The organism is Jutongia huaianensis (assembly GCF_014384985.1).
Taxonomy (GTDB): domain Bacteria; phylum Bacillota; class Clostridia; order Lachnospirales; family Lachnospiraceae; genus Jutongia; species Jutongia huaianensis.
This window is the reverse complement of record NZ_JACRSX010000001.1, coordinates 230,687-461,372: the sequence shown is the minus strand read 5'-3', so window position 1 is coordinate 461,372 and position 230,686 is coordinate 230,687. Positions and strand designations below refer to the sequence as shown.

Below are 230,686 nucleotides of genomic sequence, written 5' to 3'. Positions count from 1 at the left end.
GAAAATTAGGGAAGCCATTGGAGCGAACGATCAAATGACAGAAGACCGTCTGGAAGAATATAATTTATTGTTTTTAGATATTTCTGAGATATATCGGAAACAAAATATTTATGCAGATTTTCTGGTGCCCCTTGCAAAAGAGGCGGAGGATCTGGATTGTCAGAAAACAGAATGCTGGAATAAGTTTCTGCCAAAGCTTGCGCAATGGAAACAACATCTGAGGAAACTGTTTGCGGAAGAAATGTCATCGGCTGTTATTACACCGGGCACAGAGCCGGTGCAGGATATCCTCGTAAAATTAGAATGGATGGCAATGGAGTATGCCGTACTTTTGCAGGTGTTATTTTTGCATGGGTACAAAGGGGAGATAACCTATGAAAAATTAAGGGAAAGTGTATGTGTTATTTTTCGGATGATGGGATATGCGGATGACGATATCTGGGAGTATATGGAAAATTGTTTCGATCAGGTGATCTGGCCGTGGGAATATTATGCGTTGTTGGTATAGCATAATGAAATACAAGACTGCCCGCACAAAAATATGTGTGGGCAGTCTTTTTTGATAGATTTCCGTATTTTTATCCGTAATAATAAGTGTAACACAAATATCCGGATAAATTGTCTGTTGGTGAGGAAACGATATGAAGATAAACGAAGAAAATTATATGGATCAATTACAGAAGCATAATGAAAAAGCACTGCTTTATGTGATTGATGAATACGGGGGACTTTTAAAAGCAGTGATCTCCAAAAGTCTGTTTCGTATGCAGAGCTATCAGGAGGAATGCATGAATGATGTTTTGCTGGCCATATGGGATCATATAGATTCCTTTCAGCCGGAAAAGAACAGCTTTAAAAACTGGATCGCGGCGATTGCAAAATATAAAGCGATTGATTACCTGAGAAAATATCAAAAGGAACAGATGGAAGTATCGCTCGAAACGGCAGAGTGTGATCGTATAATGGAATCAAAACTGCCTGTCGTGGCAGACGCAGATGAAATATCAGAGGAGATGGAGGCATTATTATCATGTTTATCGAAGCGGGACAGAGATTTGTTTCTGCGTTTATATGTAGAAGAGGAATCGGTAGAAGAAATCAGTCAGTCAGCGAAATTGAGCAAGCCTGTTATTTATAACAGACTTTCCAGAGCGAAAAAGAAATTGCGTGCCAGAAAAAAAGAACAAAATAAAAATATTGTTAATGTCCACAAAAAGGGATAGCCGTGAAAATATCACTGATCAGAAAAGAGGGATTATAATGAATAAATTATATGAATTATTAAATGAGGTATCTGTTGATTTAGAGGAATATGAAGGGAAGAAATTATCAGAATTGGAAACAAAGCGGATCAAAAAGAATGTATTGAATGAGATAAAGGTGCGAAAGAAGCAGAATAACACAAAATGGACCACCCTTGTAAAAGCCTGTGCCTGTGTTGTGCTGATTCTGGGAGCAGGAAGCGCCGGGATTGCTGCAGCGAATGGACAGCTCCCGGAAGGAATAAAAAATCTGTTTGGTATCCATTCAGAAAAAGAAATTCAGATAGCAGGTAAAATGGGAAAAGCATTGGACATTACTTCTCAAAATGCAGGAATTAAGATTACAGCCGAGGGCATTATGCGCGACGCAAGACATGTGGGTATTGTTTATAAAATAGAAAAGTCCGATGGGAGTATGCTGGATCAGAAGGGCCGGAAGTGTACCGGAGCAGAATTTGTGGAGGATGACTGTCTGGGCATTGGGGGAAAGCTGTGGACCAGTGGAAGTCAAGACTGTTTGAAGCAGGAATGGAATCGTTATAATATCAGATATTATACCATTTTTAATTATGATGAACAGATAGGAAAGCATCTGCAGATCACCATATCAGATCTTAAATTATGGTTTGGGGATGACATGTCTCAGGTTGACATTCAGGGAAAATGGACGTTTGATGTGATGACAGATTGCAAAGATTCTTCAGTGAATCTTGCACAAGGGCAGGAGCTGCAGTTTGGAAAAGAAAAAGCGACCCTGAAGGAATGCAGTATTTCACCGATGGGATATTATCTGGAAGTCACTTCCGAGGAGAAATTTAATGGAAACAAAATTATCAAAGGGGTGGAAGAAAATGCTTCTCTGTATTTAAAAAATGGAGATAAAATTGCATTCGACGGAAGCAGCGCACCGGTGCTTCATAAGGATGGAACATGGTCTTTTAAAATAATAGGAACCTTTGATGCATGGATCATGCCGGAGAATCTGGATAAAGTAACCATCGGTGATTATGAGTTTAAATATGAATCGGTAAAAGACAATCTTTAATTTTATCTGAGGGGAAATAAATACGGGCATAAATAAAAGAAATGGGATAGCTTTTCCTGTAGATTTGTGATATGCTGAGCTTTAAGGATGCAATCCATTTAATTACAAAATGAAGGAGATTATTTATGCCAAAAAGAGACGACATTAATAAGGTTTTGATCATTGGTTCCGGTCCTATCGTGATCGGTCAGGCGTGCGAGTTTGACTATTCCGGAACACAGGCTTGCAAAGCACTTAAGAAATTAGGATACGAGATCGTGCTGGTAAATTCCAATCCGGCAACGATTATGACAGACCCGGAGACAGCAGATGTTACATATATCGAGCCGTTGAATGTGGAGCGTCTGGAGCAGATCATTGCGAAGGAACGTCCGGATGCGGTTCTTCCGAACCTGGGAGGTCAGTCCGGTTTGAACCTGTGCTCTGAGTTATATAAAGAGGGGATTTTGGACAAATACAATGTTCAGGTTATTGGTGTTCAGGCTGATGCCATTGAGCGTGGTGAGGATCGTATCGAGTTTAAGAACACCATGGATGAGCTCGGCATTGAGATGGCACGAAGCCAGGTGGCATATTCTGTGGATGAGGCTCTTGCGATTGCAGATGAGCTGGGATATCCGGTTGTTCTTCGTCCTGCTTACACCATGGGCGGTGCCGGTGGTGGACTTGTTTACAATAAGGATGAGTTAAAAACCGTATGTGCAAGAGGTCTTCAGGCCAGCCTGGTAGGTCAGGTGCTTGTTGAGGAGTCTATTCTGGGCTGGGAAGAGCTGGAGCTGGAGGTCGTTCGTGATGTGGAAGGAAATATGATCACGGTCTGCTTCATTGAAAATATTGATCCGCTGGGTGTGCATACCGGTGATTCTTTTTGTTCGGCTCCGATGCTGACAATTTCAGAGGAGACACAGAAGAGACTGCAGGAACAGGCATATGCCATTGTAGACCGGGTTCAGGTTGTGGGTGGAACCAATGTACAGTTTGCCCATGATCCTGTTTCTGACCGTATTGTTGTAATAGAAATCAATCCGAGAACGTCCCGTTCTTCGGCATTGGCTTCGAAGGCAACCGGTTTTCCGATTGCATTGGTATCCGCAATGCTTGCATGCGGACTTACCTTAAAGGATATTCCATGTGGAAAATACGGGACTCTGGACAAATATGTTCCGGACGGAGATTATGTGGTAATCAAGTTTGCACGATGGGCGTTTGAGAAGTTTAAAGGCGTAGAGGACAAGCTGGGAACCCAGATGCGTGCAGTCGGCGAAGTGATGAGCATCGGTAAGAATTACAAGGAGGCTTTCCAGAAGGCAATCCGTTCTTTGGAGACGGGACGGTACGGCTTAGGACACGCCAAAAATTTTGATAGTCTGACAAAGGAAGAACTGTTAAAGAAACTGATCACACCGTCGTCTGAACGTCATTTTGTGATGTATGAGGCCCTTAGAAAAGGTGCAACAGTTGACGAGATCTTTGAGATTACAAAGGTAAAAGCGTACTTTATCGAGCAGATGAAGGAATTGGTGGAGGAAGAGGAAGCATTGCTTGCGGCAGGCAAGGGCAAGCTTCCGGCAGATGACGCACTGATCCGGGCAAAGAAGGACGGTTTCTCTGACAAATATCTGAGCCAGATCCTGGAGGTCTCTGAGGAGGATATCCGCAATAAGCGTATCGCACTTGGCTGTGAGGAGGCATGGGAAGGTGTTCATGTATCCGGTACACAGGATAGTGCATATTATTATTCCACCTACAATGCAAAGGATGAATCAAAGGTATCAGATAACAAAAAGATTATGATTCTGGGTGGTGGCCCAAACCGGATTGGTCAGGGTATTGAGTTTGATTACTGTTGTGTACATGCAGCACTGGCTTTGAAAAAGCTTGGATTTGAGACAATTATTGTAAACTGCAATCCGGAAACGGTTTCTACCGATTATGATACTTCTGACAAGCTTTATTTTGAGCCACTGACACTGGAAGATGTTCTGGCAATTTACAAAAAGGAAAAGCCGCTGGGCGTGATCGCACAGTTTGGTGGACAGACTCCTTTAAATCTGGCAGCAGAGCTTGAGAAAAACGGAGTAAAGATTCTGGGTACATCTCCGGAGGTCATTGATCTGGCAGAGGACAGAGATCTGTTCCGCGCCATGATGGATAAGCTGGAGATCCCTATGCCGGAAGCCGGTATGGCAACGAATGTTGAGGAAGCAGTCGCTATTGCAAACCAGATCGGATATCCGGTTATGGTACGTCCATCCTATGTATTGGGCGGCCGTGGTATGGAAGTCGTATATGATGATGAGTCTATGGCAGATTACATGAAAGCAGCCGTCGGTGTGACACCGGATCGTCCGATCCTCATTGACCGCTTCTTAAATCACGCACTGGAGTGTGAGGCAGATGCCATCAGTGACGGAGAGCATGCATTTGTTCCGGCGGTTATGGAGCATGTGGAGCTGGCGGGTGTTCATTCCGGAGATTCCGCTTGTATTATTCCATCGGTTCACATTTCTGCAGAAAATATTGCAACGATCAAGGACTATACCAGAAAGATCGCAGAGGAAATGCACGTGCGCGGCCTGATGAATATGCAGTATGCCATTGAGAATGGAACTGTTTATGTATTGGAAGCCAATCCAAGAGCGTCCAGAACTGTTCCTCTGGTTTCCAAGGTATGTAATGTGAGAATGGTGCCGTTGGCAACAGATATCATAACCTCAGAGCTCACAGGAAGACCTTCACCGGTTCCGTCCCTGAAGGAAAGCAAGATTCCATATTACGGTGTAAAGGAAGCGGCCTTCCCATTTAATATGTTCCAGGAGGTTGATCCGATCCTCGGACCGGAGATGCGTTCCACCGGAGAGGTGCTTGGTCTTTCTCCTTCTTACGGAGAGGCATTCTTGAAGGCGCAGGAGGGTGTCGGCTCTAAGCTTCCGATGTCCGGTAAGGTATTGATCTCTGTAAACCGCAAGGATAAGGCAGAGATTGTGGATGTAGCAAAGGCATTCCATGAAAATGGTTTTGAAATTGTTGCCACGGGCAATACCTATGAGCTTATCACAGAGGCAGGCGTGCCGGCAGAGAAGATCAACAAGCTTTCCGAGGGCAGACCAAATGTATTGGATGCCATTACAAACGGGGACTTTGATCTGATCATCAATTCTCCTGTGGGTAAGGACAGCATCAACGATGACAGCTATCTGCGTAAGGCTGCCATTAAGACAAGGACTCCTTATATGACCACAGTGGCAGCGGCCAGAGCGGCTGTTGAGGGTATCTCATATCTGAAGAAGCATGAGAGCTGTGACATTAAGAGTATTCAGAGTCTGCATGCAGAAATAAAATAATGATTGGGCTGACGTCCGTTTGAGATCATATTTATTAGGGCGAAAGCCCATAAAAAAGCCTGTTACCGGAATGGTAACAGGCTTTTTAAGGATGGTGCTTGGCTTATTTAGTACGATATAGAATAATGATGCAAGGGGCAAATTATCTTTTGATCCCAACATTACCAAATCAAAGAAATAATTTGAAAGGACAGGTAAGTTTAAATTATGGAGGAGTTCGGTCAAAAACTGCGGGAAGTAAGAATTGCGAAGGGGTATACACAACAGACTCTTGCAGAAAAGCTTTATGTCACACGCCAGACTGTGTCCCGATGGGAGAGTGGAAACCGTTATCCTGATCTGGAGACTTTAAAAAAGATATCGGTAGAGCTGGAGGTGAGTGTGGATGAATTGCTGTCAATAGAACCTCATCCTGATGAGCAGAAGGAGATGACAGCAGAGGAAGAAAAGACAACGGATGTTTTTGAAAAATCAAAAGAAAAGAATATTATAAACAGAGTGATGGCAGTCTTATATATGATCATCATTGCTGGCCTGACAATTTATCTGCTGGGAAATCTTAAGGAAAACTGTATTTTTAATGGAAACTGTCCTAATCCGGAGGCATACATATATATTTTGCTCGATTGTTTGATCAAAATATCAGTATACTTCATTGGGGCGGTAGGAGCCGGGCTTTATTTTCGCAGAAAACATGGCAGAATCTGGGGAGGAATATTGATTTATGGTGTGTCTGCGTATGCGATCTGTTCAAACTTGAAGAGCATTTTCTCTACGATTCATGTCATTCAAGAGAATTCTCAGAGTATGGCCAGCGGGACATTGAGGTTAAATGTATTGTATTTTGTAATTTGCGCTTTTGTCGTGACGGTATTTTGTTGTCAGATCTTGCTGCAAAAACCTCCTCATGTGGACAATAAAATTGAAACTTTTCCGTCGTAAAATCCTACTTATAGGACAGAGCAGGAAAGGAGAAAATACATGGAAGATTCCGACATTATAGAATTATATTGGCATCGTTCGGAGACGGCTATCCTGGAGACGAAAAAGAAATATCATAAATTGTGCAGTCATATTGCCGATAATATATTGCATTCCAGAGAGGATTCCGAAGAATGTGTTCAGGATACTTATCTGGCAGTATGGAACCGGATACCGGAGGAACGCCCCCATTATTTCCGGGCATTTGTCTGTAAGATTACCAGAAATATTTCATTGAACCGGCTGGATCACAAAAGAGCCGCCAGGAGAGACGAAAAAAACACGGTATCCTTTGAGGAACTGGAAGAGACCTTTTCCGTTATGCCGAACTTTTCAGAAAATATAGAATGGGAGGAGCTGACGACAGAAATAAACCACTTTCTTAGTAAATTGCCGGTCAACAAAAGAGTCATTTTGGTAAGGCGGTATTTCTTTGGCGATTCCATTGCAGAGATTGCGTCTGATCTGAATATGAATATCAATTCCGTGAAAACGATCCTGCGGAGAGAAAACCGGAAACTCAGAGAGTATTTGAGGAGAGGGGGCTACGGTAAATGACAGAAAAGGAAGTGATATTACACGCTTATGGAGAGATTAAAGAATGTTTTATCGAAGAAAGTCTGGAATTTTCCGGTACTTCAAAACGTATTTCTCCATGGCGGTGGATTGCAGCAGCGGCTCTTATGATTTTGTTATTTTCGACAGCGTACCGGGTAAATGCACAGTTTCGCAAATGGATCATTTCCATTGTGCCGGTTACCACCAGAGAACAGATCAAGGAAAAGAATACTTCTCCCGGACAACGCGGATCAAAAAGGAAACAAGAAGGGATTGAAATCTCTGAAGTCAAAGAAATTGAGAATATATTGGAAGCACAGTATATAACGGCGAACCATTATGTAGAGCCGTATCAGGATATTTATATTTCGACAGAACAGGGGAAAGAATCTTATTTTTCCATCAAAGGAAATGCCATCGTGCCGATTTCGAATATTCGTCATATCAAACGGAAGCTTCACTGGAAAAAGCATACCGGATGGATCAATGCGGATATGATATCGGATCAGGAAAATCAGTATGTCTATAACCTGATTCAGGAAGACGATGTACCAGATAACGGACAGTATACTTTTTCTCTGTCGCAGGATGATGCCGGAGAATATTGGGTTACTGCATCGGCGGAGTCACAGATGGAGCCGTATTCTTATCCGTTAAAATATAACGTAAACACCAAAAAGCTTACGGACGTTTTTGGTGACATCATGATCAGAAACAAGAGCCTGCAGAAATATCATGTGGTCACAAACTGGGGAAAGCTGTCAGATCACCTTTGCTGTGTGCTTGTGGGGGATACACAGAAGGATGCAGTATATTATCTGATCGATATGATGGATCATACAGCCGTGTCTATGGAAAAGCTGACAAAGATGGACGATATCTGTTTTGTTCGAGGACTGGAGCATTCTGTAATATTTGGAACGATATCGACGGAACAGCACAAAGACAGTGGGGATGCGGATGGAGGTCTGACGGCTGAAAATGAAATACAGGATTATTATGATTGTTATCGCCTTGACCTGCAAACAGGGAAGCAGCAGGAATTGTATCATCACGTTCGGATCTGGTCAGAGGATCCGGAGGAAGATGACAGTGACAGAGTGGCATTTACCGGGGGAAGATATGATCTGTTGGAGCAGAGGAAAAAGGTTTATCTGGTAGATGAATTAACGGGGAAACGCACAGAGATCGAGAAATTTGACGGAAATCTGGAAATGGGATCTGTGCTGGTGAATGATTCCGGAGATAAACTTCTTTTTTTCGGAAAATTTACAGAGAGGTGTGTGAGAAAAATCGGTGTACTTGATATCCCAAAGAAAAAATTATATCTGATTGACAGGGAGAATCTCACAAGCTATGATGAAAATGCCATTAGCTGGAAGGATGACACAACCTTTGTGATCCAGGCGGACAGAAAAGGACAGCAGGGGAGTGCGTTTTTCTGCTATCATATAAAATAAAGAAAAGAGAGAACAATGATACAAATTATTTTTTATATTGTTTTAGTCTAATTTCAGTAAAACAGTATTTCCCTCGTTCACCTCTTTATCCTCATATGGGCGGATCGTAAGCTCCGTATCCGTCAGCTCATAGCCGGAGAAATAATATGGAAGTGTGATTCCGGTTCCGGCAGGGATACAGGTGTCAGGGGAAATTACATCGTAGCCCTTGATGTCATCATAATAATCATAATCACGAAACGAGATAAAATTATCCTCATCCTCCTGAAATGCAGAGAGATAAGGCAGATTAAGCTCCTTAGAGTAATAGTTGTCGATCTGCAGAGATACCGTATAGTAATCATCGGCAAAACGGTCGATCGCCGGAGGAACATCCTTTTCAGCCACTTTTTCCGGTTCTGTGACAGCCTTTAACGTGTAATTTGTCGTAAAATGATAATCCGGTCCGTTATAATCTGTATAGAAAAGGCTGGCAGGAATCGCAATGAAAATAAGCAAAAGCAATATTCCATTGATTCCCAGCTTTTTATAGGTTGTCGTTACAAGCTTTTCAATGAGGAAAGTTACCCCTTTCATAAAGTGCCTCCTTTGATGTGAATGTTATAAAGATTATTTTTTTTGTTTAATTCCTGTGATGAGATAAGAGGCCACTAATGCATCCGTATCGGGATTCATCTGATTGACCAATATCCCTTTAAAATCATTTTTCTTTACCATAAAATAAAGGAATCCATCCTGAGAATCAATGGTATCTCCGATGCCTTTTTTCTCCCGTTCATTTTCTTCCAGATTTTTGACGCGGCTCAGATCATATTCCGAAATGGGTTTGACGTAACGGCCGCTTTTGGTGACGCCATAGGACAGGACGGTGCCGTACATCCAGTTGGTAAAAAGGTGATTCTCCTTTGCCTGCCCCGGATAAATATCTAAAACCCCGGATGGAATATCGACGTGATACCGGACCGTCAGGATCTCATAGCCATCCGGTGTTTCAAAGGTTTTGTCTGTGTCACGGGTGACCGCGGTCATAGAAATTTTAAAGTCCCCGTTTTCCGCTGGGATCGTAAAAGTCTCCGAACCCTTGAGGTTTTCACAGATCGACGGGTCTGTCAGGATCAGCTCCTGTTTCTTGTCATGGAAAACATATGTAGCGTAACTGTATGGAACAATAATGGCCAGCGCAAGGATCAGTACCAAAATAATGGTTACCACCCGGCTGCTGCGGAAACGCTGGATCGGAGTTGCGGTGTTTTGCAGTGTTCGTTGTTTCGTATGCTGTTGTTTCTGGGAAACAGATTCCGGGAAAATCGACGTAGAAGTATTTCTATGAGGTCGTTCTGTAGAATGTGGTCTGGGAGCAGAGACAGGTTCCTGCGTATGACCGGTGGAATCCGGCCGCATATAAACGCCACAGTGTGGGCAGAGACCGGCATAGAGATCGTAATCAAAACGCTTTCCGCAGTTTGTGCACTTTATTTTCATAGATTCCTCCTGAGTATCTGTAAATATAATTATATCTTATCATTTTACAGCAGTTTTGTAAAATATCTCTTGACAAAACCAAAATGGAATAGTATACTAGACAGGCAGTGTGAATTTGCCACTACGATTCAGGGGTGTAGTTCATCGGTAGAATAAGAGTCTCCAAAACTCCAGAGGAGGGTTCGATTCCTTCCACCCCTGCTAACCGATCCCATAAATGACAGAGATGTCTTTTATGGGATTTTTGTTTTACAGAAAACGCTGAAAGTTGAAGCGGGTTTGCCTGCTTTGGTCTTGAATACAGGAAAGGCATAGTGAGAAATGAACAGTAGAAAATCGATTTATGATATTAAGTCCTTTTACAATAAGAAAGCCGTGTTAAAGGCGAGCTTTCAGGGAATGCGTTATCAGCTGGAGCAGTATAAAGATCCGGAGCAGGAAGAGGCGGAACCGGTGCTTCGTGTGACGATCTGGCCGGAGCCGTTTTGTTTTGAAAAAACACCTGACAAGAAAAAGACTGTAAAGGAGTTTGTTTATACAGAGGATGGACTGGACGAGGCCTACGACTGGCTTTGTCAGATCTATGATGAACGGATCGAAGAATGGACTGAAGCAAGGGATAATCCGTATAAGGGATTGTTTTAGTCCGGGAGAAGTTCATTAAGGGCCCGGAGCAGAGAGTCTTTTAAGTCAAAATCAGAAGCCTCTACCTGACGGATCAGCTCCTGAACCTTTTCCGGGTGATGCTCGGCGAGATAAATTTCTGCCAGTGAGACATAGGTATCCTTAATATCGCTGCCAAGCGAAAGGGCACGTTCCAGAATGATTTTGGCGCGGGTATCCTGCCCCTCGCAATTATGGTGAAGGTAACTGCCCCACAGACCCAGATTACGAATCAACAGGATATAATTCTGATCATACATGGAAAGCTCCGGAAAGTTGGCTGTGCCGTATGCAAGCTTGATATCTGCGTTACTCATGCCGGAGAGATTAAGGATTTTACATGATAGTGTGCGGCGTACTTCATCCTGCCGGTATTTTTCTTCTCCCCCGGCAGTATCGGAAAAGGGAAGTTCATCCTCAGAAATGGTAATATAATCCAGATTGCTGATATCCTTTTTGCGGACAAAATTGGCCTCCCGTTCCTTTTCCCAGTAAGAGGTGTCCCATTTAGAGTTGTCTGTGGCTCCGCGTTTGGTCTTGACGTTGACCCAGATTATGAATAGAATAAAGAATATGAGTATAATTGGCATAAGATATCATCCTCCTGTATGGGATAAGCTATGTAAAAGTGCCAAAGAAAGGAGTGCCGTATGAACTTTTTTAACAAAAAAAATCAGCAGAGAATTGCGATGGTTATCTGTATATTACTTATTATTGCCATGGTCCTTCCTATGGTTCTCGGATACTTAGGTTAATTGTTTTCATCGATAAATGAGCAGATGTATTTCATCTGCTTTTTTCAGTGTATAAGAAAATGCTGGTTTTGCCCTTTTTCAATATACATAATGTACGAAAAATTGTCAAATACGGGGAAAATCTTTGACTTGCGATTTGCCTGTAATATGATTAAAATAATGTAATAAGCAAAAATAAGGAAGAGACGACATTATGAAAAGAAACAAAGCATTGACGGCAATTTTTGTGGCAGGCTGTATTGCAGTAGTTGCGATTGCAGGTATTGTAACACTGTTTGCAAAGGATAATTTTGGTAATAAAACACAGATTTGTGATGGGGTATCCATCGGTTCCATTGATGTGGGAGGACTTACGAAGGAGCAGGCGCAGAAGAAGGTTGAGACCTATATTGCGGACAGACAGCAGCAGAGTCTGGTGGTTTCGGTGCAGGACTATCTGGTAGAAGCCACAGCGCAGGAGGCTGGATTGACGATCCCGGAGAAGGATTACGCCGGAGAAGCGCTTCAGATCGGAAAGAAGGGAAATCTCTGGGAGAAGTTTCAGGAGATCCGTAAAGCTGAGAAGGGCGAGAAGGATGTTGCACTGGAGCCGGAGATTGATGAAGATACGTTAAAGAGTTTTGTAGAGACAAAGTGTTCTGCATATGATATTAAAGCAAAGGATTCCCGTTTGAAATTTAAAAACGGTGCGTTAAAGGCGACGCGATCAAGGGAAGGTATGGAGGTACAGGTTGAGAATACCTCTGATGCCATTAAGAAGGCACTTTTAGACAAGAAAGCAGCAGAAAAGGATACCATAGAGGTAAACGCAGATGTTCAGGTGACACAGCCGAAGTTTACACAGGAGGAAGCATCCCAGTGTACGGATCTTCTTGGTAAATATTCTACTACCTATGCAACGTACCAGGTAGAGCGTTCCAGTAATGTTGCCACGGCAGCAGGCAGGATCAATGGAACCGTGCTGGCACCGGGAGAGACATTTTCCACGATCAAGGTGATCAAGGACAGAACAGAAGCCAATGGCTACAAATCAGCACCGGAGTATTCCAGCGGTAAGGTTGTTTCCGGTATTGGCGGAGGAGTTTGTCAGGTTTCAACGACACTTTACAATGCCGTACTGAATGCGGAGCTTAAGGTGGTTGAACGGTCGCCTCATTCCATGGTTGTCGCATATGTTCCGGTTTCACGGGATGCGGCGATCTCCGGAGATTATAAGGATTTCAAATTTAAAAATAATACAGATTATCCTATTTATATTATGGGAAGTGCATCCGGTGGGATTTTGTCCTTCCGTGTGTACGGTCATGAAACCAGAGAGCCTGGGAGAGAGATTTCTTTTGAGTCTGAGATCACGGATACGATTGAACCGGGGGAAGAAGTTGTAACAGAGGATCCTGACCTGCCGGCAAGCTATCGTTCTGTGACACAGTCCGCCCATGTAGGTTATAAAGCAAAGCTCTGGAAGATCATCAAGGTTAATGGGGTACAGACCGATAAGGTACAGGTCAATACCAGCGCATATAATGCTTCTCCACAGTATGTGACAGTAGGAAAGCAGCCGGCAACACCGGCACCGGGATCCGCAAGTCCGGCAGCAAGTTCATCTCCGTCGGATAAATCAAAGAAAAAGGATACCTCCAGTGCCAGTCCAAAATCTGCGACAGGTTCACAAAGCAGGGGAAGCAAATCATCCGGCAGCAATACAAAGAAAAATACTTCCGGTACATCAGGAAACAGTACCGGGAAAAATACGACCAATACAACGACAAACAAAAATACTACAGAAAATACCAACAAAAAAAATACAGCGAAGACATTGGAGAGTACCGGTGGAAAGGCTGTTGCAAGATAAAAACAGGATTTAAGATACAGGACTGAAGGATGACGAAAGTATAGAAGGTCTGCGGTTCAAAGTCTGCGGACGGGGAAAGGAATGTAAGATTATTATGGAGATAGGAAAGGTACCTGAGAACGTACTGAAAAGAGCAGTGTTTAAACAGATCAAGCATCTTCGTCCGGAGGTATTACTGCATCCGGGTGTGGGTGAGGACTGCTCTGCCATCGAGACAGCGGAGGATGAGGTGCTTGTTTTTTCGACAGACCCAATTACAGGGGCATCCAAGGGTATGGGAACACTGGCGGTACATATTACTGCCAATGATCTGGCTTCCAGTGGTGCAGAGCCTGTGGGAATCCTTACATGCGTGATCCTGCCGCCACGGACCCGTGAGAAAAAGCTGCACGATCTTATGGAGGAGATCATATTGGCTGCAAATCGTCTTCATATTGAAGTAATGGGCGGTCATACAGAGATTTCAGATGTTGTCAACCGGCCGGTTATTACAGTAACCGGAGTTGGAAAAGTAAAAAAAGATAAGCTTGTTTCTACAGGAGGGCTTCGGCCGGATGATGACCTTGTTATGACGAAATGGGCAGGGCTGGAAGGCACTTCCATTATTGCAGAGGAGAAGCGGGAGGAGCTGCTGACACGGATACCGGAGCAGATCATCGATGCGGCAGCGGCTATGAGAGATTATATTTCGGTGGTACCGGAGGCTGCAGTCGCGGTAAATGCCGGTGTCACAGCAATGCACGACGTTACCGAGGGTGGCATATTCGGTGCATTGTGGGAAGTAGGAGAGGCATCCGGCGTAGGGATCATCGCTGATCTGGACAAGATACCGATCCGGCAGGAAACCATTGAGCTGTGTGAGTTTTACGATATCAATCCATACATGCTGATCTCCAGCGGAAGTATGCTGATCGGGACACCGCACGGTAACAAACTGGTGGATGAGCTGGCAGAGCAGGGGATACCGGCTGCTGTTATAGGCAGAGCCACAGAGGGCAATGACCGTATTATTCGAAGCGGAGAAGAAACACGTTTTCTGGAACCGGCAGGTAGTGATCAGCTTTATAAGATTTATCAGTAGGAAATAAGAATCAAATGAAAGGAAAGGGATATTGATATGATCAAGAAACAGATATTAGATGCGATCAGTATGAATAGCCGCCGGTCTACGGAGGATCTGGCTGCGATGTTAAATACAGGAACAGATACCATTGAGCATGAGATTAAAGAGATGGAGGATAACAAGGTGATCTGCGGTTATCCGACCCTGATCAACTGGGATAAAACAGATTGTGAGAAGGTTACTGCCCTGATCGAGGTAAAGGTAACACCACAGCGCGATATGGGATTTAATAAAGTAGCAGAGAGAATCTACAAGTTTGAAGAGGTAGAAAGTGTCTATCTGATGTCCGGTGGCTTTGACCTGACCGTAGTCATTCAGGGAAAGAGCATGAAAGAAGTTTCCCGTTTTGTAACGGAAAAGCTGTCTACACTGGAGTATATTACAAGTACCGCGACATATTTCGTACTTAAGAAATACAAAGAGCACGGTCTGATCATGACCGATGAAAAGCACGATTCAGAAAGGATGTTGATTACCCCATGAGAGACCCATTATCTAAGAAAGTACAGAGTATTGAGCCTTCCGGCATCCGTAAATTTTTTGATATCGTCAGTGAGATGAAGGATGCGATCTCTCTCGGTGTAGGAGAGCCTGATTTTGATACACCATGGCATATTCGTGAAGAGGGAATCTATTCCCTGGAGCAGGGAAGAACCTTTTATACCTCTAATGCCGGCTTGAAAGAGCTGAAGGAGGAGATTGCCAATTATCTGAAACGACGTTTCCGGTTATCTTATGATCCGGCAGGAGAGATTTATCTGACAGTCGGTGGAAGTGAGGCCATTGATGGGGCACTTCGTGCCATGCTTGATCCGGGAGATGAGGTTCTTCTGCCACAGCCAAGCTATGTATCCTATGAGCCGTGTATCGTTCTGGCAGATGGTGTGCCAAAGATCATTGAGTTAAAGGAAGAGGATGAGTTTAAGTTAAGGAAGCAGCAGCTTCTGGATGCCATCACAGACAAAACTAAGATTCTGATCATGCCATTTCCTAACAATCCGACGGGAGCCATTATGACCAGAGAGGATCTGGAGGATATTGCAGAGGTGGTCAGAGAGCACGATCTTTATGTGATCTCAGATGAGATTTATTCTGAGCTGACCTACAGCGGAGACCATGTATCCATTGCGTCTTTGCCGGGGATGAAGGAAAGAACTATTGTGATCAATGGATTTTCCAAGTCTTATGCTATGACCGGATGGCGTCTGGGATATGCCTGCGGACCGAAGCCTATCATTAAGCAGATGCTCAAGATCCATCAATTTGCAATTATGTGTGCACCTACCCTGAGTCAGTATGCAGCCATCAGCGCTGTGCGTGACGGGGATGATGATGTAGAGCGTATGAGAATAGCATACAATCAGCGGAGAAATTTCCTGATGAAGTCGTTCCGTGATATGGGGCTGAAGTGCTTTGAACCGTTTGGTGCATTTTATGTATTCCCAAGCATTAAGGAGTTTGGGATGACATCGGATGAATTTGCAACAAAGCTTCTGGAGGAAGAAAAAGTAGCAGTTGTACCGGGTACTGCCTTTGGTCGTTGCGGGGAGGGGTTCCTTCGTATCTCCTACGCGTATTCCATTGATGATCTGAAGGTTGCATTGGAGCGGATAGAGCGGTTTATCGAAAGGCATAGAAAGTAGTATCGGAGTGGCTGTTTAGAAAAGAGGAAATGTATGATAAATATTGTACTTCTTGAGCCGGAGATACCGGCCAATACCGGAAACATTGGCCGTACCTGCTGTGCGACCGGCTCCAGACTTCATCTGATCGAGCCTCTGGGGTTTCAGATCAGCGATAAAATGTTGAAAAGAGCGGGAATGGATTACTGGGATAAACTGGATGTCACAGTCTATGACTGTTACGAGGATTTTCTCGAAAAGAATCCACAGGCTGCCGGCAATATGTTTATGGCCACGACAAAGGCGCATCAGACATATACTGATGTTTCTTATCCGGAGGACGCCTATATTATGTTTGGAAAAGAAAGCGCCGGTATACCGGAGGAAATCCTTGTGGACAATGAAAAAAATGCCATCCGCATTCCTATGAACCATAATATCCGTTCGCTGAATCTTTCCAATTCCGTTGCGATCGTATTGTACGAGGCATTACGCCAGAACAGCTTTCTGGAGGCAGAGAGAGACGGACAGCTTCACCGGCTGCATTGGCACAATAAATAATAACAGAAAAGGAACTGGTACATGAATTGTTATCAGTTTCTTTTTAGTTCATAAAATCTACCGTGATGGCTCCCATACTGCATTTGAGGGTTACATCGCCATAATTCTCAGTAGATGTGTTTTCGGACTGTGAGTCCTTTTCGAAGGTAATGTCTCCCATGGTGGTATTTGTACTGAAACTATAATTACTTTTTCTTCCGGCCAATGTCAGATCCAGATTACCGGTAGAACATTTTAATGTGTTGTTTCCCGTTAGTTTTCCTGTGATTTCTGTGTTTCCCATGGCTGTTTCAGAATTCAGATTGTGAATGTTGGAAACGATATTCGTTTTTCCAAGTTCCAGATTTCCAACACCTACTTTTGTAGTACACTTTTCTGTAACCTGAAGGTTGTCGATAATACCTTCCCCAGCACCGATTTTGATATTTAATCTTTCTGACTGCAACTGCGTTGCGCTTAATGCACCGGCACCGATCTTAATAGTAGTTTGTCCGGCTGTCAGGGGAGTTTTGATACGACATTCGCCTGCGGCTAAGGAAATTTTTGCCTTGTCAAAGGTTACATCAGAAGGGAGTGTGATCGTATAGGGACTGGCATTTGCCTTTCTATGTCCAAAAGGAATGTAGACGGTGTGGTCGAGAATCGTAACATTCGCCCTGGCATTGTCAGGAGTTTCTACATGCCAGATACCATCTTTGATGTAGGAGTGATAGCGGTTATTTTCATTATCATTCTCTGTTTCAATGCCATAAGAATCTCCGGACTGGATCACGACCTCCTGTGCCTGGATATCGAAATCGAAGCCTGTGATCTGTGAACTCTCTTTATCCGACAGAGTCATGAAGCCGCTTTCTGTATATGCCTTTGATGATGTTTTTGGGGTCAGATGAAAGGAAAAAAGAGTTCCTCCCATGTGAATTCCTGCAATGATACACAATATGCCAATGAAAAATATTCCGGACAAAATAAACAAAAATATATTTCTTTTTTTCATAATTTACACTCGTCTAATAAGACTGCTCCTTTCCTGTAAGCTTTCCTGTGATCCAGTCCCAAAAATGTTGAAGTTGTTTCCAGAGTAACGGAAATAATCGGATGACAAGGAATATTCCAAGGTAACAGAAAGCGGAGCCGAGAGAAAATAACAGACATCCGACGCCGATAGTAAGGATGCCTCCGGCTGTCTTTCCGGCAATGATACCGATGATCCCGCCTATGATTGCGGCGACGCCTCCGATGGCAGACCCGGCACCGCCAAAGATCATTGCGGCGAAGATGCCGATAACTGCACTTACAATACCTAAAAGGATACCGGCAATACTAACCAGTGCGGTTCCCCAGATCGGTGAGGTGATGACTAGCACAACAATCATTATGAGAATATTGTTGTGGTCCATTCTGGCAAAAAAGCCGGATTTTTGCTGCCCTGTCTGTTGATAAGCAGCCTGATCTCCATTTGCGTTATCATAATTGCCGGAAGTCTGATTCCATCCGTCATTGTTTGATGAACCGGTATTTTGCGAACCGTGCATTTTATGCCAGCCATCCTCCGTCTCGGAGGTATTCTGTGTATGTTTATTCTGCGCGTGTTCTGATGTCTCGTATAACTGGGGGGCATCTGTAGCGCGAGAAACAGTACCTTCTCCATAGGAAATATTTTCGGTGTTATCATTTTTGATCTGCTCTGCGATTTCCACTGGTGAACCCAGCTCCGTCAGAACCGCCTGCTCGTTATCTTCTCCGGCATCGGCGAAGTAATCTTCATAATAATGCAGAGCCTGTTTGCGTTCTTCTTCCGGAAGATCCGCTAATAAACGGCTTAAATCTCCTAAAAATTCATATTTGGTCATAGTTTTCCTCATTTCTTTTCATTTATAATCTTGTGTCCGATGAAGTGTGCAAAAGCAGTTGACTGATCTTGTGGGAATAATTGTGCCATTCTTGCCGATAGAGGTTTAACTGTACCCGGCCTTGTTCTGTGATCTGGTAATAACGGCGGTTTCTGCCACCGCATTCCTTATCATATACAGAAAGGCAGTCATCCTTTTGGAGTCTGCGCAGTACCGGATAAAGCGTTGATTCAGAAACATCTATAACGGAACGGACGTCCTGCGTGATCTTATAACCGTAGGTACCCTCGGAGGAACGTTCCACAACGGCAAGCACAATGGCATCCAATAGCGCAGAGCCAGTGTTAAATACCATGAAAAACTCCTTTCGTGTTGCTGGTTAGTTAACTTTACAGCATATAATACTATATACCATATAATATGGTGATATTATACGCCGTATAATATGTTCTGTCAAGACGAATATGAACAAAAGAAAACCGGTTTTCAAAGATTGATATATTCCAATCTCTGAAAACCGGTATAAATTTTATGTAGAAATAATGTTATTGCTCAAAGGAGATGGACGCATTTCCCTTTGAGGCATCTACGGCAACAGTACCGTAAAGTTTTGTATCATCCTCATTTGTCTCTTTAGCGGTGGATGCAACAGACTCATGGATTAAAAGATTTGCATTGGCTGCCGGAAGTGTGTAATTGGCATGGGTGCCATATAAGGCTGCCTCAATATTTCCATGGTTACTTTGCAGAGAGGAGTTTCCTGTCAACTTACCATACAAAGTAATACCACCACGTTTATTGGAAATGGTTGTGTTATTCATCGTATTGTCCTTTGCTGCGCCGGAAGTACCAATGCTCAGACGCTTATTGGCAGATATATTTCCATTTATTGCAATCTGTGAGGAAGCGGCATCTAATGTACCATCTACCGAAACAGATGCGTTGTCGGCAGAAAGCAACTGGTCAATCTTTAAATCTCCATGTTTGACATTGATATTAATCTTGCTGGCGATCAGGGAATCACATGTGATATCACAATGGTTTGTGTTAATGGTAATCTGATCGAGCTTTGCATCCGGAGGAATGACAAGAACATAACTGCCATAACCGCAAATCCATTTTGATGGGACATTAAATTTCATTCCTAAGATATTTGCTGATCTTTTGGCTTCTGTGGCACCTGCATATAATATGCCATTTAAAACATAACCATCAAACTGACCGCTGCCGGAGAGATCAAAGTTTTCGCCGGATTTAATGGAAATCTTGCTGGAAAACAGATTTAATTCGATGGAACGTATATCGCCGGTCTGCACATCACTGATGGCAGCAGATCCTTCCGGAAGGTTCTGGTCTGAGAAAATGGCAGGGATGGATGATGGGCCGCTGCCCATAACAAAACCCGCTACCATGACCAAAATGCCTATAATGCCGATTGCAATAATGATTTTAATTTTATTATTCATGCTATTCTCCATTCTGAAGCAATGATCTGCTTCTATCTATCAGATTATTTGAGAGCAAGACGAGCAAGTCTTGCTTTGATTCCGTTAAATAATACCTTGATACTGAAGTATGCACCGGGAAGGATTCGTGTCGCCAGCTTGTAGCCGAGAAAACATAATCCACATCCCGCAGCAAACAGGAATAATACACTTCCCAGTGTAAAGATACCGGTTGGAATCTGAACGGAGAGCAATGCTAAAAGTGTGAGAGCAATGGATGAAAGGCTTGCGGCAAAACATCCAATGCCGGCAAGGATACATCCGGCCACAGCACATACTCCGAGTAAAAATACTCCGAGTATGACACCCAAAAGCGTCAGCCAGATCGGACATGTGATCAATAACACAATGCCGATGACCAGTTTTTTGGAACTGCTGTACCGTTCGGCATTATTTGCTTTTTCGATAGCTGCATTTCGTTTTGCTTCGGCTTTGGATTGTTTTTTATTTACCTTGGAGGTAGTGGAGTTGATTGATTTAATATCAACTTTTGTTTTATTGCGCTTTGCCAATTCTTCTTCCGCTTTCTTTTTGTCTTCTTCAGTATCATCGCGGAAGATAGAGTTACGCATGGAAGATGCTTTAGATGGCTGTTCAGATGATGCTGAAGCCTGTACCGCAGCCTGAGCCGGTGTCTGTGCGCCGGAGAGGGAAGCGGCAGCCTGAGCCGGTGTCTGTGCGCCGGAGAGGGAAGCGGCAGCCTGAGCCGGTGTTTGTGCGCCGGAGAGGGAAGCGGCAACCTGTGCTGGAGTTGGTGTAGCTGCAATGGAAGCCGCAGCTGCCTGAGATGCTGTCCCTGCCTGTCCAAAAGTTTGTGGTCTCTGAATCGTAGGTGCATTTTGCGGCTGTGGAGGCACCGGATTTCCCGGTGTTACCGGAGCCGCAGAAGCTCCCGACGGCATGGTCGGTGTGGAAACAGCCTGTCCTGATATTGGGGCGGTGGCAATTGAAGCGGCAGCCTGAGCCGGTGAAACCGGTGGTTTTGTTTTGACTGTAGGCGTCTGTGTTACAAATCCGGTTGAAGTAGCCATAGAAGCATTTTTCTGAGCCTGTGCGGCAAGCTTTCGGGAGTATACCGGTGGTTTGCTGGCCGCCGCCTGTGCTCTGGCCGCTGCTGCCTGCTTTTCTTCTTCCTGTACGCTTGCCTGTGCAGCAGCTTTTTGTCGTTGTAAAGATGCTTCCCGAAGCTGTTCTGCAATATAAGCCGGAGAGATAAAGTCACGGATGATTTCCTGCTCTTTTTCCGGTCCGGCATCTGCAAAATAATCTTCATAATATTCCATCGCCTGTTCGATTTCTTCCTGCGGAAGGTCAGCGATCAGACGGCTTAAGTCGCCTAAAAATTCGAATTTTGTCATTTTTTCCTCCCCTTTTTTGTATAAAATACGGTTTTATACAAGTATCCATTGCCGGAAAGCAATGGATACTATGAATAGGTATATGTTATATCATTTATTTATTATTGTCATTCTCATTGGTAATTAGGTGTGCCTGTAACAGACGACGCTTGAAATCATCCATAGGAGCTTCCTCTGGTTCAACAGCAGGGGTCTGTGCAGCAGCCTCCGGCTTTGGAGTAGCAACAGCTTTTGTTTCAACAGATTTTGGTTCTATCGGTTTTGCCTCGGTTGGCTTTGTGCTGATTGCCTTAGCCTCTAAAGGCTTTGTAATAGTAGCAGTGGTTTCCACCGGTTTTGCATTTGGAGCGGCAGCCTTCTCTTCAAAGGTCTTTGCTGCAGACGGCTTATGGGCCTGTGGTTCAGAAGAAGATGTCTCTGATACAGGAGTTTCAGAGGAAACTCCTGCAAGAGGCTGTGAGCTGGAAACCATTCTCTGCTTGAAAATCTTTGGTGTTGCAGATTTGTTTTGTTTTCCTTCCATCAGAAGATCTGCTAAACCGCCAACTGCATCGGCATCAGGTACTTCGCGGTAGCTTGATCTGGATACCGGTTTTGACTGGGAATTCTCTGCCTTTGGAACAGGTTCAACCGGTCGGGATGAAGAAAATGCCCGGACAGGATTGGAGGAAGAGAACACCCGTAAAGGTGTTGATGAAGAAAGTGACCGCAGTGGGTTCGAGGAAGATGTCTGCTTTGGAAGAGGTACAGAACTTGACATTGCAGAGATATCTGCAGCAGTCGCTCTGAATTCATCGGCAGCAGAACGCGATTTACGTCCTTTCTTCTTGGAGGAAGAATCATCTTCCTTTAAGAGATCTACAAGACTGTTGACAGAATCGTCACTGTCCGGATTGCGGACCTCCTGCATTCTTGAAGAAGAAGTAGGAACCGGTGAGGACTCGGATTTCGCTCTAACCTGACTTGGTACCGGTATAGGTGTAGAGGATGATCTTGGAGTATCTGCAATAAATTCTTTTGAAACATTTTTCTTTTTATTACGTCCAAAGAAACCACGCTTCTTTGGCTGGTCATCATCCTTTAAAAGATCTACAAGGCTGTTGACGGAATCATCGGTTTCTTTATTACGAACCTCTGCATATCGAACCGGAGTAGAGGTTGATTCCTGCGTAGCAGTATTATCTTCGGCGGAATCTGCTTCAGATGGATTTAACATTGCAGCAACCGCATTGATATCATTGATATTTAAGTTAGAAGAAGCATCTTCCGTAGCGACTTTTGGTTCTGGATGAGCTTCCATAACAGATTCGAAAGAACGCAGCTGTGTCAGCATGCTTTCCAATGCGTTGATTGTAGCAATGTCAGACACGGAACTTTCCAGTTCCGGAAGATCTTCTTCTTCGTTTTCTTCGGAATCACCCATTGCCATTTCTGCGAGAAAATCTGCCTCATCGTCCTCGACAGGTTCCTCTGAGACGCCGTCAGCGGCTATTTCCTCTATCGGAGCATTCATATCGATTGTTTCCGTGGCAAGTTCATCGGCAGGTTCCTGATAAACAGGCTGCTCTGCATTCATATCAATTGTCTCAGTAGCAAGCTCATCAGCAGGCTCCTGGTAAACAGGCTGCTGTGCATTCATATTGATTGTCTCTGTCGCAGGTTCATCGGCAGGTTCCTGATAAACCGGAGCTTCTTCTACAACTGGAGCTACAGATTCTGCGTTCGGTGTTGTTTCCATTACAACAGGAGCAGGTTCGCTGATAGGCTCCTGATAAACCGGAGCAGCTTCCATAGCAGGAGCAACAGGTTCTGCAATCGGAACAGCGTCCATTACAGCAGGAGCAGGTTCACTGACAGGCTCCTGATAAACCGGAGCAGCTTCCATAGCAGGAGCAACAGGCTCGCTGACAGGTTCCGGAACAGGGGCAACTTCCATAGTCGGAGCAACAGGCTCCTGATAGACAGGTGCTGGAGCCGGCTCCAGTGCCGTTTCGGCTGGAGCATCGTCATAAGAAATAAATGATGATGCCGGTATACTATCAAATTCGAATAAATCCCCATCGGATGAAAATCCCATATCATCGGAATTTACAGCGTCATCATCCCCGATAGAAAAATCAAAATCCAGCATAGCATCTGATGCACCACCGATATGGAAAGAATCTTCTGTATCAGCTGCATTCTGCTGTTGCTGCATAGTTGCCGGATTGATCTGAGGAGTTGCGTTCATTACAGGAACCGGCTGTGGTTCAGGGACAGGAGCTGCCTGAGGAACCGATTCCATTACAGGAACCGGCTGTGGTTCCTGGACAGGAGCTGCCTGAGAAACCGATTCCATTACAGGAATCGGCTGTGGTTCAGGGACAGGAGCTGCCTGAGAAACCGGTTCCATTACAGGAATCGGCTGGGAACCGGAAACAGGAGTCACCTGAGGAGTTACGTTCATTACAGGGACCGGCTGGGAACCGGAAACAGGAGTCACCTGAGGAGTTACGTTCATCACAGGGACCGGCTGGGAACCGGAAACAGGAGTCACCTGAGGAGTTACGTTCATCACAGGGACCGGCTGGGAACCGGAAACAGGAGTCACCTGAGGAGTTACGTTCATCACAGGGACCGGCTGGGAACCGGAAACAGGAGTCACCTGAGGAGTTACGTTCATCACAGGGACCGGCTGGGAACCGGAAACAGGAGTCACCTGAGGAGTTACGTTCATCACAGGGACCGGCTGGGAACCGGAAACAGGAGTCACCTGAGGATCCACATTCATTACAGGAACCGGCTGTGGTTGAGATGTTGAAGCCGTCTGTGGCTGAGGAGCCGGTGTAGGTGCTGCAGCAGGCTGTGCAGTTCCATTCATTAAAAGGGAACTGGCACCCTGCAGATAATTGTTCCAGGTCTGCTGACAATATGTAAGATGCTCGCGCCCGGCATCTGTAATCTTGTAAAAACGACGGCTACGGCCACCGATATCCTTATGATAAACTTCCAGATAGCCATCGGCCTGCATCTGCTTTAACAAAGGATAGAATGTGTTCTCCGGTACATCAATCTTTGAGCGGACATTCTGAACAATTTTAAAGCCCGAAATGCCCTCAGGCGTGCTGGCCACAATCGATAAAATAACTGCATCGAGAATTAACTCACTGGTGTTAAACATCATAACATTCATCCCTTTCCTTTTGGATTACATATTATTCATAATTGGGAACAATATGCTAACCGTTCTTACTCTTTCCCTCTGATCATGTCTTATAAATAATCAATCAATATTTAGACATATCTTTACATATTTTCTCTAATTACATTATCGTACGGATTGTGAAATAATGCAAGTGACGAAAATATACAATTTTTTATGATCAATGTTGGCTATATTGCCTATTGCCAACAATATGTCACAATTATATCATACTTTTGATGAAAAATCAGCCCTTTTTTACAAAATATGAAAATAGGTAATAAAGATTATTTCATGAATAGGAGTATTTCTTTAAATTAGAAAAGTTTTTTGAAAAATATTGAAAAAGGGATTGAAAATACTTCCGTATCATAATAAAATAGAAATGTGTGCATATTATTATATTTTGTGCATATTCTGGGTATTTTGGGGATCTGCATAAATCATACATAGAAATAATTAACGATGCCATGGTCATTTGTGGCAGAATGGAGGAAAAAATGAGCACAAAGAAAGGAAAAATCGGAGTACTTACAAGTGGAGGAGATGCACCAGGCATGAATGCGGCCATCCGTGCGGTTGTCCGTACCGGTATTACCAGAGGATATGATGTTTATGGTATCCGCAGAGGATACAATGGTATTCTTCACCGGGAGATGGATTTACTGACATTTAAGGATGTTTCAGAAAAACTGCAGCATGGCGGTACTTTTTTGTTCACAGCCCGGAGTGCAGAGTTTCGTGAGATAGAAGGAAAAAAGAAAGCGGCAGAGATCTGTAAGGAGATGGGGATTGAGACGTTGATCGTCATCGGAGGAGATGGTTCCTTTACCGGAGCAAAGAATCTGTCCAAATTTGGTGTAAACATTATTGGTATTCCGGGTACGATCGATCTGGACATTGCATATACAGATTATACGATCGGATTTGATACCGCTGTCAATACGGCTATGGAAGCTATCGACAGACTGCGTGAGACCTCCAATTCACACGAGCGCTGCAGCGTTGTTGAGGTTATGGGACGTTCTGCCGGATATATTGCACTGTGGTGTGGTATTGCAAATGGTGCAGAGGAGATTCTTCTGCCGGAGAAGTTTGACAATAACTATGATGCACTTCTGGAGCAGATTCATAAGAACAGAGAGCTTGGCATGACACATCAGATCGTAGTCAATGCGGAGGGTGTTGGTCATTCGGATGAGCTGGCTAAGAAAATTGAGGATGCTACCGGTATTGAGACCAGAGCAACGATCCTCGGACATCTCCAGAGAGGTGGAAGCCCGACCGCAAGAGATCGTTTCTATGCTTCTATGATGGGTGCTTATGCAGTTGATGTGATCGATCAAGGCAGAAAGAACCGTCTGATTGGATATAAGAACGGCAAGCTTTATGATGTAGATGTAGACGAGGCATTTGCAATGACAAAGTCCATTGACGAGTATGAGTATGAGATTGCCCGTGTACTTGGCACAAGAGAATAAATAAATATCAGTATCAACAAATAAAAAAAACCGGATCTGGGGCAGAGGCTTCTGATCCGGTTTTTTTGTATATTCTATATTTTGAGACGAAATAGAAAACTTATATTCCTGATGAATGATGTCGCAGCGAGAAAGAAAAATCAGTACCGCTTCCCAGAATACTGGTGGCGTGAATATATTCACGGTGGGCATCGATAATTTCTTTGGTGATGGCAAGTCCCAGACCGGAGCCTGTTTTGTCCTTTCCGCGGGAGACATCCGTTTTATAGAAACGATCCCAGATGTGTGGAAGGCTTTCCTCCGGAATGCCGATGCCGTGATCGCTGACAGTGACAAAGATTTTATCTTTTTGTACGGTAGTCTGTATCTCAATGGACGAATCCGGTGAACTGAATTTTACTGCATTATCAATGAGATTTTGGATCACCTGTGATATTTTATCGCGGTCGGCATCCACATACAGGGATGGTGTGTTGAAGATCAGGTGAATGGAGATCTTTTTCTCGGTGCAATGCTTTTCAAAGCTGGAAGCAGCATTGCGGATGACCTCATTGATGTCGAAAGTGCTGTAATTTAAGATGATACCATTGTTTTCGTAACGATTCATTTCCAGAAGCTGTTCTGTCAGCTTTGTCAGCCGATCTGTTTCTCTTAAGATGATTTTAAGATATTTTTCCTGAATTTCAGGTGGAATCGTACCATCCAGTATGGCACCGATATATCCCCGGATATTCGTCAGGGGAGAGCGGAAGTCATGGGAGACGTTTGCCACAAAGTCTTTTTGGTAGTCTCCTGCATTTTTGCCTGAGGATGCCAGATTATGGACTGCCGTTGACAAAGAGTCATATTCCCGGAGAGGAAGGTGCTTTATTTTGGTACTGTAATGTCCACGGGAATATTCCCGGATCGTCAGGGAAAGCTGACGGAGCGGGTGAACTGTCAGACAGTATAATCCAAATAAGGTAAATAACAGTATTAGGAAAAACACGACAAAACATATATGGTAATCCTTTGTAAGCTGGCGTGCGTTGGCGCGAAGCGTTTTTAAGGGGGTCATAATGACAAGATATCCATTCATATCGTAGTCCTCAGACAACGGATAGATGATGGACAGAGACTCTTGAGGGAGATAGGAGCTGTTTAAATGTCCAATGTAGGTGTCGTTATCTAAGAATGTCGGGTTCAGATCATTAAAGTTTTGTCCCTCCAGACTGTTTCTGGCTGTGGAATCCACAGAAATCCTGCCGGTACTGTCCACAAGAAAATAGCGGGCGTGGCTCATAGTCTGAAGGGAAGACAGGCGTTCCCGCAGAGAGGATTCCGTCTGGTCGTCAAACTGATTGATGGATTTTACATTAAAAAAATATCGTTTCGAAAGGGAACTGGCCTCTTCATAAAGTGCCGCTTTTCGTTCCGCGATCAGGGAGTTTGATACCAGATGAACGCCCCAAAAATGAATTAGTACAAACATTACCGCTGCCAGCAGCAGATAGATGGTAACATAAATAGAACGAATTGATAGTTTCATAGGAATTCTCCGTTCAAAGCTGTGATTTATCCGTGATATTCAAACTTGTATCCAACCCCCCATACTGTGGCTATGTTCCATTCGGCAGGCTGGGAAAACTTTTCGCGAAGTCTCTTGATATGAACATCTACGGTGCGGGTATCTCCGATGTAATCGTAGCTCCAGATATGATCCAGAAGCTGTTCGCGGGTAAATACCTGATTTGGATGGGAAGCAAGAAAATAGAAAAGCTCCAGTTCCTTTGGGGGCATTTCGACTCTCTGTTTGAAATAGTAAACAGAATAGTCAGTGAGGTTAATGATCAGGTTCGGATAGGTAACGCATTCTTTTGGAATCGCTTCGGCTTGCTGTGCGGTTGTTTCTGTAGTATAACGGCGCAGAACTGCTTTAATTCTGGCAACCAGCTCTTTTGTGTCAAAGGGCTTCATCACATAATCATCGGCTCCAAGTTCAAGACCGAGAACTTTGTCAAATGTTTCGCCTTTGGCGGAAAGCATGATGACAGGAAGATTCGAGGTTTTGCGAAGTTCCCGGAGAACATCATATCCACTGATGCCGGGAAGCATGATATCCAAAACCACCAGATTTGGCTGGTAGCTTTCGATTGTAGCCAAAGCAGCTTCTCCATCGTTGGCAATGTGGGTATCAAAGCATTCTTTGACCAGATACATACTAACAAGCTCAGCAATGTTGTTGTCGTCGTCTACAATTAAAATTCTTTGTTTTTCAGCCATTTCATCTTCTCCATTTCATTCCTTGTTCTATTTGAACGTTACAATGGTAACGCCCATATCGCCTTCACCGAATTCGCCAAGGCGATAAGATTTCACATATTTCAGACGGGCGAGCTGTTGATGGACGGCTTTGCGGAGGGCACCGGTTCCCCGCCCATGTATCACGGTTACCTGAGTCATATGGGCCAGATAAGCGTCATCCAGATATTTATTTAACACAGGCATTGCTTCATCCACTGTCATACCGATGAGATTTACTTCCTGATGGACGGAAGCAGCTTTGTCAATACGGATCTTTCCGCTTCCGCTGTGACGCTTTTCTGTCTGTTTTGGTTTTTCTTCCGGAAGCAGCTCCAGATCCTTGATATTGACCTGTGTCCGTAAGAGACCGGCCTGCACAAAAAGATCGCCCTTCTCATTCGGAAGTGTACTGACGGTGCCGTCTGCGTTTAATGTTAATATGTGAACATTAGAACCGATCATCAGATCAGAAGCTTTGAGGGATTTCTTTTTTGTCTTCTGTGGTTTGCTTCCGGACTGGTTCTGGTGTTTGTTCATCCGGTTCCGCAACTCGGCTCGTTCCTTCTCCATTTCCTGGATATGACGGTCGCTTTTGGCCCATTTGGTATACTTGCGTATGGTGTCATCTGCCACGTTTTTTGCCTCGGCAAGGATACGACTTGCCTCCTGGTTGGCATTTTGCAGGATCTTTTCACGGGACTGCTCCAGCTTTTCCGTTTTTTCGCGAAGCTCTTTTTTGAGCAGGGAAATTTCTTTGCGGTTTTCGGAGATTGTTTTATGCTCCTGTTCCAGTTTGATCCGGGAGGCTTCCAGATCACTCAGGACATCTTCAAAGTTCTGTGCATCGGAAGAGACACGTTCTTTGGCATCTTCAATAATCTCCGGGGATAATCCGAGCTTGCCGGAAATTGCAAATGCGTTACTTTTGCCAGGAATACCGATCAACAGGCGGTAGGTTGGCTGCAGCGTTGAGACATCAAACTCGCAGCAGGCATTTTGGACGTCCGGTGTCTGCAAAGCATACAGCTTTAATTCGCTGTAGTGGGTTGTTGCCATGACCAGACAGCCTCGTTTGTGCAGATTTGCAAGAATCGCTGTGGCAAGAGCGGCACCTTCCGTAGGATCGGTACCGGCACCAAGCTCATCGAAAAGCACCAGACTGTTAGAATCTGCTTTTTCCAGAATCGATACAGTATTGACCATATGAGAGGAAAAGGTACTCAGACTCTGCTCGATACTCTGTTCATCGCCGATATCAGCGTAAATTTCATCAAAGATCTTCAGACAGGAGTTATCGAATGCCGGAATATGAAGGCCTGCCTGTCCCATCAGGCAAAAGAGACCTACGGTTTTCAGCGAGACCGTTTTGCCGCCGGTGTTCGGTCCTGTTACCACTAGAAGAGAAAAATCTTTTCCGATATGAATATCTATAGGAACCACCTTTTTGGCGTCGATCAGGGGATGACGACCTTTTTTGATCTCAATATATCCCTCTGCCGGGAAGAGAGGCCTTGTGCCTCTCATTTTTTTTGAGAGCATGGCACGGGCAAAGATAAAATCCAGTTCACATAAAACACGGTAATCCTGCGCCAGAAAGAAAGACTGGTCTGCGGCGAGATTACTCAGATCCGCAAGAATTTTGTCAATCTCTTCCTGCTCCTGCAGCTCAAGCTGACGGATATCGTTGTTTAACTTTACGACAGCGGCCGGCTCAATAAAAAGAGTGGATCCGGTTGCAGACTGGTCGTGAAGCATTCCGCGGAAGGAGGAACGGTATTCGGCTTTGACCGGCAGACAATAGCGGCCGTTTCGCATGGTAATGATGGAATCCTGAAGCATGCTGCGAGCCGAACTGCTGAGAATACTGTTTAACTGCTCGTGGATACGGTCGTTGGTCAGCTTTAACTGTCTGCGTACCTGGGCGAGTCCGGTGGAAGCATCATTTGCAATGACATCATGCTCCGGAATACACCGGCGGATCTCCTGCATCAGAGGAGATAACGGTTCGATCAGCTGATAACGTTCGTCGAGGGAATCTCCGGTGGAATCATCCTCGCGGAGTGCCTGACGGAAGTAATTCTTGACCGAAGCAGCCGCAGAAAGGAGCTTTGCAATATCTAACAGCTCGTGACTTCCCAGAGATGATCCGATCTCGAGCCGTTTTAAAGAAGGTCGGATATCCTGAATTCCATAAAAGGAAAGCTCCCCCTTGGTCAGAATATGAGTCAGTGCATCGGAGGTTTCCTTCTGGGATGCTTCAATCCAGTCACGGTCTGTCTGAGGCTTTAAATTTTGACAAAATTCCCTGCCGGATGGAGATGAGGCGAAAGAAACCAGCTGGTCAATGATCTTATTATATTCTAATGTCTGTAATACTTTCTCGTTCATTCATTTAGACCTCATTTCAATACAATTACTATCATCATACACCACACCGATAAGATACTGCAAGATAATTTTGCAATATCATATTTACTGCTTATTCATAAACTATTCATATATATGTGATAATCTTTATATAAAACCGTTATCATAGAAATTGGAGAATGATATATTATGATGAAAGAAAAAAAGAAAACAGCAGGGGGAGAATATTGTTTTCTGCAGGAAGCGGTGCGGGAGCAAGGTTTGGAAAAGCATTCATTGTCTGTAAAAAGAATTATACATGTGATCGTTCTTGCATTTGCTTTTGGAGTGGTTGCATCGGTAGCATTTTGGAAGGTGCAGGACATTCTGGGAGAGAGGGATGCCCGGATCTATCGGGCAAATCTCCTGAAAAATACCGGCAATACGCAGGAAAAGCAGGCCGGTTTTGCAAAGAGATCCGATGAATATAAGATTGCCGCATACGAGGATTATTGGAAAAGGATCGCACAGATTGGCATACAGTGTAACAAATCCGTTGTATCTGTGGGGGAGGTACATACGGAAAGCTGGTATCAGAAAAACCAGAAAGGGGATGAGGTACAGAGCGGCCTTGTGTTTAAAAGAAAGGGAAATGTTCTTTATATATTAACGCAGCTATCTTCTATGGTAGAAAAGAAGGTTCTTCAGGTAGAATTTGCAGATGGAACAAAGGCAGCTGCAGAGCTTGTTGATGTGGACCGCAATACGGAAATCGCCGTACTTTGTGTGGACGGAAAGGATATTTCCAAAAGCGTCATGAAGAAAGTTGAGGAAATGGATTTTACACAATATGCCGCAGAGCTGTCTCCGAAGTTAAGCGACAGGATTCTTCTTTTTGGAAGTCCCAATGGTCTGATGAAGTCTGTAATGCTGGGAAATATCGTGAATGCAGATCTTTCCGTTCAGACAGTAGATAAAAATCTTTCTGTATATGCCACGGATGTTGCATATACAGAGGGAGGAAATGGATTTGCGGCAGATGTGGAGGGAAGGATTGTAGGCATTATTACAGATTCCTATCAGGATGTCACAGGGGAAACCAACTGGTCCTTCGTTTCGGTGACGGATATTGCAGCAACAGCGCAGGCAATCGTAGATCATAAACAGGCAGCATACCTGGGGATTCGTGGAAAAGACGCCGGTGACAACGATGGTGTATATGTTACGGAGGTCGCATTGAAGTCTCCTGCTTATCATGGCGGAATCCGGGTTGCAGACAGAATTTATTCGATTGACGGGAACAGGATCGGGGACATGAAGGACCTGAGCCTGTGTTTGTCCACCCACGAACAGGGTGACCGGTTAAAAATACGTTTGTGCAGGGAGAGCGGCAGCTCAAAGAAGCACAGAACAGTGAAGATAACCCTGGACTGAGAAGAAAAACTTCTTATTAATGAGTGACATGATCATCCTTGATGATCTGTGCCAGTTTAGAGCGGAATGCTTTTTCGTTGAAATTCTGCTCATGATAGGCAAAGCGATTGTAGTCAAAATGAGCTTCCCGGATCATTCGGCTGGTATATACGGTGGTTTCACGGTGAGAGGAAACCGGCCAGAATATCAGGATGCCTCCATGGATCACTTTGGCGTTCTGTCCTTCGACCGACAGATTTTTAGTCAGCTTCTGATCCAACATATAAACATGGGAGTATAGCCCGATCACTTTCGCAAGACGTGTTCCGTTGACTGGGAATGTGTTCATGTCATAGCCCTCCCGGTAATCATTGATGTTTTCAGGAGAGACAGCCTCGTGCTGTGTGATTACGATCACCGGCAGGCGTCTTTGCGGATCGTGAAGCAGATGCTCTAACGCTTCAAAGCCTTCCGGCGTATTTACAAAACGTCCCTGGGTTCCGAGGCGTTCCTGATCCATCAGACCGATCTTGGAGGAGAGCTCTGAAAGATAAGATGGTTTGCTGAATGTCTCCCGATGGAGAGCTGTTGTCGGAGTGTGAAGTGTTGTCCGGTGACGGAACATCAGAGGTTCCTTGTCCTTTGTGCTGTCTCCGTGAAGAGAGGCGGTAATATGCCATAATGTTCCGGGCATTTTGTCATCAATATAGGAAAATTCTGCTTCCATAATATATTGTTCTGCATCCCAGATGCATTTGACATCATAACCGGGCAGATGACGGTGCAGAGTTTCTACCTCGGCCGGAAGATCAGGAAAGATATAGCTGAGTTTATAACGGATCCATCGATAAATGATGTGGGAAGCGTTATTAAATTCTGTTTTAAGTTCGCGCACTGGCTTGTGCAAAAGAGGAATTTCCAAGTGGAACAGGGTGCTTTGGTCCAAAGGCTTCAGAGCCTGGCGTACAGGAGCCGGTGTTTTGACAGCCAAAGGGTCATGCTCCTGATAATATGCGGTGATACGGTCATCATGGACTACACTTTCGTTTAGCAGGCGGATGATCAGATCAAAAGTGATCTTTGGAATATAATCCTGTTTTAACAACTCGCGTACAAGTACGATCTTTTCGCATTTGAAGAATTGCTTTGCCAAGCGTCGGTCCTGATCAAAGAGCGCTGTGATGGCCGGGGAGAGAGGTTCTTTATCCTCCATACGCAGCCGGAAATGGCTCTTAAGCATCAGATCCCAGTTTCCGTTCTGGTAATGATTATAGGAGAGATGCTCAAAAAGCTGTACCAGGGACCAGTCAGACAACTCCAGATTGGCAAGGATACAGTGAAGGATACGGGAGAGATCCTCGCTGTTTTCCCAGAATTTGTCATCCGGCAGAAGGCTTTTGTAACGCATGTCATGTTCAATCTCATGCCAGCCCTCAAAGAATACCGTGCGGAACTGGATCTCAAAGGTTGTGTCAATGGGGAGATCCCAGAGCTCGCTGGTGTATAATTTAAAATGGTCGGAAGGCAGACGGAATACGCCGTTGATCTTTGTGGCGCGGAATTCCGCTGCATTGAAATCATTTCGTGACCAGGTTCCGGTACGCAAAAATGTTTTTTCCATAATTTCCCGTCCGATGCTCAGATCATCCGAATAGTATAAAACGATACGCAGACCGATCAGATCCTGTACTTTTTTGGGATTCTCCTCTGTGCCGTATTTACCGTTATAAAGCTTTTTACTGATGGAGCTTTTCGTTTTTACTCTGGAAAAGATCCGGTAATATAATCCGCAGGAGTCAAGAATGCCCCGGATATCCTTCTCGAGATGGGCATTTAGCTCTTCCAGCCGGTCGAAGTCGATCTGTTGTTCCACTTGTTCGCGGATATCGTCTACGCTCATATTTGTAATATCCATCATAAAAATCCCCCTTTTTATATCTGCCATATGGGAAACGCAGATATAATAACCCTTGTTTTTACATATATTATACCCATAAAGTATTTCCTGATTTTAAAGATAACATATGACGGAGAATTTGTATATATTGTTTTTTCGCTATATTCTGCTATAATGCTAATATAAATGCAAAGATGAAGAATAGGAGATAATTTATGAAGGAAATAGAGTTTGACGTGGAGCTTACGGCAGGAGATCTGTATGCGTTTTCCATGAGACATACCTATGGAAATATATCAGGAATCTTTGGGGTGGTGATCAGTCTTTCCTGCTGGATCATTCTGGCAGTGCGCTTCGGTGTGATGGATACCACGGCCCGGATCGCATTATTTATTATTGGATGTCTGTTTACGATCGTACAGCCGGTGATGCTTTATTCAAAGTCCAAGGCACAGGCAAGACAAAATAAGGACATCAACGCAAAGCTTCATTATATATTGTCGTCAGAGGGAATTACAGTGTCCCAGGGGGAGCAGGAGGCATCGGTGAAATGGTATGATGTCCGCAAGATTACCAGTACGGCCAAAGCTGTTTATGTGTATATGTCCCCAGTCAGAGCATTTATCTTTCCGCAGGATCAATGTGGAACAGAGTTTGAGGAGATCAAAGCCTTTGTAACGGCAAAGGTAAAGGAATATGCAGACTATGATCCGGCACAGAAGGAAGCACATCAGGATGAGGAGAAGGATCAGGAGGAACATTTATGACAGAGGTGATAGAAAGCTTACGGGAACAGGACACCTATGATCTGGGGAAAAAACTGGGAGAAAACTGTAAACCCGGAGATATCATATTGTTAAATGGTGATTTAGGCGTAGGAAAAACTGTTTTTACCAAAGGCTTTGGAAAAGGTCTTGGGATTGAGGAGCCGATCAGCAGTCCCACTTTTACGATCATGCAGATTTATGAGCAGGGGAGATTGCCTCTGTATCATTTTGATGTATACCGGATCGCAGATCCGGAGGAAATGGATGAGATTGGCTATGAGGATTACTTCTTCGGGAAGGGAGTCTGTCTGATTGAGTGGGCGTCTCTGATTGAAGAACTGATCCCGGAGCATGTGACAGAGATTCAGATAGAAAAAGTACTTGAAAAAGGATTTGATTACAGAAAAATCACTATAGTTAAAAGATGACTTAATCAGAAAGGCGTGATAGAAAATGAAAATATTAGGCGTAGACAGCTCCGGGCTGGTAGCATCTGCAGCGATATTGTCCGGGGATGCGATTGTGGCAGAGTTTACAGTCAATAATAAACAGACGCATTCGCAGACATTACTTCCTATGATAAAGGAGGTTGTAGATTATGCCGGGATTCCTTTGGAGGAGCTGGATGCCATAGCAGTGGCAGCTGGACCGGGTTCCTTTACCGGACTCCGGATCGGATCTGCAACAGTAAAGGGACTGGGACTTGTGTTGGACAAGCCGGTCATTCCGGTGCCGACATTAGAGGGGCTTGCTTATCAGCTTGCTGAGGCAGATGGATTTATCTGCCCGGTTATGGATGCAAGGAGAAATCAAGTATATACCGGAGTTTACGAAATGCGGGAAGGAGAGTTGGTCAGTGTTATTGACCAGTGCGCCATGGATATTCACGATCTGTTGAAGGAGTTGGCAAAATATCCCGTTAAGATTCATTTTCTTGGAGACGGCGTGCCGGTTTATGAGGAGATCATCCGGGAGGAGATTGTCAACGAGTATCAGTTTGCACCTTGTCATTTGTCGAGACAGAGGGCGGCGGCTGTAGCGGCACTGGGAGAGCGTTATTATCATCAGGGCAGGATTGAAACAGCGGCAGAGCACCGGCCGGTTTATCTGCGTAAATCCCAGGCGGAACGAGAAAGAGAAGAGAAGTTAAATGCAAATTAAACATATGGACGCAACGGAGATGGCAGAGGCGGCAGCGTTACAGAGAGAAAATTTTGCCCATCCATGGAGTGAGAAAGATTATATGGAACATCTGCAGGATAAGGACAAAATATATCTGACTGCAGTGAAGGATGGCAGGGTTGTTGGAAGCTGTGTGCTCTGGTGTTCCTTTGAAACAGCAGATCTGTGTAACATTGTTGTGGATCCGGCTCACCGCCGGGAGGGGATTGCAGAAGCACTTTTGCATCAGGCATTTCGGGAATGTGCCACTAAAGGTGTAGAGCAGATCCTGCTGGAGGTGCGGGAGAGTAATGCTTCGGCCATAGGACTTTATGATAAATCAGGATTTGATCGGATTTCTGTCCGCAAAAACTATTACCGGGATCCGCAGGAGCATGCCGTGATTATGCAGAAAACATTATAAAGATATTGCATTAGTAGTGTTTTTCTCATTATCTTCCTGTGTTTTCCACTATACAGAAATGATGTGACGGGATATACTTGCTGTAAGAGAAGATAAGGAAGCGGCGATAGCCCGGCTGTGGAAGACTGGAGGATAAAGATGGCAGAAAAAAAATTATTTTGTAATGGTTGTGGACGTATTTTAAAATACGAGAATGATATTTTGAGAGAGGATGTCTTTGAAGGAAAAAAGCAGTGGGGATATTTTTCCAAACGGGATGGAGAAATTCATTCGTTTTTGCTTTGTGAGGACTGTTATGATGAGATGGTGAAGAAATTTGTTATACCGCCAATGGTGACAGAAGCAACGGAGTTGTGATACAATAGTTCACGGGTTCTTTCAGAGATGAGAAGAGGTGGATTATGTTAGATGTATGTTTATTGGGAACCAGCGGAATGATGCCCCTGCCGGGACGATGGCTCACGGCAATGATGACACGTCTGGAGGGCAGTAGTCTTCTGGTGGATTGTGGGGAGGGGACGCAGATCGCCATTCGTGAGAAGGGATGGAGTGTTAATCCCATCGATACGATCTGTTTTACCCACTATCATGGGGATCATATCAGTGGTCTGCCGGGGCTTCTCCTGTCCATGGGCAATTCAGACCGGACCCGTCCGGTTACCATGATCGGTCCCAAGGGACTGGAGAAAACAGTCAATGCATTGCGCGTCATTGCGCCGGGACTTCCCTTTCAGATTGAATTTATAGAGCTCAGCGAGAAAGAGCAGGAGCTGGAAGTGAACGGATATCATATTAAAGCTTTTCGGGTCAATCATAACGTTACCTGTTACGGATATACCATTACCGTACCGCGGGGCGGTAAGTTTCATCCGGAGCTTGCCAAGGCTAATGAGGTTCCATTAAAGTTGTGGAGCCGCCTGCAGAAGGGAGAAACCATAGAGCAGGAGGGAAGGGTTTATACTCCGGATATGGTCATCGGACCGGCCAGAAAAGGCATTAAGCTTACATATTGTACGGATACAAGGCCTGTGGACATTATCGCAGAGAATGCATTGGAGTCCGATTTGTTCATCTGTGAGGGGATGTACGGAGATCACGACAAACAGAAAAAAGCAGCAGAATTTAAGCACATGACAATGTACGAGGCAGCAAGACTTGCAAAAAAGGCAGAGGTACGGGAAATGTGGCTGACACATTACAGTCCGTCGATGCTTCATCCGGAGGATTATATGAAGGAAGTCAAAAAGATCTTTCCGGATGCGCATGCCGCAAGAGACAAGTGGAGTAAAACTCTTGATTTCGTTGATGAAGAGGAGGAGAGGTGACGATCATGGACAAAATGACAAAAAAGATTCTGACGGTGTTTGTCGTTGTTGTTGTGGCAGCATTGGCAATCTTTATCGGTGTTCGTGCTTATCAGCAGAAGGAAGCAGAGGAAAAGGCAGAGGCAAGCCTTCCAAAGACAGAGGTGGGCAAGCTTCTGGCAAAGGATCTGGATCTGGAATATCCGGGGACGCCAACGGAAGTTGTGAAGCTTTTCTGGCGTATCAACAAATGCCTGTACAATACTAATATGAAAGAGAAAGATCAAAAGGCATTATTTCAGCAGCTTCGTCGGCTGTATGATGATGAATTCCTGGGACAGAAGGGAAATTCAGAGGAAGATATGTATCAGTCCTTAAAAAAGGATATTAAGAAATTCGACGATTCCAAAAATCATATTTCTTCCTATATTGTACAGGAGGACGATCAGGTTCAATATGCAGAGGTCAAGGGAAAAGAAGAAGCTACCTTGGTTGCTTCCGTACTGGAGACCTCCAAAAAGTCAAAAACCACAGAATCCTATGCAAAATATATCTGCCGCAAGGACAGCAAGGAACACTGGAAGATCCTTGGCTGGCAGCAGATCACAGCGGAGGAAGCGGAAAAGCAGTAAAAATGAAATTGAAAGAGGGAGAAGAAGGGATGTGGTGTCATCCTTTCTTCTCTGATAATTTATAGGAAATATACGCGAGAAAGGCTTGGATAGAATCATGGAAAAAGATATACTGATATTGGGAATTGAGAGCTCCTGCGATGAGACGGCAGCCTCCGTAGTAAAAAACGGAAGGACCGTTATGTCCAATGTGATCTCTTCCCAGATCGATATTCATACATTATATGGAGGCGTAGTGCCGGAGATTGCTTCCCGTAAGCATGTGGAGAGGATCAATCAGGTGATCGGGCAGGCACTGAAGGATGCCGGGGTTACGCTTAGCGAGATTGATGCGGTCAGTGTTACATATGGTCCGGGACTGGTGGGAGCACTTCTTGTCGGTGTCGGTGCGGCCAAGGCAATTGCCTATGCGGCAGGAAAGCCTCTGGTGGGTGTGCATCATATTGAGGGGCATATTGCGGCAAATTATCTGGAGCATCCGGATCTGGAGCCGCCGTTTTTGTGTCTTGTGGTATCCGGAGGTCATACTCATCTGGTCCGTGTATTGGAGTATGGTAAATTTGAAATTATCGGTTATACCCATGATGATGCGGCAGGAGAGGCGTTTGATAAGGTTGCCAGAGCCATTGGTCTGGGATATCCGGGCGGTCCAAAGATTGACAAGCTGGCGGCAAAGGAAGGAAATCCTTATGCCATTGAGTTCCCTCGTGCTAAAATTGACGGCTGTGAGTTTGATTTCAGCTTTTCCGGCGTGAAATCAGCGGTTTTAAATTATCTGAACGGATGTGAGATGAAGGGCATCGAAGTAAATAGAGCGGATGTGGCAGCATCCTTCCAGCAGGCGGTAGTTGATGTGCTGGTGGGAAGGGCCGTGGGAGCCGCCAAAAAGCTTGGGGAGAAACGAATTGCCGTGGCCGGTGGTGTAGCTTCCAATTCGGCACTCCGCGCTGCGATGAAACAGGCATGCGATGAGGCGGGACTGGGACTTTGCTATCCGTCTCCGATTTATTGTACAGACAATGCGGCAATGATCGCTTCCCAGGGATATTATGAGTATATGGCAGGGACACGTCATGGTCTGGATCTGAATGCAGTACCGAATCTGAAGATCGGTCAAAGATGAAAAAATATCAATTAAAAAACTTTATAGAAAAATAATTTCATTATCTGCAAATCTATGTTATACTATACTCACAAACAACTGACAAGATAAGGAGAGAAAAAATGTTTGCAGATGAAAATGTGATTCGAATCAAGCATGATGTACTTTATGAGGTGGCAAAGCTGGCCTTTGAGGGCACTCTGGAGGAGGAAAGAGATCACCTGCCACGTAAGATGATACCTGGACCAACACCGCAGTTCCGTTGCTGCGTCTATAAAGAACGTGAGATTATCCGTCAGCGTATTCGTCTGGCAGAGGGAAAAGCTCCTGGTCCGGAGGACAATGGAAATGTTGTACAGGTTATTTCTTCCGCATGTGAGGACTGTCCGATTTCCAGTTATGTTGTAACGGACAACTGTCAGAATTGTCTGGGTAAGGCATGTGTGAATGCATGTAAGTTCGGTGCCATCAGTCCCGGAGAGAAGCGTTCCCACATTGATGCCAATAAATGTAAAGAGTGCGGTATGTGTGCCAAGGCATGTCCTTACAATGCTATCGCTCATCTGAAGCGTCCATGTAAGTTTGCATGTCCGGTAGATGCCATTACATACAATGATCTTGGTATTTCCGTAATTGATGAGAGCAAGTGTATCCGCTGTGGTCACTGTATCCACAAATGTCCATTTGGTGCGATCGGTTCCAAGACATTTATTCTGGATGTGATCGGTGCACTGAAAGCGGGCAAGAAGGTCTATGGTATGGTAGCCCCTGCGACAGAGGGACAGTTTGGTCCTGACATTACCATGGAGAGCTGGAAGATCGCACTGCAGAAGGTTGGCTTTGCAGACATGATCGAGGTTGGTCTCGGTGGAGATATGACTACACAGAGCGAGGCTGAAGAGTGGCTGGAAGCATATCATGCAGGTGAGAAGAAAACCACATCCTGCTGTCCGGCATTTGTTAATATGATCCGTAAGCATTATCCGGAGCAGGCAGATCTGATCTCCACTACAGTTTCACCGATGTGTATGATCTCCAGAATGCTTAAGGCAAAGGAGCCGGACTGCTATACCGTATTTATCGGACCATGTATCGGTAAAAAGTCAGAGGTAGTAGATCAGCAGATCGAGGGCAATGCAGATGCTGTTCTTACTTATAGTGAGATCCGTGCCATCATGAAGGCAAAGGATGTTGAGCTGGAGCCGGCTCCAAACGAGTATCAGGAGTCAAGCGCTTATGGCAAGCGTTATGGTAATGCCGGTGGTGTGACTGCTTCCGTACTGGAATATATGAAGGAGACAGATCAGGAAGTAGATGCCAAGGTATTTAAGGCAAACGGAGCCATGGAATGTAAAAAGGCTATGCTTCTGCTGAAAGCAGGCAGACTTCCGGAGGACTTCGTAGAGGGTATGATCTGCGAGGGCGGCTGTGTGGGCGGTCCAAGTGGTTATGCTGATCCGATGAAGACGAAGAAGGTTCGTGATAAGCTGATCGATGAGGCTGATGACAGAAGTATCACAGGCAATCTTAAAAATTATGATCTGAGTGCATTTGAGCAGCATCGCTAATCAACAGAATAGATAAAATGATATCAGGGAATGTTTCACTCCAAAGGAATGAGACATTCCCTTAATTTTTTCTTTTATGTATTGACATATGAAAAAGATTTGGTACAATATAATCAAACATATGAATGATTGTTCATATGATGAAAAGAAAAAACATATATATTTGAAAGGATGGAGATAATTATGAAGAAGACTTACAAGATTGATGTTGACTGTGCAAACTGTGCAAATAAGATGGAAGAGGCTGCGAAGGCTACAGATGGTGTAAGGGATGCCGTTGTGAACTTTATGACACTAAAGATGTCTGTTGATTTTGAGGAGGGTGCTGAGCCAAAGACCGTAATGCAGGATGTATTAAAAAATTGTAAGAAAGTAGAAGATGACTGCGAAATTTTCCTGTAATCGCTGCTAAAAAGCACGGTCGATAGGAAGGAGCGTGAAGCTATGACAAAGAAACAAAAAAAGGCCATGATCCGTATTATCATAGCGGTTGTATTGGTGGGACTGATCTCTTTGCTGCCGGTAAAAGGATATATCAGGTTTGCTTTATTTATGATTCCGTATCTGGTGATCGGTTATGATATCCTGCGCAAGGCGGTGAAGGGTATTATGAACCGTCAGGTGTTTGATGAGAACTTTTTGATGGCAGTGGCAACGATTGGAGCAATCGCACTGGGAGACTATACCGAGGGCGTTGCCGTAATGATCTTTTATCAGATCGGAGAGTTGTTCCAGAGCTATGCGGTAGGCAAAAGCCGTCGCAACATCAGCGAATTGATGGATATCCGTCCGGATTATGCCAATGTGGAAACGGAGAACGGGGAGCTGGAGCAGGTTGATCCGGATGAGGTGGAGATCGGCAGTGTGATCGTGGTGCAGCCGGGAGAAAAGGTACCGATCGATGGTGTGATCATCGAAGGAAAAAGTACCTTAAATACCAGTGCACTGACCGGAGAAAGCCTTCCGCGGGAGGCAGAGGTTAATGATGAGATCGTCAGTGGCTGCATTAATATGACAGGAGTGCTACGGATTAAAACCACCAAAGAGTTTGGGGAGTCTACTGTTTCTAAGATTCTGGATATGGTGGAGAATGCCAGCTCCAGAAAGTCCCGTTCTGAGAACTTTATCTCGAAATTTGCCCATTATTATACACCGATCGTATGTTATTGTGCGGCGGCACTGGCAGTGCTTCCTCCGTTAGTAAGTATTCTGTTTTTGCATATTGCGCCGGATTGGGGCGAGTGGATCTTCCGTGCATTGACATTTCTGGTTATTAGTTGTCCGTGTGCGCTGGTTATCAGTATTCCTCTCAGTTTCTTTGCGGGAATCGGTGGAGCAAGCCGTTCCGGTGTACTGGTAAAGGGCTCTAATTATATGGAGACACTGGCACAGACCAGCTGTGTTGTATTTGATAAGACAGGAACTCTGACACAGGGCGTATTTGCGGTATCCTCTATCTATCCGGAGGGAATGAGTGAGGATCAGCTTCTGGAATATGCCGCACTGGCAGAGAGCTATTCCAGCCATCCTATCAGCCGCAGTCTGCAGAAGGCTTATGGAAAGGGCATTGATAAGAACCGCATTGCGGATGTGGAAGAGATCAGCGGCAATGGTGTAAAGGCTGCGATTGACGGAAAAGAAGTATCCGTTGGTAACGATAAGCTTATGAAAAAGCTTGGTGTTTCCTATAAGGAATTAAATGAAGTCGGAACCGTTGTTTATGTGGCAGTGGATCAGATCTTTGCGGGAAGTATTCTGATCTCTGACCAGCCAAAGCCGACAGCGGCAGCAGCGATCAAGGCATTGAATAAAGCCGGAATCCGCAAGACCGTGATGCTCACCGGTGACCGCCGCAATGTGGCAGAGCATGTGGCAAAAGAGTTGGGCATTTCAGAATATTATGCGGAGCTGCTTCCGGCAGATAAGGTGAGCGGTGTCGAGAAGCTTCTTGCCGGGCAGCGCTCCAGGGAAAAACTTGCGTTTGTCGGAGATGGCATCAACGACGCGCCGGTGCTTTCCCGAGCGGATATCGGTATCGCTATGGGAGCCATGGGGTCTGATGCTGCGATTGAAGCCGCAGATATCGTATTGATGGATGATGATCCCATGAAGATTGCCAAGGCGATCAAGATTGCCAGAAAATGTATCCGTATTGTATACGAAAATATTTATTTTGCGATTGGAATTAAGGTGATCTGTCTGATCCTGGGTGCCCTGGGTATTGCCAATATGTGGGCCGCAATCTTTGCCGACGTGGGAGTTATGGTGATCGCAGTATTGAATGCCATCCGGGCATTATCGGTCAAAAGACTATAAAAGACGATAGGAAGAACATGTCTTGACATCCCTCTCCGATTCCTACATACTAATAGTAATTGGCTTTTATCATATGTGGGAACGGAGGGGGATTTGTATATTATGAAACATGAACATATTACATTGGACTGTTGTGACAGTATTGAGGTGCATCAGGAATTGTTAAATATAGTAAATGAAAAGCTGCCGCCGGAGGAAGTATTATATGATCTGGCAGAGCTGTTTAAAGTGTTTGGAGATTCTACCAGGATCCGGATATTATTTGTTCTCTTTGAAGCAGAGGTATGCGTATGCGATCTGGCAGCGGCATTAAATATGACCCAGTCAGCCGTTTCTCATCAGCTTCGCATTTTAAAACAAAATAAACTGGTCAGGAGCCGCAGGGAAGGAAAGTCCGTTTTCTATTCTCTTGCAGATGCCCATGTCCGGGCGATTATCAATCAGGGACTGGAGCATGTGGAGGAGGAGTAGTGCGAAAAATACTTCTAAGACTGCAGAATGCAGTCAAGAAGTATTTTTCGCACAGGAAAAACGCCGATACGGCGTTTTTCTGTAAGAATGGATGCTTGAAGGAGTAATGAGATGGAAACAGATAATCTGGAAAAATTAAAAAAATGTCCGATCGGAGTATTTGATTCCGGTATGGGCGGGATCAGTGTACTTCGGGAATTGGTCAAAGTAATGCCGGAGGAGGATTATATCTATTTCGGGGATTCTGCTAATGCGCCTTACGGTACGAAGCCCACGGAGGTGATCCGGGAGCTGACGATCCGCCATGTGGAGGAGCTGATGGCGCAGGGTGCCAAGGGAATCGTGGTGGCTTGCAATACGGCAACCAGTGCAGCAGTTGCAGTACTTCGCAAAATGTATCCGGAGCTTCCGCTGGTAGGGATTGAACCGGCGATCAAACCGGCGGCGGTTCAAAAGCCGGGAGCCAGGATCGTGGTTATGGCAACGCCTATGACGATCCGCCAGGAGAAATTTCGCAAACTGATGGCGCGTTATGAGGATCAGATCCGTATTGTGCCTCTGCCTTGTCCGGGGCTGATGGAGTTTGTGGAACGGGGAGATCTGGCAGGAGAGGATCTGCGTACATATTTGCAGGAGCTCCTGCAAAAGGTTTCACAGGAACCTATTGACGGTATTGTGCTGGGGTGTACACATTATCCGTTTGTGAGAAAAATGATACAGGAAATTGCGGGAGAAGGGGTAACCATTTATGATGGTGGTCCGGGAACCGCCAGAGAAATGCGGAGACGTCTTGCACAAAAGAACCTGCTGAATCCCAAGCAGGAGGAGGGGACAGTGACATTTTTTAACAGCCGCAAGACAAAACAGGAAATGGAACTTTGTCAGATGTTATTTCACAGCGGGCGATAGAAAAGACCGGAAAGGGAAGAAATCCTTTTCCGGTCTTTTGACGTGTCAATAAAATATCGCTTACGGTTAATCAGATCTTTTGGATCTGTCAGATACGATCACGCGGCATGTGGCGGTATTGCCATTTTGGATCGTCGCTGTGATGACTGCGATACCGGGAGCTTTGGCTACGATCTTCTGAGCGGCATTCACTCTGGCAATCTTTGGGTCAGAGGAGGAAAACACAGGAACTTCGGTTGTGATACTTGGCCGCAGCGTGACCCGGACTTTTCTTTTGGTGTTTGGTGCCATGCGGCGCTGCCGGCGGTTGAACTGTATGCTGGAAGCCTTTGGACTCACGGTAACCTTACAGGTAAGGGTGGTAGCGGTGCTATTAAAGAAAAGAAATCCTTTTTCTTTGATCTTAACTGTTATTGTGGCATTACCCACGGTCTCTCCGGTGCATTTGCAGCTGATGCTGTCATCCTCCGGTTCGACAGAGACCACATCACTGGAGCTGCTTTTGAAGGTAACACTTTCTTCCGTGGTACCGTTTACGGTAAGAATAAAACTGTCTCCCAGCAGCAGGTCAGAGGTGGTCATATTTAAGGTGTAAGGGGCTTGAGCCTCTTTTTTTCTGCTGCGGTTTTTTTGGGTGGATGCAGATGCGGTATCCGTCATAAGAGAAAAAAGCAGCAGAAAAACAATTGCCGGATATGTTATTTTTCTACGCATAATAAAACCATACCTTTCTAAATGAAAATCAATATATATATGTTATACATTGTGCTTATATTAACAGCATATGGGATAACCGTGGCAAAATCATGTCATCTTTTGAAAAAAATTGCCATAATTTTTCCGTATTTTTATGGTAAACTATGTATAAATGCTACATGCAGAAGAAAATCTGGTGAAAGGAAGGGAGAAATTATGCAGTACATATTAATTGCAGATGATAATAAAGACATTACTGACATTTTAGCCGCATATGTACAAAAGGAAGGATATGAGCCGGTCATTGCTAAGGATGGTTTGGAGACGGAGCGGTTTTTTGAGGAATATCAGCCCGTAGCAATTCTGTTGGATGTGATGATGCCCCTCAAGGATGGATATGAGGTATGCCGGTCGATCCGCAGGGAGTCCAGTGTACCGATCATACTGATCACAGCCAGAGGCGAGGATTATGATAAGATCATGGGACTGGATATCGGCGCAGATGATTACATTGTAAAGCCGTTCAGTCCGGGGGAGGTTATGGCACGTCTGCGGGCAGTTCTCAGGAGAATTACGCCGCCTCAGGAGACAAAGGAACAAGAGGGCATAATCCGCATTAAAAATCTTTACATCAATCTGGAGGAATATACCTTTAAGGTGAATGATCAGAGAATACCTCTGACCAAAAAGGAGATTGAGACGATGTGGACGCTGGCAAGTCATCCGAATAAAGTATTTACAAGGGATAATCTGCTGGATAGCCTTTGGGGATATGATTATTACGGGGATAGCCGTACCGTTGACTCCCATATTAAACGTCTCCGGTCAAAGTTAGATTCTGTGGATCATCCGGATTGGGGAATTAAGACAATCTGGGGCGTAGGGTATAAATTTGAGGTTGATGGTCTGGATTAAGGAAAATGGAGTGAAAGATGAAGCGTTTGATGCATATGTTTCGCAGAAATGATATTATCGTGCGGATCTATCTGTCATTTGTAGTGGTACTGGCATTGACAGTGACTCTGATCGGTGTGATCTTTCTGAAATTATATGAAAATAATTATATGCGTTCTTATACAGAGACTCTCAGCCGGCAGGGGGAGGTAATTGCCAAAAGAGTGGGGAAACTGGCCCGCAAAGAAAAAATGGACCGCTTTTCCAAATATGCTGCTGATATTGATGAATTGCAGAGAGCCGATGAGATTGACGTGTGGATCGTCAGTAATGACAAAGCATCCCGGCCGCTGACGGAGAATTATACCAATGCCGATACTGCAAGTCTGACCGATGAAATGTATGATGTCCTGGAGCAGGCATTTCAGGGAGAAAAGGCGTACAATTCCAATTTTGATAAGATATATGGTATGGTAATCCTGCGAATCGCAATTCCTGTCTATATTGATAAGGCGTCCGGAGAAGTTGCCGGGGCCGTTATGATGGTCAGTATGCTGGACCGGCAAAAGATGGGAGTGCGTCAGGGAAAGTATCTTTTGACACTTAGTGCTGCTATGGCACTTCTTATATCGTATATTATAGCGTTGGGAGCATCGAAATATTTGTCCCGTCCTCTGGCACGGATTCGAAAAGACATTCTGCGGCTTGTGGACGGAGATTACAGTGAACAGCATATTGTACGGCGTGACACACAGATGGGGCAGTTGGAAAGTGCATTGGATGAGCTGGCAGGCCGCCTGCGGCAGATCAATGAGGAACGGGATAATCTGGACCGGGTGCGTCAGGACTTTTTTGCAAATGTATCTCATGAGCTGAGGACTCCCATTACGGTGTTGCGGGGATATTCCGAGTCTCTGGCGGACGGTGTGGTATCAGGGAAACAGCAGGAGCAGGAATATTATCAGCGTATGGTGCAGGAATGCCAGGGGATGGAACGACTCGTAGGGGATCTTTTTATCTTATCTAAAATGCAGAATCCGGAGTTTCAGATTGAAAAGGAACCTGTCAGTCTGATCCAGATCTTCAGTGATGTGGTTCGTCACGGACATGTGCTGGGGCAGGATAAGAAGATTCAATTTCAGGTGGAGATGCCGGAAAATGAGCCTTGCTTGATCCTGGGGGATTATGACCGGCTTCGCCAGATGTTTCTGATCATTGTAGACAATGCCGTGAAGTTTTCCGATGAAAATGGTGTGATCGAGATATCGATGGAAAGGCAGCAGGAAAAGGATTGGGTGCGTTTATGGATTCAGATCCGGGATTATGGCATTGGAATTTCAGAGGAGCAGCTTCCGTGTATTTTCGAAAAATTTTATACCTCAAAGCTGCGGCAGAATCAGAATGGAACAGGGCTTGGACTGATGATCGCCAAACAAATAGCCCTCCGCCATGGGGGTGACATTTCTGTGGAAAGCCAGCCGGGCGAAGGGACTACATTTTACTTTTCTTTTACCGAGTGTTCGGTGGAAGATGCGGAAGCATTATAAACAGGTGCACATAGCGTCAAGAGTATGTGAAAGATCCTCCGGAGTATGTGCCAGGGACAGAAACATTGCTTCGAACTGGGCCGGAGCAATATAAATGCCATGATCGAGCATCCGGTTACAGTAACGGGCATAGGCTGTTACGTCAGAGGTTTTTGCACTGGCGTAATCGGTGACCGGCTGCCCGGTGAAGAACAGGCTTCCGATGGAACCGACATGATTTACCTGCCACGGGAGATTCTTCTCAAGAAGGATCTCCTTTATTTTATTGAAAAATTTGTCGGAGGTATCGTTTAACAGGGTGTAGTATTCCGGGTGATCCCGGAGAAGGGTGAGCTGGGTAATACCGGCGGCCATTGCAACCGGATTGCCGCTTAATGTGCCTGCCTGATATACATTACCAACCGGGGAAACCTGTTCCATAATATCCCGGCGTCCACCGTATGCTCCCACCGGCATACCGGCACCAATGATCTTGCCGAAGGTAGTCAGATCCGGTGTGATCCCATAATAGCCCTGTGCACCGGAAAGGGAAAGACGGAAGCCGGTGATCACTTCGTCAAAGATCAGCAGGCTGTCGTATTCGTTGCAGATATCCCGCAGACTTTGAAGGAATCCAGGAGCCGGAGGAACAACACCCATATTAGCACCAACCGGTTCTACGATAATTGCCGCAATCTGCTCTCCAAACTGTTTAAAGAGAGTGCGGACGCTGTCCGTATTATTGTACTCTGCGGTGAGGGTATCCTTGGTGACGGATGCAGGAACACCGGAACTGTCCGGAACTCCTGCTGTCATTACACCGGACCCGGCCTTGACCAGAAGACCGTCGGAATGGCCGTGATAACAGCCGGTAAACTTAATGATCTTATCCCGGCCGGTATATCCTCTGGCAACGCGGATGGCACTCATCACAGCTTCCGTGCCGGAATTGACCATGCGGATCATATCGATCGAGGGAACAATATCGCAGATCAGTTTTGCCATGGTAACTTCCTGTCTGGTTGCAGCACCAAAGCTTAAGCCTTTCGTGCATGCTTCCAGTACGGCGGATAAGATGGAGGGATGATTGTGTCCAAGGATCATAGGCCCCCAGGAACCGATAAAATCAATATAGCGGTTCCCATCCTCATCCCACATATAAGCTTTGTCTGCCTTGGTGATAAAACGCGGCGTGCTGCCAATGGAACCAAAGGCCCGGACCGGAGAATTGACTCCTCCCGGAATATATTTGACGGCTTCCTGAAAAAGTGTTTCTGATTGTGTCATAGCTTGCTGCCTCCCTTATTAAACTTCAATTTCAAAAAATATATATTGCATTTGTCCGGTATTATCTTTGTTGTCAATATAATTATTTCCTACAGTAATGGAGCCGTGATATTTATCTACAAGGGATTTCAGAACATTGAGTCCAAGCCCGTGACCGGCAAAGTTCTTTTTGCTTGTATATCGCGGAGAAAAAATATCGTGGACAAATTTTCCGGTGACCAGTGGTCCGGGATTTTCCACTGTGATGAAAAACGGATTGTCAGAGCCGGATTGTTTTCCCAGTGTAATATATATGGTGTCATTTATCTGAGAAGCCTCGAGTGCATTATCAATTAGAATGCCGACAATATCTACTATTTCTGTATCTGAGCAGGGACTGTGATAATGATAATCATTTACTTTGACCACTATATTCTTGTCCGTTGATTTGGCTTCCTGAAATTTACAGTACAACAGACTTGCAAGAAGTTTGTTTTTAATATGCAGAAAGGAATAAGATTCATTATCTACAACAATTTCGTTGAAATTGGAATAGTTTTTCAATGCCATGGAGAGGGAATCATAGTCATTATAGGAATCGGCCAGATGCACCAGAGAAGCAATCTGGTTATTGTAAAGATGCTGCTGCTTCTGAATATTTTCGATCATATCATTCAGGATAGGCATATATGTTTCGTAGTCCCGGATCGCCTGTTTCCGCCTTTGGTCGGAAAAACTCTGCAAAATGATCAATACACCGAGAAAAGAAAAAATAAGAATGGATGCAACGGTAGGCATTAAAAGACCGAGACTGATCTTATCATATCGTAAACTGATTGCTGAGAGAATGACTAATATCAGAAGGACTGCCAGAGAAGAGGAATAGGAAATATTTTCCAGACGGTTCATCCATTTTCGCATAGGAAGAAAACGAAGCACCGGAATCAGCAGCAGGCAGCCAAAGACAACGACTGACAGAGATACAGGATCATTATAACCATTGACATTGCATGGAATGTGCAGCAGGTTATAGAGCACGATAAAAAAGACCTGACAGATTGTTTCGATCAGATAACCGCAGATAACCACATTCAGACACTGGCTGATAGGCTTGGAGGTATTAAAATAAACAAATAAAAAGTACACACACAATATCAGAAAGAGACCGATCACAATCCAGTCGTCATCATGTAATTGAATGGTGATGGTGAGCCAGTACATCAGAAAAAAACTGATACATGTTGACCACAGATGCTTTTTTTGTTGTGAAAGCTCACCGGTCAGATAGAGCATACAGATGGCATATGCGCCACTCTGGAAAATGTTAGCAATAAAATATGGAATATAATCCAGCACAATTAACTCCCCCTTTTTGTGGAATGGTTATTCGAGATGAAAATCTTTCCCGTAAGGAATGTCATCATTTATTTCTTTAATATGAAGAGTTCTTTCCTTTGGATTGACAGAATGAATATATTTTGTGTTTACCAAAAATGATTTATGACAACGTTCAAAGTGGTCCGGCAGAATTTCATTCAGAGACTTCATGGTATATTGCCGGGAACAGACCTCACCATGCTTTGTGGAAAAAAGCATATTTCTGCCAAAGGCCTGAATAAAATAAATATCGTCTGTATTTAGCTTCATAAAAATGCTATCTGCTGTCTTTAATCGGATGGAACAATTTGTTTTTAAGATCTGATCAAGCTGAAAAAAGACATCCTCCCGGCGGAATGGTTTTAAAAGATATGCATAGCAATGAAGCTGATTTAATGCTTCGTATACATAATGAGGAAAGCTTGTTGTAAAAATAACCGGTGTATCTCTGTGGAAAGAGCTTTCAGATATATATTTTGCAAACGATAATCCGTCTGTATTTTCTGTTGTTTCATCCAGCGCAATATCAATAAAAAATGCGGTATAATGAATGGAATCATTAAGCTGGGCCATAGCGGTGGCCAGATCGGATGTCACAATACAGTTTAACTTGAGTGGATATTGTCCAATCATATCCACCAGATTCTGAGCAAATAGTTTATTATCTTCTAATATGAATACAGATGGGTTCATTTGTAAAATCTCCTGTTTAAAAGGTTTATTTTGTATTGTATTGTACCACTTTATGAACATGATAGGCAATCATTTACCGGGTGATTTGAAAAAAAATGTGAAAAAAACATATTTTACGAAAATGATTTCATAACCAAAAACAGGCATTTCATGACAAAATGGTAGAAATATGAAAAAAGCCGTGATAATATGTTGAATAACGGGTGACGAGAGAAAGGGAAACAAATGAAGGCAGGAAATGTCGTATGATATTTTCCAAGGGAGTAGAGAGTGTTAAATATATAACGGGTTCGGATCGGACAACAGGAGCCCGGTGTATAGGATGGCACAAAGAACCGCCAGATAGACAAATGTCTATCTGGCGGTTCTTTGTATGTACAGAGCTTCCGGGTATAGATTTCTCGATGGAAAGGTGATATATTACTAATGATTACCGGGTGGAGGAAATCGGATAAAATGAAGAGGTGACATATGGATATTACGATGGTTGGCATAGATTACAGAGACGCCGGACTGGATATCAGAGAAAAATTCAGCTATACCAAAAGGGAACAGGAGGAAACCATAAAGCATTTGAAGCAGTTGGAAGGAATTTCGGGCTGCGTTCTGTTGTCAACATGTAACAGGACAGAACTCGTGTTGTCATATACGGAGGAATGGAATCAGGATGAGAAAAAATTGTTTTGTGGGTTAAAAGCACTGGAGCCGGAGCAATATGCACAATATCTCCATATACGTCATGGGATGGAGGCAGTACAGGATCTGTTTGCACTGGCAGGAGGCTTGAAATCCCAGATTCTGGGAGAGGATCAGATACTGACGCAGATGAAGGATGCCGCAGATTTCTCCAGGCAGCTTTTTGGGACAGACAAGATATTGGAAACATTGTTCCGGATGGCGGTAACGGCAGGAAAGGAAGTCAAAACAAAGATTGTACTTCCGTCATCGAATCACTCTGCACCGTTGGCGGCGATCGCAGGTCTGGAACGGGATGGAGCCTCTTTTCGGGAGCAAAAATGTCTGGTGATCGGGAATGGTGTGATGGGACGATTAACGGCTCAGCTTCTGCTGGACCGGGGCGCGGATGTGACGGTGACCATACGTCAGTACCGCAGCGGAATTGTGGATGTTCCTCGGGCAGCCGGGAGAATTGATTACTCGAAGCGTTATGAAAAAATGCCGGAATGCAGATATATCTTTTCAGCAACGGCCAGTCCCAATACGACGATCACATTGGAAAAACTGCCGGTAGAACAATTGCAACAGGATACGGTTTTTGTGGATCTGGCGGTGCCACGGGATATTCAGGAAGAAATCGGAACACTGTCAGGGATTACGTTATATGATATTGACGATTTTGGAGCGGAGCTTCCGGAGGAGGCGAAGCAGTCCTTAGCTGCTGCAAGGAAGCTTTTGCAAGAGAAGACACAGGAATTTCAGAGCTGGTATGATGCCAGGGATGTTGTTCCTATGCTGTTAAAGATCAGTGAGAAGGCATCGGAGGATGTTATGGCGAGAGTGACCGGACAATTTCGGAAAAATCTGCCGGTCTTGCAGAAAAATGTGGAAGAAGCAGATCAGGCAGCAGCCGAAGAAATTGTCCGAAAATCGGTACAGAAGGTCGTGAATAAACTAATGTTTTCTGTGAGAGACTCGGTGGACGTGTCCACGTTCCGGGACTGTGTGGATGCAATGTCAGACTTGTATAACGAGGAGCCGGAGGGAGAAAAAGACGGATCCCGTTAAACAAAATTGTGCCGGAACGACAGGTAATTATGTTTGAAGAGCCTGATAAATGGAAACAGGTATAGAAGGATATATGTGACAGAGCGTATGGAGGACAGGATTATGAGGACAATACGGATCGGAAGCCGGGAAAGCAGGCTGGCGGTAGTGCAGTCGGAACTGGTGCAAAGGTATCTGCAGGAGCAGGGAATTGATGCTCCGATCATTACAATGAAAACTACAGGTGATAAAATTCTTGACAGAACGCTGGATCAGGTAGGAGGAAAAGGGCTGTTTGTTAAGGAGCTGGACGCAGCACTTCTTGACGGACGAAGTGACATTTCCGTTCACAGTCTGAAGGATGTGCCGGCAGAGGAGAATCCCAGGCTGCCTCTGATCGGCTATTCGGACCGGGAGGATCCGAGAGATGTGCTGGTTCTGCCAGAGGGAGAGACAAAATTAAATGAGAAGCTTCCCATTGGCTGTTCCAGCCGGAGGAGAGTTCTTCAGGCGCAAAAGCTGTATCCGCGGATGGGCTTTCGCAGTGTGCGGGGAAATGTGCTCACAAGGTTGAAGAAACTGGATGATGGAGAGTACAGTGCATTGATCCTGGCGGCAGCAGGCTTAAAAAGACTGGGACTTGCGGATCGGATTTCCAGATATTTTACGACAGAGGAGATCATTCCATGTGCCGGACAGGGTGTTTTGGCATTGCAGGGCCGCAAAGGTTTTGATTGTGCAATATTGAACGGATATGTGAATAAAGAGTCTGAAATTGTCGTGAAATGTGAACGAAGCTTTATCCGTGCCGTGGGGGGAGAATGTTCTTCTCCGGTGGCAGCGCATGCAGTCATTCAGGAGGGAGAGCTTTTTCTGCGGGCAATGTACAGTAAGGGAACCGGAGAAATGGGATATGTGACCGGAGAGAGGAAGGGACCGGTACATGATCCGTCCGGAGTAGCAAAAGCTCTCGCACAGCAGTTAATGGAGCAGTTTGAGCAGGAGAAGGGATGAAAAGAAAGAGGCGGTATTAAAGAAAAGCCGGCGAAAGAAATAGAATAACCGGGATTGGAAAAGAGATGGAACCGGGACTGCAAAGGTTTTAGGATAAGGAGGAAAAGATGGCGAAGGGAAAGGTTTGGCTGGTGGGAGCCGGTCCGGGAGATGCAGAGCTTTTAACAAAAAAAGCAGAGAGAGTATTGAATATGGCGGATGTGATTGTTTATGATGCTTTGGTAGGCCAGGCAATCATTGCCGGACTTCCGGAAACAGCAGAGAAGGTTTATGTTGGAAAACGTTCTTCTCATCATGCGATGTCACAGGAGGAGATCAGCCGTCTTCTTGTTTCTTATGCTGAGAGAGGAAAAAATGTGGTTCGTTTAAAGGGCGGTGATCCCTTTCTTTTTGGCAGGGGAGGAGAAGAGATCGAGGAGCTGCTTGCGGGCGGGATCAATTATGAGGTTGTGCCGGGAATCACTTCGGCACTGGCGGTGCCGGCTTATAACGGAATTCCTGTGACACACCGGGATTATTGTTCTTCCCTTCATATTATTACGGGGCATAAACGCCGGGGGAAGAGTCTGGAGCTGGATTATGAGGCTTTGTGCCGGATGGATGGCACTCTGGTATTTTTAATGGGAGTAGCGTCAACGCCGGAAATCTGTCACGGGCTTATTGCAGCAGGAATGAATCCGCAGATGCCGGCAGCGCTTTTGTCCCAGGGGACGACGGCAGGACAGCAGAAGCTGCTCTCAACGATTTCAGAACTTCCCCGCAGAATGGAGAAGGAAAAGCTTCCGACTCCGGCAATTCTGCTGATTGGAAAGGTCTGTACGCTGGCAGAGGATTTCGGCTGGTATGAGAAGCTTCCTCTGGCGGGGACCAGAGTTGTTCTGACCCGCCCGAAACAGCGGATGTATCGGCTGGCGGAAAAGTTCCGCAGTCTGGGAGCCGAGGTGTTAGAGTTTCCGCCCATACAGATCTGTCCGATAAAACGGACAAATCTGTTCCGGGCTTTGGCGCAGATTGAGACATATCAGTGGCTTGTATTTACCAGTCCATCCGGTATTGATGTATTCTTTGAACAATGCGCCGAAGTAAAATTTGATATTCGAAGGTTATCCAACCTGAAAATTGCAGTGATTGGATCGGGGACTGCCAGACAATTGGAGCGGCATGGCATTTATGCGGATCTCATCCCGGAGGAATATTCGGCAGCGGCATTGGGCGAGGCACTGGCGAAGAAGGCCGGTAAACAGGATCACATACTTATCGCCAGAGCAGAGGAGGGATCACCGGATCTGCTGGCAAGGCTCCAAAAGGATGTCTGTCATCCGGTAGACGATATTGCAATCTACCGTACGGAAGCAGTAGACCGTACCTTGGAAAATGTGGGACGGGACAGGCCGGTACTTGAGGGGCTTGCGATGGATGAACGTGCAGTTTTTGTGTTTACCAGTGCGTCCACGGTACGGGGGACGGTGGAAAATATATCTCTGGAGGCGTGCGCACGGATGCGGGCCGTCTGCATCGGCGAACAGACGGCAAGGGAAGCCGGACGGTATGGGATTGCGGTGCAGGTGGCACGACAGGCAGACGAGGAGTCGCTGGTAGAGGCTGTGGTAGAACGGGCAGCGGTCAGGGAAAAGTAATAGAGAAAAGAAAAAACCTAGAGCTGGCACTCTAGGCTTTTTGTGATTCACTTGGAATCATAATTGCATTTCTTAGCTAAAATTATATTACTATTATTTTATTAAAAATGCAACCCTAATCTTGAATCGAACATATTTTCGTGTTATTATGATTAAGCTGTCGACTCTTTCCAGTAGGAAGGGGGTGATACACTTGGAGTACATAATCGCATTTCTTGTCTCTGTATTGGCATCTGTAGCTGGCTACTACATATGCAAATGGCTAGACAGAGACGAATGACAGCACTAGCCTGACGGTGTAGTTCTCCGCGATGAACTTTAGGGTCTTGGAAACTGTGCAATTCCAAGACTCTTTATATTATATATAATAATATAAAGATATATGAAAGAAAAAATTGCACTAGCCCCGGAAATAGTGTTAAAATGCATAGAAATACATTGAAAAGAAGAAAATCATGACAACATTACAGGCATATGACATTCTGGCAATATCACAGGATGCCAGTTTCAAAGAGGTCAAAAAACAATATCGACGGCTGATGCACCGGGTTCATCCGGATTCAGCTGCATTTGATACCGGGGAATATCTGTATACGGCACAGGAGATCAATGAGGCATATGAGACACTTCGCAGGGCAGATCGGGAGACCGATGCACATGCCCAGAAACGAAGCTCACGGAATTCATCGGAAGGAAAAAAGCAGTCTCAAACAGCCTCCCAGACTGCATGGCATGCAAAATATGGACAAAGCCCAAGGAATGCAGAGATGGGCTGGGATGCACCGGCAGGCGCAAATACGTCTTCGATTTCAGGCGGAGCTTGCTTATCTGCTGGCACAGCAGTTTATTGACGGGGCAGAAAGTATGGAGGAATTGCTGACACCTGTAGATGCAGGGAAAGATGCAGAGACCTACTACATTCCCGCAATGCTTGAGGCCGGAGGGACGACAGTGGGACTGCGGACCGGAATGATATTGTATCCGGCGGGAGTACGGGCGCATCGTCTTTATCTGAAAACAAGGACAGGAAAAGAGGCTGGCTATCTGTCTTTTCGGGATGACAGACTTTACCATATTGTAATTCCGTTGCTGGAACAGAAACGTGCGCAGGTTAAGATTGAAGTGTCCCGAAAACAGGACAGAAAAAACACGAGTGGAAAAAGCAAATACAAAAATATTGATTTCTGGATGCGGATTCCAAGGGAGACTACAGGTACATTTCCTGAGAGTATTGACCTTAAGATTGAGAATTTGTTGAAACAATATGAAAGCAGATAAAATATGGGAAATGTTTATCGTTCAAATAATTTTAGAAGAGATTTTTGAGAAAGGAGTTATTTCATGTCTAAAAAACAAACATATTACTTGATTGATTTCGAAAATGTAAATGAAGCGGGACTTTTAAATTCAAAAAATCTGACTGATAATGATCATATTTATATTTTCTCTACGAAAAATGCACCTAAAATAAGTATCAAGACTTTGGCTGCGTTTAATGATATAGATTTTCATTCACATATAATACCTGCGGGAAATCAATCGCTGGATATGCATCTTATTGCATATTTGGGATATTTAATTGGACAAAATAAGGATAGTAAATGTAAATATGTGATTATTAGTAAAGATACGGACTATGACAACTGTATTTCATTTTTGAAGCAATTAACCGATTCTGAAATCAGTAGAAAGTCATCTATGTGTCTGGGGACTCAAGATGATACATCTAAGAAAAAGATTCCTCCCATTCAATCAAATTCAAAGTCAGAACTTAATACAAAGATTCAGCGGGCTATCAGCAAGGCGGGGTATGATAACAATGTAAGTAATACTGTTGCGTCCATTGTTTCAAAATATTATGCAAATGAACATTTTTCCAATGATGTACATAACGAACTTCGAAACATCTACGGTAATTATGCGGATCTTTATAAAATTGTGAAGCCGATTTTGAAATCCGGTGTTGAAAGTACTTCAAAGTCTATATTAGGTAATACACAGAGAAACAGTGTAATTCAAAAAGTTCTCAGCAAGGCAGATTGTGATAATGATACGATTTCGTATGTATCATCACTTGTGTGCAAAAATCATTCATCTGCAAATGCCAAACAAACAATTCATACTGCGTTAGTGGCAAAGTATGGAAAAGGGAAAGGTCTGAATCTTTATAATCATGTAAAAAAATACATATAAAAAGATAAGGGAGAGAGGAATATATGAACCAACTTCAAATGCAAAAAGGCAGACCGAAAAATGGAACAGGAAGAACTGACACAGAGCTTCGTGTGTACGATTTTCTGGATCAGTTAGAGATAGAATATGAGCGGATCGACCATGAGGCTGTGGAGACGATGGAAGACTGCATAGAAATTGATCAGGCACTTGCACCGGCAGTTGTCTGCAAAAATCTCTTTTTGACGAATTCGAAAGAGGATCATTATTATCTGCTGATGATGCTGGGAGATAAGAAATTTCGTTCCTCCGAGGTGGCAGGTCAGATTGGAAGCACCAGATTATCCTTTGCCTCAGCAGAAAGGATGAAGGAGTATCTGGATATCAGGCCCGGTTCCGTCAGCGTGATGGGATTGATAAATGATACAGGGCGCAGGGTAAAGCTTTTGGTGGATGAAGATCTGTTGGCACATGAGCTGTTAGGATGTCATCCATGCGTAAATACATCCAGCCTGCGGTTGAAGACCGGAGATGTGCTGGAACAGTTTGTGCCGGCGACAGGGCACGATTATGTTGTGGTTCATATTGGAAAAGCTGGGGATTTGTGATATAATAACTCCAAAATCCAGATGCTTCGCATCTGTCGCGCAATGCGTTTTAAGATTTTGTCGTTCACAAATTTTGCGCAAGTGAACAAGCTCCCTTGCGTTGCAAATTTGTGATATACTCAGATTTAAAGAAACAGAGACATATGTCCGGCACACAGACAGTCTCTGTGAAAATACCAGAAACGTGTGCAGAAATGAGGATGAAAATGGATATTGTATGTTTAGATTTAGAGGGAGTACTTGTACCGGAGATCTGGATTGCATTTGCAGAGGCAAGTGGGATTCCGGAGTTAAAGAGAACTACGAGAGATGAGCCGGATTATGATAAGCTTATGACATGGCGTCTGGGGATTCTTAAGGAGCATGGTCTGGGACTTAAGGAGATTCAGGACACCATTGCTACGATCGATCCGATTCCGGGAGCAAAGGAGTTTTTGGATGAGCTTCGTTCCATTACACAGGTAATTATCATCAGTGATACATTTACACAGTTTGCAAGCCCTCTGATGAAGAAACTGGGCTGGCCAACAATCTTCTGTAATTCACTGGAGGTTGCACCGGATGGCGAGATCACAGGCTTTAAGATGCGTTGTGAGAAGTCAAAGTACACCACCGTAAAGGCTCTGCAGTCTATTGGTTATGATACAATTGCCAGCGGTGACAGCCACAACGATCTAGGTATGATCGAGGCTAGTAAGGCGGGCTTCTTATTCAAGAGCACTGATCAGATCAAGGCGGATCATCCGGAGTTGCCGGCATATGAGACATATGACGAGCTTCTGGCTGCGATTAAGAAGGTGCTGGGATAGCGTTAGAATTTATATTCACCCTCAGGGGATGTTTTTGAAATATTACGTTTCAGAAACATCCCTTTTTGTGTATTTGATAAAGATTATTATTTATTTCGTTGCTAAAAGGAGCCAGTATGCTATTATGTTATTGAAACTATGGTTAGTTCAAACTAACATAGACTCTTGGAAATGAAAAAATGGGAGGATAGCATAATGGAAGAGAAAAAGCAAAAAGAAGAAAGTCTGTTGAAACAGCTCTTTAATTTTGCAGGAAACTACAAGTATCTGAGTATCCTGTCGGCAGTTTTGGCAGCGGTCAGCGCTCTTGTTGCGCTGGTGCCATTTTATTATATCTGGCGGATCATGCAGGAGGTGATTCGGGTAAAGCTCAACTTTGCCCGGGCACAGGGAATCGCTTCTTATGGATGGCATGCCGTAGGCTATGCATTGTTAGGGATGTTCTTGTATATTACAGGACTGATGTGTTCCCATATGGCAGCGTTTCGGGTGCAGGCATCCATGAGGACGATCATGATGGAGCATATTATGAAGCTGCCTCTGGGGTTTATTGAGAGTGAGGGCAGCGGAAAGATCCGCAAGATCGTGGTAGATTCCAGTGCGGCAACGGAGACATATCTGGCACATAACCTGCCGGATAAAGCGGTATCTGTAGCTACTCCGGTGGGTCTGATCGTTCTGCTTCTGGTGTTTGACTGGCGTTTGGGACTGATCTGTCTGATCCCGGCAGTGCTCGGCTTTCTGTTTATGGGAAGCATGATGGGAAAGGATATGGAAAACAGTATGAAGGAGTACCAGAATTCTCTGGAAACTATGTCTGCTGAGGCAGTGGAGTATGTCCGGGGCATTCCGGTGGTTAAGACCTTTGGTCAGACCGTGTTTTCTTTTAAGAGATTTAAGGATTCCATTGATAAATATGAGAGATGGACACTGGATTATACCAAAAGCATGCGGAAGCCAATGGTTGCATTTACTACGGCAGTTAATTCCACATTTGCTTTTATTATTGCGGCAGCATATCTGCTGGGAGGTCATGGAATTTCAGGAAAACTTGGTTTGAACCTGTTTTTCTATATTATTATCACGCCAATTTTAACTACAACATTAATGAAGCTTGCCTATGCCGGAGAAGCACAGCTTCAGGTAAAGGATGCCCTGATGCGTATGGGCAGTCTGATGGATCGGAAGCCTTTGCAGGAACCGCAGCAGGGAAAGCTTCCGGAGGATAGCGCGCTGTCTTTGGATGGCGTGGTCTTTGCCTATGAGGACGCAGAGAAAAATGCAGTGGACGGTGTTACGCTTCAGATCAAGGCGGGAGAGCATGTGGCATTTGTGGGACCGTCCGGTGGCGGCAAGACAACGCTGGCGTCTCTGATCGCAAGGTTCTGGGATGTGAAGGAAGGCAGTATAAAGCTTGGCGGTGTGGATGTCCGGGATATTACAAGCAGTGAATTGATGAATCAGATATCCTATGTATTTCAGGACAGTAAGTTATTGAAATTGTCGATTCTGGAGAATGTGCGGATCGGCAGACCGGATGCCACGGACGCAGAGGTCATGAAAGCATTGGAGAAAGCACAGTGCATGGATATTATTGAAAAGCTTCCGGATGGAGTCCATACCAAGATCGGTGCCGAGGGTGTTTATGTATCCGGGGGTGAGGCACAGAGACTTTCCATTGCCAGAGCGTTTTTGAAGAATGCACCGGTTCTGATCCTGGATGAAGCGACGGCGTTTGCCGATCCGGATAATGAGCAGCGGGTGCAGGCAGCATTTGAAACACTTTCCAGGGACAAAACGGTGATCATGATCGCTCACCGGCTGTCTACCGTAACCAATGCGGACCGGATCTATGTGTTAAAGGATGGAACGGTGGCAGAGAGTGGCAGCCATAAGGAGCTGACGGCTCAGGAGGGAGTTTATGCCCATATGTGGGAGGAATACAATAAATCAGTCGATTGGAAGGTAGGTGCTGCATCATGAGTTTATTAGAAAAGATAAAACATAAATATGCTCTTTCGGATCAGGGAGCAAGAGATATGGTCAAGGCGATCGTTGCTGTTACCATATCGGATATCGTGCTGATGTTTCCGGTGGGGATCCTGTATCTGCTGGCATCGGACATATTGAAGGGAACCATAGGAAGAGACAGGATGCCTCTTTATATCGGAGGAACTGTGGCAGCACTTCTGCTGATAATCATGACATCATATTTTCAGTATAATGCTACGTTTTTGTCTACATATATAGAAAGTGGAGTGCGCCGTCGTACACTGGCAGAAAAGCTTCGAAAGCTGCCGTTATCCTTTTTTGGCAAAAAGGATCTGGCGGATCTCACCAACACGATTATGGGAGACTGTGCATGGCTGGAAACAGCAAGCTCCCATTTTATTCCGGAGCTGATCGGAGCCATGATCTCCACAACGATCGTAGTGATCAGTCTGTTCTTCTTTGATCTGCGGATGACTCTGGCAGCCGTGTGGGTGCTTCCGGTTGCCTTTTTGGTAGTTTTTGCGGCACGTCCCATTACCATGCGGTTAAATGAGAAGGCGACGAAATATAAGATCAACTGTATGGATGGGATTCAGGAGGGACTGGAAACCCTTCGGGATCTGAAATCCTACAATGCCACAGAGACATATATGGTGGGACTCAACCGGAAGATCAAGGCGGTGGAAAGCCACAGTGTATCCTCTGAGTTTGTTAATGCGGTTTTTGTATGTTCGGCGCAGATGATATTGAAGCTGGGGATTGGTGTGGTTGCACTGACAGGTGGCATTTTATTCTCCAGAGGCGAGATCAGTGCGCTGACCTTCTTTATGTATCTGCTGGTTGTCTCAAGAATGTATGATCCATTTCAGGTAGCTCTCCAGAATCTGTCTGCTGTGATCGCAACAGATACCCAGTGTAAGAGAATGGATGAGATCTTAAGCCATAAGGAGCAGGAAGGCAGACAGGATATGGACTATCAGGGTTATGATATCTGCTTTGACCATGTGGGCTTTTCTTATGAGGATGGGGAACAGGTGCTCCGGGATGTGAGTTTCACGGCGAAACAGGGAGAAGTAACGGCACTGATCGGACCATCCGGTGGCGGTAAAACCACGGTATCCAGACTGGCAGCAAGATTCTGGGATGCAGACCGGGGAACGATTACCGTAGGCGGTATGAATGTATCCGGGATTGATCCGGAGACATTGTTATCTCTGTATTCCATTGTATTTCAGGATGTCACACTGTTTAATAATACCGTCATGGAAAATATCCGGATCGGCAGGAAGGATGCCACAGACGAGGAGGTGCTGGCAGCGGCAAAGCTGGCGCACTGTGATGAATTTATTGAAAAGCTGCCCGAAAAATGGGACAGTATGATCGGAGAAAATGGTTCCGAACTTTCCGGAGGAGAACGACAGCGTATCTCCATTGCCAGAGCATTTTTGAAGGATGCGCCGATCATTCTCATGGATGAGGCAACCGCTTCTCTGGATGTGGATAATGAATCTCTGATCCAGGAAGCAATCTCCAGGCTGATCCAAAATAAAACTGTGCTGATCATTGCGCACCGTATGAGAACAGTGGATGGTGTAGATAAGATCGTTGTTCTCAAGGACGGTATTGTGGCAGAGAGCGGCATACCGGAGGAATTAAAAGAAGCAGATGGAATTTACCGTCATATGGTGGAGCTGCAGCTCCGGTCAGAGCAGTGGAAATACTAAAGGTGAAATATCTTATAAATATAGTAAAAATGGGATTGTCTTCACAGGCAGTCCTGTTTTATTGTTTGCAATAACTTCATAATTCTCTATGTTCCAAACATTCAAAATAGTGTATAATAGGGCGTGATTGATTACCTTTGGAGAGGAAGTGGGCATATGAGATATGATGTAATAATTATTGGGGCAGGTCCGGGAGGTATTTTTGCGGCATATGAGCTGATGAAAAAGAAGCCGGACTGTAAGATTGCAGTATTTGAGGAGGGATATCCTCTGGAAAAGAGGAAATGTCCGATTGATGGCAAAAAGATTAAAAGCTGTATCGGCTGTAAACGCTGCTCGATCATGTGTGGTTTTGGTGGAGCCGGAGCATTTTCCGATGGAAAATATAATATCACCAATGATTTCGGAGGCACCCTGTTTGAATATATCGGTAAAGAGCAGGCGGTCGGGCTGATGAAATATGTGGATGAGATCAATATGGCAAACGGTGGCGAAGGAACGCAGCTTTATTCCACAGCAGGGACGAAGTTCAAAAAGCTCTGCCTGCAGAATAAGCTGAATCTGCTGGATGCATCGGTACGCCATCTGGGCACAGATATTAACTATATTGTGCTGGGCAATCTGTACGATCAGATGAAGGATCATATGGAGTTTTACTTTGATACGCCGGTGGAAACCATTGAGATCATAGAAAATGGTTACCGCATTGTCTGTGAAAACAGCGAAACCTACGAGTGTGATAAATGTATTGTGTCAGTAGGCCGAAGTGGCAGCAAGTGGATGGAAAAGGTCTGTCGGGAGCTTGAGATACCGACCAGCTCCAACCGTGTAGATATTGGTGTTCGAGTGGAACTTCCGGCGGTCATCTTCTCCCATCTGACGGATGAATTGTATGAGAGCAAGATCGTCTACCGTACCGAGAAGTTTGAGGACCGTGTCCGTACCTTCTGCATGAATCCAAACGGAATCGTGGTCAATGAAAATACCAACGGCATTATTACGGTGAACGGTCACAGCTATGAGGGCGACGAAAAGAAAACGGAGAATACCAACTTTGCCCTTCTGGTGGCGAAGCATTTTTCCGAGCCCTTTAAGGACAGCAACGGGTATGGAGAAAGTATTGCGAGACTGTCCAATATGCTGGGAGGCGGCGTGATCGTGCAGCGTTTCGGAGATCTGGTGCGTGGAAGACGAAGTACGGAGAAGCGTATTCATGAGAATCTTGTAACCCCGACATTGTCGGCAACGCCGGGAGATTTAAGTCTGGTGCTTCCAAAGCGTATTATGGATGGGATCATTGAGATGATCTACGCGCTGGATAAAGTGGCTCCGGGTACGGCAAATGATGACACACTGCTTTACGGTGTGGAGGTAAAGTTCTATAATATGGAGGTCGAACTGGATCAGAATCTGGAAAGCTGCCATAAGGGGCTTTATGTGATCGGAGATGGCAGCGGCGTAACACATTCTCTGTCCCATGCATCTGCCAGTGGTGTGTATGTGGCGAGACATATTATTGGTGAGGAAGCAAAATGACATTAAAACATATTAAGATATTTGTGACGGTTTATCAGGAGGAGAGCATTACCAGAGCGGCAGAAAAACTCCGCATGACACAGCCGGCAACCAGTCTTGCCATACGGGAGCTGGAGGAATATTATCATACCAAGCTTTTTGAACGGAGCGGCAGGGGAATCCGCGTAACATCTGCCGGCAGCCAGTTGTATCCAAATGCAGTAAGACTTCTGTCTCTGTATGATGAAATGGATGCGGAAATGAAAAACTGGGATACCTCCGGCAGACTCCGGATCGGTTCCAGTATCAGTATCGGCTCATGCATTCTGCCGCAGCTGATCAGCCGTTTTACGAAGGAATATCCGGAACTGGATCTGTACGTGAATGTGGACAGCTCCGATGTGATCGAGCAGAATGTACTGGAAAACCATTTGGATTTTGCTTTGATCGAGGGATCGGTTCATTCGGAAAAGCTCAAGGCATCGGTGTTTCTGGATGATGAGCTTGTGCCTGTATGCAGCCGTTTTCATCCGCTGGCAGGAGCGGAGAATGTGGAACTGGACAGCTTAAAGAACGAGCATTTTCTTATGAGGGAGCCTCATAGTGGTACTCGTCAGCTTGCAGATTCCAGCTTTGCTTTGAAGAATTTTCAGATCAGACCCACATGGGAGAGTACCAGTACGGCAGCACTGATCAATGCAGTATCGATTGGTCTGGGGATATCTATTTTGCCGAAACGTATGCTGGAGAAGCAGCTTCGTATGCATCAGATCGGGTCTTTTACGATCCGTGACATGGATCTGAAGCGTCATTACTCGCTGATCTATCATGAGAATAAATTTGTTTCTCCCACCATGGAGCGTTTTTTTGAAATGCTGACAGAGCTGCGTAATGATTAAAAGAGTAAACAGAAGACCGGTTGGGCGGTCCGAAGCCTGCAGGCAGTAGAAAGGAATGCAGATTATTATGAAAAAATTATATTTTACGAGACATGGACAGACCTTCTGGAATGTAGAAAATAAAATATGTGGTGCCACAGATATTGCATTGACGGAGCTGGGACACCGGCAGGCGGTAGAAGCCGGTCAAATGATTCGGGAGGCGGGCTATGAGATTGATGAAATTCTCTATTCACCTCTGATCCGTGCTGCGGAGACGGCACGTCATATCAGCGAGGAGACCGGGATTCCCATGCGGATGGAACCACGGTTAAAGGAGCAGAATTTTGGGCGGTTTGAAGGAACTCCGCGCAATGGCGAGGAGTTTCGCGAAGCAAAAGCATGTTTTGTCAATCACTTTGGCACTGGGGAATCCATGCTACAGATGGCACAGCGGATCTATAATCTGATTGATGATCTGAAAAATGATCCGTCCGGCAAAACATATCTTCTGGTAGCACATAATGGCATTGCCCGTATTGTGCAGTCATACTTTTATGAGATGACCAATGAGGAGTTTGCGGCATTTGGAATTGATAATTGTACGCTGCTGGAATTTGATCTGTAAGGAGAATGAAATTATGGAACAGGATATGATAATATATACGATCACGCGCATTGATGAGGCAGACTTTGGTTGTGAGGGCAGACCGGAGGGATATATTCCTATGGTGACAGTGTATCTGGAGGATGAATATGGCGGGGCAGAGGTTATTGAAATGGAAGATGCGCAGATGTATCACCGGGCATTGGATGAGGGTTCGCAGGTGGTGATCGGCGGTGACGGGACACTGTACAGCCTGGAGGCAGCCAGACGGCAGGCGGATATCATACCGGTGGAGGAGACGGCAGATACCGATCAGCAGAATCAATGGCTGGAAGGATATATGGATGCTGTGGAGGAATTGGAAGAAGAGTTATAAAAGCTTTGCTGCCGGGAGATTTAAATAAAATTATAATAGAAGCGAGGGAAAGATATGTTTTATGTACCCGATGGAACAGAAAAATGTGGATATTATGAGTGTAAAAGCTGTGGAAGCCGTTTTCTTGATATCAAGATCGGTCCCAGCATTGTGTGTCCCTATTGCGGGGAGGAGCCGGATATGGAGATTGGTCCGGATGAGGAAATGCCTGTGATCACAGAGGATGCAAAGCTTGTGCAGATGCTTCAGGGCGAGGAGGAAGTGGAAAAGTATGATAAACTCTTAAGTCTTGCCGTTACCGGGGGCGACTATAACTGGATATAGCAGAGATAGAGATTATCAATGAATGAAAAAGTATCGGAGAGCAAACCTTCCGGTGCTTTTTTTATATAGAGGCTTATTTAGAAAGTGAAAAAAACGGAAAGATTATGAAACCTATAGTGTGGTATGCTGATTAAGATAGAAAACATTCATATGATCAACGAAAGGAGAACAAAATGAAGCAAAAGAAAAAAAGGAGGAAGGTGCAGGCCATACTGATGATCCTTGTCATGCTGATGTCAGTATCGGTACTGCAGGGTGTTTCGGGCAAACGTCTTTTGTCTGCCAGAGCGGCAGGGGAAAGTGTGACCCGTGGAGAATGGATCCATAATCTCGTCTCGACATTTGACATGAAGATGGAAGAGGGGCTTGTGCCGGATACCTATTATCCGGATATCGTTGGGACGACCTATTACTCCGATATCCAGACGGCAATTTATTTTGGTGTTGTGGATTTGGAAGCAGGAGAATCGTTTGAACCGGATGCAGCGGTGGATCGTGAGTTTGCTGCACACACATTAAGCTTCTGCATGGGGTATGATACTTCTGATGTTACATATACCATGGATGATGAAGCAGATCTGACATATCCGGGAGATGACCAGACTGCCGTGGATATGGGATGGCTGGCTTTGCAGGATGGAAAATTTGCACCATCGCAGGAGATTACGACAACAGAATCTCAAAATATGCTGCAGTCAGCGAAGAAAGTTTTAGATGCTTCCGGTGTAGATGAGAATCATGAAAATGTATACAAATTTGCAGACAATGTCATCGAATTACCGGAAAGTGTTACCTTTGATAAAGGGGAGGATGGTCAGATCATTGTACATGATACCTCTGTGGAGCTGAAAGAGGGCGATGTATTTGCCGTATATTCAGATGGAATCGCCTATACATATAAGGCATTATCCATCACCAAAGAGGGCAATGATCTGATCATCAATAACGAGAAGGTAATGTATGACGATGCAGTGGAGTCTGTAGATGCAGAGGGTGTCATTGATGCGGATCTGGCAGATTTTATTCCGGCAGAAGGTGTGGAAGCCGAGGTGGAATACGAGGATCAGACAACTGTTAAGGGGATGCATAAGATTTCCGGCGTTAAAAGTGTGAAAAGCATTAATGTGTCAAAGAGTATCGGTGCCGGAACCGTCACCTGCAGTATCAGTGATATTACGGTAGATTATCGTATTGATAAAAACGGATATCGCTTTGCAGTTTATGGAAAAGTAGATCCAAGCTTTACCTTTTCAGGTAAAAAAGATCTTGTGATCACATTGGGAACCATTCCTGTGGCACAAGTAGGAAAGATTGAAGTGAAAGCAGTTTGTTCTGCCAAGGGATCTGCAACAGTAGGATTTACTACAAATGCAGTCGTAGGTGTTGAGCAGAAAGTGGGTCACGCACCTAGACATCTGGCAAACTATACCAGTCCTCAGTGGAGATTTTCCGCAAAGGCAGAGCTGAAGGCTGCCTGTGATCTGAGCTTTTCTGTTGAAGTACCAATGGCAGCAGAGGGCAAGGTTTACGGAGAAGTCGGGGTTAAGACCACTCCTGATATGGAGGTTTATACAGATGGCAAAAAGCCACAGGTCTGTATTGATCTGCCGGTATATGTGTTTGCAGAAGCAGGATATTCCGTAAAGGTATTTGGATATGATATGGCAAGCGGAAAGAAGCCAATTTACGATGCTTCCAACAGCCCGGTGAAGCTTTGCTATCATATTGAAGATGGAAACTGCGTACCGGCATGTACCAGACCGGACAGCAGTTCCCGTGTGGGGAAAAGAGGGTACTACACATCACCAAGTCTGCAGAGCGGCGTAGGCAATACCTATGGCAGCCAGGTGTTTGTGGCACCTTATGTGGAGAAGAAAGTTTTTGAATATACATTAGATGATGACGGAAATGCAACCATCACAAAATATGATGGCAATGTCAGGGCGCTGACGATCCCGGATACACTGGATGGTTATACGGTAGTAGGCATTGGCAAAAATGCCTTTGCGAAGAATACGTATCTGCAGAGTGTGGTAATTCCGGATACGGTGACAGTGATTCAGGAATCTGCGTTTGCAGAATGTACAAATCTGTCCAGTGTTGTGCTATCCGAAAATTTAGTTGATTTAGGAAGGGCAGCATTTTCGGAAATTGCATTAACAGCTATAGAGATTCCAAAGTCATTGGAAACAGCACATGTTTCGTTTGACAATGGAAGAGATTGCTCGGATGGACCGTTTGAAAATTGTGAAAAATTAAAAATTGTAACTTTTGAAAAGGGAACCACGCATATTGCACAATTTTTATTTGCGGGTTGTACCGGATTGGAAACAATTTCTGTACCAAATACGGTTACCACAATAGAACGGTATGCTTTTCGTAAATGTGTAAATTTAAAAAGAGTGGAACTTGCGGATACAATTATTTCTATTGCTACGGGGGCATTTGCTGATTGTACAGTGCTTTCGGATATCAATATGCCAAAATCACTAAAAGATATAGGAGAGATTGCATTTCGAAATACAGCGATTACCAGTGTAGAGATTCCAAAGTCATTGGAAACAGCACATGTTTTGTTTGACAATGGAAGAGATTGCTCGGATGGACCGTTTGAAAATTGTGAAAAATTAAAAATTGTAACTTTTGAAAAGGGAACCACGCATATTGCACAATTTTTATTTGCTGGTTGCACTGGCATAGAAAGTATTCAAATACCGCAAACTGTTGTAATGATTAAACAAGGAGGTTTTAAGAATTGTGTAAACCTTCAAAATATTATTATGCCAGATGTTATTCAGCAGGTGGATAATTATGCATTTAAGGATTGTACAAAGCTGGATAAGATTCATATACCAGACAATATAAAGAAGATATCAAAAGAGCTTTTTCAGGATTGCACTGCCCTGAAAGAAATTGTCCTATCTGATAACATCACGTCAATTGAGGATGAAGCCTTTGAAAACTGTACATCCCTCACAAAGGTGACCGTTGGAAATAAAGTGTCGAGTATTGGCCGTGATGTATTCTCCGGCTGTACCGCTCTTCCACAGATTACATTACCGGCAAGTGTGCAGACAATTGGTGACAAGGCATTTTCTCACTGTGAAGCTTTGGCAGATGTGAAGCTTTCTGAGGGTCTGACTTCTATTGGCAGTTATGCTTTTGAGTACAATATCGCATTGCCGAAGGTTACTTTGCCAAATACACTGGAATCTTTGGGAGAAAGAGCATTCCAGTATTGCGATGTGCTTGCCGATGTGGATCTGGGAGCGGGTCTGAAGGTGATTCCGAAGTATTGCTTCTATGAGGATCCGGCTCTTCAGAAGGTGATCCTTCCATATCAGTTTACAACGGTAAATGCCAGTGCATTTGCAAACTGTACGAAGCTGACCGACATTACCTTTAACAGAAATGTTTCCTCTGTGGACGCATCAGCACTTTCCTATAAAGATAAGACAACGATCCACGGCGTTAAGGGAACATACGCAGAGACCTTTGCTTCAGACAATGGATTTAAGTTTGAGGCGCTGAATGCTCCGGTAACGGGCATTACCCTGAGCAAAGAAAAGATCGAGATTGCTAAGGACAAGAGCATTCGTCTGACAGCGTCGTTGACTCCGGTCGATACTTCTGATGAGCTGACATGGACATCTTCCAATGAAGAGGTTGCTACCGTGGAAGATGGAGTGGTCAAGGCAGTTGGTCTTGGTGAGGCAGAGATCGTTGCGATGGCAGGCAGTGTGACAAAGAGCTGTCCGGTCAAGGTATATCAGGGTGTGAATAATATTACACTGGATGTAACATCACATACTATGACAATCGGAGATTTCCTGCAGCTGACCGCGACGATCTATCCGAAGGATGCGGAATATAAGGATGTGATCTGGAGCAGTAACAATGAGGATGTAGCTGTCGTAGATCAGAAGGGTCTGGTACAGGCAAAAGCATATGGCAAGGTAAAGATCACAGCAACATCGAAGGATGGCGGGCTTGAGGCAGTCTGCAACGTCACAGTAGAACCGGTGGCAGTAACGGAGGTTTCATTAAATGCCAAGGCAGTGACTCTTAAGGTTGGTGAAACATATCAGCTGAAGGAGACGATCCTGCCGGAGAATGCCACAGACAAAACAGTTACCTGGACATCAAGCAATACAAAGGCAGCGACTGTATCAGGTGGAGCTGTCACGGCAGTTGGCACAGGCTCTGCCGTTATAATTGTAAAAACCAATAGTGGTGCCAAGACAGCGTCTTGTACCGTGACAGTACAGGGAAGTCTGCCGTCGGAAGGTCCGTCAGTACCGCCGACAGGAGAACCATCCGGTAGTCCTGTTGTACCGCCGACAGGCAGTCCGATTGTTTCTGCAAGTGCAAAGCCAACCGGAACACCGTCAGAGCCGGTATCGACTACAAAGGTCACAATGTCCATGGGATATGCCGGATCTGACTGGGGAGATTCCACCTTTGGCAAGACCGGAGATTCCGTGATTGTCAGCGGAGATAAGACATATAAGATTTCTTATACGGTGAAGGGGTCTGACTCGGACATTTTAGTATTGAGTCTGGATACGGATGTAACCGAAGAAGAGAAAAATCCTGATATGAATATTCAGGTGGATGAGATTACAGTGAATGGAACTCCGATCACATTTGATCCGGATAAGATCAGTTACACTATAGATGAGAATGGACAGTGGCGTCTGCAGTTCAGAGATGCATACAGTGGACTGGAGCGTTCACAGGAGGCGTTGGGAGACGAGATTATTCCGATCAGCAAAGGGGATGAGATCTGCATTACCTTTACAGTAACCGGACTGGGCAAATGTCCGGAGGGGGATGATCCGACCGCATCGCCAAAACCAACGCTCAAACCGACCACAAAACCGGATACCGATCCGACCACATCACCAAAGGCAACAGACACACCGGCACCTTCCGATTCCGCAAAGCCATCAGATGCACCGGCTCCTTCTACACAACCGACAGGAACACCGGCTCCGGATGCATCCCGGCAGCCATCCGGCTCAGGCTCCGGCTTCGGTTCAACCGGTTCCGGTGGTTCGTTAGGAGATTCTGATTATCTGCTTGGAACAGCAATTACGTCTCTCAGCAACAAAAAGGGCAGAAAATTAACTGTCCGGTGGTTCAGGGACAGCAACGCCAAAGGATATGAGGTGCAGTATGCTACCAACAGCAAATTTACCAAAAATAAAAAGAAAAAAATGGTATATCGGAATACCGGCTCCGTTACGTTGAAAAAGCTCAAAAAGAAGAAAACTTACTATGTAAGAGTCAGATCGTATAATGTAACCGGTGATGGAAAGATCGTTTACAGCGGTTGGAGTACGAAACGTAAGATTAAGATCAAGAGATAGGATCACAGCTTGTTGCGTGTGAAATTTTAACAGCATTAGGGCAGTTATAGATCGAAAGATTTGTAGCTGTCCTTTTTTACGTTTTTGCTGTGTCACACACGGCAAATATTAAAACTGTCGTGTACAAAACGGCAGTTTCCGGAACTCTATTGCTTGATTCCCTTTTCCTTGTTATACTGGCGAAAATCAAAGGATAACGGGAGGGGTTTGCTGAAAAAACGGTGTTGATTTGCAGGGCAGATGATGATATGATTAACACAGAAGCTGAGCCCTTACCTGTTTTGCAGAGATTCTGCGACAAGCAGGGAAAGGGAGGCAGGATAATGGCTTACGGACCATACTCAAAAGCGACAAGGGAAACGGCAGGAAATCTAAGGATCATCGATGATGCCATGTTCCGGCTGGTGGCGGAGCGAAAGGAAGTCTGCCAGGAAATACTCCGCACATTGTTGGACAGACCACAGTTAAAGGTGGTAAGTGTGACACCGCAGTGCGTCATCACGAGTCTGCACCGGGAAATCATTCTGGATGTACTTTGCACTCTGGAGGACGGAGCGTATATGAACATCGAGATGCAGAAAGGTTCCGGCAATGACGATATCAAGAGAAACAGGTTTTACGCGGCAGCGACCACGGCGTCACATACACCAAAGGGTACAGACTTTTCAGACATTCCGCAGGTGACGATCCTGTATATCACGGAGTATGATGCGTTGCATAACTGCCAGATGATCACATACTTGAAGCGGTGCATGAAAACGGACGAAGGCTATGTGCCTGTAGATGACGGGGAGGATATCTTTTTTGTCAACACAGCTGTTAAGGATGGTTCGGAGAAATCCGAGCTGCTTCAGCTGTTTTTACGGAGGGATGCATTTGAAGATGCAAAGTTTCCGGAATTAAGCAAAGCGGTACAATATTTCAAAGAAACAGAAGGGGGTTTTGGAGAAATGTGCAAAACGGTAGAGGATTATGCGAAAAAATATGCCAAAGATTATGCGAAGGAGCACGAAAAAATAGCACGAGAAGAAGGACGTTCAGAAGGGCGTTCAGAGGAAAGAAAGAATGCGATACGAAAAATGCTCGAAAGCGGATTATCGCGGGAAATGATTCTTTCCATGGATTATTCCGAAACCGAGCTGGAAGCCGTCGAGCAGGAGTTGTTTGCGCAGGCGTAAGATGGATTAAGGAGGTAGAAAAATGGCAAATGTACAGAATCAGGATTTTTCCCTGCTTTCACAGAAGGAAATTGATACATTGATCGATTTTATCAATGAAAAACGAGAAGGGGTAGACAGCTCCGTGCTCAATCAGGAGAGCATTGACAAGCTGTTAGAGATGCTCCGGTTTAATAATGGAAGAGCCAAGAAAGAGGAAATTCTGCATATGGGTGAGGTAGAAGGAACTCTTGCGGATCTTATTACAGTGCGTCACGGAGATGACGTCTGTGCGCTGGAGTATTCTGTGGATGAGGCGAATGATTTTGTTCGTCTTGAGGCGGTGAATACCGTGACGAAGGAACGGATGGAGATTACGCCGAAGATGTTTAACGAAGGCGACGGAGAGCTTTGGGGACATTGCATTGCCCCATTGGTGCTTCACCGTATGGCACGGGCATTGAAAGTAAAATATACCGCAGAGACATACGAGAATCTGTGTAAGCGGTATGCGAAGTATATTTATGGAGATGCCTCCCGGAAGCTTCCATTCCTGTTTATGCCGGGAAATCGTGAGAATATTGGCAACATCCTGTAAGAATCGCAGGAACCACAATGGATAAAAAGGTCTGAATCCCATATGCTTTCTCTTTGCTGCACAAAACAGTTGGGAGAGGGCATATCAGTGATTCAGACCTTTTTAAGTAAAAAATGAGCTTTATTTAGCTATTATCGGAATTCGTTTCTTTTGATGCCGTTGAATTTGTCTTTTTGGTGCGGGAAGACAGCATACCACCGATCCGGCCGCTTTCCCGGCTGGTCAGAGATTTCCAGCCGGTGGCTACAATTTTGTCAAAGTATCCCAGTTCGTTTGCAATCTCCCATTTGGTCTGATCTTCGGCGGGAAGCTGTTGTACGTCCTCTATTGTTTTGATTTCCGGTTTTTCTTTTTTGGTCATTTTATGGCTCCTTTCTGATTTTGCGGCTTGTGATAGCATAGCCATTATCTTATAATGATTGTGATGATGTTTTGGGAAAAGCACATCAGGTTATTTTGAATATATGTATTTGAAAAGATATCAATTTTGGACAGAATACGAATGATATATATGATAATTGGTATAGTATTATCATTGTTTCCATATACAAACAGAACTATACATATTAAAAATAATATGAATACATAAATAATTTTGAATATCCCATTGCATTTTTGTTTTGCAGCGCATATACTATGCCTAAATCAATCGATTGAAAGAAAAGGAAAGAGAGGAAATGAGAATGAAAAATAAATTAATCGCATTATTATTGACCACAACCATTGCAGCAGGAATGATTCTGACAGGCTGCAGTGGAGAGAATAAAAATAACTCCGGTACAGGAAATACAAAGGAAGTTTCTATCACGAATGTTTCTTACGACCCTACCAGAGAGTTTTATGCTGCGTACAACGAACTGTTTCAAAAGCATTGGCAGAAGGAAAAAGGACAGTCCGTTAAGGTTACGGCATCTCACGGTGGTTCCGGTTCCCAGGCACGTTCTGTGATTGAAGGAAACGAGGCGGATGTTGTGACGCTGGCTCTGGCACACGATATTACAGCCATTGAGGATACCGGGCTGATCGAGAAGGGATGGATAGATGAGTTTGACAAGGACAGCTCTCCTTATACATCAACCATCGTATTTCTGGTTCGAAAAGGGAATGAAAAGGGGATTCATGATTGGAATGATCTGGTCAAAAAGGGCGTGGATGTCATTACACCGAATCCGAAAACCTCCGGAGGTGCATGCTGGAATTTCCTCGCAGCATGGGCTTACGAGCAGCAACAGGACGGCAATAACGAAGAAGAGACCAAAGAGTTTATGAAAAAACTCTATCAGAATGTATTGGTGCTTGATTCGGGAGCCAGAGGAGCCACTTCTACATTTGTAGAAAAAGGACAGGGAGATGTGTTGATCGCCTGGGAGAATGAGGCATATCTGTCCATAGAGGAGTATCCGGATGATTATGAGATTGTGACGCCAAGCGTCAGTATACTGGCACAGCCGTCTGTGGCTGTTGTAGATTCCGTAGCCAAGAAGCATGGCACGGAGGAGGTATCCAAAGAATATCTGCAGTATCTTTATTCCGACGAAGCACAGAGACTGGCAGGAGAAAATTACTACCGTCCTTCCAACGAAAAGATCCTGAAGGAGTTTGCAGACCAGTTTGATCTGGATATGAATCTGGTGACCATTGATGATTTTGGCGGGTGGGATCAGGCATTTAAAGATTATTTTGATGATGGTGCCGTGTTTGACCAGATTTACAGCGAATAAAGGAGATGGAGTAGTAAGCAGTATGATTTGAATCTCATTATTATATTATAGAATCAGATTGAAACCAATCGAGGGCAGCCGCTTCGGAATATGCTGACCGGAGTCTGGCTGTCCCTTTTTACGCATTTTTTAGGAAAGAAAGAGGAGATTATGCAGCAGGGAATAGGAATTATTAAGAGAAAAAATCCCCATGGGGTACGGGTGATCCCGGGCTTTGGGTTGACCTTTGGTGTGTCCGTCACGATGCTTGCATGCCTGGTGTTAATACCGCTGGCATCCATCATTTGGTCAGCAGGACGGCTTAGCTTTTCGGAATTTATTCAGGTGGTCACCTCCCGGCAGATCATGTCCGGGTATCAGGTTAGTTTATCCTGTGCATTTATGGCAGCATTGATCAATGTAATCTTTGGCGTCATTCTGGCGTGGATTCTGGTGCGCTATGAATTTCCGGGCAAAAGACTTCTGGATGGTATGATCGAGCTGCCCTTTGCACTGCCAACGGCAGTTGCAGGAATTGCGCTGACTACACTGTATTCGGATCAGGGATGGATCGGTGCTTTATTTGCCAAAGCCGGTATCAAGATCGCATATACGAAGGCGGGCATTACAATAGCAATGATATTTGTAGGGATTCCGTTTGTGGTGCGGTCCGTCCAGCCGGTGCTGGAAAAGCTGGACAGAGGTTATGAGGAAGCGGCAATGATGCTGGGAGCAGGAAGAGCCAGAACATTTTTTAAGGTGATTCTGCCGGAGATTTATCCTGCTGCACTGGCGGGCTTTGGACTGGCATTTGCCAGAGGGATCGGGGAATATGGAAGTGTTGTGTTTATTGCCGGAAATATTCCTTTTAAAACACAGATTGCACCTCTTTTGATCATGTCAAAGCTGGAGCAGTTCAAATACTCCGATGCCACAGCAATCGCAGTAGTGCTTCTGGCAATCTCTTTTCTGCTAATGCTTCTGATCAACTCCATCCAGATCTATATGCAAAGATTCCGGGATGGCGGGGAAAATGGAGCATCTCTGAAAAAGGTTGTGGAACCCTATGAAAAGGACAGCCACCGTCCGGTAAAAGGCATTTTGATCGCAGTATTGGTACTGTTTATGGTTGTGATGATGGTGCTGCCGCTGGCACTGGTGGTAAGCAGTGCTCTTAAAGAAGGATGGGCAGCATATATGAGGGCAATATTGGATGAATATACCATCAAGGCATTGAAACTGACCGTTTTTGCGACTGCTAGTGCTGTGGCCGTAAATACCGTTTTTGGAATATTTGCATCCATTCTCATATCAAAATATTATTTTCGGGGCAGACAGTTTCTTGCAACGTTGATCGATATTCCGTTTTCTATTTCTCCGGTGATCGCCGGACTGGTATTTAGTCTGACCTTTGGTAACCTGGGATGGATGGGAGGATTTTTGCAGGCTCACAATGTTAAGATTGTCTTTGCTGTGCCGGGAGTAATCCTTGCCACAATCTTTGTAACATTTCCGTTTGTATTCCGGGAGCTTTTGCCGGTGCTGCAGGCACAGGGGAAAGAGGAGGAGGAAGCGGCGGCGCTGATGGGAGCAGGAAAATGGAAAATATTCTCCCGGATTACATTTCCTCATATCCGCTGGGCGCTGCTTTATGGAATTGTGCTGTGTACGGCAAGAGCGATGGGAGAATTTGGAGCCGTTTCTGTTATCTCCGGTCATTTGCGGGGAGTTACCAATACATTGCCTTTGCATGTGGAGATCCTTTATAACGAATTTAATACAACGGCGGCATTTGCGGTATCTTCTTTGCTGGTGATCATGGCAGTGATCCTGTTGATCCTGCGGTCCGTGGTGGTATCGGCCGGCTCCCGTAAAGAAAGCCTGTAAAAGCTGAGTAAGAAAAAGTGCTATTGAAATATATCAATCAATGGATCAATGACATTGTAGAAAGGGATGAAATTATGTATATAGAAATGAGAGAGATTAACAAAACATTTGATGGCTTTCACGCATCGGAGAATGTATCCTTTGGAGTAGAAAAAGGACATCTGGCGGCTCTTTTGGGACCGAGCGGCAGTGGGAAAACAACAATTTTACGAATGATCGCCGGACTGGATGTGCCGGATTCCGGAGATATTTTAGTGGAAGGAAAAAGAATGAATGACATTCCGGGAAGTAAACGTGGCATCGGATTTGTGTTTCAGAACTATGCCCTGTTTCGATATATGACAGTAGCAGATAACATTGCGTTTGGACTGGAAATACAGAAACGAAAGAAGACGGAAATCAAGGAGCGTGTGGAGGAACTTTTGGAACTGATCTCCATGAAGGATCTGGGAAAACGATATCCTCATCAGTTGTCCGGAGGGCAGCGTCAGAGAGTGGCATTTGCGCGGGCACTTGCGCCGGACCCTCATTTGCTGCTGCTGGATGAACCTTTTGCCGCCATTGATGCCAAGGTGCGCCGGGAGCTTCGGAGCTGGCTGAAGGAAATGATCGGAAGAGTAGGTGTGACCAGTATTTTTGTGACTCACGATCAGGAGGAAGCCATGGAAGTTGCAGATACCATTATTGTTACCAATCAAGGGAGAGTAGAACAGATTGGCACTCCGGAGGAAATCTGCCATCATCCGGCGACTTCTTTTGTGCAGGATTTCATTGATCTGCCCCGTTATGAGGCGCTGATGATGAAATAGTGACAGAAGTTTATAAAAAATTAATAATATTATTGTTAAATTCCGACAAACCTGTTATACTGAGAGTGTTGTTGATTTTTAGTATATAGTATCTCGCTCTCAAAGGGACGGGAGAGAAAAGGAGGTTTTTTCAGAATGAAAAAAAGAACATTCAGAAAGGCGACATCTTATGTATTGTCAGCCGCAATGGTTCTTTCTGCCTGTGCCGCTCCGGGTATGAAAGCAGAAGCAGCGACCAAAAAAGCTACCGTAAAATTAAACAAGACATCGGTATCTGTTACTGTAGGAGACAAAGTAAAATTAAAGATTCAGAAAAAGAAGGTTAAGAAGATCAACAAGGTGAAATGGTCTGTAAAAGACAAGAAGATCGCAAGTATTTCAGGGGGGAAAGTAACTGGACTAAAGGAAGGTAAAACCACCGTTTCCGCTAAGGTTACATATGTACCTAAGAAGGGTAAGAAAACCTCCAAAACATTAACAGCAAAAGTGACAGTTAAAAAAGCGGAAGAGTCCGCTGTAACAAACGCACCGGTAGTAAGCAGTACACCGGCAGCAAGTAAGGCACCGGCAGCAAGTGTTGTTCCAAGTGCCACAACACCGGCAACAACTCCTGCAAGCGAAGCACCGGCAGAGAGTACCAAGCCGGATGAGACAAAGGCACCAGAGGAGACAAAGGCACCGGAGGAGACAAAAGCTCCGGCAGAGACAAAGGCACCGGAGAAGACAAAAGCTCCGGCAGAGACAAAAGCACCGGAGAAGACAAAAGCTCCGGTAGAGAGCACAAAGCCAGCAGAGACTACAAAGCCAGCAGAGACTACAAAGCCAGCCGAGACTACAAAACCGGCAGAGACTACAAAGCCAGCAGAGACTACAAAGCCGGCAGAGACTACAAAACCGGCAGCAAGCACAAAGCCAGCAGAGACTACAAAGCCAGCAGATAGTACAAAACCGGCAGAGACTACAAAGCCGGCAGATAGTACAAAACCGGCAGAGACCACCAAGCCAGCCGATAGTACCAAACCAGCAGAGACTACAAAGCCAGCTGATAGTACAAAACCGGCAGAGACTACCAAGCCGGCTGATAGTACAAAACCGGCAGAGACTACCAAGCCAGCCGATAGTGCCAAACCGGCAGCAAGCGCAAAGCCGTCAGAGAGTGCAGAACCAACACCGGGTACTTCAGAGAGTCCGGCACCATCTAGTGAGCCAACGGTAGCACCGCCGCCAGCACCATCCGAGAGTGAGTCACCGGCACCACCAGCGCCATCCGAGAGTGAATCACCGTCACCAGCACCATCTGAGAGCGAGTCACCGTCACCAGCGCCGGCAACACCAACAGCAACACCAACAGCAACACCGACGGACACACCAGCTCCTGCAAAGGATGTATATGAATTGACTGTTCCAGAAGCTGATGAATGGGGAAATATGACTGTAATTGGTTCGAAAGAACTTAAAAAAATGGTTTCTCCAATGGATTCGTTGGTTGGATATTATTTAATAATAGAAGGACAGTATGTTAATGATGGAAATCAATGGAATGCGGGAGTTGTAGTTACTACCAATAACTGGAATTATTATCTGTCTAAAGGAATTTCAGGATGGGGAGATGATGACCATCATGATACATTTTATGGCACACCTATGCGTTATGAATTGACAAAGGAAATGTCGGATGCTTTGCTTAATGGTGGATTAACTATTAGTCAAGGAAATTGCATGGAAGTTACTAAAATTTATTTTGCAAAGTCATATACACTTTATGAAAATACAGATGGAAAAAATGGTGATTTTTTCCTTACAGCAGAAGAGGTGGCTGATAAATTAAAAAATAGCACTACATCTCTTGCAGGATATACCGTGAAACTTACAATGCTTCCGACAGAAAATCTTAAGGATAAAGGTTTTCAGGTTATCTTAGAATCTACTACATCAAAAATGAGGATTGTTGGTGTTGGCGATGATGGTAAATATGGGCAGTGGATGAATGAAGGAACCACTACATATTCAACCACATTGACAGAAGAACAATCAGCTTCGTTACTTGAGGAAGGTTTACATACATGGTGTACGAACACAGAAGGAGTAGGCATTACAAAAATTGAGATTATTGCAGCAAAGTAATATGGAGATAGAGGCGAGAAGCTTCTAATAAAACATAAAGCACCGTAAGAAAATGACAGATTTCCTGTGATTCTCATACGGTGCTGTTTCTATTTTATAAACGAATCAAAAAACATACAGAATATTTTGAAAAAAATTTAGTGAAAATTTTTATAAAACTTGCATTTTATCAATGTTTGCTATACATTAAAACACTAATTGGGATATACATATGCGGATGCATACTTGAGAGAGTCGGAGTAATCCGGCTCTCTTGCATTACAGACATAATGTGGTTACAAAATACTTGTAAAAAGTGCCGGGATGATAAAGGTAGATAAGAGCAGAGAACCAAAATCTGAGTTGACTCAGCTATTTTCTCTCTCCATCTCTGTAATCAAAAACTGGATCGTTTCTATAAATTTCTCACACTCTTCAGCAATCTGCGGGATCGATTTGCCTTTTGTAAGCTTTTATAAGGCCATATCCTTGAGGGTTTGTACTTTTCCCTGTTCTCTGCCCACCTCTATTCCGGCTTTGAAACGTTCTTCCATCTTTCTTTCCAAGGTCATGTAATTTTCCCTCCAATCAAGATCTTTACGCAATCTTTTAACTTTGCTGTTCAGGCTGTATCCTGATGGACGTGAAGAAAGAAAATAACATCTACGGCGTGTATTTAGAGAAGGAGAATGTAGATCAAATGACTATTGGACAAAGAATCAAATATTCTCGGAAGCGAAAAGGATATACGCAAAAAGAAATTGGCGAATTGCTTGGCTTTGCCAACACATCTGCAGGTACACGAATAGTGCAATATGAAACTGGAATCCGAGTCCCGAAAAGGAATATGTTAGCCACGATGGCACAGTTGTTTGAGGTGAGTCCATTTGCCTTGATGCCGTTGGATATTGATACGACGAAAGGACTAATGCATACGCTTTTTGCGCTGGAAGATAGGTATGGTTTGACCGTTGCAGAGGAAAAAGGGGAAGATCAGTCTTGTGTTGCCGGAGTCGAATTTAGGATTACATGCGACATTGGAACAGGCTTTGTTTGTTCTAAGCAATCCGTTTGTATTAGATGGAATGCAGTCGGTGAGCGCAAGAGATGCAATATTGAGGGAGATAATTTCTAACAGTTTAGCACACCGAGATTATTCAAGCGGTTATGTAGCCAAAATGATTATTGAAAAGGATCAGATATTAGCCGAGAACAGTAATAGGACACATGGTTATGGAAATTTGGATCTGAATACATTTCAACCATTTCCGAAAAATCCTGCTATTTCAAAGGTGTTTAGAGAAATCGGGCTTGCAGACGAACTTGGATCAGGAATGCGAAATACTTACAAATATACGAAAATGTATTCTGGGGGAGTTCCGCAATTTGTGGAGGGTGACATATTTCGCACAGTTATCCCGTTAAATGATGCGGCAACATTAAAATCGGGACCAAAGGTTAGTGACCAAGTTAGTGACCAAGTCAGTGACCAAGTCAGTGACCAAGATAATAGTATAGCACTCGAACGGGAAATATTGAAATTTTGTAGGAAACCTAAAAGCAAAAAAGAGATATTGGATCATGTTGGATATAAAAACCGAACATATCTGACTAGAAAATTTTTAAAACCAATGATAGAAAGTGGAAAATTGGCATATACAATACCAGAAAAACCAACGAGCCGTTTGCAGAAATATATAACAGAAGAATAGAAGAAAGATCCCCTTGGCGAATGCCGGAGGGGATCTTTGGAGTTAGTATGAATGTATTCTAGAAATTACTTTTTGCTGGTTGACTCATCCTGCCAGAGGTATTTGGCGCCATCTAACAGCGTGATGACTGCTTTCAACATGGCAAATAGATCTCTTCCTGCAGTTCGTTAATCTCATCTTGGAATAAAGAAACATCTTTTGGGATAATATCTTGGCTGCCGAAAGTGATGATACTTTGCTCAAGATCGAGAAGTCGATGGTACAATAGTTCAATTTCTTTTCGCTCATATGGCGTAGGTCTAAAACTGATATTTGTCGAAGCGCGTGCAATATGATAATATAATATAGATTGAAGCCTTAGGAGATGAGTTGATATGATACAAATAGAATTGGTCGGTTACGATCATATATTGTCAGAGGTAGATTTACAGGTTACAAAATATGTTAATAAAAATCTGCAGGATATAATAAGGGTTTTGATAGATATGCTGGAAAATGATCCTGAATATGGATTGGAAGATTTTTTTCCAAGAGATTATCTGACAAGGAAGCCAGAGGAATGTAGAAATACGATTAATGAGTTATATGAGATTATTTGTTCAAGAATGATCAGAGATTACATAAAACCTAAATATGAGTATTTGTTATATATGATATAAAAATGGTGGAAAGATTGTACGGATAATGAAGAGGATTTATTACCCAATCGAGTGGACAACGATTTGGCAAGCAAATTAGAGAAATTGGAGCAACTGGATGTACTGGAAGAAATTCGGGATTTTGATCAGTATTTTGTTATCTGTTTTCAGGATTTAGATTTTTTACCAGATACATTAAACCAGATGGTAATGATTTATTTGCAGAATCCGGCAAAGTTATCATTGTTTTTAAATTATGATGACTTGGATGATTATGTGGATCTTATGGATTGTGATCTAAGGGAACGATATTTAGAAGCAAGAACCGTGCAAAAAAAGCAGCAAACACGATTATCTAATGTAGAAAATGTGGTGAAGGAGCTTCTTGATCTATTAAACAAATATCAAAAAAGAATAGTGGATTTTAAGGATAGAGATGAGGTGAAAATTACCGCAGACATACAGGATGCTATAGGTAATGTGCTGAATTCAAAATATGGTTTGCATATTGCAAGAGAGTATACAATGGGGAGATCAGAAAAGAAAATAGGAGAAACTGATCTTTACATATACAAAGAAGTAGATGGATGGGTTGAGGATTGTGTAATTATTGAAAATAAGTATATTGAAAAATTCGATAGACAGTATGATCAATTGATAGGGTATCTAAATTGTAATTTTGAAGCTGGAATTACATTGTCAATGAACAGGAATAAGTCACTGAAAGAGGGATTTGACATAATTGAGAGAAAATTGCACGAAAAAAGACGGAGTGCGGAGGTGCAATGCCCACCAGTTAGTATTGAACGGATAGAAAAAGGCAAGGTACGATATATAGTAAGCGAGCATATTGTTCCAGAAACAAAAGAAAAAATGAAATTGTATCATTTGATTTTTCAGTTAAATGATGATGAAAGGCATAAAGCAGCAATTAATGCAAGAAAATAACCAGTTGATTATCAAATAGAACAAATGTTTGCAAAATGCTGTCGGAATTGATTGAAAAAAGACTATATTCATGATAAGATTATAATGGATGCTACCATAACGGTAGGCGGTTGGTCCTCTACGGAGGGACTGTGACCCTCCGATTACATAGAAACCCTAACGGGAATCAACGGAAAGGAGGGCTGAGCCTTATGAGTATTATTGATTTTATCGCAGTAGTGAGCTTTGGCTTAACCTGCTTTGGATTAGGATATTCCTTTGGTAAAGATAATAATAAGACACAGAAATAGCCGCCCCGGTCCTGAGAAAACTGAGCGGCTTTTCTAAAGCTTAACATTTAGTATCGGGCCAACCGTCTATCGGTGGCATCTTTTCTACTAATAATATAACATGACTGTTTCTTGATTTCAAGAGAAAACCTATATTTATTGGGAACTGCTGATAAATAATATGTCATTTGATCTGTATTTATCCCATTTTAATTGAAAAATTTATTTTTTGTTGGTTGGCTCATCCTACCAGAGGTATTTGGCACCATCTAACAGCGTGATGACTGCTTTCAACATGGCAGATAGATCTTCCTGCAGTTCGTTAATCTCATCTTGGAATAAAGAAACATCTTTTGGGATAATATCTTGGCTGCCGAAAGTGATGATACTGTGCTCAAGAACGAGAAGTCTTCGTATAACAATGATTCGATTGAGCATATAATATTTCTTATGTCCAGGGAAGATTAATATAGATTTTTGCCTCAAGATATCAGGCAGAACTGTGAAGCTGTGACACCAAGTAGGATTTCTGAAAAGTCTTTGCTTTGCAATGTTTCGATGAATACGTGTCTGGACGACCACGCCTCCCAGGTGGGATCAGTTTTTTCGACAGGAACGCTCCCACTACAATGCGCTACGCAGCACTACATAGCATCCTACAAAACAATTTTGGTGTTGCCAGCTCACGGTTATTCCAATAATCCAAAGCAAAAATCATATTTACACTTTGGACATAAGAAATATTATGGGTACACCTGATTATTTGTTGTGGGAAGTTTTAGTAAATAATTGATATGATAGATAATAAAAATAGTATAGATGTAACTTATCTGCTTGGAAAAAGTGTAGCATAGATTTTTGGGAAGCGCAAGAAATCGGCGTGATTTTTCATTAGCATTTTATACTTTTTTTGCAGACTCAAATATGGGATAGGACTTGAAGAAACAGCAAAAATCCTGTACAGTATAGAGGATGAGATCAGAAATAAAGAAAATCGTGTGTTATACACAGAAATGGAGAGTGTCATGAGAGAATTATCACTTTATAATACATTAACCAAAAAGGTTGAGCCCTTTCATTCCATTGAAGAGGGGAAGGTGAAAATGTATACATGTGGACCGACGGTCTATCATTTTGCACACATTGGCAACCTTCGCAGTTATATGATGGAGGACGTACTGGAGAAGTATCTGGGATATGTCGGCTATGATGTGAAGCGTTGTATGAATATTACAGATGTGGGTCATCTGACCAGTGATGCGGATACCGGCGAGGATAAGATGCTGGCAGGAGCGAAGCGTGAGCACAAGACCGTGATGGAGATCGCGGAGTTTTACCGTAAGGCGTTTTTTGCGGATTGCGGGAAGCTGAATATCAAGATCCCGGAGATCGTGGAGCCTGCGACAAATTGTATTCCGGAGTTTATCCATATGATCGAGGTACTTCTGGAGAAGGGATACGCATATGTAGCAGGAGGCAATGTTTATTTTGATACCAGCAAGCTGAAGGAGTATTATGTTCTTTCCGGTCAGAATGAGGAAAATCTGCAGGTAGGCGTTCGTGATGACGTGGAGGAGGATGAGAATAAACGAAATAAAACCGATTTTGTTCTCTGGTTCACCAAGTCCAAGTTTGAGGATCAGGAGCTGAAATGGGACAGTCCATGGGGTGTTGGATATCCGGGCTGGCATATTGAATGCTCATGTATCAGTATGAAGCATCTGGGCGAGTATCTTGATATTCACTGTGGTGGTGTAGACAATATATTCCCGCATCATACCAATGAGATTGCACAGAGTGAGTCATATCTGGGACATAAGTGGTGTAATTACTGGTTCCATGTACAGCACTTAAATGATAAGTCCGGCAAGATGAGTAAATCCAAAGGAGAGTTTTTGACGGTTTCCCTGCTGGAGGAGAAGGGGTATAATCCTCTGGTATATCGTTTCTTCTGTCTGCAGTCTCATTACCGTAAGCCGCTGTTGTTCACATATGATGTGCTGGACAATTCTAAGGTGGCATATGAGAAGCTCCTTAAGAGAGTCGCAGCTCTTTCGAAAGAAGGGGAGCCGGATATGAGCGAGGTGAAGCCGTATCAGGATGCTTTCGCAGAGGCAATGGGCAGCGATATCAATACTTCTCAGGCGTTGACGGTATTGTATGATGTATTGAAGGCAGACATCAGTGACGCATCCAAGAGATATCTGGTGGAGGATTTTGATCAGGTATTTTCTCTGGATCTTACCGCAGAGGTTGAGGAAAGTCAGGCGGATGATGAGCTGACAGCATTTGTGGAAGGAAAAATTGCGGAACGCCAGGCTGCCAGAAAAGAAAAAGACTTTGCAAAGGCGGATGCCATTCGTCAGGAGCTGCTGGACCGGGGGGTTGAGATCAAGGATACCAGAGAGGGCACCGTCTGGTCATTGATATAATGCAAGAGCCGGAAGCGGATAGCAGACAATGCAGGGATTCGCGGAATAATAAATATAATTCAAGGTTAAAAATGCCGTTGGAGTTGATGAAATTCCAACGGCATTTTGTTATTTCTTTTTTGTTTTTTTCACGATAACCTTTATGGATATTTTTGTTCCATTCGGAATGTTTACTATAATCCTGGTTGTTCCCTTTTTCTTTGCTTTTATTTTACCGTTTTTATTGATCGTCGCGATCTTTTTGTTTTTGGATCGGAACGTCAGTGCATGAAAGCTGTCGGCGGGTGTAACCCGGATCGGTATTTTTTTTGATTTCCCTTTTTGCAGCGTGACCTTTTTCTTTTTTACCACAATGAGTACGTTTTTCACAGAGCTGCTTCCGGCCGGGGATGGGGAAACAGCAGGGGTTGATGACGGGGAAACAGTGACACGCGATGTAGGTGTACCGGAAGGTGCCGGTACGGCAGAGATCCGGGGAGTTGAAGTGGAAACAGGAGAGGGACAGGTTGCGCCGGATGAGTCTGAGGCTGCGGGAGTAGAAGCCGGGCTGGTTGTTTCGGATGAGTCGGAAGCTGCGGGGGTGGCAGTCGGACTTTCCGGTATCGGTGTGGCGGAAGCGGAGGAAAGGGATTCCTCCTGTTCTTCATATTCTGCGTCCGTAATTGTGGAAGCCAGTGCCTTGAGGCAGACGTTATTCATATTGCGCCGGTTGTTTCCAAGCTTGGAGGAGGTATTATCCATCCATTTTCCCTCGGAATATACATAGCTTTGACCGCTTTTGCTGCTGTATCTGGAGCCGAATGGATCGCTGGCTCCCTCGATCGGGACATAAACGGTATTGCCATCCTCTGCATAAAAGGTTACCACGACAGAAAAGGTTTCTCCTGCGGCAACTGCGATGGAGTCTGACAGAGTTATCGTGTGATAGCCGGAGTGTTCCACTGTCCCATAAGTGGTACACTTGTCAATTCGTGTTCCGCTGTCCGGTGTGGAACCGGTCAGTTTCCGGTATATTTCGACTTTGTAGGGCTGGTTGTCTGATGCAGTATAAAATCCGGCGGCACCAATGCTTCGTGGGGAATCCGTATCATTGGTAAATACATTGGCAAAGGAAATATCATCTGTGTCAAGATAGAGATCGCCCCAGCCGATGCCGTCATATTGGAAATTGGTATCATATTTGTCAGATGCCTCTGCCTCAAAGGTGCAGATTTCACACAGAGAAGAATCATAATAGGACAGCCAGTAATATCCGTTTGTACTATATTTATAATTCTCCCCGTAGTTGTTGGCGATCAGCCATGCGCCGGAGGCAGGTGCGTTCTCAGAGAAGGTATTAAAGCTGTCATCCCATCCGATGATCGTAACACAGTGATTGGCATCCTCGGAATCGTGAGTGGATTCGTAGGCAGAAGTGACGGTGGAAGTGTGGTACATATTGGAGGGATCAAAATATACAGACACATCCACAGAGCCATGTTCCATAACCGCTTCCTTGATGCCGCTGATATCTGAGGGATCATAAAAGTCCATATTTTTCAGATGAACCTCAGATTCCGTACGCAGTGTGTCCGGTTTTGAGGACATCGACCGGATCATTTTACGCAGAGTCTGATTGGTGTCAGCAGAGAAAGGAGCTTTGTCTTCTGACACAGCGCCCCACCAGTCTGCCAGAATATAGCTGGCATAATAAGCGTTGCCGCCGAGATTATAGTATCCGCCGGTATCGGTTGTCTGGGAAGAAAAATAATCTCCATATAATGGGTCCGTATTATCGGACAGAGGATCATATGTATACCAGACCAGATGACTTTCCGAATAATCGGTGCCGGCCAGAGCAGACAGATTCTGCAGAATACTGTCAGATTCCAATGCTTTTATGGCGGCGAAGGCCCAGCAGCTTCCGGTAACTCCCTGATCCCTGATGGGAGTTACGGCACCCTGTTCACGGGAATCGTAGGTATCGGGAAGAGACAAGCCGGAACGGGTGTTTCTGGTGCTTTTTGGGGAAACAATAGTAACCTCATTTCCATTTTCATCCACATATTTTGAACGGATCAGACCATTATTATTGGCGGTATCAATATGCTCAATAACGGACAGGGAGGAGGCAGACGCAGAGGCCTCCGGCAGTCCGGATAATATGCCTGTCAGTGGCAGGACTGCAGCCAGAAATATTGCAGTCAGATATGTTCTTTTTTTTCGATTCATGGGCAGATCTCCTTTCGAAATAATGTGATTATATTTTAACATATTTTCGTGAAAAATACGTGTCTGCATCGCATTTTGTCGAAACAAAAATAAAAATGACAATCAAAGCTATCTATTCATCTGCGGGGAATACGTCTATCATAAAGAAAACATTATTTATGGAAAGGACAGGATGATTATGAAAGCACAATTGGAAAATTATAATGTGTTATTTGCGCTGATGGCAGTCTGTGCGGTATCAGTTCTTTTAAAGGCAGTCAGTTATGGACTTTTTCATAAGCTGCTTTGGGATTCCAATCAGATGGGGACAACAGGAAACCGCTGGATGAAGGCGATGATGTCAAAGTTTGAGGCCTACTATAAACTGCATATCAGTGTACATAACGTGGAGAATTTCGTGGACCGGTATCTTTATCATTATCGTTTTATAGGGATTTCCCTGCAGACATGGGAGAATCTGGGTTTTTATTTTTCGGGACTGATCGCAGCAGGGGCGGGGGTTTTATGCTTTTTGGCGGGGTATTATGGTATGCCGTCGGAATGGTTCTGGGTGACGGGACTTGTCACGTTGCTGCTGCTTTGTGTCCAGGGGGCATCGGAGGTGTTTTTTGATACACATAAATGCCTGCGTGTATTCCGGATCCAGTTGATCGATTATATGGAAAATACCATGCGTGCCCGTCTGGAAAATGAATATTTTCATCAGGAGGCGACGGAAAAATACCGGATGGAATATTTCAAACCGGAGGAAATGTCTGACGCCGAAATGGAAGCGGCGGCAACCGATGCCGTTGCCGGTGGCGTAGATGCTGCAGGAGCATCAGGACTGCCGGCTCTGACGGAGATTAAGGAACTGCTGGAATCCTTCCGGGAGGAAATGCAGCTTGACCGGGATATTGCCGGGCGGCAGAATATGTTATCGGAGCAGGCGGCTGCGGAGAAAGCAAAGCTTTTTGAAGAGATATTAGAAGAATATATGTAATGGAAATGAAATTTATGAATGAAATGAGGATGGTTATGGAAAAGGGATATATGATATCAGATGCGTCAAAAATGCTGGAAGTGGAGAATCACGTACTTCGGTACTGGGAGGAGGAGCTGGAACTTCCGATTCCGAGAAATGAGCTGGGACACCGGTATTACAGGGAGTCAGAAATTAAATTACTGAGATCCGTCAAGGATCTGAAGGAGCAGGGCTTTCAATTAAAGGCGATCAAGAAGCTGCTGCCGGATCTGGAACGGGTGGAGCATATGGACCCCAAGATCCTTTACCAGCTCCGGGAGGACTTAAATAATCAGGTCATGCGGGAGGCAATGGAGCATACCAAGGGTTCTGTGACATCCATTGAGCATGCCAGGGACCGCTATGAAAAACGGCAAAAAACCTGGCAGGAAAAGAGCTATGAGCTGGAACAGAGCAAGGAAAAGGGGGCAGAGATGCAGCCGCAATACGGACAGACCCAGGCTGCCTCTCTGGAACGGCTCAGACAATTTGAGGCAATGATGCGTCAGATGATCCGGTCTTCCGTGGAGGAGGTAAGTCAGGAATCGGAACAGCGCATTTGCGAGGAGGTTACGGTACGTCTGCAGAAGGAAATGAATTATCTGCTGATGCAGAAGGAGGAGCTGCAGGAACGACAGCTTCATTTGCTGAAGGAAATTTTGCAGCAGGTGAAGGGGGAGAAAAAGCTGACAGAGACCGCGGCAGAAAAAGAGAATACAGCCCATGTGCCGCCGATCGGAGACGCTGCAGAGGCTGCGAGAGAAGTGGCAGCAGCGCAGGAGGAGCCGGGAGACGTAACGGAGTTTGGCCGCAAGAATCGTCGCAAAGCCCGCAAAAAGCCAAAGCACAAAAAATTATTTGCGAAGTCCGTAACACAGTGATATAATTAGCCTCATAGATTTGATTAAGAAAGGTGATAAAGAAATGGGCAATTTTACTTTTGAAAAATGCGGCGGAATCGAGGGGCTTTACCTGATCCATCCTAAGGTATTTGGGGATAACCGTGGATATTTTATGGAGACATATAATTATAATGCATTTAAAGAGGCAGGACTGGATATGGTTTTTGTACAGGACAATCAGTCCAGCTCTACAAAGGGTGTCCTTCGAGGTCTTCATTATCAGAAGAATCATACACAGGGCAAACTGGTACGTGTACTCAGCGGAGAGGTGTTTGATGTGGCAGTGGATATCCGCAGAGGTTCCAAAACATACGGAAAATGGTTTGGCGTTACACTGACAGCAGAGAAGAAAAATATGTTCTATATCCCGGAGGGATTTGCACATGGCTTCTATGTACTTTCTGATACTGCAGAGTTTGCTTACAAGTGTACAGATTTTTATGATCCATCATCCGAGGCAGGCATTATGTGGAATGATGAAACCATTGGTGTTGAGTGGCCGATTCCGGAAGGGGTTGTTCCGAATATTTCTGAGAAGGATGGAAAGCATCCTGCATTTTCAGAAGATATTGCATTGGATTATTAATAAAAAGGAAATAAACAGAGTCTCCGGCATATTTTGTGCCGGAGATTTTTTCTTTACAGAAAAGATTTCCGGTACTTTCTACTTATCTCTGTGCAGCACTTGAAATGCCCCCTTGCAAAATGGTATAATTCTATTAATTATGCTTGGATTGTAAGCTGGATACGGGAGGCACCATGAAAGAGAAGATCGATCAGTACGCAAAGGGAATATTTGAATATCATATGCCGGAGGTAGTTCTGGGTACGTCTGAGCTTTCTGTGACCGTGGATGCCGGGGAGATCGTACAGGGCAGCTTTCGGATTTCCAACAGCAAAGGACGCAGCATGCGGGGGATCGTGTGTACGGATTGCAGCGGTATGATCCTGGAAAAAGAGAGCTTTTCCGGACAGGAGAATGACATTTCCTTTGCTTTTCGTGGAACCTATTATCAGCCGGGAGATATCATTAAGGGAGAGTTTCAGATCCTTTCTGACTGCGGTGTGGCTGTGCTGCCATTTACTGTTACAGTCACGGTACCATACTGCGAAACCTCTGCGGGACGGATCCGTGATCTGAACCAGTTTACAGAGCTTGTAAAAAGTCATTATATGGAAGCGTTGCGGATATTCCAAAGTCCGGCATTTGAGCGGATCTTCCTGCAGGAAAAGGAGATTTATCTGGAACGTTACCGGGGACTGTTAAAGGGCAACGATAAGAGCATGGCACTGGAGGAGTTTTTGATCGCTGCCCACAAAAAGACGCCGGTACAGCTTTCCGTAGAAAAGCGGGAGCTGCAATATCCAAAATGTGAGAATATATTTGCGGACAAGATTGTGCTTCATAAGGATACGTGGGGATATGGAGAGTATGAAGTGAAGTCGGACGCTCCATTTGTGCGTTTTGAGCGTTCTTGTATCAGAACCACAGACTTTACCGGGGACATCTATGAACTGGTTCTGGTGATCAATCCGGACTGTATGGCGATCGGACATAATTTTGCGCGGATCACGATCAGCAGTGCGAGACAGCAGCTGGAGCTTAAGGTGATCGCCAGAAGATATTGTATGTCTGATGAGGAGCGGCGCCGGCAGATCCAGCAGCAGAAGGATGTCTGGAATTTGTACCGGAGTTTTCTGTATTATCAGGCGGGGAAAATGTCACGGAAGGATTTTATTGCGTCCGCAGAAAAAAGCGTCAATAGTCTGGATCAGCCGGATCAGACTGGGAGCAGATATCAATGGCTGGTGCGTGTATTCCGGATTTATCTGGCATTGCAGACCCATAAGGAGGAAGCCTTTCATCTGGAAATGACACAACTGGAGGAGAGGCTGTTAGAAATACGGGAGCAGGAGCCTTTATTATATTGTGCCTATTATTATCTGATGTATTTGTGGAAACCGGAGGCGGCAGAACGGGCGGGGGCATTATCCAGAGTCAGGGAATGTTATCAGAACGGTCACAGTCATTGGCTGATCCTTTGGTTTTTGCTGCAGATGGATGACAGCTATCAGATATCCGTCAAGCGGCAGGAGGCAATACTGCAGCAGATCGAGGCAGGCTGTCACAGTCCCCTTTTATATCTGGAGCTTTGCCGGTTGTACAATAATACACCGGAGCTGGTGCTGGAGCTGACGGAGGCGAAGGCGCAGGCACTTCACTGGGGGCTTTCCAACCGGATCCTGGAGGAGGAGCTGCAGTTTCGTTATGCGTATCTGATCAGCAGGACCAGGGATTTTACCGGTGTTATGATGGGAGATCTGTACCGGATGTATGAGGCGCGTCCTTCGGATGATCTGCTGACGATGATCTGCCAGCTTCTGATGCGGGAACGACGGGTTTCGCCAGAGGATGTAAAGTGGTACCGGCTGGGGATCGAACATAATTTAAAGATTACAGACCTCTATGAAAATTATATTTATGCACTGGAAGAAACACCTGACATGGTGCTTCCAAACCGTGTTTTACTGTATTTTTCATATAACAACCAGCTCAATGCCACCAAAAAGGCGATGCTTTATGCCTATGTGATCCGCCATAAGGATCGCGATCAGACAATGTATGACAGCTATAAGGCATCCATGGAGAAGTTTGCATTGGAGCAGCTGGAACAGGGGCGTGTGAATGATGATCTGTCGGTGATCTATGAGGAGTTTATCCGGGAAGATATGATCAATGAGCAGATTGCATCAGCATTGCCGTCGATTCTTTTTGCCAGAGAAATCCGGTGCAGTGATCCACGGATCGCCGGTGTGGTTGTCCGCCACCGGGAACTGCAGCAGGAGGAGACGGCAGCATTTGTTAAGGGAAAGGCAATGATATCTGTTTTTACTCCGGAACCGCAGATCTTTCTGACGGACCGGGAGGGACGCAGATATGCTTCTTCCATTGGTTATACGGTGCATCGGATGGTACATCTGGATCATCTGGTAGAAAAGTGCCTGCCTTTTGTGGGAGACAATGTCCGTGTACTTTTGTATTTGTATCAGAGGGTGGTACAGGAGAACCGCTCCGGAGAGGATATATCACAGCTTCGCCGGCGGGTTCTGGGGATTGCCGGGCTGGACAGCCATTTCCGAAAATCGTTGTTTGCCATACAAATGCAATATTATTTTGATAATTTCCAGGGAGAGCTTCTGGACACAGAGCTGGAGCATATGGATTGGGAAAATATCCTGCCGCGGGACAGAAGCCGGTTCATGGAATATTGTGCGGTACGTCATAGATATGAGAAGGGAATGGAAGGACTTCTGCTTTTTGGCTGGAATGGCATAGATCCCAAAAAGCTTCTGAAGATCGCCGGACATGCTTTTGTGGCGGCTGAGGAAGATAAGACGCTGACAAAGCTGGCATGGCATATTTTTAAAGGTGGAGAGTTTGACAAACCGCTGCTGGTATATTTGTGCGATCATTATTCCGGTACGATCCCGGAGATGGTGAAGCTGTGGACCGCATGCCGGGAGTTTGGAATTGACATACAGATTTTGTCAGAACGGCTGTTGGCACAGATCCTGTTTACGGATCAGATGGTTCCGGAGGCTTACCCGGTGTTTTTCTATTATGAGGAACAGGGCTTCAATAAAAAGCTGATCCGGGCTTTTCTGAAAAGGACGGCATACCGTTATCTGGTGCATGGAGACAAGCTTCCGGATGAGATCTTTGAATCCTTTTACCAGCATGTGCAGGTGGAAGAGAACCGGCCATGTCTGCTGGCGGTTTTGAAGCATTTGTCCGGAAGGGGCATGCTGACGGGAGGCGAGGCGGTATTTGTAGATTATAATCTGCACCAGCTCTATGAAAAGGATATTGTGCTTCCGTATTTTCAGGCTTTTAAGGATAAACTGTCTTTGCCTGATACGCTTCTCAAGGAGCAGTATGTGGATTATACCGCTGATCCCGAGCATGATGTTAAAATTCGATACACATATATTGTAGATGACCAGAGGCAGGCTCCGGTGACAGAGACAATGCGGAATGTATTTGAGGGAATCCGGGTCAGAGGGTTTATTCTGTTTCAGGATGAGACGGTAGAGTATGAGATCATAGAAACAGATGCGGGAGGTCACGAGAAGAAAACAGAGCCGGCCCGTCTGGTTTATATCGATCAGATGAGAGGTATGGAAGGAGTCAGCGGCTATCAGATGCTGAACAAAATGCTGATGAAGCAGCGGGGCGGTGAGGATGCATTGCTGGACCAGATGCAGGAGTACGCAGAAAAAAGAGCGATCGTTAATTTTTTGATGAAACCGGATGATGGAGGCATAGGAAAAAATGACCGAGGATAGAAAAGTATTGGTGGGAGTTGATCTGTGTGATGACATGACGCAGATTTCCTGCTATCGCCGGGACCTGGATAAGGTAATCCCGGTGGGACGGCTGGTGGGCAGAGAGAGAGAGTATGAGTGCCCGACAGTATTGTCCTATCAGCCGGTCAAAAAAGAGTGGCTGTTTGGTACGGAGGCATTGCTGGCGGCAGAACGGGAGGAAGTGTACCTGTTTCGGGACATACTAAAACAGATATCCCGGCACAATAAAGTTACTTCCGGCGATATGGAGTTAGAGCCGGTGGATACCATGGTGCGCTATTTTGTTAAGATATTAAGCTGTCTGAAGGAGTATTTTCCCAGCGAAACGATCCGTAAGCTTGTGATATCGGTGTCCGAAAAAACGGACAATCTGGTGAATGCGGTCAAAGGAGCATTAAATCAGATCGGGATCGGAGAAGACCGTTTTGTGATACAGCTCCATCAGCAGAGTTATATGTATTATGCCCTGAGCCAGAAAAAGGAATTATGGCTGGGGGATGTGGCATTATTTGAGTTTGGACGGGATGGATTATTCTATTCCCAGATTCATATTGACCGGAGAAATATTCCGTATATCGTGGGGGTCAAGCGGATGGATCTGAGCCAGAGCCTCAACTGGGATATGATGGAGCACGACAGCAGCTTCAAGATGGAGTATGCTTTTGTGAACCTCGCCAATACCCAGATGCATAAGCAGATGATATCGACGATTTATGTGACGGGAGAGGGCTTTCAGGGAGAATGGGCCAACACGGCATTAAGCCAGCTTTGTAATGGCAGACGTGTTTTCCGGGGAGGAAATCTGTTTACCAAGGGAGCCTGTATTGCTGCCAGGGAGCTTGCAGGGGAAGGTGTTATGGGAGACTTCCTGTTTCTGGATCAGGAAATGCTGCATACCGGTATTTCTCTGCGGGTATATTGTGATGCCAAAATGCAGGAGGTGCTTCTGGTGAAGGCCGGAGTACCGTGGAAGGATGTGGACGTCAGCGTTGATTTTATTCCGGACGGAGAGGAAGAGCTGCAGCTTACAATACAGAATGTGCTGCGGAGAGAAACGACCGTACATCTTTTGTCTCTGGAGGGTTTCGATGAAAGACCAAATAAAATGACAAGATTTACTCTGCGTCTGCGTTTTGCTGACGCGTCGCATTGTATTGTGACATTAAAGGATGATGGTTTTGGAGAGTTTTGTCCTTCCAGCAACCGGATCTGGGAGCGTTATCTCAGCTTATAAATTGCAGATTGGAGGAATTAGATGGGAAAATTAATATTATGCAGCAGTGCCATTGCGAAGCAGCCGTATTGTTTCCCGATGACGAAGACAAAAGTATATTCCATCGAGGAAGTCTGCTACTACATTAGGAATAACATCTATATGATGCAGGAGGAAGTTTTTGACAAAGCATTTGCAGACTGGATCCGTAATGAGCTTGGGATGGCGGAAACGGCAGACAAGCTGGACAGGATGAGAGAGGATCACAATAATCTCAAGGATATTGTGGTGACCCTGTGCTGCAGCTGCGATTATTATACCGAGAGGGAGATCAATGATCTGATCGCCATTATGGATCAGACCCAGAATGTGCCATTGCGGGGACGGCAAAAGATCAAAGCGGATACTTATCTGAAAAACGGCAGTCTGGAGCGGGCAAAGCAGGAGTATGAACGGATTTTAAAGAGTCCGGATATGATCAATGCCTCTTCAGAGGAGTATGGAGATCTTTATTACCGGTTGGGAGCAGCGTTGGCCGGTATGGGAGAATACCGGCACGGATTTCAGGCGTTTCAGAAATCCTACGAGTATGCAAAGACACAGAAAGCGTTGGAATCCTGTCTGTATTGTCTGAAGCTGGGAGGCATGCCGGAGGAATACGAAAAGGCTGCGATAGAAATGGGTGTCACCAGGGAACAGCAGACTTTTATGGATGCCCAGTACGAGGAGGCACTTCGTCAGAGTGTGGACAGCAGGGAATGTAAGATGGTCCGGCGTATCCGCAGGATGAAGGAGCAGGGAGATCCTTCTTATGAGAAAGTAGCGAAGGAGCTGATCTTTCAGTGGAAGACAGAATACCGCAAAAGCATGCTTCCATAAATAAAAATCCCATAAAAGAAAGGGGCGGCACAGATGGCTTTTTGGAACCGGATCAGAAGACGAAAGGAAAAACAAAAACAACAGGAAACGACGGAAATACTTTCTCAGGACAAGGCAGGGCTGGTGGACGATGCAAAGGTGCCGGATGCGGCAGATGAAGAGCCGGTCAGATTATCTCAGGAGGAGTTAGCGGCAGAGCATATTATTCCGAAGGGAAAGGCAGAACAGAAGCGGTATATCCATGACTGCTGCGAGTCAGTGAAGGACTGTGATAAACAGATCAGCATTGCGAAGGCGGAATATGCCCAGGTGACAGAATATCTCACAGATATCCAGAAGATCGACCGGATCGCCGGGGAGGACAGAGAGTCTCTTCTGGAGCTTTGCAAAAGAATTCAGAGACTTTTGCAGGAACGTAATCAATATAAAAACAGAACATTTACGATCACAGAGCGTCAGATGCGCCGGTTTGACAGATATCAGGATGATCTGATCGATGAGATCAAAAAAATGTATCAGAATGAAATGTATCAGAAAGCGATTGACAGTGATATTCGTCATCTGGAAGCAGAAAAGGCATATATCCGGGAGAATCAGCGGGAGATCATTGAACGGCAGGATTTTTTGAAAAAGCTTGCAAGGGGGATTTCTGTGCTGATCGGATCGCTGGTCATTCTTTTTATTATTCTGTACTTTAATCTGGACAGCAATATGACCTATCCGTATATTGGGACACTGGCTCTGGCAGCTGTCGCTGCGGCTGTGATCTTTACTGAGTCCAACAAAAACAGATATGAGATCGCCGTTTCTGACAAAAAATACAATAAAGCAGTAGAGCTTTTAAACAGGACAAAGATCAAATATGTTAATAATATCAGTGTGCTGGATTACAACCGGGAAAAATTCGGCGTGAAAAATGCAGCAGATTTTGAAAATCTCTGGGGAGAATACTGTAAGACGAAGGAATACGAGAGGCGTTTCCGGGACAATACGGAGCAGCTCAGTAAAAGCAACGATTCCCTGCAGCGCCTTCTGGACAGTCATGGTGTGAATGATACGGAGGTATGGCTGGTACAGACTTATGCGATCCTGGATGACAGGGAGATGGTAGAGATCCGTCACGATCTCAACCAGAGACGTCAGAAGCTTCGGGAGCAGATCAAGTATAATACAGATACCAAAGAGGATTATGAGCAGCATATCCGTAAGGTTGTGGAGGAAAGTGAATTTGGCCGGGAAATCTTAAAAGAAGTGCTTGACAAATAAAAAAGCATATGGTAACATTCTTTGTGTTGTGCTGAAATCACAACAGATAAATAACAACAAAGCAGAGAAATCCACTCTCACCTTAGCACAGGAAGTGACTCGGGTTAAATAATGACATCAATCGCCGGAACGTGATTTTGATAGGATCAGTGGATAATGCTTTGCTTATCCACTTTTTTTTAGTGTATAGGAAAATGCTCGTAGCGTAGAGGAAAGCCAACGAGAATTGCGAAGCAATTCTTGGAGGGCAAAACGCTGGTTTTGCCCTTTTTTATGTATGGAGGTGCAGGAACATTAGTAAGACAGCAGTAAATGAGCAGATCAGAGACAGAGAGATTCGTCTGATCGGCGAGGACGGGGAACAGTTAGGAATTATGTCGGCAAGAGATGCCATGAAGCTTGCAAGAGAAGCAGATCTTGATCTGGTCAAGATTGCACCAAATGCAAAGCCTCCGGTGTGCAAGATCGTTGATTACGGAAAATACCGTTACGAGCTGGCACGTCGTGAGAAAGAGGCAAAGAAAAAGCAGAGAACAATGGAAGTAAAAGAGATCCGTTTGTCTCCAAACATTGATGTAAACGACCTGAACACAAAAGCAAATCAGGCGAGAAAATTCCTGAGCAAGGGTGATCGTGTGAAGGTATCCCTTCGTTTCCGTGGTCGTGAGCTTGCACATATCAATTATAGCAAACAGATTCTGGACAGCTTTTATGAGAAGCTGGAGGACATTGCTGTTGTGGATAAGCCTGCCAAGATGGAAGGTCGTACCATGGTAATGTTCTTATCAGAGAAGAGGCAGTAAAGATTGGCTGACCGGTTATTCGGTGAGCAAGGCTTTCAAGGCGGTGTACTGCCGATGCAGATACGCCAGATTATAAATATTATGCAAATAAGGAGGAAACTATCATGCCAAAAATGAAAACAAAGCGCGCAGCTGCAAAGCGTTTCAAAACTACAGGAACAGGAAAGCTCATGAAGATGAAGGCTTACAAGAGCCACATCCTGAATAAGAAGTCCACAAAGAGAAAGAGAAACCTGAGAAAAGCTGTAGAGGTAGATGCAACAAACGCAAAGATGATGAAGCGCATTTTACCATATTCTAAATAATTTAAGGAGGAAAGACAAATGGCACGTATTAAAGGCGGATTAAATGCAAAGAAGAAACACAATAGAGTTTTAAAGCTTGCAAAGGGATATAGAGGAGCAAGATCTAAGCAGTATAGAGTAGCAAAGCAGTCTGTAATGAGAGCCCTGACTTCCTCTTTCGCAGGTAGAAAAGAGAAGAAGAGACAGTTCAGACGTCTCTGGATCGCTCGTATCAACGCAGCAGCAAGACTTAACGGTCTTTCATACAGCAAGTTCATGTATGGTCTGAAGCTGGCTCAGATCGACATCAACAGAAAGATGCTTTCTGAGATGGCTATTTCTGATCCTGAGGGATTCGCTTCTCTCGTTGAGGTTGCTAAGAGCAAGCTTGCATAATTTGAAATATATGATGCTTATACAGGAAGAGTCCTTCGGGGCTCTTTTTGTCCTATATAATAAATGTAGAAAGGATACGAGATGGTATTTAGTTCTGCAATATTTTTATTTATATTTCTTCCGGTTGTATTTCTGGGGAATCTGCTGATTCGTCCTCTTTGGGCAAAAAATTTATTTCTGACTGCGGCGAGTCTTGTTTTTTATGCTTTTGGGGAACCGGTATATGTTTTTCTTATGATCGCATCGGCTGCGATGAATTATGGATTTGGCAGAGGGCTGGCAGCGACAGAGAGGCAGGAAATCCGGCGGTTTCTGCTGGTGGTTTCTGTACTTTGCGATCTGGTCATTCTGGGGACATTTAAGTATGCCGGATTTCTGGTGGAAAATATCAATCATATTGCCGGATCACACTTAAATGTACCGGAGATTGCGCTTCCGGTGGGCATTTCATTTTTTACCTTTCAGGCGATGTCCTATGTGATTGATGTGTACCGAAATCGGGACATGTGCCAGAAAAGCTTTATGAAGGTGCTGCTTTACATATCTTTTTTTCCGCAGCTTATCGCCGGGCCTATCGTGCGTTGGGGAGAGATTGAAACACAGCTTGATCACCGGGCTGTTACGACAGATGGTGTGGCGGAGGGCATCTGCCGTTTTGTGAAGGGACTTGCCAAAAAGCTTTTGCTTGCCAATGGGCTGGGGCAGATCGCAGATCAGGTGTTTGGCCTGAATATTGGACAGTACAGTATGGCAGTGGCATGGCTGGGAGCCATATGCTACGCGCTGCAGATTTTTTATGATTTTAGCGGATATTCGGATATGGCGATCGGTCTGGCATCCATGTTCGGATTTCATTTTCAGGAAAATTTCGATCACCCATACAGTGCGGAAAGTATTCACGGATTCTGGAGGAGATGGCATATCTCATTGTCATCATGGTTTAAGGAATATGTCTATATTCCGCTGGGAGGCAATCGAAAAGGAAAGCTCCGGACAGAGGTGAATAAGCTGATCGTTTTTTTCCTGACAGGCATCTGGCATGGTGCAAACTGGACCTTTGTGATCTGGGGCATGATCCATGGTATTATGAATGTGCTGGAGGATACGATCCTGCCAATCCGTAAATGCCGTTTTAAGTGGATCGGAAATCTTTATACATGGATCATTGCCGTGACAGCATTTGTAATGTTCAGGGCAGACACCGCCGTATATGGATGGCAGATGATACGGACGATGTTTGGCAATTTTTCATGGGACATGTTATCAAGACAGTTTATTCTGGAGCGGCTGGACGGTTATACCATGACTCTGCTCGCCGCCGGCATTTTATTTTCTTATCCGGTGACGGGAGTGCTTGCACGGAAGACATTAAAATGGCGGGAAGCTCATAGTGAAGTCTGGGAAAATCTGCGTTATGTGGGAGTGCTTTTGCTGTTTTTCCTTTGTGTCTGCAGTCTGGCGTCTGCCGCTTATAATCCGTTTATTTATTTTCGTTTTTAATAATGTATCCGGCGGACCGGAGCCTGAAATCATCTCCGGGATGCAGAGAAAAGGAGCCATGAATGAAAAAAAGAATATTTATTGCTGTATTTTTTATCATTTTATTGATCCCGTTTGTGGGAATGAGTGTATATCATGCGGATCTGAGCATTGAGAAAAAACATGAGGAAGCGTTACCTTCGCTGATACGGAATGGCAGGATCAATACAGGATTCTTTCAGGGCATTACCGATTATGTGGCAGATCATTTTGCATTCCGTCAGGAAATGATTACGGCAGATGCCCGGATCAAAGCCGGGATCTTTCACAGCTCCGCCAATGATAAGGTGATCGTGGGAAAGAATGGCTGGCTGTTTTTTCAGGAGACTATGAATGATTATCAGAAGAGGAATCTTTTGTCGGATCGGGAAATCCATAATTGTGCCACAGTGGTGCGCCTGATCGGACAGGGGGTAGAGCTGCAGGGGGCAGAGTTTGCATTTACTGTAGCACCCAATAAAAATACCCTTTATGGAAAATATATGCCGGATCGTTTTCAGACGGGAAGCGGCGAGGGCAATCTGGAGCATCTGATCCGGGAGATGAAAGCGCAGAAGGTTCATTATGTGGATCTGCAGACGCCTCTTCGGAAGGAACAGAAACAGGTGTACCATAAATTGGACACACATTGGAATAATCTGGGAGCTTCGATCGCCTGTGGAACATTACTGGGTTATTTTGGGAAAGATCATATCCATTATGAGAATGAGTCATATACCCGGAAGAAAAATTTTTCCGGAGATCTTCAGGGAATGCTTTTTCCGAAAAGCAGCAGGAAGGACTGGAATGTGACCTACGACCGTTCATGGACGTATGAATATGTCAATGATGTCACATCCACCGAGCAGATGGAGATTCAGACAGAAAATCAGACGCAAAGGGATGATCAGAAGAATGCAGTGAAAGAGAAACCGAAAAAGCAAAAGAAGCATAAAAGTCTGGTGATGTACCGTGATTCCTTTGGCAATGCACTGGTTCCTTTTATGGCACAGGAATATCAGAAGGGGTATTTTACAAAAGAGGTGCCATATGATTTAAGTCTGGTGGACGCTTATCAGGCAGATGACGTGGTGATCGAGCTGGCACAGAGGCAGATTCCGACATTGCTGGAAGGAATTCCCTATATGATGGCACCGGGAGTGGCTTTTGATCAGGATGTGGAGGAGATCACACAGACGGAAGCGGTGATGGAAACGGAAGAAGTGCCGGGGACGGATGGTGTGCTGCGGATCTCCGGAGAGACGGACAAGCAGTGGACAGACGATGATTCGGAGATTTATATCAGTATGTACGGAAAGAAGAATCTGCTGATGTATGAAGCGTTTCCGTCTGTATATGATCCGATGGATGACAAAGCGGACCGGGCATACAGCTATGGTGCCTATATTGATACCTCTTCTATGCCGGCGGATCATTATCAGATCGAGATTATTACAAAAAAGGATGGAAGCTATTATACAACTGGATTTCTGGGGAGATATGTGGTAACATAAATAAAATAGGGTAAATATTGAAATGTGAGAGGGGATCAAAGATGAAGAGGAAAAAGATCGTGCTAGCAGGGACGATCGTCTGTATGCTGTTTGGTAGTATGACGGTTCCGGCACAGACGGGAGGATCGGTATCACTTCCGGCGGTGCAGGTAAGTGCTGCAAAACGTGCAACAACAACGACGGAACAGTCTGCCACGAAGGGCAAAAAAGATACAAAGTCCCAGAAAAAAGCAAAGCAGAATAAGAAAAAGGCTAAAAAATATATTGGAAAAAAACTGAGTAGTCTTGTCAAGGCGATCGGCAAATATAAAAAGCTTTCCAAGGCGGCAAGCTGTTACTATGAAAACGAGTATGACGGTATTGCAAAATACGATGGTTTCGTGGTGTATTGTCACACCGAAAATAAGAAAACCTGGATCGTAGACAGTGTAGAATAGACAGGAGCAGCAGATGAGAGGAAATAGACAGACCAGAGACAGAAGTGTCTGGCTTGGTGTTACGGTTGCATTGGTGCTTGGGATTCTGTGTGGAGGCAGTATGGACATAAGCAGGTCTTATGCTGCTGAAGGAATCGGGAGCCGGCAGGAGGCTGTCCGGAAGAACGCAGGGGCAGCGGCATGGCATCAGGAGCTTTATTACAGCTCAGGAGGGATCTTTCGAGTCTCCGGTACGGAATTGTGGAAGGGGACAGCCGGGGAGCAGACTGCAGCTCCGGTAGAAGGGTCACCGCCTGCAGAGATGGCGGGTTCCGTGACGGAACCGGTGGGAACCGTGACACCGGCAGGAGAGACAGAACCTCCGAAGGAATCGGTACAGCCGGGGCATACAGCCGGGCCAAAGAACAGCATAAAACCGAAGCCCACAGTCACACCGGTACCGGGCAGGCTTGTCCATAAGAAATACACCACAAGGTATGTATATAAGGGCGGAAAAAAGCTGAAAAAAAGCTTTCTTACCCTGAAGAAAAAGACCTATTATTTTGACAAAAACGGAGAGATGTATCACGGCTGGCTGAAACGGGGCGGAGCGTATTATTATCTGGACCGGAGTACGGGAGTGCTGGTACATCATGGCAAAGCCGATGGCATCCGGATACGCAAAGGTCAGGCTGTGCAGACAAAGCTCAGTGTCAGAAAGATAGAAACCATGCGTACGGCAGCAAGACTGCTTGGGCAGATCACGAAGCCCTCAGATACGCGGGAGCAGAAGAAAATGAAATGCTATCAATACATTATGAAATGTGATTACCGCAGATATCGTTTTCTGGAGCCGATTTATAAGAAGAAGGGCTGGGAAAGCACCTTTGCTAATGATATATTCCGGCATCACGCCGGCTGCTGTGTGTCGGAATCATCCGCACTGGCATTTCTTTTTCACGAGATTGGCTACAAGGATGTTTATGTGTGCCATGATACCAGTCACGCCTGGGTGGAGATGAATGGCAGGGTATATGACAATCTGTTTTCCAAGGCGAAGGATTTCTGGAAGTATTATAATGCGACATATGAGAGTTTCGGGCTGCACCCGGTAGATAAACGCAAAATATAATGAGCCCTAAAGGACTCATATTAGGAGTTTCTTCGAAACTCCGTCATGCGCTGATAAAGAAAATTATTATAGATAATAAGAGAAAGGATGTAAGACAATGGCAAAAGAATTGGAAAAAAACTACAATCCTGCGGACATTGAGAAGAGAACCTATGATAAATGGCAGGAGAAAAAATACTTTCATGCGGAGGTAGATCGCAGCAAGAAACCGTTTACGATCGTTATGCCGCCGCCAAATATCACGGGACAGCTCCACATGGGACATGCCCTGGATAATACACTTCAGGATATCCTGATCCGTTTTAAGAGAATGCAGGGCTATGAGGCACTCTGGGTACCGGGAACCGACCATGCATCCATTGCCACAGAGGCAAAGGTAGTGGAAAAACTTCGGGAGCAGGGCATTTCCAAGGATGATATCGGCCGAGAGAAGTTCCTGGAGCATGTTTGGGACTGGAAGAAGCAGTACGGTGGCCGCATTGTAGAACAGCTGAAAAAGATCGGTTCTTCCTGCGACTGGGACAGAGAGCGTTTCACTATGGATGAGGGATGCTCCAAGGCAGTCAAGGAAGTATTTGTCAATCTGTACAACAAGGGACTGATCTATCGTGGAAAGCGTATTATCAACTGGTGTCCTCATTGTCTGACTTCTATTTCTGATGCAGAGGTAGAATATGAGGATCAGGCAGGTCATTTTTGGCATCTGCGTTATAAGACCACAGACGGTACCGGCTATATTGATCTGGCAACCACACGTCCGGAGACACTTCTCGGTGATACAGCCGTAGCAGTCAATCCGAAGGATGATCGTTATAAAGATATGGTAGGCAAGATGCTGGATCTGCCGATCGTACACCGTCAGATCCCGATCATCGCAGATGATTATGTAGATATGGAGTTTGGTACAGGTGTTGTAAAGATCACACCGGCACATGACCCGAACGACTTTGAGGTAGGACTTCGTCATAATCTGGAAGTGATCAATGTATTGACAGACGATGCTAAGATCGTAGAGGATTATCCGAAATATGCAGGTATGGACCGCTATGAGGCAAGAAAGGCAATCGTAGCTGATCTGGAGGCGGAAGGTGCTCTTTTGAAAGTAGAAGATCATGAGCATAATGTAGGTACCTGTTATCGTTGTCATACAACTGTAGAACCACGAGTATCAAAGCAGTGGTTCGTTGCTATGAAAGATCTGGCAAAGCCGGCAATCGATGCAGTAAAGAATGGAGATACAAAGTTTGTACCAACACATTTTGAAAAGACTTATTTTCATTGGTTAGAAAATATTCGTGATTGGTGTATTTCCCGTCAGCTCTGGTGGGGACATCAGATTCCGGCATTTTACTGTGACGACTGTAGAGAGATGGTTGTAACAAAGGAAAGCAGCTGCAATTGTCCGAAGTGCGGTAAGCCGATGAGACAGGATCCGGACACACTGGATACATGGTTCTCTTCCGCACTGTGGCCGTTCAGCACTCTTGGCTGGCCGGATAATACCGAGGAAATGGATTACTTCTATCCAACAAGTACTCTGGTAACAGGTTATGATATCATTCCGTTTTGGGTTATGCGTATGATGTTCTCCGGACTGGAGCATACCGGAAAGGTTCCGTTTGATACGGTACTGATCCACGGACTTGTCCGTGATTCCCAGGGACGTAAGATGAGTAAATCCCTCGGTAATGGTATTGATCCATTGGAGGTTATTGATAAGTATGGTGCAGATGCACTTCGTTTCACGCTGGTCACAGGAAATGCACCGGGTAATGATATGCGTTTCTACTGGGAGCGTGTAGAGGCAAGCCGTAACTTTGCCAATAAGGTATGGAATGCATCCCGTTTCATTATGATGCATCTTGGTGACAATACCATCACAGAACCTGCATATGATGAATTGAAAGAGGCAGATAAATGGATCCTTTCCAAGGTAAATACCCTGGCAAAGGAAGTTACCGAGAATATGGAGAAGTACGAGCTGGGAGTCGCTGTACAGAAGATCAATGACTTTATCTGGACCGAGTTCTGTGACTGGTATATTGAGATCGTAAAGCCGAGACTGTTTGCAAAGGAGGAGGATCCTGCTTCTGCCAATGCAGCATTCTGGACACTCCGTACAGTGCTGATCGATTCTTTGAAGCTGCTTCATCCGTATATGCCGTTTATCACAGAGGAGATATTCTGCACGATCCAGTCAGAGGAAGAGTCCATTATGATCTCTTCATGGCCGGAGTACAAGGAGCAGTGGAATAATCCGGCAGCCGAGGAAATGGCAGAGAATATCAAGAACGTTATCCGCGGTATCCGTAATATCCGTACCGAGATGAATGTAGCCAATTCCCGCAAGGCACAGGTTTATATCGTTGCAGATGACGAGACAACCTGCAAGGTGCTGGAGGGCAGCAGAGATGCCTATGAGCATATGATCTATGCTTCTGAGCTTTTCGTTCAGATGGATAAGACAGGCATCGCGGAGAATGCAGTATCTGTTGTGATTCCAAAGGCAACGATCTATATGCCGCTTGCTGATCTGGTTGATTTTGAGAAGGAAAAGGAACGCCTTACCAAGGAGAAGAAACGTTTGGAGGGAGAGCTTAAGCGTGTCAACGGTATGCTTAACAATGAGAAGTTTATGAGCAAGGCTCCGGAAAGCAAGATCGCAGAGGAAAAGGAAAAATTAGAGAAATATACAAGCATGATGACAAAGGTTGAGGAAGAGTTAAAGGCTCTGGAGAAATAATGCACCGCAGATAGGTGTTTGGCCACAACAGTGGCGGACATCCCGAAAGGTAGGGTGATCTTATGGAGAAGGTGGAAAAAAATGATTTTGGAGAAGTCCAGGTAGAGATTTCTGAGGACGATATGGAGGCATATATTACTCTGACTCCGGAGAAACGTGACCAGGTATTTCAGATGGATGAATTGAAGATCCTTCTGAAAGCGGCAGGCGTGGAGTATGGTGTACTGGAGGATGTTCTGCAAAAAGCGGTGTCCGAAAAACGGTACTATGAGCAGTTTACCGTTGCCAGAGGAGAGGAACCGGTGGATGGCAAGGATGGCTGGTTTGAGTTTCTTTTTCCCATCCATGTGGATACCCGTCCCAAGATCCTAAAGGATGGCTCCGTGGATTATACTTCATGTGGCCAGGTTCCTTCTGTGGGAGAAGGACAGGAAATCGTTCATTATCATCCGGCACAGAAGGCGAAGGATGGGACGAATGTTCTGGGACAGATCCTTCCGGGACGTAATGGCAGAGATCTTGCGCGACTGCGGGGCAAGGGATTTGAACTCTCACCGGATAATCTGGTTTATACCGCTAAACTTACCGGTAAGGCAACGTATCAAAATGATATTCTGAATATCAGCGCAGAGCTGACATTGGATGGAGATGTATCCTACACTACGACGGGAGATGTTCATTTTATTGGAGATATCAGGATCAGGGGCAATGTTCTGTCCGGGATGAAGGTGACTTCCGAAAAGGGAAGCATCATCGTGGATGGATATGTGGAGGCTGCGACATTGATTGCCGGTAAGGATGTAATCCTGAAAAACGGAATGCAGGGCAATGGGCAGGGAAAGGTTGCCGCAAAGGGAGATGTCTCCGGCAAGTTTTTTGAGCAGACATTTATTGACTGTGACGGAAATGTTGCGGCCAATGCTATAATGAATTGTCAGATTACCTGTGGACAGGATGTTAAAGTGTCCGGACGGTTTGGTGCCATTATTGGGGGAAGTGTTTCGGCACTGCACAGCATAGAAACCATGGTGGCGGGCAATATGGCACAGGTAAAAACGGAGCTTTGCGCCGGTATGGAGGATAACCTGTTTGCATTGCTGATGCAGCATGAAAAAAGCCGCAAACAGATTCAGGAGGAAGTGGAAAAGATCTTAGATGCTTTGAAAAAGATCAATAAGATATTGGAGACTTCGCCAACACCGGATCTGCAGCAAAAGAAACTAAAGCTCACCAGGGCGAAGATTGAAAAGGACACCCGTCTCAATGCGATCATGAAGCGCAAGCAGGAGACGGTAGATCAGATGAGTAAAACAAATGATGCCAGTATTACCATTTTAAAAAGAGCGAATCCGGGAACAGAGATTACAATAAATGGAAAACATGTATCTGTTCAGGACGAGATTACTGGTGTAGAATATAGAAGACGGGGTACGGGAATCGTATCCTATGGTCTGGAGTAAGTATGATGTCGATAATTGCGGCAGAAATGAATTGATGATTGAATGGAGGTAGTGTAAGATGGATTTCGAGGCAGAATTAGAAAAATTTCAGCCAAGTCTTGATATTGAACAGGCAGAGGATGCCATTTATGGAAACAGTACAACAGATGTGATGGATCTGCTCCAGAGTATTTTGGCAGATACAGGTGCAGTCACAAAGAACGCAGAATAGGGGAAGAAACATGAGATGTCCAAGATGTAATGCAGAGGTGTCTTTCAAGAAAGATCGTTGTGATAACTGTGGACAGGAGCTGCGTAATTACCGCAGGGTTCTCAGCGCGTCCAATATTTGCTATAACCGGGGTCTGGAACAGGCGAAGGTCAGAGATCTTTCCGGAGCGATCGCATCTTTGCACAAAAGCTTAAAATTTAACAAATTAAATACCAGTGCGAGAAATTTGCTGGGGCTCATTTATTTTGAAGAAGGAGAGATTGTATCGGCTCTCAGTGAGTGGGTTATCAGCAAGCATTTTCAGGAGGAACATAACGAAGCAGATTATTATATCGGACTGATCCAGTCTAATCCGAATCGTCTGGAGACCTATAGCCAGATGGTAAAAAAATATAATTCTGCACTGTTCTCTGCACAGAACGGCGATGAGGATATGGCGATCATTCAGTTGAAGAAGGTGGTCAGCACTAATCCGAAATTTATCCGGGCGCATCAGCTTCTGGCACTTTTGTATATGAAGACCGGCAAGAAAGAGAACCGGGTGCGTGCGTATAAGTTGATGAAATCCATCAGCGGGGTGGATGTGACCAACACCACGACATTAGCCTATTTAAAGGAGCTGTCAGATGTTCATATTAAGGGCGAAAATGCTGCACCAAAGGCAGAGAAGCCTGCGGAACAGCCGGTGCGAAAGACATTACCAAGGGTAGACGACAATGCATATAAGCCGATCACTTTATACAAAGAGGAGAAACCATCGGTGCTTCCGTTTGTTCACGTGCTTTTGGGATTGATCGCCGGAATCGTGATCATGCAGTTTTTGATCACTCCGGCATTAAAGAAGCATTCCAGTGATAAGGAAAATAAAGCCTTTAAAACTTACAGTGAGAATCTGGCTTCCGGTGAAAGTGATGTCAGTACGTTGAAAAATGCCAACACCGAGCTGCAGAAGCAGGTGGATGAGCTGACCCAGAGATTATCGGATTACCAGAGCGGCAATCCAACTGATCTGGATGGGGTTCAGGCGGTTTATGACAATCTGATCCAGGCAATGCAGTATTATATCAATGACGATAAGCTTTCTGCCGCAAAGGCTCTGGACAAAGTAGATCCGGACAGCCTGGCGGGGGATGAGGCGAAAAAGTTTTATAAGAAGATCAAGAAAGAAACCTATTCTACGGCGTCGGAATCTTTCTTTGAACAGGGAAGAGACTGCTACAACGGACAGGGCGATTATGCCGGTCAGAAGGATTATGATAAGGCGATCAAACTGTTGAAGAAAGCATTGAAGTTTAATGCAGACAATACAGATGCTATGTATTTTCTGGGACGCTGTTATCAGCAGAAGTCTGATTTTGAAACAGCAAAGCAGTATTATGACCAGGTGGTTAATGATTATCCGGATTCAGTCCGTGTTGCGGAAGCAAAGAGCAGACTGAGAGAGATCGGCCAATAGCCAGACATAAGAGGAAATGATGGGGAGACCTGTCAGAGTGTACATGTTATTGTATCACTCTGGCAGGTCTTTTTTTGTGCCTGGGAAAATACCGGTTTTGTTTTTTAGTTTTGCAGCGGCAAGCTGCAGGTTTTGAGAAAGGAATGGTGATTATTTTGAATCAAAAGGAGCAGGAAGCAATTCATTACGAAATACAGCAAAACTGTCTGATCATCTATATCTCGCAGGATCTGGACCATCATACGGTAAATTTGCTGCGGGAGCAGTCGGACAGGCTGATCGATGCCGGTGATATCCGTCATATTATTTTTGATTTTCGGGAGAACGATTTTATGGACAGTTCGGGAATCGGACTGATCATGGGGAGGTATAAGAGAGTGATGTTCCGGGGAGGAAAGGCAGCGGTCACCAATGTAGGCAAAGAGATTGAACGGATCTTTAATCTGTCAGGCCTGTTTCAGATCATTGAACGATATGCAACACCGGAGCAGGCAGTAGCGGGGCTTAACGCCAAAAAGGACAAATAAGAAAATGGAAAAATCAGATCAATGGAGGCAGAAAATGAAACTGATCATCGATAGTAATTCACAAAATGAAGCATTTGCGAGAACTGTGGTAGCAGCTTATATCACACGTCTGGATCCTACTCTGGAGGAGCTGGCAGACGTAAAGACAGCAGTATCAGAAGCAGTCACCAACAGCATTCTCCATGGATATAACAATGGAGAAGGAGAGATTGAGATCGTCTGTGAGATCAAGGGACAGGACATCATGGTGGAGATTACGGATCATGGAGTTGGTATTCCGGATATTGAAAAGGCAATGGAGCCTTTGTATACCACAAAGCCGGAGTGGGAGCGTTCCGGTATGGGCTTTGCGTTTATGGAAGCATTTATGGACGAGCTGGAGGTATATTCGGAGGTGGGAAAGGGTACCCGCGTCAAGCTCAGCAAACATATTGGGGACAGAACATGAGAGTTGACGTGGAGGGTATCAAATGGATGCGATGGAATTATTAAAAAAAGCCCGTGCCGGCGATCGTCATGCAAGAGACCAAATGGTGGAGGAAAATGTAGGGCTTGTCTGGAATATCGTGAAACGATTTAATGGAAGAGGATATGATCCGGAGGATCTGTTTCAGATCGGTTGTATCGGACTGATCAAGGCAATCGATCATTTTAACCTGGAATTCGACGTAAAGTTTAGTACATATGCTGTTCCGATGATCATGGGGGAGATCAAGCGGTTTATGCGGGATGACGGAATGATCAAGATCAGCCGTACCATGAAGGAAAACGGTTGGAAGGTAAAGCTGGCAGCGCAGCGGCTGGGGCAGGAGCTGGGGCGTCAGGCAACGGTGGATGAGATTGCGGCGGCAACAGAGCTGGAACCGGAAGAAATTGCTGTAGCGATCGAGGCAAACCGCGATGTGGACTCCATATACCGGCCGGTATATCAGCCGGAGGGCAAGGAGATTTATCTGATCGATCAGGTGGTGGCAGGTGAAAATGCCAGTGTCGGTTATGTGTCCCGGACTGCAGTGGTACGGGGAAACTCCGGGGAAGCTGACTCCGGGGTGGATGCCGAAAAAGAAAAGGTGATCAATCATGTCCTTTTGGAGCAGCTTCTGGGCACACTGGAAGAGAAGGAACGCAGGCTGATCACACTGCGTTATTATGAGGATAAGACACAGACCCAGGTGGCAGCGGAGCTGGGGATCAGTCAGGTTCAGGTCAGCCGCCTTGAAAAAAAGATATTGTTACGGCTGCGGCAGGAGGTGCGGTAGATGTAATTTGAAATAAAGATGTATAAAATTTCCATACGCAGGGAACAATTTACTGAAAAGAGAAAGGGGAAATGCACCATGAAGAAGAAAAAAATGTGGTTTTATGTATTGGTGATCGGTGTTATGACCTTGAGTACTGTCTGTTATATTGCGATCATGCGTAATGCGAAAACAACTTATGCCAACGGCAAATTTGTAGAGCAGGAGGGGATTGACAATGAAGTCCGATATTATTTATTTAAAACTGGAACAGAATAGTCAGGTATCCCACAAAAAGGTTCTGCTTGAGGATGTGGCGGAGATTTTTACCGCAGACAATACGCTGCAAAAAGAGGTTGGAAAGCTGGTACTTTATACATTTCAGCAGGAAAAGGAACAAAAGCTCGTTTTCTCTGCCATGAAGGTGATTGCCCTGCTGCAGAAGCAGCGGCCGGAACTGCAGGTAGTAAATATCGGTGAAACGGATTTTATTGTAGAGTTTAAGGACACTCCCAAACCATCAAAATTAATAGAAGTATGCAAGGCAGTGCTGGTGAGTCTGATCATATTTTTTGGGGCGGGCTTTACCATTATGACATTTAATACGGATGTCAGTGTGGGAGATGTTTTTTCGCTGTTTTATAAGCTGGTCATGGGAACGGAGCAGACCAAAGGAAGCATCATGGAAATCACTTACTGTATTGGAATCGCCATAGGGATCCTGGGTTTTTATAATCATTTTTCTGCCCGGAATGAGAGGGATGATCCGACACCTCTTCATTTGGAAATGAGAAATTATGAGCAGGAAATGAATAATGCCATGATCAAAAATGCATCGAGAGAAGGAAAGGAGATCTCATGATCTGGAAACAGGTTCTTTTGGGGGTGATCGGATTTGCAGGTGGGATCAGTGTTGCCGGCGGTGTGTTTGCGTTTATTTCTATTTTGGAGATGCTGCCAAGACTGGCAAGTAAACTTCATATGGCGAATCGGGTGTATCATCTGGAAAACTGCATTTTCTGGGGAGGATTGACCGGAGCGGTATTGACGGTATTTGAAATATCCGTTCCGTTTGGAAGTGCAATGCTGGCAGTATTTGGATTATTTACCGGAATCTTTGTGGGATGTCTGGCAATGGCACTGGCGGAGACATTAAAGGTGATCCCGGTGCTGGTACAGAGAGTGAAGCTTGCCACAGGACTGCCCTTTGTAATATTGGCAATGGCACTGGGAAAAGCAGTAGCGTGTTTTTATCAGTTGTATTTCCGGATGCAGCATTAGAAGAATGGAGGAAAGCATATGAATCAGAAAAATAGTCCTCAGATTGAGGAAGTTTTGCAGGAAAAGGACAGCGAAAAACAGAAAGAAAAATATAATGAATATGTCAGTAACATCACGCCGAAAAGCAATCGTTTCTTAAACTGTGCAAAAGCGTTTCTGGTAGGAGGTACAATCTGTCTGCTGGGGGAGGGCTTTAACAGCTTCTATCAGTACCTTGGAAATGATAAGGAACTGGCAGGACTTTACACGACATTATCATTAATTCTGCTGAGTATCATCCTGACCGGTCTTAATATTTATCAGAAGCTGGGGCAGTTTGGCGGAGCCGGAAGTATCGTTCCGATTACGGGATTTGCCAATTCGGTGGTATCCCCGGCAATTGAATTCCAGGCAGAGGGACAGGTCTTCGGCATTGGCTGCAAGATTTTTACAATTGCCGGACCGGTGATCTTGTATGGGATATTCTGCAGCTGGGTTGTAGGAGTGATCTACTGGCTGGGGAGTATTATGTAAGGATAGAAGATTAAGAAACCCATGCCGTTTGTTACCGGCACAGGTTTCTTCTTTTTCGGATAATATAATACATTTCATTTTCCATTGCCATCACCTTTTCCAGAGTAACGCCTTCGTATTCACAACGCCACATAGTACCGGTACGGCCCATGCCGGTCTGAATCTCATCGAAGATCAGTGCCACACCTGTCTCATCACAGATCTTGCGAACCTCTGTCAGATCCATCCGGAGGAATGATCACACCGGCCTCACCTTGAATTGGCTCCAGGATCACACCGGCAACCTTCTCGCCGACTGCCTGGAGATTCTCGATCGCCTTGCGGATATCCTCGGCAATACCATACTGTACATACTGTACCTGCTGAACCATTGGAATATATGGGGGACGATATGTACTCTTACCACCCATAGAGATGGCACCCATTGATTTACCGTGGAAAGCACCAACTGTAGAAATGCACCATCTGCTGCCGGTAGCAATACGGGCAAGCTTTAAGGACATTTCAACAGCCTCGGCCCCACCGTTTGTGAAGAAGCAGTACTGCAGGTCTCCCGGTGTGATATCTGCAACAGCTTTTGCAAGATAACCACGGAGCGGATCAAGAAGCTCTTGTGAATGAAGTGCCTGATGATCAAGCTGTGCCTTTACCACATCCAGGATCTCCGGATTTCTGTTCCATAATAAATTCCTCCTTTTTGGAAAAAATAAAGACGTATCCGCTGAAATCAGTTCGTCACTTCAAGGGGTGAAATACGAATGAACTTCAGCAAATACGTCTTTGTATTTTATAAGGCGGAAAATGGCATGATCTGCAAAAAACGATGTGAAAATAATGACGTCCGGTCGATAAGATAATGCAGTTGGATCAAGACGGGCGGTGCTTGAAAGGTGTGGTGAATAATGGAAAAAAATCAGTTTTTAGTATATAATGATCTGATCAATCATCTTTATGATTGTACTACCATAGAGGAATTGGAAACAGAATTTATGTTATGCTAAAATCAGCGAAAACAGATTGATGACAGAAATGATTTACTGATTAAAAAAACAGATTGATGATAGAAAATTTTGATGAAATATTTATGATTGGAGGAAAAAATATGTGTACAGCAGCAACTTACCGGACAAAGGATTTTTATATTGGAAGAACTTTGGATTATGAATTTTCTTATGGGGATGAGATTACGATAACCCCGCGTCATTATCCGTTTCCGTTCCGTCATATGGGAATGCGGGAGAGTCATTATGCCATGATCGGAATGGCACATGTGGCAGCAGATTATCCACTATATTATGATGCGGTTAATGAAAAGGGCATTGGAATGGCCGGCTTAAATTTCGTTGGAAATGCAGCATATCAGTCCGTAAAACCGGACAGAGAAAACGTGGCACAGTTTGAATTTATTCCATGGGTATTATCCCAGTGTGCTTCTATGACAGAAGTGCGGGAGTTATTATCCCGTATGAATCTCACCGGAACACCGTTTAGCGAACAACTACCGGCTGCCGGGCTTCATTGGATCATTGCCGATGCCAGTGACTGCATTACCGTAGAATCCATGGCAGACGGTCTCCGGATTCATGACAATCCGGTGGGAATCCTGACGAACAATCCGCCATTTGAGACGCAGATGTTCCAGCTCAGTAATTATATGAGCCTGTCCCCGAAGCAGCCACAGAATACATTTGCTCCGGAGCTGTCCCTTGGCACTTACAGCCGTGGCATGGGCACCATAGGACTGCCGGGAGATCTCTCCTCTGCTTCCCGGTTTGTGCGGGCTGCTTTCGTAAAAGCAAATTCCATTTCCGGTGACAGTGAAGCAGAAAGTGTCAGTCAGTTTTTCCATATCCTGGGATCTGTAGACCAGCCGAGAGGCTGCTGTGATGTGGGAGAGGGAAAGTATGAGATTACGTTGTATACCTCCTGCTGTAATGCAACCAGAGGAATCTATTATTACACGACTTATGAAAATCATCAGATCACGGCGGTGGATATGCACCGGGTGGAGTTGGATGGAAGGGAATTGATCCGATATGAAGTGATTCAGGGAGAGCAGATCCGGTGGGAGAATTAATAGGAAACATATGGCAGAAAATATGTTCGGAAGAAGAGAAAATCTATGCGAATGGGCAAAGTACAGGGATTTTCTCTTCTTTATTTTTTCGTTTGTAGTACTGTTTAATGGACTATGTGTGTGATATAATGGAAATACAGTTGGAGAAATAGCAAACGCATTACAGAAGGGAAAATTATTATGGATGATTGCATGGACTTTGATGGAAATGGAACAGTAGATCCGGCAGAAGAGTTTTGGGGAGAGGAGATGCTTTGTGGCAGCAGGGAGGAACACAATGCTCTTTTTGGCGATGACGGAGACTTTGGTGGAATTGAATGGGAGGATCATGATGATTTCGACGAAGATTCGGAGGAGGACAGCGATTTTGAGTTAGAATCGGCCGGACTTTTCCGGGAGGATTTAGAGTTTATGGACGAGGATGAAAGGAGAGAGGTGCTGGAAGAGGCTGGACTGGATCCGGAGGAGTTTGAGTTTTGATGGTGGGAGTGAGAGTGGTGGATAGCAGCCAATGATACATTTTCATTGGCTGAATCATTTACAAGGAGTAGGATTGCTGGAAGAAAACATGAAGGATATAATGATAGTTTCCTGTACAAACTTTTGGACTATAGAAGTGATAGAATTAATTTTTGAGAAAAAATAATTGATATAGAATTTTAGATTTGGTATAATGAATTTACTTTCTTATAACATATATAATCGGGATAAAAAAATAAGCCATAATGGCTTATTTAAATAAATGCACACACTGTGCAACCGATATACGGCGATTTCGTTGCGATAACGTTATTTGAACTCGCAGTGTTAATCCATAGGGGATTGACATTGTTAGAATAGCACATATGAAGGAGAATGTCAAATGAAAAAAAGAACAATTGAGGAATATTATTTAGGACTTGATATTGGAACAAATTCTGTGGGATATGCAGTTACTGATCCGCAGTATAAAATTTTAAAATACCACGGAGAGCCAATGTGGGGATCGCATGTATTTGAGGAAGGCAGCCAGTGTGCGGAAAGACGCGGATTTAGAACGGCCAGAAGGAGATTGAACAGACGACAGCAGAGAGTACGTTTTGTTCAGGAAATATTTGCCCACGAGATTGAAAAAGTTGATAGCAGATTTTTTCTTCGCATAAAGGAAAGTGCTCTGTATCGTGAAGATGCAAACGGGAATGATCCATTTATATTGTTTAATGACAACGGATACACTGACAAAGAATATTATTTAAAATATCCAACGATACATCATCTTATCATGGATCTGATTGATGACGAAAATCCACACGATGTCCGATTGGTTTATCTTGCTGTGGCATGGCTTGTTGCACACAGAGGTCATTTTTTGAGTGATGTTGAAAAAACAAATGTAGAAAAGGTATTAGATTTTTCAACTTCGTATAATGCATTTAAGGAGATGTATCATAGTATTGGGCAGGACATACCTTGGGTTGATGAGGAGGAAACATTTAAAAATATTTTATTAAAAAAATGTGGGGTAAAGGATAAAGAAAAAGCATTTAAAGATGAATTGTTTAAAAATAATTCTAATAAAAAGACTTCTGAAGGAACAGAAGAGAATGATAAATTGGGAACAAATTCGGTCATCACTTTGCTTTCCGGAGGAACGGTTACAGCGGACAAACTTTTTGTGCAGGCTGAATTTCAGGATAAAATTAGTATTAGCTTTAAAAAGAATGAAGATGAGTTTGAACAAATTTTAACAGAATTAGACGAATATGCGGAATATTTGTTAAAGATCAGAGCTGTATATGACTGGGCTGTATTATACGAGGCATCACAGGGACAGGTCTATATTTCAAAGGCCAAAATAGAAGTGTATGAACAGCATAAAAAAGATTTAGCGGGACTCAAAGCATTTATAAGAAAATATTGCCCGGATAAATACAATGAAATTTTCCGTGATGCAGGCGATAACAATTATGTGGCGTATTCGTATAATTTTAATTCTCTGAATCTTGATGAGGGGGAAAAACGACCGAAGAGAAAAGCTTCGCAAGAAGATTTTTGCACTTATATACGAAAAATTGTAAAGGATATTAAGTGTGAAATGGAAGATAAAGAATTTTATGAGGATATGGGGAAGCGCTTGGAACTTGGAACATTCATGCCAAAACAGGTTAATACGGACAATCGTGTGATTCCGTATCAGTTATATTATTTTGAGCTTGCTCGACTTTTAGAAAAAGTATCGTCATATCTTCCATTTATCAATGAAAAGGATAGTGAAGGATATATCACGAAGGAAAAACTGCTCTCTATTATGGAGTTTCGTATCCCTTATTATGTAGGACCGTTACATAGAGATCATAAAGAGGATAATTCATTTGCCTGGATTAAGAGAAAGGCCCAAGGACGTATTTATCCATGGAATTATGAAGAAAAAATTGATCTTGATGCAAGTGAACAGGCCTTTATTGACAAAATGACAAATCAGTGTAGTTACCTGCCGGGAGAGGATGTGTTGCCGAAATATTCTCTATTATACTGCAAGTATGAGGTGTTAAATGAAATTAACAATATTAAAATAAATGGTCAAAGAATCACAGTAGATTGTAAAAAAGAAATATTCGGTCTTTTTAAAAGGAATAAAAAAGTTACCGTTAAGAGGATTAGAGATTTTTTGGTCAGCAATAACTATATGAGTGATTCAGATGAGATAACGGGGCTTGATATTTCTGTAAAATCATCTTTGAAGTCATATCATGATTTTCGAAGAATGTTGGAAAATAAAACTGTCAATGAGGAGGATGTGGAGAAAATCATTAAACGTCTTACTTATACGGAAGACAAAAAAAGAATTAATAAATATTTAGAAGAAAATTATCCTAATATTTCAGAGGAAGATAGACGTTATATTTCAAAATTGAAATATAAGGATTTTGGAAGATTATCGGAAAAATTTTTGACGGGGATTAAGGGGGTTGTAAAGGAAACGGGAGAAATTTTAAGCGTCATACAGATTATGTGGGAAACAAATGACAACTTAATGCAGATTATTTTTTCTGATCACTATACGATTAGGGATGTGCTTGAAAGGGAAAGGGAAGATTATTATAGTGAACATCCGGCAAGTGTGGAACAGATATTATCGGATATGTATGTTTCGAATGCAGTGAAACGCCCGATTTATAGAACATTGGATATTATAGGTGATGTTACAAAAGCATGTCAGAATGCACCACGGAAGATATTTGTCGAGATGGCACGCGGGGGTGGTGAAAAGGGAAAAAGAACAGTTTCACGCCGTGATAAAATTAAGGAATTGTATAAGCATATGGACAAACAGGAGGTAAGAGAAATATCAAAAGAAATCTCCGAACTTCTTGGCGAGTTGGATAAAAAGACAGACAATGAGCTGCAGAGTGAAGTATTGTTCTTATATTTTATGCAATTAGGAATATGTATGTATTCGGGAGATCCGATTGACATTACCAAACTGAAATCAGATGCATATGTCAATGTTGACCATATTTATCCTCAGGCGTATGTGAAAGATGACAGCTTGAATAATAAAGTATTGGTGAAATCGAAACTAAATGGGGAAAAGTCAGATAATTATCCAATAAACAAGGATATCCGGGATAAAATGTCATCAATTTGGAAGCACTATAGAAAAGAGGGGTTAATCTCTGAGGAAAAATATAACCGCTTAACAAGAAAAACACCATTTACAGATGAGGAAAAACAAGGTTTTGTGAATCGTCAGTTAGTAGAAACAAGACAATCCACAAAGGCTGTGGCTGAAATTTTGAAAACGATGTTTCCGGAAACGGAGGTTGTATATGTAAAAGCAGGGTTGCAGGAGTATTTTTTCGATCTCTGTTTGAGAGCAGTGTTAATCCATAGGGGATTGAAACTGGTACCCTTGTCCATTTCCTGTCTCCTGGTTTGAGAGCAGTGTTAATCCATAGGGGATTGAAACTGGTTTATTGCGATCCTTCCGTGATTTAAGTTTGAGAGCAGTGTTAATCCATAGGGGATTGAAACTTTCCTTACCTGATCGGTTATGACAGTTCGTCGCAAAAGATTAAGCATTTCCGTGTGGATAAGATGCGGAATATCCGGATGATGGAACAAAAGCGGGAGGGAGAAAACGTATTTCGTCAGGTGGATGTTTCAAAATATACCAATATGCATTTTGGAATGTTTAGTGGTCAGGAGCAGACGGTAGAGCTTTTATGCCAGAATCAATCGATAGGAATTATTATGGATCGTTTTGGTACAGAAACACGGCTCTGCAAGGTGGATGAGGAACATTTTCGGGCGACAATTAATGTGGTTGTCAGCAATAATTTTTTGGGGTGGCTGATCGGACTTGGAGACGATATCAAAATTGTCGGACCGGAGAATGTATTGCAAATGATGCAGGAAAGAGTGCAGTCATTAATGGAGATGTACGGAAAGGAACCCTCATAAAAGATTAGAATTATTATTTGACATTTCCGGAGTCTCATGTTATCCTTTGAAACAGAGTGCTGACCGGATTTTGGTACACGAAGGGGGACACCACCGCGGGTGTCTTTCTCGTGTACCTTTTTTATGTATTAGGAAAGTGCTCGAAACGTGGTGTGATGCCAACGAGAATTGCGAAGCAATTCTTGGAGGGCAAAACGCTGGTTTTGCCCTTTTTTATTGGCGGCCTATACGACAGAAAGGAGTCCGGACATGATTAAAGTTAATGGACAGAAGTATGATTATCAGGAAAAGAAGCTGTTAGAGCTTTTGGAGGAGCAGGGACACCGGCCGGAAATGGTGGCGGTGGAGTTAAATGAGGAAATGGTTCCGAGAGAGAAGTTTCCGGAGACGGTTTTTCATGACGGAGATGTTGTTGAAATTGTGATGTTTATGGGAGGAGGAGCAAGATGAACAAGGATACATTTACATTAGGTGGCAAGGAATTTTCATCCCGTTTTATTCTGGGATCTGGAAAATATTCTATGGAGTTGATCAAGGCGGCAGTAGAGAATGCGCAGGCAGAGATCATTACGCTGGCGGTGCGCCGTACCAATACCCGGCAGAGTGAGAATATTCTCGATTATATTCCCGACAATGTGACACTGCTGCCGAATACTTCCGGGGCAAGGGATGCCAGGGAGGCAGTCCGCATTGCACGAATGGCAAGAGAGCTGGGCTGTGGTGATTTTGTAAAGATTGAGATTATGCGTGACAGCAAGTATTTACTGCCGGATAATGCAGAGACGGTCAAGGCGACAGAGCAGCTTGCCAAGGAGGGCTTTGTGGTGCTTCCGTATATGTATCCGGATCTGTATGCGGCAAGAGATCTGGTCAATGCCGGAGCTGCTGCTGTGATGCCGTTAGCTTCTCCGATCGGTTCTAACAAGGGATTGGCAACGAAGGAGTTTATTCAGATTCTGGTGGATGAGATTGATCTGCCGATCATTGTGGATGCCGGAATCGGTCGTCCGTCCCAGGCGTGCGAGTGCATGGAGATGGGAGCCGCTGCTGTGATGGCCAATACAGCGATTGCGACAGCCGGTGATGTGGCGGCAATGGCGGGGGCCTTTAAGGATGCCATCAACGCAGGCCGTGCGGCATATCTGGCAGGTCTTGGCAGAGTGCTGGAGCGGGGAGCATCCGCATCGGATCCGTTGACGGGATTTTTACGCGACTAATGTAAAGAACTTCGAATAAAGAGATGAGGAGTAACAACATGGAAAATGATTTTTTTGTGGATTCGGATAAACTGAGTGAAAAGGCTCTGGAAAAAAAGCACCGTCTGGAGAATGATCCTTCCAGCCGTACGGATCATATGGCGTATATGGAGGGGATGGAGCAGATTTCTCCGGAGATCCGGGAGAAAGTGCTTTCTCAGATGGAGAGTTATGACTATTCGAAATATACTGCGGTTGACGTGCGGCGGGCTCTGCAAAATGACCGCTGTAGTGTAGAAGATTTTAAGGCACTTCTTTCTCCGGCGGCGGAACCGTTTCTGGAGGAGATGGCAGAGAAGGCAAAGCGGGAGACAAGCAAGCATTTTGGTAACACAGTATATCTGTTTACGCCGTTATACATTGCCAATTACTGTGAAAATTATTGTATATACTGTGGATTTAATTGCTACAATGACATTAACCGAAAGCGTCTGAGCGCAGATGAGATCCGTAAGGAAATGAAGATTATTGCGGATTCCGGAATCGAAGAAATTTTGATGCTCACCGGAGAGAGTCCGGTCAAAAGCGATGTGAAATATATTGGCGAGGCCTGCAAGATGGCGAAGGAATATTTCCGAAATGTTGGTCTGGAGATCTATCCGGTGAATTCGGAGGATTACCGTTATCTTCATGAATGCGGAGCAGATTATGTGACGGTATTCCAGGAGACTTATGATAGTGATAAATATGAGACCCTTCATCTGATGGGGCACAAGAGAGTATTCCCGTACCGCTTTGAGGCGCAGGAACGTGCCCTGATGGGCGGTATGCGTGGCGTCGGTTTTTCGGCACTTCTGGGGCTGGCGGATTTTCGAAAGGATGCGCTGGCATCGGCACTTCACGTTTATTATCTTCAGAGAAAATATCCTCAGGGAGAGTTTTCTCTGTCCTGTCCGAGACTGCGGCCGATCATCAATAATGATAAGATCAATCCGCTGGATGTTCATGAGAGACAGCTTTGCCAGGTGCTTTGTGCCTATCGTATTTTCCTGCCATATGTGGGCATTACGGTGTCCTCTCGCGAGGAGAAGTCGTTTCGTGACGGTATTGCCAAGATCGCGGCAACAAAGATTTCAGCAGGGGTGTCTACCGGCATTGGTGATCACGAAGAAAAATATACAGGAGAAAGTGAGGAGGATACCGGAGACGAGCAGTTTGAGATTGCAGATGGCAGAAGCTTTGACCAGATGTATCAGGATATGGAGTCAGAAGGACTGCAGCCGGTATTAAACGATTATATTTATGTGTAAGATACCACAGATCTGTATAACAAACCGCCATCTGGTGACGGGGGATTTTCTGGAACAGCTCCGCTATGTGGCAGGGCTTCATCCGGAGAAGATTATTTTGCGGGAGAAGGATCTGCCTCAGGAGCAGTATGAGATACTGGCAGAGAAGGTGCTAAAGGTCTGCCGGCAGGAGAAAGTTTCCTGTGTACTTCATTATTATCCGGAGTCAGCAAAGAAGCTGGGGGTGCGGGCGATTCATCTGCCAATGCCCCTGCTTCGGTCTCTGGATGACCGGGACAAGGAGTACTTTGATGAGATTGGGGCATCGACACATTCAGTAGAGGAGGCAGTTGAGGCACAAAAGCTGGGAGCAACTTATATTACTGCCGGTCATGTCTTTGCCACAGATTGCAAAAAGGGGGTACCGCCCCGTGGAACATACTTTCTGCGTCAGGTATGTGAAAGTGTGAAGATTCCGGTGTATGCTCTGGGAGGCATCTGTGATGAAAACCAGCAGATGTGCATGGATGCCGGGGCAGCCGGAGTGTGCCGGATGTCGGATTTCATGAGGCGGATTGCAAAATAAACCAAAAACATGATATTACCACATCCGCTCGCCAAGCGGACAGTGATTGTCCGTGCGGAAGGCTCTTGCTTCCACGTAGCTGCCGCATTTCCGGCAGGTACCCATATGCAGCCATTTACAATCCTTGCAGACAGACAGCCGCTTCTCATAGAGAGGAGCGGCTGTTTTTTCGTGATCCGGTATCTGCTTTTGATAGGAAAGGATCTGCTGCATAGCTGTCTGGTCGGTCATCTCCCGGATCAGACAGCGGACACAGAACGGTTTAGCTGACATAACAGCAGATGCGGCATACGCTGCAGGCAGGCAGTGAGACAACCTGCAGATTGCCGTTCCAATCTTCTTCTGTTTCGAAGGCACGTACCCGATCCGGATCGTCAAAGGTATTGTATGCGCGTGCCTCGGCATGCAGCATAGCGACAGATGCTTTTCCGCAGAAGGAATATTTAATCGGCAGCTCCAGCTCCACAGAGAGAGAATCTGTCAATGAGGTGTTTGACAGTGTGATGGTCAGAAGTTTCTGACCGTTCTGCTCTGTGACAGATACGGACTCCGACAAGGCGGGGATTGAGATATCGTTATATGATATGACCGGTTCATTGATCCTATTTGCTGCGTCTGCGGCATAACTTTCCACCAGAGTAGCATCCTGATGCTCTTTATACATCTGGAATACATCGTAGGTCGGTGTTTTTAGGATCTTGGTATCCTCGGTCAGGATCATTGCCTGCAGGACATTGACGACTTGGGCGATATTTGCCATGGCGATACGGTCACTGTGCTTGTTAAAAATATTCAGAGAGGCGGCAGTGACAATGGCATCCCGCATGGTGTTCTGCTGATATAGAAATCCCGGATTGGTGCCCGGTTCCACATCGTACCAGGTACCCCATTCATCCACAAGCAGGTCAATATCATGGTTCGGGTCGTATTCATCCATGATCGCCAGATGCTTCTCGATAATATCCTCGATATGAAGTGCCTTGGAAATAGTAATATAATATTCCTCGTCGCTAAAGTCGGTTGCACTTCCCTTATGCTCCCAGTCGCCCGGCACCGTATAGTAGTGGAGACTGATGCCGTTGGCATGCTCGTGGTCGATACGGCTCATAAGCTCCTTCGTCCAGTTGTAGTCCTCGCCGCTTGGCCCGCAGGCAACCTTGTATAATTTATTATTTCCATAGTTTTTACAGAAACACTGATACCGTTTGTACTCGTTCGCATAGAAATCCGGACTCATACTGCCGCCGCAGCCCCAGTTTTCATTGCCGATCCCGACATATTTTAAGTGCCATGGCTTTGTCCGGCCGTTTTCTTTTCGGAGATTTGTGATGGTGGAGTCTCCGTCGGCAGTCATATATTCGATCCATTCGGCAGCTTCCTGTACAGTACCGCTGCCCAGATTGACGGCAATATACGGTTCACAGTCAAGCTGATCGCACAGCTCCAGGAACTCATGTGTACCAAAGCGGTTGTCCTCCACGATGCCGCCCCAGTTGGTATTGACCATACGGCGGCGGTTCTCCTTGGGACCGATACCGTCCCGCCAGTGATATTCATCGGCAAAGCAGCCGCCCGGCCAGCGAAGAACCGGCAGATGCAGTGCCCGGAGGGCTTCCACAACGTCCTTGCGCATTCCCTTGACATTCGGAATATCAGAATCCTCGCCCACATAGATGCCGTCGTAAATACAGCGTCCCAGATGCTCGGAAAACTGTCCGTAGATTTCCGGAGCGATGTGGCTTAAGGTTTTATCCGGGTTAATATGTAATATTGTTTTTAACAAGATGAACTCCTTTCGTGACAATTAGATCAGCTTCATATCAGCCATTGCCTTGCGCAGGATCTCCTGATTCTGTGGCTCCATTTCGGTCAGAGGTGCACGGAGTGTGCCAACTTCTTTGCCCATCATGTTTAGGGCTGCCTTTACAGGGATTGGATTTACCTCACAGAACAGTGCATTGCAGAGTGGAATGCTGTCGATCTGCATCTTTGCTGCTGTCTTGACATCGCCCTTCAGATAGCTGGTAACCATGTCATGCATAAACTTCGGTGCTACGTTGGAAACAACGGAGATCACACCAACGCCGCCCAGAGAAAGGATTGGAACGACCTGATCATCATTTCCGGAGTAAAGGTCAATATTGCCGTCACACAGATTCATAATCTTTGCCACGTTGCTGAGATCGCCGGAAGCTTCCTTAACGCCAACGATATTGTCTACGTTCTTTACCAGAGATGCAATCGTGGCCGGTGCCATAGCACATCCGGTACGGCTTGGTACATTGTAGAGGATCGCCGGAATGGAAATTTCCTTTGCAATTGTCGTGTAGTGGGCGATCAGACCATTCTGGGTTGCCTTGTTATAATATGGTGTCACAAGCAGAACACCGTCTGCTCCAGCCGCCTCTGCCTCTTTGCTAAGCTGGACAGCAGTTGCTGTACAGTTGGAACCGGTACCGGCGATCACCGGGATACGTCCCTTGACACGGTCGATCGCAAAACGGATGGTATCCATATGCTCTTCCTCCGTCATGGTAGCAGACTCACCGGTTGTACCACAGATAATGATCGCATCGGTCTGTCCGGCAATCTGCTCCTCCAGAAGTTCGTCCAGTTTATCGAAATTAATCTCGTGATTTTCCTTCATTGGTGTAACTAATGCAACGCCAGCTCCTTCAAATAATGCCATAATAATGTTACCTCCTTAATAATATAAATGAATGATTCTGGAATCCGTGACGCAAAACGCAATGGATTCCTGTAAAACAGAAAAGAGACGGTGTTGCGCCGTCTCATAATATACACAGGTATAATACGTGATAGCGCTCCATCAAATTGATGACAGTCATGTCGTTATTCACGCCATGCCCAAGGAATATACTGTCAGGCAGAATATCCTTTCGGCACTGTTCCCTTTCCGCGATCCTCCTCTGTCTCCTGGAACATCAGATCGTGTACTGATGAAGAGTGCGACCTCTATCTAAGCCACAGCATACCACTATTGATATGCCTTGTCAAGCCACTGAAATAATGGTATGATGCAAGGGTTAAAGGTAGATGGCAGACAGCAGTTTTGCAAGTGTAGGCAGTCAGCTTATCAATGGAGGTTTTCATGAAGTTTGGGGAAAATGAAATATTAGAGAGGGAAAAAAGATTATTCTCCTCTGAGCATAGATTTGTCAATCGGATGCGTCTGGATGCATTGTGTTTTCAGCTGTTTCTGACGCTGGGGATCGTAGCGGTCCTGGCGGTGTGTCTGGCAGGAGCATTCCGGGGGATTGTCAACAGTGCACCGAAGGTCGGGGAAAAGCAGATCATGACCAGCTCCCGTACGACGGTTTTATATGATAAGGACGGAAATGAATTGCAGCGTCTGGACGGATCGGGCATCCGGCAGGATTATGTGAAGCTGGATCAGATATCAGTGGCGGCAAGAAACGCCTTTATTGCCGCAGATGATACGGATTATTATAAGCACCATGGCGTGGATATCCGGAGCTTTTTCTATGCGTTTTATCCGGATTCCGCTTCGGCACAGTATGCCGGCAGCAGAAGGACGCTGACCCAGACGCTGATCCGTAACCAGATTTTTGTCAATGGCAATAACGGATCGGCGATGGAGCGGATCGTGCAGAAGATTCAGGAACAGTATCTGGCATTGGAGCTGGAGGCAGAAGCCGGGAAGGATAAAATACTGGAGTATTACATGAATACGCTCTATTTTGGAGGAAACCGGATTGGAATTGGTGCGGCGGCAGAGTATTATTTTGATAAGAAGCCGCAGGATCTGACTGTTTCGGAGGCGGCGGTTCTGGCAGCACTGGCTCAGGATCCGGCTTTATATGATCCGGTCGATGAGCAGAAGGCAAATATTAACAAGAGAACGGAAATCCTGAGTGTGATGCTGAGTATGGAAACGATTTCGGAGGATGAGTACGAGGATGCTCTTGGAGACAATGTTTACATGACACTCCAGACAGCCATTCAGAAGAAAAACGGTACGACCGAGGCAAAAGATTATTATGTTTCCGCAGTAATATCACAGGTAATCTCGGATTTAAAGGAGCGCGGCGGTTACAGTGCCACGCAGGCATATCATGCGGTATATCAGGGAGGTATGAAGATTTATACCTGTCTGGACGGGGAGATACAAAAGATCTGTGAGCAGGAAGTGGAGAAGCAGCTTCGTCATGAAAAAGGAAAAAGAAAACGCCAGATCTCTCTGGTTCTGATCGATCAGTCCAATGGGAAGGTCAAGGCACTGATTGGCGGCCGGTCCGGGGAGGAGCCTCAGGCCGGAGGCAATCGTGCCATTGATTATACAAGAAATCCGGGGATGATGCTGACACCGCTGTCGGTGTGGACGCCGGCGCTGGATACGGCAGGAATGACATTGGGGACGGTACAGGATGATGTTGCCTGCAGCTACACGGAGAACGGTACGACCAAAACCACAAAGGATGAGAAGGAATATCAGGGGCTTGTGACGACGCGGGAAAGCATTCTGAAAAGTCTGCAGTCCACCGCGATCCAAACCATGGAGAATTTTGGAATACAGACAGGCTATGATTATCTGAAAAAATTTGGAATCTCCAGTCTGATTGAGAAGCAGGAGGACGTGGAAGGCAAGGTGATCGGTGATCTCTCCCTGTCCATGGCAGTGGGAGATATGGTGAATGGCGTAACCAATCTGGATCTGACAGCGGCATATGCGGCTCTGGCCAATGAAGGGAAAAGTGTCAGCCCCATCTTTTATACAAAGTTAGTGGACCGGACCGGTAATATTCTTTTTAAAAACGAGCAGAAGCAGTCGCAGATCCTGCGAAAATCCACCGCCTGGCTGATGACCAATGTATTGCGGGAATATGTTGAGAATGGGGAAGGAAAAGCTGCTGATCTGAAAATAGAAAAGCTGGCTGCGGCCGGATACGGTGGGAGTTCTGCCGGTAATAAGGATCAGTGGTTTGAGGGATATACACCGTTTTATACGGCGGGAATCTGGAGCGGATATGATGATGAAAAACGGATCGCAACCGGAATATCCTGCGAGGCTTTGTGGAAACGGATCATGACACAGGTGCATGAAGTCAAGAAGATCGAGAAGGGAAGCTTTAAGATATCGGAGGATATTGTGGCGTGCAATATCTGTACAAAATGCGGTGGCCTTGCAGTGGAGAATTTATGTGATAAGGCGCTTGGCGGCAATGCCATGCGGCGGGAATATTTTTTAAACGGGACACAGCCGGTTCAAAACTGTGATTGCCATGTAAGATACCGGGTATGCCAAAAAAGCGGCAGACTTGCCACGGAGAAGTGCCCGGAAAAACAGGTTGAAGAACGGGTCTATCTGATCAAGGAAGAAACAGGAAAAACAAAAGACAGCCCATATGTGCTGTCCTCAAAATTGAAAAACAGTAAATGCAGTCTCCACAAATAAGGAGACTGCATTTTTGTTAAATTTTCTGGAAATCTACCGCTCCCTGCATCCAGATAATACCCTTGAACCGGCGGCCGATCATAGGCTCGCCCACAAGAGAATCTTTGTTGATACCGATAGTCAGAACAATATCATTGCAGGAAATTAACAGTTGATAAATTTCCTCACCCGAATATTGATTTTTGACGCAGCTCCAATTGACAATGGTGCCGAGAATCTGATAATTATCGGATTCGGAACCGTAAGGAATAAAACTTGTCTCTACGATACTGTACAGATCCTCTGTGCGGATGCGCCGGTTGATCTGCGCTGACAGATCGATCTCATCTATGGTCAGGTTGTCGATGGCATCCTGATCTCCGGACTTTGCCATGGCAATGAGCTGGTTTCGCATTCGTGTGCGGTAAGATTTTCGCCTTTTGATCTCCTCGTTATCCTCGACCCCCAGCAGAATTTTACCCTCCAGAGCCAGTCCGGACAGATAGGTTCGGGCCTTGTGCGGGGTATTGTCGCTGCAGTCTAGCATCAGATAATCGACGGCATTCTGCAGATAAAAGATCATAGATATGCCAAGGCGGATATCGTCACACATACCGGTAAAAGCGTCAGTATCCACACGTTTATTGACGGTAATGTCAGAAACTGTGGACAGGATCGTTCCCTTCAGATATGGAAAATGATGCTCAATATGGAAAAATCCCTTTTCATCATACTCGCCCCGGACAACGATGCCGGCATGGCTGGCGAATTCTTTGGTAAATTCTGTATAAATATGATTTTTTGATAATGCAATCTTTTTGGTCTGATCCGGTTCGTTCATGATGATTCCAAGCAGCTTGTCCATGTCCTGCCTGGTATTGATATGACTAAAACCGATGGAACGTAAAAAACGATGCATTGGGATCACCCCTTTCAATAAAATATGAATCGGTATCCATTTATTCTACTACGGGATATGTGAAGAATCAAGGAAAATGTTGCTATTAAGGGGGATATCATATATAATTTAGAGAAGTATGTAGATTTTCAAAGACGTGGTGATTTAGTCGATGAAGACATGGAGGATGAATATGAGTAAAATTGCAGTAATGACAGACAGTAACAGTGGTATTACGCAGATTGAGGCAAAGGAAATGGGGATTACCGTTTTGCCGATGCCATTTATTATTGATGGGAAGACATACTATGAGGATATCAGTCTGACACAGGAGGAGTTTTATGAGAAGCTTGCGCAGAATGCGGATGTATCCACGTCGCAGCCTTCGGTGGAGGATGTATTAAAATACTGGGATAAGGCATTGGAGGATGCGGACGAACTCGTCTATATCCCAATGTCCAGCGGCTTGTCAGGTTCCTGTTCCACCGCGCAGATGCTTTCTAAGGACTATAACGGCAGAGTGCAGGTTGTAGACAACCAGCGCATTTCGGTAACGCAGCGTCAGTCGGCGATGGATGCCATGGAGCTGGCCGGTCGTGGTATGAATGCAGCTCAGATCAAGGAGCTTCTGGAGCAGGAAAAAATGCAGTCCAGTATTTACATTATGCTGGATACATTGACCTATCTGAAAAAAGGAGGCCGTATCACTCCTGCAGCGGCGGCACTGGGAACAGCACTTCGCTTAAAGCCGGTTCTGCAGATCCAGGGAGAGAAGCTGGATGCCTTTACCATTGCCCGCACCAAAAAGCAGGGTGTGGCAAAGATGATCAATGCTATGGAGACGGATATTAAGGAGCGTTTCGGTGGCATGGAAAATATGGATCATATCCATATTGAGGTGGCACACACGGCAAATGAGGAGGCTGCGAAGGAGTTTGAGGAAGAGCTTCGGGAGCATTTCGGTGTGAAGAATGAGATTATCTGTAATCCGCTTTCCTTAAGTGTATCCTGCCATATCGGGCCGGGAGCACTGGCAGTTGCATGTTCCAAGGCAATTCCGGAATAAGACAGAATGGAGGTAGAGGGATGAATTATATTGAAGGATTAGGACAAAAGGCACAGAAGGCAAAAAAGAGTCTGGCGACAGCATCTACCGGACAAAAGAATGAAATACTGACACGGATCGCAGCGAAGCTTCTGGAAAATCAGGAGCAGATCCTGGCAGAAAACGAAAAGGATATAGCGAATGCCAGAGAGAATGGCATTTCTGAGACTATGGTGGATCGTCTGCGCCTGACACCGGAGCGGATTCAGGGGATTTCTGATGCCTGTATCCAGCTGACCAATCTGGAGGATCCGGTGGGAGAGATCATAGAGGGTTCTACGCGTCCCAATGGTATGAAGATTAGCAAGATACGTGTCCCGATGGGTGTGGTTGGGATCATTTATGAGTCACGTCCCAATGTTACAGTGGATGCGGCTTCTCTTTGTATCAAAAGCGGAAATGCAGCAATCCTGAGGGGAGGCAAGGAGGCAATCTGTTCCAATAAGGTATTGATGAATACTATGCGGGAGGCAGTTGCCCAGTGTGGTTTTCCGGAGGATATCGTGCAGCTGGTCGAGGATACTTCCAGAGAGGTGTCCACCCAGATGATGCAGGCAAACGGTCTGATCGATGTGCTGATCCCAAGAGGTGGTGCGGGCCTGATTCAGGCTGTTGTAAAAAATGCAACGCTTCCGGTGATCGAGACGGGAACCGGCAATTGCCATATTTATGTGGATGCCACAGCGGATCCGGCTATGGCAGTGAATATCACGGACAATGGTAAAACACAGCGGCCGAGCGTCTGTAATGCGCTGGAAACCTGTCTGGTGCATAAGGATGTGGCGGAGGAGTTTCTGCCAATGTTAAAGGCAAAGCTGGATGAGCATCAGGTAGAGATCCGGGGCTGTGAAAGAACAGCAGCGATTCTGGGAGACTGTGTCGTTCCGGCAACAGAGCAGGATTATGCTACAGAGTTTCTGGACTATATTATTTCTATAAAAGTCGTAGATTCTGTAGAGGAAGCCATTGCCCATGTATCCAAATATTCCACGGGGCATTCCGAGTGTATTGTGACAGAAAGCTATGCCAATGCCCGGAAGTTCCAGGAGGAAGTGGATTCGGCATGTGTCTATGTGAATTGTTCTACGAGATTTACGGACGGTGGTGAATTTGGACTGGGAGCAGAGATCGGCATTTCCACCCAGAAGCTTCATGCGAGAGGACCGATGGGCTTAAAGGAGCTGACCACGATGAAATATCTGATCTGCGGAGACGGACAGATCAGATAAATAACCGATTTGCGTGAGGAGGAGACATCATGAGTTTGACAGCAACACCCAATGGAGACAGAGTACAGATTGCGATTTTCGGCAGGCGAAATGCCGGGAAATCCAGCGTGATCAATGCGGTGACAGGACAGCAGCTTGCAATCGTATCGGATGTGAAGGGAACCACGACGGACCCGGTTTATAAGGCGATGGAGATATTACCGATCGGCCCGTGTATGTTTATTGATACACCGGGGCTGGATGATGAGGGGGAACTGGGCGAGAAACGTGTGGAGAAGGCAGTACAGGTGCTGAACCGCACAGATATCGCCATGCTGGTGTTAGATATTTCCAGACTCACACCGGAGGAACTGGCGCAGGGCCGGGGAATCGGCGAGAAGGAGCAGCAGATCCAGGCGATGATCGAGGAGAAGAAGCTTCCCTATGTGATCGTACTGAATCAGGAGGACAAGCTTTCTCAGGAGGAGGCAGAGAAGCGACGTCAGCAGATCATGGCAAAGAATGGAACGGTGCCGGTCTGCAATGTGAGCACTGTCCGTAAAATGGGATTGGAAAAGCTCAAGGATGCACTGATCATGCTTGCCCCGGATACGGATTTGAAATTACACATTCTCGGAGATCTGGTGGAGGAGAATGATGTAGTGGTTCTGGTGGTGCCGGTGGATTCGGCTGCACCGAAGGGACGGCTGATCATGCCCCAGCAGCAGGTGATCCGCGATATATTGGATAACCACGCAGTATCTGTGGTGACCCAGGTGCCTTCTCTGGCAATGACTCTGGATATGCTTGGAGATAAGGTAAAGATGGTTATTACGGACTCTCAGGCATTTGGAGAGGTGTCCCGGATTGTGTCCACACAGATTCCGCTGACTTCTTTTTCCATTCTATTTGCCAGACATAAAGGAAATCTCCGGACTCTAGTAGAAGGCGTTACGGCGTTGGACCGGTTAAGGGACGGAGACAGGGTATTGATCGCCGAGGGATGCACTCACAGGAGACAGTGTGACGATATCGGGACAGTGAAAATTCCCCGCTGGCTGAAGGAATATACAGGGAAAGAATTACAGATCGAGACCTGCAGCGGCACCGGCTTTCCGACGGATCTGTCCTCCTATGCACTGATCATTCACTGTGGAGGCTGTACCCTTCATGAAAAGGAAATGAAACATCGGATCTTCCGGGCGCAGCAGTGTCAGGTGCCAATTGTCAATTATGGCATCTTTATTGCATATGTAAAAGGAATATTGAAGCGGAGTGTGGAGTTGTTTCCGGCGGTCTGGGAACTGCTGGAGTAGATGTATAACAAGGAGAGAATTAATGAAACTTATTGTTAATGAAATTGAGAAAAAATTTGAAGAGAAAGAAGTTCTTAAGGGAGCCTCTTTCACCTTTGAAAAGGGTAAGATATACGGACTTCTGGGACGAAATGGAGCCGGTAAAACGACACTTTTTAACTGTATCAGTCACGAGATTGATTTTGACGGTGGCTCCGTTTCTCTGGAGGAGAACGGAGAAAACAGACCTGTGAATTTTGATATGATGGGATATGCGTTTTCTACCCCGGTTCTGCCGGAGTTTCTTACCGGTTATGAGTTCATTAAATTCTTTCTTGATATTCATAAAGGCAAAATAGAAAATCCTCTGACGGTGGAGGAGTATGCACAAATGGTAGGGCTGGATCTGCCGGATCTGGACCGGCTGCTCAAGGGATATTCCCACGGCATGAAAAATAAAATGCAGATGCTTTGTCTGCTGATCAGCAAGCCGCCGATCATTCTGTTAGATGAACCGCTGACATCGCTGGATGTGGTTGCGGCTCATGAGATGAAGGAGCTTTTACTGGCAATGAAAAAAGATCATATTATAATATTGTCCACTCACATTTTGTAGCTGGCACAGGATCTGTGTGATGAGATCGTGCTGCTTCATCAGGGGAAATTGTCCGGAGTGGATGATCTGGATTGTCATGATCAGGGATTTGAGGAGCATGTAATGGAGCTTCTGAGCCGTTAGAAAGGATACAGACAGATGAATCAGATAATAAGTCAGTTTCAGTTGTTTTTTGCCCAGCAGGTGAATCAACTGATCTATACGATCATTAATTTTAAACCATTGAAGGGGCTGATCTCGGAGGAGTGGTATGCCCGCAGTGATATCAAAAAGACACTGGGAATCCTTTGCCTGATCTGGAACGGGCTCAAGGATATCCTGTGGAAGTCATTATATTTTCTGCTGGCTGTCTTTGTACCGTGTGCGATCTTACAATCGAATATCGGTTGGAGCGATCATACGATGGCATCGATGATGGTATGGATATTTTTGATCCTGAATTGTTTTATGGGCTCCTTTACCAACAGCCATATTATCACCAATGGTGACGAACAGGATTACCTGTTATTGAATCTCATGCGGATTGACGCCAAAAGCTATTATCTCACCGGTATTTTATGGGAGTATGGCAAAGCAGCCGTTTGCTGGATGATTGCATTTTTCCTGATCTTAAATCATGCATTTCCGGGACATATGGGGATTTTTGTGTGGGTGATCCTGTGCTATATCTGCTGTCGTCCGATCGGTGAGGCAGTTTCCATGCTTCTTTGTGAGCATTATGATAAGATTCCTTATCAGGATAAAGGTAAGGAGGTACAGGGGAGCTATTATCTGTACAATTTCCTGATGGTTGTTGTGGCGTATGGACTTTATCCTGTCCTGTATTTGGTACAGGGACAAAAAATGGTCTGGAATCCGCTGTTTGATGCAGGTGGTTTTTCCATGGGATTACAGGGAATCCTTCTGGTGATCCTGCTGATCGCAGCCGTGGTTTCTGTGAGATATCTGCGTGCTTATCCTAAATACCTGCAGGTGGCGAGAATGCTCTGCAGTTATCAGCGTGTGATGGAGCATCAGAAGGAAGTTGACAATGTTCAGTCTCTCGACGGTCAATTAAAGGATACCTTGGACGAGGATGTTGTGACGGAGCGGATCTTTCAGGATAAAAGCGGCTATGAATATCTTCATGCCATCTTTTTTGAACGTCACAAAAAGATCGTGGCAAGACCAAGCAGGATCAAGGCATGGATCGTGGAAGGATTGTTTGGCGTGACCGCAGTGGCTGTGATCGTTAGTCGTTTTATGGCATCTGCGGCACAGTTTCAGGAGATGAGTGATGGCGTCTGGAGCACGGTGAATATGCTGTTGGCGATCCTTGTATTTATTATGTATTGTTCTTCTTCCGGAGAAAAGCTGACACAGGCTATGTTCTTTCACTGTGATGCTTCTCTGCTGAAGTATGGATATTACCGGACACCGGAGGCGATCATATCCAGTTTCCGGATCCGTCTGCGTTATATGATCCGGACGGAGTGCCCGTTTATTGCGGTGTTTTGCGCAGGAGTATTTATCAATCTGATGCTTTTGGGAAGATTCCGGAATATTTTGCAGATCATAGCGATCTTATTCTGTATCGTGATGCTGTCGGTATTTTTCTCCGTGCTGTTTCTGTGTATGTATTATATTTTTCAGCCGTTTACAGAGGCAGGAAATACCACAAGTGTCGGTTATAAGATCTGTACCATAGGGATTTATCTTGTGGCGTATAGCTGTCTGCAGATCCATACACCGCCGACATACTTTGCAGCGATCATTTTGGGAGTTACCGTTGTGACTCTGGTGGCAGCATTGCTGCTGGTGTGGAAGCTGGCACCGAAGACGTTCCGGCTGAAATGATGAAGGAAAAGGTATGAAAGAGAAATCGACAACAGGAAAGGGGATTTCAATGCGTAAAAAAAAGACCTATGTATTTAATATTATATTAATGATCGTGGTTCTGGCTTTTACCTTTTATACACTTCTTCATGGAGAAGATCTGAGGGAGATTTTATCTGTTTTGAAAAAAGCGGATAAAAGCTGGCTTGTATTTGCTGCTGTGTTTGCTGTTGCATATCTGGTTCTGCAGGCAGTATCCCTGAAAGTGATCGTGCAGTCAGCAGGAACATCTATGAAGCTTAAGGATGGCGTGAAATATACTTTTATTGGGTTTCTGTTTAATGCCATTACACCGTCAGCCAGTGGAGGACAGCCTATGCAGGTGTATTATATGCGCCAGGATGGCGTGTCTGTCGGAGTTTCTTCTGTGGCACTTTTGTTCTGGACGATTATTTACAAGGTGGCATTGATGGTCATAGAAGGGATAGTGATCCTGTTTTTCCGGGGATTTCTTCATCAGTATCTTGGTCATTATTACTGGCTTTTTGTGTTGGGAATGGCAGTCAATCTGGTGTCCATTGTTTTGTACTCTATTGTTGTTTTTTCAAAAAACGGTGTGCGGAATCTGGCACTTCTTGGCACTTGGATCTGTCATAAACTTCGGATCATACGGAACAAAAAACGGTTTATGGAGCGGCTGGATCACTCTCTGGAATTGTATCAGGAGGGGGCCGTGTATATGAGAACACACTGGGAGGTTTTCTTTGTGGTGTTGGGAATTACCGTGCTGCAGAGAATCAGCTTCTTTGCAGTGACCTGGTTTGTCTGTCTTGCTCTGGGTCAGCATGGCGCATCTCCATGGGAGATTGTGATGCTGCAGAGTTTTGTGGCAGTTTGTATTGACATTTTGCCATTGCCCGGTGGAGTTGGTGTTAATGAAGGCTTTTTCGTGACCCTGTTCAAACAGATCATGAGCAGGAGCACAGCGGTATCTGCAATGCTGTTAAGTCGTGGCGTGAATTTTTATATTCTGATGATCATTGGAGCGGTAGTGGCGGTTTATACCAGTGCCAGAAAGGTTACGGAATAGTTTCAAAGCATGGTGAGAGGGCGGTCTGCTGAGGAGCAAGGGCGGACAGCGTTAACAGGAATTGCTCAGAAGTGGGGAGTTTTATGAGTCAGTCATATCAGATAATTTATGAGGGCGGCAGTGACGAGATTGTAGAAAAGAAGTCCCGTTTTATTGCCCATGTATTTCCGGTGCATTCCGAGGAGGAGGCAGCCGGTCATATTGAACAGATCCGGAAGAAGTATTGGGATGCCAGACACAACTGTCATGCCTTTGTGATCGGACCCAACAATGAGATCAGCCGGTGCAGCGATGACGGAGAACCCTCCGGGACGGCAGGAAGGCCGATTCTGGAGGTGCTGCAGGGACAGGGGATTCATGATGTTCTTGTAGTTGTAACAAGATATTTTGGAGGTACACTTCTGGGAACCGGAGGGCTGGTGCGGGCCTATTCCCAGGCAACGCAGGCGGGTCTTGCGGCGAGCCGGGTCATGACGAAGCAGCCGGGGCGGAAGATAACGGTCGGGACCGATTACAATGGCATTGGAAAGCTCCAATACATTGTAGGAAAACGGCAGATTCCGGTGATGGATACCCGCTATGGAGAGGCGGTGGAGATGGATGTGCTGGTGCCGGAGGAAGAGGTAGGAGCCTTAACAAAGGAGATTACCGAAGCGACTGCCGGAAAAGCAGAGCTTGACATTTCCGATGAACTGTTTTTTGCGGTTCTGGACGGACAGCCTATGATCTTTTAGAAAGGACAGATCAGATATGGATTTATTTGAATATATGAGGGAGCAATCGAAGGATGATGATGCACCCTTAGCATCCCGGATGCGTCCACGGACGCTGGACGAGGTGGTAGGACAGGAGCATATTGTGGGAAAGAACCGGCTTTTATACCGTGCGATCCAGGCAGACAAGCTGAGCTCCGTGATCTTTTACGGCCCGCCGGGAACCGGCAAGACAACACTTGCCAAGGTCATTGCCAATACGACCAGTGCTGTGTTTCGTCAGGTAAATGCCACCTCCGCAGGCAAAAAGGATATGGAAGAGGTGGTGCAGGAGGCAAAGAATCAGGCAGGCATGTATGGCAAAAAAACGATTCTGTTTGTAGATGAGATCCATCGTTTTAACAAGGGACAGCAGGATTATCTTCTTCCCTATGTGGAGGATGGTACGGTGATCCTGATCGGCGCCACCACAGAGAATCCTTATTTTGAGGTGAACAGCGCATTAATTTCCCGGTCTGTGATCTTTGAACTGAAGCCTCTCACGAAGGAGGATATCCGTCTTCTTTTATTTCGTGCCGTGGAGGACAGGGAGCGTGGCATGGGGAGCTACCGGGCTGTGCTGGAGCCGGATGCGGCAGATTTTCTGGCTGATGTAGCCAATGGAGATGCCAGAAGCGCCCTCAATGCACTGGAGCTGGGGGTTCTTTCCACAGAGCGGGGCGCAGACGACCGGATTCACATTACCATGGAGGTGGCGCAGGAATGTATCCAGAAACGGGTGCTTCGTTACGATAAATCCGGAGATAATCATTACGATACGATTTCTGCATTTATCAAAAGTATGCGGGGCTCGGATCCGGATGCCGCCATATATTATCTGGCGAGAATGCTTTATGCCGGAGAGGATGTGGAGTTTATTGCCAGACGTATTATGATCTGTGCTGCGGAGGATGTGTCCAATGCAGACCCGCAGGCACTGGTGGTAGCAACCAGTGCAGCGCAGGCGGTGGAGCGGCTCGGCATGCCGGAAGCGCGGATCGTGCTGGCGCAGGCAGCAACCTATGTGGCATGTGCTCCGAAGAGTAACTCGGCGATCATGGCGATCGATGAGGCAATGGATCTGGTGGCACATTCGAAAACATGCCCGATTCCGGCGCACCTGCAGGATGCACATTATAAGAGTGCGGCAAAGCTGGGACATGGGATCGGATATCTGTATTCCCACGATTATCCGAATCATTATGTGGAACAGCAGTATCTGCCGGATGCTTTAAAGGACCGGACGTTTTTCCATTTGTCCGATAACGGATATGAGAAAACAATACAGGAGCATTTTAAACGGATCGGGAAGGAGATAAAATAAACCTTCCTGTAAAAGCTTATGTCTGCAGTTTAAGACTTGCGGGCTGAAAGGAGTGTAAAAGAATTATGGACAAATTAAAGAGAGTTTTTGCAATGATCGGAGTGGTTTTACTTGTATTTATGTATCTGATGACGATCATTACAGCGATCACAGCATCTGACGGTGCCCACAACTGGTTTATCGGAAGTATTATGCTGACGGTATTCGTGCCGGTGATCCTTTATGCCATCAATATGCTGATCAATATTCAGAAGAGAAACGAAGCCAATAACCGCATGCGCGAGGAAATGTATATGCGTCAGATCAAAGACGCCCTGAAAGCAAAGGCGGAGCAGGAGAAAGCACAGCCGGCAGCAGCACAGGGACAGGTACAGCAGGAAGCACAGCCGGCAGCAGTACAGGGACAGGCGCAGGTGGCAGCAGAGCCACAGGAGAAGGAATCGTGAGAACACCGGTTGCTGATTTTATTGACAGTTATATTGCCGGAGACGGTGTCAGAGCGCATATGCCGGGACATAAGGGAGCGGGTCCGCTGGGAATAGAAGTGAGAGATATTACAGAGATTGCCGGGGCAGATGTATTGTCGGAGTCTGTAGGGATTCTGGGAGAAAGCCAGAAGAATGCCTGTACGTTATTTGGGACAGGGGCGACCCTGTATTCCACGGAGGGCTCTTCTCTGGCGGTAAAGGCGATGCTTTACAGTGTGATGATGCACTGGAAACAAGGTGTAAAGGAAACGGAATACAGCAGGCCGTTTATCCTGGCGGCAAGGAATGTGCACCGCGCCATGCTGGACGGCTGTGCCCTGTTGGATCTGGATCTGGAATTTATCCGGAGCGGACAGGCACATGGACTCTGTTCTGCCGTGGTGACAGCGCAGGAGGTAGAAAAGAGCCTGAAAGCCTGTGGGAAGCTTCCGGCAGCCGTTTATCTGACATCGCCGGATTATCTCGGAGTGCAGAGTGACATTGCGGCGATCGCAGAGGTTTGTCACAAATACGGAACGCTGCTGGCTGTGGATAATGCTCATGGGGCGTATCTGGCATTTTTGGAGGCAAGTAAGCATCCCATTCATCTGGGGGCGGATCTTTGCTGTGATTCGGCACATAAGACGTTACCGGTTCTGACCGGAGGAGCATATCTTCATTTGCATGAAAATATTGTGTCCGAAATATTGGACAGTGCCAGAAAAGGTCTGACCATGTTTGGTTCCACCAGTCCCTCTTATCTGATCCTGCAGTCGTTAGATCTGTGCAATGAGTATCTGGAACGGGAGTTTCGCAGGGAGCTGGCTGAATGTGTGAAAAAGATCCGGCAGTTTAAAAAGGCGGCAGGAGACAGAGGTCTTCATATTATGGAGGGAGAACCCTTAAAGATTGTTATTGATACCGGAGCCTCCGGGTATGATGGAGAAGAAATTGCCGGAGAGCTCCGGGAGTTTGTCTATTGTACCGGAGGGAGGAAACGTTCCGGGATAGAATGTGAATTTGCAGATCACCATACGGTTGTGTTTATGATGAGTCCACAGAATGGGCCGGAGGACTGGAACATGATGTATCGCTGGCTGGACCGGACAAGACTGCGGCATCCGGAGAAGGCATTCGCACCGGTGGAAAGACCCGGGATGAAACCTGTCATCCGGCGGATGACGATCCGGGAGGCAGTCTTTGCAGAGTCGGAAGTGATACCTGTCCGTGAGGCAGAGGGAAGGATTCTGGCGCAGGAAACGGTATCCTGCCCTCCGGCGATTCCGATTGCCGTCAGTGGTGAGGAGATTGACGGGAACATGATCCGTGTTTTTGAAGAGTATGGAATTCGGGATGTATCTGTTGTCAAGTAATGCCTTGTCATATACCCTTTGTTTTGTTATACTTAATGTATTAAGTAACTGGAAATAGGGAGTTTTAGCAAATAAAGGTATGGAGGAAAAAGGATGAAAAAGGAAAAATTTGGAACAACAAAGGACGGGAAGGAAGTAACCCGTTATACATTGGAAAATGCAAATGGAATGAAGGTATCATTTATTGATCTTGGGGCAGTGATCACCAATATCTGGGTGCCGGACCGGGACGGTCATCTGGATGATGTGGTGCATGGATATGATGATGTGGCTTCCTATGAGGTCAATGAGCCGAGCTTTGGAGCACCGGTGGGGCGATGTGCAAACCGTATCTCCGACGGCCATTTTGTAATCAATGGTGTGGAGTATAAGCTGGATCAGAATGATTCGACCAATTGTCTTCACAGTGGATATCTTCGTTTTAATTATATGATGTACGAGGCGGAGTATGAAAAAGGAGACGGGGAGCAGGTGCTGACATTTTCCAGGGTAAGCCCTGACGGGGAGCAGCATTTTCCGGGAACCTTTACATACAGCATTACTTATCATCTGACAGATGACAATGAGCTGATCATTGAGTATGATGGCGTTTCAGATGCAGATACGGTTGTCAATATGACAAATCACTCTTACTTTAATCTGGGCAAGGGTGGTCACAAGGGGGAGCAGATCTTAAACCATGAGGTGAAGATTTTTGCAGACCGGTATAATCCGGTCAATGATCTTTTATATCCAACCGGAGAGTTTGCGGATGTCGAGGGGACACCGTTCGATTTCCGGGAGTTTAAGGTGATCGGTACCGATGTGGTATCGGATAAGAGCAGCCCGGATTATTTTAAAGGATATGATCATAACTTTGTGCTGGAGCATGAAAAGGGAGAGGTCATCACAGCGGCAATCTGCAGGGAACCACAGACAGGGCGCACGCTGACGGTGCTTACGGATCAGCCGGGCATTCAGATGTATACAGCACCGGAGCTTTCCGGAGAGCATGGCAAGGATGGCGTTATATACGGACCGTCCAGTGCTGTGTGTTTCGAGACACAGAATTTTCCAAATGCCATTAATACACCGGAGTTTCCTGATATTGTATTGAAGGCTGGAGAGCCGTACCGTCACTATACGGTATTCCGTTTTGGCACATATTAAAATGCAAAAGTACTTGACATACACCCATTTTTAAATTTATCATATTCTGCATAATAAAAAGGATAGGGAAGAGGACATGAATGTTTTTCGAAAACGCCTGCGGGCAGAATTTGGAAAGAAGGTATATCGCCATTTTGTGAGCTTGTGCAAAGAGGAGCTGGATCAGAAGAAGAACAAGGTTCCGGAGGAGCAGATCAAGGCGAATGAAAAAGTGGTATATAGTGAGATGTGTGAGCAACTTCAAAGCCTGACAAAAGAGGAGATTGAAAAGAAAAAAGAGCGCCTTGCAGGCACTCTTATGGATGCTTTTCGGATTGCACGTCAGTTTAGCTTTGTATTTGTGTTTTATGTGATTGCCAGTCTGATCCTGGCCGTTATGGGACTGGATGCCAGAGTAACCAATGTCAGTCTGGTTCTAATGGGGATATGTTTTTTGTATAAAGTATATGAGTTTATCTGCAATCGCTTCTGTTTTGTGGATGCATATCTGATGATGCTGTACAAAACCGCACTGGAGCAGGATAATCCATCAGATTAGTTCGAAATGCTTCATTGCTTTATAGATGCCGTCGTTTTCTACCGTATCTGTTACATAATCTACGGTATTTAAAACGGGGGCATCACTTTTTTTCATTCCGATACTTAACCCGGCATATTCCAGCATAGGCAGATCGTTTGTGCTGTCGCCGACGGCAATGGTATCCTCCAGAGGAATGTCAAAATAATCCATCAGGAACCGGATGCCGGTTGCCTTGGAATGCCCTACGGGGATGACTTCATAGAAATCGTTGCCGCGGTCAATAAAGGTAAGTTTGTCTTTATATTTGTCCATAAAACCGGACAGATCACTTTCCGGGGTGGTGCAGAGACAAAACTTATCGTAGTGAAGCCCTCTGGTTTCCGGTGGATAATCTACACAGTGATCTGGAAAAAGAGCATGGAACTCTTTGTAGAAATCCCCGATATGTGTCCTGTAAGGAACCGTGCTGTAGTAGATTGCATGCTGACCCTCTAACAGCCATTCCAGACGGTATTTGTGGAGATCCTCGTAGATTGCATCTGCCAGAGGCATTGGAATCTCGTCTGCCAACAGTGTTTCACCGTGATAGCTGATGAAGGTGCCGCAGCCGCAGACAAAGCCGTCAAAGCCAAGATCGCTGATGTTATTATGAATTTCAGCCCAGGCTCTGCCGGAGTTGATAAAGCAGAGATGGCCATTTGCCTGAAGTTCACGGATGGCCCGGATGGCACTGTCCGGCACATAGCGTTTTTCGCCCTCGGACAGGATGGTGCCATCAATATCAAAAAAAAGAAGTTTACGCATAATGGTTTCATTCCTTTCGTATAGTCGGATAACTTATTTTCGCTGTATTAGTATAATAGAACGAAATGGATTATGCAAGAGATAGATTGTAGCAGAAAGGAAAGACAGGGTTATTAAAATGGATAAGAAATTTTTGCCGGTAACAAGAGAAGAAATGCTGGAACGGGGATGGGATCAGGTGGATTTCGTCTACGTTTGTGGAGATGCTTATGTAGATCATTCCTCCTTTGGAGCGGCGATCATTACCCGTGTGCTGGAGGCACATGGATACCGGATCGGTATGATCGCGCAGCCGGACTGGAAGGATGAAAAAAGTATACAGGTATTTGGCATGCCACGTCTGGGCTTTATGGTGTCTGCGGGCAACATGGACTCCATGGTAAATCATTATACGGTATCAAAGAAAAGGAGAAGCAGTGACGCTTACACACCGGGAGGTGTAGCCGGAAAGCGGCCGGATTATGCGACTGTCGTATATTGCAATCTGATCCGCAGGGTGTACAAGCAGGTCCCGATCATTATCGGCGGGATAGAGGCAAGTCTGCGGCGGCTGGCTCATTACGATTACTGGTCAAATAGCCTGAAACATTCTATTCTTGTAGACTCTCAGGCGAATATTCTGATCTATGGTATGGGAGAGCTTGCAGTAGTGGAGGTGGCAGAGGCACTGGAAAGCGGCATAGCAGTGGAGGATATTACTTATGTGGAGGGAACGGCATACCGTACCAAAAATCTGGATGCGGTGTACGATGCTCAGATGCTGCCGTCATATGAGGAGCTTTGCCGGGATAAAAAAGTTTATGCGGAGAGCTTTTATACCCAGTATTGCAATACAGATCACTTCACGGCCAAATGCCTTGTAGAAAAATATAACGACCACCTTTATGTCGTGCAGAATCCGCCGGCAAGACCATTGACGCAGATGGAGTTAGATGATGTGTATGCATTGCCGTATATGCGTGCTTACCATCCATCCTATGAGGCGGCAGGCGGGGTGCCGGCATTGCAGGAGATCAAATTCAGCCTTACCAGTAACCGTGGCTGCTTTGGTGGCTGCAGCTTTTGTGCTCTCACCTTTCATCAGGGGCGGATCTTGCAGACGAGAAGTCATGAATCCATCCTTGCCGAAGCAAAGGAAATGATAAAGGAGCCGGACTTTAAAGGGTATATTCATGATGTGGGCGGACCTACCGGCAATTTCCGTCATACCTCCTGCGGGAAACAGCTAACGCATGGTGTATGTACCAACAAGCAGTGCCTGTTTCCGAAGCCATGCAAGAATCTGATCGTGGATCATTCGGACTATCTGGCTCTTTTGAGAAAGCTCCGTGCTTTGCCGGGAGTTAAAAAGGTCTTTATCCGGTCCGGGATCCGTTTTGATTATGTGATGGAGGATAAGGATGATTCCTTTATCCGGGAGCTTTGCAAATATCATATCAGCGGACAGCTTCGTGTGGCACCGGAGCATGTGGCGGACCGGGTGCTGCACTATATGGGAAAGCCTGAAAATGCAGTGTATGAGAGCTTTGTGAAAAGATATCAGCGGGTCAACAAAATGACAGGAAAGAAACAGTTTCTGGTGCCGTATCTGATGTCCTCCCATCCGGGCTCCGGACTTTCCGAAGCGGTGGAACTGGCGGAATATCTGCGGGATCTGGGCTATATGCCGGAGCAGGTACAGGATTTTTATCCGACGCCGTCTACATTGTCCACATGTATGTACTATACCGGTCTGGATCCGAGAACCATGGAGAAGGTTTATGTGCCGGTGAATCCTCATGAAAAAGCAATGCAGCGTGCCCTGATGCAGTATCGCAACCCTCGTAACTATGATCTGGTGAAGGAAGCTCTTCTGAAGGCGGGCAGGGAGGATCTGATCGGTTTTGGACCGGAATGTCTGATCCATCCGCGGAAGGAGAAGTGGATGCAGGAAAAATGGGACAACCGTCACAGGAAAAACACCAAAAAACGATAGATTTAAGAAAAAATTAATGACCAGGATAAACTTTCGTAAGAAATATACGATATACTATATAGAGAAGGAGGTATTTTTATGGCAATTAATGGTATTAACAATCAATCAAATATTTCAAGTCTTTATAACAGTATTTTTGGTATCGGAAGCAACAGTGACAGCTCCTATGGGATCAGTGATCTTGCAATGATCCGCAACGGCTCTTACGGTAAGCTGATGAAGGCTTATTATGCAACGGGAAATGCAGGAAAGACAGATTCATCAAAGACAGAAGAGGAGACCAAGGCAGATCAGACAAAGCTGGTCAATGTAAAGTCTCAGGCGGCATCCTTAAATAACAGTCTGGAAGACCTGCGGAGCAAATCTCTCTATGAGCCTGCCGGTACCGATGACAAAGGGAAAAATACATACGATCAGGACAAGATCACCAAAAGCGTTAAGGATTTTGTAGACAAGTACAATTCTTATGTGAAGTCTTCTTCTGATGTGGATTCGGTATCTATATTAAAGAAGTCTGTGAGCATGATCGGTTTCACGGCAAAAAATACAGGCATGCTTTCCAAGATTGGTATTACGATCGGAGAGAACAACCAGCTTACGATCAATGAGGATAAGTTAAAAAATGCCAGTGTACATGATGTTTCCTCCCTGTTTCAGGGAATCGGTTCCTATGGTGACTCTGTACAGAATCTGGCGAGACAGAGTTACCAGCTTGCCAACAGTCAGGCATATCAGAGAGGCAATGGCTCCTCTTATACATATTCCGGCAGCTACTTGGCACTGGGCGGAGCCAATGGTGTGATGGACAGATATCTGTAAGGAGAGAGTCTGTGCGGAGTTTTTATGAATGACATTTGAGACACCCCCGATCCGGGAGTACAGTGATTTACGGATCGGGGGTGTTTTTGCGTACTTGCGCCAATTGATTATTATGAGTATAATTAGGGAAAATGACTTAGAGGAGGCAGAACCGTTGTATCGCTTTTATATTGGGCAGGATCAGATTGAAGAGGATCAGATCCATATTTTGGATTCCGATGTGAATCATATCAAAAACGTACTTCGTCTGGAGCCGGGGGACTGGCTGGTGGCATGTGATGGAGAGGGCACCGATTATGTGTGCCGTATTCAGTCATTGTCTCAGGAGGAGATCACACTTTCCATTGAAAAGAAGCAGGAAAGCGGAACGGAGTTAGATACCCGGATTACATTATTTCAGGGGATTCCCAAGAAGGATAAGATGGAATTTATCATTCAGAAGGCGGTGGAACTGGGAGCATACGAAATCGTCCCCGTTATGATGAAACGCTGTGTGGTCAAGCTGTCCGAGGCCAAAAAGATTCAGAAAAAGACGGAACGCTGGCAGGCAATTGCGGAAGCAGCGGCCAAGCAGTGTGACAGGGGCATGATTCCCGTAGTGCATACTCCGGTGACTATGGAGCAGGCGTTTGACATGGCCTCCTCCTTAGAGTACAATATGATACCGTACGAATTACAGGACGGGATACAGGTATCGAGACAGATCGTGGAGGAAGCATGTTCCAAAGAGTCCGTAGGAATCTTTATTGGACCGGAGGGCGGTCTGGAGAAGGAAGAAGTGGAAAAGGCCATGGAGATCGGGGCAAAGCCGATCACATTAGGTAAGAGGATCCTTCGGACAGAGACGGCGGGCATGGCATTGCTTTCCATTATGATGTTTCAGTTACAGAAGTGAGGATAGAGTATGGAAGCGTATTTAGATAATGCAGCAACCACCAGGGTGTTTCCGGAGGTGCGTGATATTATGCTGCAGGTAATGGAAAAGGATTTTGGAAATCCTTCCTCCAGACATACCAAGGGAATTGAGGCAGAGGGTTATGTTACCAAAGCGGTACAGCAGATTGCCGGGACGTTGAAATGCCAGCCAAAGGAGATCATTCTGACCTCCGGGGGGACGGAGAGCAACAATATGGCATTGATCGGTACCGCACTTGCCAACCAGAGAGCCGGAAAGCATGTGATTACCACAAGGATTGAGCATGCATCCATTCATGAACCCTTTGGACGTTTGGAACAGATGGGATATGAAGCGCAGTATCTGCCGGTGGATCACAACGGCCATTTACAGCCGGAGGTGTTAGAGGAAGCGGTGCGGGAGGATACTCTGTTAGTGTCCGTTATGATGGTCAACAATGAGATGGGAGCCGTGGAGGATATCAAAAAGCTTGTTGCCGTGGCAAAGCAGAAAAATCCTAATGTGATCTTTCATGTGGATGCAATTCAGGCATATGGCAAGTACAAGATCGTCCCAAAACGTCTTGGAATTGACCTGATGTCCGTCAGCGGGCATAAGATACATGGACCAAAGGGGAGCGGTTTTCTCTATGTCAGAGACGGCGTAAAGATCAGTCCGATCATTCTTGGAGGCGGCCAGCAGAGAGGAATGCGCTCCGGTACGGAGAATGTTCCGGCGATTGCAGGCCTTGGTGAAGCGGTTCGTCTGATCTACCAGCAGCACAGTGAGAAGGTGGAACGTCTCTACGCCTTGAAGCAGCGTCTGATCGATGGATTAACTGCTATGGAAGGTGTGAGCATTAACGGGATCAACGGACTTTCTCTGACGGAGACGGCACCACATATTGTCAGTGCAAGCTTTGATGGGATCAAAAGTGAGGTTATGCTCCATGCACTGGCGCAGGAGGGCGTTTATGTGTCCTCCGGGTCGGCATGCTCGTCTAATCACCCGGATCTCAGTGGCACCTTAAAAGCGATCGGCGTGGAGGACAGACTTCTGGATTCCACACTGCGGTTCAGCTTTTCGGTGCTCAGCACGGAGGAAGAGGTGGATCATGCACTGGAGGCAGTTGCGAAGGTTCTGCCACAGCTTCGGCGGTTTGTGAAGAAATAATATGATGCAAGGGTCAAAATCAGATAAAGAAATGGAGAAAATATATGTATCAGGCATTCTTAGTAAAATATGCGGAAATCGGAATAAAAGGAAAGAACAGATATAAATTCGAAAATGCCCTCTGTCAGCAGATGGAGCGTACGCTGAAGCCGTTAGATGGAGAGTTTGTGGTAGAACGTCAGCAGGGGCGTATTTTTGTGGAGGCAAAGGGTGACTTTGATGAGGAGGATGTGATCGAGGCACTGCAGCATGTATTTGGTATTTCAGGAATCTGTCCGGTCAATGTGATCGAGGACAAGACCTGGGAAAATGTAGCTAAAGGTGTGGGAGACTTTGTAGAGCAGCAGTATGACAAGCTTGATTTCACTTTTAAGGTAGAGTCCAAGAGAAGTGATAAGCATTATCCCATGACATCACCGGAGGTATGTGTGGAGACGGGAGCATATCTGCTGGATCGTTTCCCAGAGCTTCGTGTAGATGTTCATAAACCGGAGGTGCGTATCTGGGTAGAGATCCGCGAGAAGGCGTATGTTTATTCTAAGGTTATCAAGGGAGCCGGAGGAATGCCTCTGGGAACTAATGGCAGTGCAATGCTTCTTCTGTCCGGTGGTATTGACAGTCCGGTGGCCGGATATATGATCGCCAAAAGAGGTGTCTTTATTGATGCGGTATATTTTCATGCGCCGCCATACACCAGTGAGAGGGCAAAGCAGAAGGTCGTAGATCTCGCAGAGCTTGTTTCAAAATATACCGGACCGATCCGTCTTCATGTGGTCAATTTTACGGACATACAGATGTATATTTATGAGACATGTCCTCATGAAGAATTAACGATTCTGATGCGCCGTTATATGATGCGTATTGCGGAAACACTGGCAAAGAAAAATGATTGTCTCGGCCTGATCACCGGAGAGAGCATTGGTCAGGTGGCAAGTCAGACCATGCAGAGTCTGGCGGCAACTAATGAAGTGTGTACGCTGCCGGTATATCGTCCGCTGATCGGTTTTGACAAGCAGGAGATCGTGGAGCTGTCTGAAAAGATCAATACCTACGAGACATCTATTCAGCCATATGAAGACTGCTGTACCATTTTTGTCGCAAAGCATCCGGTAACAAAACCGGAGCTTAAAATGCTTCATCGTTCCGAGGAGAAGCTTGTAGGTAAGATTGATGAGATGGTAAAGACCGCATTGGATACCGTAGAGATCATTACGGTGGGAGAGTAGTGACATTTAAATTGTTTGAAAATAGAATATGGCAGTTTGAGAAAATAGTTTAAACTGCCATATAAAAGAGCAAAGAAAAAGAGAACACCAAAGGTGTTCTCTGTACTTCTCTTAAATGGAAAACCTCAGGAATCCCTGAGGAAACTCATAAAGGTATGCAATAAATTACTCTACGATGTATGGAGCGAGAGTCTTAAGAATCTCATCGATGTTGTCATCATCATGGATGTTCAGATCGATAGCCTTGGAAAGATCCAGACTGAAGATTCCCATAATAGACTTTGCGTCAATCACATATCTTCCGGATACCAGATCAAAATCAGTATTGAAGTTTGTTACATCGTTTACAAATGCCTTAACCTTGTCGATTGAGTTTAAAGAAATCTTTACTGTTTTCATAACTATTACCTCCTCATTGATTTTGTTCTTCTTTATACTAGACACAACGGAACAAAAAGTCAATATACAATGTTGCCAAAAAATAATACAAAAACCCTGTGAGGAATGCCATATTTTAGTAAAAACACCAAAACATGGTAAAAAATATGTAAATCTTATTGAAATAAAAAAGAAAAAATGGAGTTGAAAATGAAAATTGCTTTTTTAACATTGGGCTGTAAAGTAAATTCTTACGAAACAGAAAAAATGAAAACACAATTTGAGACAGAAGGCTATGAAATAGTTTCCTTTTCGGAAAAGGCAGATGTCTATGTGGTCAATACATGTACCGTTACCAATATTGCAGACCGTAAATCGAGAAAAATGCTTCATCGTGCCCGTCGCATGAATCCGGATGCTGTGGTTGTGGCTGCCGGATGTTATGTGGATTCTGCCCGTCAGAAGGGAGAAGAGGACGAAAGTGTTGATCTTTTTATTGGCAATGAAGACAAAGAAATCATGATATCCAAGGTAGAAAAAATCATGGAAAAAAGGGGAATTTTAAACAAAGAAAACTGTCCCGGTCATTCTGTGGGAGAAATGTCGGAAAAGGCAGAACAGGAGCTGCATACCAGAGCATATATTAAGATTCAGAATGGCTGTAACCAGTATTGCAGTTATTGTATTATTCCCTATGTCAGAGGAAAACTGGAGAGCCGCACGGAGGAAGATATTTTATCCGAAACAAAAAAGCTTGCCGCTGCCGGATTTCATGAAATTGTATTGACGGGAATTCATCTTTCCTCCTTTGGTGTGGACCGGGAATTTAAAAAAACAGATGCCAATAGTTTTGTAAAACTTCAGGGGAAATATCTGCTGGAATTATTGCAGAAAATGGCACAGGTTTCCGGAATTGAACGACTGCGTCTGGGATCTCTGGAACCGCGGATCATTACCGAAGAATTTGTAAAAAAACTGGCGGAAATTCCGGAGGTGTGTCCTCATTTTCATCTTTCTCTGCAGAGCGGATGTGATGCGACATTAAAGAGAATGAATCGTCATTATTCGTCACAGGAATATCTGCAGGGAGTGGAAATTTTACGGAAATATTTTAAAGATCCTGCGATCACCACCGATATTATTGTGGGATTTCCGGGAGAGACGGAGGAAGAATTTAAAACAACATGTGATTTTGCAAAGAAGGTGTCCTTTGCGCAGATTCATGTATTTAAATATTCCAGACGTCACGGTACCGTTGCGGACCGTATGGAGGATCAGGTGGATGAGCAGGTAAAAAACAGCCGGAGTGACAGACTGTTAGCGATAGAAGCAGAACTGGAAAAGCAGTATCAGCAGAAATTTCCGGATCAGACACAGAAGGTTCTGATTGAGGAGCCGGTTCTGATCGAGGGAACAAAATACCTGGTGGGATATAATGAAAGATATGTCCGGATCGCTGTGCCGTATGAAAAGGGAGTATCCGATGAAAGCCTTTGTAACAGCCTGATAGACGTGCATATTAATGGCTCGCTGGAGGGAGATATTTTACTTGGAAAACGGGAAAGGGCTTGTAATTTATAAAAAGATATATTACTATATTGAATAGATATGTGCTCGTGAAAGGATGGAGGTAGTGCCATTATGCAGGAAATCAATAATACACAATATTTTAACGTACAGAAGGATATGGATTTCGAGGTAAAGGATGTCATTGCCCGGATTTATGAAGCGTTGACCGAGAAGGGATATAATCCGGTCAATCAGATCGTTGGTTATGTGATGTCGGGAGATCCAACCTATATTACCAGTCATAAGGGAGCGAGAAGTCTGATTATGCGTGTGGAGCGTGATGAGATCATTGAAGTGCTTCTGGAGGATTATATTCAGAATAATTTCAAATAATTCCAGACAGATTATTGGAAAAGGGATTCCGGTGTTTTCACAGAGTGACGAAGGCAGAGGAATGGAGGAAAAACAGTGAGGATCATGGGATTGGACTATGGTGACAAAACCGTAGGAGTTGCCATTAGTGATGAGCTGTTGCTGACGGCGCAGCCTGTGGAAACAATTCAGAGAGAGAGACCGGCGAAGCTACGCAAGACATTTGCACGGATAGAGGAACTGATCGGAACGTACGAGGTGGACCGGATCGTGCTGGGGCTTCCAAAGCGGATGGACAACCAGGAGGGAGAACGCTGCGAGCGGACCAGAGAGTTTGGAGATCAGTTAGCAAAACGTACGGGAATCGAGATCATATATCAGGATGAGCGTCTGACCACAAAGGAAGCAGACGCAGTATTAAATGAGGGTGGAGTCCGGAAAGAAAACCGAAAAGAGTATATTGACAAGCTTGCGGCATCGTTGATTCTGCAGGGTTATCTTGATATACTCGCAAAGTAAGAATGGAGATCATAGATGCAGAGTATTAATTTTATCACGGATGAAGGGGAGGAGATCCCTTTTTATATAATTGAGCAGACTACATTGGCAGGAAAGGATTTTTTGCTGGTGACCGACAGCGATACGGACGAGGATGAGGCAGAGGTCTATATTATGCAGGAGATCAGTGATCAGGATGATCAGACTGTTTATGAGTTTGTGGAGGATGAGGCACAATTAGAAGCACTTTCTAAGGTGTTTGCGGAATTACTGGACGACGTGGATATTCAAATGTAGAAGGATGCAGGGGAGAGATGCCTGACAGACGGGAAAGAGGTCTGGAAAGGCTTTGCTTTTTTATGCAATTTTCTGGATTTTAATCAAATAATAAATAATAAATCGAAGAAAGGCAGGGTATTTCATTGAAAAAGGAAACGGAATCAAGTGCGGTACAGAACAAGGCAGCAGAGGGAGAAAAGGGAGCGAAACGGATCATCAGAAGAGGAAGAAAGCCATCCGCAAAGGCAGAGCGTGAGACAAAGGAGACGGTAGAAAAGCCGAAGAGAACAAGAACGACAAGAACGACGAAGGCAGCCAGGGAAGAAAAGGAAAGCGTGGCTGCAAGAGCAGATAAAGCTGTTGCGGAGAAGGTACGGCGTATGACAGAAAAGTCAAACCAGAAGTCAAAGAGCAGTCTTGTTGGTCATGGACTTAAGATCATTCCACTGGGCGGCCTGGAGCAGATTGGTATGAATATTACCGCATTTGAATATGAGGACAATATTGTAGTGGTAGACTGCGGTCTTTCATTCCCCGGAGATGATATGCTGGGAATTGATCTTGTCATTCCGGATATCACATACCTCAAGGAAAATATTGATAAGGTCAGAGGCTTTGTGATCACCCATGGACACGAGGATCATATTGGAGCGCTTCCATATGTTCTCAAGGAAGTAAATGCTCCTGTTTATGCAACAAAGCTTACTATGGGCCTGATCGAAAACAAGCTCAAAGAGCATGTGATGCCGAAGCCGGTGAAGAAAAAGGTTGTAAAATATGGTCAGTCTATCAATCTGGGATGTTTCCGTATCGAATTTATCCGCACGAACCACAGCATTTCTGATGCTGCGGCACTGGCAATCTTTACCCCGGTAGGAACCATTGTTCATACCGGAGACTTCAAGGTGGATTACACTCCGGTACGTGGAGAGCCGATCGATCTGCAGAGATTTGCGGAGCTTGGCAAAAAGGGTGTATTGGCATTGATGGCAGACAGTACCAATGTAATGAAGCCGGGCTTTACCATGTCAGAGCGTACTGTAGGTAAAACCTTCGATAATATTTTTGCTGAAAATACAAAGCATCGTATTATAGTGGCAACCTTTGCATCCAACGTGGATCGTGTCCAGCAGATTGTGAATTCTGCAGTGAAATACGGCAGAAAGGTTGTCGTCGAGGGAAGAAGCATGGTTAATGTCATCACCACAGCCACAGAGCTGGGATATATTGACATTCCGGATAATACACTGATCGATATGGACCAGATGAAGAATTATGCACCGGAGAAACTGGTGCTGATCACCACAGGAAGCCAGGGAGAGGCGATGGCAGCGCTGTCCAGAATGGCATCGAATCTTCACCGCCGGATCACAATTGAGCCGGGCGACACTGTAATCTTCAGCTCACGTCCGATCCCCGGCAATGAAAAGAATGTTGCCAAGGTAGTCAACGAGCTTGCAGCAAAGGGAGCAAAGGTGATTGAGCAGGATGCTCATGTATCCGGACATGCCAGTGAGGAAGAGATCAAGCTGATCTATGCGCTGACAAAGCCACAGTATGCGATCCCGGTTCATGGAGAGTACCGCCATCTGCAGGCACATGCGGAGCTGGCACAGCTTATGGGTGTGCCGAAGGAAAACACAGTGATCCTGTCCTCCGGTGATGTGCTGGAGATTGACAGTGAGCACTGTGCACTGGTAGGAAAGGTACAGGCTCAGGGTATCATGGTAGACGGACTTGGTGTTGGTGATGTCGGAAATATTGTTTTAAGAGACAGACAGCATTTATCCGAAAATGGACTCATTATTATTGTATTGACATTAGAGAAATATACCAATCAGCTTTTGGCGGGACCGGATATTGTATCCAGAGGATTTGTCTATGTACGGGAATCAGAATATCTCATGGACGAGGCAAAGAGCATTGTATATGCGGCGCTGGAAAGATGTCTGGACAATCAGGTATCTGACTGGTCCAAGATCAAGACAGAGATCAAGGACAGTCTCAGTGATTATCTCTGGAAGAAGATGAAACGTAATCCTATGATCCTGCCGGTTATTATGGAGGTTGAGTAGCCTATGAGTGGAGAGACGCAGCTTTTGATGGAGCAGTTGATGGAGGCCGTAAAGCGCACCCAGGAGTACAATCAGTACCAGACGCTTTTAGAGAGTGTCAAAAAGCATCCGGATATTTACCGGAGGATCGGGGAATTCCGCAGAGGCAGCATCGTGTTTCAGATGACGGATCATGCAAATCCTATTGAGGAAAATAATGCATTGCAGAAGGAGTTCGCAGATCTGCAGACCAATGGTCTTGCCAACGAATTTCTGGCGGCAGAGCATCAGTATTGCATGATGATCAAAAGGATGCAGGGATATTTTCTGGATCATCTGGATCTGGAACTGGAGTTTTTAGATGAATAGCTGGAAACCGGCAGTGATGACCTCGGTTTATATCGTGCTCTATTCGCTGCTGGTGTTAAGTGTGGCGTTTTTGTGTTATCATGGATATCGTTTCTGCTATGATGTGTTCGCCGATGTCCGGGTAGAGCAGCAGCCGGGAGAGGACATTACCTTTTCGGTGTCTTCTGCAGACAGTTTCCGGGATATTGCGGCGAAACTGCAGGACAAGGGTGTGATCTGTGACAGATACAGTTTTCTTGCCAGAGCGGGGATTATGAAAACAGATCGGAATAAGATCTATTCCGGCAAGTATATTCTGAACAATTCCATGACATATGAGCAGGTAATCAATCGTTTGACAGTATCGGAAGGGTTTGACAAATGATAATTGATGAGAGACTTTCAGTGTTTATTGATGCGCTGCAATGGAACCTGCCGGGAGAACTGGCAGAGCTGGAACAGCAGGCACTTGAGGATCAGGTGCCCATTATCCGGAGGCCTATGCAGACATTTCTGGGGTTTATACTGGGGATGACACAGCCGGCTTCCATTTTAGAGATCGGAACGGCTGTTGGATTTTCCGGCATATTGATGAGCGAATATGTGCCGGAGCAGACTTCCATTACCACCATAGAAAAGGTGCCGGCAAGGATCCGGGCCGCCAAAGCAAATTTCGTACGTTATGGCAAGGAAGACAGGATCTGCCTGCTGGAGGGAGATGCGGCAGAGGTACTTGAAAAGCTTTGTGCACAAGGAAATCAATATGATTTTATTTTTATGGATGCTGCCAAGGGACAGTATCTTAATTTTTTGCCGGATATATTGAAGATGCTTCCTGAAAATGGTATGCTGATAACAGACAATGTATTGCAGGATGGTGACGTGATCCAGTCACGTTATGCCATTAACCGCAGAGACCGTACGATTCATGGACGGATGCGGGAATATCTGTATCGGCTGACCCATTCGGAGGAGCTTGATACAGTGATATTGCCTGTGGGAGACGGAATTACCGTGTCCAGGCGGATAAAGTGAGGTGAAAGGGTTGTTATCAAATGGAAAGCCGGAGTTATTGATACCGGCAAGCAGCTTGGAGGTTTTAAAGGTAGCCGTGATATATGGTGCTGACGCAGTATATATCGGCGGCGATATGTATGGACTCCGTGCAAAGGCCAAAAACTTCTCTCCGGAGGATATGAAGGAGGGCGTAAGCTTTGCACATGAGCATGGAAAGAGAGTGTTTGTCACAGCAAATATAACAGCTCATAATGGGGATCTGGAAGGAATCCGCCATTATTTTGAGGAGCTGAAGGAGATCGGTCCGGATGCGCTGATCATTTCGGATCCGGGAGTTTTTGATATTGCCAGAGAGGTCTGTCCGGAGATTGAGGTGCATATCAGTACCCAGAGCAACAATGTCAATTATGGCACATATCTGTTCTGGCAGCGGATGGGGGCAAAGCGTGTGGTATCCGCCAGAGAGCTTTCAATCCGGGAGATTAAGGATATCCGGGCACATATTCCCGATGATCTGGAGATTGAAACCTTTGTACACGGCGCCATGTGTATTTCTTATTCCGGCAGATGTCTTCTAAGTAATTATTTTACAGGGCGGGATGCCAATCTGGGAGCATGTACCCATCCATGCCGGTGGAAGTATTATATTATGGAGGAGAATCGTCCGGGAGAGTTTCTTCCGGTAGAGGAAAATGAGAGAGGCACATATATTTTCAATTCCAAGGATCTCTGTATGATCGAGCATATACCGGATCTGGTAGATGCCGGGATTGACAGCTTCAAGATCGAAGGACGTATGAAAACGGCTCTTTATGTGGCTGATGTGGCAAGAACATATCGTCAGGCAATCGATGATTACTTTACATCACCGGAGCTGTATGAGTCCCGGAAGTCATATTATATGGATGAGATATCCAAGTGCACGTACCGTCAGTACACGACGGGCTTCTTTTATGGGAAGCCGACCCATGAGGGGCAGATCTATGATAACAATACCTATGTTAAAAAATATACTTATCTCGGCATCGTCAGCGAGATCACAGAGGATGGATATGCTGTGATGGAGCAGCGCAATAAATTCTGTGTTGGCGATGAGGTGGAGATCATGAAACCGGATGGCAGCGATTGTCGCGTCAAGGTGCTTGCCATGCGGGATGAAAAGGGAGAAGCGATGGAAAGCTGTCCTCACCCACAGCAAAAGATTCAGGTGAGGTTTAGTGAAGTTCCGGACAGAATGAATCTGATCCGTGTATCATGTGAGTAAATACATTTGGGAGGAAGAGTTATGGAAAAAAATGTAAGACTGAGAGTACTTTATGTAATGGAGCTGTTTGTGCAGCAGACAGACGCAGAAAACGGAGTGACTATGCAGGAGATTCTGGACTGGCTGGCAGATCATAATCTTACCGGTGAGAGAAAGAGTATTTATGAGGATATTCATGCACTTAAGGAGTTTGGTCTGGACATTCAGTATACACAGTCCGACAAAACATATCGTCTTGCAAGTCGTTAATAAAATAAAAAAGGAGAAAAAGAATGACACCACAGCAGAAATATTTAGACATTGTGGATGAGGTGATCGCAAAGGGTCCATTTAAACCGGACTGGGTATCCCTCTCTGATTATGAGACACCAAAATGGCTCAAAAACGGTAAATTCGGTATATTTATTCACTGGGGGCTGTTCAGTGTACCGGCATTCAATAATGAGTGGTATTCCAGAAATATGTACATCCAGAGTATGGAGGAGTGGCAGCATCACAGAGATACTTTTGGAGAGCATACGAAGTTTGGTTACAAGGATTTCATTCCGATGTTTACAGCACCGAAGTTCCAGCCGGAGGAGTGGGTGAAGCTGTTTAAGGAAGCCGGTGCAAGATATGTGATGCCGGTGGCAGAGCATCATGACGGATTTCAGATGTATGACAGTGAGATCAGTGAATGGAACAGCGTCAAGATGGCGATGAAGCGTGATGTGCTGGGAGAGATGAAGGCAGCGATCGAGAAAGAGGGACTGACCTTCTGTGAATCAAATCATCGTGTAGAGCATTCCTTCTTTATGGGACATGGCAAGGAGTTTGACAGTGATATTAAAGACCCTATGAAGTTAGGTGATTTTTATTATCCGGCAATGCCGGAACCGGACAATCAGGATCTGTTCAGTCCGGCACCTCCACAGGATTTTATGGAGGACTGGCTTGCAAGAAACTGTGAGCTGGTGGAGAAATATCATCCAAATATGGTTTACTTCGACTGGTGGATCCAGCATGATTCCGTAAAACCATATCTGAAGAAGTTTGCGGCATATTATTATAACCGTGGTCTGGAATGGGGACAGCAGGTGACAATCTCCTACAAGCATGATGCTATGATGCTGGGAACCGGCGTTCTCGATATGGAGCGTGGCCATTTCGCAGAGGCAAAGCCATTTACGTGGCAGGCAGATACCTCGATGGCTTACAATTCATGGTGTTATACGGAGCAGAATCGTTTTAAGCCAACGGTAGAGATCATACAGGATCTGGTAGATATCGTCAGCAAGAATGGATGTCTTCTGCTAAATGTCGGACCGAAGGCAGATGGAACTATCTGTGATGAGGAGATTAAGATCCTTAAAGAGATGGGTGAGTGGATGAGTGTCAACGGAGAGGCAATCTACGATACACATCCATGGCGTATTCAGGCCGAGGGAAGTACCAAGGGTGTAGAAGGTATGTTCTCCGAGGAAGGCCGTCAGGCGTATGGCAAGGACGATATCCGTTTTACATGCAAGGCAGACTATATTTACATTATTGCCATGAAGCAGGAAGGTGCCGACGTGGTTGTAAAATCTATGGGAGAGGACAGCAAGGACTTCCATGGAATTATTCTGGAGATGAAGGCACTGGGATATGATGAGCCGGTCACATATGAGCGTGACGCGGATACCATGACGATCCATGCACCATTTGTACAGAGTGATATGCCGGTGGTATATCGGATGAAACTGAAATAATGAAATATAGAATAGAAAAGAGAAAGGCTGATACATCATTTGATGTATCAGCCTTTTGTTACACCTCAAAGCTATGTCCAGATAATTTTGCAATAAAAAATTTATTAGAAAACTAAAATGGTTTATGCCATGAATATAACGTCTGTCTGTTGTCTGCAATTAACCAAGCTTAACAACGTTAGCTGCCTGTGGTCCCTTTTCTCCGTTTACAACGTCGAACTCAACCTCTTCACCCTCGTCAAGAACCTTGAATCCGTCCATCTGGAGTGCTGAGAAATGTACGAATACATCCTTGCCAGTCTCGTCAGAGATGAAACCAAAACCCTTCTTTGCGTTAAACCATTTAACTGTACCCTTCATAGTAGTGCCTCCTAAAATAATGAAAAAATTTTGTAACCTGTGTGAGCACAGATTCAACAACAGTTTTAATCTACCATATTCACCTGTTCCTGTCAATGTAAAACAAATGAAAAGCAGTGCTAATTTTTATCAATGCCAAGTTCCTGGGCAAGCTCCTCCAGATACATCCATCGATCCATTTTCTGTTCCAATTCCTGGGAAAGCTTCTCTTTTTCTTCGGATAATTTTGCGAGCTGTACGAAATCGCTGGCTGCCCGGGTCATTTCGGTGTCGATCGCGTCCAGATGTTCCTCTATGGCAGCAATATCGTCTTCAATGGTCTCGAAATCCTTTTGCTCCTGATAGGTCATTTTTTTCTTTTTGGTCTGTCCGTCCTTCCAGTTGTTGCGGTTTACGGTTTTGGCTGTCTCTGCTTCTGACGGTGCTTTGGAAACGGAGTTATTTGTGTGACCGTCAGCCGCTGTATTTTTAGCTTCACAGGCATGAAGGTAGTCGGTATAGCCGCCCTCGTACTGAACCAGTCTGCCATCCTCTTCATAGGAAAAAATCCGGCGTACCACACGATCCAGAAAATAGCGGTCATGGGAAACGACTGCTACGATACCGTCAAAGTGATCCAGATAATCCTCCAGAATGGTCAGAGTGGCAATGTCCAGATCATTGGTTGGCTCATCAAGAAACAGGACATTTGGGGCTTCCATGAGAATACGGAGCAGATAAAGACGCCGCTTCTCGCCACCAGACAGTTTTTTGATCAAGGCATACTGCATATCTCCCGGAAACAGAAAGCGTTCCAGCATGGCAGAGGCTGTGATCAGAGAACCGTCCGGCTGGCGGATGTATTCCGCGCCGCTGCGGACATAGTCGATCACTCGCATGTTTTCATCCAGTGCTTCATTTTCCTGGGAAAAATATCCGATCTTGACAGTCTGCCCGATCGTTACGGTGCCGCTGTCGGGTTCAACGGAACCGGCAATGATCTTCATCAGCGTAGACTTGCCGCAGCCGTTGGGACCGATAATACCGATCCGGTCATCCCGCAGGAAGATATAAGAAAAATCATGGATCAATGTACGATCTCCGTAAGATTTTGTGATATGTTCCAGCTCCACGGTGGTTTTACCAAGACGGGAGGAGACAGATGCCATTTCCACGGAGCTGTCGCGAACAGGTGCCGCAGTATCCCTCAGTGCTTCATAACGTGCGATGTGTGCTTTCTGTTTGGTAGAACGGGCTCTGGCTCCCCGCTGCATCCAGGCAATCTCCACCCGCAGCAGGCTCTGGCGTTTCCGTTCCGTTGCCATTTCAATCTCTTCTCTCTGAGCCTTTCGTTCCAGATATCCCAGATAATTGCAGCTATAGCTGTAAAGCTTGCCTTTGTCGATCTCCACGATCCGGTTTACTACGCTGTCCAGAAAATAACGGTCGTGAGTGATCATGATCAGGGCGCTTTTTGTATTTTTCAGAAAGGTTTCCAGCCATTCCGCCATAGCGCTGTCGAGATGGTTTGTAGGCTCGTCCAGGATCAGAATATCAGAGGGAGTCAGAAGAGTGCGGACCAGAGCGATCCGTTTGCGCTGGCCGCCGGAAAGCTCTGTGATATTCTGGTTTAACTGTGTAATCCCAAGTTTCGTGAGCATGGACTTAGCATCGGCCTCATAATCCATGGGACTGCCGGAAATATCGTCTGCCAGAGGCAGAGCGGCAGTCAGGGCATCAAAGCTTTCCGGAAAAACCGGGTTCTGGGGAAGGTAGCCGATACGCAGGTTTCTTCCCATAATGACAGTACCTTCATCCGGTTCCTCCCTGCCGGCAAGAATCTTTAAAAGGGTCGATTTGCCGGTTCCGTTGATGCCGATGATCCCGACCTTCTCCTGTTCGTTGAGGGAGAAGGAGGCGTCATCAAATAATTTGCGTTCTGTATAAGAATGTGTTAAATGTTCTGCTGTGATCAGATTCATAAGTAATCTCCATTTCCTTTTTCATTGACACGACACGGGAATCCTTTATAATAAAGAAAAGAATAAACCTGTGATGATGAAAGCATACAAAATTTTGCTGCTCTCATCATATGATAACCGTAAAGATTTATTCTGTCAAAATATGAAATGAGGGGGACAGTATGAAAAAATATAGTCGTTCGGTAAATTATTACGAGACGGATCAGATGGGAATCGTGCATCATTCCAATTATATCCGCTATTTTGAGGAGGCAAGGCTTCAATGGATGGACGAGATCGGCCTTTCCTACCGGGGGCTGGAGGAGCGGGGCATGATCATTCCCGTTACCTTTGTGGATTGTCAATATAAACAACCGGTTCGTTTTGGGGATAAGATCTGCATTTCGGTTCGTATGGCAAAGTTTGACGGATTGAAAATGGAATTTGCATATGAAGTGCGTGATGAGATAACCGGGGAGCTGCGCAGTACCGGAAGGACCGGTCATTGTTTTCTGGACCGGGATATGCACCCGGTACTGATCCGCAAGAACGCTCCGGAGTTGTATGATATTATGTTAAATGCTCTTCGTGAGGATGGAGGAGCAGGTAGAAAGGGAATGTGAAACGGATGAAGAAAAAGCTGTTAACCATATTGATCACCAGCCTTGTGATGATCGCGGGGATGGGAGCATTTTTGTGGAAGATGAATTCCGTGAACCGGCAGCAGGAAAAGAAAAAGGCTGCCCTTCTGCAGGAGGAGATGGACACGGACACGAAGGATAAAGCACTGGAGGATGTGGATAAGCTGGAGCTGCAGACGCTGTATCTGTCTGGAGACAAGAAAAATGTAGTCACCAGAGAGTACGGAAGCGTGGATGCCATTTACAACAAGGCAAAATCTGCTGCGGCAGAGGATATGCTGACAGATATCAAGAAAAAACGGGACTATTCAGAGGAGGATCCTCTTTGGGCGTATAATCCGTATGGAACGAATCCGGAGTCTTTATATATGTATTTTAAGAGCAAAGGCAGATTTTACTGCAGATATACAGTTTCTGTGGATGATGACAAGATTCCGGACTTTACACGGACGCTGGATAACGGAGCCTCCGGTAATGTTGCAATGGAGCATGAATACCAGATCATTGGACTGGTACCGGACAAAACAAATTATCTGATCTTTAGGCTGTACAATAAAAAAGACGAGCTGGCCAATACCCTGTACTATAAAGTGGATATGCCCAAAAGTTACAGTGGAGCACAGACCATTTTGAAGCTGGAAGAGGGCAGAAGCAAAACACCTTTACAGAATGGACTTTATACGGTGTTTGCAGGGACAGGCACTAAAAAGCAGGCAGTGCTTTTGTATGACAACAGCGGTGTTTTACGCGGAGAATTCCCGACGAAGGAAATCGGCTATAATATGGAGCAGATTTACGATACGCTGGTGTATGAGGTGGATGACAATACTCTTGCCCGCGTGAACGAACTGGGGCAGGTAGTGGATTGTCTGGAAATTCCACTGCATCATATCTATGGAGAGTTTGCCTACGATGGAGCCGGAGCCGTTTATGTACTGGCACAGCCGGTACAGCGTTCCCAATCTCTGGGAAGTGTGGTCAAGGTTGAGGTAAATTCCGGGGATGTATCAGATGCACTGGATTTATCGGATATTCCATCTCTGGTAAAGCTGGTCAAGCGGGCGGACAAGAGCGGAAAGCTGAAGGGCAGAAATTATATGGCACCGGACTCCGTTCAGGTGACAGGAATCAACCAGTTATTGCTGGGGTCTTCCAAATATTCTACGATCATGAAAGTGAGTAATGTCAACAGTTTAATGCCAAAGCTGGATTATATGATGACGGATCAGAAATTGTGGAATATATCCGGCAAAGGAAAAGCTATGAAACGTCTTCGCAAAAAGCTTCTCACAAAGGCACTGGCAGATGGTCAGGCGGAGCCGACACAGGCGACACCGATCGTTAATTCGATCCTTGACAGCGGAAAGACAACTACGCCGGAGCTGTTCCGGTCACAGTATGGACAGAATGCACTGGTCGTAGAAAAAAGCAGTAATCTGGCAGAGGGACAGTATTATGTCGGTATGCTGAATAATAATGCCGGCAGGGGAACTTCCGGACAAAAAAACAATTCATATTATTATAAATATCTTGTGGATGAGTCGGCGGGGACATATGCTCTTCTGGAAAAGGAACGTCTTACCTGGAATGAAAAGGGTGGTAATGTGACACCGTACGATGAAAGTTTCTTATATTGCCGCTCCGGGGATCATATTTTTGAAGAAACAGGCAAAGACGGCAGACAGATCCGTTCTTTCCATGTCAAGGGGGCATTGTACAGAGTTTACAAAAATGACTGGAAAGGATTCTGGTTTTATTGACAAAATGACGAAAAGAAAACGCTATTTTTGTTGACCATGCACGAGAAAAGAGGTATACTAAAAGCAGTAGTTTGTATGTTATGCAATGAGCAAATGGCGTATGAAATCACTAAGAAAGAGGAGGAACATTAAAATGAAATTTTTTGTTGACACAGCAAAGATCGAAGACATCAAAAAAGCAAATGATATGGGTGTGATCTGTGGTGTAACTACAAATCCATCCCTGATCGCAAAGGAAGGCGGCAAAAGCCAGGAGGAGATCCTGAAGGAGATCGCTTCCATCGTGGATGGTCCGATCAGTGGTGAGGTTAAGGCAACAACGGTTGATGCAGAGGGAATGATCGCAGAGGGACGCGAGATTGCAAAGCTTCATCCAAACATGGTAGTAAAGATTCCGATGACTGTTGAGGGTCTCAAGGCTACAAAGGTTTTGGCTTCTGAGGGTATCAAGGTAAATGTTACATTGATCTTCTCTGCCAATCAGGCACTTCTGGCGGCCAGAGCAGGTGCGGCATATGTATCACCATTCCTGGGACGTCTGGATGATATCTCACAGCCGGGTATTGATCTGATCGAGACCATTACAGCTATTTTTGATAACTATGGTATCGACACAGAGATCATCGCAGCAAGCATCCGTAATCCGATCCATGTAACGGACTGCGCTCTTGCAGGTGCTGATATCGCAACTGTTCCGTATTCTGTGATTGAGCAGATGACAAAGCATCCGCTGACAGATCAGGGTATTGAGAAGTTCCAGAAGGAATATCTTGCCGTATTTGGTCAGTAAGCAGTATGAAGAGCTCTTTCCAGGGACATAATATGTCATCCGGGAGTACATCACTTTATACAAAAATGTAAAGACAGAAAGGAAAATAAAATGGATACATTAGCATTAAAGAAAACTGCAAATGAGATTCGTAAGGGCATTGTGACAGCAGTACACAGTGCAAAATCCGGTCATCCGGGCGGATCCCTTTCTGCAGCAGACATTTTAACATATCTTTATTTTGAAGAAATGAATGTAGATCCAAAGGATCCAAAGAAAGCAGACCGTGACCGTTTCGTACTTTCCAAGGGTCACATTGCACCGGCACTTTATGCCACATTAGCGGAGAAAGGATATTTTCCGAAGGAGGATCTTAAAACACTTCGTCATGTTGGATCTTATCTGCAGGGACATCCGGATATGAAGCATATTCCGGGAGTTGATATGTCAAGCGGTTCCCTGGGACAGGGAATTTCCGCAGCCGTTGGTATGGCACTGTCCGCAAAGCTGGACAATGCAGATTACCGTACCTATACACTGTTAGGTGATGGAGAGATCCAGGAGGGTCAGGTCTGGGAGGCTGCAATGTTTGCAGGTGCCCGCAAGCTGGATAATCTCGTAGTGATCGTAGATAATAATGGACTCCAGATTGATGGAGATATTGCAGATGTATGTTCACCATATCCAATCGCTGAGAAGTTTAAAGCATTTAATTTCAATGTGATGGAGATTGATGCCCATGATTTTGATCAGATCGCAGATGCTTTCAAGAAGGCAAGGGCTACCAAGGGAATGCCGACAGCGATCATTGCAAAGAGTATCAAGGGTAAGGGCGTAAGCTTCATGGAGAATCAGGCAAGCTGGCATGGTTCTGCTCCAAATGATGAGCAGTATGCACAGGCAATGGCTGATCTGGACAAAATCGGTGAGAGCTTAAAGTAAAGGAGGATGAACATGGCTGACGTAAAGAAAATCGCGACGAGAGAAAGCTACGGAAATGCGTTGAAGGAATATGCAGAGGAATATCCAAACCTTGTAGTGCTTGATGCCGATCTGGCAGCAGCAACCAAGACTGCAATCTTCAAAAAGGCGTATCCGGACAGACATATAGATTGTGGTATTGCAGAGTGTGATATGATGGGGATTGCAGCTGGTCTTGCAACAACAGGAAAGATTCCGTTTGTAAGCTCCTTTGCAATGTTTGCAGCGGGACGTGCTTTTGAGCAGGTTCGTAATTCCATTGCATATCCGCATCTCAATGTAAAGATTGGTGCAACACATGCCGGTATCTCCGTAGGAGAGGATGGAGCAACCCATCAGTGCTGTGAGGATCTGGCATTAATGCGTACAATCCCTGGAATGATCGTAATGAATCCATCAGATGATGTGGAAGCAAAGGCTGCCGTAAAGGCTGCTTTGGATCATGATGGTCCTGTATATATCCGTTTTGGCCGTCTGGCTGTGCCGGTGATCAATGACAGACCGGACTACAAGTTTGAGATGGGAAAGGGTGTTGTTCTCCGTGAGGGTAAGGACGTGACTATTATTGCAACAGGTCTTGAGGTTGGAGAGTCTCTGGAGGCTGCCGAGAAGCTGGCAGCAGACGGCATCTTTGCTAAGGTGATTAATATTCATACGATTAAACCGTTGGATGAGGATCTGGTGGTTGCTGCAGCCAAAGAAACAGGCAAGGTTGTTACGGTAGAGGAACATTCTGTTATTGGCGGTCTGGGAAGCGCAGTCTGTGACTGTCTTTCTGCAAAGGCACCGACAAAGGTTATGAAGATCGGTGTTAATGATACCTTTGGTGAGTCCGGTCCGGCTGTAGAACTGATCAAGAAATATGGTCTGGATGCAGACAGCATTTATGCAAAGGTTAAGGCATTTGTTGCAGAGTAAGATTTGAATTTTAACAGCGGTCTGATCCATAAGCTGTGATCAGCGTAGGGAAAATATCATTTCGCTGTACAGAATAAAAACGGGGTTTGTACAAAAACGTACAAACCCCGTTTTTGCGTAACAGGAAAAGTTTTAGTTGAAAATTTTTTCATTCGGTGCAACATTTTCTGTTCTGGGGACACAGTTTAATAGGAATTCCAAATGGGAAACGATAAAAGACGGAAAACGTGCCCTTGGGGGAACGGGATGCAAATGTTTTTTTGCATCCCGTCAGGGGGCAGAAATGGAGTGGCCTATGAAAATGACAGAAACAGAGAGATTGATCGGTATGCGGATGGAACAGGTGATGCTTCGCAGACACCGTTGGGGAAAAAAGGTTTTGGCAGGGTCAGTGGTGATCTGGCTGGTGTTGGTGATTTTGCTTTGCAGTGTCTTTTTTGGAAAAAGGAGAGGGGAATACACAACCGATATTCCATGTGTTTCAAGCTATCATGAGATATACCGGTATTTTTCGGGACTGCTGGAGAAGCAGGACCGCTATATGCTGGAGGATGGGGGAAACCTGACGGCACTTATGAAGTCCTCGTCATCGACGGGAGGAGTGAATGGTTCTGCTGTCCAGGTAGGAAGATCGGTGGAAACATATACTTCGATGAATCAACGGGAGAAAGGGATCGGAGAAGCAGATTATGCCGTGACGGATGGCCAATGGATCTATACATTATCCAGTAAGAAAAAGCAGCATACAGTTCATATATTCCGGCCGGATGGAAAGAAAACGCAGGAGGTGCAGAGCATTCCCGTTCCGCTTCCGGAGGGCAGAGATGGAAAAAGATACAAGCTTTACCGTTCGCCGATTTGGGAGGAATATAATGCAGAGCTTTATGTCAGCGGAAATATTCTGACAGTTGTGGAGGAGATTCAGGGAAATTTTGAATGGGATATAAAGACAGTGGCATATTTTTATGATATCTCCGATATGGAGCATCCGAAGGAAATCAGACATACGATACAAAACGGAAATTATAATACGCTGCGGGAATATGATGGTATGTTATATCTGGTGACACAGCAGATAAAGGTTCCGGTGACCGCTATGAAAGAGGAGAATAAAGATCGTTATATTCCGGGGCTGGACGGGGAGCTTTTGGGAACGCAGAATATTATATTGCCGCCGGACTCGGATGGAAATGCCTATACCATGGTGAGCTCGTGGAAATTATCCGGAGATGTGCAGAGACAGGATGTGAAGGCAGTGATTGGAAGGTATCTGGACGTATATATGACAGAAAGTAATTTATATCTTTCGACGACGCTTTATGCGGATACGGATAAAAAAGAAAAATACGATCAGACCCGTATTGTAAAACTGCAGTTGTATCAGGGGCGTCTGATCGGAGACAAAACCGAGACTATGCAGGGAACGATCACCAGCAGCTTTGGAATCCAGGAGCGGGGGGATAAGCTGTATGTGATCACGCAGATCCTTCATTATCAATATGAGGATGATCCGGATATGATTGGTGCCGTTATTGGCAGCACAGAGGTGTGTGCTTATGCCTTTGATGAGAATTTCCGGCTATTGTCAAAGCGGAAGAATATTGCGAAAGATGAAGATATTAAGGCGGTTCGTTTTTTGGGGGATATGGGTTATGTAGTGACTTATCAGCAGCGGGATCCTCTTTTTAGCATTGACTTTTCTGATCCGGAGAAATTGAAGGTAGTGGATAAGATCGAAATGCCCGGTTTTTCCGGTTATCTTCATCCGGTGAAAGATGATCTGCTTTTGGGGATCGGGGAAGCAGAGGACGGAAATGCTAAAATTTCACTGTACGATATTACGGACAATAACAAACTCAGCATTTATGATGAAAAGGAAATAGATCATATAAAATATAACAATGTACTGGAGGATTACCGGAAAATTTTTATTGACGAAGAAAATAATATAGCAGGCTTTGGCGGGACAGACTATGGAGACAGTGATGACGAGAAAGAGGAGAACCGTGAGCAAAATTATTATGTATTATATCATTATGACAGAGATGGAAAGCTGCAGCAAATAGGAGAATATCCTGTAAAAAAAGAATACCGGGGATTCATAAATCAGAAATTTATCGGGATGCGGATCGGAACGTGGTTTTATGTAATTCCGGAGGCAACCTCTCGACAGGAGGATATGGAGATTGTCCCATATTCTTAGGAAAGCTCTTGAAGTTTTCTAAAAAATATAACCGGCATCTTTTCTGATCTAATCATGTATAATTGCCATCTTCAATGGAAAAAATAGGCATAAAAGACCTGTGCATTTTTTGTACAGGAAAGGAGGTGCCGGATGGCGAAAAAAGAAATCGGAAAACAAAGTGTAGAATTTGACTGTCCGCCTCTGATCGTAGGGGCGGCGTCTGTTGTAGGGGAAAAGGAAGAGCAGGGACCCTATGGAGAATATTTTGATCATGTGATCAGGGATCCTATGGCTGGGCAGGACACATGGGAGGAGGCAGAGGAGCGTTTTCAGCAGATGGCTGCGGAGATGGCGATTGAAAAATGCGGACTGGAAAAAAAGGACATTCGATATGTTGTGGCGGGGGATCTGCTGGGACAGTTGATCGCATCCTCCTTCGGACTGATGAATCTGGATATTCCCATTTTTGGTGTGTACGGAGCCTGCTCTACCATGGGAGAATCGCTGGCGATCGGATCAATGTTAGTGGACGGTGGATTTGCGGACCGGGTGGTAGCTCTTACCTCCAGTCATTTTGCAAGTGCGGAAAAGCAGTTTCGTTTTCCTCTGGGATATGGTAATCAGCGTCCGAAAGCGGCAACCTGGACCGTGACAGGGAGCGGGGCAGTTGTACTTTCCTCCCAGTTTGATACCAAAAAGAAGTTGGAAGGAAAAACCAATGTCCAAAAAATCGTACAAGTCCGGGGCGTGACCACAGGGAAGATCGTGGATTACGGAGTAAAGGACAGTATGAATATGGGAGCATGTATGGCGCCGGCAGCAGCAGATGTGATCGCGGCAAATCTGGAGGATTTTCAGAGAAAGCCGGAGGATTATGATCAGATCATTACCGGTGATCTGGGACAGGTCGGCAGACAGATCCTGCTAGATATTCTGGAAGCAAAAGGCTATGATATTGCGTCCCGTTATATGGACTGCGGTATTGAAATTTACAGGGGTGATCAAAATGTCCAGTCTGGTGGCAGCGGCTGCGGATGCAGTGCTGTTATGCTGACCGGATATATTTTGCAGAAGCTTCAGAAGCAGGAATGGAAACGTGTTTTATTTGTTCCCACAGGGGCACTTTTATCGCCGGTAAGTTTTAATGAAGGAAAAAGTGTTCCGGGAATTGCGCATGGTGTCATATTGGAAAGTGCGGAGGAAAGATCAGAAAAGAAATCATAAAATCCGAAAGATATTTTTTGGAAAAATCATTCAATAATTGTCATGAAAAAGGAGAACGAAAAATGAATTATATATGGGCATTTATCGTGGGAGGATTAATCTGTGTGGCTGTGCAGATTTTGATGGATAATACAAAATTACTGCCGGGACGCATTATGGTAATTCTGGTGTGTACCGGAGTAATTCTTGGTGCGCTTGGCTGGTACGAGCCTTTTGAAAAATGGGCGGGTGCCGGAGCAACAGTTCCGCTGCTTGGTTTTGGCAATGTTTTATTTCGTGGTATGAAAGAAGCGATTGACAAAGAAGGATTTATTGGATTATTTAAGGGCGGTTTTACAGCATGCTCCGTGGGAGTTTCCGGAGCGTTAATTTTTGGTTATATTGCCTCGTTGATTTTTAAACCAAAAATGAAATAAAATCCACTGGAAAAACAAGGCAATATTTATAATTTTTTTGAGGAAAATTCAAATAATTATACAATAGTAACAAAAATTGAAAAAAGGGTTGAAACTTTTCGAAAAACGCTATAAACTTCTTATCGTAGAACGAATTGTTGATTTTTTCTTTAGTTATGAAAGGGAGAAGTATTATGGCAGATAAGAAAAATACTACCGCAAAAAAAGAGACAGTAGCAAAGACAAACACAGCAGCAGCGATTGCAGCTACCGTAGCAAAGAAGGCAGAGCCGGCAGCTCCTGTAGCAAAGACAGCAGATACAACAGCAAAGAAGACAGAGGCACCGAAGACAGCAGAGAAAAAAGCTCCTGCAAAGAAGGCTGAGGCACCAAAGAAGACAGCAGCAAAGAAAGCTGAGCCAAAGAAGCGTGGAAGAAAGCCTGCAGCAAAGAAGGCTGAGCCTCGTGTTCAGGAAGTATACTTTGAGTTTGACGGCAAGCAGGTTGAGGCTGGCCAGGTTGTATCTTTGATCGAGCAGGCATACAAAAACGAGGGTCATCAGATTGGACGTATCAAGGATCTGAAGGTTTACATCAACTCTGAGGAAGGCAAAGCATATTATGTCATCAACGGAGACGATGGTGAAGGAAAATACATCGAGCTGTAAGATTTGTTTTAAAATATACAAAGGGCTGAGGTTCTTTAGAATCTCAGCCCTTTTTCCATGGTCATTCATGGAAGATATTGGGATGTTGTGTCCCGGTTACAGGTGATTATTTACCTGCCATAGACTCTTCCTGGCGCTTGATCATCTGACGAACCATCTCGCCACCAACAGAACCATTCTGTGCAGAAGTAAGGTCACCGTTATATCCACCATTCTTAAGTGGTACTCCTAACTCGCTGGCAACCTCCATCTTAAACTTATCCATAGCTTCCTTTGCCTGTGGAACTTCCATTCTTGAACTCTGACTGTTTGTCATTTTTTTCTACCTCCTTGAAATTGTTTTGCCGATTGATTTCATTCTGTATATACAGATTCATATCTTTTTCGGCGGGATAGGCTTTGTTGTTTGCTTATCCTGATTTCTATTATCTGCAAATGCACTCAAATTATTTTGCCAGTTTATTCCTTTTGCAATAACAAGATCTTGACGGAAAAAATACTTATTGCAAAATTTTCGTCAAATGGTTGAATTTTTTACGGGATGTGGTAAAATAGAATAAATAATTGTGTTTAGAACTTATGAAAGGATGGAGGATATCATGAAGCATATTCAGACATTAAACAAAGCAAACTTAAGCGAGTCCGCAAAGAAGGGCGGCTGTGGTAAGTGTCAGGCATCTTGCCAGTCTGCATGCAAGACATCTTGTACTGTAGGAAATCAGAAGTGTGCAAGAGAGGATGACGACAAATAATTGTTGTGATTGCTGAAAGCTGATAGCTGCTGCAATTTATTGCAGCAGCTATTTATGTGTTGTCAACATATTAGAAAGAGTAAAGAGGACAAAAATGATTCATAAATTTAAAGCAAAGGATTTAAATATTGTATTGGATGTAAATAGTGGCGGTGTTCATCTGGTGGATGATATGACATATGATCTGCTGGATTATATTGAGGAGCCGTTAGAGGAGACTTGTCCGCAGAAGGCGCTGGATGAGCTTAGCGGCAAGTATACGGTAGAGCAGTTGAAGGAATGTTACGGAGAGATTCTGGAACTGTACCATGATAAGGTACTGTTTAGCGGAGATCCATATGCCGTTTATGCAGAGACGGCGATCAATTCTCCGATCAAGGCAATGTGTCTTCATATTTCCCATGACTGCAATCTCCGCTGCAAATACTGCTTCGCCTCCACCGGTGATTTCGGTACGGGACGTAAGCTGATGCCTTTGGAGACTGCAAAGGCTGCGATTGATTTTCTTTTGGAGAAATCTGTGGGCAGAGAAAATCTGGAGTTGGATTTCTTTGGTGGAGAGCCGCTGATGAATTTTGATGTAGTAAAGCAGACCGTAGCGTATGCAAGAAGCAAAGAGAAGGAATATGGCAAGAATTTCCGTTTTACCATTACGACGAATGGTATGCTTTTGGATGATGATGCCATTGATTTTATCAATAAGGAAATGTACAATGTGGTTCTTTCCATTGATGGACGTAAGGAGGTCAATGACCGTATGCGTGTTCGTGCCGATGGCAATGGAAGCTATGACCGCATCGTAAAGAATTTCAAGAAGCTGGTGGAAAAGCGCGGCGATAAGGAATGGTATGTCCGTGGTACTTATACCAAGTATAATCTGGATTTCTCTGAGGATGTATTCCATTTGTATGATCAGGGCTTTGACCAGATTTCTGTGGAGCCTGTTGTGGAGGATCCAAAGGTAGAATATGCCATTACAGAGGAGGATCTGGATCAGATCTGTAAGGAATATGACCGTCTGGCAGACCGTTTGATGGAATTAAAGAAAAACGGCGGATTCCTGAATTTCTTCCATTTTATGATCGATCTGGAGCAGGGGCCATGTGTGATCAAGCGTCTTCGTGGCTGTGGCAGCGGAAACGAGTATGTTTCCATTACGCCGGATGGAGATATTTACCCTTGCCATCAGTTTGTTGGCCATGAGGAGTATTGCATGGGTAACATCGAGGACGGCACCTTCAATGAGGAGATCAAGAAGGAATTTGCCGGAGCTCATGTTTATTCTAAGCCATCCTGCCAGAAATGCTGGGCAAAATTCTATTGCAGCGGTGGATGCAATGCAAATAATTACATTTATAACGGAGACATTCACAAGGTACATGAGATGTCATGCAAGATTCAGAGAAAGCGTCTGGAGAGTGCTATTTTGATCAAGGTATGTGAGATGCTGGAGAAGGCCGGCACACAGGAATAAAAGACAGAAAATGCAGATTTTTATTGCCCTGTTTATTTGTGTATAGTATACTTATAGTATATGCATGGACAAAACATTGGTTTTGGCGGAAGATTTATACGTGACAGATAGGAATGGAGGTATTATCATGAGGTTAGTAACGAGATCAGATTTTGATGGATTAGCATGTGCGGCTCTTTTAAAAGAGGCAGGAATTATCGATCACTGGAAATTTGCCCATCCAAAGGATCTGCAGGATGGATTGATTGAGATCACAGAGGATGATTGTCTTGCAAATGTTCCTTATGTAGAGGGCTGCGGACTTTGGTTTGATCACCACTCCAGTGAGCATGAGAGACAGCAGCTTGCAGGAAAGTATAAGGGAGAGAGCCGTATTACCCCATCCTGTGCACGTATTATTTATGAGTATTATGGTGGCAAAGAGAAGTTTCCACAGTTTGACGATATGATGGAAGCTGTTGATAAAGTAGATTCTGCAAATCTTACGATTGATGAGATCCTTCACCCGACCGGATGGATCCTGGTTGGATTTATTATGGATCCCCGTACCGGACTGGGACGCTGGCGCAATTTCCGCATCCCAAATTATCAGTTGATGGAGGAGCTGATCGATGCCTGCCGTACCATGACCACAGAGCAGATTCTTGCGCTTCCGGATGTGGTAGAGCGTATTGAGATTTATCATGAGCAGTCCGAGAAGTTCCAGGAGATGGTAAAGGCATATACCCGTGTGGAGGGAAACGTAATCATTTCTGATCTTCGCGGTGTAGATCCGATCTACTCCGGCAATCGTTTTATGATCTATAGTATGTATCCGGAGCAGAATATTTCCTGCTGGATCGTAAATGGAAAAGGCGGCAAGGGATGTTCCGCAGCCGTTGGTTACAGTATCTTAAATAAGACCTCCGATGTGAATGTGGGAAGCCTGATGCTCAAGTATGGCGGCGGTGGTCACAAGGCGGTTGGTACCTGCCAGTTTTCCGATGAAAATATGGATACAGAGTTACCAAAGATGTTAGATGAACTGATTGCAATGTCCAACAAATAATTAAAACAGAAATGAAACATAGGGACAGATTTTTCACTCATTGAAAAGCCTGTCCCTGTTTTTGTCCGCACAATAGAGATTACAGCTCCGGTGTGCAGACATATTTACACTTACATATCAGGAGGATTAAAATGGTTTTAATGTTAATGGTTGTGCTATGTTACACCATATGCTCTCTCAGTGACAAATATGCAGTTGCAAAAATAAAATTTAACGGAAATGAGCTGACCTTTTTGATGGCAGCAGCCACAGCTCTTTTTATGACATTTACCCTTCCCTTTGTGGATACCCGTGTGATATGGGGGATTCCGGCGGTTGCAGCAATCCTGCTGCTGACGGCATCCAAGATGCTGGAGTTTCAGATGTCTGCTTTGATCCTGCAGGATATGTCCGCATTTGAACTCAAGGCATGGCTGGGGATCTGTCTGTTTGTGTCCTATTTTACGGACATAGTGATGAAGACCCAGAGTTTTTCATGGCTTCGTCTGGGATTTATTGCAGTGACAGTGATTGGGCTGGTTCTGATCGCACAAGCCGGCAGAAAGAAAATACGCTATGGAAAGATCGTCCTTCCGTTGATCGTTTATCTGGCGGCAAAATATGGATATGGACTGGTGATCGCAGCAGCAGAACCGTATATATCTTCAACCATGTGTCTTTATTTTGCGCTGATCCTGCTGGCGTTGATCCTTCTTCCTATGGCACATCCGGTCCGGATCTTCCGGGAAAAACGAAACGGCGGTCTGTTTGTGGTATTGACAAAGATTCCGAATGTTGCCGGTCTTTTAGGAGAGAATGCAGTGATCGCCGTGAGTCTGGCGAATTACTCCTTTATTCAGCCGATGATATTGGTTGTGCTTTTCTTTTGGGGAATTGCCCGGAAGGAGGAGGAACACGATCTGCTCAGTGTGCTGGGAGGAATTGTGTGTATTGTAGGAATTGTGGGATTTCAGTTTGTTTAAAAGATATCAATGATTGCAAGCTTTTAGGGAAAATATCGTTTGATGCGGTATTTTCCCTTTTTTTGAGTGATACTTATATAAAAATAGCTTGACAATTAAAAGAAAGTGAATTAAATTTATAGAGAATGGTCTACAAATATAGAGAGAAAGAGTGTCGTTATGAAAATTAAACGTATGAAACTGTCAGATTGTGAAAAATAGCGATGAAATATATATGAGATGCGGGAAAACAGGTTACATGCTTCCAAATCAGGGAGATACAGAGTATATGTGAAAAACGAAAGTGGCAGCAAGGTCAGAATACAAGGATTTTACAGATGTAACTAAAAGTAACTGTATTCAGATGTTTTATCTTATACTGGTGAAAATTATTATGATGGAGGAGGAATTTATTATGAAGAAAAATCTAAAAAAATTTAGTGCAAGTTTATTGCTAGGTGCATTGATTATGTGTGGAACCTTTGGAGCTACAATTGTTAATGCGGCTAGTACATCATTTAAAGTTGGAGGAAATACAGTTAATTGTCATCTATCTTGTAATAGTACAAATGTACAAGCTGTTACACAGTCCACATCATCAGTTAGTTGTGGTGTTCAGCTGTCCTATCAGTTTTACAGTACAAGTTCAGGAAGTTTCGATGCTGTTGTGAATATGCCGAAAAAAACAGGAAATGCACAGGCTAACATTACGAAAAATTATCCGTCAGGAAAAAGCTGCAATTATGCATATAGTGTGCATTATGGAAATTCAAAATCAAAAAATTTAATGGTAGGAACGATAAGATAGAGCATATTTTTATAGTAATGGGGGGAAGGGGGACTCTCCTTCTCTCTATTATTGTAAATGGCATTTTTAAGTTGGAGGGATTTGATGAAACAGAGGGCAAGGGTCAAGATTTTTGTATTGCTTGCAGGGATTCTGTGTTTGGCATTTCTGGTGGGGAGTATCGTGGTTCAGAATCTGCCGGAGGGATTCAGTCAGCAGTCAAAAGAAAAAAAGGAGACTGCTTTTGATGGAATATCGTCATATGTAATGGGAGCTGCCTATGGAAGCAGCGGAGAGTATTATAAGTCAGAGAATGATTTTCTATATTATCTGGATGCGTCAACTGGGGAAAAATCCATTGTATGCACAAAAACGAATTGTGAGCATGAGGCAGGAAAGTCGGAGGGCTCTTTGGAGCGGACGGAATGTGAGGCGGATTTTAGTCATATCAGTGCATATATACCCCATGGGAATAAGCTGTATTATGTTCCTGCAGATCCATTGGGGAAAAATGCACCATGGGAGATTTGGGAGCAGGATCTGACCGGTGGCGGTCAGAAGAAGATAGTGGAAATTGATGAGAAAGAGAACACTTCTATAACTATCTTCAACATACAGTGCGATGGTTTGTATATGGTGGTTTCGTTTGAGGAGGCAGGATATTACAACGAAAAAGGAGAGTACATAGAGTATGATAGCTATCGTACAAAAGCGGGAATTTATATTATCAATATGAATGACTGGAGCTTTCAGCGGGTCTATCTAACACGGGATGAGAAGGATAATGCATTTGGAAAAGACGCCAGACCTTATATATCACAAATAAGTCTTGGAAGTGAAGATGTATCGCTCTATTGCTTATATTATGATGAGAATTTTGATGGAAAGAAAATAAATAAACTACCGGAAAAAAAGCAGATAAATTACCTGGATAAACATTTACATTTTATGCAGGTGGATGTTTCTCTTTCGGACGGAGAAATGGAAAATGCGCAGTCCTTTGACGAAAATCATGATTTTGTTTATGCGGGAAACTGGTGTATGATACAGGATTACTATGGAAATTTCACGGCGAAACAATTTCGGGGCGGGGAAGGAAACAGTATCGTGGTTTACCATTCGCCGGAAAATGAAGAAAAGGAATACGATAGCGGATACAGAGGCGTGGCCGTGACAGAGCGCAGTGTGTTATATACGATTTATGACAAAAAGAGGGATGTTCTTGACTGGTATCGGTATGATCGGGAAACGGGACAGTCAGAATGTCTGGCAAAATCGGAGGCTTCCGTGGTTCCGCAATATGCCACGAATGAGTATGTTTATGTAATGATATTTTGGTCGGATGATGATTATGAACACTATGCTATTCCGTTGAAAGAGCTGGAGAAGGGAAAATATCAGTTCCCGGAAAAGTCAGAAAAAAAGAAAATCCAGGAAAAGCAGGATATAAAGAATAATGATCCGGAAGATACTGTAGTCTGGGGGGTCCAGAGTAATCAGCTTCCATCGGCAAATGCCGTTTCTCAGATCAATCATTATCTGAAAAAGAGCGGGTATGACTTTAAGGTGGAATTTATCAGTGCTTTGGAGAATGATCCGGATAAGCTTGCCCAAAAGTATCCGCAGGTAGATATTTTGCAGGTACCGTCATCTATGGTTTATAATAATCGTTCTGCCGATGCCCTGAAATCGGGATATTATGAACCACTGTCCGATTTTTTGGATAATGGCGGCAAAAAGCTGAAAAAACGGTTCAGTGAGACGGAATGGAAACAGGTGGAGGTCAATCGGGAAATCTATTCTGTGCCGAGTTCTATGCTGGATTATGAGGGAATCTATATTGCATACAATAAAAAGCTGAAGGGGAAGGACGGTTTCAAAGAGGCAGATACGCTGGAAAAGGTAGAAAAGATAGTGAGTGGAACAGAAGTGAAGGCGAAGTATCCGATCATCTTATTAAATAGTCTGGAGGATGGTAATCTGTCCGGTTTTGCTGACAGTGATTATTGCCTGGGACTGGCACTGGATCATCAGACGAAGAAGTCAGAGCTATGGTATGAAAGCAAAAAGGTTCGTGCCGTATACGAGAGATTTCATACCTGGTATCGGAGAGGATGGCTGTCAGAGGAGAATTATATAAGCAGTACGGCAGGAGAGGATACTGCGGCATGGGAGCAGGGGACTCTGCAGAGTGGTGACTGGCTGGTGGCAATCGGTTATGGAGCTTGCAGCGAGGATATTCAGAAAATGTCCTGCGAGATTGTCCGGCCAAAGCAGACGGTATTTTCAAAGGCAAACATGTCCACCGGTGTGGCATCGGCATCAAACTGTAAGGAACAGGCAGAAAAGTTTCTGGAACTGGCATATACGGATCAGAAGATTGCTGATCTGATGCTGTATGGTGTGCAGAAGGGAAATTATCAGGTGAAGGATGGCGTGGTCAGCAATTATTCGCAGGAGCTGCAGACAACATTTTCTTTTCTGAGAATGAATTTTGGAAATCAGATTGCAGCAACGCCGCTGGATACAGATGGGGAATCCGGCAAATCGGAAAATCGCAGGAAATATTTTCAGTCATATAATGTAACCGAGTCACCGTTGATCGGCTTCCAGCCGGATGCCGGTGATTACGAGAAGGATCTGGAGAACTATATTAATGCAATGCGAAAGGGAGAGGATATCTGGCATGCGCAGAACTTTGACCGGGAGTATGACAGTATGGTGAAGAAGCTTGCCACTAAGAGGATGAAACAGTACCGGGATGATGTGGAAAAGCAGATCAAGGCGTGGGAAGGGTAGAAGATGAATAATTACAGCATTTGAAAAGCAAGGTGGAGTAGGTATGTGGAGAGAGCATAAAAAATTGTGGAAGCAACGGGCGGTGGCAGTGTTTGTAGTGGCAGGACTTCTACTGAATCTGTTTTTGCTGTTGCGGAGTGAGTACAGCCGTCAGTCATGGATGGAGCCGACGGTATCCTGTTATCGCAGCATATACCATGAGATCAAAGGGATGGAGCCGGCACAGGCAAAAAGCTATCTGAAGAAAAAGTCAAACAATCAGAATATAGAGTATGAACGAAGAATTGGTTATGAGACGATGCTTGACGAAATATCCCGTGCTGGCAGCTATGACGATTATCTGGAGGAGCGGGAGAAGGATTATTCTAAAAGTAAGGTGTTTGAAGGTTTTCGAAAAAGCAGTAAATACGATCGGAAGGATGCTGCAAAGGTTATGAAAATGCTGCGGCAGTTTCAAGGAAGTACAGTGCAGATCGTTCCTTCCAGAGGCTGGGCAATGATCCTTCTGTTTTTTCAGACGGATATTGCCGGTCTGGTGACCTTGCTTGCCGCTGCAGCCGTTTCCTTTATGCAGGAGAAGGAACGGGGAGAATATTTTTTTATCCGTACAATGAAAAGGGGGCGGGAATCGTTTATTATTTATAAAGTATTGGCACTTTTGCTGTTTACAATGGAGGTGATGCTGCTCCTTTATCTGGAAAATATCCTGGTGGCATGGAAATTGTATGGACTGGGAGATTTAAATGCCTGTCTGCAATCCGTAAATGGATTTATTGGAACCGGCGTGGCAGCAGATTTAAAAGAAAGTATTGTCCTGTTTTTGGGACTGAAACTGCTGGCGTATTTTGTGAGTATGCTGTTAATATTATTCCTGATGACGGTCTGTGGTACATCGCAGAAATTGTATATCTGTCTGGCGGTGATCTTAGGGGGAAGCAGTCTGGCATATTGGGGAATATCAGCGAATAGCTGGGTGTCTGTTTTGAAGTATGTGAATCTCATAGGCTTTCTGCATACGGGCGAAATGATGGCAGTATATCGGAATATTGGACTGTACGGTTTTCCGGTCAGTTATATTACAGTGGGGATCGTGTTTTTTATTGTAGCGGGTATTTTACTTTTTTCGGGAACTGTATTTTTCTTCTGTGACCAGAAAATTGTATCCCGTGCCAAACGCCATATTCTGTCACAGGGGAAGCGGCAGAAAAAAATACGGGGATATCGTTTATTTTACGGGGAAACAAAAAAGATACTGTATTATCAGAGAGTGCTTTTGATGATATGCATATTTGCAGGAGTGATCTGGTGGAACTATACAGCGGTACATTCTCTGTATGATGATGAATCGGATGTCTACTATAAGGAATATGTGGATCAGGTGTCCGGATCGTATACGAAGGTTTCTGCCAAAAAAATAAAACAGTGGCGGGAGGAGAGACTTGCTCTGGAAAGGCAGATCCACAAGGAAAAACGGAAGGCGGCTACGGATGAACTGAAATCAATTGTGGAATCGGGATATGCCAGGGAACGCAAAAGAACAGAGGGTTTTCAGGTGTTGATGAATCACATCAGCTATATTTCCGGGATTTCGAATGGAGGACTCTTTTACGAGAGAGGCTACGAGCAGCTGACGGGGTATGAGATGGCATGGAAACGGGATGCGGTGCTGGCATTGGAGGGCGTTCTTATGGTGATCCTTACGGTGGCAGGGATTTATTCCCGGGAATATGAAACGGGAATGATGCGGCTGCTGCGGACAATGCCTGGGGGAAGGCAGGAGTTGTGGAGTGCCAAGCTTTGGATCGGCATGGGAATTGTTACAGTAATCTATGGAATTATCTATGGAAGTGAATTTTATCGTATCTTAAGTGCTTTTGGAACAAAGGGCTGGAACTGCTCCGTGGCAAGCATGGCCCACATTCCGATGTATCTGTCGGGACTGGCGGTGGTGGACTATCTGGCGTTGATCTCTGTCATGCGTTATCTGGGATTTTTCCTGGTAATGGCTGCGGTTTACCTGATCTCCAGCCGTGCGAAAAGCTTTATTATGACAGTGGTATATAGTATTTCTATATTTGCGCTGCCCTTAGTTTTGTATCTAAGTGGAGTGAAGGTTTTCAAATATGTACTGCTTGATCCGCTGCTTTTGGGAAATATATTTTGATGCTGCCGGAGGCTGAGTATTTTTCCATTTTAAGGATGGAATAAATGGGAAAGGAGTTTAAAGCGTATGGAGATTACAATCTCTCATCTGACGAAACGGTTTGGGGATAAAACAGCACTGGATGACGTGAGTCTGGTGCTGGATTCCGGTGTACATGCTCTGCTTGGACCAAATGGGGCAGGCAAAAGTACGCTGATCAATATTTTGACGGACAGCATTGTGCGGGATCAGGGGGAGGTGCTGTGCAATGACCATGAGATTACTAAGCTGGGGGCAAAATACAGGGAGCTGTTAGGATACATGCCACAGCAGCAGAGACTTTATGAAAATTATACGGCAGAAGAGTTCTTGAAATATATGGCGGCGGTCAAGGGGATTGCCCCGGCAACAGCCGGAAAGCAGATTGCGGAGCTTCTGCAGGTGGTCAATCTGTGGGAAGTGCGGCGCAAAAAGGTGGGAGGCTTTTCCGGAGGAATGAAGCAGCGTGTTCTGCTGGCACAGGCACTTCTGGGGAATCCACGTCTGCTGATCCTGGATGAGCCAACGGCGGGGCTGGATCCCAGTGAGCGGATCAATATACGAAATTATATTGCCGCTGTGGCACAAAAAATGATCGTGCTTTTTGCGACGCATGTGGTCAGCGATATTGAGTGCATTGCCAAGGATGTGATCCTGATACGGGATGGAAGGATCTGTCAGAAGGGCACGCCGGTGGAGCTGATCGAGAGCATACAGGGGAAGGTAGGGGAACTGCCATGTGATCTGGATAGTCTGGAAAAGCTGCAGGAGAGGTACTGCACCGGTAATGTTTATCAGAGGCGGGAAGGACTTCGTGTGCGGATCGTGGGGGATGAGCTGCCGGAGGGATGCCTGCCGGTGCGGGACAGTATTGACCTTGAGGATGTGTATATGTACTACATAAATAAATGAATGGTTTTATAATTGAGTAGATATAACTGTTTGACAATAGGTGTTAAATGAAATCTTCTTATATAGAAAGTATTTTAGAAGCATATAAACAGGCAACTTTATATAGTATTACTTTGAAATAAATAATGAATATGGAGGTGAGCGGATGAAGAGGAATAAGGTATTCGGTTTGTTGATGATGCTTGCGATCATATACTGTTTCTGCGGCTGTTCGGAGGATTCGGTTGAAAACCGTAGTCCTGCGCCGGTGCAGAATTCGATGGCAGCATCCTCTCCAGCTTCAAGTGCAAAAAGAACTGCAACGCCGTGGAAAGCGCCAACTGCAACGCCTGTAAGATTTGTACATGATGAAGTTGAATCTATCTATTATGAATGGCTGTATGATTCGAAAACAGACAGTTATCAATATCATTTTTTGGGCAAGAAGGATGGCACAAAGTGCAAAAAAAGAGTTCACGGTCCGTTTGCCCGTTTTCGTTATGATCGAAAGAAACAATGTTTGACGATCTTTGGAAAGGGCAGATTGTACAGTGATGCATATTATGAAGCAGATTATCCGCAATGGCGTGATGATGATCGTTTGTATAATATTGAGTATCCGTTTCCTAAAAATAAGGTGAAAAAGCTGGTGATCAGATCGGGAGTCACAGAGATCAATATTGCTGCATTTGCAAAGTTTAAGAAGCTGGAGAGTGTGACATTACCGGACAGTCTGACCAGAATAAAAAAGTATGCATTTGTGGGCTGTAAAAAACTGAAAAAGATAAGGATACCGGACAATGTGAAATGGGTGGGAGATGAATGTTTCTGGCAATGCAGGAGTCTTGAAAAAGTCAAGATCGGGAAGGCGGCAGCGAGAATAGGTCAGCTTCCTTTCTATCAATGTCCGCAGTTAAATTATATTACTGTTGTTAAAGGAAATCCAAGGTATGAGATGAAGGATGGCGTGCTTTATGATGATAAATATGAAGCAGCAATCTATGGATATAACGATATGGATCGGGTTGTCATACGATATGGAACGAAGAAAGTAGCCCGGCTTGCCTTTGCGCATCATCGCAGCCTGAAACAGGTCAGAATTCCGGCGTCAGTAGAGATTCTTGGGGGAGGCTGCTTTTATGCGTGTACAGAACTGGTACAGGTAGATTTTGCCGTAAATTCCAGATGCAGAGTATGGAGAAATTTTCCTGGAATCCATACCAAAGATGTTTATGAAGATGAATATTATTACATGGGCTGCTTTGGGGAATGTGTCATGCTTCGGGAGATTCATATCCCGGATAGCGTTGTTAGAATAGGTTTTCCATTTGAAGGGTGGAAACGACAATGCAGTAGTCTGGAAAGAGTATACATTGGAAGAAACGTGCATTATGGCGTAGGAAATAGTGATATTTCAGATTGTTTTTATTGGGGGATAAAAGAAGGACAAAAATTGTATTATGTGGTATCGCCACAAAATCCATACTATTACAGCCGCAATGGAAAGCTGTATAAAAGGAATGGAAAACGTATTGGGGTATTTTGAAAACGAGGTAAGATATGATGGATCATTACTGGCTTTATACCCCTGCCCTGTGGTGTATTGACACGAAATACACCCTGTTATAAAATGAAATTGCAGCGGTAACGTAGCAGGTTATTCAGGAGGAAAATAATGGGGGAAAAGCTTAAAAAAATTATCTGGTATATGATCACAGTATTATGCGGTTTTGCGGGGATGGATCTGTTGTACCGGATGACAGTGCAGTCCGTGACGGCGGCGGATCCGGAGAAGGTGAATCTATCGGCCTCATATGGAATGGTCCTGGCTCTCAGGTATCCGGTATTATGCGCTATGATCATCTTTTTTGCGGTGTTTGGAGTGATTGGTTATGTATGTATTGGCAGAAACGGTGCCATGGAGATTCGAATGAATCATCAGGGCAAAGCGGAGATCATTGTCTATGGAGTTCTTCAGTTGTGTCTTCTGGTGCTGATGGTGTTCGGCTCCGGGGTGTATCATGCCGTACAGATATTTGCCACCGTTTTGCTGTCCGTGTCTCTTTATATGTGTGTGGTATGGGCGGGAAATATCCACCGTTTTGTAAAAATGACAGCTTGACAGACAGCGCAGTCACCACTATACTGAAAGAGATGATTTGTCTGGGGAGCTGTTACGGCTGAGAGGGACTGATGGTAGTCCGACCCATGAACCTGATTCGGATAATTCCGGCGTAGGAAGATACATATGATTCGTCAAATATTATATTCTTACAAATTACAGTGCTTCAGATAAACAATCCGAGGCACTTTTTTATTTTAAACAATAATATTTGGAGAGAAATTTTAAACCTGCTTCGGAGGCATATGTTTTACAGGAACAAAGGAAAAGTGAGGTAGATTATGGATTACACAACACAGATGGATGCGGCGAGAAAAAATATTATCACTCCGGAGATGGAGAAGGTTGCTGCAAAGGAAAAGATGGATGTAGAGGTACTTCGGGATCTGATCGCAAAAGGTCAGGTGATCATCCCGGCCAATAAAAATCATAAGGTTCTGGATCCAAACGGCATTGGAAGTGCTCTTCGTACCAAGATCAATGTCAATCTGGGAACCTCCCGTGACTGGACAGACCTTGACATGGAGATGGAAAAGGTAAAAAGTGCCGTAGATATGGGAGCAGAGGCGATCATGGACTTAAGCTCCAGCGGAGATACCCAGAAGTTTCGTCGTAAGCTGACGGCGGAATGCCCGGCTACGATCGGAACAGTGCCGATCTACGATGCGGTTGTATATTATCATAAGGCATTGAAGGAGATCACAGCGAAGGAATGGCTCGACATTGTGCGGATGCATGCAGAGGATGGCGTGGATTTCATGACCATTCATTGCGGAGTCAATAAGGAGACAGCACGCCATTTCCGTCAGGACAAGCGTCTGATGAATATCGTATCCCGTGGAGGTTCTATTATTTATGCGTGGATGGAGATGACCGGAAATGAAAATCCGTTCTACGAGTATTATGATGAAGTGCTTGATATCTGCCGTGAGTACGATGTTACTATGAGCTTAGGAGATGCCTGTCGTCCGGGCTGCTTAAAGGATGCATCCGATGTATCCCAGATTCAGGAGCTGATCACTTTGGGCGAGCTTACCAGACGTGCATGGGAGAAGGATGTTCAGGTTATGATCGAGGGACCGGGTCATATGCCGTTAGACCAGATCAAGGCCAATATGGAGATTCAGAAGACTATCTGTAAGGGAGCACCATTTTATGTGTTGGGACCTCTTGTTACGGATATTGCTCCGGGTTATGATCATATTACGTCTGCCATTGGCGGTGCTATTGCTGCAACATACGGAGCTTCTTTCCTGTGCTATGTAACACCTGCGGAGCATCTTCGTCTGCCGGATCTGAATGATGTTAAGGAAGGAATTATTGCGTCAAAGATCGCTGCCCATGCGGCAGATATTGCCAAAGGTCTTCCGGGGGCAAGAGACTGGGATGATGAGATGGCAGCAGCCCGTCGTGCCCTTGACTGGGAGAAAACCTTTGAGCTTTCCATTGATCCGGAAAAGGCGAGAAGATATCGTGCAGAGGCGGCTCCGGAGAAGGAGGATACCTGTTCTATGTGTGGTAACTTCTGCGCAGTTAAGAACATGAACAAGATTCTGGACGGAGAGATCGTATCAATTTTTGATGAATAAAATCGATATTTTGTCCGTCGTAAAACGAAAAAACAGTTTTTATAATGATATGTGAGGGTATACGATGAACAGGAAGAATCCACCGGTAGTTTTAACCATCGCCGGCTCGGACTGTAGCGGTGGTGCCGGGATCCAGGCGGATTTAAAGACCATGTCTGCTTTTGATGTATATGGTATGAGTGTGATCACGGCAGTGACAGCACAAAATACATGCGGTGTAACAGGTGTTCAGAATGTAACCGGAGAAATGATTCGGCTGCAGCTTGAGGCTGTGATGAGTGATATTATGCCGGATGCGGTAAAAATCGGGATGCTTGCCACGGCAGATGCTGTGGAAGCAGTTGCTGATATTCTGGAAAAGTATCATGTGGAGCATGTGATACTTGATCCGGTCATGGTATCCACCAGCGGCAGAAGCCTTTTAGAGGCAGAAGGAAAGGAGCAGATGCTGCGACGGCTGTTTCCTTTGGCCGAGCTTGTGACACCGAATATTCCGGAGGCAGAGGAGATACTGAAAGCTGTTGATGGATCGGTGGAAAACAAACAGACGGTATCATCTGTGCAGATTACTGATCAAACCATGATGGAAAAGGCAGCACAGGTAATCCGGCAAAAGTATGGCTGCAATGTACTTTTAAAAGGCGGCCATATGACACAGGTGGCAGATGATCTGTTGTATCAGATACAGGCGGTCTGGTTTCCGGCGCAGAGAATTGACTGCACGAATACCCATGGAACCGGATGTACGCTTTCCTCAGCGATTGCAAGTGCATTGGCACGGGGATGTTCGCTGAAGGAAGCGGTAGGGATTGCTAAGGTCTATGTGCGAAGTGCTATGTCTACGGGTCTTGATCTGGGTCACGGAAATGGACCTTTGGATCACAACTGGAGTATTTCATCTGCAGTGCTTTCACAGTCTGACCAATCATCCCGGTAGGTTTCCTCCGGGACGGCATAGACATAACAGCCGGCCTCTTTGGCGGCATGAATGGCATAGGGCGCATCCTCAAATACAACAGTATCTGCCGGAGAAACCTGATACAGTTTACACACATGCTGGTAGATCGTACCGGTCCGTTTGCTCAGACCGATTTCAAAGCTGGTATGTATGTCCTTAAAATAGGACAGTATTCCAAGACGTTGAAACGCATTAACGGCGCAGTCGCGCTCAGATGTTGTTAAAACGCAGAGGATACTGTCCTTTTTTGTGGACAGTTCCTGTAACAGCTCTTTGATACCGGGCTTTAGTGGAATCTGATACCGGTAGGACCGGTGGATCAATTCCATGATTTCCCGATTGATCGTGGAAATATCACCGTGAATTCCTAAGGTCTGGAAGTAAGCGGCGGATTCATCCATAGTCATGGCGTCGATGGTTTCTTCCAGGTCGGCAGGAGGCGTTATTCCTTTGGACAGCAGATAGTTTCGGCCAAGGTGCGTCCATTCTCCCATAGAATCAAGAAGCGTTCCGTCCATATCAAAAATATAAAGTCCTGCGTTTTTTATGGAATTCATGAGAGCATCTCCTTTGTGCGGTGGAGCAGATCCTTTGTGGCAGCACCCGGATCCGGCTGTCCAAAGATTGCCGAGATGACAGAGATACCATCTATGCCGGTCCCCTTCAGCTGGGTCAGATTGTCAGCACTGATTCCGCCGATGGCAACCACCGGGATGGATACGGTGGAGGTGATCTCCTTCAGGGTTTCAAAGGTAATGCGGGTATGATCCAATTTGGTGCTGGTGGTAAAAACAGCGCCAACACCAATATAATCGGCACCCGCTTTTTCTGCTGCGACAGCCTGTTCCAAGTTGCCGGCTGAGACTCCAATGATCTTGTCCGGTCCCAGAATCTCCCGTGCCTTTTGATATTCCATGTCGCTCTGACCAATATGTACACCGTCTGCATTGATTTCTTTTGCCGCATAGATATCATCATTGATCACAAATGGTACATGATACCGGGCAGCGATCTCCTTGATCTCCTTTGCTTCCTGTACCATTTCTTCATGGGAAAATTCTTTTTCCCGAAGCTGCAGAAAGGTCGCTCCGTTTTTCAGGACATTTTCCACAACATCGGCAAGTTTGTTCCCGTTTAACCAGTAGCGGTCCGTGATGGCATATAAAGTGAGGTCTTCTTTCTTTAATGGATATGACATAATAAATTTCATCCTTTCGTTGTTATACTAATTCAATCTTAGCACCTTTTAAGAAAGTTTCATAGTTCATATTGCTCATATAGTCGATCAGGAAGGTGCGCAGAGAACCGGTACCGCCTTCGGTGCGGACCGTTTTTTCGTAAGCGAGTTCTCCGGCATAACCGTAAGCGGCCATGGCAGTTACGGTTGCTTCCAGGGCTTTATATGGATTGGCGGAGACAAATACGCCGATGGCGCTGGAAAGCATGCATCCGGTACCGGTGATCCGGGACATCATTGGATGCCCGTTGCGGATCAGATAAGCGGTATCCGCATTGGCAACCACGTCGATGGGACCGCTGATGGCAATGACGGAGCAGGTGATGGCGCTGATCTTTTTGGCATATTCTGCAATCTCATAAATGTTGTCCTCGTTGGCAAGATCTTCATTGGCTGCATCGACACCCTTTGCGTGGGAGCTTTTGTCGCCGACATACTTGATCTCGGAAATATTGCCCCGGATTACGGTAAAGCGGATATGATCCATAAGATTTTCCAGTACCGCATTGCGTCGGTGCGCAGCTCCGGCTCCTACCGGATCAAAGATAACCGGGTGCTCCAGCTCATTGTTTTTCCGTCCCATACGAAGCATGGATTCTTCTAGAAAGCCGCCGGTATTGCCCATATTGATCACACAGCCGTTGCAGCCGGCGGAAATATCGGCTACTTCCTCCGGATCATCTGCCATTGTGGGAGATCCGCCGCATGCCAGTGTCATATTGGCGCAGTCCGTGGCAGTGATATAGTTCGAAATATTGTGAACTACAGGTGCTACCCGTTGAATGTTATCAAAAATTTCGTTTGCTTCTTCTAGAATATTCATTCGTAAAATCCTTCCTTTCCTGGATGCTTATAAGAAAACGGCAGAAAAAGAAATCATACCCGTGGTGGTATGCCCCTTCTTCTGCCGTTTGTGATGTCCTGACAAAATCTGGAGTTATTATATCATACCCATAGGAAAAGTCAAGGCAGCGGCCGGTAAATGTCTGTCGGCAAAAATGAATTGCGGATCCACGGAAAACATCCTATAATAGACCTGTGAGGAGGAGATGCAGATGGAGCGGAAAAGACCTGTGCCGGGAATGTTTTACCGGCATTTTAAAGGAAATATATATCAGATAAGGGAGCTGGCAAAGGATTCCGAAACAGCAGAGGATATGGTAATTTATCAGGGGATGTATCCGCCATTTCAGGTGTGGGTCAGACCTTTGTCCATGTTTTTGGACAGAGTGGATCAGGATAAATATCCGGAATGCCGTCAGCAATACCGCTTTGAATCCGTGGTATTCCAAAACACATCACAGCGAGACGTGATGCAGGAAAGCGGAGTGGCCAACAAGACAGACTCTGTAAGCAGACAGGAGATGGACTCAGCTGCGGAACCGGTGAGTGACCGGGAACTTCGAAAAATTTTGATGAATGATCAGGGAGAAAAGCTTCTGACCGGCAGAATGGCGGATGAGGAGATTGCCCGCAGAGGATTTCTTGCACTTCTGGATGCAGACACATATCGGGAAAAGCGGCAGATCCTTGTGGGACTCCGGGAATATCTAAATGAACTGTATCTCAATAATCTGGCAGCAGCCATGGATATTGTTCTGGAGGAGGGAAGCAGTCAGGAACACTATGACACGCTGCTTCATTGTCTGGAGACTTATGAAAAGTACGAAGGAGGGCGTCTGCGGCGATGATGAACAGGATCATTAATACCATGTTTCATGGAAGCACCAAAGCCAGAATATTTTTGTGGTCTGTCTTTATCATGGGACTTGCCACGATCCTGCTTGGGGTTATGGCTGCGGCTCTCGGTTCTTTTACCTTTGGAACAGGTGCTTTTGTGTGCGGGCTGGCTGCCTTTGTAACATCCCAGTCGGCATCTCTGACGGAGATGGAACGGCGGGACAAACAGGATAAGAACAAAAAAGAAAAAGACCGGAGGGAAAAGACAAAGGAGCCGGCCGGCAGAAATGATTCTGCCGGGAAGTCAGAAGAAGAGAATGACCGGGGAAAGGATGTCTGGTATTCTAAGGAGAAAGAGAAGGCAAAAATGCAGTATCTTTCTTCTATGAATGCAAAGAAATTAAAGAATCTGGCCAAGGAGTATAAGGTAAAACAAAAGCATGTATTTGCCATGGTAGATATGTATCCGGCAGAGAAGATCCGGCAGGCTCCGGCCATTGTATGGCGTACGGATACCCATCTTCACCTGCTGATCATGGATCAGAGTGCCAAAGAGTTTCAGATACCATTCAATGATATTCAGGGGATTTACTATGACAAAAATGTAACGGCAGATCCTGACCGGGATTATGTACCGTTTCAATATTCCGGTTTTATGTCCAAAATTTATAAACCGTATCTGCCGGAGTATAAGGAAAATACAAAGGACGGACAGATGATCTATGTGAAAAATCTGTTTACGATCCATCCGGGTATTTCATTTACCAATACATCTATGAAGGGGATATTCAGTATTCTTACGAGAGCGCCGTTTCTGGTGGATGATGCGATCAATACTTCGGACAGATTTGATGAATATTTTAAAGATATTTACCGGTATGGTATATTGTGCAAAAATAATATCTATTCTCTGGAGGAATACCGGCAGAAGCTGGAAAGCGTGCTGGAGGAACTGTTGGCAGCACCCATCACCAGAGAAGAGTTTTTTCGTACACTAAATGCTATGAACCATTATCATCTGATCACACAGGATTATGTAATGAAATATACCCAGAAATATGTCATAAAAAATAACGAAACAAATTAACTTTTATAATAATAAGATGCAGATATCGGAGGAAGTGGCCGGGTGACATATTACTTAAAATTTCATAAATAAAATGATAATCCTGTAAAGGTAATTGAACGGCAGGAGGATATATGATAAGATTTGTCCACCTGAAATTTACTGTTGACAGCAGTCCGAAAATAGTTTATATTTAGAAATAAGAACACTTGTTCGTTAGAAAGCGAGGACATTATGGCAAAAGAGATTAAAATTGATGAGAATAAAAGAAAGGCACTGGAGTCTGCTGTTGCACAGATTGAGAAAGCATATGGTAAGGGTTCCGTGATGAAGCTTGGGGACAATACCCATATGAACGTGGAGACATTCCCGACCGGGTCTTTAGGACTTGATCTTGCCTTGGGAGTCGGAGGGATTCCAAAGGGAAGAGTCGTGGAGATTTATGGTCCTGAGGGTGGTGGTAAGACAACCGTTGCTCTCCATATTGTAGCAGAGGTTCAGAAGCTGGGCGGCATTGCCGGATTTATTGATGCGGAGCATGCGCTGGATCCTGTTTATGCAAAGCGCATTGGTGTCGATATTGATAATTTATACATATCCCAGCCGGATAACGGAGAGCAGGCACTGGAGATTACAGAGACTATGGTTCGTTCCGGAGCGATTGACATTATTATTGTGGATTCTGTAGCAGCTCTTGTTCCGAAGGCGGAGATCGAGGGAGATATGGGAGATTCCCATGTGGGACTTCAGGCTCGCCTGATGTCTCAGGCACTTCGTAAGCTCACCGGTATCATTGGCAAGACAAGCTGTACGGTTATATTTATCAACCAGCTTCGTGAGAAGGTTGGTGTGATGTTTGGTAATCCGGAGACAACTACCGGCGGTCGTGCACTGAAGTATTACTCTTCTGTACGTCTGGAGGTGCGCCGTGGCGAAGTGATCAAAAAGGATGGGGAAGCCATCGGAAACCGTGCAAAGATCAAGGTGGTTAAGAACAAGGTTGCCCCTCCGTTCCGTGAGGCAGAGGTCGATCTGGTTTATGGAATCGGTATTTCCAGAGAGGGAGATATTCTTGATCTGGCAGCCAATGACAATATTGTCAATAAGAGTGGTGCCTGGTATGCCTATAATGGCAATAAGATCGGTCAGGGTCGTGAGAATGCAAAGCAGTATCTCAAGGAGAATCCGGATATTATGAAGGAGATAGAGGATAAGGTCCGTGCCAAGAGGATTCCGAAGGGAGATGCTCTTGATGAGGCTTCTGAGGAAAATGTGGACAATGAGACGGCAGCTCCGGCAGTGGATGCAGATAAGGGGTCTGCGGGAAAGACGAAGTAATTTATGCAGGATGAGTTATTAGAAGCAAAGAAAAAGGCAATGTCCCTTCTGAAATATATGGACAGGACGGAGTGGCAGCTACGGGACAAACTGGCGGCAAAGGGGTTTTCTGAGGAAGCCGTGGAAGGAGCCGTAGACTATGTAAAGTCATTCCATTATCTGGATGATTACCGGTATGCCGTCCATTTTGTAGAGCTTCATTATGAACAGCGGAGCAGACAGCGGATGCGCCAGGACCTGTATCAGAGACATGTACCGGAGGAATATATTGATCTGGCATTGGAAAGTATCTGTGAGAATGATGATATTGCGCTTCAGGAGGCACTTCGCAAGATTACCAAAGGAGAGACGGAGTACTCTTATGAGGAAAAACAGAAGATTGCCGGGAAGCTTTATCGCAAGGGATTTCGTCTTGGCGATATTAAGCGGGTGCTGGATATGTAAGCCTGAGAGACTGTGAGGACAGAAACGGTATGACGAAGAGCAGGAGCAGTAAGCGATAAGAGACAAAACAAAGGGCAGTCCTGCCGGCAGATAGATATATTATCGGCCGGTGGAACTGCCCTCTTTGTGTTTAGTATAAGAAGTTAAAAGAACAGACACATTGCAAGATAGCCGCATCCCCAGTGAAGAACAGCGCATCCCCAGATGTCACGCTGGCGTTCAAAAATGACTCCCAGAGCGCAGCTTAACAGGAAGGCTCCGACCATAAAGTAGAAGCCGAAGGGAAGATGCATCAGGGAGAAAAGCAGCGAGGTCAGAAAAATACTGAGCTGCTTCTGGTATTTTATGTGAAGCAGAGATTTTACACTTTTTTGAATCACACCTCTGGCGAGAAATTCCTGAATAAATGCGGTAAATATATAAATATAGGCACCATGCAGGGAACCTCCGATAAAGTATCCCTTGATCCGGATGCCGGCCAGGGACAGGACAAGCTTTGCCAGAAGGATCAAAAGACAAACGATCACGCCGGTGGTGATCGTTTCTTTCAGATTGGTGCGCCATCGGGAAATATTGGGGATTAATCCGATTTCTTTCAGGGAAAAGCTGGTACAAAACGCAATTTCAAGAAACAGTACAAAGGTGATCACTTCGATCATCATAGTATAATCCTGGGTTTTCAATGGGACATGGAGTGTGAAGCGGCACAGGCTCCAGGCCGCAAGATAAATGCTGATACACAGGATCAGTCCGGCAAAGATATAGGCACAGTCGTGATCGTGCTGTTGAAGGAGCTGTGTGTCGGTGACGTCCTCCACCAGAACGATCATTCCCTGAAACGGTTCTTTTCGCCGGATCGCTGTATTTTCCTGCTGCATTAAGCTGATATCTACCGTTACAAAAGAGGATTCTTTTGCTTCGGAAGACGTGTATTTTACCATGGTTTTTTCTGTAAGCTGTCCCTTCTCCATACTGGAGCGGAAAAGCTTATTAAATGCCCTGTTTTTCTTGTTTTGCAGAAAAATATCGTTAAATGGTTTCTGGATTGCATCTTCTGCGTCGATATGAAAGATCGCGGCACTGGCAGAGTTCATATAGGTAATGATCCCTTCTTCATTTACCATGATCACGCCGTCGCTCATATTGTTGAATATCAGATCCGTCTGTTCTTTCGTAAGTAGTCCTTCTATGGGATTTGACATGTTATCACCATTCCTTTCTCATAAATAATGTATCACATTTCACGGATAGCGTAAATGAAAAAAGTGTGTTATAATGTTAAGCTAGGGTTAAAAGTCCCGAAAAGATACGGGGTGTATAGAAAATATGCACAGAAATGAGGATGATTATGAAGAGAACACAGAGATGTATGGCATGGTTGCTGATGTTATCTATCATGCTTGCGGCAATGCCATCTGTCGGCGCGCAGGCAGCTGCAAAGCCTAAGACAATGGCACATGCATATTATATGATTGATGCGGAAAGCGGACAGAAGATCCTGTCCAGTCATGCCAATAAGCGCATATGTCCGGCCAGCACGGTGAAGCTGTTGACGGCACTTACGGTACTTGATTATGCAGATTTAAACCAAAAGATTAAATATACCAGGAAGCTTCAGAAGAAGATTCCGTCTGATGCTTCTGCACTGAATCTGAAAACAGGGAGAGTATATACAGTTAGACAATATTTGAATATGCTGCTGATCGTTTCGGATGCAGGCTCAGCTCTTGCACTGGCAGAAGGAACTGCCGGTAATGTAGATGATTTTGTTGATATGATGAACGACAAGGCAGAAGAGCTGGGAATGAAACACAGTCATTTTGACAATCCGGTGGGTCTGGACAAGGGAAGCGGTTACAATCAGACATATACTACAGCGGCAGATTTTATCAAGGTGGCGAAAGCCGCTATGGAGGAGCCGATTATTGCAAGGATCGTGGCAAAGCATAAGTACAAGGTACAGCCGGTGGGCGTGAAAAAGTCTTTTATGATAAAAAACACCAATGCCTTTTATGGAACATATAAAAAGCTGGTCAAAAACAGAAAGTACAAGATCATAGGAAGTAAGACCGGCACGACCAGAGCAGCAGGACATTGTCTTGTGGCAACGGCAGTGGATGAAGAAGGGAATACGGTTATTTGTGCTTTTTATGGAAATGGTGGATATGAGCGGCTTTACAAGGACATCAGAAAATTGTTGGACTACGCATTTGCGAGATATTAAGAGAAAGCTGGTCATTCAGCTCGCGGGAGCTACAAAGCAAATGACAGGAGGATGTAGTTGTTATGCAGATGTATGAAGTAAAAAAATTACCACATCATCCGAAATTGGACGTAACCGTACCGGGATCCAAAAGTATGACAAACAGGGCACTTCTGCTTGCAGCGCTTGCAGAGGGAGAGTCAACTGTCTCCGGAATATTGTTTAGTGATGATTCCAATGTGTTTTTGCAGGCCTTGAAGGACGTGGGATTTACCCTGCAGATCGACATGCCGGAAAAACGGGTAATGATTCAGGGAAAGGGTGGACGTCTGCCGAGAAGTCAGGCAAACATATATGTAGGAAGCGCAGGGACAGCAGCCCGCTTTTTGACAGCGATGGCAGCTATGTCAGATGGGGAGTTCCGTTTTGATGCGTCCGCACAAATGAAGAAAAGACCTATGGCAGATCTGTTAAAGGCTCTGGAGGATCTGGGAGCGGGAATACAGTATCTTTGCGAAGAAGGAACGTTTCCCGTCAGGGTGAGTGGAATGGGATATCGGCAGCCTAAAGCGCAGGTATCGATCAATATCGACAAGAGCAGTCAGTTTCTCAGTGCCCTGCTGATGACAGCTCCGATCCAATTTGATGAACTGGAGATTCAACTGACAGGTACCAGAAGTGCTCTGTCTTATGTTAAAATGACGGAACAGATGATGAAACAGTTTGGTCATGCAGGAGTGATCCGGGAGGCAGATGATCGTTACCGGGTAATCGCTCAGGGCGGTTACCATGCCAGAGATTATATGGTGGAACCGGATGTCTCAGCAGCCTGTTATTTCTATGCGATGGCGGCGGTCACAGGAGGAGAATGCCTGGTAAGAAATATGCGTCAGGATTCTCTGCAGGGAGATATGAAGTTTTTACAGGTGTTGGAACAGATGGGCTGCCAGCTTTCATGGGGCGAAAAGGGTCTTGTGCTCACAGGACCGGAGCCGGGGCATTTGAAAGGCATTGAAGTGGATATGAGTGATTTCTCGGACCAGACGCTGACACTGGCGGCAATTGCTCCATATGCAGACAGTCCGGTTCATATCCGGAATGTGGGACATATCCGGGGACAGGAATGCGACCGTTTACATGCAATCTGTGAAAATCTTGGCAGGATGAACGTCCGATGTGAGGAATATGAGGATGGAGTAAAGATTTATCCGGGGATGCCTCAGCCGGCAGAGATTGAGACATATCAGGATCACCGGGTGGCAATGGCATTTGCGGTAACCGGTGTCCGGGCAGATGGGATTGTGATATCAGATCCGATGTGCTGCCGTAAGACCTTTGAGAATTATTTTGAGGTGCTGGACGATCTGACAAAGAGATGAAATTGTATCGCAGAAGACCCGGATACAGCACAAAAAGAAGGATAGAAAAGGAATGTTATCCATGGCGCACGGGAGACAGACCATACACATAGAATTGTGCGCAGGAAAGAGGATGATCATGAAGAATATAATGAGTTTATTACAGGAAGAGCTTAGTGCAGCGTTTGAAAAGGCAGGATATGAGAAGAAATATGCGAAGGTAACTTTGTCGAACCGTCCGGATCTCTGCCAGTATCAGTGTAATGGTGCTCTGGCAGCGGCGAAGCAGTATCATAAGGCACCGATCCAGATTGCCAATGAAGTGGTAGATAGCTTATCACAAAGTGATACTTTTCAGGAGATTGTGGCTCAGATGCCCGGATTTATCAATATGACGGTCAGTGATGCTTTTTTGGCTGATTTCATGAATAAAATGAATGAAGATGAGCTGTTTGGCTGTGATAAAGCAGAGCAGCCGGAGACGATCGTGATCGATTATGGTGGAGCCAATGTAGCGAAACCGCTTCATGTAGGTCATCTTCGTTCGGCAGTTATCGGAGAGAGCATTAAGAGAACAGCACGTTATCTTGGTCATAAAGTGATCGGTGATGTTCATCTGGGCGACTGGGGACTTCAGATCGGTCTGATCATCACAGAGTTAAAGCATCGTCAGCCGGAGCTTGTATATTTTGATGAGAGCTACGAGGGGGAATATCCGGCAGAGCCTCCGTTTACCATGGCAGATCTGGAGGAGATTTATCCATATGCCAGCGGATATTCCAAGGAGCATGAGGATTATAAAGAGGAGGCACAGACGGCAACAGCCGAGCTGCAGGCCGGAAGAAAAGGATATCTTGCGTTGTGGCAGCATATTATCAATGTGTCCGTTGCAGACCTCAGAAAGATATATACCCGCCTGAATGTCGATTTTGATCTGTGGAAAAAGGAGTCGGATGCGCAGCCGTATATCCCGCAGATGGTGCAGGATATGAAGGACGGAGGATATGCCCATATTGATCAGGGCGCGCTGGTCGTTGACGTGCAGGAGGAGACGGATACCAAGGAGATTCCGCCGTGTATGATCCTGAAATCAAACGGTGCAACATTATATAATACGACAGACCTTGCCACGATTGTTGAGAGAAGAAAGCTTTTTGATCCAAGCCGTATTATTTATGTGGTGGATAAGCGTCAGTCTCTTTATTTCGAGCAGGTATTCCGTTGCGCAAGAAAGACAAAGATTATTGGCGAAGATGTAGATCTTATATTTGTAGGATTCGGAACCATGAACGGCAAGGATGGAAAGCCGTTTAAGACCCGTGATGGCGGTGTCCTTCGTCTGGAACAGCTTTTAGGCGATGTGGAGGAACAGGTTCGCAACAAGATGGCAGACCGTGATATGCCGGAGGATGTGCTGAAGGATGCAGCGGCAAAGATTGGTCTTGCTGCGATCAAGTATGGAGACCTCAGCAATCAGGCATCCAAGGATTATGTTTTTGATGTGGAGAGATTTACCTCCTTCGAGGGAAATACCGGACCATATATCCTTTACACGATTGTTCGTACCAAGTCGCTGATGGCGAAGCTTCAGGCAAATGATATTCGCGTAGCGGAGGATGCAAAGATCCTTCCGGCACAGAATAAAACAGTAACAGATGTGATGCTTGCACTGTCCAAGTGGAGCGATACGGTAAGTGCTGCATATCAGGAGCAGGCACCGCACAAGATCTGTCAGTTTGTATATGAGCTTTGTGATGCATATAATAAGTTTTATCATGAAAATAAAATTCTCGCCAATGAGAATGTCGCAGAGAGAGATTCATGGATTGCTCTCAGTCGTCTGGTAGGAAAAGTTCTGGAGCAGGCAATTGATCTGCTGGGACTGGAGGCTCCGGACAGAATGTAATGTACTCTTACAGAAAAGAGGATGCGTATGATCATAAAAAGGGAAAAAGAATACCGACAGCTAAGGGAGGCATATGAAGCAAAAGAAAACAGGCTGATCATCCTGTCGGGACGTTTCGGTGTAGGAAAAACCACGCTGGTGCATCAGTTTGCACAGGAAAATGCGGGATATTATTATCAGGCGGCCGAGTGTGCTCCGGAGAGGCAGAAGCAATTATTGAATCTCTGCTGGGACCGGCTCTATGACGAAGGCAGATCTGCGTCGGAACAGTCAGCCATCAGCCGGATACAGCAGACCGTCAGCCGTAATACATATCTTGGCATTTTTTCTGAGATATGTCGCCGGACAGAAGGAAAAACGCTGATCGTGATCGAAGATTTTGATCTGATCGCCAAAAATGATCCGGATTTCTATCGCGATCTGGTCACTCTGATGGATCAGGAACATAATCTGATGCTCCTGCTGACTGTTTCTACATGGAACTGGAGAGAGGCAGAGGCAAAGCTTGAACCCCGGAGTCTGGTTGGAAAGATCACGGACCGGATCCTTTTGCCGGAGTTTCGTTTTCTTGAAATGGTGAAATATTTCAAAGGACTTTCCATGGTGGAGGTTGTTCAGATCTACGCATTGCTGGGAGGGGTTCCGGGATATCTGAAATATTGGGACACCGGCAAAACCATACAGGAGAATGTGGTCAGGCTTTTTGTACGGGAAGAGGGAATCCTGCGAGGGGAAGCGGAACGTTATCTGCGTTCGGAGCTTCGGGAGCTTTCGCTGTATAATACCGTCCTTGGATCTATGCAGGAGGGGGTGGTACGCCTCAATGATATTCACGAGAGAACCGGTTTTGGCAGGGCAAAGATCAGTGTTTATATGAAAAATTTAAAACAGCTCGGCGTGGTGGACAAATGTAAAACCTTTGCGCTCAGATGTCAGGATCATGAAAAAAAGGGAATGTATGAAATAACCGATGCCTTAGTGCATTTCTGGTCGCGTTTTATACTCCCTTACAAAACGGTATTGGCTGTTATGACACCGGAGCAGTTTTATGAGCAGATCATCGCTCCGGATCTGGAAGCATATACGACTGTTTATTTTGAACGCATGTGTGTCCGATATTTGGGACTGATGAAAGAATATAAAAATTCCGGTCTGCTGAATGGACGCAGTGGAGCCTGGTATGGAGAAAAGGGAACGATTCCGATGGTTATGGAGGACAGGGAAGGCCGTATCCTGCTGATGTACACAAAATGGAGCAGCGAGCCTTTTACCAGAAAGGATCTGGAAAGAAATCTTCGTTATCTGGTGAACTGTGATGTCAATCCGGATCAGTATTATATTTTTGCAAAGTCGGGTTTTGATGCAGAGCTGCGCCAGAAAGCACAGCGTGTAAAAAATATGCATTTAGTAGATTTTTCCAATATGAAGTTTACAAAGTAGAGGGGATACAGGAAATATATCTGCTGATATGGGGACAGACAGAAGAAAGGCATAGGTAGTTGAAATGTATCGTTTAACATCAAATCTTGTAATTTACAGAAATTTTGGAGAGGATCAGAATATATTATATTCTCTCGCAGAGATCTGCAAGAAATTTTATTCCGGAGAATATGTCAAAGAAAGCCTGATTACAGAGATTTATACGCAGGTAAACAATCTGCTGGATATTTCCACACGCTATGGTTTTGACAAAAATCTGTGGCATAATTATCTGGCATTCCTGCTTGCAATGAATGAAAATCCGTTTTCTATGGTTTCCGAAAAGGTGGGAGCCAACGATGGATCAGTCAATATATTTGCACGCAATGATTTTCATATTTTTAAGGAGCTGTTTGATTATGATTTCAGTCCGATCGAGAAAGAGCTGGGGATTTCCTGCTTTTCTACGATATTGGATTACCGGGCGATCGTAAAAAGCGAGCAGATCTACAACAAGAGTGTCAGCGAGAAGGTGCAGGAGCTCAGCCGTCAGATCGAGCAGGCATCCGGTGAGGAAGAACTGTATCAGATTGTGACCGAGTTCTATAAGAAATATGGTGTGGGCAAATTTGGCCTGAACAAAGCATTCCGTATCAGTAATGATCCGGAGTATGGTCTGCTAAGTCCGATCACCACTACCGGAGATATGATGTTAGATGACCTGATCGGGTATGAGCAGCAGAAGCAGAAGCTGATCGAAAATACAGAGGCATTTGTGGCTGGAAGAAAAGCCAACAACGTATTGCTTTTCGGAGATGCCGGTACCGGTAAATCTACCAGCGTGAAGGCGATATTGAACCAGTATTACAGCAGAGGACTTCGTATGATCGAGGTGTACAAGCATCAGTTTAAGGATCTGTCTTCTGTGATCGCACAGATCAAGAATAGAAATTACCGTTTCATCATATACATGGATGATCTGTCCTTTGAGGAGTTTGAGATTGAGTACAAATATCTTAAGGCAGTCATCGAGGGAGGCCTGGAGACAAAGCCGGACAATATATTGATCTATGCAACATCCAACCGGCGTCATCTGATCCGGGAAACCTGGAGTGACCGTTCAGATATGTCACAGGATGAGCTTCATCGTTCGGACACGATGCAGGAAAAGCTTTCTCTGGTGGCACGTTTTGGTGTTACGATCGGTTATTACAGACCGTCGCAGCAGGAATATTTCGATATCGTACTGGAGCTTGCAAAGCGTTATCCGGAGATTACGCTTAGTGAGGAGGAGCTGAAGCTGAAAGCCAATCAATGGGAATTAAGCCACGGGGGAATCTCAGGCAGAACGGCACAGCAGTTTATCAATCATCTGGCGGGAATGCCGGCGGATGATTAGAAAGGGAGGAACAGTTTATGCAGAGAGATCATAAGAAATCAACATGGTTAAAGGGAATGATGCTGACGGCTGTACTGGCTGCGGGAATATTTATGAATATTTCCAGTGTATCTGCCGCCACGGGAAACTGGGATGGCGCCCAAAAGGCGGTGGTGAATGCCTATAAGAAATATCAGACCAGTGTAGATGTCAGTGCCTATAATCTGAATTATGCCACGGAGTATGACAACCTGAAAAGCATGATGGGTGAGGTGGTCAGTGAGACACCATATCTGTTTTACACGGGTACACGCTTTTCTGTCTCCAGAAATACCTCTACCAATCAGATCGTGAAGATCACACTGGGATATGCAGATGCTTATAAAAAATCAGATGGAACCATTCGCAAAGCAAAGATCAAAAAGACAAGAACCCGGTTAGACAGTGCGATCAATCAGGCTCTTTTGAACGTGGAGCCGTCAATGAGCCAGGTGGAAAAGGCAATGGTACTTCATGACTATCTGGTGCGTACCACGGCATATACCAGTGATTCAAACAATGCCTTCCGTCTGACAGAGGTTGGAGTGTTTTTGAAACACAAAGCAAATTGTGAGGGGTATTCCAGAGCATATGCTATATTGATGCAGAAGGTTGGAATTCCGGTAAAATTTGTTTCTTCCGACAAAATGGTACATATGTGGAATAAAATTAAGATTGGTAAAAAATGGTATCATGTAGATGTCACATGGGATGATCCGATGGATTCCCGTGATAAAACAGATCAGTATGGCAGAGTGAGTCATCAGAATTTCCTGTGCAGTGCTGCAAAAATGCAGAAGACAAAACATTATGATTTCAGTACAGGTGATGCGACAGGCACGAAGTATGATAACCGTTACTGGAAAAACGTAAACAGTAGTTTTTATTATAATGATGGAAAATGGCTGTATATGACAAAGGACGGCATTACGGAAAGAGACAGTCTGGATCATGGAGCTGCAACGGTATTATATAATGTTGCCGGAGATAATCTGACACAGTATGATGCAGACCGATATTATTTTATTGCATTTAATAGCATTTATCTGTATTCCTGTAAGACAAATGAGGCAAAGGCGGTATGGAAAACAACAGATCTGTATTCTGCAAACTGTACATTGGATCAGATCAAATTTGAAAATAATAAATTGTACTACCGTGTCTATGATAATGGAAAACATATTTCCAATAAAATTACGCCAAAAGAGGATGGTATTTTATGAAACAGATAGGGATTGTTATCTGTAATTATAATAAAAAGAACGATGCACTTGCGTGTATCCGGAGTATTCTGGAATCAAAGTTTCAGGATTATGATATTTATGTTGTCGATAATGCCTCCACAGACGGTTCGGCAGAAGCAATCAGAAATGCTTATGGAGAGCAGGTAACCCTGTTGGTCAATCAGGAAAATCTCGGTGGCTCCGGAGGTTTTAATACGGGACTGCGGGCTGCCTTTCAAAAGGGATATCCATATCTGATGTGCGTTGACAATGATGCACTTCTGGATGAAAATGCGGTAGGTAACCTGCTTGCCTTTTTGCAGGAGCATCCTGAGACGGGAATTGCCGCAGCAAAGATTTATCACCGGGAGGCTCCGGATTATGTTCAGCAGTTTGGACAGAAGATTGACTTTGAAAACTTCTGTACGGATGTGACGTATTTCAATGCCTATGAGGACGGAAGCATGCCGGAGTATGTTTATACGGATGCGGTTGCTGCATGTGCGCTGATGATCCGCCGGAGCGTCATTGAAAAGATCGGCTTTATGCCGGAAGAAAATTTTCTGTACTGGGATGATACCGAGTGGTGTTATCTGTGTAACAGAGCAGGATGGAAGGTGGCTTCTGTGGGAAATGCCATGGCACTTCACGCCATGGGAGCGAAAAAGGAACTGGAAAACACTTTTCCCACCTATTATGCCTGGAGAAATTGGATCCGTTTCTTTATGCGGTATACAGAACCGGGGGATTGGGAGGCGATGGCATGCACATTTCTGGACAGTATGTTTCAGATTGTTTATGAGGGGCTTCACAAGGGGGAAAAGAACCGTTCCCGTACTGTGATGCTTGCCTATGATGATGCGATTCATGGAGTTACCGGCAAAGCAGGAGAAAACAGGATCTTTACGCTGGATACGGCGGATGGGCCATGGGACAAATTATTTTCCGCCGCTCCGGCATATGTTCTGCATACGGATAAATATCCGGGGACCGCACAGGATATCCGGGACCGCGCAGAACGCATGGGATATGATATCCGGTGGTACGATGTTTCAGAAGCACCGGAAAATACCCCGGAAATTATTTTGTGTGACAACATCTTTCAGATAGAAGATCTGAGCCTCCAAAAAATTTATATTGATATTAATGACTGTATTCTGGCATCGGAGGAGGATGTGTTGGATGTGATCAATTACAATTACAGCCGCAGGACATTTATTGAGGCGCAAAAGCCAATATTTCTTCAAAAACTTCGGGAACAGAGACAGGAAATGCTGTCCTGATTATGGGACAGATTGATTCATAAGAAAACTGACAGGTAACAGAAAGGATGAATGAGATTATGAAAAAGAAAGTATTTTCCATTTTGGCGGATAACACATCCGGCGTGCTGAGCCGTGTCTCCGGACTGTTTAACCGCCGTGGGTTTAATATCGACAGCTTTACGGCAGGAGAGACAGAGGATCCGACAATTTCCCGTATGACCATTGTGGCAAACGGAGATGATATCAGCCTGGATCAGATCCAGAAGCAGTTGGCTAAGCTGGAGGATGTCCGCGAGGTAAAGGAGCTGAAGGTGGGACAGTCCATCTGCAGAGAGCTTGTGCTTATCACGGTGGGTGTAACGCCGGAGGAGAGAACCGGTCTGATCTGTCTGGTCAATGCGTTTCATCATGCCAATATTGTAGATATTGAGAAGGATTCTATTATGATCGAGATGACAGAAAATCACGAAAAGATCAATGCGTTTATCAGTCTTTTGGACGGTTATGAGATTAAAGAAATGGTGCGCACCGGTATTGCAGGCTTGACAAGAGGGGCGATGTAGTGATACCTTGATCCGTGCAGAGAATATTTTCGGAATAAAATGACGGATAGAAAATATCGGGTTTACATGATATAAGGAGAGGGACTTCGACAGGAAGGGACAAAGAAAACAATGAAAACCCAGGGAGAGAATTTATCGCAGCGGACGGCTGACACACTGCGGCAGATGATATTAGAGAAGGAAATATACACATTCGGGGAAAAGCTCCCCAATGAAAATGAGTTGTCTGAGAAGCTTGGTATCAGCCGGACGACACTGAGGGAAGCAATACGGACGCTGGTATCCGAGGGGATTCTGGTAGTGCAGCGGGGAAAGGGAACCTTTGTGGCAGAGCAGGCAGACCGGTTGGCGGACAGCAGGATCAGCATGAAGAGCTTCTCTGATATGCAGGTGACACTCCGGGATCTCTATGAAACGAGAATGATCTTTGAACCGGAGGCAGCAGCATTGGCGTGCCGCAGGGCTACGGATGAGGAAATTGCGCATATTCTTGAGCTGGGGCAGGAATGTCAGAGACATCTGGAGGAAAATCCCACCGGAAAGGAACGGATCGAGTCGGAGAGTGCCTTCCATGGGGCGATACTGAAGGCATCTCACAACGAGTTTATCAGTCGTTTTATGCCAATGCTCACGGAGACCATTGAAAAGACCTTTGCGCTGGATTTTAATCTGGATGTGATCGCGGAGGATGCTTATAAGGATCATATTCTTATTATGAATTTTCTGGAGAAACGGGATGCCGAAGGCATCAAAAGTGCTGTGACCATACATCTTCATCATGCATTTCTGACGGAACAGTTAAACTGGCAGTAAATAACAGACCTCTTTACTGATTTTTTGGTAAAGAGGTTTTTATTTTCAGAAAAATTTCAATAAATTTCTAAGAACATATTGACAAGAGGAAAAAATAGTTTTAAAATCAATGTCATACAAGTTGAACGAGTTGTATGACAAGTTTATCAAAACAATTTATTTAGGAGGAAATGTAAAATGGCAGAAGCAAGAATTTTTTATCAGGACGACTGTAATTTAGATCTTTTGAGCGGAAAGAAGATCGCTATCATTGGCTACGGCAGCCAGGGACATGCTCACGCATTGAACTTAAAGGAGTCAGGATGCGATGTTATCGTCGGTCTGTATGAGGGTTCTAAGTCCTGGGCTAAGGCTGAGAAGCAGGGATTTAAGGTATACACAACAGCAGAGGCTGCTAAGATGGCTGATATCATCATGATCCTCATCAACGATGAGAAGCAGGCTGATATGTACAAGAAAGACATCGAGCCAAACCTTGAGGCAGGAAACATGCTGATGTTCGCTCACGGCTTCAATATTCACTTTGGATGTATCGTACCACCTGCAGATGTAGATGTTACAATGATCGCACCAAAGGCACCGGGTCACACAGTACGTTCCGAGTATCAGGCTGGTAAGGGTACCCCTTGTCTTGTTGCTGTAGAGCAGGATGCTACCGGTAAGGCACTTGACCTTGCACTTGCATATGCACTTGGTATTGGTGGAGCAAGAGCCGGTGTTCTGGAGACTACATTCCGTACAGAGACAGAGACAGACCTCTTCGGTGAGCAGGCAGTACTTTGTGGTGGTGTTTGTGCATTAATGCAGGCAGGTTTCGAGACACTCTGCGAGGCTGGTTACGACCCAAGAAATGCATATTTCGAGTGTATCCACGAGATGAAGCTGATCGTAGATCTGATCTACCAGTCAGGTTTCGAGGGAATGAGATATTCTATCTCCAATACTGCTGAGTATGGTGATTACATTACAGGTCCTAAGATCGTCACAGAGGATACCAAGAAGGCTATGAAGAAGGTTCTTTCTGATATTCAGGATGGTTCCTTCGCAAAAGAGTTCCTGCTTGATATGTCTGATGCAGGTCGTCAGGTTCACTTCAAGGCGATGAGAAAGCTTCATGCTGAGCATCCTTCAGAGAAGGTTGGTAAAGAGATCCGTAAGCTGTATAGCTGGAACAACGAGAGCGATAAGCTGATCAACAACTAATCAGATTGCTTTTGATACATAGTACATCATATTACGGCGGAGAAAGAGCCATTTACAGCTTTTTCTCCGCTGTTTTTGTGTTTATTAAATCTTTTGTTTTCAGTGATTGACGGAAATAGACTATCTGTTATAATAAATACAATAGCTTTTTAATGTCAGATAATGTCTGTCTGGGAGAAGTTATCAGAGAAAGGGTGGAGTGAAATCAGAGGATCAGGTTATAATAAGATGTAAGGATTACAATCGTTACATAAGGAAGCATAGAAGGAGAGACAATATGGGAGCATTGATCGGTGGAATTATTTTACTTGTCGTAATCGTAGTAGCAGTTGTCGTAGGGGCTGTATCAGCCATTGTAGCGGCAGCAAAGGATACATTAAAGGATGAATGATCAATAGATTTTGAAGGAGGAAGATATGGTTCAGGTTGGAGATGTTTCTATTGGAAGTGGGAAACCGAAGATTTGTGCATCGATCACAGAAACGGACCGGAAATCTATTATTGCAGCGGCAGATATTTTGCTGCAAAAAAGAGTTGACATTATAGAATGGCGCATTGATTATTATAGAGAAGCGGGACATTGGGATATGGTTCTGGAGACATTGCAGCGGTTGAAAATGTCGTTATATGGCAGACCGCTTTTGGTGACCTTCCGTACCAAGGAGGAGGGAGGAAGTCAGGAGATAGAGACGGCTGCCTACCGGGAGCTGCTGGATCACATTGCTCAGAGTGGTCTGGTGGATATGATCGATGTGGAGATATTTAAGGATTTTACCTATGAGGAGCTTGCGGGCGACAGAACGCCGGAGGTGAAGGAACGCTTTGAAAATTTAAAGCAGTGGATTGAATCACTCCGTCAGAGAGTAGTCGTTGTGGGGTCTTATCATAACTTCGACAGGACGCCGGAGGATGCAGAGTTAAAAGACAGACTGCAGATTATAGATGAGAGCGGTGTGGATATTCCGAAGATGGCAGTGATGCCGGCGAACCGTTTGGATGTTATGAGATTGATGATGTTTACCCTGCAGATGGCAGAGCAGATGGATAAGCCGCTGATCACCATGTCTATGAGCCGGATTGGCAGTATCAGCCGGATCTCCGGGGAGGCATTTGGCTCTGCAGTGACCTTTGGCAGCATTGGCCAGGAAAGTGCTCCGGGGCAGCTTCCGGTCAACAAGCTGGAGGAAATGCTGGATATGATCCATCAGAATTATCAGTAAACTTTGGTGAAGGCATCAGGAGAAAATGACAGACAATACAGGAGGAATACGGTGTACCAGTTAGAGGAACATATATTTTTGATCGGCTTTATGGGAGTCGGCAAGAGCACCATTGCCCGGATACTCAGCAAAATGCTCGGAGTAAGGGAGTATGATACCGATCGGATGATCGTCGCCAGAGAGGGAAGAGAGATATCTAAGATATTTGAAGAAGACGGAGAACTGGCGTTTCGAAAAATGGAGACCGATCTGCTGGAGGATCTGAAGGGCTACAAGCCTTCGATCATTGCATGCGGCGGGGGTGTTGCTATGCGCACGGAAAATGTAGAAAGCATGAAACGACAGGGAAAAATCCTTTTGCTGACGGCATCTCCGGAGACAATATATGCACATGTGAAGGACAGCACGAACCGTCCGCTGCTAAAGGGCAGGATGAGTGTTGAGGGGATTGCAGAGCTGATGGCAAAGCGGGAGCCGAAGTATATGGCGGCAGCCGACATTTGTATGCTCACAGATGGGATGACGCCGAGGATGGTGGCAGAGAAGATCGTAGAGATCTTAGAAAACAGTACTCCGGTCAGTTTAGAGACACAGAAATGATCATTGGATTTTTGACAGGATTGAAACGAAAAGAATGGTTCAAATAATAAAAAATCTGTCATCGCGGAAAAACACTTGAAAAATACAGGAGTTTCCTGTAAAATATTTATAGGATTGTGCGGTTTTTGACCGCCACTACATGAAGGAGGATTTTAAGATGGTATCAGCAGGTGATTTTAGAAATGGACTTACGATCGAAGTGGAAGGAAATGTCTTCCAGGTTATCGAGTTCCAGCATGTAAAGCCGGGAAAAGGTGCAGCCTTTGTCCGTACAAAGCTTAAAAATATCAAGAGTGGCGGTGTGGTAGAGCGTACATTCCGTCCGACAGAGAAGTGTCCTCAGGCGCACATTGATCGTTCTGAGATGCAGTATCTGTACAGTGATGATATGTTCCACTTTATGAATACAGAGACATATGATCAGATTGATATGACCGCAGATCAGGTAGGAGATGCTTTGAAGTTTGTAAAGGAGAACGAGATGGTTCAGATGCTTTCTCATAACGGAGAAGTATTCGCAATTGAGCCACCAAACTTCGTAGAGCTTGAGATTACAGAGACAGAGCCTGGTTTCAAGGGTGATACAGCGACAGGTGCCAGCAAGCCGGCTACTGTTGAGACAGGTGCCGTAGTACAGGTTCCACTGTTTGTTGAGACAGGTGACAGAATCAGTATTGACACCCGTACCGGTGAGTATATGAAGAGAGTTTAAATTTCATAACGTAAATAAAAGGGCGTGGTTCCGAGGAAACCCAGTGTTTCCAAGGGATCACGCCCTTTGTGCATGTTGCTGTAAAGGCGGGATATTTTATACATACCCTGCCGGTGCCGGTGTGGCAGTTATTTGTCAGTAACGCAAACTTCTCACAGGAACCAGATAGATTCTGCTGTATGCTGTATGAATAAGCATTTGAATATGGAATAAAAATGCTTTTAAGAATTTTTCTCACGTAACCTTGTTGCATCTTTGGCTTTGGCGTGCTATGATAAATCAGAAGTTAGAAGTAACTAACACAAGATACAAACGGCTAACCATACCAGACATATTTATTTTTATTATGGGTATCATAGTAGGAGGCTGGAGAAAGGAAGGTTAATCAAAGATGGCTAAGGTTAAGATCATTTATTGGAGTGGAACAGGGAATACAGCGGCTATGGCTGCAGCAATCGCAGACGGAGTAAAGGAAGCTGGTGCAGAGGCAGAGCTGATCACGGCTGAGACAGCCGGTGCGGCAGATGTACAGGATGCAAAGGCGATTGCGCTGGGTTGTCCGTCAATGGGAGCAGAGCAGCTTGAGGAAACAATCATGGAGCCTTTGATGGAGGAGCTTGATGGAGCAATTTCCGGCAAGACAGTTGTTTTATTTGGCTCTTACGGATGGGGAAGCGGTGATTGGATGCGCGACTGGGAGGACAGAGTATCCTCTGATGGTGCTTCTGTGTGGAATGGAGAAGGAATCATTGCCAACAACGCTCCGGATGATGACGTTTTAGATTCCTGCAAGTCTGCAGGACGCGATCTTGCGGGGCTGGCGTAGTGAGAGCAGTCTGCGATGTGGAACGCAAAAGCAAAGATAGAGTTTTTGCCAAAGTATCAAACAAGCATAATGAGCCCATAGGGCTATAATAATAACAATTTGCCATTTTAGAATCAAAAAAGAGGACTTCGTGCAGGGAGTCTTCTTTTTTATTAGCGCATCTTTTTTGGAAAGAGACTTGCTTTTTTGAGCGAAAGAGAGGATAATAGAAAAGTCTGGGTTTTATGAAATTTATGTAAAATCTGAAAAGTGTAATAAATAATGAGGTGAAAGGAATGGATTTTAAAGTAACCATACATCGATTGCTGCTCCGTGAGGAAAAGCTGGAGCTTGCAGTCAGTGCATCTGGCCCTTGGGATGAGAAGGTGCGTGATCCGAAGATGACCATTATTTTTAATAATGGCGATCAGACGAGACGTCTGCCCATTGTGGTTCGTTTTTACCAAAGTGAAAAGGATGGAAGCTTTTATTTGATGGCTTCGTATAGTTATATGCTCAATTACCTGTTCTACAAGCAGCCTAAGAACAAGCATATTGAATTTTCTCTGGAGTTAAGTTACGGTCACACCGTATTAGAAAGTGTACCGTTTACCGTAGATCCGGAGGATGAGAAAGCCCTGGAGCTTCTGGTGCGGGAGACAGCCGTTGGTGTGGAGGAGTCGGAGCAGGAGCGACAGACATATATTGAGTATGAAATGGGATTTTCCGAGGATTCCCGCCGTGTCATTCTGGATGCCAAGCCGGGACAGGAAAAGATATTCCAGCCGCATAAGGGCAGACAGATCTTTAATGCAGTGATTATGTGGCTGTGGCATTTTGTGCTGTTTTGTTTTTCGGTGGTATTGATTCCGGTATTTTTTATTGATGCGCTGCTGGCGGCGACCGGCTGTCAGAACAAAAATGCAAAGATACCGGAGAATGGTATTATTTATCTGTTAAAGCATGTCCGGGCAAAGATGGATACCTTTAGCCGGATCCGCATTGGTATTCTTGCAACAAAGATGTGGATGATGGATGTGGTCAATACCATTGCAAGACTTACCCCGATCAAGAAGAACCGGGTGGTATTTTTGTCAAACCGCCGTGATGACCTTACAGGCAATTTTGAGTTTGTAAATCATTATCTGGACAGCGTGCCGGAGCTTGACCGCCGTTATGTGCTGGACAGTCATGAAGTCAAGCAGATGCGGATCAGCAGTCTGATCCGGATGGCATGGTATTTTGGCAATGCCAAAGTGATCCTGGTGGATGATTATTGTGAGCTTTTCTTCCGGATGCCGAGGAGAAAGGATACCTATCTGATTCAGCTGTGGCATGCCTGTGGAGCTTTCAAGACCTTCGGCTGCAGCCGTATGGGACGGCCGGGAGGTCAGACCCAGAAGAGTCCAAACCATCGTAATTACGATTACGCATTGGTCAGCTCGAAAAATATTGCGAAGTTTTATGCAGAAGGTTTTGGTATTTCGGAGGACAAGGTGGCAGCAACCGGTATCCCAAGAACAGATGTGTTCTTTGATCAGGCATATAAAGAGAAGGTCACCAATGAGTTTTATGAGAAATATCCGAAGCTTAAGGAGAAAAAGATCCTGCTGTTTGCACCGACCTTCCGGGGCAACGGTAAACTGAGCGGTTATTATCCGGTAGATCGTCTGGATGTGAACAAGCTTTATGAGGACCTGGGAAAAGAATATGCAATCATTGTCAAGCATCATCCGTTTGTCAACAACCGCAGTCATATCCGTAAGAAATATAAGGATTATATTATTGATCTGTCAGCAAACTCTGAGTTAAATGATCTTCTGTTTGTGACAGATGTGCTGATCACGGATTATTCCTCAGTTGTGTTTGAGGCATCCCTGCTGGATATTCCAATGGTAATGTATGCCTATGATCTGGAGCGTTACATTTCTTCCAGAGGCTTCTACTATGAGTATGAGGATATGGCACCGGGTAAGATCGTCCGGACATACAGTGATCTGGTATCCTGTATCGAGACACAGGACTTTGAAAATGACAAGCTTCAGGAGTTCAAAAAGAGATTTTTTGATGATCTTGATGGAAAATCTACGGTGCGTGCCGGCGAGCTGATCGTAGAATGTACAAAAAAATAAGCTGAATGAAATAAGCCAATAAAAAAGACATTTCTTTTGATTTTTGTATTATCAAAAGGAATGTCTTTTTTAGGGTATAGGAAAATGCTCGTAGCGTAGAGGGAAGCCAACGAGAATTGCGAAGCAATTCTTGGAGGGCAAAACGCTGGTTTTGCCCTTTTTTAGGGTATAGGAAATGCTTGTAACATAGAGTGAAGCATAAATGTCCATAATATGTTTTATGACCGAAAGCGGAGAGTTATTTCTTTTCAGCGGCAATTTTTCGGTAGATCTCATCAATCCTGGCGGGGTCCAGTTTTGTATCAAGGAAGAACTCCACCGCATACAGGGCTTGAGCTACCAGCATTTCCAATCCGGTAACGGCTGTGATCCCAAGGGATTTTGCCTGTGCCGTCAGTTTTGTCTCCAATGGATTATAAATGATATCCAGAACGGCATGACATTTTGTGAATGGTGTCAGATCCAGAGGGGAAGCGTCCATATTCGGATACATCCCGACGGGAGTGGTGTTGACGATTACATCCGCATCCGTATGGTGAGCCATACATTCCTCGTAAGTGATGGTGTCCGGAGTATCCCGGCGGGAAACAAGTCTGATCTCGGCGGCATCCAGATGCTTCAATACGGCGATAATGGCTTTGGCAGCACCTCCGTTACCAAGGACAAGGCATTTACAGCCTTTGATCCGGATGTTGTGTTTTTCGATCATATAAAGAAAACCGGAAAAGTCTGTATTATGTCCCTCCAGACGACCATTCTTGTTCACGATCGTATTTACGGCACCGATGGAGGCAGCATTGTCATCCAGGCTGTCCAGATAAGGGATCACATCCTTCTTATAAGGGATCGTCACATTGATCGCTTTAAAATCGTGCTTTTTCATAAAATCATCGAAATCCTCCCGGCTCACGGGACAGAGATCGTATGTGTAATCTGCAAGCCGTTCATGAATTTCCTTTGAATAGCTGTGTCCAAGTTTTTCTCCAAGTAATCCGTATTCCATAATTATCCTCCATACATAAAATGACAAATCTCATTTGTCATTATACGTTATTTCATTTTGAAAAACCAGTATGAAATGTGGTACAATGTACGAAGCTTGAGTAATATACAAAAGGAGATAACATATGAGATATCCGGATAGTTTACCTGCAGGTGGCACCATCGGCTGTATTGCTCCGTCCTTTGGCTGCAATATCGAGCCTTACCGGAGTGCCTTTGATAATGCATTAAAGACATGGCAGCAGATGGGATACCATACTGTGCTGGGACCAAACTGTTACGAGGGGAGTGGAATCGGTATCAGCAATACTCCGGAGAAATGCGGGGCAGAGGTGAATCATTTCTTTGCGGAGGAAAACTGTGACATTATTCTATCCTGTGGCGGCGGAGAATTGATGTGTGAGGTGGTTTCCCACATTGATTTTGAGCGGATCGCCAGAGCAAAAGCAAAATGGTATATGGGATTTTCGGATAATACCAATCTGACCTTCCTGCTGCCGACATTGTGTGATACCGCTGCAATTTACGGGCCATGTGCTCCGGCATTTGGAATGAGAGAATGGCATCCGGCGCTGAAGGATGCGTGGGGGCTGCTTTCCGGCAGGATAACGGAAGTGCATGGGTATCCCCTCTGGGAGAGGGAGTCCCTAAAGGATGAGGAGCATCCGCTGGAGCCGTACAATGTGACAGAAGAAAAGAAGCTGGTGATCTACGATGAAACCGGCAGGCGTATAGATGGGGAAAAAATGTCGTTCCGGGGACGTCTGATCGGCGGTTGTCTTGACTGCCTGGATACATTGGTGGGAACAAGATTTGACCGTGTTGCCGCATTTAATGAGCGGTATCAGGAGGATGGCATCATCTGGTTTATGGAGTCCTGTGACTTAAATCCGATGGGGATCCGAAGAGCTCTCTGGCAGTTAAAGGAAGCAGGATGGTTCCGGCATGTGAAGGGCTTCCTGATCGGCAGACCATTATGCTTTGGAGAAGAGTTTTTGGGACTGGATCAGTATGAAGCGGTATATGGAGTGCTGGGAGAGTACCATGTGCCGGTAGTCATGGATGTGGATCTTGGCCATCTGCCGCCATCTATGCCTGTGATCAGTGGCGGAATGGCTGAGGTGAGTCTGGACCCATCTGGGAACGGAACCGAGATCGGGATCAAATATTTATAAATATTTAATAGAATATATCTGTGTTGTATATTGACGCAGAATGATAAGAGGAATATACTTCAAAATTGAATAGTTCAATTTTGAAGTATATTTGTTTTTGGAGGAATCAAATGAAGGATTATTTATGTGAAGCAGAGGATTTTCAACGTTATTTTGAGAAAGCCAGTGAGCAGGTCTGCCGGAAATACGGAATTACCGTGATCGGTTTGCAGATCCTGACGTTTCTTGGAGATAATCCGGAGCGGAATACAGCGAAGGATATCTGCCGCTGCCGTTTTATCAAAAACAGCATAGCATCGATGACCATTGATAAACTGGTGAACCGGGGATATATCATCCGGGAAAGTGATGCGAAAGACCGACGGATTCAACGATTGAAACTTACCGGGGAGGCGGATCCTATCGTCAAAGACGGAAGAAAAATGCGGGAACAGTTTACAGAGCTGATCTTTGAGGATTTCAGCCGGGAGGAAATTGATCTGTTTTTGTCGATGATCGACAGGATCTGTGATTCTGTGAGGAGAAGAGTAGACAGCTACAATGACAACAAAAAAGAAGGAAAAGGAGAATAGTCATGCCCAAATTTAGTGTAAAAAGACCATATGTGATCCTGGTGGCGGTTGTGATGGTGCTGGTGCTTGGTGGTGTCAGCTTCAGTAAAATGACCACAGACCTGCTGCCGAATATGAATATGCCATATATGATGGTGATCACTACATATCCGGGAGCATCACCGGAAAAGGTGGAGACGGAGCTTACAGATGTCATTGAAAATGGTGTAGGAACCGTAAACGGTGTTAAGGAAGTTACCAGCACATCAAGCGAAAACTACAGTATGGTAGTATTGGAGTTTGAAGATGACACGAATATGGACAGTGCTATGGTTAAGGTGACATCGGCAGTCAATCAGCTTGATCTGCCGGACAATGTGGATAATCCTATGGTTATGGAGCTTTCGGCTGATATGATGTCTACCATGATGGTCAGTGTGGATTATAAGGGCAAAAAGGGATATGAGCTGACACAATATGTGCAGGACAATATCATTCCGGAGCTGGAACGTCAGGATGGCGTTGCAAGTGTCCAGGCATCCGGCCTGGTAGAGAAGTCCGTAGAGGTAAAGCTCAACCAGGACAAGATTGACGACATCAATGGAAAGATTCTGGAAAAGACCGACAGCTCCCTCAAGGATGCAAGAAAAAAGATCGACGATGCCCAGAAGAAGCTGGATGATGGCAAGAAAAAGCTGGAGGAGCAGAAGGAAAGCTTAAGTGAACAGCAGACGGATAAGAGCAATGAGCTGGCCAAATTCAGTAAAATGATGGATCAGGCAATGGCGAACAAGGAGGCATATTCTTCTCAGGTAACCAGTCTCAAAGCGAGCCAGACTGCATTAAATGCAGAGCTTGCCGCTTATAAGAAAAATAAGATCGAGGCATCCTACGATCAGATCAATGCTTCCTTTGCGGCAGCCAGAAAGTCTCTGGAGTCCGGGGACGGCTACAAGGCAATCTACGATCAGGTATATCAGCAGGTTCTGATCGCGGCAGTGCAGAATGCCATGGATCAGAGCGGTACGAAAACTACCGTTACAGCAGACAACGTGAATCATTTGCTGAGTCAGATGGGGAACGCTGCGGATGAGATCAAAAAAGCGGCTGCCCAGACCGCAGAGACAACCACAAAGCAGCAGGCAGAGAAGCAGCTGGAGAGCATTCCGGCAGATGTGAAGGATGCCCTTGATCATCCGGATAAATTAACGGCAATGCAGGATATGATGAAACAGCAGGGTCAGGCAGATGCGGCAAAGAATCTGACCAAGAAGAATCTGCAGACCATGTATGACATCGTCAATACAAGGATTCCACAGATCAACACAGAGCTTGCCAATCTGAAGATCAAGATCAAGACTGCCGAGGCGGTTTTGGCACAGGTGGAGAAATCCATCAAGAAGGCGGAAGGCAAATATGAGCAGGTCGAGGCAGGAAAGATTACGGCAGCAGCGGCATTTGGCGCGGCTAATGCCCAGATTGCCTCTGCAGAGACTACACTGGATAACAGCAGCAAGGAGTTAGAGAAGGCGAGAAAGTCTTATGAGAAGTCAAGAAAAGAAGCGTTAAAGAAGGCAAATCTGGATCAGCTTCTGACGCAGGATCAGTTATCCAATATCCTGACAGCAGAGAACTTCTCTATGCCGGCCGGTTATATCAGCGAGGATGGAACACAGTATCTGATCAAGGTTGGTGACGAGTATAATAATATCAAGGAGCTGAAAAATACACTTCTGACCAATATGAAAGACATTGGGGATATCCGCCTTTGTGATGTGGCAGATGTCACGGTGATCGACAATTCGGAGGATAATTACGCCAAGGTCAACGGAAATGATGCAGTCATCTTAAGTATTTCCAAGTCAAGTACGGCGGGAACCTCGGATGTATCCAAACGGTGTGGGCAGAAGATTAAGGAACTGCAGAAGGAAGATAAAAATCTTCGTATTGTCAATTTGTTGGATCAGGGGGATTACATTAAGATCATTATCAAGTCTGTATTGTCCAATCTGATATTTGGAGCACTCCTTGCCGTACTGGTATTGATGCTGTTCCTGAAAGATGTACGTCCTACCGTGGTTGTTGCGTTCAGCATTCCGCTTAGCGTATTGTTTGCGATCGTGCTGATGTATTTTACAAACATTACCATGAATATTATTTCCTTATCCGGTCTGGCATTGGGAGTGGGCATGCTGGTAGATAACTCCATTGTCGTTATCGAAAATATATACCGGCTCCGCAATAAGGGAGTGCCGGCGGCAAGAGCGGCAGTCATGGGAGCCAATCAGGTGGCGGGAGCGATTTTCTCCTCTACACTGACCACGATCTGTGTATTCCTTCCGATCATCTTTACGGACGGACTGACCAGATCCATTATGCAGGATATGTGTCTGACGATCGCATACAGTCTTTCCGCCAGCCTGGTGGTTGCGCTGACGGTTGTGCCAAGTATGAGTGCGACAGTTCTCAAAAAGGAAAATACAAAGAAGCATCGTTTCTTTGATGCCGTATTAAATGCCTATGAAAAGGCGGCACGTTTTTCTTTGTCCCATAAGGCAGTAGTACTGGTGGGATCTCTGGTACTCCTGATATTCTGTGTGATCCAGGTATTCCGTATGGGCATCGTTATGATGCCGGATATGGCAAGCGAGCAGATGTCTATCTCGGCAACGATGCCAAAGGAGAATTCTACAAAAGAGGATCACGAGACAGCAGATCAGATTCTGGATCTTGTCAGCAAAACGAAAGGGGTAGACACAGTGGGTGGTGTTATGACATCCGGAACATCGATGATGTCAACGGACGACAAGTCCTACACCTTTGAGGTTCTTCTGGATAAGAAATATGCACGTAAGAATAAGCAGATTGCGGCAGAATTAGAGAATAAGCTGAAAAAGCTTACGCTGGATGACTACACGGTATCGGCATCTAATATGGATATGTCCAGTATGCTGGGATCCGGTCTGAATATTGAAATATCCGGTAAGGACAATGACAAACTGATCAAGATCAGTGAAGATATTATGAAGATCGTTGGTCAGCAGAAGGGCTTTAAGGATATTACCAATGAGCAGGAAGAAGGAGATACCGAATATGTCGTCACGGTAGATAAGGACGAGGCGATGAAATGCGGACTCACGGTGGCTCAGGTTTATCAGGAGCTGGCATCTGCACTCACCACAGAGAAGGACTCCACGAAGATTACCGTAGAGGATCAGCAGTACAATGTAAAGATCGTGGATGAGCGTGATGAGCTGGACACCCAAAATCTGTCCGATTACGAGTTTGAAACAACCAAGATGAATGACAAGGGCAAGGAAGTTACAAAGACATACAAGCTCAGCAAGTTTGCGAAGATCACAAAGGGAAAGAGTGTAGAGAGTCTTTCCAGAAGAAATCTGGTAAATTATGTATCTGTGAAAGCGGATGTCGAGGATGGATATAATGTGGCGCTGCTTAGCCGTAAGCTGCAGAAGGAGATTGACAAATACGATCTTCCGTCAGGCTATACCATTGATATGGGTGGCGAGACGGAGAACACCAATGAGATGGTCAAGAATATGCTTTTGATGATTGCGCTTGCCATTGTATTTATTTACCTGATCATGGTAGCGCAGTTCCAGAGTCTGTTGTCACCGTTTATTGTTATCTTTACGATTCCGCTGGCATTTACTGGTGGTCTGATCGCTTTGCTGATATCCGGACAGGAGCTTTCCATGATGGCACTTATGGGCTTCCTGGTACTTTCCGGCGTCGTGGTAAACAACGGTATCGTATTTGTGGATTATGTCAATCAGCTTCGTCTTGACGGAGTGGAAAAGAGAGAGGCTCTGATCGAGACAGGCGTTACCCGTATGCGTCCTATTTTAATGACGGCATTGACGACCATTCTTGCAATGAGTACAATGGTATTTAGTCACGATACCGGTTCGGATATGAGCCGTGGTATGGCGATCGTTACCATAGGTGGTCTTGCTTATGCAACATTGATGACGTTGTTTGTAGTACCTGCATTGTATGATATCTTCTATCGTAAGAAGGAAATGAAGCGGGTAGATCTTGGAGATGAGGCAACCTTGCGTGACAGTGACGAGTAAAACGGAATGAAACGGGGGAGATTATGTCAGAGTATCAGATGACGATGCCTCAGGAGGTTGTCAGGATCATAAATAAATTAGAGCAGCATGGCTATGAAGCGTATGCCGTCGGAGGCTGTGTGCGGGATGCCATGCTGGGCAGAGAGCCGGAGGACTGGGATATTACCACGTCCGCCAAACCGCTGGAAGTAAAAGGGCTGTTCCGCAAAACCATTGATACGGGGCTGCAGCATGGCACCATCACCGTTATGGTAAACGGAGAGGGCTATGAGGTAACCACTTACCGGATCGACGGGGAGTACGAGGATGGACGCCATCCGAAGGAGGTGGCGTTTACTACCAGTCTCCGGATGGATCTGGAGCGCAGGGATTTTACCATCAATGCCATGGCATACAATGACCGTTCCGGTCTGGTGGATGAGTTTGACGGTGTCGGGGATCTGAAACGTGGTGTGATCCGCTGTGTGGGAGATGCCGGTCAGCGTTTTGACGAGGATGCCCTTCGGATGCTCCGGGCGGTACGTTTTTCCGGACAACTGGGATTTACGATCGAGGATGCGACGTTGCAGGCGATGGAGCAGAGAATACAAAATCTGCAAAAGATCAGTGCGGAGCGGATCCGTGTTGAAATGACGAAACTTTTAATTTCTCCGAATCCGGGAAGATTCCGGGTGGCGTATACATCGGGAATGACAGGGGTATTTTTGCCGGAGTTTGATCGTATGATGACATGTGATCAAAAGAATCATCATCATTGTTATACAGTGGGAGAGCACTGTATGCACAGCGTGGAAGTGATGCAGAAGTTTATGGCAGGAATGCTTCCGGAGCCGTTGTCTCCTTATGCCGCAGAGCGGATCTCACAGATCTGTGGCAGTCTCAGCAAAAAACAGTATACGATGCTTGTGCTCGCCATGCTTCTTCATGATGTGGCAAAGCCGGAGGTGATGACGGTGGATGAGCAGGGAGAGGGTCATTTCTTTGGCCACCCGGAACAGAGTGCAAAAACTGCCGGCAAGGTTCTGAAACGTCTGACCTACGATAATGAAACCATAGACACGGTGGTGCGCCTGATCCGTTATCACGATTACCGGATGGAAACCACGATGAAGTCTGTACGCAGGGCTGCATCGAAGATTGGCAGAGATATCATGTGGATGGAGTTTGTGGTGCAGTATGCAGATGTGCTGTCCCAGAGTCCGCAGACAATCCCGGAGAAGTTAGAAAAGCTGGATCAATGTATGGAGAAGTATCAGGAGATCGAAGCTAAAAGCCAGCCTCTTTCGGTGAAGGATCTGGCGGTCAACGGCAGGGATCTGATCCGGGCGGGAATTGCACCGGGACCGGGACTTGGGCAGAAGCTCTCGCAGCTTTTGGATCTGGTACTGGAGGAGCCGGAGCTAAATACAAGGGAACAGCTTTTGGAAAAAATCAAAGAGTAAAATACAAGGGAAGAGGCTGCCGCATGAATTTCTAATGCGGCAGCCTCTTCAGGTATAGGAAAATGTCCGTAACGTGCTCTTTGATTGACAAAACAGGAATCTTCCTATAATATTGAGACATGGAGTATCGTGTAGAGGTTTGTTTAAACATTAAAGTCAGGAGGATAAGGTATGAAGAAAAAGAGAGTGGCGGGGCGGATACGGTATAAATCCGCCGCAAAAAAATTAAAAAAGGCAGTGGCAGTACTGATGGCGGCACTGATGATGGGATCTGCAGTGGATTATACTGCATTTCCGGCTGTCTGTGCAGCGGAAGATGTCACCGGTGAGCAGGTGGCAGAGCTTACCCAGGATGGAAAGACTACAGTATATAGCTCTTTTATGGAGGCTTATCAGGCGATCACTACCAGTGACAAGGCTACCATTAAGCTGCTGCAGGATTCCCGGATATCTAAAATTACAGGAAGTAAGTATATTACATACATAACGGATAAAGAACATACTATTGTGCTGGATTTAAATGGACATACATTAAGCACAGAGGAAGTGTCTGGCTGGGACTCCAAAGAATCCACTTATGTACTGGATATAGACACATCCTCAAACTGGACCATATGTTCCGGAGTGCCGGGAGGAAAAATTCAGGATAGCGGCAGCAAAGCGGCATTGTTGGAAAATTATGGAACTCTTGCAATCGGGGGAAATGTGGAGATAACTTCAAATAGTGAGTATACCGTATTTGCTCGTGGCGGCACTGGAAACCTCAGCATTGACGGGGCAGCCATCGACAAGGTGGGAGTAATGTATGGATCTTGTAAGATCACTTCAGGGAATATAGACAATGTCTTCTGGAGGGGAGGAAAAGCGGAAATTTCCGGAGGAAAGATTGATACGGTATCAGTTATTGGAGACTATGCAGGATGGAGTAAAGGCAGTAACTTACAACTTTGTGGTGGAACCATTGGCTTGTTAAAACAAAGGGAAGAATATACCAAAGCAATGAGTACATGGTTTGCCGCAGGAACTGCTATAAAAAGCATAAAAGGCGGCAGTCTCTATACCAGAGCATGGATCGATGCAATAGAAGCAGTGGAGGGATACCGCTGTGCAGAGAATATTGAAATGGTTCCATGTGGGAATCATGTCAATGAAAGTGGTTATTGTATGTATTGTGCCGCTGCTACCGAATGTGAACACATATATGGAGAAGATGGGATCTGTACCAACTGTGGAATGGTTGCCATAGCTACCATAAAGAAGGATAACCAACTGACCGGTTATATCACTTATGGGGAATTGTGTCAGGCAGTAGGTGAATTTACCCCGGATACCACTGCAACCATTAAAATCATGAAAGATGTTGATCTCAATCAGAGTCTCGCCTTCCGGGAGGGTAAGATAACCTTAGATTTAGGGGGACATAAGATAGAGACTGCCAGAGTTAACGCTGTTATTGTGTCGGATCATGCTGAGGTGACGATACAAAACGGAACCCTAAAGACCAGAGAAAATGATGTTGTCAGGGCAAAGGGGGGGAAATTAACATTAGAAAAGAGTACCACTGTATCTTCCAGCGATTATTATTATTATGCCGGATTAGCAATTGGTGGGGGCGAGGTTACCATTGATGGAGCAGAATTTGTAGATGGAGAAAGGTCTGTAAGTGTAACTGGTGGAAATCTTACAGTATTGGATGGAACATTTCATGGTCAGTTTCGAAAGTACTTTTATAATGGTGAGGAGAGTCCGGAAGTTTCCTTAAGGGGCGGCAGCTATAGCGATGTGCGGTCACTAAAAGGAAACCTTAGAAGTATGTTAGAAAATGGATATGGATTCCGTTCCGGAGAAGAGGGGACGGCATGGATTGTGGACAGTGACCTGTTAGATGGGGAAGGCACAGGGGAGGATACGGCAAAGATAGTATCAAATGTAACGGTAGAAAAGCTTCCGGTAACTATCACACAGCCGGAGTCATATGAGGATTATTGTGGAAATCCGGCCAGCTTATATGTAAATGTGGATGCAGCAGAGGAAGTTACTTATCAGTGGCATCGCATTACGGGAGAGGGTAATGCAGAAGAAATAAGTGATGCTACCTCCAATACCCTTCAGATTTCACCATTGGAGTTCCAGCCGGGAGTAGGGATTACGTTTTATTGCATGATTTACTGGCAGGGATATTCCATTAAGAGCGAAGAGGCAACAGTGACAGAAAAAGAGGGAATTGACCACCATATCAATAAGAATATTGAGAAATATTACACAGGAGAAGCCGTTACCCTGCAGGAGGATGAAATTTTCCTTTATCAAGAGTATGGAGATGAAAATGATACATTGGTTCCCGGAGAGGATTTTAAAATTGTGGAAGGAAGCTATGAGAATAATATAGATGTGACGACAGAGGATAAGATGGCAAGTGTTAAGGTAGAGGGGACAGGAAAGTACATTGGAACCGTTCAGGTCAGATTTTCCATATTACAGGCAGAGAATGAGTTTACCAGGGAGCTTACCTGTAAGGATTATGTATATGATGGAGTTGCTGTACCGAATCCTGAGGCAGCGGCAAAATTTGGTACAGTGAAATATCGTTATGCAGCTTCTGAGACAGGAGAATACACGGATGTAGTTCCAAAGAGTGCGGGGATCTACTATGTAAAAGCATATGTGACAGAGACAAATAATTATACCGGACTGGAAAGCCGGGAAGCTGCGAAATTTGTGGTTTTCAAGGCAAACCAGCCGGAGAATACGCCAAAGGATTCCATTACAACCCCTTATACGGTGAAGAAAGTGTCTCAGGTAGAACTTCCGGCTGACTGGCAGTGGGTGGAAGAAGATGCCTCAAAAGACCTTCCGGAAGCAGAAGCTGTGGAGGCGAAGGCGGATTATGCAGGACCGGATAAGGATCTTTACATAACGAAGCAGGTAACAATTACAATCACCCGGAGTGCCTGTGAGCATCCGGATACGAAAGTAAAAGGAGAAGAAGCATCTACCTGTACTACTGCCGGATACACCGGAGATACGTACTGTGAACAGTGTGGAAGAAAGATCAAAGAAGGGAAAGAAATTGCTCTTCTACCTCATATACTGGAAAAGATCGAGAAGAAAAATGCCACGACAGTGAAAGAAGGCAATATAGAATATTATCACTGCAGCGTATGTGATGGCTGTTTCTCTGACAGTGAAGGAACGAGTCCGATTACCAAAGAAAGTACGGTAATTCCGGTCATTAAAGTGACGCCAACTGTCACACCGTCTGTCACACCGACGGCAGGACCGAGTGCAAAGCCAACCACAGAGCCGGGGGTAGAGCCGACAGAGACACCGGGTGCAAAGCCGGGTGTGGTGCCGACCGCAGTGCCGAGTGCAGAACCGGGTGTGGAGCCGACAGCAGGACCAAGTGCAGAACCGGGAGCCGAGCCGACAGCAAAGCCGACGGCAGGACCGGGTGCAAAGCCGACAGCAGGACCGAGTGCGGAACCGGGAGCCGAGCCGACAGCAAAACCGACGGCAGAGCCGACAGAGACACCGGGAACCGAGCCGACAGCAAAGCCGACCGCAGGATCAACAGCAGAACCGGGTGGAAAGCCGACGGCAGGACCAAGTGAAGAAACGACAGCAAAACCGGGTGGAAAGCCGACGGCAGAACCAAGTGTGTCACCGGCAGCAGAGCCGACGGTGACACCAAGTGCGGCACCGACAGAGACACCGGCCGGGGAGCCTGCAATTCCAAAGCCGACAAAGAAGCCGGTGGTCAAGCCGGCCAAAAAGGGAAAAAAGCTTACTGGCAGTAAAGGCGCAATCTATAAGGTGACAAGCGATAAAACAGGTTCCCCGACCGTGGAGTATTCAGCAGCGGCGAAGGGAGCAAAGGGGACCATTACTATCCCGGCTCAGGTAACGATTAAAGGGGTAACATACAAAGTTACATCTGTGGGGGCATCCGCCTGCAGAAATCGTGCCGGGATTACGAAAGTGATCATAGGAAAAAATGTCAAAAAGATTGGAAACCGCGTATTTAGTGGATGCAAGAAGCTGAAGAAAGTGACCATTAAAACGACAAAGCTTACAGAGAGTACAGTAGGAAGAAACGCATTCTCGGGAATATCTTCCGGAGTAGTTGTGAAAGTACCTGAGAGTAAGGTGAAAGCATACCGTAAATTATTCAAGAAAAAGGGGATCAGCGACGGGGCAACGATTACAAAGTAATCATTTTCCGGGCAATAGAAAAGAATTACAAAATAAGAAAGGGGCTGTCACACGAATTGCGACAGTCCCTTTTAAAAAACTTGTGAAAAGCCCTGAAATGATGTAAAATGATAAAGATAGTGTTTTAATGAAAAAATGAAAAAGAAGATATATGGTAATGGAGGCAGGTCATGGACTTAAATGTGCAGTTTTATAAGATGTCAAAGCAGATGAAGACGCAGCTGTATCTGGATAATCTGACAACGATATTCAATCCGCAGGCGTTATTTTCGGATGGAACAGAATTTTACCGTTGTCCGTCCGAACCGGATCCTTATGACCGGGTGAGGCTGAGGCTCAGATGCGCCAGAGAGAATCTGGATGCTGTCATTCTGGTATTTAATGATGAGCGCATTGAGATGGAGAAGCTTTATAATGACCGCCTGTTTGACTACTACGAGACATTTGTACAGCTTGGCACGGAGCAGGTTTTCTATTACTTTGAGATTCACTGCGGGCAGATGGTATGCTATTATAACAATGTGGGGTTGTGCAATTCCGTAGAGGAGTACTACAATTTTACTATGACACCGGGTTTTCACACACCGGACTGGGCAAAGGGAGCCATATTTTATCAGATCTATGTGGATCGTTTTTATAATGGAGACCGCAGCAACGATGTAGAGGACAATGAGTATATTTATATCGGTGAAGGCACCAGCAAAGTGACAGACTGGAATAAATATCCCGCAGCAATGGGCGTCCGGGAGTTTTATGGAGGCGATATCGCCGGAGTGATGCAGAAGTTAGATTATCTGCAGGATCTGGGCGTAGAGGTTATTTATCTCAATCCGATTTTTGTATCTCCGTCGAACCATAAGTATGATATTCAGGATTATGACTATGTTGATCCTCATTTTGGCCGGATCGTCAAGGATGAGGGAGAGCTTTTACAGAAGGATGAGCAGGGAAACTGGAAGTCGGATCCCGATTATCCGAATAAAGCTGCATCCCGTTATATCTGCCGTGTAACGGATAAGGAAAATCTGGAAGCAAGTAACCGGCTTTTTGCCGAGTTTGTGGAAGAGGTTCATCGCAGGGGTATGAAGGTCATTCTGGATGGTGTGTTTAATCACTGTGGTTCCTTCAATAAATGGCTGGACAGAGAGTGTATTTATGAAAACGCAGAAGGCTATGAAAAAGGAGCATATGTGTCTGAGGACAGTCCTTACAATACTTTCTTTAAATTCCGGGAGCATCAGTGGCCGTATAATCCCCATTACGATGGCTGGTGGGGACATGATACGCTGCCAAAGCTGAACTATGAGGAATCCCCGGCGCTGTTCGATTATATTATGCATGTGGGGCGTAAATGGGTTTCTCCGCCGTATAATGTGGATGGATGGAGACTTGACGTGGCTGCCGATCTGGGACAGTCCGGAGAATATAATCATTACTTCTGGAAGGAGTTCCGCCGCAATGTCAAGGAGGCCAATCCAAACGCGCTGATCCTTGCGGAGCATTATGGAGATCCGACGGAGTGGCTCAAGGGTGATGAGTGGGATACGGTCATGAACTACGATGCCTTTATGGAGCCATTGACCTGGTTTCTGACAGGCGTGGAGAAGCACAGTGATGAGTATCGTCAGGATCAGCTTGGTAATCCGGATTCTTTCTTTGGATCTATGCGTCATTTTATGACACGTTTCCATACACAGTCCCTGCAGGTAGCGATGAATGAGCTGTCCAACCACGATCATTCCCGTTTCCTTACCAGAACGAACCGGAAGGTGGGAAGAACCGCATATCTGGGACCGGAGGCGGCTAACGAGGGTGTTGACAAGGCGATTATGCGGCTGGCGGTTATGATCCAGATGACATGGCCGGGAGCACCGACAATCTACTATGGAGATGAGGCAGGACTCTGTGGCTGGACCGATCCGGATAACCGTCGTGCATATCCATGGGGCAGAGAAGATCAGGATCTGATTGATTTCCATAAGGAGATCATTCGTGTTCATAAAGATTATCAGGCAATGAAGACAGGATCGATCATGTTTTTGCATGGTCAGTATCAGTTTATCAGCTACGGCAGATTTAATGAGCAGGACAAATTTGTGATCGCCATCAACAGCGGAGATCAGCCGGTATCTGTCGAACTGCCGGTGTGGCGCCTTGGTCTGACGGAGGCAACCCGTATGGCGCGTCTGATCAATACCAGTCCGGAGGGCTTTTCTCTGGAGACAGCGATGTATAGTGTGGAAAATGGAATTCTTCGCTTAAATTGTCCTCCGAAATATGGTGTAGTGATCAAGAACTTAACGTAAATAACGGAAGGATAAAATATGGGAAAGATACGGGATTGGATGCATGGCAAAGGAAGAGGCGTTGTGATCGCCGTTGTAATATTGCTTGCATTATGGATCATTGTGGATTTTTACCGGACGAATCATCCGAAGCCGGAGCAGAAGGAGCCGGCCAAGATATCAGAACCCTATGAGGGAAGCAGCTCATCTTCGGAAGGGGATGTGCGGACTCAGGGTGACGCAGAGGAGGATACGCAGGATGAGAAACAGGAGGATTCGCAGAAGTTAGGAGATTCCTCTGATGGACAGACTGTAACAGAGGAAACGGCAGGCAAAGCTTCGGATGAGGATACCTCGAAGGAGGATCCGGAGCTGGATACCACCGAGGAGGATACGAAAGACTCCGGTCTTACTACAACGGAGGAAGATACCGGGACTCCGGGGGAAGCTTCTCAGACAGAGAACGGTGATATTACCCTTGGTTTTGCCGGGGATATCAATCTGGATGAAACCTGGACAGTGATGAAGCATATGCGCCAGAAGGGCAAAGGCATTCAGGGCTGTATTGACCCGCGGCTGATCAGGAAGATGAGAAGCTGCGATTATATGGTGCTGAATAATGAGTTTTCCATCAGCAACCGTGGTAAGGCGATGAAGGGGAAGGCATATACCTTCCGGGCGCCCCGCAGGAATGTGAAGCTGTTACGGCAGCTGGGAGTTGATGCGGTATCTCTTGCCAACAATCATGTTTATGATTATGGGGAGAGGGCGTTTCTGGATACATTATCTGCTCTGGAAAACAATGGAATAAAATATACCGGCGGCGGGAAAGATATCAAAGAGGCCAAAAAGCCGGTCTATTTTCAGAGCAAAGGGAAAACCATTGCTGTGATCGCTGCCACAAGAGCAGAGAAGTATATTCTCACACCGGCAGCAGGGAAACATTCTCCGGGAGTCTTCCGGACTTACGATGATACGCAGTATGTCCGTGCAATACGCAAGGCAAAGAAAAAAGCAGATGTCGTTATTGCATTTGTGCATTGGGGTACTGAATACAGCACGAAGCTGGAATCAGCACAGACAAGCCAGGCGAAGGATTATATCAATGCCGGGGCGGACGTAGTGGTCGGTGCTCATACTCATTGTCTGCAGGGAGTGGGTTATTATAAAGGGAAGCCGATCTTTTACAGTCTGGGAAACTATTGGTTTAATGAAAAGACCTTATATACCACACTGCTTCTGCTGACGATCCGGAAGAATGGATCTGTTGAGGCGAGGATGCTGCCATGTCTGCAGTCAGGAAGGGAAACTCATCTTCTGACAGGAAAAAGCAAAGTGAGAAAATTTGTCAATTACGTCAATGGAATTTCAGTAAATGCGAAGATTGGAGCAAAAGGGGTCGTGCGTTCCCGGTAATATCCGTAAATGAAACTGACAGCGGTTGACAATAACTGCGAAATGAGTATAATTACAGACAGCCCATAGAATTAGTAGGAAATATGGACTCATCTATATTTTAAATACATATCTGTCCTTAAACCGGGACAGACACAGAAAGGCAGTGGTATTCACTATGAGCAAATTGATTTATTTAGATAATGCAGCAACAACATCGGTCAAACCGGAAGTGTTTGAGGCGATGAAACCATATTATCTGGAGAATTACAGCAATCCTTCCAGTGTGTACAGCTTTGCCGGAGAGGCCAAAAAAGCGATGGAAGATGCCAGAAAGGTGATTGCGGATTCTCTGGGGGCAGCAGCCACAGAGATTTATTTTACCGGTGGCGGCAGTGAGTCGGACAACTGGGTGCTGAAAGGCGTTGCCGAGGCATATCAGTCCAAAGGAAAACATATCATTACATCCAAGATCGAGCATCATGCGATCCTGCATACCTGCGAGTATCTGGAAAAGCACGGTTATGAGGTCACATATCTTGATGTGGATGAAAATGGTCTCGTAACACCGGAGGAGGTTGAGAAAGCAATCCGTCCCGATACGATCCTGATCAGTATTATGTTTGCAAATAATGAGATCGGTACGATCGAGCCGATCGCAGAGATTGGAAAGGTTGCCCATGAGCATGGGGTATTGTTCCACACAGATGCTGTTCAGGCATATGCACATGTACCGATTAACGTACAGGAGATGAACATCGACATGCTCAGCGCCAGTGGTCATAAGTTCCATGGACCAAAGGGTATCGGTTTCCTGTATATGAGCAATAAGGTAAAGATTGGTCCTCTGATCCACGGCGGCTCCCAGGAACGTTCCCGTCGTGCAGGTACTCACAATGTACCGGGTATCGTAGGGATGGCAAAGGCAGCCGAGCTTGCTCATGCCAATATGGACCAGACGATTGCAAAGGAAACGGCACTGAGAGATCACCTGATCGAGAGACTGGAAAAGGAGATTCCTTACTGCCGTCTCAATGGTGACCGCGTAAAACGACTGCCAAACAATGTAAACTTCTGTTTCCGTTTCATTGAGGGAGAGTCTCTTCTGATTCTTCTGGATCAGAATGGCATTTGTGCTTCCAGTGGTTCTGCCTGCACATCCGGTTCTTTGGATCCGTCTCATGTATTGCTGGCGATCGGTCTGCCGCACGAGATCGCGCATGGTTCTCTTCGTCTGACCCTCTCTGAGGATAATACGATGGAAGAGATGGATTTTGTAGCCGATCAGGCAAAGAAGATTGTGGAGAGATTGCGCAGTATGTCTCCTCTGTATGATGATTTTGTAAAGCAGCAGAAGGAGCAGTAATCAATATAAACCCTATAGATCAGACAAAAGAAAGGGAGATTATCAATGAATTATAGCGAAAAAGTAATGGATCATTTCAATAATCCGAGAAATGTAGGAGAGATTGAAAATGCAAGTGGTGTCGGTACCGTAGGAAATGCAAAGTGCGGTGATATCATGCGTATTTATCTGGATATTGATGAGGATACCAAGATCGTAAAGGACTGCAAGTTCAAGACATTCGGATGTGGTGCCGCAGTAGCAACCAGCAGTATGGCAACAGAGCTGGTAAAGGGCAAAACAATCTATGAGGCTCTTGAAGTAACCAATAAGGCTGTTATGGAAGCATTGGACGGACTTCCGCCGGTAAAGGTGCATTGTTCTCTGCTTGCGGAGGAAGCGATCCACGCTGCTCTTTGGGATTATGCGGAGAAGCATCATATTACGATTGAAGGACTGAAAAAGCCGAAGACTGATATTTCGGATGAGGACTAATGCGAAAACTACTTCTAAGACTGCACAATACGCAGTCAAGAAGTAATAAGATTTCGCATAGAAAAGCGCAGAAACAGCGCTTTTCACAGCGGAGGTTTTGGAGGAGTAGAGCTTCTAAAGCAGCAAGGCACTTCTAAAATTGTATAAAACGCAATTAAGAACCGGACGGTTGTTTGACTGTCCGGTTTTTCGAGAATACAGGAAATTACAGACAGGATGCCTGTGGTCTGGTCTGCAGGTTTGGGAAAGGCATGGTTATTGACATGGCAGGAAATAAGAACAAAACAGTAGTTGTGGGAATGTCCGGAGGAGTGGATTCTTCTGTGGCGGCATATCTGCTTAAGGAGCAGGGGTATCATGTGATTGGTGCTACGATGCAGATCTGGCAGCAGGAGGACCGGTGCAGCATTGAAAAGGAAGGCGGCTGCTGTGGCTGGAGTGCTGTGGAGGATGCCAGGAGAGTGGCGCATATGCTGGATATTCCATATTATGTAATGAATTTCCGGGATGAATTCCAGGAAAAGGTCATTGATTATTTTGTGGAAGAATATCGCCTGGGCAGAACGCCCAATCCCTGCATTGCCTGTAACCGGTATGTAAAATGGGAATCTCTTCTTCACCGGAGCATGGAGATTGGTGCAGATTATATTGCAACAGGCCATTACGCAAGGATCGTACAATGTCCGAACGGAAGATATGCGATAGCACCGTCTGTTACAGCACAGAAGGATCAAAGCTATGCACTTTATAATCTGACCCAGCACCAGCTTGCACATACCCTGATGCCGGTAGGCGATTATACCAAGCCTCAGGTGAGGGAGATTGCGGCGAAGATTGGATTAGAGGTGGCAAATAAACCGGACAGCCAGGAAATCTGTTTTGTGCCGGATCAGGATTATGCCGGTTTTATCGCGAGAGAGACAGGGGAGAAGGAGCTGCCCGGAAACTTTGTTGCAGCAGATGGCAGGGTTCTCGGACAGCATAAGGGAATCTCGCATTATACCGTGGGACAGCGTAAGGGATTAAATCTGGCGATGGGGCATCCTGTTTTTGTGACACAGATTCGTCCGGAGACGAGAGAAGTGGTGATCGGAGAGGCGGAGGATGTGTTTACGGACAGACTTACGGCAGACCATATCAATTATATGGCGGCAGATCGTTTTGAAGAGGGACAGGAGGTGACAGCTAAGATCCGATATTCCCATGCCGGAGCGAAATGTGTGATCGAACGCTGTCGGGATGATGAAGTCACGGTGCATTTTCTGGAACCAGTACGTGCGGTGACGCCGGGACAGGCAGTTGTATTTTATGAGGATGGTGTGGTGCTGGGAGGAGGCACCATCTGTTGATGCTATGGAAATGAAGCGACGGGGGCTGGCAGTAGTTAAACTGCCGGCAGGATTCGGTGTGCAGATCATGCTCCTTTGGCATGGAACTGTAACCGGGAAAGAAATAAGGGGCTTATTTATGGGAAGATTTTTTCAGAAGAAAAGCTGTTACAAATTACTTTGGGGAGTAATGGCAGTCGTTCTGACAGCCGGAACCGGCAGGGTGACGGAAGTGTCGGCGGCGGACAAAACAGTAGAAGAATGGGCACAGAAGGTAGAGAAAACATGGCAGGTGGCGGGGAGTAAAAAGTGTACCCGCAAGGTCAAGGTGACTTTAAAAACATCACAGAAGAATATGTGGAAAAATACCTCTGCATTTACCACGGCTGTGAATAAAGCAATTTATGGAAATGCATATCTGTCCGAAAACTGGGACAGTATGGAAACAGAGTTTATGGATTTTCGTCTTCACAAAATGAAGAAAAGTACAAAACAGTACAAGGACTATGTGACCGGTGTGACGGTAAACATGCAGTACAAAGGAAAGAAGCTTACATATACTCTGACGGTAAACGGCAAAGACAAAGATACCCGATATACTTACCGGGATATCGAAGCCAATAAATACTGTGCGGCAGAGATCCAGAATGCCACAAAGGACATGAACCAGTATGACAGGGCATGGTATGTGAATCTGTGGGTGCAGGGACATGCACATTTTGAAAATGAATATACCCCTGGATGGGCAGTATTAAAAAACAAAAAAGCACATGGTGTCTGCTATGATCTTGCGTATTTTTATGAACAGGCGGCCTGTTATGCCGGTGTGGAGCATTTTGGACGGGTATCCAACAGTGGACATACCTGGAATGTCGTAAAGATTGACGGAAAGATCTATTACGTGGATGTAGAACATTCCAGAAGTGCGGTAAAGCTGTATTAT

General features: G+C 45.2%; 206 protein-coding genes, 1 tRNA gene, 2 pseudogenes and 2 riboswitches (2 of these 211 cut by a window edge). Of the genes and pseudogenes, 173 read left to right on the top strand and 36 right to left on the bottom strand.

The window, feature by feature from the left end; genetic code table 11:
- From fliB to H8704_RS01985, 7 genes are all read left to right on the top strand, one after another.
- A protein-coding gene (fliB, locus tag H8704_RS02015) for a flagellin lysine-N-methylase (RefSeq protein ID WP_249297074.1) crosses the window boundary here: on the top strand, nucleotides 1-508 show its 3' end. The gene continues 647 nt to the left of window position 1, outside the view; the window shows 508 of its 1,155 coding nt (coding positions 648-1,155); its start codon lies beyond the left edge, outside the window; the stop codon is at nucleotides 506-508.
- Between the two features lie 133 nt (nucleotides 509-641).
- The gene (locus tag H8704_RS02010; protein ID WP_118679481.1) at nucleotides 642-1,223 is read left to right on the top strand and encodes a sigma-70 family RNA polymerase sigma factor; all 582 of its coding nucleotides are present in this window, start codon (nucleotides 642-644) and stop codon (nucleotides 1,221-1,223) included.
- 37 nt (nucleotides 1,224-1,260) lie between these two features.
- The gene (locus tag H8704_RS02005) at nucleotides 1,261-2,307 is read left to right on the top strand and encodes a DUF4179 domain-containing protein (protein ID WP_249297072.1); all 1,047 of its coding nucleotides are present in this window, start codon (nucleotides 1,261-1,263) and stop codon (nucleotides 2,305-2,307) included.
- 125 nt (nucleotides 2,308-2,432) lie between these two features.
- Nucleotides 2,433-5,651 carry a carbamoyl-phosphate synthase large subunit gene (gene carB / locus H8704_RS02000; RefSeq protein ID WP_249297070.1) on the top strand — a complete coding sequence of 1,073 codons (3,219 nt, stop codon included), beginning with the start codon at nucleotides 2,433-2,435 and terminating at the stop codon, nucleotides 5,649-5,651.
- Between the two features lie 207 nt (nucleotides 5,652-5,858).
- On the top strand, nucleotides 5,859-6,593 hold the full coding sequence (locus tag H8704_RS01995) for a helix-turn-helix domain-containing protein (protein WP_249297068.1): 735 nt from the start codon (nucleotides 5,859-5,861) through the stop codon (nucleotides 6,591-6,593).
- Nucleotides 6,594-6,632: 39 nt separating this feature from the next.
- A complete protein-coding gene (locus H8704_RS01990) occupies nucleotides 6,633-7,190 on the top strand; it encodes an RNA polymerase sigma factor (protein ID WP_118679489.1) in 558 nt (185 codons plus the stop codon).
- Nucleotides 7,187-8,650, top strand: coding sequence for a hypothetical protein (locus tag H8704_RS01985; protein WP_249297067.1), 1,464 nt, complete (start codon nucleotides 7,187-7,189; stop codon nucleotides 8,648-8,650). The genes H8704_RS01990 and H8704_RS01985 overlap by 4 nt, the downstream gene beginning before the upstream one ends.
- Before the next feature lie 42 nt (nucleotides 8,651-8,692).
- On the opposite strand, the gene H8704_RS01980 is transcribed toward H8704_RS01985, so the two are convergent.
- Complete coding sequence (locus tag H8704_RS01980; RefSeq protein ID WP_022463671.1) at nucleotides 8,693-9,226, bottom strand: hypothetical protein; 534 nt, start codon at nucleotides 9,224-9,226, stop codon at nucleotides 8,693-8,695.
- A gap of 33 nt (nucleotides 9,227-9,259) precedes the next feature.
- Nucleotides 9,260-10,132, bottom strand: a complete 873-nt coding sequence (locus H8704_RS01975) for a hypothetical protein (RefSeq protein WP_249297066.1) — start codon at nucleotides 10,130-10,132, stop codon at nucleotides 9,260-9,262.
- Between the two features lie 130 nt (nucleotides 10,133-10,262).
- Here H8704_RS01975 and H8704_RS01970 point away from each other — a divergent pair.
- Nucleotides 10,263-10,333, top strand: a tRNA-Trp gene (locus H8704_RS01970).
- A gap of 120 nt (nucleotides 10,334-10,453) precedes the next feature.
- Complete coding sequence (locus H8704_RS01965) at nucleotides 10,454-10,777, top strand: hypothetical protein (protein ID WP_022463669.1); 324 nt, start codon at nucleotides 10,454-10,456, stop codon at nucleotides 10,775-10,777.
- Here H8704_RS01965 and H8704_RS01960 read toward each other — a convergent pair.
- Nucleotides 10,774-11,385, bottom strand: a complete 612-nt coding sequence (locus H8704_RS01960; RefSeq protein ID WP_118679497.1) for a hypothetical protein — start codon at nucleotides 11,383-11,385, stop codon at nucleotides 10,774-10,776. The genes H8704_RS01965 and H8704_RS01960 overlap by 4 nt on opposite strands.
- Before the next feature lie 358 nt (nucleotides 11,386-11,743).
- On the opposite strand from H8704_RS01960, the gene H8704_RS01955 reads away from it, so the two are divergent.
- The 5 genes from H8704_RS01955 to trmL all read left to right on the top strand — a co-directional run bounded on the left by H8704_RS01955 (nucleotide 11,744) and on the right by trmL (nucleotide 16,708).
- Nucleotides 11,744-13,402, top strand: coding sequence for a VanW family protein (locus H8704_RS01955; RefSeq protein ID WP_249297065.1), 1,659 nt, complete (start codon nucleotides 11,744-11,746; stop codon nucleotides 13,400-13,402).
- A 94-nt stretch (nucleotides 13,403-13,496) separates the two neighbouring features.
- On the top strand, nucleotides 13,497-14,483 hold the full coding sequence (locus H8704_RS01950) for an AIR synthase family protein (RefSeq protein ID WP_249297064.1): 987 nt from the start codon (nucleotides 13,497-13,499) through the stop codon (nucleotides 14,481-14,483).
- 39 nt (nucleotides 14,484-14,522) lie between these two features.
- Entirely contained in the window at nucleotides 14,523-15,008 is a 486-nt protein-coding gene (locus tag H8704_RS01945; protein ID WP_182439813.1) for an Lrp/AsnC family transcriptional regulator, read from the top strand.
- Nucleotides 15,005-16,168, top strand: a complete 1,164-nt coding sequence (locus H8704_RS01940; protein WP_022463663.1) for an aminotransferase class I/II-fold pyridoxal phosphate-dependent enzyme — start codon at nucleotides 15,005-15,007, stop codon at nucleotides 16,166-16,168. Before H8704_RS01945 ends, H8704_RS01940 begins: the two co-directional genes overlap by 4 nt.
- A 33-nt stretch (nucleotides 16,169-16,201) precedes the next feature.
- Nucleotides 16,202-16,708, top strand: a complete 507-nt coding sequence (trmL, locus tag H8704_RS01935) for a tRNA (uridine(34)/cytosine(34)/5-carboxymethylaminomethyluridine(34)-2'-O)-methyltransferase TrmL (protein ID WP_022463662.1) — start codon at nucleotides 16,202-16,204, stop codon at nucleotides 16,706-16,708.
- 43 nt (nucleotides 16,709-16,751) lie between these two features.
- On the opposite strand, the gene H8704_RS01930 is transcribed toward trmL, so the two are convergent.
- From H8704_RS01930 to H8704_RS01905, 6 genes are all read right to left on the bottom strand, one after another.
- Nucleotides 16,752-17,621 carry a DUF4097 family beta strand repeat-containing protein gene (locus H8704_RS01930; RefSeq protein ID WP_249297063.1) on the bottom strand — a complete coding sequence of 290 codons (870 nt, stop codon included), beginning with the start codon at nucleotides 17,619-17,621 and terminating at the stop codon, nucleotides 16,752-16,754.
- A gap of 94 nt (nucleotides 17,622-17,715) precedes the next feature.
- Entirely contained in the window at nucleotides 17,716-18,558 is an 843-nt protein-coding gene (locus tag H8704_RS01925; protein ID WP_249297062.1) for a DUF1700 domain-containing protein, read from the bottom strand.
- 22 nt (nucleotides 18,559-18,580) lie between these two features.
- Entirely contained in the window at nucleotides 18,581-18,913 is a 333-nt protein-coding gene (locus H8704_RS01920; protein ID WP_022463659.1) for a PadR family transcriptional regulator, read from the bottom strand.
- A 190-nt stretch (nucleotides 18,914-19,103) separates the two neighbouring features.
- Nucleotides 19,104-20,024, bottom strand: coding sequence for a DUF4097 family beta strand repeat-containing protein (locus tag H8704_RS01915; RefSeq protein ID WP_022463658.1), 921 nt, complete (start codon nucleotides 20,022-20,024; stop codon nucleotides 19,104-19,106).
- Between the two features lie 44 nt (nucleotides 20,025-20,068).
- Entirely contained in the window at nucleotides 20,069-21,421 is a 1,353-nt protein-coding gene (locus H8704_RS01910; protein WP_249297061.1) for an HAAS signaling domain-containing protein, read from the bottom strand.
- Between the two features lie 94 nt (nucleotides 21,422-21,515).
- Nucleotides 21,516-24,593 carry a helix-turn-helix transcriptional regulator gene (locus H8704_RS01905; protein ID WP_249297060.1) on the bottom strand — a complete coding sequence of 1,026 codons (3,078 nt, stop codon included), beginning with the start codon at nucleotides 24,591-24,593 and terminating at the stop codon, nucleotides 21,516-21,518.
- 509 nt (nucleotides 24,594-25,102) lie between these two features.
- Here H8704_RS01905 and pfkA point away from each other — a divergent pair.
- A complete protein-coding gene (gene pfkA / locus H8704_RS01900; RefSeq protein ID WP_022464443.1) occupies nucleotides 25,103-26,083 on the top strand; it encodes a 6-phosphofructokinase in 981 nt (326 codons plus the stop codon).
- 100 nt (nucleotides 26,084-26,183) lie between these two features.
- Here pfkA and H8704_RS01895 read toward each other — a convergent pair whose 3' ends face one another.
- The 3 genes from H8704_RS01895 to H8704_RS01885 are packed head-to-tail and all read right to left on the bottom strand — an operon-like array spanning nucleotide 26,184 to nucleotide 30,754.
- Nucleotides 26,184-27,611 (bottom strand): sensor histidine kinase, encoded by a 1,428-nt coding sequence (locus H8704_RS01895; RefSeq protein ID WP_118689455.1) that lies wholly within the window; start codon nucleotides 27,609-27,611, stop codon nucleotides 26,184-26,186.
- A 26-nt stretch (nucleotides 27,612-27,637) separates the two neighbouring features.
- Nucleotides 27,638-28,345, bottom strand: a complete 708-nt coding sequence (locus H8704_RS01890) for a response regulator transcription factor (protein ID WP_249297059.1) — start codon at nucleotides 28,343-28,345, stop codon at nucleotides 27,638-27,640.
- Nucleotides 28,346-28,372: 27 nt separating this feature from the next.
- Nucleotides 28,373-30,754 carry an endonuclease MutS2 gene (locus H8704_RS01885; protein WP_249297058.1) on the bottom strand — a complete coding sequence of 794 codons (2,382 nt, stop codon included), beginning with the start codon at nucleotides 30,752-30,754 and terminating at the stop codon, nucleotides 28,373-28,375.
- A 168-nt stretch (nucleotides 30,755-30,922) separates the two neighbouring features.
- On the opposite strand from H8704_RS01885, the gene H8704_RS01880 reads away from it, so the two are divergent.
- On the top strand, nucleotides 30,923-32,146 hold the full coding sequence (locus H8704_RS01880) for a S1C family serine protease (protein WP_249297057.1): 1,224 nt from the start codon (nucleotides 30,923-30,925) through the stop codon (nucleotides 32,144-32,146).
- Nucleotides 32,147-32,162: 16 nt separating this feature from the next.
- Here H8704_RS01880 and H8704_RS01875 read toward each other — a convergent pair whose 3' ends face one another.
- On the bottom strand, nucleotides 32,163-34,043 hold the full coding sequence (locus tag H8704_RS01875) for a hypothetical protein (RefSeq protein WP_249297056.1): 1,881 nt from the start codon (nucleotides 34,041-34,043) through the stop codon (nucleotides 32,163-32,165).
- Between the two features lie 194 nt (nucleotides 34,044-34,237).
- Between H8704_RS01875 and H8704_RS01870 the strand changes: the two genes are divergently transcribed.
- From H8704_RS01870 to murI, 13 genes are all read left to right on the top strand, one after another.
- Nucleotides 34,238-34,789 (top strand): YcxB family protein, encoded by a 552-nt coding sequence (locus H8704_RS01870; protein WP_118679459.1) that lies wholly within the window; start codon nucleotides 34,238-34,240, stop codon nucleotides 34,787-34,789.
- Nucleotides 34,786-35,217, top strand: a complete 432-nt coding sequence (tsaE, locus tag H8704_RS01865; RefSeq protein WP_022464451.1) for a tRNA (adenosine(37)-N6)-threonylcarbamoyltransferase complex ATPase subunit type 1 TsaE — start codon at nucleotides 34,786-34,788, stop codon at nucleotides 35,215-35,217. Before H8704_RS01870 ends, tsaE begins: the two co-directional genes overlap by 4 nt.
- A 25-nt stretch (nucleotides 35,218-35,242) precedes the next feature.
- Nucleotides 35,243-35,950: a tRNA (adenosine(37)-N6)-threonylcarbamoyltransferase complex dimerization subunit type 1 TsaB gene (tsaB, locus tag H8704_RS01860; protein WP_022464452.1), complete on the top strand. Its 708-nt coding sequence runs from the start codon at nucleotides 35,243-35,245 to the stop codon at nucleotides 35,948-35,950.
- Entirely contained in the window at nucleotides 35,940-36,374 is a 435-nt protein-coding gene (rimI, locus tag H8704_RS01855; protein ID WP_118679457.1) for a ribosomal protein S18-alanine N-acetyltransferase, read from the top strand. Before tsaB ends, rimI begins: the two co-directional genes overlap by 11 nt.
- A 138-nt stretch (nucleotides 36,375-36,512) precedes the next feature.
- Complete coding sequence (locus H8704_RS01850) at nucleotides 36,513-36,731, top strand: hypothetical protein (protein WP_022464454.1); 219 nt, start codon at nucleotides 36,513-36,515, stop codon at nucleotides 36,729-36,731.
- Between the two features lie 44 nt (nucleotides 36,732-36,775).
- Complete coding sequence (locus H8704_RS01845) at nucleotides 36,776-37,699, top strand: ribonuclease Z (RefSeq protein WP_118679455.1); 924 nt, start codon at nucleotides 36,776-36,778, stop codon at nucleotides 37,697-37,699.
- 5 nt (nucleotides 37,700-37,704) lie between these two features.
- Nucleotides 37,705-38,310 carry a DUF6715 family protein gene (locus H8704_RS01840; RefSeq protein ID WP_022464456.1) on the top strand — a complete coding sequence of 202 codons (606 nt, stop codon included), beginning with the start codon at nucleotides 37,705-37,707 and terminating at the stop codon, nucleotides 38,308-38,310.
- A gap of 97 nt (nucleotides 38,311-38,407) precedes the next feature.
- Nucleotides 38,408-39,433, top strand: a complete 1,026-nt coding sequence (gene tsaD / locus H8704_RS01835) for a tRNA (adenosine(37)-N6)-threonylcarbamoyltransferase complex transferase subunit TsaD (protein WP_022464457.1) — start codon at nucleotides 38,408-38,410, stop codon at nucleotides 39,431-39,433.
- Between the two features lie 101 nt (nucleotides 39,434-39,534).
- Nucleotides 39,535-40,980: a 4Fe-4S dicluster domain-containing protein gene (locus H8704_RS01830; RefSeq protein WP_022464458.1), complete on the top strand. Its 1,446-nt coding sequence runs from the start codon at nucleotides 39,535-39,537 to the stop codon at nucleotides 40,978-40,980.
- Nucleotides 40,981-41,163: 183 nt separating this feature from the next.
- Nucleotides 41,164-41,382 carry a cation transporter gene (locus H8704_RS01825; RefSeq protein ID WP_249297055.1) on the top strand — a complete coding sequence of 73 codons (219 nt, stop codon included), beginning with the start codon at nucleotides 41,164-41,166 and terminating at the stop codon, nucleotides 41,380-41,382.
- Between the two features lie 42 nt (nucleotides 41,383-41,424).
- Nucleotides 41,425-43,296, top strand: coding sequence for a heavy metal translocating P-type ATPase (locus H8704_RS01820; protein WP_249297054.1), 1,872 nt, complete (start codon nucleotides 41,425-41,427; stop codon nucleotides 43,294-43,296).
- A 102-nt stretch (nucleotides 43,297-43,398) separates the two neighbouring features.
- Nucleotides 43,399-43,767 carry an ArsR/SmtB family transcription factor gene (locus tag H8704_RS01815; protein WP_022464461.1) on the top strand — a complete coding sequence of 123 codons (369 nt, stop codon included), beginning with the start codon at nucleotides 43,399-43,401 and terminating at the stop codon, nucleotides 43,765-43,767.
- Between the two features lie 111 nt (nucleotides 43,768-43,878).
- On the top strand, nucleotides 43,879-44,676 hold the full coding sequence (murI, locus tag H8704_RS01810) for a glutamate racemase (protein ID WP_022464462.1): 798 nt from the start codon (nucleotides 43,879-43,881) through the stop codon (nucleotides 44,674-44,676).
- Nucleotides 44,677-44,742: 66 nt separating this feature from the next.
- Here the strand turns inward: murI and H8704_RS01805 are convergent, their stop codons facing one another.
- Nucleotides 44,743-45,390, bottom strand: a complete 648-nt coding sequence (locus tag H8704_RS01805) for an Ig-like domain-containing protein (RefSeq protein ID WP_118679447.1) — start codon at nucleotides 45,388-45,390, stop codon at nucleotides 44,743-44,745.
- A gap of 198 nt (nucleotides 45,391-45,588) precedes the next feature.
- Between H8704_RS01805 and H8704_RS01800 the strand changes: the two genes are divergently transcribed.
- Entirely contained in the window at nucleotides 45,589-46,287 is a 699-nt protein-coding gene (locus H8704_RS01800) for a response regulator transcription factor (RefSeq protein ID WP_118679445.1), read from the top strand.
- Nucleotides 46,288-46,304: 17 nt separating this feature from the next.
- A complete protein-coding gene (locus H8704_RS01795; protein WP_249297053.1) occupies nucleotides 46,305-47,813 on the top strand; it encodes a sensor histidine kinase in 1,509 nt (502 codons plus the stop codon).
- On the opposite strand, the gene hemL is transcribed toward H8704_RS01795, so the two are convergent.
- The 3 genes from hemL to H8704_RS01780 are packed head-to-tail and all read right to left on the bottom strand — an operon-like array spanning nucleotide 47,808 to nucleotide 51,128.
- Nucleotides 47,808-49,079 carry a glutamate-1-semialdehyde 2,1-aminomutase gene (gene hemL / locus H8704_RS01790; protein ID WP_118679439.1) on the bottom strand — a complete coding sequence of 424 codons (1,272 nt, stop codon included), beginning with the start codon at nucleotides 49,077-49,079 and terminating at the stop codon, nucleotides 47,808-47,810. The two genes, H8704_RS01795 and hemL, sit on opposite strands and share 6 nt — an antisense overlap.
- 18 nt (nucleotides 49,080-49,097) lie before the next feature.
- A complete protein-coding gene (locus tag H8704_RS01785; protein ID WP_249297052.1) occupies nucleotides 49,098-50,414 on the bottom strand; it encodes a sensor histidine kinase in 1,317 nt (438 codons plus the stop codon).
- A gap of 27 nt (nucleotides 50,415-50,441) precedes the next feature.
- Nucleotides 50,442-51,128, bottom strand: coding sequence for a LytR/AlgR family response regulator transcription factor (locus H8704_RS01780; protein WP_249297051.1), 687 nt, complete (start codon nucleotides 51,126-51,128; stop codon nucleotides 50,442-50,444).
- Between the two features lie 471 nt (nucleotides 51,129-51,599).
- On the opposite strand from H8704_RS01780, the gene hemA reads away from it, so the two are divergent.
- The 18 genes from hemA to H8704_RS01690 all read left to right on the top strand — a co-directional run bounded on the left by hemA (nucleotide 51,600) and on the right by H8704_RS01690 (nucleotide 73,636).
- Entirely contained in the window at nucleotides 51,600-52,874 is a 1,275-nt protein-coding gene (hemA, locus tag H8704_RS01775) for a glutamyl-tRNA reductase (protein WP_249297050.1), read from the top strand.
- A gap of 102 nt (nucleotides 52,875-52,976) precedes the next feature.
- Nucleotides 52,977-53,867: a hydroxymethylbilane synthase gene (gene hemC, locus H8704_RS01770; protein WP_249297049.1), complete on the top strand. Its 891-nt coding sequence runs from the start codon at nucleotides 52,977-52,979 to the stop codon at nucleotides 53,865-53,867.
- A gap of 107 nt (nucleotides 53,868-53,974) precedes the next feature.
- On the top strand, nucleotides 53,975-55,504 hold the full coding sequence (gene cobA / locus H8704_RS01765; RefSeq protein ID WP_249297048.1) for a uroporphyrinogen-III C-methyltransferase: 1,530 nt from the start codon (nucleotides 53,975-53,977) through the stop codon (nucleotides 55,502-55,504).
- A 455-nt stretch (nucleotides 55,505-55,959) separates the two neighbouring features.
- Nucleotides 55,960-56,355, top strand: a complete 396-nt coding sequence (locus tag H8704_RS01760) for a J domain-containing protein (RefSeq protein WP_249297047.1) — start codon at nucleotides 55,960-55,962, stop codon at nucleotides 56,353-56,355.
- Nucleotides 56,264-56,782 carry a hypothetical protein gene (locus H8704_RS01755; protein ID WP_249297046.1) on the top strand — a complete coding sequence of 173 codons (519 nt, stop codon included), beginning with the start codon at nucleotides 56,264-56,266 and terminating at the stop codon, nucleotides 56,780-56,782. The genes H8704_RS01760 and H8704_RS01755 overlap by 92 nt, the downstream gene beginning before the upstream one ends.
- Nucleotides 56,783-56,845: 63 nt before the next feature.
- Complete coding sequence (locus H8704_RS01750; protein WP_249297045.1) at nucleotides 56,846-57,697, top strand: PIN domain-containing protein; 852 nt, start codon at nucleotides 56,846-56,848, stop codon at nucleotides 57,695-57,697.
- Nucleotides 57,698-57,720: 23 nt separating this feature from the next.
- Nucleotides 57,721-58,284 (top strand): prolyl-tRNA synthetase associated domain-containing protein, encoded by a 564-nt coding sequence (locus tag H8704_RS01745; protein WP_249297044.1) that lies wholly within the window; start codon nucleotides 57,721-57,723, stop codon nucleotides 58,282-58,284.
- A 206-nt stretch (nucleotides 58,285-58,490) separates the two neighbouring features.
- Nucleotides 58,491-59,093, top strand: a complete 603-nt coding sequence (gene thrH / locus H8704_RS01740) for a bifunctional phosphoserine phosphatase/homoserine phosphotransferase ThrH (RefSeq protein WP_022464478.1) — start codon at nucleotides 58,491-58,493, stop codon at nucleotides 59,091-59,093.
- Between the two features lie 195 nt (nucleotides 59,094-59,288).
- Nucleotides 59,289-61,076 carry an ABC transporter ATP-binding protein gene (locus H8704_RS01735; RefSeq protein WP_249297043.1) on the top strand — a complete coding sequence of 596 codons (1,788 nt, stop codon included), beginning with the start codon at nucleotides 59,289-59,291 and terminating at the stop codon, nucleotides 61,074-61,076.
- On the top strand, nucleotides 61,073-62,809 hold the full coding sequence (locus H8704_RS01730) for an ABC transporter ATP-binding protein (RefSeq protein WP_249297042.1): 1,737 nt from the start codon (nucleotides 61,073-61,075) through the stop codon (nucleotides 62,807-62,809). Before H8704_RS01735 ends, H8704_RS01730 begins: the two co-directional genes overlap by 4 nt.
- Nucleotides 62,810-62,965: 156 nt before the next feature.
- A complete protein-coding gene (locus tag H8704_RS01725) occupies nucleotides 62,966-64,345 on the top strand; it encodes an NAD(P)/FAD-dependent oxidoreductase (protein ID WP_249297041.1) in 1,380 nt (459 codons plus the stop codon).
- Nucleotides 64,342-65,223: a LysR family transcriptional regulator gene (locus H8704_RS01720; RefSeq protein WP_022464482.1), complete on the top strand. Its 882-nt coding sequence runs from the start codon at nucleotides 64,342-64,344 to the stop codon at nucleotides 65,221-65,223. Before H8704_RS01725 ends, H8704_RS01720 begins: the two co-directional genes overlap by 4 nt.
- A gap of 67 nt (nucleotides 65,224-65,290) precedes the next feature.
- Nucleotides 65,291-65,830: a histidine phosphatase family protein gene (locus tag H8704_RS01715; protein ID WP_249297040.1), complete on the top strand. Its 540-nt coding sequence runs from the start codon at nucleotides 65,291-65,293 to the stop codon at nucleotides 65,828-65,830.
- Between the two features lie 13 nt (nucleotides 65,831-65,843).
- On the top strand, nucleotides 65,844-66,185 hold the full coding sequence (locus H8704_RS01710; RefSeq protein ID WP_249297039.1) for a hypothetical protein: 342 nt from the start codon (nucleotides 65,844-65,846) through the stop codon (nucleotides 66,183-66,185).
- A gap of 54 nt (nucleotides 66,186-66,239) precedes the next feature.
- On the top strand, nucleotides 66,240-66,509 hold the full coding sequence (locus H8704_RS01705) for an FYDLN acid domain-containing protein (protein WP_249297038.1): 270 nt from the start codon (nucleotides 66,240-66,242) through the stop codon (nucleotides 66,507-66,509).
- Between the two features lie 173 nt (nucleotides 66,510-66,682).
- Nucleotides 66,683-71,881: a leucine-rich repeat protein gene (locus tag H8704_RS01700; protein ID WP_249297037.1), complete on the top strand. Its 5,199-nt coding sequence runs from the start codon at nucleotides 66,683-66,685 to the stop codon at nucleotides 71,879-71,881.
- A 323-nt stretch (nucleotides 71,882-72,204) separates the two neighbouring features.
- On the top strand, nucleotides 72,205-73,059 hold the full coding sequence (locus tag H8704_RS01695) for an Rpn family recombination-promoting nuclease/putative transposase (protein ID WP_249297036.1): 855 nt from the start codon (nucleotides 72,205-72,207) through the stop codon (nucleotides 73,057-73,059).
- 22 nt (nucleotides 73,060-73,081) lie between these two features.
- Nucleotides 73,082-73,636, top strand: a complete 555-nt coding sequence (locus tag H8704_RS01690) for a hypothetical protein (protein WP_118679656.1) — start codon at nucleotides 73,082-73,084, stop codon at nucleotides 73,634-73,636.
- Between the two features lie 124 nt (nucleotides 73,637-73,760).
- On the opposite strand, the gene H8704_RS01685 is transcribed toward H8704_RS01690, so the two are convergent.
- Nucleotides 73,761-73,997: a small, acid-soluble spore protein, alpha/beta type gene (locus H8704_RS01685; RefSeq protein WP_249297035.1), complete on the bottom strand. Its 237-nt coding sequence runs from the start codon at nucleotides 73,995-73,997 to the stop codon at nucleotides 73,761-73,763.
- A gap of 316 nt (nucleotides 73,998-74,313) precedes the next feature.
- Here H8704_RS01685 and H8704_RS01680 point away from each other — a divergent pair, with 316 nt between their 5' ends.
- The 9 genes and pseudogenes from H8704_RS01680 to H8704_RS01640 all read left to right on the top strand — a co-directional run bounded on the left by H8704_RS01680 (nucleotide 74,314) and on the right by H8704_RS01640 (nucleotide 83,433).
- Nucleotides 74,314-75,357: a sulfate ABC transporter substrate-binding protein gene (locus H8704_RS01680; protein ID WP_283241915.1), complete on the top strand. Its 1,044-nt coding sequence runs from the start codon at nucleotides 74,314-74,316 to the stop codon at nucleotides 75,355-75,357.
- A 150-nt stretch (nucleotides 75,358-75,507) separates the two neighbouring features.
- Nucleotides 75,508-76,350: pseudogene (gene cysT, locus H8704_RS14490) on the top strand (sulfate ABC transporter permease subunit CysT); the annotation flags it as partial.
- Nucleotides 76,342-77,223, top strand: coding sequence for a sulfate ABC transporter permease subunit CysW (gene cysW, locus H8704_RS14485; protein WP_408611183.1), 882 nt, complete (start codon nucleotides 76,342-76,344; stop codon nucleotides 77,221-77,223). The pseudogene cysT and the gene cysW, both read left to right, overlap by 9 nt.
- A gap of 74 nt (nucleotides 77,224-77,297) precedes the next feature.
- Nucleotides 77,298-77,996 (top strand): annotated as a pseudogene (locus tag H8704_RS01665) (sulfate/molybdate ABC transporter ATP-binding protein); the annotation flags it as partial.
- A 171-nt stretch (nucleotides 77,997-78,167) separates the two neighbouring features.
- A complete protein-coding gene (locus H8704_RS01660; RefSeq protein WP_249297034.1) occupies nucleotides 78,168-80,156 on the top strand; it encodes a hypothetical protein in 1,989 nt (662 codons plus the stop codon).
- A gap of 616 nt (nucleotides 80,157-80,772) precedes the next feature.
- Complete coding sequence (locus tag H8704_RS01655) at nucleotides 80,773-81,270, top strand: helix-turn-helix domain-containing protein (protein WP_249297033.1); 498 nt, start codon at nucleotides 80,773-80,775, stop codon at nucleotides 81,268-81,270.
- A complete protein-coding gene (locus tag H8704_RS01650) occupies nucleotides 81,230-81,847 on the top strand; it encodes a Fic family protein (RefSeq protein WP_249297032.1) in 618 nt (205 codons plus the stop codon). Before H8704_RS01655 ends, H8704_RS01650 begins: the two co-directional genes overlap by 41 nt.
- Before the next feature lie 374 nt (nucleotides 81,848-82,221).
- On the top strand, nucleotides 82,222-82,506 hold the full coding sequence (locus tag H8704_RS01645) for a hypothetical protein (protein ID WP_249297031.1): 285 nt from the start codon (nucleotides 82,222-82,224) through the stop codon (nucleotides 82,504-82,506).
- Between the two features lie 63 nt (nucleotides 82,507-82,569).
- Nucleotides 82,570-83,433, top strand: coding sequence for a hypothetical protein (locus H8704_RS01640; protein WP_249297030.1), 864 nt, complete (start codon nucleotides 82,570-82,572; stop codon nucleotides 83,431-83,433).
- Between the two features lie 515 nt (nucleotides 83,434-83,948).
- Here H8704_RS01640 and H8704_RS01635 read toward each other — a convergent pair.
- Nucleotides 83,949-84,140, bottom strand: coding sequence for a hypothetical protein (locus H8704_RS01635; RefSeq protein WP_249297029.1), 192 nt, complete (start codon nucleotides 84,138-84,140; stop codon nucleotides 83,949-83,951).
- 587 nt (nucleotides 84,141-84,727) lie between these two features.
- Between H8704_RS01635 and cysS the strand changes: the two genes are divergently transcribed.
- Nucleotides 84,728-86,134 carry a cysteine--tRNA ligase gene (cysS, locus tag H8704_RS01630; protein WP_249297028.1) on the top strand — a complete coding sequence of 469 codons (1,407 nt, stop codon included), beginning with the start codon at nucleotides 84,728-84,730 and terminating at the stop codon, nucleotides 86,132-86,134.
- Nucleotides 86,135-86,242: 108 nt separating this feature from the next.
- Here the strand turns inward: cysS and H8704_RS01625 are convergent, their stop codons facing one another.
- Nucleotides 86,243-88,345 carry a C1 family peptidase gene (locus H8704_RS01625; RefSeq protein WP_249297027.1) on the bottom strand — a complete coding sequence of 701 codons (2,103 nt, stop codon included), beginning with the start codon at nucleotides 88,343-88,345 and terminating at the stop codon, nucleotides 86,243-86,245.
- 178 nt (nucleotides 88,346-88,523) lie between these two features.
- On the opposite strand from H8704_RS01625, the gene H8704_RS01620 reads away from it, so the two are divergent.
- The 25 genes from H8704_RS01620 (at nucleotide 88,524) to spoVAC (ending at nucleotide 113,468) form a co-directional block, all read left to right on the top strand.
- Nucleotides 88,524-89,327 (top strand): hypothetical protein, encoded by an 804-nt coding sequence (locus H8704_RS01620; RefSeq protein WP_249297026.1) that lies wholly within the window; start codon nucleotides 88,524-88,526, stop codon nucleotides 89,325-89,327.
- A gap of 35 nt (nucleotides 89,328-89,362) precedes the next feature.
- Nucleotides 89,363-90,229, top strand: a complete 867-nt coding sequence (locus H8704_RS01615) for a MerR family transcriptional regulator (protein WP_249297025.1) — start codon at nucleotides 89,363-89,365, stop codon at nucleotides 90,227-90,229.
- Between the two features lie 43 nt (nucleotides 90,230-90,272).
- Nucleotides 90,273-90,836, top strand: a complete 564-nt coding sequence (gene rfbC, locus H8704_RS01610) for a dTDP-4-dehydrorhamnose 3,5-epimerase (RefSeq protein WP_022463459.1) — start codon at nucleotides 90,273-90,275, stop codon at nucleotides 90,834-90,836.
- Nucleotides 90,837-91,009: 173 nt separating this feature from the next.
- The gene (locus tag H8704_RS01605) at nucleotides 91,010-94,597 is read left to right on the top strand and encodes a DUF5717 family protein (RefSeq protein WP_249297024.1); all 3,588 of its coding nucleotides are present in this window, start codon (nucleotides 91,010-91,012) and stop codon (nucleotides 94,595-94,597) included.
- A complete protein-coding gene (locus H8704_RS01600) occupies nucleotides 94,584-95,852 on the top strand; it encodes a DUF5716 family protein (protein WP_022463457.1) in 1,269 nt (422 codons plus the stop codon). Before H8704_RS01605 ends, H8704_RS01600 begins: the two co-directional genes overlap by 14 nt.
- 21 nt (nucleotides 95,853-95,873) lie before the next feature.
- Nucleotides 95,874-96,710, top strand: a complete 837-nt coding sequence (locus H8704_RS01595) for a hypothetical protein (protein ID WP_249297023.1) — start codon at nucleotides 95,874-95,876, stop codon at nucleotides 96,708-96,710.
- Nucleotides 96,711-96,743: 33 nt separating this feature from the next.
- On the top strand, nucleotides 96,744-97,976 hold the full coding sequence (locus H8704_RS01590) for a hypothetical protein (protein ID WP_022463455.1): 1,233 nt from the start codon (nucleotides 96,744-96,746) through the stop codon (nucleotides 97,974-97,976).
- Between the two features lie 293 nt (nucleotides 97,977-98,269).
- Nucleotides 98,270-98,779, top strand: a complete 510-nt coding sequence (gene infC, locus H8704_RS01585) for a translation initiation factor IF-3 (protein ID WP_118679188.1) — start codon at nucleotides 98,270-98,272, stop codon at nucleotides 98,777-98,779.
- Between the two features lie 104 nt (nucleotides 98,780-98,883).
- Nucleotides 98,884-99,084: a 50S ribosomal protein L35 gene (gene rpmI, locus H8704_RS01580; RefSeq protein ID WP_022225708.1), complete on the top strand. Its 201-nt coding sequence runs from the start codon at nucleotides 98,884-98,886 to the stop codon at nucleotides 99,082-99,084.
- 18 nt (nucleotides 99,085-99,102) lie between these two features.
- Nucleotides 99,103-99,459 carry a 50S ribosomal protein L20 gene (gene rplT / locus H8704_RS01575; protein ID WP_022463453.1) on the top strand — a complete coding sequence of 119 codons (357 nt, stop codon included), beginning with the start codon at nucleotides 99,103-99,105 and terminating at the stop codon, nucleotides 99,457-99,459.
- Nucleotides 99,460-99,540: 81 nt separating this feature from the next.
- The gene (locus H8704_RS01570; RefSeq protein ID WP_249297022.1) at nucleotides 99,541-100,959 is read left to right on the top strand and encodes an MBOAT family O-acyltransferase; all 1,419 of its coding nucleotides are present in this window, start codon (nucleotides 99,541-99,543) and stop codon (nucleotides 100,957-100,959) included.
- A 62-nt stretch (nucleotides 100,960-101,021) separates the two neighbouring features.
- On the top strand, nucleotides 101,022-102,491 hold the full coding sequence (locus H8704_RS01565) for an alginate O-acetyltransferase AlgX-related protein (protein WP_249297021.1): 1,470 nt from the start codon (nucleotides 101,022-101,024) through the stop codon (nucleotides 102,489-102,491).
- 41 nt (nucleotides 102,492-102,532) lie between these two features.
- Nucleotides 102,533-102,928 (top strand): hypothetical protein, encoded by a 396-nt coding sequence (locus tag H8704_RS01560; RefSeq protein ID WP_249297020.1) that lies wholly within the window; start codon nucleotides 102,533-102,535, stop codon nucleotides 102,926-102,928.
- Nucleotides 102,929-102,941: 13 nt separating this feature from the next.
- Nucleotides 102,942-104,039, top strand: coding sequence for a hypothetical protein (locus tag H8704_RS01555; RefSeq protein ID WP_249297019.1), 1,098 nt, complete (start codon nucleotides 102,942-102,944; stop codon nucleotides 104,037-104,039).
- 97 nt (nucleotides 104,040-104,136) lie between these two features.
- Nucleotides 104,137-106,782: a valine--tRNA ligase gene (locus H8704_RS01550; protein WP_249297018.1), complete on the top strand. Its 2,646-nt coding sequence runs from the start codon at nucleotides 104,137-104,139 to the stop codon at nucleotides 106,780-106,782.
- Between the two features lie 62 nt (nucleotides 106,783-106,844).
- Entirely contained in the window at nucleotides 106,845-108,242 is a 1,398-nt protein-coding gene (locus H8704_RS01545; protein WP_249297017.1) for a DUF342 domain-containing protein, read from the top strand.
- Between the two features lie 58 nt (nucleotides 108,243-108,300).
- Nucleotides 108,301-108,453, top strand: coding sequence for a hypothetical protein (locus H8704_RS01540; RefSeq protein ID WP_022463446.1), 153 nt, complete (start codon nucleotides 108,301-108,303; stop codon nucleotides 108,451-108,453).
- A 10-nt stretch (nucleotides 108,454-108,463) separates the two neighbouring features.
- On the top strand, nucleotides 108,464-109,909 hold the full coding sequence (locus H8704_RS01535) for a tetratricopeptide repeat protein (RefSeq protein ID WP_249297016.1): 1,446 nt from the start codon (nucleotides 108,464-108,466) through the stop codon (nucleotides 109,907-109,909).
- Between the two features lie 143 nt (nucleotides 109,910-110,052).
- On the top strand, nucleotides 110,053-110,436 hold the full coding sequence (locus H8704_RS01530) for an STAS domain-containing protein (protein ID WP_022463444.1): 384 nt from the start codon (nucleotides 110,053-110,055) through the stop codon (nucleotides 110,434-110,436).
- Between the two features lie 4 nt (nucleotides 110,437-110,440).
- Entirely contained in the window at nucleotides 110,441-110,884 is a 444-nt protein-coding gene (spoIIAB, locus tag H8704_RS01525; RefSeq protein WP_456298670.1) for an anti-sigma F factor, read from the top strand.
- A gap of 22 nt (nucleotides 110,885-110,906) precedes the next feature.
- Nucleotides 110,907-111,695: a sigma-70 family RNA polymerase sigma factor gene (locus tag H8704_RS01520; protein ID WP_022463442.1), complete on the top strand. Its 789-nt coding sequence runs from the start codon at nucleotides 110,907-110,909 to the stop codon at nucleotides 111,693-111,695.
- Between the two features lie 78 nt (nucleotides 111,696-111,773).
- Nucleotides 111,774-111,953: a hypothetical protein gene (locus H8704_RS01515; protein WP_147354567.1), complete on the top strand. Its 180-nt coding sequence runs from the start codon at nucleotides 111,774-111,776 to the stop codon at nucleotides 111,951-111,953.
- Nucleotides 111,913-112,536 (top strand): stage V sporulation protein AA, encoded by a 624-nt coding sequence (locus H8704_RS01510; protein WP_118679162.1) that lies wholly within the window; start codon nucleotides 111,913-111,915, stop codon nucleotides 112,534-112,536. The genes H8704_RS01515 and H8704_RS01510 overlap by 41 nt, the downstream gene beginning before the upstream one ends.
- Nucleotides 112,533-112,955 (top strand): stage V sporulation protein AB, encoded by a 423-nt coding sequence (locus H8704_RS01505; protein WP_118679160.1) that lies wholly within the window; start codon nucleotides 112,533-112,535, stop codon nucleotides 112,953-112,955. Before H8704_RS01510 ends, H8704_RS01505 begins: the two co-directional genes overlap by 4 nt.
- A gap of 18 nt (nucleotides 112,956-112,973) precedes the next feature.
- The gene (spoVAC, locus tag H8704_RS01500) at nucleotides 112,974-113,468 is read left to right on the top strand and encodes a stage V sporulation protein AC (protein ID WP_022463438.1); all 495 of its coding nucleotides are present in this window, start codon (nucleotides 112,974-112,976) and stop codon (nucleotides 113,466-113,468) included.
- A 31-nt stretch (nucleotides 113,469-113,499) separates the two neighbouring features.
- On the opposite strand, the gene H8704_RS14175 is transcribed toward spoVAC, so the two are convergent.
- Complete coding sequence (locus H8704_RS14175) at nucleotides 113,500-113,694, bottom strand: aminotransferase class III-fold pyridoxal phosphate-dependent enzyme (protein ID WP_330605795.1); 195 nt, start codon at nucleotides 113,692-113,694, stop codon at nucleotides 113,500-113,502.
- On the bottom strand, nucleotides 113,663-114,121 hold the full coding sequence (locus tag H8704_RS01495; RefSeq protein WP_330605794.1) for an aminotransferase class III-fold pyridoxal phosphate-dependent enzyme: 459 nt from the start codon (nucleotides 114,119-114,121) through the stop codon (nucleotides 113,663-113,665). Before H8704_RS01495 ends, H8704_RS14175 begins: the two co-directional genes overlap by 32 nt.
- A gap of 449 nt (nucleotides 114,122-114,570) precedes the next feature.
- Between H8704_RS01495 and bsh the strand changes: the two genes are divergently transcribed.
- From bsh to H8704_RS01460, 8 genes are all read left to right on the top strand, one after another.
- Nucleotides 114,571-115,545 carry a choloylglycine hydrolase gene (gene bsh / locus H8704_RS01490; protein ID WP_249297015.1) on the top strand — a complete coding sequence of 325 codons (975 nt, stop codon included), beginning with the start codon at nucleotides 114,571-114,573 and terminating at the stop codon, nucleotides 115,543-115,545.
- Between the two features lie 180 nt (nucleotides 115,546-115,725).
- Entirely contained in the window at nucleotides 115,726-116,025 is a 300-nt protein-coding gene (locus H8704_RS01485; RefSeq protein WP_249297014.1) for a hypothetical protein, read from the top strand.
- 382 nt (nucleotides 116,026-116,407) lie between these two features.
- Nucleotides 116,408-119,464 (top strand): type II CRISPR RNA-guided endonuclease Cas9, encoded by a 3,057-nt coding sequence (cas9, locus tag H8704_RS14480; RefSeq protein ID WP_408611182.1) that lies wholly within the window; start codon nucleotides 116,408-116,410, stop codon nucleotides 119,462-119,464.
- Between the two features lie 158 nt (nucleotides 119,465-119,622).
- On the top strand, nucleotides 119,623-119,988 hold the full coding sequence (locus H8704_RS01480) for a WYL domain-containing protein (RefSeq protein ID WP_249297101.1): 366 nt from the start codon (nucleotides 119,623-119,625) through the stop codon (nucleotides 119,986-119,988).
- A gap of 249 nt (nucleotides 119,989-120,237) precedes the next feature.
- Entirely contained in the window at nucleotides 120,238-120,438 is a 201-nt protein-coding gene (thiS, locus tag H8704_RS01475) for a sulfur carrier protein ThiS (RefSeq protein ID WP_249297013.1), read from the top strand.
- Nucleotides 120,435-121,205: a thiazole synthase gene (locus H8704_RS01470; protein ID WP_249297012.1), complete on the top strand. Its 771-nt coding sequence runs from the start codon at nucleotides 120,435-120,437 to the stop codon at nucleotides 121,203-121,205. Before thiS ends, H8704_RS01470 begins: the two co-directional genes overlap by 4 nt.
- Nucleotides 121,206-121,243: 38 nt before the next feature.
- On the top strand, nucleotides 121,244-122,494 hold the full coding sequence (thiH, locus tag H8704_RS01465) for a 2-iminoacetate synthase ThiH (protein ID WP_022464640.1): 1,251 nt from the start codon (nucleotides 121,244-121,246) through the stop codon (nucleotides 122,492-122,494).
- Nucleotides 122,487-123,059 carry a thiamine phosphate synthase gene (locus tag H8704_RS01460; protein WP_249297011.1) on the top strand — a complete coding sequence of 191 codons (573 nt, stop codon included), beginning with the start codon at nucleotides 122,487-122,489 and terminating at the stop codon, nucleotides 123,057-123,059. Before thiH ends, H8704_RS01460 begins: the two co-directional genes overlap by 8 nt.
- Nucleotides 123,060-123,074: 15 nt before the next feature.
- On the opposite strand, the gene H8704_RS01455 is transcribed toward H8704_RS01460, so the two are convergent.
- Genes H8704_RS01455 through dapA form a run of 3 tightly spaced genes read right to left on the bottom strand, consistent with a single transcriptional unit; the run spans nucleotide 123,075 to nucleotide 125,748 of the window.
- Nucleotides 123,075-123,332 carry a DUF6171 family protein gene (locus H8704_RS01455; protein ID WP_249297010.1) on the bottom strand — a complete coding sequence of 86 codons (258 nt, stop codon included), beginning with the start codon at nucleotides 123,330-123,332 and terminating at the stop codon, nucleotides 123,075-123,077.
- Nucleotides 123,322-124,842: an alpha-N-arabinofuranosidase gene (locus H8704_RS01450; protein WP_249297009.1), complete on the bottom strand. Its 1,521-nt coding sequence runs from the start codon at nucleotides 124,840-124,842 to the stop codon at nucleotides 123,322-123,324. Before H8704_RS01450 ends, H8704_RS01455 begins: the two co-directional genes overlap by 11 nt.
- A 21-nt stretch (nucleotides 124,843-124,863) precedes the next feature.
- Complete coding sequence (gene dapA, locus H8704_RS01445; RefSeq protein WP_249297008.1) at nucleotides 124,864-125,748, bottom strand: 4-hydroxy-tetrahydrodipicolinate synthase; 885 nt, start codon at nucleotides 125,746-125,748, stop codon at nucleotides 124,864-124,866.
- Between the two features lie 123 nt (nucleotides 125,749-125,871).
- Nucleotides 125,872-126,046, bottom strand: a riboswitch (Lysine riboswitch).
- 125 nt (nucleotides 126,047-126,171) lie between these two features.
- Here dapA and H8704_RS01440 point away from each other — a divergent pair.
- Nucleotides 126,172-128,496 carry a transglycosylase domain-containing protein gene (locus tag H8704_RS01440; protein ID WP_249297007.1) on the top strand — a complete coding sequence of 775 codons (2,325 nt, stop codon included), beginning with the start codon at nucleotides 126,172-126,174 and terminating at the stop codon, nucleotides 128,494-128,496.
- A 16-nt stretch (nucleotides 128,497-128,512) separates the two neighbouring features.
- Here the strand turns inward: H8704_RS01440 and H8704_RS01435 are convergent, their stop codons facing one another.
- Nucleotides 128,513-129,394, bottom strand: a complete 882-nt coding sequence (locus H8704_RS01435; RefSeq protein WP_249297006.1) for a DUF3881 family protein — start codon at nucleotides 129,392-129,394, stop codon at nucleotides 128,513-128,515.
- A gap of 172 nt (nucleotides 129,395-129,566) precedes the next feature.
- On the opposite strand from H8704_RS01435, the gene H8704_RS01430 reads away from it, so the two are divergent.
- The 12 genes from H8704_RS01430 to H8704_RS01375 all read left to right on the top strand — a co-directional run bounded on the left by H8704_RS01430 (nucleotide 129,567) and on the right by H8704_RS01375 (nucleotide 142,105).
- Nucleotides 129,567-130,439: a DegV family protein gene (locus H8704_RS01430; RefSeq protein WP_249297005.1), complete on the top strand. Its 873-nt coding sequence runs from the start codon at nucleotides 129,567-129,569 to the stop codon at nucleotides 130,437-130,439.
- 20 nt (nucleotides 130,440-130,459) lie between these two features.
- Nucleotides 130,460-131,707, top strand: coding sequence for a glutamate-5-semialdehyde dehydrogenase (locus H8704_RS01425; RefSeq protein WP_249297004.1), 1,248 nt, complete (start codon nucleotides 130,460-130,462; stop codon nucleotides 131,705-131,707).
- A 29-nt stretch (nucleotides 131,708-131,736) separates the two neighbouring features.
- Nucleotides 131,737-133,002 (top strand): [FeFe] hydrogenase H-cluster maturation GTPase HydF, encoded by a 1,266-nt coding sequence (hydF, locus tag H8704_RS01420; RefSeq protein WP_249297003.1) that lies wholly within the window; start codon nucleotides 131,737-131,739, stop codon nucleotides 133,000-133,002.
- A gap of 22 nt (nucleotides 133,003-133,024) precedes the next feature.
- On the top strand, nucleotides 133,025-133,597 hold the full coding sequence (locus tag H8704_RS01415) for an ABC transporter ATP-binding protein (RefSeq protein ID WP_330605793.1): 573 nt from the start codon (nucleotides 133,025-133,027) through the stop codon (nucleotides 133,595-133,597).
- 138 nt (nucleotides 133,598-133,735) lie between these two features.
- Complete coding sequence (locus tag H8704_RS01410; protein WP_249297002.1) at nucleotides 133,736-135,433, top strand: hypothetical protein; 1,698 nt, start codon at nucleotides 133,736-133,738, stop codon at nucleotides 135,431-135,433.
- A gap of 13 nt (nucleotides 135,434-135,446) precedes the next feature.
- The gene (locus tag H8704_RS01405; RefSeq protein ID WP_249297001.1) at nucleotides 135,447-136,502 is read left to right on the top strand and encodes a lysylphosphatidylglycerol synthase transmembrane domain-containing protein; all 1,056 of its coding nucleotides are present in this window, start codon (nucleotides 135,447-135,449) and stop codon (nucleotides 136,500-136,502) included.
- 83 nt (nucleotides 136,503-136,585) lie between these two features.
- Nucleotides 136,586-137,236: a YigZ family protein gene (locus tag H8704_RS01400; RefSeq protein WP_249297000.1), complete on the top strand. Its 651-nt coding sequence runs from the start codon at nucleotides 136,586-136,588 to the stop codon at nucleotides 137,234-137,236.
- A gap of 16 nt (nucleotides 137,237-137,252) precedes the next feature.
- A complete protein-coding gene (locus tag H8704_RS01395; protein WP_249296999.1) occupies nucleotides 137,253-138,578 on the top strand; it encodes a replication-associated recombination protein A in 1,326 nt (441 codons plus the stop codon).
- 65 nt (nucleotides 138,579-138,643) lie between these two features.
- On the top strand, nucleotides 138,644-139,024 hold the full coding sequence (locus H8704_RS01390) for an ATP synthase subunit H (RefSeq protein WP_249296998.1): 381 nt from the start codon (nucleotides 138,644-138,646) through the stop codon (nucleotides 139,022-139,024).
- Nucleotides 139,021-140,418 carry an Orn/Lys/Arg family decarboxylase gene (locus tag H8704_RS01385; protein WP_249296997.1) on the top strand — a complete coding sequence of 466 codons (1,398 nt, stop codon included), beginning with the start codon at nucleotides 139,021-139,023 and terminating at the stop codon, nucleotides 140,416-140,418. The genes H8704_RS01390 and H8704_RS01385 overlap by 4 nt, the downstream gene beginning before the upstream one ends.
- 93 nt (nucleotides 140,419-140,511) lie before the next feature.
- Entirely contained in the window at nucleotides 140,512-141,567 is a 1,056-nt protein-coding gene (locus H8704_RS01380; RefSeq protein WP_249296996.1) for an aldose epimerase family protein, read from the top strand.
- 76 nt (nucleotides 141,568-141,643) lie between these two features.
- Nucleotides 141,644-142,105: a hypothetical protein gene (locus tag H8704_RS01375; RefSeq protein WP_022463482.1), complete on the top strand. Its 462-nt coding sequence runs from the start codon at nucleotides 141,644-141,646 to the stop codon at nucleotides 142,103-142,105.
- Here H8704_RS01375 and H8704_RS01370 read toward each other — a convergent pair.
- Nucleotides 142,097-142,891: a Cof-type HAD-IIB family hydrolase gene (locus H8704_RS01370; RefSeq protein WP_249296995.1), complete on the bottom strand. Its 795-nt coding sequence runs from the start codon at nucleotides 142,889-142,891 to the stop codon at nucleotides 142,097-142,099. The two genes, H8704_RS01375 and H8704_RS01370, sit on opposite strands and share 9 nt — an antisense overlap.
- A 118-nt stretch (nucleotides 142,892-143,009) precedes the next feature.
- Here H8704_RS01370 and H8704_RS01365 point away from each other — a divergent pair, with 118 nt between their 5' ends.
- From H8704_RS01365 to thiI, 5 genes are all read left to right on the top strand, one after another.
- Nucleotides 143,010-144,866, top strand: coding sequence for a YgiQ family radical SAM protein (locus H8704_RS01365; RefSeq protein WP_249296994.1), 1,857 nt, complete (start codon nucleotides 143,010-143,012; stop codon nucleotides 144,864-144,866).
- Between the two features lie 78 nt (nucleotides 144,867-144,944).
- Nucleotides 144,945-145,685, top strand: coding sequence for a hypothetical protein (locus H8704_RS01360; RefSeq protein ID WP_249296993.1), 741 nt, complete (start codon nucleotides 144,945-144,947; stop codon nucleotides 145,683-145,685).
- Between the two features lie 28 nt (nucleotides 145,686-145,713).
- The gene (locus H8704_RS01355) at nucleotides 145,714-146,580 is read left to right on the top strand and encodes a 16S rRNA (uracil(1498)-N(3))-methyltransferase (RefSeq protein WP_022463478.1); all 867 of its coding nucleotides are present in this window, start codon (nucleotides 145,714-145,716) and stop codon (nucleotides 146,578-146,580) included.
- A gap of 9 nt (nucleotides 146,581-146,589) precedes the next feature.
- A complete protein-coding gene (locus H8704_RS01350; RefSeq protein WP_022463477.1) occupies nucleotides 146,590-147,753 on the top strand; it encodes a cysteine desulfurase family protein in 1,164 nt (387 codons plus the stop codon).
- A gap of 44 nt (nucleotides 147,754-147,797) precedes the next feature.
- Nucleotides 147,798-148,979 carry a tRNA uracil 4-sulfurtransferase ThiI gene (thiI, locus tag H8704_RS01345; protein ID WP_118677687.1) on the top strand — a complete coding sequence of 394 codons (1,182 nt, stop codon included), beginning with the start codon at nucleotides 147,798-147,800 and terminating at the stop codon, nucleotides 148,977-148,979.
- A 165-nt stretch (nucleotides 148,980-149,144) separates the two neighbouring features.
- Here thiI and H8704_RS01340 read toward each other — a convergent pair whose 3' ends face one another.
- The gene (locus H8704_RS01340; RefSeq protein WP_022305197.1) at nucleotides 149,145-149,378 is read right to left on the bottom strand and encodes an HPr family phosphocarrier protein; all 234 of its coding nucleotides are present in this window, start codon (nucleotides 149,376-149,378) and stop codon (nucleotides 149,145-149,147) included.
- Nucleotides 149,379-149,567: 189 nt separating this feature from the next.
- Between H8704_RS01340 and mtaB the strand changes: the two genes are divergently transcribed.
- From mtaB to H8704_RS01285, 11 genes are all read left to right on the top strand, one after another.
- Nucleotides 149,568-150,938: a tRNA (N(6)-L-threonylcarbamoyladenosine(37)-C(2))-methylthiotransferase MtaB gene (gene mtaB, locus H8704_RS01335; RefSeq protein WP_249296992.1), complete on the top strand. Its 1,371-nt coding sequence runs from the start codon at nucleotides 149,568-149,570 to the stop codon at nucleotides 150,936-150,938.
- Nucleotides 150,939-150,998: 60 nt separating this feature from the next.
- A complete protein-coding gene (locus tag H8704_RS01330) occupies nucleotides 150,999-151,259 on the top strand; it encodes an IreB family regulatory phosphoprotein (RefSeq protein ID WP_022305199.1) in 261 nt (86 codons plus the stop codon).
- Nucleotides 151,260-151,334: 75 nt separating this feature from the next.
- Nucleotides 151,335-151,757 (top strand): Holliday junction resolvase RuvX, encoded by a 423-nt coding sequence (ruvX, locus tag H8704_RS01325; RefSeq protein ID WP_022463474.1) that lies wholly within the window; start codon nucleotides 151,335-151,337, stop codon nucleotides 151,755-151,757.
- Between the two features lie 15 nt (nucleotides 151,758-151,772).
- A complete protein-coding gene (locus tag H8704_RS01320) occupies nucleotides 151,773-152,033 on the top strand; it encodes a DUF1292 domain-containing protein (RefSeq protein WP_022463473.1) in 261 nt (86 codons plus the stop codon).
- Between the two features lie 362 nt (nucleotides 152,034-152,395).
- Nucleotides 152,396-154,090 (top strand): ribonuclease J, encoded by a 1,695-nt coding sequence (locus H8704_RS01315; RefSeq protein WP_249297100.1) that lies wholly within the window; start codon nucleotides 152,396-152,398, stop codon nucleotides 154,088-154,090.
- Nucleotides 154,091-154,093: 3 nt separating this feature from the next.
- Entirely contained in the window at nucleotides 154,094-154,438 is a 345-nt protein-coding gene (locus tag H8704_RS01310) for a YlbF family regulator (protein ID WP_022463471.1), read from the top strand.
- The gene (locus tag H8704_RS01305; RefSeq protein ID WP_118677685.1) at nucleotides 154,431-154,802 is read left to right on the top strand and encodes an MltG/YceG/YrrL family protein; all 372 of its coding nucleotides are present in this window, start codon (nucleotides 154,431-154,433) and stop codon (nucleotides 154,800-154,802) included. The genes H8704_RS01310 and H8704_RS01305 overlap by 8 nt, the downstream gene beginning before the upstream one ends.
- Nucleotides 154,799-155,452 (top strand): O-methyltransferase, encoded by a 654-nt coding sequence (locus H8704_RS01300; protein WP_118677683.1) that lies wholly within the window; start codon nucleotides 154,799-154,801, stop codon nucleotides 155,450-155,452. Before H8704_RS01305 ends, H8704_RS01300 begins: the two co-directional genes overlap by 4 nt.
- 10 nt (nucleotides 155,453-155,462) lie before the next feature.
- The gene (locus tag H8704_RS01295; RefSeq protein WP_249296991.1) at nucleotides 155,463-156,698 is read left to right on the top strand and encodes a peptidase U32 family protein; all 1,236 of its coding nucleotides are present in this window, start codon (nucleotides 155,463-155,465) and stop codon (nucleotides 156,696-156,698) included.
- Nucleotides 156,699-156,719: 21 nt separating this feature from the next.
- Complete coding sequence (locus H8704_RS01290) at nucleotides 156,720-156,947, top strand: hypothetical protein (RefSeq protein WP_022463467.1); 228 nt, start codon at nucleotides 156,720-156,722, stop codon at nucleotides 156,945-156,947.
- A 23-nt stretch (nucleotides 156,948-156,970) separates the two neighbouring features.
- Complete coding sequence (locus H8704_RS01285; RefSeq protein WP_118677681.1) at nucleotides 156,971-158,428, top strand: alpha-L-fucosidase; 1,458 nt, start codon at nucleotides 156,971-156,973, stop codon at nucleotides 158,426-158,428.
- A gap of 159 nt (nucleotides 158,429-158,587) precedes the next feature.
- Here H8704_RS01285 and H8704_RS01280 read toward each other — a convergent pair whose 3' ends face one another.
- Together H8704_RS01280 and H8704_RS01275 are read right to left on the bottom strand one after the other, a co-directional pair.
- Entirely contained in the window at nucleotides 158,588-158,788 is a 201-nt protein-coding gene (locus tag H8704_RS01280; RefSeq protein WP_022305209.1) for a cold shock domain-containing protein, read from the bottom strand.
- Between the two features lie 119 nt (nucleotides 158,789-158,907).
- Nucleotides 158,908-160,749: an ABC-F family ATP-binding cassette domain-containing protein gene (locus tag H8704_RS01275; RefSeq protein ID WP_118677679.1), complete on the bottom strand. Its 1,842-nt coding sequence runs from the start codon at nucleotides 160,747-160,749 to the stop codon at nucleotides 158,908-158,910.
- 161 nt (nucleotides 160,750-160,910) lie between these two features.
- Here H8704_RS01275 and H8704_RS01270 point away from each other — a divergent pair, with 161 nt between their 5' ends.
- The 9 genes from H8704_RS01270 to H8704_RS01230 all read left to right on the top strand — a co-directional run bounded on the left by H8704_RS01270 (nucleotide 160,911) and on the right by H8704_RS01230 (nucleotide 170,269).
- Nucleotides 160,911-161,351: an acyl-CoA thioesterase gene (locus H8704_RS01270; protein ID WP_022465207.1), complete on the top strand. Its 441-nt coding sequence runs from the start codon at nucleotides 160,911-160,913 to the stop codon at nucleotides 161,349-161,351.
- Between the two features lie 5 nt (nucleotides 161,352-161,356).
- On the top strand, nucleotides 161,357-163,129 hold the full coding sequence (locus H8704_RS01265; RefSeq protein ID WP_249296990.1) for an aryl-sulfate sulfotransferase: 1,773 nt from the start codon (nucleotides 161,357-161,359) through the stop codon (nucleotides 163,127-163,129).
- Between the two features lie 133 nt (nucleotides 163,130-163,262).
- The gene (fsa, locus tag H8704_RS01260; protein WP_022465205.1) at nucleotides 163,263-163,919 is read left to right on the top strand and encodes a fructose-6-phosphate aldolase; all 657 of its coding nucleotides are present in this window, start codon (nucleotides 163,263-163,265) and stop codon (nucleotides 163,917-163,919) included.
- Nucleotides 163,920-164,009: 90 nt separating this feature from the next.
- On the top strand, nucleotides 164,010-164,840 hold the full coding sequence (locus tag H8704_RS01255) for a transketolase (protein ID WP_022465204.1): 831 nt from the start codon (nucleotides 164,010-164,012) through the stop codon (nucleotides 164,838-164,840).
- Nucleotides 164,841-164,852: 12 nt separating this feature from the next.
- The gene (locus tag H8704_RS01250) at nucleotides 164,853-165,797 is read left to right on the top strand and encodes a transketolase family protein (RefSeq protein ID WP_249296989.1); all 945 of its coding nucleotides are present in this window, start codon (nucleotides 164,853-164,855) and stop codon (nucleotides 165,795-165,797) included.
- A 295-nt stretch (nucleotides 165,798-166,092) separates the two neighbouring features.
- Nucleotides 166,093-168,000 (top strand): beta-propeller domain-containing protein, encoded by a 1,908-nt coding sequence (locus H8704_RS01245; protein ID WP_249296988.1) that lies wholly within the window; start codon nucleotides 166,093-166,095, stop codon nucleotides 167,998-168,000.
- A 132-nt stretch (nucleotides 168,001-168,132) separates the two neighbouring features.
- Entirely contained in the window at nucleotides 168,133-169,206 is a 1,074-nt protein-coding gene (gene spoVAD, locus H8704_RS01240) for a stage V sporulation protein AD (protein ID WP_249296987.1), read from the top strand.
- A 62-nt stretch (nucleotides 169,207-169,268) separates the two neighbouring features.
- Entirely contained in the window at nucleotides 169,269-169,622 is a 354-nt protein-coding gene (spoVAE, locus tag H8704_RS01235) for a stage V sporulation protein AE (RefSeq protein WP_249296986.1), read from the top strand.
- 173 nt (nucleotides 169,623-169,795) lie between these two features.
- Nucleotides 169,796-170,269, top strand: a complete 474-nt coding sequence (locus H8704_RS01230; protein ID WP_249296985.1) for a DUF6465 family protein — start codon at nucleotides 169,796-169,798, stop codon at nucleotides 170,267-170,269.
- Nucleotides 170,270-170,375: 106 nt separating this feature from the next.
- Here H8704_RS01230 and H8704_RS01225 read toward each other — a convergent pair whose 3' ends face one another.
- On the bottom strand, nucleotides 170,376-170,585 hold the full coding sequence (locus H8704_RS01225) for an alpha/beta-type small acid-soluble spore protein (protein WP_022465197.1): 210 nt from the start codon (nucleotides 170,583-170,585) through the stop codon (nucleotides 170,376-170,378).
- Nucleotides 170,586-170,868: 283 nt separating this feature from the next.
- Between H8704_RS01225 and scfA the strand changes: the two genes are divergently transcribed.
- From scfA to thiD, 12 genes are all read left to right on the top strand, one after another.
- Nucleotides 170,869-171,021 (top strand): six-cysteine ranthipeptide SCIFF, encoded by a 153-nt coding sequence (scfA, locus tag H8704_RS01220; protein ID WP_022305223.1) that lies wholly within the window; start codon nucleotides 170,869-170,871, stop codon nucleotides 171,019-171,021.
- A gap of 94 nt (nucleotides 171,022-171,115) precedes the next feature.
- The gene (gene scfB / locus H8704_RS01215) at nucleotides 171,116-172,495 is read left to right on the top strand and encodes a thioether cross-link-forming SCIFF peptide maturase (RefSeq protein ID WP_249296984.1); all 1,380 of its coding nucleotides are present in this window, start codon (nucleotides 171,116-171,118) and stop codon (nucleotides 172,493-172,495) included.
- A gap of 127 nt (nucleotides 172,496-172,622) precedes the next feature.
- Nucleotides 172,623-173,543: a DHH family phosphoesterase gene (locus tag H8704_RS01210; RefSeq protein ID WP_249296983.1), complete on the top strand. Its 921-nt coding sequence runs from the start codon at nucleotides 172,623-172,625 to the stop codon at nucleotides 173,541-173,543.
- Between the two features lie 131 nt (nucleotides 173,544-173,674).
- Nucleotides 173,675-174,505: a hypothetical protein gene (locus H8704_RS01205; RefSeq protein WP_249296982.1), complete on the top strand. Its 831-nt coding sequence runs from the start codon at nucleotides 173,675-173,677 to the stop codon at nucleotides 174,503-174,505.
- Nucleotides 174,506-174,899: 394 nt separating this feature from the next.
- On the top strand, nucleotides 174,900-175,292 hold the full coding sequence (locus H8704_RS01200; protein WP_249296981.1) for a hypothetical protein: 393 nt from the start codon (nucleotides 174,900-174,902) through the stop codon (nucleotides 175,290-175,292).
- An 84-nt stretch (nucleotides 175,293-175,376) separates the two neighbouring features.
- Nucleotides 175,377-178,070: a hypothetical protein gene (locus H8704_RS01195; protein WP_249296980.1), complete on the top strand. Its 2,694-nt coding sequence runs from the start codon at nucleotides 175,377-175,379 to the stop codon at nucleotides 178,068-178,070.
- 43 nt (nucleotides 178,071-178,113) lie between these two features.
- On the top strand, nucleotides 178,114-180,234 hold the full coding sequence (locus tag H8704_RS01190; RefSeq protein WP_249296979.1) for an ABC transporter permease: 2,121 nt from the start codon (nucleotides 178,114-178,116) through the stop codon (nucleotides 180,232-180,234).
- Between the two features lie 66 nt (nucleotides 180,235-180,300).
- Nucleotides 180,301-181,164, top strand: a complete 864-nt coding sequence (locus H8704_RS01185; RefSeq protein ID WP_249296978.1) for an ABC transporter ATP-binding protein — start codon at nucleotides 180,301-180,303, stop codon at nucleotides 181,162-181,164.
- 145 nt (nucleotides 181,165-181,309) lie between these two features.
- Entirely contained in the window at nucleotides 181,310-182,689 is a 1,380-nt protein-coding gene (locus H8704_RS01180; RefSeq protein WP_249296977.1) for a leucine-rich repeat domain-containing protein, read from the top strand.
- Between the two features lie 129 nt (nucleotides 182,690-182,818).
- Complete coding sequence (locus H8704_RS01175; RefSeq protein WP_249296976.1) at nucleotides 182,819-183,265, top strand: hypothetical protein; 447 nt, start codon at nucleotides 182,819-182,821, stop codon at nucleotides 183,263-183,265.
- 32 nt (nucleotides 183,266-183,297) lie between these two features.
- Nucleotides 183,298-183,401, top strand: a riboswitch (TPP riboswitch).
- 145 nt (nucleotides 183,402-183,546) lie between these two features.
- A complete protein-coding gene (gene thiC / locus H8704_RS01170; RefSeq protein ID WP_022465191.1) occupies nucleotides 183,547-184,854 on the top strand; it encodes a phosphomethylpyrimidine synthase ThiC in 1,308 nt (435 codons plus the stop codon).
- A 64-nt stretch (nucleotides 184,855-184,918) separates the two neighbouring features.
- Nucleotides 184,919-185,791: a bifunctional hydroxymethylpyrimidine kinase/phosphomethylpyrimidine kinase gene (thiD, locus tag H8704_RS01165; RefSeq protein ID WP_249296975.1), complete on the top strand. Its 873-nt coding sequence runs from the start codon at nucleotides 184,919-184,921 to the stop codon at nucleotides 185,789-185,791.
- Here the strand turns inward: thiD and H8704_RS01160 are convergent.
- Genes H8704_RS01160 through thiM form a run of 3 tightly spaced genes read right to left on the bottom strand, consistent with a single transcriptional unit; the run spans nucleotide 185,734 to nucleotide 187,872 of the window.
- Nucleotides 185,734-186,369: an HAD family hydrolase gene (locus H8704_RS01160; protein ID WP_249296974.1), complete on the bottom strand. Its 636-nt coding sequence runs from the start codon at nucleotides 186,367-186,369 to the stop codon at nucleotides 185,734-185,736. The two genes, thiD and H8704_RS01160, sit on opposite strands and share 58 nt — an antisense overlap.
- Complete coding sequence (gene thiE, locus H8704_RS01155; RefSeq protein ID WP_249296973.1) at nucleotides 186,366-187,010, bottom strand: thiamine phosphate synthase; 645 nt, start codon at nucleotides 187,008-187,010, stop codon at nucleotides 186,366-186,368. Before thiE ends, H8704_RS01160 begins: the two co-directional genes overlap by 4 nt.
- Nucleotides 187,011-187,032: 22 nt before the next feature.
- Nucleotides 187,033-187,872 (bottom strand): hydroxyethylthiazole kinase, encoded by an 840-nt coding sequence (gene thiM, locus H8704_RS01150; RefSeq protein ID WP_249296972.1) that lies wholly within the window; start codon nucleotides 187,870-187,872, stop codon nucleotides 187,033-187,035.
- A 232-nt stretch (nucleotides 187,873-188,104) separates the two neighbouring features.
- Between thiM and H8704_RS01145 the strand changes: the two genes are divergently transcribed.
- The 4 genes from H8704_RS01145 to H8704_RS01130 all read left to right on the top strand — a co-directional run bounded on the left by H8704_RS01145 (nucleotide 188,105) and on the right by H8704_RS01130 (nucleotide 191,577).
- Nucleotides 188,105-188,740 (top strand): DUF1653 domain-containing protein, encoded by a 636-nt coding sequence (locus H8704_RS01145; protein WP_249296971.1) that lies wholly within the window; start codon nucleotides 188,105-188,107, stop codon nucleotides 188,738-188,740.
- Nucleotides 188,737-189,816 carry a hypothetical protein gene (locus H8704_RS01140; protein WP_249296970.1) on the top strand — a complete coding sequence of 360 codons (1,080 nt, stop codon included), beginning with the start codon at nucleotides 188,737-188,739 and terminating at the stop codon, nucleotides 189,814-189,816. Before H8704_RS01145 ends, H8704_RS01140 begins: the two co-directional genes overlap by 4 nt.
- A gap of 213 nt (nucleotides 189,817-190,029) precedes the next feature.
- A complete protein-coding gene (gene recA / locus H8704_RS01135) occupies nucleotides 190,030-191,133 on the top strand; it encodes a recombinase RecA (RefSeq protein WP_022465184.1) in 1,104 nt (367 codons plus the stop codon).
- Between the two features lie 3 nt (nucleotides 191,134-191,136).
- The gene (locus H8704_RS01130) at nucleotides 191,137-191,577 is read left to right on the top strand and encodes a regulatory protein RecX (protein ID WP_249296969.1); all 441 of its coding nucleotides are present in this window, start codon (nucleotides 191,137-191,139) and stop codon (nucleotides 191,575-191,577) included.
- A gap of 143 nt (nucleotides 191,578-191,720) precedes the next feature.
- On the opposite strand, the gene H8704_RS01125 is transcribed toward H8704_RS01130, so the two are convergent.
- Complete coding sequence (locus tag H8704_RS01125; RefSeq protein WP_249296968.1) at nucleotides 191,721-192,779, bottom strand: CPBP family intramembrane glutamic endopeptidase; 1,059 nt, start codon at nucleotides 192,777-192,779, stop codon at nucleotides 191,721-191,723.
- A gap of 146 nt (nucleotides 192,780-192,925) precedes the next feature.
- On the opposite strand from H8704_RS01125, the gene H8704_RS01120 reads away from it, so the two are divergent.
- The 16 genes from H8704_RS01120 to H8704_RS01045 all read left to right on the top strand — a co-directional run bounded on the left by H8704_RS01120 (nucleotide 192,926) and on the right by H8704_RS01045 (nucleotide 210,416).
- Complete coding sequence (locus H8704_RS01120) at nucleotides 192,926-193,801, top strand: D-alanyl-D-alanine carboxypeptidase family protein (RefSeq protein WP_249296967.1); 876 nt, start codon at nucleotides 192,926-192,928, stop codon at nucleotides 193,799-193,801.
- Between the two features lie 62 nt (nucleotides 193,802-193,863).
- Nucleotides 193,864-195,159: a 3-phosphoshikimate 1-carboxyvinyltransferase gene (gene aroA / locus H8704_RS01115; protein ID WP_249296966.1), complete on the top strand. Its 1,296-nt coding sequence runs from the start codon at nucleotides 193,864-193,866 to the stop codon at nucleotides 195,157-195,159.
- 118 nt (nucleotides 195,160-195,277) lie between these two features.
- Complete coding sequence (gene argS / locus H8704_RS01110; protein WP_249296965.1) at nucleotides 195,278-197,044, top strand: arginine--tRNA ligase; 1,767 nt, start codon at nucleotides 195,278-195,280, stop codon at nucleotides 197,042-197,044.
- A 27-nt stretch (nucleotides 197,045-197,071) separates the two neighbouring features.
- The gene (locus H8704_RS01105) at nucleotides 197,072-198,484 is read left to right on the top strand and encodes an ATP-binding protein (protein WP_249296964.1); all 1,413 of its coding nucleotides are present in this window, start codon (nucleotides 197,072-197,074) and stop codon (nucleotides 198,482-198,484) included.
- Nucleotides 198,485-198,548: 64 nt separating this feature from the next.
- Entirely contained in the window at nucleotides 198,549-199,862 is a 1,314-nt protein-coding gene (locus H8704_RS01100) for an ATP-binding protein (protein ID WP_249296963.1), read from the top strand.
- A 17-nt stretch (nucleotides 199,863-199,879) separates the two neighbouring features.
- Nucleotides 199,880-201,103, top strand: a complete 1,224-nt coding sequence (locus tag H8704_RS01095; RefSeq protein ID WP_249296962.1) for a transglutaminase domain-containing protein — start codon at nucleotides 199,880-199,882, stop codon at nucleotides 201,101-201,103.
- Nucleotides 201,100-202,386: a glycosyltransferase family 2 protein gene (locus H8704_RS01090; protein WP_249296961.1), complete on the top strand. Its 1,287-nt coding sequence runs from the start codon at nucleotides 201,100-201,102 to the stop codon at nucleotides 202,384-202,386. Before H8704_RS01095 ends, H8704_RS01090 begins: the two co-directional genes overlap by 4 nt.
- Nucleotides 202,387-202,445: 59 nt before the next feature.
- Nucleotides 202,446-202,931, top strand: coding sequence for an acetolactate synthase small subunit (gene ilvN, locus H8704_RS01085; protein WP_022465174.1), 486 nt, complete (start codon nucleotides 202,446-202,448; stop codon nucleotides 202,929-202,931).
- A gap of 111 nt (nucleotides 202,932-203,042) precedes the next feature.
- On the top strand, nucleotides 203,043-203,744 hold the full coding sequence (locus H8704_RS01080; protein WP_022465173.1) for a FadR/GntR family transcriptional regulator: 702 nt from the start codon (nucleotides 203,043-203,045) through the stop codon (nucleotides 203,742-203,744).
- Nucleotides 203,745-203,921: 177 nt separating this feature from the next.
- Nucleotides 203,922-204,947 (top strand): ketol-acid reductoisomerase, encoded by a 1,026-nt coding sequence (gene ilvC / locus H8704_RS01075; RefSeq protein WP_249296960.1) that lies wholly within the window; start codon nucleotides 203,922-203,924, stop codon nucleotides 204,945-204,947.
- A gap of 199 nt (nucleotides 204,948-205,146) precedes the next feature.
- Nucleotides 205,147-205,338 (top strand): hypothetical protein, encoded by a 192-nt coding sequence (locus H8704_RS01070; protein ID WP_249296959.1) that lies wholly within the window; start codon nucleotides 205,147-205,149, stop codon nucleotides 205,336-205,338.
- 25 nt (nucleotides 205,339-205,363) lie between these two features.
- Nucleotides 205,364-206,167, top strand: a complete 804-nt coding sequence (gene aroD / locus H8704_RS01065; protein WP_118677635.1) for a type I 3-dehydroquinate dehydratase — start codon at nucleotides 205,364-205,366, stop codon at nucleotides 206,165-206,167.
- 51 nt (nucleotides 206,168-206,218) lie between these two features.
- Nucleotides 206,219-206,767 (top strand): shikimate kinase, encoded by a 549-nt coding sequence (locus H8704_RS01060; RefSeq protein WP_022465168.1) that lies wholly within the window; start codon nucleotides 206,219-206,221, stop codon nucleotides 206,765-206,767.
- Between the two features lie 157 nt (nucleotides 206,768-206,924).
- Nucleotides 206,925-207,479 carry an elongation factor P gene (efp, locus tag H8704_RS01055; protein WP_118677633.1) on the top strand — a complete coding sequence of 185 codons (555 nt, stop codon included), beginning with the start codon at nucleotides 206,925-206,927 and terminating at the stop codon, nucleotides 207,477-207,479.
- A gap of 391 nt (nucleotides 207,480-207,870) precedes the next feature.
- Nucleotides 207,871-208,305, top strand: coding sequence for a flavodoxin (locus tag H8704_RS01050; protein WP_249296958.1), 435 nt, complete (start codon nucleotides 207,871-207,873; stop codon nucleotides 208,303-208,305).
- A 275-nt stretch (nucleotides 208,306-208,580) separates the two neighbouring features.
- Nucleotides 208,581-210,416, top strand: coding sequence for a CDP-glycerol glycerophosphotransferase family protein (locus tag H8704_RS01045; protein ID WP_249296957.1), 1,836 nt, complete (start codon nucleotides 208,581-208,583; stop codon nucleotides 210,414-210,416).
- Between the two features lie 238 nt (nucleotides 210,417-210,654).
- Here the strand turns inward: H8704_RS01045 and H8704_RS01040 are convergent, their stop codons facing one another.
- The gene (locus tag H8704_RS01040; RefSeq protein WP_249296956.1) at nucleotides 210,655-211,419 is read right to left on the bottom strand and encodes a shikimate dehydrogenase family protein; all 765 of its coding nucleotides are present in this window, start codon (nucleotides 211,417-211,419) and stop codon (nucleotides 210,655-210,657) included.
- Between the two features lie 124 nt (nucleotides 211,420-211,543).
- Here H8704_RS01040 and H8704_RS01035 point away from each other — a divergent pair, with 124 nt between their 5' ends.
- From H8704_RS01035 to H8704_RS00985, 11 genes are all read left to right on the top strand, one after another.
- Complete coding sequence (locus H8704_RS01035) at nucleotides 211,544-212,593, top strand: S66 family peptidase (protein ID WP_249296955.1); 1,050 nt, start codon at nucleotides 211,544-211,546, stop codon at nucleotides 212,591-212,593.
- 110 nt (nucleotides 212,594-212,703) lie between these two features.
- Nucleotides 212,704-213,165, top strand: coding sequence for a MarR family winged helix-turn-helix transcriptional regulator (locus H8704_RS01030; protein ID WP_249296954.1), 462 nt, complete (start codon nucleotides 212,704-212,706; stop codon nucleotides 213,163-213,165).
- Between the two features lie 2 nt (nucleotides 213,166-213,167).
- Nucleotides 213,168-217,241, top strand: coding sequence for an efflux RND transporter permease subunit (locus H8704_RS01025; protein WP_249296953.1), 4,074 nt, complete (start codon nucleotides 213,168-213,170; stop codon nucleotides 217,239-217,241).
- A 23-nt stretch (nucleotides 217,242-217,264) separates the two neighbouring features.
- Nucleotides 217,265-218,683 carry a CCA tRNA nucleotidyltransferase gene (locus H8704_RS01020; protein WP_249296952.1) on the top strand — a complete coding sequence of 473 codons (1,419 nt, stop codon included), beginning with the start codon at nucleotides 217,265-217,267 and terminating at the stop codon, nucleotides 218,681-218,683.
- A gap of 171 nt (nucleotides 218,684-218,854) precedes the next feature.
- Nucleotides 218,855-222,895, top strand: coding sequence for a leucine-rich repeat protein (locus H8704_RS01015; protein WP_249296951.1), 4,041 nt, complete (start codon nucleotides 218,855-218,857; stop codon nucleotides 222,893-222,895).
- Between the two features lie 170 nt (nucleotides 222,896-223,065).
- Nucleotides 223,066-225,201, top strand: coding sequence for a glycoside hydrolase family 13 protein (locus H8704_RS01010; RefSeq protein ID WP_330605791.1), 2,136 nt, complete (start codon nucleotides 223,066-223,068; stop codon nucleotides 225,199-225,201).
- Nucleotides 225,202-225,219: 18 nt separating this feature from the next.
- On the top strand, nucleotides 225,220-226,596 hold the full coding sequence (locus tag H8704_RS01005; RefSeq protein WP_249296950.1) for a CapA family protein: 1,377 nt from the start codon (nucleotides 225,220-225,222) through the stop codon (nucleotides 226,594-226,596).
- Nucleotides 226,597-226,753: 157 nt separating this feature from the next.
- Entirely contained in the window at nucleotides 226,754-227,941 is a 1,188-nt protein-coding gene (nifS, locus tag H8704_RS01000) for a cysteine desulfurase NifS (RefSeq protein ID WP_249296949.1), read from the top strand.
- Nucleotides 227,942-227,986: 45 nt separating this feature from the next.
- Complete coding sequence (gene nifU, locus H8704_RS00995) at nucleotides 227,987-228,415, top strand: Fe-S cluster assembly scaffold protein NifU (RefSeq protein WP_118677187.1); 429 nt, start codon at nucleotides 227,987-227,989, stop codon at nucleotides 228,413-228,415.
- 263 nt (nucleotides 228,416-228,678) lie between these two features.
- Nucleotides 228,679-229,764: a tRNA 2-thiouridine(34) synthase MnmA gene (gene mnmA, locus H8704_RS00990; RefSeq protein ID WP_249296948.1), complete on the top strand. Its 1,086-nt coding sequence runs from the start codon at nucleotides 228,679-228,681 to the stop codon at nucleotides 229,762-229,764.
- Nucleotides 229,724-230,686, top strand: partial view of a hypothetical protein gene (locus tag H8704_RS00985; protein WP_249296947.1) — the 5' portion only. It continues 399 nt past the right edge of the window; 963 of the gene's 1,362 nt are visible here — the first part of the coding sequence; its start codon is at nucleotides 229,724-229,726; its stop codon lies beyond the right edge, outside the window. The genes mnmA and H8704_RS00985 overlap by 41 nt, the downstream gene beginning before the upstream one ends.

What these genes read in the sequence shown, in the direction of transcription:
- pfkA (WP_022464443.1), top strand. Translation starts at nt 25,103, where the DNA reads ATGAGCACAAAGAAAGGAAAAATCGGAGTACTTACAAGTGGAGGAGAT.
- H8704_RS01305 (WP_118677685.1), top strand. Translation starts at nt 154,431, where the DNA reads ATGAATAGCTGGAAACCGGCAGTGATGACCTCGGTTTATATCGTGCTC.
- H8704_RS02005 (WP_249297072.1), top strand. Translation starts at nt 1,261, where the DNA reads ATGAATAAATTATATGAATTATTAAATGAGGTATCTGTTGATTTAGAG.
- H8704_RS01440 (WP_249297007.1), top strand. Translation starts at nt 126,172, where the DNA reads ATGAAGTTTGGGGAAAATGAAATATTAGAGAGGGAAAAAAGATTATTC.
- H8704_RS01725 (WP_249297041.1), top strand. Translation starts at nt 62,966, where the DNA reads ATGAGATATGATGTAATAATTATTGGGGCAGGTCCGGGAGGTATTTTT.
- H8704_RS01185 (WP_249296978.1), top strand. Translation starts at nt 180,301, where the DNA reads ATGGAGATTACAATCTCTCATCTGACGAAACGGTTTGGGGATAAAACA.
- H8704_RS01470 (WP_249297012.1), top strand. Translation starts at nt 120,435, where the DNA reads ATGAACAAGGATACATTTACATTAGGTGGCAAGGAATTTTCATCCCGT.
- H8704_RS01600 (WP_022463457.1), top strand. Translation starts at nt 94,584, where the DNA reads ATGACCGAGGATAGAAAAGTATTGGTGGGAGTTGATCTGTGTGATGAC.
- H8704_RS01230 (WP_249296985.1), top strand. Translation starts at nt 169,796, where the DNA reads ATGGCAGATAAGAAAAATACTACCGCAAAAAAAGAGACAGTAGCAAAG.
- thiC (WP_022465191.1), top strand. Translation starts at nt 183,547, where the DNA reads ATGGATTACACAACACAGATGGATGCGGCGAGAAAAAATATTATCACT.
- H8704_RS01030 (WP_249296954.1), top strand. Translation starts at nt 212,704, where the DNA reads ATGAAGGATTATTTATGTGAAGCAGAGGATTTTCAACGTTATTTTGAG.
- H8704_RS01590 (WP_022463455.1), top strand. Translation starts at nt 96,744, where the DNA reads ATGGCTTTTTGGAACCGGATCAGAAGACGAAAGGAAAAACAAAAACAA.
- H8704_RS01340 (WP_022305197.1), bottom strand. Translation starts at nt 149,378, where the DNA reads ATGAAAACAGTAAAGATTTCTTTAAACTCAATCGACAAGGTTAAGGCA.
- cysS (WP_249297028.1), top strand. Translation starts at nt 84,728, where the DNA reads ATGAGAGAATTATCACTTTATAATACATTAACCAAAAAGGTTGAGCCC.
- aroD (WP_118677635.1), top strand. Translation starts at nt 205,364, where the DNA reads ATGGTTCAGGTTGGAGATGTTTCTATTGGAAGTGGGAAACCGAAGATT.
- nifS (WP_249296949.1), top strand. Translation starts at nt 226,754, where the DNA reads ATGAGCAAATTGATTTATTTAGATAATGCAGCAACAACATCGGTCAAA.
- H8704_RS01210 (WP_249296983.1), top strand. Translation starts at nt 172,623, where the DNA reads ATGAGGTTAGTAACGAGATCAGATTTTGATGGATTAGCATGTGCGGCT.
- H8704_RS01285 (WP_118677681.1), top strand. Translation starts at nt 156,971, where the DNA reads ATGACACCACAGCAGAAATATTTAGACATTGTGGATGAGGTGATCGCA.
- tsaD (WP_022464457.1), top strand. Translation starts at nt 38,408, where the DNA reads ATGGAAAAAGATATACTGATATTGGGAATTGAGAGCTCCTGCGATGAG.
- hemA (WP_249297050.1), top strand. Translation starts at nt 51,600, where the DNA reads ATGGATATTACGATGGTTGGCATAGATTACAGAGACGCCGGACTGGAT.
- H8704_RS01040 (WP_249296956.1), bottom strand. Translation starts at nt 211,419, where the DNA reads ATGGAATACGGATTACTTGGAGAAAAACTTGGACACAGCTATTCAAAG.
- H8704_RS01370 (WP_249296995.1), bottom strand. Translation starts at nt 142,891, where the DNA reads ATGCGTAAACTTCTTTTTTTTGATATTGATGGCACCATCCTGTCCGAG.
- carB (WP_249297070.1), top strand. Translation starts at nt 2,433, where the DNA reads ATGCCAAAAAGAGACGACATTAATAAGGTTTTGATCATTGGTTCCGGT.
- thiM (WP_249296972.1), bottom strand. Translation starts at nt 187,872, where the DNA reads ATGAATATTCTAGAAGAAGCAAACGAAATTTTTGATAACATTCAACGG.
- H8704_RS01890 (WP_249297059.1), bottom strand. Translation starts at nt 28,345, where the DNA reads ATGGCTGAAAAACAAAGAATTTTAATTGTAGACGACGACAACAACATT.
- H8704_RS01980 (WP_022463671.1), bottom strand. Translation starts at nt 9,226, where the DNA reads ATGAAAGGGGTAACTTTCCTCATTGAAAAGCTTGTAACGACAACCTAT.
- H8704_RS01780 (WP_249297051.1), bottom strand. Translation starts at nt 51,128, where the DNA reads ATGAACCCATCTGTATTCATATTAGAAGATAATAAACTATTTGCTCAG.
- H8704_RS01510 (WP_118679162.1), top strand. Translation starts at nt 111,913, where the DNA reads ATGAAGTCCGATATTATTTATTTAAAACTGGAACAGAATAGTCAGGTA.
- H8704_RS01710 (WP_249297039.1), top strand. Translation starts at nt 65,844, where the DNA reads ATGGAACAGGATATGATAATATATACGATCACGCGCATTGATGAGGCA.
- H8704_RS01480 (WP_249297101.1), top strand. Translation starts at nt 119,623, where the DNA reads ATGCGGAATATCCGGATGATGGAACAAAAGCGGGAGGGAGAAAACGTA.
- H8704_RS01615 (WP_249297025.1), top strand. Translation starts at nt 89,363, where the DNA reads ATGGAAAAGGGATATATGATATCAGATGCGTCAAAAATGCTGGAAGTG.
- hydF (WP_249297003.1), top strand. Translation starts at nt 131,737, where the DNA reads ATGAGTTTGACAGCAACACCCAATGGAGACAGAGTACAGATTGCGATT.
- efp (WP_118677633.1), top strand. Translation starts at nt 206,925, where the DNA reads ATGGTATCAGCAGGTGATTTTAGAAATGGACTTACGATCGAAGTGGAA.
- recA (WP_022465184.1), top strand. Translation starts at nt 190,030, where the DNA reads ATGGCAAAAGAGATTAAAATTGATGAGAATAAAAGAAAGGCACTGGAG.
- H8704_RS01745 (WP_249297044.1), top strand. Translation starts at nt 57,721, where the DNA reads ATGAACCAACTTCAAATGCAAAAAGGCAGACCGAAAAATGGAACAGGA.
- H8704_RS01625 (WP_249297027.1), bottom strand. Translation starts at nt 88,345, where the DNA reads ATGAATCGAAAAAAAAGAACATATCTGACTGCAATATTTCTGGCTGCA.
- H8704_RS01990 (WP_118679489.1), top strand. Translation starts at nt 6,633, where the DNA reads ATGGAAGATTCCGACATTATAGAATTATATTGGCATCGTTCGGAGACG.
- H8704_RS01245 (WP_249296988.1), top strand. Translation starts at nt 166,093, where the DNA reads ATGAAAATGACAGAAACAGAGAGATTGATCGGTATGCGGATGGAACAG.
- H8704_RS01620 (WP_249297026.1), top strand. Translation starts at nt 88,524, where the DNA reads ATGAAAGCACAATTGGAAAATTATAATGTGTTATTTGCGCTGATGGCA.
- H8704_RS01455 (WP_249297010.1), bottom strand. Translation starts at nt 123,332, where the DNA reads ATGTCAGCTAAACCGTTCTGTGTCCGCTGTCTGATCCGGGAGATGACC.
- H8704_RS01080 (WP_022465173.1), top strand. Translation starts at nt 203,043, where the DNA reads ATGAAAACCCAGGGAGAGAATTTATCGCAGCGGACGGCTGACACACTG.
- scfA (WP_022305223.1), top strand. Translation starts at nt 170,869, where the DNA reads ATGAAGCATATTCAGACATTAAACAAAGCAAACTTAAGCGAGTCCGCA.
- H8704_RS01570 (WP_249297022.1), top strand. Translation starts at nt 99,541, where the DNA reads ATGGTATTTAGTTCTGCAATATTTTTATTTATATTTCTTCCGGTTGTA.
- H8704_RS01025 (WP_249296953.1), top strand. Translation starts at nt 213,168, where the DNA reads ATGCCCAAATTTAGTGTAAAAAGACCATATGTGATCCTGGTGGCGGTT.
- H8704_RS01695 (WP_249297036.1), top strand. Translation starts at nt 72,205, where the DNA reads ATGGCTTACGGACCATACTCAAAAGCGACAAGGGAAACGGCAGGAAAT.
- mnmA (WP_249296948.1), top strand. Translation starts at nt 228,679, where the DNA reads ATGGCAGGAAATAAGAACAAAACAGTAGTTGTGGGAATGTCCGGAGGA.
- H8704_RS01390 (WP_249296998.1), top strand. Translation starts at nt 138,644, where the DNA reads ATGGACAAATTAAAGAGAGTTTTTGCAATGATCGGAGTGGTTTTACTT.
- H8704_RS01965 (WP_022463669.1), top strand. Translation starts at nt 10,454, where the DNA reads ATGAACAGTAGAAAATCGATTTATGATATTAAGTCCTTTTACAATAAG.
- H8704_RS01290 (WP_022463467.1), top strand. Translation starts at nt 156,720, where the DNA reads ATGGAAAAAAATGTAAGACTGAGAGTACTTTATGTAATGGAGCTGTTT.
- H8704_RS01120 (WP_249296967.1), top strand. Translation starts at nt 192,926, where the DNA reads ATGAAGAGAACACAGAGATGTATGGCATGGTTGCTGATGTTATCTATC.
- H8704_RS01535 (WP_249297016.1), top strand. Translation starts at nt 108,464, where the DNA reads ATGAGATGTCCAAGATGTAATGCAGAGGTGTCTTTCAAGAAAGATCGT.
- hemC (WP_249297049.1), top strand. Translation starts at nt 52,977, where the DNA reads ATGAGGACAATACGGATCGGAAGCCGGGAAAGCAGGCTGGCGGTAGTG.
- thiS (WP_249297013.1), top strand. Translation starts at nt 120,238, where the DNA reads ATGATTAAAGTTAATGGACAGAAGTATGATTATCAGGAAAAGAAGCTG.
- H8704_RS01690 (WP_118679656.1), top strand. Translation starts at nt 73,082, where the DNA reads ATGGCAAATGTACAGAATCAGGATTTTTCCCTGCTTTCACAGAAGGAA.
- cysW (WP_408611183.1), top strand. Translation starts at nt 76,342, where the DNA reads ATGCAAAGATTCCGGGATGGCGGGGAAAATGGAGCATCTCTGAAAAAG.
- H8704_RS01800 (WP_118679445.1), top strand. Translation starts at nt 45,589, where the DNA reads ATGCAGTACATATTAATTGCAGATGATAATAAAGACATTACTGACATT.
- H8704_RS01910 (WP_249297061.1), bottom strand. Translation starts at nt 21,421, where the DNA reads ATGACAAAATTCGAATTTTTAGGCGACTTAAGCCGTCTGATCGCTGAC.
- H8704_RS01595 (WP_249297023.1), top strand. Translation starts at nt 95,874, where the DNA reads ATGGGAAAATTAATATTATGCAGCAGTGCCATTGCGAAGCAGCCGTAT.
- H8704_RS01090 (WP_249296961.1), top strand. Translation starts at nt 201,100, where the DNA reads ATGAAACAGATAGGGATTGTTATCTGTAATTATAATAAAAAGAACGAT.
- dapA (WP_249297008.1), bottom strand. Translation starts at nt 125,748, where the DNA reads ATGGCATTATTTGAAGGAGCTGGCGTTGCATTAGTTACACCAATGAAG.
- H8704_RS01310 (WP_022463471.1), top strand. Translation starts at nt 154,094, where the DNA reads ATGAGTGGAGAGACGCAGCTTTTGATGGAGCAGTTGATGGAGGCCGTA.
- H8704_RS01505 (WP_118679160.1), top strand. Translation starts at nt 112,533, where the DNA reads ATGATCTGGAAACAGGTTCTTTTGGGGGTGATCGGATTTGCAGGTGGG.
- H8704_RS01565 (WP_249297021.1), top strand. Translation starts at nt 101,022, where the DNA reads ATGAAAAAAAGAATATTTATTGCTGTATTTTTTATCATTTTATTGATC.
- H8704_RS01315 (WP_249297100.1), top strand. Translation starts at nt 152,396, where the DNA reads ATGACAGAAAAGTCAAACCAGAAGTCAAAGAGCAGTCTTGTTGGTCAT.
- H8704_RS01435 (WP_249297006.1), bottom strand. Translation starts at nt 129,394, where the DNA reads ATGCATCGTTTTTTACGTTCCATCGGTTTTAGTCATATCAATACCAGG.
- H8704_RS01515 (WP_147354567.1), top strand. Translation starts at nt 111,774, where the DNA reads ATGAAGAAGAAAAAAATGTGGTTTTATGTATTGGTGATCGGTGTTATG.
- H8704_RS01380 (WP_249296996.1), top strand. Translation starts at nt 140,512, where the DNA reads ATGAAAAAGGAAAAATTTGGAACAACAAAGGACGGGAAGGAAGTAACC.
- cobA (WP_249297048.1), top strand. Translation starts at nt 53,975, where the DNA reads ATGGCGAAGGGAAAGGTTTGGCTGGTGGGAGCCGGTCCGGGAGATGCA.
- H8704_RS01920 (WP_022463659.1), bottom strand. Translation starts at nt 18,913, where the DNA reads ATGGTATTTAACACTGGCTCTGCGCTATTGGATGCCATTGTGCTTGCC.
- H8704_RS01830 (WP_022464458.1), top strand. Translation starts at nt 39,535, where the DNA reads ATGTTTGCAGATGAAAATGTGATTCGAATCAAGCATGATGTACTTTAT.
- H8704_RS01280 (WP_022305209.1), bottom strand. Translation starts at nt 158,788, where the DNA reads ATGAAGGGTACAGTTAAATGGTTTAACGCAAAGAAGGGTTTTGGTTTC.
- H8704_RS01100 (WP_249296963.1), top strand. Translation starts at nt 198,549, where the DNA reads ATGTATCGTTTAACATCAAATCTTGTAATTTACAGAAATTTTGGAGAG.
- H8704_RS01205 (WP_249296982.1), top strand. Translation starts at nt 173,675, where the DNA reads ATGGTTTTAATGTTAATGGTTGTGCTATGTTACACCATATGCTCTCTC.
- argS (WP_249296965.1), top strand. Translation starts at nt 195,278, where the DNA reads ATGAAGAATATAATGAGTTTATTACAGGAAGAGCTTAGTGCAGCGTTT.
- H8704_RS01885 (WP_249297058.1), bottom strand. Translation starts at nt 30,754, where the DNA reads ATGAACGAGAAAGTATTACAGACATTAGAATATAATAAGATCATTGAC.
- H8704_RS01485 (WP_249297014.1), top strand. Translation starts at nt 115,726, where the DNA reads ATGGATGATTGCATGGACTTTGATGGAAATGGAACAGTAGATCCGGCA.
- thiE (WP_249296973.1), bottom strand. Translation starts at nt 187,010, where the DNA reads ATGTCATATCCATTAAAGAAAGAAGACCTCACTTTATATGCCATCACG.
- H8704_RS01685 (WP_249297035.1), bottom strand. Translation starts at nt 73,997, where the DNA reads ATGACCAAAAAAGAAAAACCGGAAATCAAAACAATAGAGGACGTACAA.
- H8704_RS01635 (WP_249297029.1), bottom strand. Translation starts at nt 84,140, where the DNA reads ATGCTCAATCGAATCATTGTTATACGAAGACTTCTCGTTCTTGAGCAC.
- H8704_RS01950 (WP_249297064.1), top strand. Translation starts at nt 13,497, where the DNA reads ATGGAGATAGGAAAGGTACCTGAGAACGTACTGAAAAGAGCAGTGTTT.
- H8704_RS01870 (WP_118679459.1), top strand. Translation starts at nt 34,238, where the DNA reads ATGAAGGAAATAGAGTTTGACGTGGAGCTTACGGCAGGAGATCTGTAT.
- spoIIAB (WP_456298670.1), top strand. Translation starts at nt 110,441, where the DNA reads ATGGAAAAATCAGATCAATGGAGGCAGAAAATGAAACTGATCATCGAT.
- nifU (WP_118677187.1), top strand. Translation starts at nt 227,987, where the DNA reads ATGAATTATAGCGAAAAAGTAATGGATCATTTCAATAATCCGAGAAAT.
- H8704_RS01195 (WP_249296980.1), top strand. Translation starts at nt 175,377, where the DNA reads ATGAAACAGAGGGCAAGGGTCAAGATTTTTGTATTGCTTGCAGGGATT.
- H8704_RS01550 (WP_249297018.1), top strand. Translation starts at nt 104,137, where the DNA reads ATGGCAAAAGAATTGGAAAAAAACTACAATCCTGCGGACATTGAGAAG.
- H8704_RS01825 (WP_249297055.1), top strand. Translation starts at nt 41,164, where the DNA reads ATGAAGAAGACTTACAAGATTGATGTTGACTGTGCAAACTGTGCAAAT.
- H8704_RS01010 (WP_330605791.1), top strand. Translation starts at nt 223,066, where the DNA reads ATGGACTTAAATGTGCAGTTTTATAAGATGTCAAAGCAGATGAAGACG.
- thiD (WP_249296975.1), top strand. Translation starts at nt 184,919, where the DNA reads ATGAACAGGAAGAATCCACCGGTAGTTTTAACCATCGCCGGCTCGGAC.
- H8704_RS01160 (WP_249296974.1), bottom strand. Translation starts at nt 186,369, where the DNA reads ATGAATTCCATAAAAAACGCAGGACTTTATATTTTTGATATGGACGGA.
- H8704_RS01805 (WP_118679447.1), bottom strand. Translation starts at nt 45,390, where the DNA reads ATGCGTAGAAAAATAACATATCCGGCAATTGTTTTTCTGCTGCTTTTT.
- H8704_RS01365 (WP_249296994.1), top strand. Translation starts at nt 143,010, where the DNA reads ATGGATAAGAAATTTTTGCCGGTAACAAGAGAAGAAATGCTGGAACGG.
- H8704_RS01975 (WP_249297066.1), bottom strand. Translation starts at nt 10,132, where the DNA reads ATGAAAATAAAGTGCACAAACTGCGGAAAGCGTTTTGATTACGATCTC.
- H8704_RS01105 (WP_249296964.1), top strand. Translation starts at nt 197,072, where the DNA reads ATGATCATAAAAAGGGAAAAAGAATACCGACAGCTAAGGGAGGCATAT.
- H8704_RS01705 (WP_249297038.1), top strand. Translation starts at nt 66,240, where the DNA reads ATGTTTTATGTACCCGATGGAACAGAAAAATGTGGATATTATGAGTGT.
- H8704_RS01190 (WP_249296979.1), top strand. Translation starts at nt 178,114, where the DNA reads ATGTGGAGAGAGCATAAAAAATTGTGGAAGCAACGGGCGGTGGCAGTG.
- H8704_RS01760 (WP_249297047.1), top strand. Translation starts at nt 55,960, where the DNA reads ATGACAACATTACAGGCATATGACATTCTGGCAATATCACAGGATGCC.
- scfB (WP_249296984.1), top strand. Translation starts at nt 171,116, where the DNA reads ATGATTCATAAATTTAAAGCAAAGGATTTAAATATTGTATTGGATGTA.
- H8704_RS01840 (WP_022464456.1), top strand. Translation starts at nt 37,705, where the DNA reads ATGGACAAAATGACAAAAAAGATTCTGACGGTGTTTGTCGTTGTTGTT.
- H8704_RS01200 (WP_249296981.1), top strand. Translation starts at nt 174,900, where the DNA reads ATGAAGAAAAATCTAAAAAAATTTAGTGCAAGTTTATTGCTAGGTGCA.
- H8704_RS01405 (WP_249297001.1), top strand. Translation starts at nt 135,447, where the DNA reads ATGAAAGAGAAATCGACAACAGGAAAGGGGATTTCAATGCGTAAAAAA.
- H8704_RS01985 (WP_249297067.1), top strand. Translation starts at nt 7,187, where the DNA reads ATGACAGAAAAGGAAGTGATATTACACGCTTATGGAGAGATTAAAGAA.
- H8704_RS01460 (WP_249297011.1), top strand. Translation starts at nt 122,487, where the DNA reads ATGTGTAAGATACCACAGATCTGTATAACAAACCGCCATCTGGTGACG.
- H8704_RS01895 (WP_118689455.1), bottom strand. Translation starts at nt 27,611, where the DNA reads ATGAAACTATCAATTCGTTCTATTTATGTTACCATCTATCTGCTGCTG.
- H8704_RS01355 (WP_022463478.1), top strand. Translation starts at nt 145,714, where the DNA reads ATGACATTTGAGACACCCCCGATCCGGGAGTACAGTGATTTACGGATC.
- H8704_RS01330 (WP_022305199.1), top strand. Translation starts at nt 150,999, where the DNA reads ATGCAGGAAATCAATAATACACAATATTTTAACGTACAGAAGGATATG.
- H8704_RS01720 (WP_022464482.1), top strand. Translation starts at nt 64,342, where the DNA reads ATGACATTAAAACATATTAAGATATTTGTGACGGTTTATCAGGAGGAG.
- H8704_RS01145 (WP_249296971.1), top strand. Translation starts at nt 188,105, where the DNA reads ATGGAGCGGAAAAGACCTGTGCCGGGAATGTTTTACCGGCATTTTAAA.
- H8704_RS01735 (WP_249297043.1), top strand. Translation starts at nt 59,289, where the DNA reads ATGGAAGAGAAAAAGCAAAAAGAAGAAAGTCTGTTGAAACAGCTCTTT.
- H8704_RS01530 (WP_022463444.1), top strand. Translation starts at nt 110,053, where the DNA reads ATGGTGATTATTTTGAATCAAAAGGAGCAGGAAGCAATTCATTACGAA.
- H8704_RS01700 (WP_249297037.1), top strand. Translation starts at nt 66,683, where the DNA reads ATGAAGCAAAAGAAAAAAAGGAGGAAGGTGCAGGCCATACTGATGATC.
- H8704_RS01125 (WP_249296968.1), bottom strand. Translation starts at nt 192,779, where the DNA reads ATGTCAAATCCCATAGAAGGACTACTTACGAAAGAACAGACGGATCTG.
- spoVAE (WP_249296986.1), top strand. Translation starts at nt 169,269, where the DNA reads ATGAATTATATATGGGCATTTATCGTGGGAGGATTAATCTGTGTGGCT.
- H8704_RS01660 (WP_249297034.1), top strand. Translation starts at nt 78,168, where the DNA reads ATGAAAAAAAGAACATTCAGAAAGGCGACATCTTATGTATTGTCAGCC.
- H8704_RS01360 (WP_249296993.1), top strand. Translation starts at nt 144,945, where the DNA reads ATGGCAATTAATGGTATTAACAATCAATCAAATATTTCAAGTCTTTAT.
- H8704_RS01655 (WP_249297033.1), top strand. Translation starts at nt 80,773, where the DNA reads ATGGACGTGAAGAAAGAAAATAACATCTACGGCGTGTATTTAGAGAAG.
- H8704_RS01265 (WP_249296990.1), top strand. Translation starts at nt 161,357, where the DNA reads ATGAAGAAAAAGCTGTTAACCATATTGATCACCAGCCTTGTGATGATC.
- H8704_RS01410 (WP_249297002.1), top strand. Translation starts at nt 133,736, where the DNA reads ATGAATCAGATAATAAGTCAGTTTCAGTTGTTTTTTGCCCAGCAGGTG.
- H8704_RS01925 (WP_249297062.1), bottom strand. Translation starts at nt 18,558, where the DNA reads ATGACCAAATATGAATTTTTAGGAGATTTAAGCCGTTTATTAGCGGAT.
- H8704_RS01180 (WP_249296977.1), top strand. Translation starts at nt 181,310, where the DNA reads ATGAAGAGGAATAAGGTATTCGGTTTGTTGATGATGCTTGCGATCATA.
- rpmI (WP_022225708.1), top strand. Translation starts at nt 98,884, where the DNA reads ATGCCAAAAATGAAAACAAAGCGCGCAGCTGCAAAGCGTTTCAAAACT.
- tsaB (WP_022464452.1), top strand. Translation starts at nt 35,243, where the DNA reads ATGAAAATATTAGGCGTAGACAGCTCCGGGCTGGTAGCATCTGCAGCG.
- H8704_RS01960 (WP_118679497.1), bottom strand. Translation starts at nt 11,385, where the DNA reads ATGCCAATTATACTCATATTCTTTATTCTATTCATAATCTGGGTCAAC.
- H8704_RS01520 (WP_022463442.1), top strand. Translation starts at nt 110,907, where the DNA reads ATGGATGCGATGGAATTATTAAAAAAAGCCCGTGCCGGCGATCGTCAT.
- H8704_RS01915 (WP_022463658.1), bottom strand. Translation starts at nt 20,024, where the DNA reads ATGAATAATAAAATTAAAATCATTATTGCAATCGGCATTATAGGCATT.
- H8704_RS01035 (WP_249296955.1), top strand. Translation starts at nt 211,544, where the DNA reads ATGAGATATCCGGATAGTTTACCTGCAGGTGGCACCATCGGCTGTATT.
- thiI (WP_118677687.1), top strand. Translation starts at nt 147,798, where the DNA reads ATGTATCAGGCATTCTTAGTAAAATATGCGGAAATCGGAATAAAAGGA.
- H8704_RS01275 (WP_118677679.1), bottom strand. Translation starts at nt 160,749, where the DNA reads ATGAATCTGATCACAGCAGAACATTTAACACATTCTTATACAGAACGC.
- cas9 (WP_408611182.1), top strand. Translation starts at nt 116,408, where the DNA reads ATGAAAAAAAGAACAATTGAGGAATATTATTTAGGACTTGATATTGGA.
- murI (WP_022464462.1), top strand. Translation starts at nt 43,879, where the DNA reads ATGGAAACAGATAATCTGGAAAAATTAAAAAAATGTCCGATCGGAGTA.
- H8704_RS01555 (WP_249297019.1), top strand. Translation starts at nt 102,942, where the DNA reads ATGAGAGGAAATAGACAGACCAGAGACAGAAGTGTCTGGCTTGGTGTT.
- H8704_RS01300 (WP_118677683.1), top strand. Translation starts at nt 154,799, where the DNA reads ATGATAATTGATGAGAGACTTTCAGTGTTTATTGATGCGCTGCAATGG.
- H8704_RS01400 (WP_249297000.1), top strand. Translation starts at nt 136,586, where the DNA reads ATGAGTCAGTCATATCAGATAATTTATGAGGGCGGCAGTGACGAGATT.
- bsh (WP_249297015.1), top strand. Translation starts at nt 114,571, where the DNA reads ATGTGTACAGCAGCAACTTACCGGACAAAGGATTTTTATATTGGAAGA.
- H8704_RS01715 (WP_249297040.1), top strand. Translation starts at nt 65,291, where the DNA reads ATGAAAAAATTATATTTTACGAGACATGGACAGACCTTCTGGAATGTA.
- hemL (WP_118679439.1), bottom strand. Translation starts at nt 49,079, where the DNA reads ATGACACAATCAGAAACACTTTTTCAGGAAGCCGTCAAATATATTCCG.
- H8704_RS01905 (WP_249297060.1), bottom strand. Translation starts at nt 24,593, where the DNA reads ATGAATGTTATGATGTTTAACACCAGTGAGTTAATTCTCGATGCAGTT.
- H8704_RS01020 (WP_249296952.1), top strand. Translation starts at nt 217,265, where the DNA reads ATGTCAGAGTATCAGATGACGATGCCTCAGGAGGTTGTCAGGATCATA.
- thiH (WP_022464640.1), top strand. Translation starts at nt 121,244, where the DNA reads ATGGAAAATGATTTTTTTGTGGATTCGGATAAACTGAGTGAAAAGGCT.
- H8704_RS01250 (WP_249296989.1), top strand. Translation starts at nt 164,853, where the DNA reads ATGGCTGACGTAAAGAAAATCGCGACGAGAGAAAGCTACGGAAATGCG.
- H8704_RS01645 (WP_249297031.1), top strand. Translation starts at nt 82,222, where the DNA reads ATGATACAAATAGAATTGGTCGGTTACGATCATATATTGTCAGAGGTA.
- H8704_RS01350 (WP_022463477.1), top strand. Translation starts at nt 146,590, where the DNA reads ATGGAAGCGTATTTAGATAATGCAGCAACCACCAGGGTGTTTCCGGAG.
- H8704_RS01850 (WP_022464454.1), top strand. Translation starts at nt 36,513, where the DNA reads ATGGCAGAAAAAAAATTATTTTGTAATGGTTGTGGACGTATTTTAAAA.
- H8704_RS01270 (WP_022465207.1), top strand. Translation starts at nt 160,911, where the DNA reads ATGAAAAAATATAGTCGTTCGGTAAATTATTACGAGACGGATCAGATG.
- H8704_RS01955 (WP_249297065.1), top strand. Translation starts at nt 11,744, where the DNA reads ATGAAAAGAAACAAAGCATTGACGGCAATTTTTGTGGCAGGCTGTATT.
- trmL (WP_022463662.1), top strand. Translation starts at nt 16,202, where the DNA reads ATGATAAATATTGTACTTCTTGAGCCGGAGATACCGGCCAATACCGGA.
- rplT (WP_022463453.1), top strand. Translation starts at nt 99,103, where the DNA reads ATGGCACGTATTAAAGGCGGATTAAATGCAAAGAAGAAACACAATAGA.
- H8704_RS01940 (WP_022463663.1), top strand. Translation starts at nt 15,005, where the DNA reads ATGAGAGACCCATTATCTAAGAAAGTACAGAGTATTGAGCCTTCCGGC.
- H8704_RS01730 (WP_249297042.1), top strand. Translation starts at nt 61,073, where the DNA reads ATGAGTTTATTAGAAAAGATAAAACATAAATATGCTCTTTCGGATCAG.
- H8704_RS01225 (WP_022465197.1), bottom strand. Translation starts at nt 170,585, where the DNA reads ATGACAAACAGTCAGAGTTCAAGAATGGAAGTTCCACAGGCAAAGGAA.
- H8704_RS01395 (WP_249296999.1), top strand. Translation starts at nt 137,253, where the DNA reads ATGGATTTATTTGAATATATGAGGGAGCAATCGAAGGATGATGATGCA.
- H8704_RS01845 (WP_118679455.1), top strand. Translation starts at nt 36,776, where the DNA reads ATGTTAGATGTATGTTTATTGGGAACCAGCGGAATGATGCCCCTGCCG.
- mtaB (WP_249296992.1), top strand. Translation starts at nt 149,568, where the DNA reads ATGAAAATTGCTTTTTTAACATTGGGCTGTAAAGTAAATTCTTACGAA.
- H8704_RS01755 (WP_249297046.1), top strand. Translation starts at nt 56,264, where the DNA reads ATGCAGAGATGGGCTGGGATGCACCGGCAGGCGCAAATACGTCTTCGA.
- H8704_RS01015 (WP_249296951.1), top strand. Translation starts at nt 218,855, where the DNA reads ATGAAGAAAAAGAGAGTGGCGGGGCGGATACGGTATAAATCCGCCGCA.
- spoVAC (WP_022463438.1), top strand. Translation starts at nt 112,974, where the DNA reads ATGAATCAGAAAAATAGTCCTCAGATTGAGGAAGTTTTGCAGGAAAAG.
- fsa (WP_022465205.1), top strand. Translation starts at nt 163,263, where the DNA reads ATGAAATTTTTTGTTGACACAGCAAAGATCGAAGACATCAAAAAAGCA.
- H8704_RS01605 (WP_249297024.1), top strand. Translation starts at nt 91,010, where the DNA reads ATGAAAGAGAAGATCGATCAGTACGCAAAGGGAATATTTGAATATCAT.
- thrH (WP_022464478.1), top strand. Translation starts at nt 58,491, where the DNA reads ATGGATATTGTATGTTTAGATTTAGAGGGAGTACTTGTACCGGAGATC.
- tsaE (WP_022464451.1), top strand. Translation starts at nt 34,786, where the DNA reads ATGACAGAGGTGATAGAAAGCTTACGGGAACAGGACACCTATGATCTG.
- H8704_RS14175 (WP_330605795.1), bottom strand. Translation starts at nt 113,694, where the DNA reads ATGGATCTGACAGAGGTTCGCAAGATCTGTGATGAGACAGGTGTGGCA.
- H8704_RS01875 (WP_249297056.1), bottom strand. Translation starts at nt 34,043, where the DNA reads ATGATGGATATTACAAATATGAGCGTAGACGATATCCGCGAACAAGTG.
- H8704_RS01130 (WP_249296969.1), top strand. Translation starts at nt 191,137, where the DNA reads ATGCAGGATGAGTTATTAGAAGCAAAGAAAAAGGCAATGTCCCTTCTG.
- H8704_RS01815 (WP_022464461.1), top strand. Translation starts at nt 43,399, where the DNA reads ATGAAACATGAACATATTACATTGGACTGTTGTGACAGTATTGAGGTG.
- H8704_RS01415 (WP_330605793.1), top strand. Translation starts at nt 133,025, where the DNA reads ATGAAACTTATTGTTAATGAAATTGAGAAAAAATTTGAAGAGAAAGAA.
- H8704_RS01095 (WP_249296962.1), top strand. Translation starts at nt 199,880, where the DNA reads ATGCAGAGAGATCATAAGAAATCAACATGGTTAAAGGGAATGATGCTG.
- H8704_RS01320 (WP_022463473.1), top strand. Translation starts at nt 151,773, where the DNA reads ATGCAGAGTATTAATTTTATCACGGATGAAGGGGAGGAGATCCCTTTT.
- H8704_RS01680 (WP_283241915.1), top strand. Translation starts at nt 74,314, where the DNA reads ATGAGAATGAAAAATAAATTAATCGCATTATTATTGACCACAACCATT.
- H8704_RS01545 (WP_249297017.1), top strand. Translation starts at nt 106,845, where the DNA reads ATGGAGAAGGTGGAAAAAAATGATTTTGGAGAAGTCCAGGTAGAGATT.
- rfbC (WP_022463459.1), top strand. Translation starts at nt 90,273, where the DNA reads ATGGGCAATTTTACTTTTGAAAAATGCGGCGGAATCGAGGGGCTTTAC.
- H8704_RS01140 (WP_249296970.1), top strand. Translation starts at nt 188,737, where the DNA reads ATGATGAACAGGATCATTAATACCATGTTTCATGGAAGCACCAAAGCC.
- H8704_RS01880 (WP_249297057.1), top strand. Translation starts at nt 30,923, where the DNA reads ATGATGAAAGAAAAAAAGAAAACAGCAGGGGGAGAATATTGTTTTCTG.
- H8704_RS01050 (WP_249296958.1), top strand. Translation starts at nt 207,871, where the DNA reads ATGGCTAAGGTTAAGATCATTTATTGGAGTGGAACAGGGAATACAGCG.
- H8704_RS01820 (WP_249297054.1), top strand. Translation starts at nt 41,425, where the DNA reads ATGACAAAGAAACAAAAAAAGGCCATGATCCGTATTATCATAGCGGTT.
- aroA (WP_249296966.1), top strand. Translation starts at nt 193,864, where the DNA reads ATGCAGATGTATGAAGTAAAAAAATTACCACATCATCCGAAATTGGAC.
- ilvN (WP_022465174.1), top strand. Translation starts at nt 202,446, where the DNA reads ATGAAAAAGAAAGTATTTTCCATTTTGGCGGATAACACATCCGGCGTG.
- H8704_RS02010 (WP_118679481.1), top strand. Translation starts at nt 642, where the DNA reads ATGAAGATAAACGAAGAAAATTATATGGATCAATTACAGAAGCATAAT.
- H8704_RS01540 (WP_022463446.1), top strand. Translation starts at nt 108,301, where the DNA reads ATGGATTTCGAGGCAGAATTAGAAAAATTTCAGCCAAGTCTTGATATT.
- H8704_RS01430 (WP_249297005.1), top strand. Translation starts at nt 129,567, where the DNA reads ATGAGTAAAATTGCAGTAATGACAGACAGTAACAGTGGTATTACGCAG.
- H8704_RS01795 (WP_249297053.1), top strand. Translation starts at nt 46,305, where the DNA reads ATGAAGCGTTTGATGCATATGTTTCGCAGAAATGATATTATCGTGCGG.
- H8704_RS01175 (WP_249296976.1), top strand. Translation starts at nt 182,819, where the DNA reads ATGGGGGAAAAGCTTAAAAAAATTATCTGGTATATGATCACAGTATTA.
- rimI (WP_118679457.1), top strand. Translation starts at nt 35,940, where the DNA reads ATGCAAATTAAACATATGGACGCAACGGAGATGGCAGAGGCGGCAGCG.
- H8704_RS01930 (WP_249297063.1), bottom strand. Translation starts at nt 17,621, where the DNA reads ATGGGAGGAACTCTTTTTTCCTTTCATCTGACCCCAAAAACATCATCA.
- H8704_RS01425 (WP_249297004.1), top strand. Translation starts at nt 130,460, where the DNA reads ATGAATTATATTGAAGGATTAGGACAAAAGGCACAGAAGGCAAAAAAG.
- ilvC (WP_249296960.1), top strand. Translation starts at nt 203,922, where the DNA reads ATGGCAGAAGCAAGAATTTTTTATCAGGACGACTGTAATTTAGATCTT.
- H8704_RS01045 (WP_249296957.1), top strand. Translation starts at nt 208,581, where the DNA reads ATGGATTTTAAAGTAACCATACATCGATTGCTGCTCCGTGAGGAAAAG.
- H8704_RS01560 (WP_249297020.1), top strand. Translation starts at nt 102,533, where the DNA reads ATGAAGAGGAAAAAGATCGTGCTAGCAGGGACGATCGTCTGTATGCTG.
- H8704_RS01255 (WP_022465204.1), top strand. Translation starts at nt 164,010, where the DNA reads ATGGATACATTAGCATTAAAGAAAACTGCAAATGAGATTCGTAAGGGC.
- H8704_RS01995 (WP_249297068.1), top strand. Translation starts at nt 5,859, where the DNA reads ATGGAGGAGTTCGGTCAAAAACTGCGGGAAGTAAGAATTGCGAAGGGG.
- spoVAD (WP_249296987.1), top strand. Translation starts at nt 168,133, where the DNA reads ATGGCGAAAAAAGAAATCGGAAAACAAAGTGTAGAATTTGACTGTCCG.
- H8704_RS01375 (WP_022463482.1), top strand. Translation starts at nt 141,644, where the DNA reads ATGAATGTTTTTCGAAAACGCCTGCGGGCAGAATTTGGAAAGAAGGTA.
- H8704_RS01750 (WP_249297045.1), top strand. Translation starts at nt 56,846, where the DNA reads ATGTCTAAAAAACAAACATATTACTTGATTGATTTCGAAAATGTAAAT.
- H8704_RS01005 (WP_249296950.1), top strand. Translation starts at nt 225,220, where the DNA reads ATGGGAAAGATACGGGATTGGATGCATGGCAAAGGAAGAGGCGTTGTG.